General features: G+C 70.2%; 188 protein-coding genes, 1 tRNA gene and 2 pseudogenes (2 of these 191 only partly in view). 102 read left to right on the top strand and 89 right to left on the bottom strand.

Annotation, left to right across the window (positions count from 1 at the left end; genetic code table 11):
• The 4 genes from OG246_RS18830 to OG246_RS18815 form a co-directional block, all read right to left on the bottom strand.
• Positions 1-240: the 5' portion of a hypothetical protein gene (locus tag OG246_RS18830; protein WP_266463500.1), read on the bottom strand. The gene continues 399 nt to the left of window position 1, outside the view; only the first 240 of its 639 coding nucleotides appear in the window; it begins with the start codon at positions 238-240; its stop codon lies beyond the left edge, outside the window.
• Positions 241-261: 21 nt separating this feature from the next.
• A complete protein-coding gene (locus OG246_RS18825; protein WP_266463497.1) occupies positions 262-6798 on the bottom strand; it encodes an RHS repeat-associated core domain-containing protein in 6537 nt (2178 codons plus the stop codon).
• Positions 6799-6910: 112 nt separating this feature from the next.
• Complete coding sequence (locus tag OG246_RS18820; protein ID WP_323178303.1) at positions 6911-10618, bottom strand: LamG domain-containing protein; 3708 nt, start codon at positions 10616-10618, stop codon at positions 6911-6913.
• Positions 10619-10896: 278 nt separating this feature from the next.
• The gene (locus OG246_RS18815) at positions 10897-12066 is read right to left on the bottom strand and encodes a steroid 3-ketoacyl-CoA thiolase (RefSeq protein ID WP_266463495.1); all 1170 of its coding nucleotides are present in this window, start codon (positions 12064-12066) and stop codon (positions 10897-10899) included.
• 309 nt (positions 12067-12375) lie between these two features.
• Between OG246_RS18815 and OG246_RS18810 the strand changes: the two genes are divergently transcribed.
• Positions 12376-13620 (top strand): cytochrome P450, encoded by a 1245-nt coding sequence (locus OG246_RS18810; protein ID WP_266463493.1) that lies wholly within the window; start codon positions 12376-12378, stop codon positions 13618-13620.
• A 128-nt stretch (positions 13621-13748) separates the two neighbouring features.
• Here OG246_RS18810 and OG246_RS18805 read toward each other — a convergent pair whose 3' ends face one another.
• Entirely contained in the window at positions 13749-14828 is a 1080-nt protein-coding gene (locus tag OG246_RS18805) for an alkene reductase (RefSeq protein WP_266463491.1), read from the bottom strand.
• Between the two features lie 212 nt (positions 14829-15040).
• Here OG246_RS18805 and OG246_RS18800 point away from each other — a divergent pair, with 212 nt between their 5' ends.
• Positions 15041-15649 (top strand): MarR family winged helix-turn-helix transcriptional regulator, encoded by a 609-nt coding sequence (locus OG246_RS18800; RefSeq protein WP_266464355.1) that lies wholly within the window; start codon positions 15041-15043, stop codon positions 15647-15649.
• Positions 15650-15762: 113 nt separating this feature from the next.
• Here the strand turns inward: OG246_RS18800 and OG246_RS18795 are convergent, their stop codons facing one another.
• Positions 15763-16776, bottom strand: a complete 1014-nt coding sequence (locus tag OG246_RS18795) for a GlxA family transcriptional regulator (protein ID WP_266463489.1) — start codon at positions 16774-16776, stop codon at positions 15763-15765.
• A gap of 74 nt (positions 16777-16850) precedes the next feature.
• Between OG246_RS18795 and OG246_RS18790 the strand changes: the two genes are divergently transcribed.
• Entirely contained in the window at positions 16851-17450 is a 600-nt protein-coding gene (locus OG246_RS18790) for a cysteine hydrolase family protein (RefSeq protein WP_266463488.1), read from the top strand.
• Between the two features lie 101 nt (positions 17451-17551).
• Here OG246_RS18790 and OG246_RS18785 read toward each other — a convergent pair whose 3' ends face one another.
• Both OG246_RS18785 and OG246_RS18780 read right to left on the bottom strand, forming a co-directional pair.
• Positions 17552-17866: a hypothetical protein gene (locus OG246_RS18785; RefSeq protein ID WP_266463486.1), complete on the bottom strand. Its 315-nt coding sequence runs from the start codon at positions 17864-17866 to the stop codon at positions 17552-17554.
• A 3-nt stretch (positions 17867-17869) separates the two neighbouring features.
• Positions 17870-26911 (bottom strand): polymorphic toxin-type HINT domain-containing protein, encoded by a 9042-nt coding sequence (locus OG246_RS18780; RefSeq protein WP_266463484.1) that lies wholly within the window; start codon positions 26909-26911, stop codon positions 17870-17872.
• 385 nt (positions 26912-27296) lie between these two features.
• Here OG246_RS18780 and OG246_RS18775 point away from each other — a divergent pair, with 385 nt between their 5' ends.
• From OG246_RS18775 to OG246_RS18765, 3 genes are all read left to right on the top strand, one after another.
• Positions 27297-27746, top strand: coding sequence for a hypothetical protein (locus OG246_RS18775; protein WP_266463481.1), 450 nt, complete (start codon positions 27297-27299; stop codon positions 27744-27746).
• Positions 27747-27870: 124 nt separating this feature from the next.
• Positions 27871-28080 carry a hypothetical protein gene (locus OG246_RS18770; protein ID WP_266463478.1) on the top strand — a complete coding sequence of 70 codons (210 nt, stop codon included), beginning with the start codon at positions 27871-27873 and terminating at the stop codon, positions 28078-28080.
• 204 nt (positions 28081-28284) lie between these two features.
• Positions 28285-28950, top strand: a complete 666-nt coding sequence (locus tag OG246_RS18765) for an ester cyclase (RefSeq protein ID WP_266463475.1) — start codon at positions 28285-28287, stop codon at positions 28948-28950.
• 45 nt (positions 28951-28995) lie between these two features.
• Here the strand turns inward: OG246_RS18765 and OG246_RS18760 are convergent, their stop codons facing one another.
• From OG246_RS18760 to OG246_RS18750, 3 genes are read right to left on the bottom strand one after another with little or no spacing between them, the layout of a single operon-like run.
• On the bottom strand, positions 28996-29496 hold the full coding sequence (locus OG246_RS18760) for a MarR family winged helix-turn-helix transcriptional regulator (RefSeq protein WP_266463471.1): 501 nt from the start codon (positions 29494-29496) through the stop codon (positions 28996-28998).
• A 47-nt stretch (positions 29497-29543) separates the two neighbouring features.
• Positions 29544-29810 (bottom strand): DUF397 domain-containing protein, encoded by a 267-nt coding sequence (locus tag OG246_RS18755; RefSeq protein WP_266463468.1) that lies wholly within the window; start codon positions 29808-29810, stop codon positions 29544-29546.
• On the bottom strand, positions 29770-30618 hold the full coding sequence (locus tag OG246_RS18750) for a helix-turn-helix transcriptional regulator (protein ID WP_266463465.1): 849 nt from the start codon (positions 30616-30618) through the stop codon (positions 29770-29772). The genes OG246_RS18755 and OG246_RS18750 overlap by 41 nt, the downstream gene beginning before the upstream one ends.
• Before the next feature lie 126 nt (positions 30619-30744).
• Between OG246_RS18750 and OG246_RS18745 the strand changes: the two genes are divergently transcribed.
• Both OG246_RS18745 and OG246_RS18740 read left to right on the top strand, forming a co-directional pair.
• Positions 30745-31122, top strand: a complete 378-nt coding sequence (locus tag OG246_RS18745) for an ATP-binding protein (RefSeq protein WP_266464350.1) — start codon at positions 30745-30747, stop codon at positions 31120-31122.
• A gap of 121 nt (positions 31123-31243) precedes the next feature.
• Positions 31244-31960 carry a PH domain-containing protein gene (locus OG246_RS18740; protein ID WP_266463462.1) on the top strand — a complete coding sequence of 239 codons (717 nt, stop codon included), beginning with the start codon at positions 31244-31246 and terminating at the stop codon, positions 31958-31960.
• A gap of 118 nt (positions 31961-32078) precedes the next feature.
• Here OG246_RS18740 and OG246_RS18735 read toward each other — a convergent pair whose 3' ends face one another.
• From OG246_RS18735 to OG246_RS18725, 3 genes are all read right to left on the bottom strand, one after another.
• Entirely contained in the window at positions 32079-32957 is an 879-nt protein-coding gene (locus OG246_RS18735; protein ID WP_266463459.1) for a triacylglycerol lipase, read from the bottom strand.
• A 191-nt stretch (positions 32958-33148) separates the two neighbouring features.
• Positions 33149-33577, bottom strand: coding sequence for a hypothetical protein (locus tag OG246_RS18730; protein ID WP_266463457.1), 429 nt, complete (start codon positions 33575-33577; stop codon positions 33149-33151).
• A 75-nt stretch (positions 33578-33652) separates the two neighbouring features.
• The gene (locus OG246_RS18725; protein ID WP_266463455.1) at positions 33653-34582 is read right to left on the bottom strand and encodes a hypothetical protein; all 930 of its coding nucleotides are present in this window, start codon (positions 34580-34582) and stop codon (positions 33653-33655) included.
• A gap of 292 nt (positions 34583-34874) precedes the next feature.
• On the opposite strand from OG246_RS18725, the gene OG246_RS18720 reads away from it, so the two are divergent.
• Genes OG246_RS18720 through OG246_RS18710 form a run of 3 tightly spaced genes read left to right on the top strand, consistent with a single transcriptional unit; the run spans position 34875 to position 37791 of the window.
• Positions 34875-36023, top strand: a complete 1149-nt coding sequence (locus OG246_RS18720; protein WP_266463446.1) for a sensor histidine kinase — start codon at positions 34875-34877, stop codon at positions 36021-36023.
• Positions 36011-37141 carry a hypothetical protein gene (locus OG246_RS18715; RefSeq protein WP_266463444.1) on the top strand — a complete coding sequence of 377 codons (1131 nt, stop codon included), beginning with the start codon at positions 36011-36013 and terminating at the stop codon, positions 37139-37141. The genes OG246_RS18720 and OG246_RS18715 overlap by 13 nt, the downstream gene beginning before the upstream one ends.
• Positions 37117-37791: a response regulator gene (locus OG246_RS18710; protein WP_266463442.1), complete on the top strand. Its 675-nt coding sequence runs from the start codon at positions 37117-37119 to the stop codon at positions 37789-37791. The genes OG246_RS18715 and OG246_RS18710 overlap by 25 nt, the downstream gene beginning before the upstream one ends.
• Positions 37792-37816: 25 nt before the next feature.
• Here OG246_RS18710 and OG246_RS18705 read toward each other — a convergent pair whose 3' ends face one another.
• Together OG246_RS18705 and OG246_RS18700 are read right to left on the bottom strand one after the other, a co-directional pair.
• A complete protein-coding gene (locus OG246_RS18705) occupies positions 37817-38473 on the bottom strand; it encodes a response regulator transcription factor (RefSeq protein ID WP_266463439.1) in 657 nt (218 codons plus the stop codon).
• Position 38474: 1 nt separating this feature from the next.
• A complete protein-coding gene (locus tag OG246_RS18700) occupies positions 38475-39608 on the bottom strand; it encodes a sensor histidine kinase (RefSeq protein ID WP_266463436.1) in 1134 nt (377 codons plus the stop codon).
• 227 nt (positions 39609-39835) lie between these two features.
• Here OG246_RS18700 and OG246_RS18695 point away from each other — a divergent pair, with 227 nt between their 5' ends.
• Both OG246_RS18695 and OG246_RS18690 read left to right on the top strand, forming a co-directional pair.
• Positions 39836-40432, top strand: a complete 597-nt coding sequence (locus OG246_RS18695) for a hypothetical protein (RefSeq protein ID WP_266463433.1) — start codon at positions 39836-39838, stop codon at positions 40430-40432.
• An 84-nt stretch (positions 40433-40516) separates the two neighbouring features.
• Complete coding sequence (locus OG246_RS18690) at positions 40517-42151, top strand: hypothetical protein (protein ID WP_266463431.1); 1635 nt, start codon at positions 40517-40519, stop codon at positions 42149-42151.
• On the opposite strand, the gene OG246_RS18685 is transcribed toward OG246_RS18690, so the two are convergent.
• Positions 42105-44156 carry a bifunctional glycosyltransferase 87/phosphatase PAP2 family protein gene (locus tag OG246_RS18685; RefSeq protein WP_266463428.1) on the bottom strand — a complete coding sequence of 684 codons (2052 nt, stop codon included), beginning with the start codon at positions 44154-44156 and terminating at the stop codon, positions 42105-42107. The two genes, OG246_RS18690 and OG246_RS18685, sit on opposite strands and share 47 nt — an antisense overlap.
• Positions 44157-44533: 377 nt before the next feature.
• On the opposite strand from OG246_RS18685, the gene OG246_RS18680 reads away from it, so the two are divergent.
• A complete protein-coding gene (locus tag OG246_RS18680; RefSeq protein WP_266463425.1) occupies positions 44534-45205 on the top strand; it encodes an O-methyltransferase in 672 nt (223 codons plus the stop codon).
• Positions 45206-45214: 9 nt separating this feature from the next.
• Here the strand turns inward: OG246_RS18680 and OG246_RS18675 are convergent, their stop codons facing one another.
• Positions 45215-45610 carry a hypothetical protein gene (locus tag OG246_RS18675; protein WP_266463423.1) on the bottom strand — a complete coding sequence of 132 codons (396 nt, stop codon included), beginning with the start codon at positions 45608-45610 and terminating at the stop codon, positions 45215-45217.
• Positions 45611-45730: 120 nt separating this feature from the next.
• On the opposite strand from OG246_RS18675, the gene OG246_RS18670 reads away from it, so the two are divergent.
• A complete protein-coding gene (locus tag OG246_RS18670) occupies positions 45731-46156 on the top strand; it encodes a DUF1992 domain-containing protein (RefSeq protein WP_266463421.1) in 426 nt (141 codons plus the stop codon).
• Between the two features lie 495 nt (positions 46157-46651).
• Here the strand turns inward: OG246_RS18670 and OG246_RS18665 are convergent, their stop codons facing one another.
• Together OG246_RS18665 and OG246_RS18660 are read right to left on the bottom strand one after the other, a co-directional pair.
• On the bottom strand, positions 46652-47350 hold the full coding sequence (locus OG246_RS18665) for a hypothetical protein (RefSeq protein ID WP_266463420.1): 699 nt from the start codon (positions 47348-47350) through the stop codon (positions 46652-46654).
• Between the two features lie 5 nt (positions 47351-47355).
• Positions 47356-48045 (bottom strand): hypothetical protein, encoded by a 690-nt coding sequence (locus OG246_RS18660; protein ID WP_266463418.1) that lies wholly within the window; start codon positions 48043-48045, stop codon positions 47356-47358.
• A 181-nt stretch (positions 48046-48226) separates the two neighbouring features.
• On the opposite strand from OG246_RS18660, the gene OG246_RS18655 reads away from it, so the two are divergent.
• Complete coding sequence (locus tag OG246_RS18655; protein WP_266463415.1) at positions 48227-48736, top strand: GNAT family N-acetyltransferase; 510 nt, start codon at positions 48227-48229, stop codon at positions 48734-48736.
• A gap of 8 nt (positions 48737-48744) precedes the next feature.
• On the opposite strand, the gene OG246_RS18650 is transcribed toward OG246_RS18655, so the two are convergent.
• Complete coding sequence (locus tag OG246_RS18650; protein WP_266463412.1) at positions 48745-50844, bottom strand: MFS transporter; 2100 nt, start codon at positions 50842-50844, stop codon at positions 48745-48747.
• Between the two features lie 189 nt (positions 50845-51033).
• Here OG246_RS18650 and OG246_RS18645 point away from each other — a divergent pair, with 189 nt between their 5' ends.
• Entirely contained in the window at positions 51034-51954 is a 921-nt protein-coding gene (locus OG246_RS18645) for a peptidoglycan-binding protein (protein ID WP_266463408.1), read from the top strand.
• A 659-nt stretch (positions 51955-52613) separates the two neighbouring features.
• On the opposite strand, the gene OG246_RS18640 is transcribed toward OG246_RS18645, so the two are convergent.
• Positions 52614-53279, bottom strand: a complete 666-nt coding sequence (locus OG246_RS18640; protein WP_266463405.1) for an HAD family hydrolase — start codon at positions 53277-53279, stop codon at positions 52614-52616.
• 267 nt (positions 53280-53546) lie between these two features.
• A complete protein-coding gene (locus OG246_RS18635; RefSeq protein ID WP_266463402.1) occupies positions 53547-54128 on the bottom strand; it encodes a TMEM165/GDT1 family protein in 582 nt (193 codons plus the stop codon).
• A 472-nt stretch (positions 54129-54600) separates the two neighbouring features.
• Here OG246_RS18635 and OG246_RS18630 point away from each other — a divergent pair, with 472 nt between their 5' ends.
• The 4 genes from OG246_RS18630 (at position 54601) to OG246_RS18615 (ending at position 59616) form a co-directional block, all read left to right on the top strand.
• A complete protein-coding gene (locus OG246_RS18630) occupies positions 54601-55245 on the top strand; it encodes an HNH endonuclease family protein (RefSeq protein WP_266463399.1) in 645 nt (214 codons plus the stop codon).
• Between the two features lie 93 nt (positions 55246-55338).
• Positions 55339-56976 carry an alkaline phosphatase D family protein gene (locus OG246_RS18625; RefSeq protein WP_266463395.1) on the top strand — a complete coding sequence of 546 codons (1638 nt, stop codon included), beginning with the start codon at positions 55339-55341 and terminating at the stop codon, positions 56974-56976.
• A gap of 184 nt (positions 56977-57160) precedes the next feature.
• Positions 57161-59080: an FAD/NAD(P)-binding domain-containing protein gene (locus OG246_RS18620; RefSeq protein WP_266463391.1), complete on the top strand. Its 1920-nt coding sequence runs from the start codon at positions 57161-57163 to the stop codon at positions 59078-59080.
• 86 nt (positions 59081-59166) lie between these two features.
• Positions 59167-59616 (top strand): DoxX family protein, encoded by a 450-nt coding sequence (locus OG246_RS18615; RefSeq protein ID WP_266463386.1) that lies wholly within the window; start codon positions 59167-59169, stop codon positions 59614-59616.
• An 86-nt stretch (positions 59617-59702) separates the two neighbouring features.
• On the opposite strand, the gene OG246_RS18610 is transcribed toward OG246_RS18615, so the two are convergent.
• A complete protein-coding gene (locus OG246_RS18610; RefSeq protein ID WP_266463382.1) occupies positions 59703-60266 on the bottom strand; it encodes a superoxide dismutase family protein in 564 nt (187 codons plus the stop codon).
• A gap of 255 nt (positions 60267-60521) precedes the next feature.
• Between OG246_RS18610 and OG246_RS18605 the strand changes: the two genes are divergently transcribed.
• Positions 60522-61148, top strand: a complete 627-nt coding sequence (locus tag OG246_RS18605) for a DedA family protein (RefSeq protein ID WP_266463379.1) — start codon at positions 60522-60524, stop codon at positions 61146-61148.
• A gap of 238 nt (positions 61149-61386) precedes the next feature.
• Here the strand turns inward: OG246_RS18605 and OG246_RS18600 are convergent, their stop codons facing one another.
• Positions 61387-61614: a DUF2277 domain-containing protein gene (locus OG246_RS18600; RefSeq protein WP_266463376.1), complete on the bottom strand. Its 228-nt coding sequence runs from the start codon at positions 61612-61614 to the stop codon at positions 61387-61389.
• Between the two features lie 133 nt (positions 61615-61747).
• Between OG246_RS18600 and OG246_RS18595 the strand changes: the two genes are divergently transcribed.
• Complete coding sequence (locus OG246_RS18595) at positions 61748-62659, top strand: ketopantoate reductase family protein (protein ID WP_266463373.1); 912 nt, start codon at positions 61748-61750, stop codon at positions 62657-62659.
• A gap of 36 nt (positions 62660-62695) precedes the next feature.
• Here OG246_RS18595 and OG246_RS18590 read toward each other — a convergent pair whose 3' ends face one another.
• From OG246_RS18590 to OG246_RS18580, 3 genes are read right to left on the bottom strand one after another with little or no spacing between them, the layout of a single operon-like run.
• A complete protein-coding gene (locus OG246_RS18590) occupies positions 62696-63283 on the bottom strand; it encodes a hydrolase (protein WP_266463371.1) in 588 nt (195 codons plus the stop codon).
• Positions 63284-63285: 2 nt separating this feature from the next.
• A complete protein-coding gene (locus OG246_RS18585) occupies positions 63286-64710 on the bottom strand; it encodes an MFS transporter (RefSeq protein WP_266463368.1) in 1425 nt (474 codons plus the stop codon).
• Positions 64707-65165: a MarR family winged helix-turn-helix transcriptional regulator gene (locus OG246_RS18580; protein WP_266464345.1), complete on the bottom strand. Its 459-nt coding sequence runs from the start codon at positions 65163-65165 to the stop codon at positions 64707-64709. Before OG246_RS18580 ends, OG246_RS18585 begins: the two co-directional genes overlap by 4 nt.
• 178 nt (positions 65166-65343) lie before the next feature.
• Here OG246_RS18580 and OG246_RS18575 point away from each other — a divergent pair, with 178 nt between their 5' ends.
• From OG246_RS18575 to rox, 5 genes are all read left to right on the top strand, one after another.
• Positions 65344-65790, top strand: coding sequence for an SRPBCC domain-containing protein (locus tag OG246_RS18575; protein WP_266463364.1), 447 nt, complete (start codon positions 65344-65346; stop codon positions 65788-65790).
• Positions 65787-66155, top strand: a complete 369-nt coding sequence (locus OG246_RS18570; protein WP_266463361.1) for a helix-turn-helix transcriptional regulator — start codon at positions 65787-65789, stop codon at positions 66153-66155. Before OG246_RS18575 ends, OG246_RS18570 begins: the two co-directional genes overlap by 4 nt.
• A gap of 65 nt (positions 66156-66220) precedes the next feature.
• The gene (locus OG246_RS18565; RefSeq protein ID WP_266463358.1) at positions 66221-66703 is read left to right on the top strand and encodes a hypothetical protein; all 483 of its coding nucleotides are present in this window, start codon (positions 66221-66223) and stop codon (positions 66701-66703) included.
• A 152-nt stretch (positions 66704-66855) separates the two neighbouring features.
• A complete protein-coding gene (locus OG246_RS18560; protein WP_266463354.1) occupies positions 66856-68079 on the top strand; it encodes a hypothetical protein in 1224 nt (407 codons plus the stop codon).
• 219 nt (positions 68080-68298) lie between these two features.
• The gene (gene rox / locus OG246_RS18555; protein ID WP_266463351.1) at positions 68299-69750 is read left to right on the top strand and encodes a rifampin monooxygenase; all 1452 of its coding nucleotides are present in this window, start codon (positions 68299-68301) and stop codon (positions 69748-69750) included.
• 81 nt (positions 69751-69831) lie between these two features.
• On the opposite strand, the gene OG246_RS18550 is transcribed toward rox, so the two are convergent.
• Positions 69832-70320, bottom strand: coding sequence for a hypothetical protein (locus OG246_RS18550; protein WP_266463348.1), 489 nt, complete (start codon positions 70318-70320; stop codon positions 69832-69834).
• Positions 70321-70492: 172 nt separating this feature from the next.
• Here OG246_RS18550 and OG246_RS18545 point away from each other — a divergent pair, with 172 nt between their 5' ends.
• Positions 70493-70825 carry a hypothetical protein gene (locus OG246_RS18545; protein WP_266463345.1) on the top strand — a complete coding sequence of 111 codons (333 nt, stop codon included), beginning with the start codon at positions 70493-70495 and terminating at the stop codon, positions 70823-70825.
• A 10-nt stretch (positions 70826-70835) separates the two neighbouring features.
• Here the strand turns inward: OG246_RS18545 and OG246_RS18540 are convergent, their stop codons facing one another.
• The 3 genes from OG246_RS18540 to OG246_RS18530 form a co-directional block, all read right to left on the bottom strand.
• Positions 70836-71480, bottom strand: a complete 645-nt coding sequence (locus OG246_RS18540; protein ID WP_266463342.1) for an AAA family ATPase — start codon at positions 71478-71480, stop codon at positions 70836-70838.
• A 186-nt stretch (positions 71481-71666) separates the two neighbouring features.
• Positions 71667-72269 carry an HD domain-containing protein gene (locus OG246_RS18535; RefSeq protein WP_266463338.1) on the bottom strand — a complete coding sequence of 201 codons (603 nt, stop codon included), beginning with the start codon at positions 72267-72269 and terminating at the stop codon, positions 71667-71669.
• Between the two features lie 88 nt (positions 72270-72357).
• Positions 72358-72432 (bottom strand) — tRNA-Val (locus tag OG246_RS18530).
• 231 nt (positions 72433-72663) lie between these two features.
• Between OG246_RS18530 and OG246_RS18525 the strand changes: the two genes are divergently transcribed.
• From OG246_RS18525 to OG246_RS18510, 4 genes are all read left to right on the top strand, one after another.
• Positions 72664-73512, top strand: coding sequence for a DUF4097 family beta strand repeat-containing protein (locus tag OG246_RS18525; protein ID WP_266463335.1), 849 nt, complete (start codon positions 72664-72666; stop codon positions 73510-73512).
• Positions 73513-73586: 74 nt separating this feature from the next.
• A complete protein-coding gene (locus OG246_RS18520) occupies positions 73587-75011 on the top strand; it encodes a hypothetical protein (protein ID WP_266463332.1) in 1425 nt (474 codons plus the stop codon).
• A gap of 101 nt (positions 75012-75112) precedes the next feature.
• Complete coding sequence (locus OG246_RS18515; RefSeq protein ID WP_266463328.1) at positions 75113-75697, top strand: DUF4383 domain-containing protein; 585 nt, start codon at positions 75113-75115, stop codon at positions 75695-75697.
• Positions 75698-75737: 40 nt separating this feature from the next.
• Positions 75738-75959, top strand: coding sequence for a zinc ribbon domain-containing protein (locus OG246_RS18510; protein ID WP_266463325.1), 222 nt, complete (start codon positions 75738-75740; stop codon positions 75957-75959).
• 53 nt (positions 75960-76012) lie between these two features.
• Here the strand turns inward: OG246_RS18510 and OG246_RS18505 are convergent, their stop codons facing one another.
• The gene (locus tag OG246_RS18505; protein ID WP_266463322.1) at positions 76013-76606 is read right to left on the bottom strand and encodes a TetR family transcriptional regulator; all 594 of its coding nucleotides are present in this window, start codon (positions 76604-76606) and stop codon (positions 76013-76015) included.
• 97 nt (positions 76607-76703) lie between these two features.
• On the opposite strand from OG246_RS18505, the gene OG246_RS18500 reads away from it, so the two are divergent.
• On the top strand, positions 76704-78137 hold the full coding sequence (locus tag OG246_RS18500) for an aldehyde dehydrogenase (RefSeq protein WP_266464340.1): 1434 nt from the start codon (positions 76704-76706) through the stop codon (positions 78135-78137).
• 49 nt (positions 78138-78186) lie between these two features.
• Positions 78187-79023, top strand: coding sequence for an oxidoreductase (locus tag OG246_RS18495; RefSeq protein WP_266463319.1), 837 nt, complete (start codon positions 78187-78189; stop codon positions 79021-79023).
• A gap of 10 nt (positions 79024-79033) precedes the next feature.
• Here OG246_RS18495 and OG246_RS18490 read toward each other — a convergent pair whose 3' ends face one another.
• The 3 genes from OG246_RS18490 to OG246_RS18480 form a co-directional block, all read right to left on the bottom strand.
• Positions 79034-79873 (bottom strand): HAD family hydrolase, encoded by an 840-nt coding sequence (locus tag OG246_RS18490; protein ID WP_266463315.1) that lies wholly within the window; start codon positions 79871-79873, stop codon positions 79034-79036.
• Positions 79874-79881: 8 nt separating this feature from the next.
• A complete protein-coding gene (locus OG246_RS18485) occupies positions 79882-82347 on the bottom strand; it encodes a phosphoribosyltransferase (RefSeq protein WP_266463313.1) in 2466 nt (821 codons plus the stop codon).
• An 85-nt stretch (positions 82348-82432) separates the two neighbouring features.
• Positions 82433-83602, bottom strand: a complete 1170-nt coding sequence (locus OG246_RS18480) for an HpcH/HpaI aldolase/citrate lyase family protein (RefSeq protein WP_266463310.1) — start codon at positions 83600-83602, stop codon at positions 82433-82435.
• A gap of 189 nt (positions 83603-83791) precedes the next feature.
• Between OG246_RS18480 and OG246_RS18475 the strand changes: the two genes are divergently transcribed.
• Complete coding sequence (locus OG246_RS18475; protein ID WP_266463306.1) at positions 83792-84658, top strand: TerD family protein; 867 nt, start codon at positions 83792-83794, stop codon at positions 84656-84658.
• A gap of 47 nt (positions 84659-84705) precedes the next feature.
• Here the strand turns inward: OG246_RS18475 and OG246_RS18470 are convergent, their stop codons facing one another.
• From OG246_RS18470 to OG246_RS18445, 6 genes are all read right to left on the bottom strand, one after another.
• Positions 84706-85443, bottom strand: a complete 738-nt coding sequence (locus OG246_RS18470) for a Tellurium resistance (protein WP_266463303.1) — start codon at positions 85441-85443, stop codon at positions 84706-84708.
• Between the two features lie 121 nt (positions 85444-85564).
• The gene (locus OG246_RS18465) at positions 85565-86710 is read right to left on the bottom strand and encodes a DUF475 domain-containing protein (RefSeq protein ID WP_266463300.1); all 1146 of its coding nucleotides are present in this window, start codon (positions 86708-86710) and stop codon (positions 85565-85567) included.
• A gap of 77 nt (positions 86711-86787) precedes the next feature.
• A complete protein-coding gene (locus OG246_RS18460; RefSeq protein WP_266463295.1) occupies positions 86788-87363 on the bottom strand; it encodes a TerD family protein in 576 nt (191 codons plus the stop codon).
• Positions 87364-87463: 100 nt separating this feature from the next.
• A complete protein-coding gene (locus OG246_RS18455) occupies positions 87464-88039 on the bottom strand; it encodes a TerD family protein (protein ID WP_055617911.1) in 576 nt (191 codons plus the stop codon).
• 113 nt (positions 88040-88152) lie between these two features.
• Positions 88153-88611 (bottom strand): peroxiredoxin, encoded by a 459-nt coding sequence (locus OG246_RS18450; protein WP_266463287.1) that lies wholly within the window; start codon positions 88609-88611, stop codon positions 88153-88155.
• A 197-nt stretch (positions 88612-88808) separates the two neighbouring features.
• Positions 88809-89249 carry a DUF3052 domain-containing protein gene (locus OG246_RS18445; RefSeq protein WP_266463285.1) on the bottom strand — a complete coding sequence of 147 codons (441 nt, stop codon included), beginning with the start codon at positions 89247-89249 and terminating at the stop codon, positions 88809-88811.
• Positions 89250-89807: 558 nt separating this feature from the next.
• Here OG246_RS18445 and aceE point away from each other — a divergent pair.
• Both aceE and OG246_RS18435 read left to right on the top strand, forming a co-directional pair.
• A complete protein-coding gene (gene aceE / locus OG246_RS18440; RefSeq protein WP_266463282.1) occupies positions 89808-92540 on the top strand; it encodes a pyruvate dehydrogenase (acetyl-transferring), homodimeric type in 2733 nt (910 codons plus the stop codon).
• A gap of 83 nt (positions 92541-92623) precedes the next feature.
• Positions 92624-93421: a potassium channel family protein gene (locus tag OG246_RS18435; protein WP_266463278.1), complete on the top strand. Its 798-nt coding sequence runs from the start codon at positions 92624-92626 to the stop codon at positions 93419-93421.
• A 167-nt stretch (positions 93422-93588) separates the two neighbouring features.
• On the opposite strand, the gene OG246_RS18430 is transcribed toward OG246_RS18435, so the two are convergent.
• Positions 93589-95208 (bottom strand): MFS transporter, encoded by a 1620-nt coding sequence (locus OG246_RS18430; RefSeq protein ID WP_266463274.1) that lies wholly within the window; start codon positions 95206-95208, stop codon positions 93589-93591.
• Between the two features lie 147 nt (positions 95209-95355).
• On the opposite strand from OG246_RS18430, the gene OG246_RS18425 reads away from it, so the two are divergent.
• From OG246_RS18425 to OG246_RS18415, 3 genes are all read left to right on the top strand, one after another.
• Positions 95356-96036: a TetR family transcriptional regulator gene (locus OG246_RS18425; RefSeq protein WP_266463266.1), complete on the top strand. Its 681-nt coding sequence runs from the start codon at positions 95356-95358 to the stop codon at positions 96034-96036.
• 215 nt (positions 96037-96251) lie between these two features.
• Positions 96252-97469, top strand: coding sequence for an alpha/beta hydrolase (locus OG246_RS18420; RefSeq protein WP_266463262.1), 1218 nt, complete (start codon positions 96252-96254; stop codon positions 97467-97469).
• 67 nt (positions 97470-97536) lie between these two features.
• On the top strand, positions 97537-98397 hold the full coding sequence (locus tag OG246_RS18415; protein WP_266463257.1) for a DUF4429 domain-containing protein: 861 nt from the start codon (positions 97537-97539) through the stop codon (positions 98395-98397).
• A gap of 201 nt (positions 98398-98598) precedes the next feature.
• Here the strand turns inward: OG246_RS18415 and OG246_RS18410 are convergent, their stop codons facing one another.
• Together OG246_RS18410 and OG246_RS18405 are read right to left on the bottom strand one after the other, a co-directional pair.
• Positions 98599-99615 (bottom strand): aldo/keto reductase, encoded by a 1017-nt coding sequence (locus OG246_RS18410; RefSeq protein ID WP_266463255.1) that lies wholly within the window; start codon positions 99613-99615, stop codon positions 98599-98601.
• The gene (locus OG246_RS18405; RefSeq protein ID WP_266463252.1) at positions 99615-100097 is read right to left on the bottom strand and encodes a MerR family transcriptional regulator; all 483 of its coding nucleotides are present in this window, start codon (positions 100095-100097) and stop codon (positions 99615-99617) included. The genes OG246_RS18410 and OG246_RS18405 overlap by 1 nt, the downstream gene beginning before the upstream one ends.
• A gap of 95 nt (positions 100098-100192) precedes the next feature.
• On the opposite strand from OG246_RS18405, the gene OG246_RS18400 reads away from it, so the two are divergent.
• The 3 genes from OG246_RS18400 to OG246_RS18390 all read left to right on the top strand — a co-directional run bounded on the left by OG246_RS18400 (position 100193) and on the right by OG246_RS18390 (position 103427).
• Positions 100193-100663, top strand: coding sequence for a GNAT family N-acetyltransferase (locus OG246_RS18400; protein WP_266463248.1), 471 nt, complete (start codon positions 100193-100195; stop codon positions 100661-100663).
• 19 nt (positions 100664-100682) lie between these two features.
• Complete coding sequence (locus OG246_RS18395; protein WP_266463245.1) at positions 100683-101507, top strand: serine hydrolase; 825 nt, start codon at positions 100683-100685, stop codon at positions 101505-101507.
• Positions 101508-101603: 96 nt separating this feature from the next.
• A complete protein-coding gene (locus OG246_RS18390) occupies positions 101604-103427 on the top strand; it encodes a serine/threonine-protein kinase (RefSeq protein ID WP_266463242.1) in 1824 nt (607 codons plus the stop codon).
• Positions 103428-103475: 48 nt separating this feature from the next.
• Here OG246_RS18390 and OG246_RS18385 read toward each other — a convergent pair whose 3' ends face one another.
• Positions 103476-104129 carry a pirin family protein gene (locus OG246_RS18385; protein ID WP_266464336.1) on the bottom strand — a complete coding sequence of 218 codons (654 nt, stop codon included), beginning with the start codon at positions 104127-104129 and terminating at the stop codon, positions 103476-103478.
• A gap of 95 nt (positions 104130-104224) precedes the next feature.
• Between OG246_RS18385 and OG246_RS18380 the strand changes: the two genes are divergently transcribed.
• The 5 genes from OG246_RS18380 (at position 104225) to OG246_RS18360 (ending at position 109177) form a co-directional block, all read left to right on the top strand.
• The gene (locus tag OG246_RS18380; RefSeq protein ID WP_266463239.1) at positions 104225-105430 is read left to right on the top strand and encodes a CdaR family transcriptional regulator; all 1206 of its coding nucleotides are present in this window, start codon (positions 104225-104227) and stop codon (positions 105428-105430) included.
• Positions 105431-105519: 89 nt separating this feature from the next.
• The gene (locus OG246_RS18375; protein ID WP_266463235.1) at positions 105520-106434 is read left to right on the top strand and encodes an ACP S-malonyltransferase; all 915 of its coding nucleotides are present in this window, start codon (positions 105520-105522) and stop codon (positions 106432-106434) included.
• A gap of 16 nt (positions 106435-106450) precedes the next feature.
• Positions 106451-107482 carry a ketoacyl-ACP synthase III gene (locus OG246_RS18370; protein WP_266463232.1) on the top strand — a complete coding sequence of 344 codons (1032 nt, stop codon included), beginning with the start codon at positions 106451-106453 and terminating at the stop codon, positions 107480-107482.
• Between the two features lie 71 nt (positions 107483-107553).
• On the top strand, positions 107554-107802 hold the full coding sequence (locus tag OG246_RS18365) for an acyl carrier protein (protein ID WP_266463227.1): 249 nt from the start codon (positions 107554-107556) through the stop codon (positions 107800-107802).
• 103 nt (positions 107803-107905) lie between these two features.
• Entirely contained in the window at positions 107906-109177 is a 1272-nt protein-coding gene (locus tag OG246_RS18360) for a beta-ketoacyl synthase (protein ID WP_266463224.1), read from the top strand.
• Positions 109178-109287: 110 nt separating this feature from the next.
• Here the strand turns inward: OG246_RS18360 and OG246_RS18355 are convergent, their stop codons facing one another.
• Positions 109288-109782, bottom strand: coding sequence for a DUF3145 domain-containing protein (locus OG246_RS18355; RefSeq protein ID WP_266463221.1), 495 nt, complete (start codon positions 109780-109782; stop codon positions 109288-109290).
• A 220-nt stretch (positions 109783-110002) separates the two neighbouring features.
• Between OG246_RS18355 and OG246_RS18350 the strand changes: the two genes are divergently transcribed.
• The gene (locus OG246_RS18350) at positions 110003-110905 is read left to right on the top strand and encodes an SGNH/GDSL hydrolase family protein (protein ID WP_266463218.1); all 903 of its coding nucleotides are present in this window, start codon (positions 110003-110005) and stop codon (positions 110903-110905) included.
• A 67-nt stretch (positions 110906-110972) separates the two neighbouring features.
• Here OG246_RS18350 and OG246_RS18345 read toward each other — a convergent pair whose 3' ends face one another.
• Genes OG246_RS18345 through OG246_RS18335 form a run of 3 tightly spaced genes read right to left on the bottom strand, consistent with a single transcriptional unit; the run spans position 110973 to position 114710 of the window.
• Positions 110973-113123, bottom strand: a complete 2151-nt coding sequence (locus OG246_RS18345; protein WP_266463214.1) for a xanthine dehydrogenase family protein molybdopterin-binding subunit — start codon at positions 113121-113123, stop codon at positions 110973-110975.
• Entirely contained in the window at positions 113123-114097 is a 975-nt protein-coding gene (locus tag OG246_RS18340) for a xanthine dehydrogenase family protein subunit M (protein ID WP_266463210.1), read from the bottom strand. Before OG246_RS18340 ends, OG246_RS18345 begins: the two co-directional genes overlap by 1 nt.
• A 7-nt stretch (positions 114098-114104) precedes the next feature.
• Complete coding sequence (locus tag OG246_RS18335) at positions 114105-114710, bottom strand: (2Fe-2S)-binding protein (protein WP_266463206.1); 606 nt, start codon at positions 114708-114710, stop codon at positions 114105-114107.
• A gap of 242 nt (positions 114711-114952) precedes the next feature.
• Between OG246_RS18335 and OG246_RS18330 the strand changes: the two genes are divergently transcribed.
• A complete protein-coding gene (locus tag OG246_RS18330; RefSeq protein ID WP_266463203.1) occupies positions 114953-116083 on the top strand; it encodes an XdhC family protein in 1131 nt (376 codons plus the stop codon).
• Positions 116084-116148: 65 nt separating this feature from the next.
• Positions 116149-117138 carry an aldose epimerase family protein gene (locus OG246_RS18325; protein ID WP_266463199.1) on the top strand — a complete coding sequence of 330 codons (990 nt, stop codon included), beginning with the start codon at positions 116149-116151 and terminating at the stop codon, positions 117136-117138.
• A gap of 88 nt (positions 117139-117226) precedes the next feature.
• Here OG246_RS18325 and OG246_RS18320 read toward each other — a convergent pair whose 3' ends face one another.
• Positions 117227-119734 (bottom strand): beta-glucosidase, encoded by a 2508-nt coding sequence (locus OG246_RS18320; protein ID WP_266463195.1) that lies wholly within the window; start codon positions 119732-119734, stop codon positions 117227-117229.
• A 121-nt stretch (positions 119735-119855) separates the two neighbouring features.
• Here OG246_RS18320 and OG246_RS18315 point away from each other — a divergent pair, with 121 nt between their 5' ends.
• Positions 119856-120467, top strand: coding sequence for a TetR/AcrR family transcriptional regulator (locus OG246_RS18315; protein ID WP_266463192.1), 612 nt, complete (start codon positions 119856-119858; stop codon positions 120465-120467).
• Here OG246_RS18315 and OG246_RS18310 read toward each other — a convergent pair.
• Positions 120391-120840 carry a RidA family protein gene (locus OG246_RS18310; RefSeq protein ID WP_266463187.1) on the bottom strand — a complete coding sequence of 150 codons (450 nt, stop codon included), beginning with the start codon at positions 120838-120840 and terminating at the stop codon, positions 120391-120393. The genes OG246_RS18315 and OG246_RS18310 overlap by 77 nt on opposite strands.
• A gap of 89 nt (positions 120841-120929) precedes the next feature.
• Positions 120930-121742: an NAD(P)-dependent oxidoreductase gene (locus tag OG246_RS18305; protein WP_266463186.1), complete on the bottom strand. Its 813-nt coding sequence runs from the start codon at positions 121740-121742 to the stop codon at positions 120930-120932.
• 58 nt (positions 121743-121800) lie between these two features.
• Here OG246_RS18305 and OG246_RS18300 point away from each other — a divergent pair, with 58 nt between their 5' ends.
• Together OG246_RS18300 and OG246_RS18295 are read left to right on the top strand one after the other, a co-directional pair.
• Positions 121801-122781 carry a LysR family transcriptional regulator gene (locus tag OG246_RS18300; RefSeq protein WP_266463184.1) on the top strand — a complete coding sequence of 327 codons (981 nt, stop codon included), beginning with the start codon at positions 121801-121803 and terminating at the stop codon, positions 122779-122781.
• A gap of 87 nt (positions 122782-122868) precedes the next feature.
• Positions 122869-124125: a pyroglutamyl peptidase gene (locus OG246_RS18295; RefSeq protein WP_266463183.1), complete on the top strand. Its 1257-nt coding sequence runs from the start codon at positions 122869-122871 to the stop codon at positions 124123-124125.
• A 19-nt stretch (positions 124126-124144) separates the two neighbouring features.
• Here the strand turns inward: OG246_RS18295 and OG246_RS18290 are convergent, their stop codons facing one another.
• Positions 124145-124951 carry an EI24 domain-containing protein gene (locus OG246_RS18290; RefSeq protein WP_266463180.1) on the bottom strand — a complete coding sequence of 269 codons (807 nt, stop codon included), beginning with the start codon at positions 124949-124951 and terminating at the stop codon, positions 124145-124147.
• 115 nt (positions 124952-125066) lie between these two features.
• Positions 125067-125435: an amphi-Trp domain-containing protein gene (locus tag OG246_RS18285; RefSeq protein ID WP_266463178.1), complete on the bottom strand. Its 369-nt coding sequence runs from the start codon at positions 125433-125435 to the stop codon at positions 125067-125069.
• Positions 125436-125703: 268 nt separating this feature from the next.
• Here OG246_RS18285 and OG246_RS18280 point away from each other — a divergent pair, with 268 nt between their 5' ends.
• Complete coding sequence (locus tag OG246_RS18280; RefSeq protein ID WP_266463175.1) at positions 125704-126030, top strand: carboxymuconolactone decarboxylase family protein; 327 nt, start codon at positions 125704-125706, stop codon at positions 126028-126030.
• A 223-nt stretch (positions 126031-126253) separates the two neighbouring features.
• Positions 126254-127594 carry a hypothetical protein gene (locus OG246_RS18275; RefSeq protein WP_266463172.1) on the top strand — a complete coding sequence of 447 codons (1341 nt, stop codon included), beginning with the start codon at positions 126254-126256 and terminating at the stop codon, positions 127592-127594.
• Between the two features lie 186 nt (positions 127595-127780).
• On the opposite strand, the gene OG246_RS18270 is transcribed toward OG246_RS18275, so the two are convergent.
• The 4 genes from OG246_RS18270 to OG246_RS18255 all read right to left on the bottom strand — a co-directional run bounded on the left by OG246_RS18270 (position 127781) and on the right by OG246_RS18255 (position 135264).
• Positions 127781-128284 carry a hypothetical protein gene (locus OG246_RS18270; RefSeq protein WP_266463170.1) on the bottom strand — a complete coding sequence of 168 codons (504 nt, stop codon included), beginning with the start codon at positions 128282-128284 and terminating at the stop codon, positions 127781-127783.
• A gap of 197 nt (positions 128285-128481) precedes the next feature.
• Positions 128482-133233 (bottom strand): tetratricopeptide repeat protein, encoded by a 4752-nt coding sequence (locus OG246_RS18265; protein ID WP_266463168.1) that lies wholly within the window; start codon positions 133231-133233, stop codon positions 128482-128484.
• 300 nt (positions 133234-133533) lie between these two features.
• Positions 133534-134286, bottom strand: coding sequence for an LppX_LprAFG lipoprotein (locus tag OG246_RS18260; protein WP_266463165.1), 753 nt, complete (start codon positions 134284-134286; stop codon positions 133534-133536).
• Positions 134287-134400: 114 nt separating this feature from the next.
• Complete coding sequence (locus OG246_RS18255; protein WP_266463162.1) at positions 134401-135264, bottom strand: hypothetical protein; 864 nt, start codon at positions 135262-135264, stop codon at positions 134401-134403.
• A gap of 294 nt (positions 135265-135558) precedes the next feature.
• Between OG246_RS18255 and OG246_RS18250 the strand changes: the two genes are divergently transcribed.
• Entirely contained in the window at positions 135559-138093 is a 2535-nt protein-coding gene (locus OG246_RS18250) for a M14 family zinc carboxypeptidase (protein WP_266463159.1), read from the top strand.
• 70 nt (positions 138094-138163) lie between these two features.
• Here the strand turns inward: OG246_RS18250 and OG246_RS18245 are convergent, their stop codons facing one another.
• The gene (locus OG246_RS18245; protein ID WP_266463156.1) at positions 138164-138583 is read right to left on the bottom strand and encodes an organic hydroperoxide resistance protein; all 420 of its coding nucleotides are present in this window, start codon (positions 138581-138583) and stop codon (positions 138164-138166) included.
• Between the two features lie 103 nt (positions 138584-138686).
• Positions 138687-139709: an NADP-dependent oxidoreductase gene (locus OG246_RS18240; protein WP_266463153.1), complete on the bottom strand. Its 1023-nt coding sequence runs from the start codon at positions 139707-139709 to the stop codon at positions 138687-138689.
• A gap of 148 nt (positions 139710-139857) precedes the next feature.
• Here OG246_RS18240 and OG246_RS18235 point away from each other — a divergent pair, with 148 nt between their 5' ends.
• Complete coding sequence (locus OG246_RS18235) at positions 139858-140292, top strand: MarR family winged helix-turn-helix transcriptional regulator (protein WP_266463150.1); 435 nt, start codon at positions 139858-139860, stop codon at positions 140290-140292.
• 175 nt (positions 140293-140467) lie between these two features.
• Here the strand turns inward: OG246_RS18235 and OG246_RS18230 are convergent, their stop codons facing one another.
• Positions 140468-141145 carry a hypothetical protein gene (locus tag OG246_RS18230; protein WP_266463147.1) on the bottom strand — a complete coding sequence of 226 codons (678 nt, stop codon included), beginning with the start codon at positions 141143-141145 and terminating at the stop codon, positions 140468-140470.
• A 255-nt stretch (positions 141146-141400) separates the two neighbouring features.
• Between OG246_RS18230 and OG246_RS18225 the strand changes: the two genes are divergently transcribed.
• The 11 genes from OG246_RS18225 (at position 141401) to OG246_RS18175 (ending at position 155283) form a co-directional block, all read left to right on the top strand.
• The gene (locus tag OG246_RS18225; RefSeq protein WP_266463144.1) at positions 141401-142558 is read left to right on the top strand and encodes a mandelate racemase/muconate lactonizing enzyme family protein; all 1158 of its coding nucleotides are present in this window, start codon (positions 141401-141403) and stop codon (positions 142556-142558) included.
• Positions 142555-143559: a zinc-binding dehydrogenase gene (locus OG246_RS18220; protein WP_266463141.1), complete on the top strand. Its 1005-nt coding sequence runs from the start codon at positions 142555-142557 to the stop codon at positions 143557-143559. Before OG246_RS18225 ends, OG246_RS18220 begins: the two co-directional genes overlap by 4 nt.
• A gap of 155 nt (positions 143560-143714) precedes the next feature.
• The gene (locus tag OG246_RS18215; protein WP_266463138.1) at positions 143715-144683 is read left to right on the top strand and encodes a hypothetical protein; all 969 of its coding nucleotides are present in this window, start codon (positions 143715-143717) and stop codon (positions 144681-144683) included.
• A gap of 145 nt (positions 144684-144828) precedes the next feature.
• Complete coding sequence (chvE, locus tag OG246_RS18210; RefSeq protein WP_266463135.1) at positions 144829-145941, top strand: multiple monosaccharide ABC transporter substrate-binding protein; 1113 nt, start codon at positions 144829-144831, stop codon at positions 145939-145941.
• 32 nt (positions 145942-145973) lie between these two features.
• A complete protein-coding gene (mmsA, locus tag OG246_RS18205) occupies positions 145974-147524 on the top strand; it encodes a multiple monosaccharide ABC transporter ATP-binding protein (protein WP_266463132.1) in 1551 nt (516 codons plus the stop codon).
• Positions 147521-148765, top strand: a complete 1245-nt coding sequence (gene mmsB, locus OG246_RS18200; protein ID WP_266463129.1) for a multiple monosaccharide ABC transporter permease — start codon at positions 147521-147523, stop codon at positions 148763-148765. Before mmsA ends, mmsB begins: the two co-directional genes overlap by 4 nt.
• A gap of 53 nt (positions 148766-148818) precedes the next feature.
• Positions 148819-149967 carry an aldose epimerase family protein gene (locus OG246_RS18195; RefSeq protein ID WP_266463126.1) on the top strand — a complete coding sequence of 383 codons (1149 nt, stop codon included), beginning with the start codon at positions 148819-148821 and terminating at the stop codon, positions 149965-149967.
• A gap of 191 nt (positions 149968-150158) precedes the next feature.
• Positions 150159-151772 (top strand): histidinol-phosphate transaminase, encoded by a 1614-nt coding sequence (locus OG246_RS18190; RefSeq protein WP_266463123.1) that lies wholly within the window; start codon positions 150159-150161, stop codon positions 151770-151772.
• Between the two features lie 269 nt (positions 151773-152041).
• Positions 152042-153298, top strand: coding sequence for an extracellular solute-binding protein (locus OG246_RS18185; RefSeq protein ID WP_266463120.1), 1257 nt, complete (start codon positions 152042-152044; stop codon positions 153296-153298).
• Between the two features lie 129 nt (positions 153299-153427).
• Entirely contained in the window at positions 153428-154192 is a 765-nt protein-coding gene (locus OG246_RS18180) for an intradiol ring-cleavage dioxygenase (RefSeq protein ID WP_266463117.1), read from the top strand.
• A 221-nt stretch (positions 154193-154413) separates the two neighbouring features.
• Positions 154414-155283 (top strand): intradiol ring-cleavage dioxygenase, encoded by an 870-nt coding sequence (locus OG246_RS18175; RefSeq protein WP_266463114.1) that lies wholly within the window; start codon positions 154414-154416, stop codon positions 155281-155283.
• Positions 155284-155296: 13 nt separating this feature from the next.
• Here the strand turns inward: OG246_RS18175 and OG246_RS18170 are convergent, their stop codons facing one another.
• Positions 155297-156208, bottom strand: coding sequence for a sulfite exporter TauE/SafE family protein (locus tag OG246_RS18170; RefSeq protein WP_266463112.1), 912 nt, complete (start codon positions 156206-156208; stop codon positions 155297-155299).
• 397 nt (positions 156209-156605) lie between these two features.
• Between OG246_RS18170 and OG246_RS18165 the strand changes: the two genes are divergently transcribed.
• Entirely contained in the window at positions 156606-157178 is a 573-nt protein-coding gene (locus OG246_RS18165; RefSeq protein WP_266463110.1) for a hypothetical protein, read from the top strand.
• 22 nt (positions 157179-157200) lie between these two features.
• On the opposite strand, the gene OG246_RS18160 is transcribed toward OG246_RS18165, so the two are convergent.
• Positions 157201-157662 carry an Rrf2 family transcriptional regulator gene (locus tag OG246_RS18160; protein ID WP_266463108.1) on the bottom strand — a complete coding sequence of 154 codons (462 nt, stop codon included), beginning with the start codon at positions 157660-157662 and terminating at the stop codon, positions 157201-157203.
• A gap of 71 nt (positions 157663-157733) precedes the next feature.
• Here OG246_RS18160 and OG246_RS18155 point away from each other — a divergent pair, with 71 nt between their 5' ends.
• The gene (locus OG246_RS18155) at positions 157734-160685 is read left to right on the top strand and encodes a beta-galactosidase (protein ID WP_266463105.1); all 2952 of its coding nucleotides are present in this window, start codon (positions 157734-157736) and stop codon (positions 160683-160685) included.
• On the opposite strand, the gene OG246_RS18150 is transcribed toward OG246_RS18155, so the two are convergent.
• The 10 genes from OG246_RS18150 to OG246_RS18105 all read right to left on the bottom strand — a co-directional run bounded on the left by OG246_RS18150 (position 160682) and on the right by OG246_RS18105 (position 170345).
• Positions 160682-162184, bottom strand: coding sequence for an alpha-N-arabinofuranosidase (locus OG246_RS18150; RefSeq protein WP_266463102.1), 1503 nt, complete (start codon positions 162182-162184; stop codon positions 160682-160684). The genes OG246_RS18155 and OG246_RS18150 overlap by 4 nt on opposite strands.
• Before the next feature lie 68 nt (positions 162185-162252).
• A complete protein-coding gene (locus tag OG246_RS18145; RefSeq protein ID WP_266463099.1) occupies positions 162253-163224 on the bottom strand; it encodes an arabinan endo-1,5-alpha-L-arabinosidase in 972 nt (323 codons plus the stop codon).
• Positions 163221-164084, bottom strand: coding sequence for a carbohydrate ABC transporter permease (locus OG246_RS18140; protein WP_266463096.1), 864 nt, complete (start codon positions 164082-164084; stop codon positions 163221-163223). The genes OG246_RS18145 and OG246_RS18140 overlap by 4 nt, the downstream gene beginning before the upstream one ends.
• Positions 164081-165019 carry a carbohydrate ABC transporter permease gene (locus tag OG246_RS18135; protein WP_266463093.1) on the bottom strand — a complete coding sequence of 313 codons (939 nt, stop codon included), beginning with the start codon at positions 165017-165019 and terminating at the stop codon, positions 164081-164083. Before OG246_RS18135 ends, OG246_RS18140 begins: the two co-directional genes overlap by 4 nt.
• On the bottom strand, positions 165016-166374 hold the full coding sequence (locus tag OG246_RS18130; protein ID WP_266463090.1) for an extracellular solute-binding protein: 1359 nt from the start codon (positions 166372-166374) through the stop codon (positions 165016-165018). The genes OG246_RS18135 and OG246_RS18130 overlap by 4 nt, the downstream gene beginning before the upstream one ends.
• Before the next feature lie 193 nt (positions 166375-166567).
• Entirely contained in the window at positions 166568-167407 is an 840-nt protein-coding gene (locus OG246_RS18125; RefSeq protein WP_266463087.1) for an SMP-30/gluconolactonase/LRE family protein, read from the bottom strand.
• Complete coding sequence (locus tag OG246_RS18120; RefSeq protein WP_266463084.1) at positions 167404-168177, bottom strand: IclR family transcriptional regulator; 774 nt, start codon at positions 168175-168177, stop codon at positions 167404-167406. Before OG246_RS18120 ends, OG246_RS18125 begins: the two co-directional genes overlap by 4 nt.
• 155 nt (positions 168178-168332) lie before the next feature.
• Positions 168333-169682 carry a helix-turn-helix domain-containing protein gene (locus OG246_RS18115; protein WP_266463081.1) on the bottom strand — a complete coding sequence of 450 codons (1350 nt, stop codon included), beginning with the start codon at positions 169680-169682 and terminating at the stop codon, positions 168333-168335.
• 68 nt (positions 169683-169750) lie between these two features.
• Entirely contained in the window at positions 169751-170191 is a 441-nt protein-coding gene (locus OG246_RS18110) for a hypothetical protein (protein ID WP_266463078.1), read from the bottom strand.
• A gap of 1 nt (position 170192) precedes the next feature.
• The gene (locus tag OG246_RS18105; RefSeq protein ID WP_266463075.1) at positions 170193-170345 is read right to left on the bottom strand and encodes a hypothetical protein; all 153 of its coding nucleotides are present in this window, start codon (positions 170343-170345) and stop codon (positions 170193-170195) included.
• Between the two features lie 299 nt (positions 170346-170644).
• Here OG246_RS18105 and OG246_RS18100 point away from each other — a divergent pair, with 299 nt between their 5' ends.
• The 10 genes from OG246_RS18100 (at position 170645) to OG246_RS18055 (ending at position 183068) form a co-directional block, all read left to right on the top strand.
• Positions 170645-171622: a DUF3068 domain-containing protein gene (locus OG246_RS18100; protein WP_266463073.1), complete on the top strand. Its 978-nt coding sequence runs from the start codon at positions 170645-170647 to the stop codon at positions 171620-171622.
• A 258-nt stretch (positions 171623-171880) separates the two neighbouring features.
• Positions 171881-173035 (top strand): glycosyltransferase family 4 protein, encoded by a 1155-nt coding sequence (locus tag OG246_RS18095; RefSeq protein WP_266463071.1) that lies wholly within the window; start codon positions 171881-171883, stop codon positions 173033-173035.
• Positions 173032-173817, top strand: a complete 786-nt coding sequence (locus OG246_RS18090) for a class I SAM-dependent methyltransferase (protein WP_266463068.1) — start codon at positions 173032-173034, stop codon at positions 173815-173817. Before OG246_RS18095 ends, OG246_RS18090 begins: the two co-directional genes overlap by 4 nt.
• Positions 173814-178433, top strand: a complete 4620-nt coding sequence (locus tag OG246_RS18085; RefSeq protein ID WP_266463065.1) for an alpha-(1->3)-arabinofuranosyltransferase family protein — start codon at positions 173814-173816, stop codon at positions 178431-178433. The genes OG246_RS18090 and OG246_RS18085 overlap by 4 nt, the downstream gene beginning before the upstream one ends.
• Complete coding sequence (locus OG246_RS18080; RefSeq protein WP_266463062.1) at positions 178430-179767, top strand: condensation protein; 1338 nt, start codon at positions 178430-178432, stop codon at positions 179765-179767. Before OG246_RS18085 ends, OG246_RS18080 begins: the two co-directional genes overlap by 4 nt.
• A complete protein-coding gene (locus OG246_RS18075) occupies positions 179764-180522 on the top strand; it encodes a bifunctional 2-polyprenyl-6-hydroxyphenol methylase/3-demethylubiquinol 3-O-methyltransferase UbiG (protein WP_266463059.1) in 759 nt (252 codons plus the stop codon). Before OG246_RS18080 ends, OG246_RS18075 begins: the two co-directional genes overlap by 4 nt.
• A 15-nt stretch (positions 180523-180537) precedes the next feature.
• Positions 180538-181443 carry a hypothetical protein gene (locus OG246_RS18070; RefSeq protein WP_266464333.1) on the top strand — a complete coding sequence of 302 codons (906 nt, stop codon included), beginning with the start codon at positions 180538-180540 and terminating at the stop codon, positions 181441-181443.
• Positions 181440-181667 (top strand): Trm112 family protein, encoded by a 228-nt coding sequence (locus OG246_RS18065; RefSeq protein WP_266463056.1) that lies wholly within the window; start codon positions 181440-181442, stop codon positions 181665-181667. Before OG246_RS18070 ends, OG246_RS18065 begins: the two co-directional genes overlap by 4 nt.
• Positions 181664-182560 (top strand): FkbM family methyltransferase, encoded by an 897-nt coding sequence (locus OG246_RS18060; protein ID WP_266463055.1) that lies wholly within the window; start codon positions 181664-181666, stop codon positions 182558-182560. Before OG246_RS18065 ends, OG246_RS18060 begins: the two co-directional genes overlap by 4 nt.
• A complete protein-coding gene (locus OG246_RS18055; RefSeq protein WP_266463052.1) occupies positions 182463-183068 on the top strand; it encodes a hypothetical protein in 606 nt (201 codons plus the stop codon). Before OG246_RS18060 ends, OG246_RS18055 begins: the two co-directional genes overlap by 98 nt.
• Here the strand turns inward: OG246_RS18055 and OG246_RS18050 are convergent.
• The 6 genes from OG246_RS18050 to OG246_RS18025 all read right to left on the bottom strand — a co-directional run bounded on the left by OG246_RS18050 (position 183052) and on the right by OG246_RS18025 (position 189545).
• On the bottom strand, positions 183052-183951 hold the full coding sequence (locus tag OG246_RS18050) for a RimK family alpha-L-glutamate ligase (RefSeq protein WP_266464329.1): 900 nt from the start codon (positions 183949-183951) through the stop codon (positions 183052-183054). The two genes, OG246_RS18055 and OG246_RS18050, sit on opposite strands and share 17 nt — an antisense overlap.
• Before the next feature lie 61 nt (positions 183952-184012).
• A complete protein-coding gene (locus OG246_RS18045) occupies positions 184013-185365 on the bottom strand; it encodes an NAD(P)/FAD-dependent oxidoreductase (protein WP_266464326.1) in 1353 nt (450 codons plus the stop codon).
• A gap of 80 nt (positions 185366-185445) precedes the next feature.
• Positions 185446-186663, bottom strand: coding sequence for an MAB_1171c family putative transporter (locus OG246_RS18040; protein WP_266463049.1), 1218 nt, complete (start codon positions 186661-186663; stop codon positions 185446-185448).
• A gap of 6 nt (positions 186664-186669) precedes the next feature.
• A complete protein-coding gene (locus tag OG246_RS18035) occupies positions 186670-187290 on the bottom strand; it encodes a toxin-antitoxin system, toxin component (protein ID WP_266463047.1) in 621 nt (206 codons plus the stop codon).
• Positions 187287-187895 (bottom strand): transcriptional regulator, encoded by a 609-nt coding sequence (locus OG246_RS18030; protein WP_266463046.1) that lies wholly within the window; start codon positions 187893-187895, stop codon positions 187287-187289. Before OG246_RS18030 ends, OG246_RS18035 begins: the two co-directional genes overlap by 4 nt.
• A 132-nt stretch (positions 187896-188027) precedes the next feature.
• On the bottom strand, positions 188028-189545 hold the full coding sequence (locus tag OG246_RS18025) for an oxidoreductase (protein ID WP_266463044.1): 1518 nt from the start codon (positions 189543-189545) through the stop codon (positions 188028-188030).
• A 153-nt stretch (positions 189546-189698) separates the two neighbouring features.
• Between OG246_RS18025 and OG246_RS18020 the strand changes: the two genes are divergently transcribed.
• A complete protein-coding gene (locus OG246_RS18020; RefSeq protein ID WP_266463042.1) occupies positions 189699-191477 on the top strand; it encodes an aminotransferase class I/II-fold pyridoxal phosphate-dependent enzyme in 1779 nt (592 codons plus the stop codon).
• On the top strand, positions 191474-192277 hold the full coding sequence (locus OG246_RS18015) for a phosphatidate cytidylyltransferase (protein ID WP_266463037.1): 804 nt from the start codon (positions 191474-191476) through the stop codon (positions 192275-192277). Before OG246_RS18020 ends, OG246_RS18015 begins: the two co-directional genes overlap by 4 nt.
• A 55-nt stretch (positions 192278-192332) precedes the next feature.
• Here the strand turns inward: OG246_RS18015 and OG246_RS18010 are convergent, their stop codons facing one another.
• Positions 192333-193112 carry a GntR family transcriptional regulator gene (locus OG246_RS18010; RefSeq protein WP_266463036.1) on the bottom strand — a complete coding sequence of 260 codons (780 nt, stop codon included), beginning with the start codon at positions 193110-193112 and terminating at the stop codon, positions 192333-192335.
• Positions 193093-193650 carry a GntR family transcriptional regulator gene (locus OG246_RS18005; RefSeq protein WP_266463033.1) on the bottom strand — a complete coding sequence of 186 codons (558 nt, stop codon included), beginning with the start codon at positions 193648-193650 and terminating at the stop codon, positions 193093-193095. The genes OG246_RS18010 and OG246_RS18005 overlap by 20 nt, the downstream gene beginning before the upstream one ends.
• A gap of 311 nt (positions 193651-193961) precedes the next feature.
• Between OG246_RS18005 and OG246_RS42790 the strand changes: the two genes are divergently transcribed.
• Positions 193962-194225 (top strand): ATP-binding protein, encoded by a 264-nt coding sequence (locus OG246_RS42790; protein WP_323178301.1) that lies wholly within the window; start codon positions 193962-193964, stop codon positions 194223-194225.
• On the opposite strand, the gene OG246_RS17995 is transcribed toward OG246_RS42790, so the two are convergent.
• Positions 194182-195621, bottom strand: coding sequence for a PLP-dependent aminotransferase family protein (locus OG246_RS17995; protein ID WP_266463030.1), 1440 nt, complete (start codon positions 195619-195621; stop codon positions 194182-194184). The two genes, OG246_RS42790 and OG246_RS17995, sit on opposite strands and share 44 nt — an antisense overlap.
• Before the next feature lie 80 nt (positions 195622-195701).
• Between OG246_RS17995 and OG246_RS17990 the strand changes: the two genes are divergently transcribed.
• Positions 195702-196451, top strand: a complete 750-nt coding sequence (locus OG246_RS17990; protein ID WP_266463027.1) for a metallophosphoesterase — start codon at positions 195702-195704, stop codon at positions 196449-196451.
• A gap of 104 nt (positions 196452-196555) precedes the next feature.
• Here OG246_RS17990 and OG246_RS17985 read toward each other — a convergent pair.
• Positions 196556-196849 (bottom strand): annotated as a pseudogene (locus OG246_RS17985) (FadR/GntR family transcriptional regulator); the annotation flags it as partial.
• A gap of 222 nt (positions 196850-197071) precedes the next feature.
• On the opposite strand from OG246_RS17985, the gene OG246_RS17980 reads away from it, so the two are divergent.
• Positions 197072-198184 carry an ABC transporter substrate-binding protein gene (locus OG246_RS17980; RefSeq protein ID WP_266463024.1) on the top strand — a complete coding sequence of 371 codons (1113 nt, stop codon included), beginning with the start codon at positions 197072-197074 and terminating at the stop codon, positions 198182-198184.
• A gap of 75 nt (positions 198185-198259) precedes the next feature.
• Here the strand turns inward: OG246_RS17980 and OG246_RS17975 are convergent, their stop codons facing one another.
• From OG246_RS17975 to OG246_RS17965, 3 genes are read right to left on the bottom strand one after another with little or no spacing between them, the layout of a single operon-like run.
• A complete protein-coding gene (locus OG246_RS17975; RefSeq protein WP_266463021.1) occupies positions 198260-198463 on the bottom strand; it encodes a hypothetical protein in 204 nt (67 codons plus the stop codon).
• A 24-nt stretch (positions 198464-198487) separates the two neighbouring features.
• Positions 198488-198682, bottom strand: a complete 195-nt coding sequence (locus OG246_RS17970) for a hypothetical protein (protein ID WP_266463019.1) — start codon at positions 198680-198682, stop codon at positions 198488-198490.
• Positions 198666-199394 (bottom strand): FadR/GntR family transcriptional regulator, encoded by a 729-nt coding sequence (locus tag OG246_RS17965; RefSeq protein ID WP_266463017.1) that lies wholly within the window; start codon positions 199392-199394, stop codon positions 198666-198668. Before OG246_RS17965 ends, OG246_RS17970 begins: the two co-directional genes overlap by 17 nt.
• Positions 199395-199773: 379 nt before the next feature.
• Between OG246_RS17965 and OG246_RS17960 the strand changes: the two genes are divergently transcribed.
• The 3 genes from OG246_RS17960 to OG246_RS17950 all read left to right on the top strand — a co-directional run bounded on the left by OG246_RS17960 (position 199774) and on the right by OG246_RS17950 (position 204216).
• Entirely contained in the window at positions 199774-201063 is a 1290-nt protein-coding gene (locus tag OG246_RS17960; RefSeq protein ID WP_266463014.1) for an SLC13 family permease, read from the top strand.
• A gap of 115 nt (positions 201064-201178) precedes the next feature.
• Entirely contained in the window at positions 201179-202669 is a 1491-nt protein-coding gene (locus OG246_RS17955; protein ID WP_266463011.1) for an acyl-CoA synthetase, read from the top strand.
• Entirely contained in the window at positions 202666-204216 is a 1551-nt protein-coding gene (locus tag OG246_RS17950; protein ID WP_266463008.1) for a carboxyl transferase domain-containing protein, read from the top strand. The genes OG246_RS17955 and OG246_RS17950 overlap by 4 nt, the downstream gene beginning before the upstream one ends.
• A gap of 115 nt (positions 204217-204331) precedes the next feature.
• Here OG246_RS17950 and OG246_RS17945 read toward each other — a convergent pair whose 3' ends face one another.
• Positions 204332-207967, bottom strand: a complete 3636-nt coding sequence (locus OG246_RS17945; RefSeq protein ID WP_266463006.1) for a S8 family serine peptidase — start codon at positions 207965-207967, stop codon at positions 204332-204334.
• 270 nt (positions 207968-208237) lie between these two features.
• Between OG246_RS17945 and OG246_RS17940 the strand changes: the two genes are divergently transcribed.
• The 10 genes from OG246_RS17940 to fxsT all read left to right on the top strand — a co-directional run bounded on the left by OG246_RS17940 (position 208238) and on the right by fxsT (position 227633).
• Positions 208238-208588: a CU044_2847 family protein gene (locus OG246_RS17940; protein ID WP_266463004.1), complete on the top strand. Its 351-nt coding sequence runs from the start codon at positions 208238-208240 to the stop codon at positions 208586-208588.
• Positions 208585-210375 carry a trypsin-like peptidase domain-containing protein gene (locus tag OG246_RS17935; RefSeq protein ID WP_266463002.1) on the top strand — a complete coding sequence of 597 codons (1791 nt, stop codon included), beginning with the start codon at positions 208585-208587 and terminating at the stop codon, positions 210373-210375. The genes OG246_RS17940 and OG246_RS17935 overlap by 4 nt, the downstream gene beginning before the upstream one ends.
• A gap of 47 nt (positions 210376-210422) precedes the next feature.
• Positions 210423-211436, top strand: coding sequence for a MoxR family ATPase (locus OG246_RS17930; RefSeq protein WP_266462999.1), 1014 nt, complete (start codon positions 210423-210425; stop codon positions 211434-211436).
• Entirely contained in the window at positions 211426-216333 is a 4908-nt protein-coding gene (locus tag OG246_RS17925) for an SAV_2336 N-terminal domain-related protein (RefSeq protein WP_266462995.1), read from the top strand. Before OG246_RS17930 ends, OG246_RS17925 begins: the two co-directional genes overlap by 11 nt.
• Positions 216334-216474: 141 nt before the next feature.
• The gene (locus OG246_RS17920; RefSeq protein WP_266462992.1) at positions 216475-217512 is read left to right on the top strand and encodes a rod shape-determining protein; all 1038 of its coding nucleotides are present in this window, start codon (positions 216475-216477) and stop codon (positions 217510-217512) included.
• A gap of 145 nt (positions 217513-217657) precedes the next feature.
• Positions 217658-219103 (top strand): GAF domain-containing protein, encoded by a 1446-nt coding sequence (locus OG246_RS17915; protein WP_266462989.1) that lies wholly within the window; start codon positions 217658-217660, stop codon positions 219101-219103.
• Between the two features lie 470 nt (positions 219104-219573).
• Entirely contained in the window at positions 219574-219756 is a 183-nt protein-coding gene (locus OG246_RS17910; RefSeq protein ID WP_266462986.1) for a hypothetical protein, read from the top strand.
• Between the two features lie 139 nt (positions 219757-219895).
• Entirely contained in the window at positions 219896-222130 is a 2235-nt protein-coding gene (gene fxsB, locus OG246_RS17905) for a radical SAM/SPASM protein FxsB, inactivated metallohydrolase extension form (RefSeq protein ID WP_266462983.1), read from the top strand.
• Positions 222131-222369: 239 nt separating this feature from the next.
• Positions 222370-223701, top strand: coding sequence for a TIR-like protein FxsC (locus OG246_RS17900; protein ID WP_266462980.1), 1332 nt, complete (start codon positions 222370-222372; stop codon positions 223699-223701).
• On the top strand, positions 223698-227633 hold the full coding sequence (gene fxsT, locus OG246_RS17895; RefSeq protein WP_266462976.1) for an FxSxx-COOH system tetratricopeptide repeat protein: 3936 nt from the start codon (positions 223698-223700) through the stop codon (positions 227631-227633). The genes OG246_RS17900 and fxsT overlap by 4 nt, the downstream gene beginning before the upstream one ends.
• Before the next feature lie 26 nt (positions 227634-227659).
• Here fxsT and OG246_RS17890 read toward each other — a convergent pair whose 3' ends face one another.
• The gene (locus tag OG246_RS17890) at positions 227660-228535 is read right to left on the bottom strand and encodes an alpha/beta fold hydrolase (protein ID WP_266462973.1); all 876 of its coding nucleotides are present in this window, start codon (positions 228533-228535) and stop codon (positions 227660-227662) included.
• Between the two features lie 261 nt (positions 228536-228796).
• Between OG246_RS17890 and OG246_RS17885 the strand changes: the two genes are divergently transcribed.
• Together OG246_RS17885 and OG246_RS17880 are read left to right on the top strand one after the other, a co-directional pair.
• Positions 228797-230293, top strand: a complete 1497-nt coding sequence (locus OG246_RS17885) for a serine/threonine-protein kinase (protein ID WP_266462970.1) — start codon at positions 228797-228799, stop codon at positions 230291-230293.
• A 265-nt stretch (positions 230294-230558) separates the two neighbouring features.
• Positions 230559-230686: pseudogene (locus OG246_RS17880) on the top strand (helix-turn-helix transcriptional regulator); its annotated part runs 646 nt beyond the window's last position; the annotation flags it as partial.

The following is a 230686-nucleotide window of genomic DNA, read 5'->3' as shown; positions in this document are numbered from 1 at the left end:
GTCGGGCGTCGGCGGATTCGCGTACTCCCGGTTCAGGAATGCCCATTGCGGCAGCGGTACGACCGAGAAGAACACGTCGAAGACGTACTTCTCTGGGTCGACGGCCTCCGGCCAGACCTGCATGAACAGGTGATCGCCGTTGGGTGCGGCCAGCCGGAAGGTCCGCCCCTTCTTGGCGAAACCGGCTGCCTTCATCACGGGAACCACGTGCTCCCGGATGAGGGTGTCCAGTGGGTTCATGTCCGCTGCCTGCCTTCCTGCTCACGCCGCCAGTTCGAAGAGCGTAGCGGCGACGCCCACGGTGATCGCCCCGCCCGCTGCCGCGCCCGCCTCCGGAGCGATGAAGGGCAGACCGACAAGCACGATCGGCACCAGCAGTGGCCACTGGTTCACCCCGTCCGTCGCCTGCGGCACGATGCCCAGACCCGGCTGGTCGATGGTCCCGGGGTAAGGACCGGGACCCGGACCCGGGGTGGGCGATGGGGTGGGCTGCGCGGACTGCTGCTGGACCACAGCCGTGGGGCTGGAACTCAGGACGCGCTTGAACTTCTTGTCGTTGGGCTTGCCGTAGATGATGGCGCCCGGCTCCGGGCCGATCACCTGGTCCCCGTTGGGAACGGGGTAGGGGCCTCCGATGGTCCAGCCCAGCACTGCCTTGTCACCGTTCGCGCGCATCTTGCCCACGTACCAGTTCGCTTCTGGAACGGCCTTCCCTGCCACACCCGCCGACTTCACCTCCCAGACGTAGTACACGTCGTGGTTGGGGTCGTATCCGACGATGTCCGGCAGCCCCTTGTTGCACGGCCCCGCGGGATTCTTCATGCACTTCTTGCTCGCGCCCGGAACCTGCATCTTCGTGTCGATCGTGAAGTTCTTGATGCCCAGCTTCTTGACCTGCATCTTGATGATCACGATGGCGGCGTCCCGCGCCTGGTTGTGCCGCGTGGTCCTGTCGCCGCCGACCGCCGCCGGCACGGGGGTGCTGTCGTCGTCGCCGTCGTGGCTGGACCCGTCGTAGCTGTCGGACTCCGGGTCGTTCTCCGGCTTGTACGTGCCGTACGTGCCGTTGCTGCCCGAGCAGAAGTGGGGGTAGCAGGACTCGAGGCCGGTCGGGTCGGACTGAGTGACGGGGTTGCCGTTGGCGTAGGTGTAGCCGTTGAGGGACTGGGCCTGATCCGTGCTGAGGACCGGGTCGACACTGACGAAGCGGCCTATGGTCGGGTCGTACTCGCGGGCGCCGACGTGGGTCAGCCCCGTGCTCGCGTCGGCGGTCTTGCCGAGGAAGCCCTTGTCGTCGGTCCAGGTCCCGGTGCCACCGGAACGCGTGGAGCCGAACGGCGTGGTGTAGCGCTTGGTGACGGCCTGCGTGGTCGCCTCGACCGCCAGCGCGGAGGTGCCGTGCCGGTCGGCGGCGATCCAGGTCAGGGTGTTGGTCCCGGACTTGTTGCTGCGCAGCGCGATCGTGGAGTCGCCTGCGCTGTAGTAGCGCTGGGCCCAGTACTTGGTGGTGCTGGTGCTGGTGTCGAGGTGGACCTCGGTGGTGCCGAGATAGAGGACGGTCTCCCCCGCGGCGTTGCGCTTGATGAGGAGATTGCCGTCGGTGTCGTAGACGTAGCCGGTGGTGCTGCTGCCCTCGACGAGTTTGCCGAGGTCGCCCTCCTCGTTCCAGGCCAGCGACTGGGAAGCGGTCCCGTCGGGGCGGGTGGTGGTGTTGCCGGTGGCGTCGTAGACGTACGTGGGGGTGACGCCCGTGCAGGAGGCCGCTGTCGTCACGGCCGTCAGGGTGTGGAGCTGTGAACTGCCGTAGCAGTACGTCTTCTTGGTGTCGGCGCTGGTGGTGTGGGTGGTCTCGGAAGCACGGACACCGGAGTCCTGGTACGTGTACGAGGTCCAGTACGGGCTCGCGCCGCCGAGGTTCGCGGTGGTGCGGCCCGCGGTCGAGCAGTCGGCGGTCTTCGGGGTCCACGCCTCGGTCAGCCGTCGGTAACCGTCGTAGGCGAAGCACTGGTTGTCCGCCGCCGAGGTGCCGCCGAGGGTGGTGGGGTCGGTGATGGCGGTGACGTTGCCGGCGTCGTCGTAGGTGTAGTTGAGCTCCTGGAGCTCGTAGCCGTGCGTCTGGTCGGTGACCACGGACTGCTTGAGGAGCCCGGTGCCCTCCTCGTAGGCGTTGGTGAGGTACGCCTTCTTGGTGCCGGTGGCGGCGGAGGTGCCCAGCGTCAGCTGCTCGGTCTGGCCGAGCGCCGAGTAGCTGCTGCCCAGCAGGTAACCGCTCTCGCCGGACACGGTGGTGGGCAGCCCCACGTCGTTGTACTTGGTCGTGATCTGCTCGGCGGCGAGACCGCCGACGGCGGGTTCCTTGGTGTACTCCCGGGTGCCGTCGATGTTGTAGGACGACGAGAAGTCCAGCGTGGCGGACGGGAGTGCGCCGGAGCTCACCAGTGCGTCGCCCGCGGGCAGCGTCAGCTGGGATCCGGTGGCGCGGTACAGGGCGTCGTAGGCGGTGACCTTCTTGGTGTACGACGTGCCGGTGGTGCCGCTGCCGCCCACGTAGCGCACTGCGGTGTCGAGCTGTCCCTTGGCCAGGGTGTCGTAGGTGTAGCCGGTGAGCTGGTTGGCGGCGACCTGCTCCTCGGTGGTGGAGGTCAGGTCGGCCGTGGCCGGCGCGCTCCAGGTGCCGGAGACCCGGCCGAGTGTGTCGTAGGCGGAGATGATGACGCGTCCGGCCGCGTCCTTGATCCAGGAGACCTCATCGGTGGCGGTGTAGCCGGTGGTGGTCTTTCCCTTGTCCGGGTCGGTCGAGGTGACCTTGCGGCCGTACAGGTCGTAGGTGTAGGACCAGACGGCGCGGTCGGGTCCGGTGACCGTGGACTCCTTGCCGTCCGGTGAGTAGGTGAACGACGTCGAGGTGTACGGGACTCCGGTGCCGGAGCCGTAGCCGGCGTCGGCCGGCGAGGTGCCGGAGTACTCGCGCCGCTCGGTGGTGCGGCCCAGCGCGTCGGTGATCACGCGGGTCGCCGAACCGCCTGCCAGGGCGGCGGTGGCGGTGGAGTCGCCGGTGTAACCGGTCGTCGTGGCCCAGCGCTTGACGCCGTAGATGTAGAGGGTGCTGCTGGTGGCCCGTTCGGCGCCGTCGTAGGCGGTGGCGGTCTGCTGGGCGGCCTCGCCGTACTCGGCGCGGGTGTAGGCGCCGTTCGGAGTCTTGTCCTGGTCGAAGATCTGGGCGTACGACTCGTAGGCCAGGCCCCGGCTGTCGTAGCGCGTGTCGGTCAGCATCCGGCCGCCGAGCGGGGTCGGGGACTGCGTCTGCAGGGGACGCAGCAGCGCGTCGTAGATGCTGTAGGTGGTGTTGTAGGTGTCGCCGTCCGCCTTGAGGGTCGACGTGGACGTCCAGGAGGGGGCGCCGCTGGTGACCGAGTAGGCGTACGTGTAGTTCGCGGCCTGCGACGACGAGTGGGAGCGGTTGGGCAGCCAGACCGCGGTGACCCGGCCCAGCGCGTCGTACGACGTCTCCGTCAGCTTGGTGTTGACGTCGTAGACCTGGGTCGTGGAACCGCGCGCCGGGTCCAGGTAGGTGTAGCTCTTCTGGCTCTTGGGGTTGGTGGTGACGATCCGGGTCAGCGGACCCGCGTTGGTCGGGGTGTAGGCCGCGGTGGTGGTGGCCCCCGCGGCGTCGGTGACGGACAGGGGGCGGCCGAGCTTCGTCGTCGCCGTGTCGAACGTGGTCTTGCTGAGCGTCTGCCAGGAAGTGGGGTGGCGTTCACCGCCGGTCGCCGTGGCCGGGTAGGCGGACGCGCGGCCCTTCCAGGTGGCGAGGCCCAGGGTCGGGGTCTGGGCCGAACTCCACGCCGTGGTCGAGGCGTTGTCGTAGACGGTCGCCGTGTCGGAGAGCACGTCTCCCCGGGTGGCAAAGCTCGTCGGCAGGGACAGTGAGGTCTCGGCGACCGAGCAGGGCCGGGCGACGACCCTGCTGCGGGAGACCAGGGCGGTGAGGCCGAGGTCGGCGTTGCGGGCGTACCAGGTGCGGGTGCAGGTCTCGTCGCCGGACTTGGCGGTGTCGCCGGTGTCGTCGACGGCGGCGGCCATGCCGTAGTCGTCGTAGGTGGTGGCGCTGGTGCGGGTGCGCCAGCTCGACGAGGCGGTCAGATAGGTGTGGGTGTACGACTTGCCGACGCGGACGTAGTACGCCTCGGTGTCCGCGTACGACTTGTGCTGCGTGGCGGTCTTCTTCGACCAGGGATCACTGACCGTGACGCTCACCGGCGTCGACCCGTCGTAGGTGATCTTCTCGCGCAGCACGCCCGCGTAGGTGTCGCTGTCGGTCTGGTCGGCGACGTCGAGGCCGCTGACGTCCACCCCGGCGACGGTGGCGGAGCGGCGGGCGTCCGCGTCCAGGGTGCCGTCCGCCTTGAGCAGCCGGTCGCCGTTCATTCCCTGGAGGTAGACCGAGACGGTCTTGGTCTGGTTGCTGCCCACGCCCTTGGTCGCGGTCACCTGGCCGTAGCCACGCCAGATGGACCAGGTGCGCTCGTCGGCGGGGGTGAAGGGGTTGTCGTTGTAGTGCCAGGCGGGCGCGGAGTAGGAGTACTGGTTCTCCACGGCGTCGTTCTTGCCGGTCGGGTCGGAGGTGTTGACCGCGAGGACCCGGTACTTGTGGAACCAGTCGATCGAGGCGTTCTCCGCCCCGTTGATGTTCCAGAACTGCGGATAGCAGGACTTGGTGTTCGTGTCGGCGGCGCTCGGCATGTTCGATCCGCGCACACACTCCGGCTCGGAGAGGGTGACCCGGGTGATCGCACCGGTCTCCGAAGTGACGCTCTCGATGCGCGGGCGCCGCAGCGGCAGGATGTTGTCGGTGGCGTCGACCCGGTTCTTGCGCATCTGGTACGTGAAGGCCACCGGCGGCAGCGCGATGTCGGTGCCGTTCTTGCCCGTGTGCCGGATGCTCTTCAGCGTCAGCGTCTGGTCACTGGTGTCCCCGATGTCACCGCCGTCCAGGAACTCCTGCGTGAACGCCCAGGTGTCCACGGCGGTGAAGGCACTCGTGGCCGCCGACCAGGCGTAGGTGTCGACCTGAGTGAGCCGCTTGCGAGTGAAGAAGAACGGACCCCGCACATCGCAGTCCGCGTCCTTCTTGCAGATCGAGTCGGAGGGGACGTCGGGCCAGTTGTCGGACGTGGCGTCCGTCAGGTCGGAGCAGTCGGCGGCGGTGCAGCGCTCGTTGTAAGTGAAGGTGACCTTGTCGGAGGTAACTCCGGTGAACAGGGTGTCCGCGCGCTGCCCGTAGAGGATCTTGTTGAGGTAGCCGCCACGGTCGTACTCGGTGGTGGCGGTGGTTCCGCCGTTCTTCCCGTAGTAGTTGGTCTCGGGCGTGTACCAGTACGACATGGCGTTGCCGTTGAGGTCCTCGGCATAGTCGAGGTTCCAGCGCCAGGCCTGGACAGTTGAGCGGTTGGCGAAGGCGGTGCCCTGGTCGTAGCCGGGTTCGCCGGAGTCGTCGCCGTAGACCGGCACGGTCCACACCGATTCGGTGCGCTCGGTGCCGGCGCCGGGCAGCTTGTTCAGGCCGAAGACGTACTTGGTGCCTTCGCCGGTGACGACGGTCCAGGTCTCGCCGTCGCCGTCGCCGTTGTCGGCACCGGTGGAGTGGGTGACGGTGGAGGCGTCGTCGGCCTTCAGCCGCCACTCGCCGCTGGTGTCGTCCTTGACCAGTTCGGTGGACTTGCCGTTGAGGACGAGGGAGGCGTTGTCGTACTTCCAGCACAGGTCGGACTTGCCGTCCTGGCCGTCCTCGTCGCACGAGCCGTAGGAGCGCTCGACGTAGGACGCGGACGAGAGGTCGAAGCCCTCGCCGACCTGGGTGGACTGGTTGTTGGTCGAGGCGGTGCGGCCGTCGATGCCGCCGGAGTCGTACGACAGCGCCAGGTCAGGCTGGGGGCCGACCGCCGCGGACGGGGTGTCCAGCGGGTACGACCAGGAGAACGAGCCGGACGAACCGCCCGCCTCCCATGTGGAGGACGAGGTCAGCGGGGTCGCCGAGTAGTCGCCGGCACCGGTCGCGGACGCCTCGGAGGTGGCGGCCAGGGCGAGAACGGTGGCCGAGGAGGCGGTGGAGAGCGCAACGTCGGCCGACACGGACTGTCCGGCGGCGTCGTTGTCGGAGGCCAGCGGTGTACGGGTGCGGCAGGCGGCCTTCTCCGGTGTGGTCAGGGCGCAGGCCGGCAACGCTATGAGGCCGAGCCGGCCCGACCAGCCGCCGCCGTAGGCCGAGGCGAACTCCGAGTAGTCCAGCGTCAGATGAGCCCGGCCCGGCTTCGTAGCCGTCGCGGTGAACACAACACCCTTGATTCCGGCGGCCGTTGTCGCCTTCCGGTCCAGCACCCGGATCGTCGAATCACCGGAGGCCACGTTCCCCACACTGCCGCGGGCGACCGTGACCGGCAGACCACCCGCCTCGACGGCAGCGCGACCCGACCGGGTACCCGGGATGGCAACCGTGACCCGCCCGGACGCGGGCCAGACCGCGTCCTGCTCGGCGGCGGCCCGGTCGGCCTGGGCCTTGTTCTTCTTCCGGGACTCGGCGACATCCGCACGAGCCTGCTTCGCCCCCAGGCCGGTGACCGCGCTGACGTCACTGTCCCGCTGCTCCGGAACCTCCGGCCGCCCCAGCCCACCCGCCGAGGCCGGCGCCGCCTGCGCGGCGGGCAACGCACCCGTCGCGGTCAACGCGAGCGCCAGCACCACCACGACACCCACGCGTCTGCCACGCAGCCAACGAACCACTCTCGTACCGGTGTTCACGACAAACCCCCGTCAGGCACGGCCGCGACCACACCAGCGACCACGGAATGGAAAGGAGAAGGAGTGGGCCGGGCGCCCGCTGAGGTCGGCGGGCGCCCGGCGCGTACGGCCGTCAGCCGGTCATCGTGTCCACCTGAGTACCGTCCGCCGCCGCCCCCACCCAGATCCGGATGTCCGAGATCCGGCCGGGCAAGTAGTGGCCCCAGGCGCTGCCCACATACGCCTTGCCGGCCGCGAATTCACCGGAGCCGACGACAGCGGTGTACGGGGTGTCCGTGTCGTTCTGTGTCGAGTCCAGGTAGAGGGCGACGGTGCCGGCCTGTGCGTCGTACACCCCGGTCAGCCGTACCCGGCTGCCGACCACCGCTGCCTCGTCGGAGTCCGCGGCGGTGAAGGTGCCGTCGGCGGCGAGGCGGCCGAACCGCCAGAAGCCGACGGGGACTTCGTAGGGGTTGTCGTCGTCGTCGAACCGGGTCTCGGTGCCGGTCTGCTCGTACCAGAGGCCCCAGGCCGAGCCGTCCGCGGTGCGCTGGCCCAGCACTTGGCCGATGTAGCCGGTGCCCTTGGTGTTCAGCACGGCCTGGTCGAGTTCGACCTCGGTGGTGACCGTGAAGGAACCTGTGTCGTCGACGACCGGGCCTGTGACCGTGGCCGCGTCGTTCGTGCCGTCCAGGACGATCGCCTCACCGTCCATCGAGGCGCCCCCGGACAGGGTGAGCGTGCGCTCCGTGTAGCCGGTCAGGGTGTCGGCGAGCGTGGTCGCGGTGACGCTCGCGCCGTCCGGGTTCCAGGCGCCCACGAGTTCGGTGGCCGTGGCCGTGTCGGTGGAGTCGAGCAGCCTGGCCTCCTTGGCCACGTCGCCCGGCTGCAGCGCCTCCTGGAAGACGGCGGCCTCGTCGATACGGCCCCGCCAGTACTGCACGTACGTGCCGGACACATAGCTCGCGCGGCCGAACTGCAGGGCCCCGTCCGGAGTCTGCTTCTCGCCGCCCGCGGGCACGGTCACCGGGGTGCCCTGGGGCCGGCCGTTGACGTACAGCTGGATGGTCTTCGCGTCGGCGTCGTACACGCCCGCCACGTGGGTCCACACGCGCAGCGGTACGCCCGCCACGTCCGCGCCGGCGGCGACGTACTGCCGAGTGCCGCTGCTGTCGGTCCAGTTGAAGCGGAAGATCCATTTCTTGACGCCGGAGGAGTAGTAGAGGGAGAAGCCCGAACTGTCGCTGCCCGTCTGGGACATGACGGTGCGGTAGTCGGTGTTCTCCGTCAGGTACGCCCAGGCGGAAACGGTGTACGAGGACTGCGTGTTGACGGCGGCGGCCGAGGTCGCGGCGTATCCCTCGTGCCGGGTCGGGTCCACCACGTCGTTCAGCCACAGCGAACGGTCCGAGGAGCCACGTCGTCCCAGCGACGACCAGCCGCTGCCGGTGGTGTAGAGGGTCGCCGGGTGGCGCGTCCCCGCAGTCGTCGCGGAGTCGGACGCGACGGTTTCACCCGAGCCGACCGCGCTGTCGTTGAACTGCCAGCGCCCGGTGGCCCCTTGGCTCTCCTGCACGTTGAACCGCACGCTCGCGATGGCGCCCCAGCGTCCGCTGCCCACGTTGTCCAGCGCCCGCACCTGGAGCACCTGGGTGCCGGCCAGTTCCGGTGGAATCTCCTTGGTCACGGCTGTCGTTCCGGGAATCGCGGCCGACCAGGTCTTGGACGAGGACAACTTGTAGCGGTACGCGACGACCGTGGCGGCGTCACCCGCCGCCGGGTTGAAGATGAACTTGCCCTTCACGCCGGGGCCGCCGGCCGGTTCGCAGGCGTTCGCCGTGCACAGCGAGTAAGGGCTGCCGAACGTGATCAGCGGTGCCTTGGGCGCGGTCGTGTCGACCTTGAAGTAGCACCAGCCCTTGGTCGTCACCGTGCTGGAGGACTGCAGATAGCTGTTGCCGCTGTTGTAGTAGGAGCGGGTGAACACCGCCATCCGGTACGTCCCGCCGTCCGTCAGCGTGATCGGCGAACTGACCGACACCTTCTGGTTGTCGTTGACGTACCCGGGGCTGACCGGCCGCACCGGCTCGGTCACCAGGTCCCACGCGGTGCCGTTCTTCTTCTGCACGTAGAAGTGCGCACGCAGGTTCGCGTCGTTCTCGCCGCCGGCGAGGGTCTGGACCACCCCGGTGAGCGTGGGCGTCGGGTCCGAGAGCACATCGGGATCGGCCGCGTCCGTCTCGCAGGAGGAGATCTCCCCGGACAGCACGCCCGGGCTGGTCGGCGGAGCCGGGACGCCCACGTAGGTGACGTCCAGCACCGCGTCGTCGTCGAACCGCTTCCAGCCGTTGGGGTCCGACTCGTTGTACGCCTTCAGCATCAGCGTCAGCCGGGAGAAGCCGCCTGCCGCGAACGCCTTCACCGTGTTGGTGAGGTTCTCGTAGCTCTGCGCCGGGTCGTCGTTGAACTCGATCGGAGCGTCCGGCTGGTCCGGGTCGCACGCCGTTCCACGGCCGGCCGAGACCGTACGGTCGCCCATGATGTCCCAGCTCGTGGTCGGGCCCGGCCACCTCGTCGCCGACGAGATGTTCGGCGTCCGGACGAGCTGCACCGTCGTCTTCTCGCACGACATCGACCAGCGCTCGGTCACCCGGAACGTGGCGTCAAGGACCCGCTTGCCGCGCAGCGCGGTCGGCGCGAACTCGAAGTACATCCGCTGCTTGTAGCCCGAGCCGCAGTAGTAGCCGACGCCGCCGGTGACGTACGTGCCGCAGTAGCCGACACCCTCGCCGTCCGAGCCGCCGGAGAAGTTGTAGAAGGTGTCGCCGTCCGAGGACAGCAGCGTCCGCTCGGACTCGCTCCAGGACACGTCGGGGTCGATGTACAGCGGGTAGACGGTGTCGTCACCGGTCAGCAGCCCGGCGTCGGGCACGACGGTGATCGAGTCGGTGTCCGCCGTGACCGGCAGGACGGCGGATGCGTCGCCGTCACCGGGGCCCTGCGTCGGGTCGGGCGCGGACTCGCCGTCGCCGTCCTGGACAGGCTCGTCGTCAGCGGCGGCCAGCGACATCGTGGACACTCCTGATGCCCCGGACGTGGCCGCGTCCCCCGCGGAGTCCCACTGCCGCGCGGCAGGCGTACGGAACACCGCGTTGCCGTTCTCGTCGACGGCGTCCAGGCCGCCGCCGGTCCCGCCGCGCAGGGTCAGCCCCTCGGTCTCGACGGGGAAGTCCAGCTTCGTCAGGTCCTCGTGGGCCGCCGCCTCGGGCGTCTTGACGACGAGCACCTCGCGGTAGCCCTCGGTGGTCGCGGTCAGCCGCAGGTCCACTCCGGGCAGCACCTCCGCGTACACCGCCGAGGCGCCCTCCAGGGTCGGCTCGGGCAGCTCGCCCGGCCAGCCGACCGTCAGCGACCTGCCGCTCTCCTCGACGGCCACCAGGTCGGCGCCGTCGCCCCCGCCGGAGAAGGACACGTCCGCCACCGCCGCCTTCGGGCCTACGGTGCCGTCCGACCGCCGCACGAGGGTCGCGTCCGGCTCGGCCCACGATCCGTCCTTCTGCTGCACACGGACGGGCACGGTGGACTGGCTGAGGGAAAAGGTGAGACCGTCCGGATTCGCGTATGTCGTCGTGTATTCGGTGCGTTCTCCCGCGATCTCCACACGTTCGCCGGTCTCGACCGCTTTCTCGGCGGCCTTTTCACCCTCGGAGAGGTTTTTCGGAGAACCAGCGGAATCGGCGGAGAGTGAATTCGCGTGCGCCGCCGGGGCGATCGACGTGACACCGGCCGGAATCCCGACCAGTACGGCCATGGACGTCACGAGGACCGCGACATCACGCAACTTCCCTCTTCGTACGCCGACATGACGGTGCATCACATCTGACAGCACAACAGCCCCCGTAGCCGCACAGCTTTCACATTGAGGCCACAGTTGTACTCAGATTGAACGCACACCGTCAAGGTTTCAATGGACAACTGATCGATCGCGCGCCGACGAAGAGATCGGAATTGAACAGTCCGTTAACCAATAGGGAATTAACAGAGTACGGGGCGATCCAAAGGCCGGTATTTCGAACCAACGGCTTCCTCTTGGACCGCCCCGCCTCATCACCCGGCGGACTACAACCGCTGAATGATCGTCCCGGTCGCCAGTCCCCCACCCGCACACATCGTCACCAGCGCGAACTCCTTGTCCCGCCGCTCCAGTTCATGCAGCGCGGTCGCGATCAGCCGCGCCCCCGTGGCCCCCACCGGATGCCCGAGCGCGATCGCGCCGCCGTTGACGTTGACTTTCTCGAGGTCCTGCTCGAAGACCTGCGCCCAGCTCAACACCACGGACGCGAAAGCCTCGTTGATCTCGACGATGTCGATGTCCTTCAGCGACATGCCGGCCTTCCCGAGCACCGCCCGCGTCGCGTCGATCGGCCCGTCGAGGTGGAAGTGGGGATCGGAACCGACCAGCGCCTGCGCCACGATCCGCGCCCGCGGGCGCAGCTTCAGCGCGCGTGCCATCCGTTTGGACGCCCACATGATCGCGGAGGCGCCGTCGGAGATCTGCGAGGAGTTGCCCGCGGTGTGGACGGCCGTGGGCATGACCGGCTTCAGCCGGGCCAGCGCCTCCATGGTCGTGTCACGGAGCCCCTCGTCCCGGTCGACGAGCCGCCACATGCCCTGCCCTGCCCGCTGCTCCTCCTCCGTGGTGGGCACCTGTACGGCGAAGGTCTCGCGCTTGAAGCGTTCCTCGGACCAGGCGATGGCGGCGCGCTCCTGCGAGATCAGTCCGAGCGAGTCGACGTTCTCGCGGGTCAGTCCGCGATGGCGGGCGATGCGTTCCGCCGCCTCGAACTGGTTGGGCAGGTCCACGTTCCACTCGTCGGGGAACGGCTTGCCAGGACCGTGCTTGGATCCGGACCCCAGCGGCACCCGCGACATCGCCTCGACGCCGCAGGAGATCCCGACGTCGATGACGCCCGCCGCGACCATGTTGGCGACCATGTGCGAGGCCTGCTGCGAGGAGCCGCACTGGCAGTCGACGGTCGTCGCGGCGGTCTCGTACGGCAGGCCCATGGTGAGCCAGGCGGTACGGGCGGGGTTCATGGACTGTTCGCCGGCGTGGGTCACCGTGCCGCCGACGATCTGCTCGACGCAGTCGGCCTGGATGCCTGTGCGGCCCAGGAGTTCACGGTAGGTCTCGCCCAGGAGGTAGGCGGGGTGCAGATTGGCGAGCGCGCCGCCCCGCTTGCCAATGGGGGTGCGTACGGCTTCGACGATGACGGGTTCCGCGACCATGGGGGCTCGTCCTCTCCTTGGGCCTGTCCACCCGCGCGGCGCGGGCGTCCCGGCCACCCGCCGCGCCGAACTAGTACGCGTTCTAGTTCTGTGTGCAGTCTGCTGAGCCAACCCCCCGCGCCGCAAGGGTCGTGCAGCCGTGGAAGTCGCCTTCCGTACAGATCCCACACATGATTCGGGTCGCCGCGCCTCTTGCTAGTTGTAGAACCCGTTACTACCTTCACGGCAGTTTCCCGTTCCTGATGAACCGTCAGAAGTCATCGCGAAGACCAGAAGACCAGAAGGCCGTCTGAACGGCGGGAGTTGCCGATGCCCTGTCCAGCGCTGCCCGACGGGTTCGATTTCACCGACCCCGATGTGGTGCACCACCGCATACCCCTCCCCGAGTTCGCCGAGTTGCGCGGGACGGAACCGGTCCACTGGATCCCCCAACAGCCAGGTGTCGCGGGCTTCCAGGACGACGGCTACTGGGCCGTGACGCGCCACGCGGACGTCAAGTACGTGTCCACACACCCCGAGTTGTTCTCCTCGTTCCTCAACACCGCCGTCATCCGCTTCCACGAGCACATGCCGCGCGAGACGATCGAGATGCAGCGGCTGATCATGCTCAACATGGACCCGCCCGAGCACACGCGGGTCCGGCAGATCGTGCAGCGCGGCTTCACCCCGCGCGCGATCCGCTCCCTGGAGGCGGCCCTGCGCGCCCGCGCCGGTTCGATCGTCGAGCACGCGATCGCCGGCGCGGGTCCCGACGGCGCCTTCGACTTCGTCACCCAGGTCGCCAGCGAACTGCCCCTGCAGGCGATCGCGGAGCTCATCGGAGTCCCGCAGGACGACCGCGCCAAGATCTTCGACTGGTCCAACAAGATGGTGGCGTACGACGATCCGGAGTACGCGATCACCGAGGAGGTCGGCGCCGAGTCGGCCACCGAACTCATCTCGTACGCCATGAACCTGGCCGCCGACCGCAAGCAGTGCCCGGCCAAGGACATCGTCAGCACGCTGGTGGCGGCCGAGGACGAAGGCAACCTGGCCTCGGACGAATTCGGCTTCTTCGTCCTCCTGTTGGCCGTCGCCGGCAACGAGACGACCCGCAACGCCATCACCCACGGCATGCACGCCTTCCTCACCCACCCCGACCAGTGGGACCTCTACAAACGCGAACGCCCGAGTACCGCCGCCGAGGAGATCGTCCGCTGGGCGACCCCGGTCATCTCCTTCCAGCGCACCGCGACCCAGGACACCGAACTGGGCGGGCAGCAGATCAAGAAGGGCGACCGCGTCGGCATCTTCTACTCCTCCGCCAACAACGACCCCGAGATCTTCGACCACCCGGAACTCTTCGACATCACCCGCGACCCCAACCCCCACCTCGGCTTCGGCGGCGGAGGCCCGCACTTCTGCCTCGGCAAGTCCCTCGCCACCCTCGAGATCGACCTGATCTTCAACGCCATCGCCGACGCCATGCCGAACCTCCGCCTGGTCGGCGCCCCCCGCCGCCTCCGCTCCGCGTGGCTCAACGGCGTCAAGGAACTCCAGGTCAGCCATACCTGACACGCCGTCAACCGAGCTCGGGCCGACGGCCTCCCGGCACCGTCGGCCCGTCTCACGGAAGGCGCGGGCGCCCCCGCTACCCCGTATCCCCCGTAGTCCCCCGTTACCCCCGTAGTCCCCGTGCCCCCTCAGCTCTCGCCGAGCGTCGGGTAGTCGGTGTAGCCCTTGTCGTCGCCGCCGAAGAACGAGGCGGGGTCCGGGGCGTTGTACGGACCCTCGCTCTTCAGCCTGACCGGCAGGTCCGGGTTGGCCAGGAACAGCGCGCCGAAGGCGAGGATGTCCGCGACGCCGTCCTCCACCAGGCCCAGCGCCTTGTGATCGGTCGGGCCCTCCGTCGCCGGGTTGAGGATGAACGTGCCGCTGAACAGCTCGCGCAGCTCCAGCGTGATGTCCCGGTAGCCCGGGGTCATCTCGACGATGTGCAGATAGCCGAGGCCCAGCGGCTCCAGTGCCTCGACCAGGGCCGGGTAGGTGGCCTTCGGGTCGGTCTCGGCGATGTCGTTGTAAGGGTTCCCAGGCGAGATGCGCAGCCCGGTCCGCTCAGGGCCGATCGCCGCGGAAACGGCCTTGGTCACCTCGACGGCGAAGCGGATGCGGTTCTCGACCGAGCCGCCCCACTCATCGGTACGCAGGTTGGTGTTGTCCGCGATGAACTGGTGGATGAGGTAGCCGTTGGCGCCGTGCAGTTCCACGCCGTCGAAGCCGGCCGCGACCGCGTTGCGCGCCGCATCTACGAACTCCTCGATGACGGCGGGGATTTCGCCGGCGTCCAGCTCGCGCGGCGCGATGAAGTCCTTCGGCCCCTCTTGGGTGTAGAGCTGTCCGTCGGGGGCGACGGAGGAGGGCGCGACGCTGACCCGCTCCTCGCCCGGCCAGAGCACCGGGTGGCCGATCCGCCCGGCGTGCATGATCTGCGCGAAGATCCGCGCACCCTTGGCGTGCACGGCGTCGGTGACCTTGCGCCAGGCGGCGACCTGCTCGTCCGTGTGCAGGCCGGGCGTGTTCGGGTAGCCCTGGCCCTGCACGGAGGGCTGGATGCCCTCGGTGACGATCAAGCCCGCCGAGGCGCGCTGGCTGTAGTACTCGACAGTGGACTCGGTGACCGTGAGGCCCTCACCGAAAGCGCGGCTGCGGGTCATCGGCGCCATGGCGATGCGGTTCGCGAGCCGCGTGCCGGACAGTTCAATGGGGTCGAACGCGGTGGTCATAGACGCTCCCAGAGAGTTACATGGTCGGCCAAACATTTACGCCGGGAGACACTGTAGCGCATTACTTGGCCGACCAATGTTATATTTGGGTGAGTACCATCGGTATCTCAACCGGGGGTCGTACGGGCCACTGGATCGCCGCCGCGCAGAGCGCGGCACCACGGCGGACGGACATCCCCCGTCGCCGTGGGGACCTGGGCAAGGAGGCCGCGTTGTCCGCCACTCCCGGGGCGCCACAAGACCCCGCCTGTACCGCCGAGTTGCTGCCCGCGGCGGCCCGCGGCGGTCCCGTCAGCCATGCCCTCTCCCGGGTCGCGCGACTCCATCGCATCGCGATGGGCAGGGTGCTCAAGGGCGCGGGCCTCTACCCCGGTCAGGAGCATCTGATGATGCGCCTGTGGGAAGCCGGTCCCCTTCGGCAGTCGGAGCTGATCAAGGCGGTCGATCTCGATCCCTCGACGGTCACGAAGATGCTCCAGCGCCTGGAACAGACCGGGCATGTACGCCGCTGCCCCGACTCTGCGGACCGGCGCGCGGTGATGGTCGAGGCCACCGACGACAGCTGCGCGCTGAACGCCGAGGTGACGGCGGCCTGGACGAATCTGGAGGAGTACACGCTCGCCGGGCTGGACACGGACGAGCGTGCCGAGCTGGCCAGGCTGCTGGCGAAGGTCGAGACGAATCTGTGCACGGAGACGGCGGGCTGTCCGGAGCTGGCCGTGACCATCACGGCCGACGCGGCGGCCGGTACTGGCACGGGCGCAGGCCCAGGTCGCGGCGCCGAAGCCCAGACCGAACCTCAGTCGGGCGCTCCCTCCTGAACCTGCGAGGCCGATTGGACGGGTGAGACCGGCCGGACCGGCGAGTCCGGATGTTGGGCGGTTGAATCCGGCTACTGGGCGGGTGAGGCCGGATGTTGGGCGGTTGAATCCGGCTACTGGGCGGGTGACTCCGACTGTTGGACGGGTGAGACCGGCCGGATCGCGAACGACGAGCGGTAGGCCCGCGGGCTCGTCCCGAGCCGCGCCGCGAAGTGCTGCCGCATGGTGACCTCGCTCCCGAACCCCGCCCGCCGGGCGACCTCCGGCATGGCAAGACCGGTCCGCTCCAGCAGCCTCTGCGCGGCCGCGATCCGCTGATCCAGCAACCAGCGCACCGGAGTTGACCCCGTCGCCGCCGCGAAGTGCCGTGCGAAGGAACGCGGCGACATCCCGGCGCGGGCGGCGAGCCGGGGCACGGTCAGCGGCTCGTGGAGATGCCCGAGCGCGTACTCGCGTACGGCGGCCAGCGCGTCGGCGTCCGGGTCCGCGGGTGCGGCCGGATGCTCGATGAACTGGGCCTGGCTGCCGGTCCGGAACGGCGCCGTGACCATCGAACGGGCGACCGCCGCGGCGGCCTCCGCGCCATGAACGGTACGGACGAGGTGCAGGCACAGGTCGATCCCGGCGGCCGTCCCCGCGGCCGTCCAGATGTTGCCGTCCTCGACGAACAAGGCGTCCGGCTCGACCCGCACCCCCGGATGCCGCTCCCGCAGCAGGTCGATCAGATTCCAGTGCGTCAGCGCGCGACGCCCGTCGAGCAGCCCCGCCTGCGCCAGCGTGAAGGCACCGCCGCACAGCGCCGCGATGGTGGTACCCCGGGCATGGGCACGCCGCAGCGCCTCCAGCACGGGTCCGGGCGCGGGCGTCACATGATCATCGAGCCCCGGGACCACGATCAGCTCGGCCCGCGGCAGCCAGGCCAGCGTCCGGTCCGGGGTGACCGCGAGTCCGCCGCGCATCGCCACGGGGGCGGGGTCGGCGGCGACCCGGCGCAGGTCGAAGGCGGGTACGCCACGGTCGGTACGGTCCACACCCCACACCTCGGTGATGATGCTGACGTCGAAGGCCCGGACGCCGGGAAAGGCGAGGAGCGCGATGCGATGGGCGCGTGTCGTCGACTGGGTCACCCTGGCAGTAAACCATCGAACGCTGGCTTCCTGCCCCCTGGGGTGAGCGGCCGGACGGCGGCACGATGGACCGCATGGAGATCACAGAGAACGCGGCGCTGATAGTGGTGGACGTACAGCAGGGCTTCGACGAGATGGCGTCCTCGATCCCGCGCAACAACCCCGGCGCCGACGAGAACATCGCCTCCCTCATCGCGGCCTGGCAGGACACGGGCCGCCCGGTCGTCTTCGTACGACATGACTCGACCAAGCCGGACTCGCCCCTGAGGCCGGGGTACCCGGGCAACGACTTCAAGGAGTACGTCGAGCAGCGGCGCGGCCTTGGCAAGGGCCCGGAGCTGTTCATCACCAAGACCGTCAACTCGGCCTTCTACGGCGCCCCGGACCTGGACGCCTGGCTCAAGGCCTCGGGCATCAACCAGATCGCCATCGCCGGTATCCAGACCAACATGTGCGCGGAGACCACGGCCCGCATGGGCGGCAACCTCGGCTACGACGTCCTGTTCGCCTTCGACGCCACGTACACCTTCGACCAGGCGGGCCCGTTCGGCTGGCACCTGACGGCCGACGAACTGAGCCGCGCGACCGCCGTGACGCTGCACGGAGGGGACTTCGCCCGGGTGGTGACGACGAAGGAGCTGCTGGCTGCGGCCCAGCCCGGATCCACGGCTTGATGCCTGGGGCCCGAGACGGAGGCGGCCCCCGCCCGGAATGAACCGGGCGGGGGCCGCCGTGTCGTCGGCTGTCCCGGGGCGGATCCGTCAGGCCCCGGGACTCACCATTCGAATCCCTCCATCTCCTCCTCGGTGGCCCGGTGGTAGCCGGTGATCACATCGCCGTCGAACTCGACGACATAGAAGCCCTCGTCCTCCAGCCCGCACGAGGGGCACCCCTCCGCATAGCCGGGGATCTCGAAGCGGCCCGTCCGGGGGGACCCGATGGCCGTTTCCGACCACGCGATCGAGTCGCCGATGTGGAACTTGTGGTGGTCGGTGTCTCCGAAGTGGAACTGGATCACCAACTCCGCTTCGGAACCGCACCGGGGACACGGAGCCGGGCGCGGTACGAAGAGGCGGTCGTACACGCTCACGTCTCAGTACCTCTCATTCGGGAAGTTGAACAGGTCGAGCTTCTTGTAGAACTTCACATCATTGGTGATCATCGGCAGCCCGTCCTCGAAAGCCGAGGCGAGGACAGCGGCGTCCTCGTCATGGAGTACGGGCTTGTAGCCGGCCTTCCAGAGTTCCTGCAGGTACTCCTGGAAAGCCTGCGCGACGTCATCGCTCGCCTCCGACCCGATACGTCCGCCGCGATCGGTGATCCACTGCATCACCACGCTCTCGGGGCGCTTCACCGTGGCCTCCTTGAACGCCTGGGGTGAGATCACCGGCTTCCGGCCCGCGAGCGCGGCGTCGACCCGGGCCCCGTGGCCTTCGGAGAAGATGGAGATCAGCGTGTTGGCGTCGAGCGCCACCTCCTGGCAGGCGTTGTTGTGCACCAGGACGGGCACCGCCCCGGCCACCACGAAGTAGGTGTGCAGATCGTTGACCGTCAGGTCGTACGTGACCATCGTGTCGGTGTAGTTGCGCACCGCGCGAACGACCGCCGTCTGCGAACCGGTGGTCTGCAGACGGTCACCCACGGACAGCTGGGAGGCGTCGACGAACGCTCCCCGGCTGACGTCGTAGTACGGGTGGTTCTGCGTGCTGGTGATGACCTGTGGGCCATCGGCCGTGGTGACGGTGAGATCGGTGAACTCGGTGTCGGTCTCGGTGACGAAGGTGTGTTCCACGGTGCGGGACACGGAATCGCCGCCGGCCGAAGCACTCCGGACCTCGTCCCCGACACGTACCTCCTCGATGGACTTGGTGCTGCCGTCCGCCATCAGCACCTGCGTACCGGCGGGGAAGCTGTGCAGCGCCACGCAGGTCGTGCCCGCCGCGAGAGCCCGGAGCCGCATCACCAGGGACGCGTTCCTGAGGTTGCGGAAGGTGATCGCGTTGATGGCACCGGTCCTGGCCAGGTTGGTCAGGACGTTCAGGGCGGCGTCCATGCCGACCATGTCACCGATGGCCATGGCCATCCGCAGCGCGGCCGCACCCTTCACCACGGCCTTGAGCATCACCGGCAGAGCGATGGAGGCGATGGCCCACTGGCAGTCGCTGCTACCCAGATCGAAGTGCTTGGCGCAGCCGATGAAGTCACTGACCAGGGCGTACCCGATGGCCTTCGCCAGGTTCAGATCGAATTCCCAGACGTTGACGTCCAGAATCCGGTGCTCGGTGAAGTCGATCTTCGCCTTGTCCAGATAGTCCTTCTCGTAGTGGCCGGACGCTATGCACTGCGCGGCCGTGGCCTCGGCATCCGCGCAGGTGACCAGGAAGAACATCGCCGTACCGGTGATGGTGACGTCGACCGGCATGGTGCAGTGCCCGATGTTCGAGTTGGCTCTGCACTGGTCGGTCGCCTGCGCGGTCTGCTTGAGATCGATCGGCTCGACGACCACTCCGGGGAGCTCGCTGTCCAGCTCGCCGCTCGTCGGCTGGCTCGCGGAGGGCGTCCGGTCCTCTTCGAGCTGGGTGGTGGCCTCCGCGATCTTCTCGGACTCGTCGGCGTCCGCCTGGGCGTTGGCCGCGGACTTCGCGGCCATCTCGGCGGACGTCTCCGCGTCGTCGGCGTCCTCGGCCGCGTTGTCGGCCGAGGTCTGTGCCCTGCTGGCCGCGTCCCGTGCCGACGAGGCGTCGAGCTCGCTCTCGTCCGCCGCGGACCGTGCGGCGGCGGCGTCGGTCCGGGCGTCGCTCGCCGACACGTTCGCCTCCCACGCACTGGTCTGTGCCTTGGAGTTGAGTACGTCGAGACGCTCCGCGCCGGCCTTCACCTCCTTCGCGTCTGCTGCGGCCTGGGTGGCCGACTTGAGGGCGTTGGCCGCTTCCCGTGCGGCCGTGGCTGCGGAAGCCGCCGCGTCCGCCGCCGCCTGGGCGGCGAGCTTGGCGTCGGCGTCGGCGCGGTCGGCCGCGTCCTGTGCGGCCTCGGCGAACGCTTCGGCCTCGGCGGCGCGGAGTTCGGCCACCTCGACCTCCTGCTCGGCGAGGGTCTTCGCCGCGTCGGAGACGACCACCGAGAGACCGGCCGTGGCGTCGGTGGCCGCGAACGCGATCCCGAGCTCGATGGCCTGGTCCGCGGGGGCGGTCACCGCGTTCGCGGTGTCACGGGCGATCTCCGCCTGCTGAGCAGCGGCGTGCGCCTGACCGGTGGCGGTGGCGCTGTCGGAAGCCGCCCCGTCCGCCTCGTCGCGGGCGCCTTCGGCCGCGACCCTGGCGTTGTCCGCTTCCTTGGCGGCGTCCTTCGACAGGGCCTGGGCCGCGTCGGAGTTGTCCGCGGCGACCCCTGCCTGCTCGATCGCCTCGGCCGCCAGGGCGTGTCCCTCGGCCGCGTTGGCCGAGGTCTGCGCGGCGGCCTTGTCGGCGACCTTGGCCGCCTCCGTGGCCTTCGCCGCGGCGGCAGTGCTCACCGTGGCCGCCGACCGTGCCGCGGCGGCTGCCGCGGTGGCGTCGTTGGCGTCGGTGTTGGCCTGATCCGCTGCCAGAGCAGCGGCATTGGCCTCCAGCCGTGCCTGCTTGGCCGCAGCGGCGGCGTCGTCGGCCGCACTGGTTCCTACGGCGGCTGCGGCAGCCGCGTCGGCGGCAGCGGCGTTGGCCCGCGCCTGGTCCATCGCCTTCCGGGCGGCGGTCGCCCGGGTCTTGGCTGCGGCGGCGTCCTGCTCCGCCTGCGCCGCGGTCGCCTCGTCGCCCGCGGCCCGATCGGCCTCGGACGCCGCGGCGGACTCGTGCTCGGCCGCTGTCGCGGCCTGCACCTGGGCGTCGGCCTCGGCGGCGTCGGCCTTGTCGCGTTCCGACTCCGCGGTCGCCCGTGCTGTCGCGGCCTTCTGGCCTTGGGCAGCGGCGGTGGCCGCGGCGCTCTCGGCGCGTGCGGCAGCCGCCTTCGAGCTGGTCTCCAGCGGACCGATCTTCGCCTTGTCCGCGGCGACGATGGCTGCGGCGTTGGCAGCCGCGACGGCCTTGCCGTGCGCGGCGACCGCGTCCGCTTCCGCCTTCTCCGCGCTGTCCTGTGCCGTCTCCCGCAGGAAGGCGGCCCGTGCGGCGTGCGCCTGGGCGCTGGCGTTGGCCAGCAGGGCGGCACTGTCCGCGACGGTGGCGTTGGTCGCGGCGACGGCGGTCTTCATGGCGAGCGAGGTCGCCTCGGTGGCTGCCGCCGCCGACTTGGTGACCTGCGCCGACTGGTTGGCGTAGGCGAGGGCTCGTCCCTCGGGAACCCCGCCGGACTCCGCCGTTTGCGCGGCCTCGTCCTCAGCTGCGACGACCGCGGCGGCCGCCGCCTTGGCGTCCTTGGCGTTCTGCGTGGCCGTGGCCGACAGTGCGTCGACCCGGTTCTTCAGAGTCGCCAGGTCCGCGGTGACGGAGACCGGCTTGCCGTCGGACGAGAAGTTCCCGCCCATCGTCGTCGGCCAGTCCTTGATGAAGGTGTTCCAGGCGCTGTTCGGGTCGGCCTCGGCCTCCATCAGGTTGTTGGCGACCCAGGCGTTGCCCAGTGCGTCGTGCATGGCGACGGCGCTGGACTGCAGGGCCTTCAGCGCCTTGATCTCGGCGTTGGCGATCTTGTTGCGGTCCCCGGCCTGAGCGGCGTACTCGGCCTCCCACTGCGCCGAGGCGACTTCCTCCACCTCGACCATCACCTGGAACGGGTCCCAGGGGTTGGTCGGATCACCGTTCGCCCAGCGGGTCTTGAGGCGTTCGACCTCCACCTCGAACTCGGCGGTCCCCTTCTCGGGGGCGACGGTCGGGTAGCCCTTGTACTGGATGAGGCGACGGACGTCGTCGGCCGATCCTCGCAGCTGCTGGTTGTCCAGCATCAGCTGCCACCAGCCGTACCAGCCCCCGGCGTCGATCTTCTCCTGGAGGATCTCCGTGGCCTTGGCCTGGGCGGCCGGGCTGGCCTGCGGAACCTGGGCGAGACGGCCCCAGCCGACGGCCGAGCCGATCCGCTGGTAGACGGTGCCCGGGTTGAGGAACGAGGTGACCGCGGTGTCGTACTGGGGCTCCGAGTTGGCGAAGTCCGAGGTGAAGTACTTCCAGACGGTCTCCTGGCGCTCGTCGGTCCGCGTTGTCATGCCCTCGGACTGGTCGCGCGCCTCCTGCACGTCGGCGTCCCAGGCATCCCACACGTCCTGGTCAAACAGGGCTGTGGTGGAGCTGATCTGGCCGGACCCGGCGAGCCGAGTGGCCGCCAGTGTCTTGGAGGCGACACCGCCCACGTGCAGCAGATAGGCGAGGTTCTCCCGGCCGATACGGATGTTGGCCTGGTCGTCCATGATCTTCGCGCGGGCGTCCAGGTCGTGCTTGGCCTGGGCGGCCGCCTGCGCGGCGGCGACCTGTGCGGCGAGCGCCGCCTCGTCGCTGCGCAGTTGTTCCTCGGCGTCGGCGGCGGCGTTCTCGGCCTTCGTCGCGTCCTCGGCGGCGGATTCCGCGGCCTTCTCCGCCGCGGTGGCGTCCTTGGCCGCCTTGTCGGCCACCTCCTGTGCGTTCGTGGCGTCCGCGCCGGCCGTGGCCGCTGTCGCGGCGGCGGCTGCCGCGTCCTTCTCGCCCTGGCTCGCCGCGGAGTCGGCCGCCTGCGCGTCGGCCGTGGCGGCCTGTGCGGAGGCGGATGCCGCCTTGGCCGTGGCCTGTGCCTCGGCGTCGAGTTCGGCGGTCTTCGCCGCCGCGTCCTCGGTGGCCTTGGCGTCGTTCTCGGCGGAGGTCGACGACTTCTGCGCCGCTTCCGACGAGGCTGCCGCCTCGGCCGCGGAGGCGGCGGCGTCGGCCGCTGCCTGGGCGGCACGCTTTCCGTCGCCGGTCGCCCGGTCCGCCGCGTCCTGCGCCTGCTGGGCGACGGTCGCTGCCTGGGCCGCGTTCGCGTCGGCGGCCGCGGTCTGCTGTTCGGCGAGGGTCTGGGCGCTCTGCGACACCAGCGTCGCCAGACCCGCGGAGGAGTCCGTCGCCGCGTACGGGGCGCTGAGCTCGATCGCGGAGGTGGCCGGGGCGGCCACCTGCGCGGCAGCGGCCCGGGTGACGTCGGCGGCCTGGCCTGCCGCGTACGCCTTTCCGGCGGCTTCGGCGGACGCGCTGAGCGCCGCGTCGACCTGCTGACCCGCCTCTACGGCCTTGGAGTTGGCCGCCAGTGCCGCCTGCGCCGCGTCGGTGGCGTCACCGGCGGCGTCGACGGACTTCTGGGCGGCGGTGGCCGCCTTGTCGATCGCGGTCGCGGCAGCCGACTCGGCCGACATCGCCGCGTGGAACGTGATCAGCGCGTTGGCGTCGGCGTCGGCGGCCCACGTGGTGGAGCGCGCCGCCGCGGCAGCGGCGTCGGTCGCCGCCTTGCGGGCCGCGATCGATGCCTCGCTGGTGGACTGGGCGTCGGCCGCCGCCGTGTCGGCCACGGTCCTGGCCTGTTCGGCCGCCTCGGCGGCACGTTCCGCTGCGGCCTTGGCCGCCGCCGCGGACGAGGTTCCCTCGGCGGCCACCGCGGCTGCGGCGAGCGCCTGGGCGTTGGCGGACGCGACGTCCTTCTTCCGCTGTGCGGAGGCGGCGTTGTCACGGGCGACGGCCGCCTTCGCCGCAGCCTGCTCGGCCGCGGAGGCCAGCTTGCGTGCGTCGGAGCCGGCGGTGTTGGAGTCCGTCCGCTTGGTGGCGGCCTCCTTGCCCTGTTCCAGCGCCTTCTTCAGCGCCACCCCGGCCTTGTCGCGCTCGGTCTGGGCCGTCGCCTTGGCGGTGGCGGCGTTCTGCCGCTCCGTCTCGGCATTGGCGGCCGCGGTCTTCGCGCGGGTGTTCGCCGCGGTGGCGTCGGCCTGGGCCTGGACGGCCGTCGCCTTCGCCTCGGCGACCTGGGCGGCTGCGGCAGCGGCCTCGTCGGCTCGCTTCTTGGCGTCGGCGGCGAGGTCGGCCGCGTCCTTGGCGGACTGCTCGGCGGACTCGCGCAGGAACTCCGCACGAGCGGCGGCGGACTGCGCCTGGGCGTTGGCCAGCAGCGTGGCGCTGTCGGCCGCCGAGGCGTCGGTCGCGGCGACGGCGGTGTCCAGCGCGTTCGCGGTGGCGAGCGCGGCGGCCGCCGATGCCTTGGTCACCTGGGCGGACTGCTGGGCGTAGTACAGACCACGTCCGAGCGGAGTGCCGTCACGATGGGCGATCGTCTTGGCCGCTTCCACAGCGGCGTCGGCCTTCGCCGCTGCGGTGGCGGCGTCGTTCGCGGCCTTCCGCGCGACCTGCGCCTGTCCGGTGACCAGTTCCTTGATGGTGGCGAGGTCGGCCACAGCCTGGGCGGTGGTCTTCGCTCCCGTGCCGGTCTTGCGCAGGGACGGGTTGGCCTGCCAGGTGAGGAGCTGGTTCGCGGCCCAGCCGTAGCCGAGCGCCTGGTGCATGGCGCGGGCGCCGGTCTCCAGCGAGGTCAGTGCCCCCTGCTCCGCGTCGACGATGTCGTTGCGGGGCTCGGCCTGCGCGGCCTGTTCGGCCTGCCATTCACTGGAGGCGACCTCTTCCACCTCGACCAGGACGTGGTTCCAGTCGGTCGGGTTGGAGGTGTCCCCGCTGGACCAGCGGGCCTTCAGCGCCTCGACCTCGACCTCGAACTCCGGGGAACCCTTGGGCGGGGCGACGGTCGGCAGACCGTGGTACTGGATGAAGCGGCGCACGTCGTCGGCGGACCCGCTGTTGGTCAGCGAGCCGAGCAACGTGTACATGCCGAGCGGGTCCTCGCCGTCGTTCTCGGCGATGATCTCCTGCACGATCTCGGTGACCCGGTCCTGGGCCTCCTGGCTCGCCTTCACCACCTCCGGCGTCGCCCACAGGTTGGTCCAGTCGCGCTGGAACATCCCCGCCGAGGACATGAAGTCGGTGACGTCGGTGTCGTACTGCGGGAGCTCGTAGTCCGAGGAGGTCGCGTACGGCTTGATGAACTCCTCGAGCCCGGTGTCGGTGGCCGCCCGGGCGGAGTCGTAGGCGCTCGCGGTTCGGTCGTCCACGGTGAACGCGTCGTCGACCTGCGGCTCGGAGAACTCGCTGATGTGCGTGTCGCCGTTGGCGAGCTGGGTCACCGACACGCTCTTGGCGTACGCGAGGGGCCAGCCCAACTGGCCCACTTCGATGGACCACTTGCCGTTGGTCCCGCCCAGATGGGCGGAGTACGTCCCGGCCGCGGCGTCCAGGGCGACCAGGCGGACCCGGCCGTCCGCGAGACCCGTCGCGGCGATGGCGTCGGCCTTGTACGAACCGGTCGAGGCGGCCTTGGCCGCGGCCCAGGTGCCGTCCGTGCCACGGACCGTGTCCCACACCTTGTCGCCGTCTCCGGAGACGAAGACGTGCAGCTCGCCGGCCGGGGTGGCCGCGAGGGCGAGCACGTCGGCACGCGGGGTGGTCACGGCCGAACTCGTCCAACTGCCGTCCGTGTGACGGACGGTGTCCTGGACGGTGCCGTCCGCCTTGAGTACGCCCAGATGCAGTTCACCGTCGGGCGTGCCGACCGCCGAGACGGCGCGGGCGGTGCCGGTCTGGTCGGCGACGACCGGTGCGGCCCAACTGCCGTCCGGGTGGCCGACGTAGTCACGTACGGTGTTGCTCTCGTCGATGACGACGGCGTGCACATTGCCGTCGGTCGTGGCCGCGGCGGCGACGGCGCGGGCCTTGCCGGAACCGTCCACGACGACCGAGCCGGAGAGGGCCGAGGTCCAGCTGTCGGCGGAGGCGCCGCGGACCTGGTCCCAGACGGTCCCGTCGTCCGCGAGCGTGAGTTCGTGCAGGTCGCCGTTGGGCAGAGTGGCGAGCTGCAGGTCCCTGGCGTGGCCGAAGGCCCCGTCCACCACGTACGGCGTGCTCCAGGTGCCGGAGACCGCGCGGGTGGTGCTCCACAGCCGCCCGTCGTCGGCGGTGGCCTGGACGTGCAGTTCGCCGGTGGGCTGGGCGCCGAGGGAGAACGCGGTGGCGTGCGGCGCGGTCACCGTCGCCGTGGCCCAACTGCCGTTGTCCTGAAGGGTGCGGTCGATGACCGTACCGGTGTCGGTGAGCGTGGCGACGTGCAGCCGCTCGGTCGGTACGGAGACCGCCGACAGGGCGCGGGCCTTGCCGGTGGAGTCGACGACCGTGGCGGCGGCCCAGGTGCCGCTCGAACCGCGCACGCGGTCACGGACGGTGTGGTCGGTGCCGAGCATCTCCAGGTGGACCTGGTCGCTCGCGGTGGTGGCCAGGGCCACGGCGGAGGAGGGGGCGGTGCCCTCGTCGATCACGGCCGTACCGGTCCAGGAGCCGTCGCTGTGCCGGACGTTGCCCCATGTCTTGCCGTCACCGGTGAGCATCGCGAGGGTCAGCTCGTTGGTCGACGTACCGGTCGCCGCGAGGCCCTTGACCTTGCCCGGCAGGGAGTCGAAGAGAACCTTCTTCACGCCCCCGTTGAGCATGAAGTAGCCGGGGTAGTCGTCGGGTTTGTAGGTGCGGTCGGTCACTCTGCCGTCGGCGGAGAGCAGTTCGAAGTGCAGCTCGCCGTTGGGGAGGGCGGTTTCCGCGATCGCGGTGGTGTTCGTCCCGCCGTCGATCAGGATCGGACCGGTCCAGGTGCCGTCCGGGTAGCGCACGTTGTCGTAGACGCTGCCGTCGCGGGTGAGCATGCCGACGTGGAGCTGGCCGTTGGCCATGGTGGCCTGGGCGCTCTGCGCGACCGGCCCGATGCCTTCACCCAGGCCCGAGTTGTCGGTCTCCTCGCCGTCGTTGTCGAGGACGATGTCCTTGGAGCGGGACCCGAGGTAGACGTTCCAGCCGGCCCAGGGGCCTTCGTCGCTTCCCGCGAGCCACTCGCCGGCGTTGGCCTTCATGGCCGGGCCGCCACTGTGCATGATGCGGGCGAACATGGCCTGTTCGGCGCGCGCGTCGGCGGCGTCGGACATCGCTTGTTCGCGGGTCTCCAGATCGGACTCGGCGGACGCCGCGGCCGACGCCGCGGTCGCGGCGTCGGCCCTTCCTATGGTGGTGCCTACGGTCGACGCGGCGATCGCCAGGACGATCGCGGTCGCGGCTGTGCGCGAGCCGGCCGATCTTCGGCCGGTACGTATGAAGGTCAAAACCCCGCCCTCGATTGAATTTACAAGATCCAAAGCGAGGGCACGCTACTGGAGCAAGATTTCCGCAGCAACGACAAATACCGCGCTGGACAATAAACTTGAGGTCAAGTCAAAATTGGCGCTCTATGGGTGATTCGGGCGCTCCGCGACGAAGTGCGACCCGTCCCACCGCGCGAACATGTCGCGACAAAGCAGACCCTTCCCGCCGCGCGAACGCGCCGAATCTCCCGCCCGTCCGACCTTCGGGACAAGCCGGACCGCGGCCCTCCACGACGGACACCGCCCCCTCACGATCGCCATCCTGGCTCCACGCATCGGGATGTTGACGTCACGTCATGATCGTGGTCAACTCCCCACCGCCAATCCATCGCAGGGGGTTAACTTCATGTCAGGGAACACGGGCCGCAGACTGGCCGCGGTCGCGCTGACCGCTTTCGCACTCGTCGCGGCGGTGGGCTGCTCCTCGTCGGAGTCGGACCCGGAGGCCGCATCCACGGCGAGCAAGGGCCCGCGGGACTACTCGACCACCCCGGGCAAGGGCGGACCGTGCCGGGCGACCATGACCCACATCGACGACGTGGGCCAGAAGATCACCACCGACGCCGAGGACCGGACCAAGGCGCAGACCGATCTGAAGGACGCGGCGGACCAGTTCGCCGATGACGCCGAGAAGATCAAGAACCCCGAGGCCAAGAAGGCGGCGGAGCAGCTGAGCACCGTCTACCGCGGCCTCGCCGACAGCGCCAAGCACAACCGCAGCCCCGACATGAAGACCCTGCCGGACCAGGTCCAGAGCGCCATCTCGGCGCTGAGCACCTGCGCGGCGGCCGAGTAGGTTCCGGCACACGGGGCGCCTGACCGGGTACGCTCCCGCCCCGCCGCAAGGTCCGTCTCAGCGCACCTGCCGTCCGGCAAGCACGCCGCCAACAGCATGTGAGCGGGTTGGCAAGGCAGTCCGTATGGAGATCACAGAGAACGCGGCGCTGATAGTGGTGGACGTGCAGCAGGGCTTCGACGAGATGGCGTCCTCGATCCCGCGCAACAACCCCGCCGCCGACGAACTGAGCGGCGCGACCGCCGTGACGCTGCACGGAGGCGACTTCGCGAGGGTCGTGACGACGGAAGAACTGGTGACTGCCACGGCCACGACCACCTTCGCGGGCGGCTGAGCCTCGACCGGGCGCTGCCGGTTCGGTTGCGCCCGGTTCGATTGCGCCCGGTTCGATCGTGTTTCCAACCCTCCGAGAGGCCACTCACGGAGGGGCTTCCATCACCGAATTGCACTTGAGCATTCAATCGACAACCTACCTAACTCCAGCTTCATTCCCGTTACTTGAGTGACATTCTTCGCCTTGCGGGCGCCAATGACTTGAATGTTAAAGTCACTCCACGAGCTGGCGCTCAAGCCTCAGCCCGACCGCACCGCCCCCTCCCGGGGACGCGTCAACGAGGAGATCGTCATGAAGATCTGGCAGCGCATCGCCCTGGGGGCAGCCCTCACCGCCACGGTCGGCGGCCTGACCACCGCAGGGGCCATGGCGAACGGGAAGCCTTCCGCCAGTCGGCCCGACGGACTGGCCGCGGCGGCAGCGTCCCACTGGAACGAGTCCGCGAAGGTCGCGGCGAACAAGCGAGTGGTGGAGGGGTTCATGGAGGACGTCCTCAACCAGCACAACGGGAGTCACGCCACCCGGTACCTGACCAAGGACATGCAGTGGCACGGCGGGACGGTCGGCACCGTGGCCGGCCGGGACAACGTCGCCGGGCTGATGACGACCGTGGTGACCGCGATCCCCGACCTGCACACCGAGGTGAAGGACATCTTCGGCCGGGGCGACGAGGTCGTCGTCCGCCTGGTGGTCACCGGTACGCAGAAAGGCCCCCTGCTGGGCATACCCGCCAGCGGACGCAAGGTCCAGTGGGACGCGATCGACCTCTACAAGCTGCGCAACGGCAAGATCAGCGAGGAATGGGCCTCCGAGGACTTCACCGCGTTCCTCAACGACACCGGCACCTACAAGGCGCCCTGGATCCAGTGATCCGCACCCGGCACCGGTCGGCGCGTCCGCGCCGACCGGTGCCGTTCAGCGTGCGGGCGAGTCGATGCGCTCAAGGATGCGCTTGGCGTCCTGGCCGAGGCGGCGCAGCCGTTCGGCCGAGAGGTTGTCCACCACCAAGTGACGTACGTGGGCGACATGAGCGGGTGCGGCCGACTCCAGCTTCCGCAACCCGTCGTCCAGCAGGATGGCGTTGGTGAAGCGCCCGTCCACGGGATCGGGCTCGCGCCGGACATAGCCACGGCTCTCAAGTCGCTTGACCAGGTGCGACAGGCGGGAGAGCGAGGAGCTGACGCGTTCGGCCAGCTCGCTCATCCGCATCGTCCGCTCGGGCGTGTCGGCCAGGATCGCCATGGACATGTACTCGGCCATGCTCAGGCCCGCGTCGCGCTGCAGTTGCGCGTCAATGGCCCAGGGCAGCCGGGTGACCAGCCTGGCCACCGACAGCCACGACTCCAATTCGCCCGGACTGAGCCACAGGTCCGCGTGCTCGCCGGCCGCCCCCGACTGGTCTGTACCGCTCGTCATGGACGACACGTTACTTGATCGCTCAAGCGATAGCCCCGAGCCTCTCGTTATCCGAACTGGGCGACGAAGGCCGTGAAGGCGGCCGGGGTGAGGGTGAGGGCGGGACCGTCGGGGACCTTGGAGTCGCGAACGGCGATGGTGGCGCAGGGGGTTGAGGCGATCTCGACGCACTCGCCACCCTGGTCGCTGCTGTACGTCGACTTGCGCCAGGTCACGGTGCCGAGCGGCGCGCACTCGACGCAGTCGCCCCCCTGGTCGCTGCTGTAGCTGGACTTACGCCACTGAATCCCGGTCGGAACCGCGTTGCTCCTCATAGCGTTCCTCCATTACGTGCCGGATCAGCCCCGCCGAATCCCTGAGGGAGAGAGCGGCGGCCTGAAGATGATCGTAACGGAGCGAACAGTCCTTGACAGTGTCCGGGTTGGCGGTCGGATGCCCCACGCCGTAACCCTCGGTGTAGACGATGTCCGGGTCGCTCGCGAAGCGGTAGAGGTTGTAGGACCCCGTCAGCCCGGCATGGGCACCGGCCGAGTACGGCAGCACCTGGATGTTGATCCGGGGGTTCTCCTCGAAGTCCAACAGCCGGGCCAGTTGGCCCCGCATGGCTTCCGGACCGCCCATCTCCTGGTAGAGCGCGGCTTCGCTGATGACCGCCCAGAGCACCGGCGGCTCGGCCTTCTCGAAGATGCGCTGCCGCGCCAGCCGTACGGCGGTCCGGTCGTCGAGCCTGCTGGAGTCCAGAGCGCCGAGCACGGCACGCGCGTACGCCTCGGTCTGCAACAGGCCGTGCACCATGTGCGTCTGGAAGGTACAGATCTCGATCGCCCGAGCCTCAAGCTCCGCCACCTGCTGGAACCAAGCCGGAAGCTGACTCCTCAACACCAGCCCCACCAACCGCGACAACAACCCCCCGGTCCCCAACGCCGCATCCGCCCGCTCGCTGAACACATCCGTCGGCAGCTTCCGAGCCGTCTCGATCTGTCCCACCAGCGACCCGGTGTAGTTGACGACGTCTCCGAACTCCTTCTGCGTGAGCCCGGCGGCCTCCCTGTGCCGCCGCAGCTCGAAACCGTAGTAATCGAGCGGCGACGCGCTCGGATCGAGGACGCTGATGTTGGTCACGGACGGCCCCTCTCACCCAACTCGGCTTACGAGCCAGTTGTGTTCGGTCGGTAGCTCAGCGTAGCGAACGGCCGCCACGATCGTCCTGTGAACGAACTCTTCCCTCCCCCACCCGTCCAGTACGGCATGCGCTTCACGGTCGGCGAGCACTCGGCGGGTCACGTACGGCGGATCGTCCGCGCCTACCTCCGCCACTGGGGCATGCCGGACCTGACCGACCCCGTCGGCCTGGCGGTCACCGAGCTGCTCGCCAACGTTCTGCGTCATGTCCCGGACCGCAACTGCGAGTTGCTGGTCCTGCGGCAGTCGTACGGCGTCCGCGTCGAGGTGTCGGACAGCTCGGCCGACCTCCCGACCGTCTCGGCCCCCGACGGTGACTCGGAGGGCGGCCGAGGCCTGGTCCTCGTCGAGGCGATGGCCGACGAGTGGGGTGTGGAGCCGACCGGAGGCGGCAAGACGGTGTGGTTCGAGTGCGCTGCGGCCAAGGAGGACGAAAGGCATTAGAGGCGTCCCGGAATGGTCCCGAAGTCACAACAACCCCTCGACACAGGGTAGTTGGAGCTTCACCATGGTGCCCCATGGCATATGCCGACGGGTGGGCCATGCCGAGCCAGGGGGGGTCACTGTGGGATACGAACGACTGCCGCGCGAGTACCGGATGAGACCGTCCCGGAGGAACGCGTTCCTCGGGGTGATGGTCGTGGGCACACTGGCCGTGGTGCTGCCCATGGTGACCGCCGACGACTTACCCGCCGCGTTCAAGTACCTCTTCCTCCTGGGATGGGTGCTGCTCTTCGGGTGGCTCTTCTACGCGACCCTGCGCTGCTCCACCAGCGCGAACATCAAGGCGCTCGATGTGCGCGGCATGATCAGGCACCGGCGGTTGGCATGGGAGGACATCCAGGACATCAGGTCGGAGTTCAGCGCGGCGGGGGCGGCGCAGAGCGGTGCGGCCAGCGTGCTGGTGCACGCGTACGACCGGAATGGCGCCAAGGTGCTGCTGCCGTTCGTCGACGACATTCATGTGAACGTCGAGCGTGAACTCACGCTGCTGCTGGAGGCATGGCAGGAACTGCGCGGTGAGGACTGGGCGCCTGACCCGGCGGCCGCCGTTCGCATCGACCGGCGCGATGCCCGCCAGGCGGCCCTCATGGCGGGGTTCGCCGTCGCGATGATCGCGCTCATCCCGCTGACCGTACTGATGCTGCTCCCACTCTTCGTCGACCTCCCGGAGTGGCTGGAGTCGATCCTGTCCCCGCTCACGGTCATGGGACTGGGACTGCCCTTCATCTTCGTACTGACCGCACTCTCCACGTACCGCAACCGCCGCCCCAGCGGCTGACATTCCGGCGGTCATGCGGACGACCCGAAAGAGGGGCGGTCGCCATCCGCACGACGACCGCCCCTCGTTCACTGCGTGTTGCCACCGGCTTCCCGATGACGCTCGCGGGCTGCGGGACTCAGGCTGTGGACGGGCGGTACACCGCAATGCGTGCCATCTCCACAGGAGCGGCGTACCGGTTCCAACTGGTCCACGTGGAGTTGTTCTTGATCCGCGAGTTGTACGTTCCGGTGGCGAGCTTGGGGAAGCTCACGTGACCGACCCGGCTGTCGTTGTACTGAATCTCGTGCTCCGCGGTACCTGCGATACCGGAGGACTCCGACACGTAGCCGTCGTGGAAGGCCGACATGGTGGTCCAGTCGGTGCCACCACTCATAGCGGAGTCGGGCATGGTGCTCGGGAGCGAATCGAGGAACGCGCTGCTCGGCCGCATGTCCTTGCACTGCTGCCACACGAACCTGCAGAGGCCGTCGTTGGTGCTGCCGCCGTGGGGGGTGGCGAGCGTCGCGACGTCCTCGATGTAGAGGTAATCCGGGAAGCCCGCGGCGTGGATTTTGGTGTAGTGCAGCGCGGCACGGACGACCAGACCACCCATGGAGTGGGCGACGACGTCGATCTTCTTGCTCCCCTTCGAGGGCTTTGAGAAGTTGTCGTAGACGTAGTTGGCGAATGCCTGGGCCACCACCCTGATCGGCGTGTCCTTGTTCCCGGGGAACTCGTGGCTGCAGTTCGTGTTGGCTTTGTAGTAGCCGAAGGTCAGAAGGCTTCCGCGCCACCCCTTGTCCGCGAAGTGATTACGGGCGGCGGACCAGGTAGTGCGGCAGTCGTGTCCGGACTTGGTCGGATCGCCCTGGATCCCGTGCACGAAGATGACCGTGTTGGTGTTCGTGGTCGACCGGGACGGCGCCGCACTGGCCGGCGTGACGGTGAGCATGGTGACGGCAAGTGCCAGCACCGCGGAGAGAAACAGCGTGAGCCGTCTCAGCAATCCCTGCATGAAGATCCCCCGTGATTGATGGTCGATTCCGCCCAGGGCGGCCTGGTACGAAATTAAGGGACGGGCTGGAGAAGGACATGTCACGCGAACGCGTGACAGCGCCGCCGCCCCCGGCCTTGCGGGGATGCCATGAGAGAGGCATCCCCGCAAGGCACAGAGGCTCGTCAGCCTCGGCTACGTGGAAGCAGAGGTCAGGTCGCCCACCTGTCGCAGGTGCTGGCGTTCACCCAGCGGTGCGAGCTGATGGAGTTGTTGGCCGAGTAGCCGCTGGTGAAGTAGTTGTTGGTGAGGTCTGAGGCGTAGCCCTCGTTGCGGGAGAGGCAGGTGTGGCCGCCGGTCCAGCCCGTGCCGGTTCCGTTGAAGAACTGGACCTCTTGGAAGTTGCCCTTGTTGAGGATGGACGAGGCCTTGTTGGAGTCGACGCCCCAGTCCGAGTCGTTGCCCGAGACCTTGCCGAGCTGCCCGACGCAGTCGACATAGTCGTAGGCGTACATGTAGCCGGCCGTGGCGGCCGAGTAGTTGTCGGAGCAGGTCTCGGCGGCGTGCGCGGCGGAGACGGGGACGACGGTTCCGAGAGCGGCCATGCCCAGGACGGTCAGGGTGGCGGACAGTTTTCTCATGGGTGTAACTCCTCGATCATCTGATGGGTGGGACTCCCCGCGGCCATGACGCCACGGAAATCTTCGGTGGGGCGCCTACCGGTTTTCGAGGTTCCTGGCCCGGGAAAGGGCGGTCATCCTCAGCTGCTGATAGGTCGCGAACTCTTCGGGGTAATCACGAAGTGTCTTTTCCCTGTATTCGCCTTCGAGGGAACGTGCGGTCTCCCCGAGGGATGTTTCACGGGCGCACTCGGCCTCGGCCACAGCCAATTTCACCTCGGCGCTCTGGGCTTGGTCCGCATTCATTCCCTTGACCAGAGACTCCCGTTTCTGGCGTATCTCGTCCGGGCTCCTGAAGGGGTTTCCCGACTCGTTCATGCATCGGGACCATGCCTTGACCGCGGTGACCAGGCGCTCGTCCCGGAGAATCCGTGGGACATACAGCGGAGTCAGCCCGGTCACGGTCTTCTTGACCCGGAACCAGGTCGGATAGTCGCCGTAGAGCCGCTCCTGCGCTTCGACGTGACAGCCTTCGCGTGGTGTCCGGATGGTGCCGCCGGACGGCAGCCCGACGGATATGGCGTCGTCGAAATCGCCGTCGAGCGCGCGGGAGTAGCGGATGCGCTCCTGCTCGGGGAGTGCGTTGTGGTAGGTGACATTGGGGTGACTGAGGCGTGCCTTCTCGGCCGCGATGTCGAAGGGCCGGCCGTAGCCGTAACGGCGAGCCCACTCCACGTCGTCCACCACGTACGCCCCGGCCTTGCGTTCCGCGACGCTCGCCACCGGCGCCGGCCAGTACGGGTGGCCCTGACGCTCCATGCACTCCTCGACGAGCTCTTCCTCCGCGCGGTCGACCTCGACCTCCTCAGCGACGGTCAGGTCTCCGACCTGTTCACCCGCCCCGCCGACCGCCTCGCCTTTCTGCGGCCGTTCCATATCCTTCGGGTTTCCGCTCTCGGCCTCGCAGCCGGCCACCAGGCAGACAATGAGAGCCAGTGAAAGAAGGACGGAGGATTTTCCCTTCACACGAACTTCGAATAACACCCGAGATTCCCCCCTAACACCCGAGATTCCCCCTCGATCGGCCCGGTTCCGAAGATTACGGGGCGGGCCGGAGGAAGGCATGTCACGCGAACGCGTGACATGCGCCGCCGCCCCTGCGCCGCGAGATATCGCGAGTGCCCCTGTCGGTCGCGCTCGCGTTCGTCTAAGCTCAGCAGCCGGTCTCGTCGGCGTGCGGAGGAAACGTTGTGAGGAAAGCGGTCGAAATTCCCTCACTTCTCTTAGCGGAGGCGGGAATTCCTTTGGCGGAGAATCCGTGTTGACGCAGGGACCCGCCCAGCTTCAGCTTCGGCGCAAGTCGGCGCGCCTGTCCGCTGTCCTGCGGGCGGCCAGTTCCGTCGGGGCGGCCGTGGTCGCCGTGGTCGGCCTCGCACCGCCCGCCCGCCCCGCCTGGGTGGCCGTCGCGGTCGTCGGACTGCTGGTGTGGAGCGGCCTGTTCACCGTCCTGATGTTCCGCCCGGAACCTCGGCCCTGGCTCTACGCCGGTGACATCGCCGTCGTCCTGCTGCTCTGCCTGGCGCACGGCAAGCTCGTCCCGGCCGAGGTCCTGGGAGCGAGCGCGGGCAGCGGATGGGTCGACATGGTCGCCAGCACCGGCGTCTTCATCGCCCAGTTCGTGCTGCGGCAGCCCTGGGCGATGGCGGCGGCGATCGCCATCGCGGTGGCCTACGCGGTGGGCGCCCCCGGCGTACGGGAAGCCCCCGTCATCCTGGTGCTCCAGGGGCTGCTGGCCGCCGCCGTCGTGGTCCTGCTGCGGCACGGAGCGCGCAGGGCGGACCGCGCACTGTCGGAGGAGGCATCGGCGCGGGCGTCGGCGCGGGCCCGGTCCGCCGCCCGCAGCGACGAACTGGAGCAGCAGCGGCTGCTGCACGACACCGTGCTCGCCACGCTCACCATCGTGGGCACCGGCAGCATCACCCGTTACTCCGCCGCGCTGCCGGAACGGGCCGCGGCCGACCTGGCCGTCATCGAGAACCTGCGGGCGCACCCCGGCGCGGCACGCGATGTGGCGCACGACCCCGCCCCGCTGGATGTCGAGCTGCGCACCGTCGTTCTGACGCGCCGCGTCGGACTCCCGCCACTGGACATCGAGTTCGACGTGCCGCCGCTGGACCTGCCGCACGAGGTCGTGGTGGCCCTCTCGCAAGGGGTCGCCGAGGCCCTGACCAATGTGGCCCAGCACGCGAACACCCGCGCCGCCCGGGTCACGGCCCGGCGTGCCGGTGAGGGCGTCACCGTCGAAGTCCACGACAGCGGAAGCGGGTTCGACCCCATGACCGTCGCCTCCCACCGACGCGGACTGCGGGAATCGGTCTACGGCCGGATGCGTGCCGTGGGCGGCAGCGCCCGGGCGGAATCGTCCCCCGGCGCCGGCACCCGGGTCGTGCTGAGGTGGGAACCATAACCGCCGACGTCGTAAAGGGCATGGTCGCCACCCGTTTCGCCACGGCCGTCAACATCGGTCTTGTGGTGATCGTCGGCGTCTGGCACCTCGGCCTGGACACCCTGCTGGTGCTCAGGGGCTGGCCGGTGTACGAGCCGCGGGCCGCCGCCGCGGGCTCCTGGCTGGCCCTCACGCTCGTGCTGACGGTCGGTGCGGTCCTGCTGCTGCGTTCGGCGCTCGACACGGGCACCGCGCGGATGCTTGCGGGGGCGGCGCTGGTCACCGGCGTCGTCGCCACCGCCGCGTACCCGGCGGGCGAAGCGATCGGCGATGTGAGCTGGGCGGGGAACACCGTGGGCTGGTTCGGCGTACTGCTGCTGATACAGCGTCCGCTGTGGGAGCTGATCACCCTGCTCGCCGCCAACACGGCTGTCACGGTGGGCTTCCTGGCCGCCGACGGCGCACTCGACCATGTCACCGTCTCCCGCCTGCTGGCCATGATCTACACCACCGCCGGTATCCAGTTGACCTTCGCGTACCTGGCACGGCAGCTCAACGACGGTGCGAGGGAAGCCACCGAGATCGCCGCGGGACAGGCGGAGTACCTCGCCCGCGCGACCGCCGACGAGACCGTGCACGCCGAGCGCCGGCGCCGCTATGAGTACCTGCGCATCAGGGTGGAACCACTGCTGAGTGGTCTGGCGGAACGTCGACTGGACCCGGCGGACACCGTCGTACGCCAGCGTGCCGCCGTGGAGGCGGCCCGGCTGCGGAGGCTGTTCGTGGAGACGGACGACACCCCGCACCCGCTCCTGCACGAACTGCGGGCCTGTGCCGATGTCGCCGAGCGGCGTGGCGTACGCGTGACCCTGCTGAGCTACGGCGAGTTGCCCGACCTGCCGGCCTCCGCCCGCCGCGAACTGGCGGAAGGAACCTTGCTGGTCCTGGCAACCGCAGCCACCCGAGCGCGCGTGACTGTGGTGACGACACCCGAGGACGTGGTGGTGAGCGTGGTGGCCGACGCCCCGCCGGAGACGCTCGTGGAATCGCCGGGCCCGCTCACCGTGTCCGCCGCGTACGACCAGGAGGAGGATCAGTTGTGGTGGGAAACCCGATGGCCCTTACGTCCGGCTCCCTGACCGTTGCCATCGTCGACGACCACCCTGTCGTCATCGAAGGCATCCAGACCTGGCTGTCCGAGGAGCCGCGGATCTCGGTGGAGCACACCGGCGAAACCGCGGATGTGGAGCCCGGCGTCGCGGATGTCCTCATCCTCGATCTGAATCTGCACGGCACACTCGTCATCGGCGACATCGCCACGCTGGCCGCGGCGGGCCAACGGGTCATCGCCTTCTCGCAGTTCACCGAGCAGCGGGTGGTGCTCGAATCGCTGGAGGCCGGCGCCTGCGAGTTCGTCGCGAAGAACGAAGGACGGGCCCACCTGGTGAACGCGGTGCTGGCGGCGGCGGGCGACAGACCGTACGTCACGCCCACGGCCGCGGGCGTCCTCGTCGGTGACCGCGGCGCGAGCAGACCCAAACTGTCCTCGCAGGAACGCACCGCCCTGCTCTGGTGGTTCCAGTCCATGTCGAAGGCTTCGGTCGCCCGCCGCATGGGCGTATCGGTTCACACGGTCGACGTGTACATCCGCCGCGCGAGAGTCAAGTACGCGCAGGTCGGCAGAACCGCACCGACAAAGGCGGACATGCTGGCCCGGGCGATCGAGGACGGCTTGGTGACACCCGACGACATCACGGGCTACGAGTCGGCGGCGGTCAGCGGGGGTTGAGCAGTTCTGCCGGTGGTGCAGGCCTTCACAGCAGCCCGAGATCCCGAGCCCGCAGCGCCGCCTGCGTACGGTCGCGCAGTGCCAGGCGGCTGAGGATGCGGGAGACGTGGTTCTTGACCGTGCCCTCGCTGAGGTACAGGCGGGCGGCGATCTCCCGGTTGGTGTGGCCGTGGGCCAGGAGCCGGAGGATGTCCGTCTCGCGCGGGCTCAGCGAGACGGCGGGGGCGGCCTTCACCACGGGTGCGGGCGACGGGAGGGCAGCCGTCAGGTGGCGGGCGACGGTGGAGTCGAGCTGGGTGACGCCCGCGTGGGCCAGGCGTACCGCTTGGGCGAGTTCCTCGGCGGGGAGGTCCTTGAGGAGGTAGCCGTGGGCTCCGGCGCGCAGAGCCTGGACTACGTACTCCTCGTCGTCGAAAGTCGTCAGCATCACGACCCGGCACTCCGGCGCCCGGCCGCGCAGCACGGCCACCGCCTCGACGCCGTCCATCTCCGGCATCCGTACGTCCATCAGGACGACGTCCGGGCTCAGTTCGAGGGTCTTGGCGACGGCGTCCCGGCCGTCGACCGCCGTACCGACGACCTCGATACCGGGACGGATGGACAGCAGGGAGGCGATCCCGTCGCGGATGAGCCGCTGGTCGTCGACGACCAGCACTCTCACCCGCACCAACTCTTCGTCCATGTCACGTCTTTCCTCGCGGAACCGTCACCGTAAGCCGCGTACCCGCCCCCGGCCCGCTCTCGATGTCCACACTCCCCGCCACCAGTTGCACCCGTTCCCGCATCCCGACAAGACCGAACCCACCGGCCGCCGAATCCTCCGCGTCCGGCGCGAAGCCCAGGCCGTCGTCGGTCACGACCATCCGCGCCGCCTCCCCCTCCAGGTAGACCACCACCGTCACCCGCGAAGCCCGTGCATGACGCCGTGCGTTGGTCACGCCTTCCTGCGCGGCCCGGTACAACGCGGTCAACTCGGCTGCTCCGTAAGCGTTCTCGTCTCCACTCACCTCGACGGTGACCCGCGGCGGCGTCGCTCTGTCCTCCGCAAGCCCGGCCAGCGCGACCGAGAGCGAAGGCCGCGCCGCCTCGTCGCGCAGCGCACGCACCGACTGTCGTACGTCGCCCAGCGCGAGCCGTACCGACCGCCGGGCCTCGTTCAGTGCGCGCTGGGCCGCGTCGGGGTCCAGGGCCCGGAAGTCCGAGGCCATCTCCAACTGCACGGACATCGCGGTGAGATGGTGCCCGAGGCTGTCGTGGATGTCGCGGGCCAGCCGGTTGCGTTCGGTGGCGGCGGAGAGCTCGGCGACCTGCTCGGCGTACTCCTCCACCTCGCGCCGTGCGCGCTGCTCGCCGACCGCCACGGCGGCCATGGAGAGCGCGAGGACCAGGCCGACGGTGAGCATCAGCAGGTCGGACACGTGCTCCAGGTCGCGATACCAGCCGGGTGCGGTCAGCACGTACACGGTGAGCAGCCCGGCCAGGCACAGGGCGCCGAGGGCGAGCGCGGTCGTGCGGCCGAAGGCGAAGTAGGCGGTGAACGGCAGCAGCACGAACAGCACTTGGGACAGTCCCGACGCGTCGAGGACCACCACCGCCCCGATCAGAGCGCACCGCGCGAGCAGCAACGGCACCCGGGCGGCGGGCCGGCGCCCTCCCATGGCCTCCAAGGCGAAGAGCGCCCCGAGCACGGCGACGAAGCCGGCCGGCCGCCACCACCCCGTCGGTCCCGGGCCGGCCACCGCGTAGTACAGACCGCCGACGAGGACCACGCCGTACAGCAGCGGAGCCACCCACCGCACGGGCACGAACACGGCCATAGGCACCCCCTGTCGTCGCCAGGCTAAGCCGGGGGCGGCCCCTGGGTGAGACCGGCGGGAGAACTCAGGGCAGGTCGGGCCGAACGGCACATGCCGAACGGCCTTCCCCCGCACGGGAGATGGTGACTTCCGTCCGCTGTCATGGCCGCTCTGCACCTCCTCTCCCCCCTCGACCGCTTCTTACGGTTGCCGCCCTGCCCCACCGTCCGAGCAACCGGAGAGACCCCATGTATTCGCCCTTCCGTACCGCCGCCCTGTGCGGAGCCCTGTCCGGCCTGCTGCTCGCCCTCCCCGCGCTGATCGAGGCGTTCACCGGGGAGACCTCCGCGACCAGCGTCCTGTTCGCCCTCTCCCCCGCGTTCGCGCTGCCTCTGCTCACCGCGCTGCACCGCAGGCAGAGCGCGGTCACCGGCCGCTTCGGGGACCTCGCCCACACCGTGAACCTCGTCGGTCTCGGGCTGTTCGGCGGTGCCGCGTTCGCCGCGAACCTGGTGCTGTTCCACTTCGACGACGCCGTCATCGACGAGGCTCTGGCCGGCGGCCCCACGGTCCCCGTGCTCATCGGGTCCGCAGCCGTCTTCGCTGTGGGCTGTGCCCTGTTCGGGGCGACGCTGATCCGCGCCCGGGTGTTCCCGAGGATCCCGTCGTGGGGATACGCCGTCGTGCTGCCGCTGTTCGCGTTCCTGACCTCGCTGCCCGACTCCCTGCTCACGGTCGCGCTGCACATCCTGGTCGGCGCCGTCCTGATCTGGCTCGCGGCCGCACTGTGGCAGCACGCGGAGGCAACGGCTTTGTCCACGTCGCGACTTCCCGTGGCTCCCTGATGAACGTTTTCGGTCCACTTCGCGTCTACACACTTGGCGCAGCCGACCCGCACCTTCGAAGACATCGAACGGAAACCCAGAGCCGTGGCCTCTGCCGCACTGACCGACCTGACCCTCGTCCGGCCGGACCGCACGGCCCCGCCCCGGAACCATCCCGTCCGCAGGTTCTGGCACCGCCACCGCCTCCCGCTCCTCGCGACGCTCCCCACGCTCCCGCTGTACGCCGTGTGGTGGGTGTTCCTCGCCACCGGCGGCGGCGACCTCGCGGCCCAGGAGGCATGGGCCCAGTTCGCGTCACGGAACGGCGGATCGGCGTACAACCTGTTCTGGTACGGCGGGATGCACACCGCCAACTACAGCCTGATATCCCCGTACTTGATGGCCACGCTGGGTGTCCGCACGGTGACCGTGGCCTCCGGGCTCGCCGCCACCTGGCTCGCGGCAGTGCTGATCGGCCGTACGGGGATACGGCGGCCGGTGGCCCCGGCACTGCTCGCCTCACTCGCGCTGTGGTGCAACGTCGCCTCGGGGCGTACGACGTTCGCGCTCGGCGTGGCCTTCGGGCTCGCCGCCTGTGTGCTGCTGACGCGCGAACGGCGGCTGCTGCTCGCGACGGCGTACGCGGCCCTTGCGACGATGGCGAGTCCGGTGGCCGGGCTGTTCCTGGTGGTGGTGGGGGCGGCGTATCTCGTCGCACGGGACCGGGTGCGGGCCGGGGTGCTGCTGCTGCCGCCCGCCATCGTGGTGGGTGCGACCACGCTGCTGTTCCCGTTCAGCGGCGAGCAGTTGATGCCGCCGGGCCGCATCGGGCCGCCCGTGCTGCTCGGGCTGACGGTGGCCGTGCTGGCCCCGCGCGGCTGGCGGGTGGCGCGGTGGAGCGGCGTCGTCTACGCGGCCGGGACCGTCCTGACGTATCTGATCCCCTCGCCCGTCGGCACGAACGTAGAGCGTTTCGCGGAACTGTTCGCACCCGCCGTACTCCTTGCGGTGCTGCTGGGCGCGCCGAGTCTCAAGCCCCTGAGGCGCACCGCCCTGATCGCGGCCCTGTGCTACTCGCTCTTCTGGGTCGGGCAGAAGACCGTCGACGACCTGGAGGTGTCGACGAACGTGCCCGCCTGGGCGGCCGACACCCAGGGCGTCATCACCGCCCTGGACCGGCTCGGCGCCGACCGCACCCGCGTCGAGGTGGTCCCGGCCCGCAACCACCGTGAGGCCACCGCGCTCGCCCCGCACGTGAACCTGGCGCGCGGCTGGAACCGCCAGCTGGACATCGAACGCGGCCGGCTGTTCTACGACGGCACCTTCTCGGCGGCGACCTACCGGGCCTGGCTGGACCACTGGGCCGTCGGCCTCGTCGTCCTGCCCGGCGGCAAGCCGGACGGGTTCGCCGAGGCGGAGGCCCGCCTGGTCCGGAACCCGCCCGCGTGGCTGGAGCCGGTGTGGAGCGACGCCCACTGGCAGGTGTTCCGGGTGCGCGACGCGGCGCCGCTGGTGTCGGCGCCCGCCTCCGTCGTACGGACCACGAGCGCCGAGGTCGACGTGCGGATACCCAAGCCCGGCTCGGTGACCGTGCGGGTCGCGTACTCGCCGTGGCTGCGCGCCGACGGGGGCTGCCTGGCGCAGGACGGCGAGTTCACGCGGCTGACGGTCTCCCGGCCGGGCGAGTACCGGATCAGCTCCGAGTACGGCCCGTCACCGGGACCGGTTCCTCCGTGCTGACCTCGACCGGTTTCAGCAGCGTCCGGGGCCGCGGGCCCTGGAGCAGGTAGGTCAGCCCGAAGCCGGCGCCCACGACGACCGCGCCGCCCGCCGCGTCGAGGATCCAGTGGTTGCCGGTCGCCACGATCGCGGAGGCCGTGAAGAACGGGTGCAGCAGGCCCAGTGCCTTCATCCACCACTTCGGCGCCAGGATCGCGATCACGAGCCCGCACCACAGCGACCAGCCGAAGTGCAGCGAGGGCATCGCCGCGTACTGGTTGGTGAGGGCGGTGAGCGTGCCGTAGTCCGGCTTGGAGAAGTCCTGGACGCCGTGCACCGTGTCGATGATGCCGAGGCCCGGCATCAGGCGCGGCGGGGCCAGCGGGTAGAGCCAGAAACCGACGAGCGCGAACAGGGTGGCGAAGCCGAGCGCCGCGCGGGCCCAGCGGTAGTCGGCGGGGCGGCGGACGTAGAGCACGCCGAGGACCGACAGCGGCACGATGAAGTGGAACGACGTGTAGTAGAAGTCGAAGAAGCTCCGCAGCCAGTCGACCTTCACGACGGCGTGATTGACCCAGTGCTCGATGTCGAGCTGCAGGAAGCGCTCGATGGAGAGGATCTGGTCGGCGTGGTGCTCGGCGGTGATCCGCCCACCGGTGTTGGTGCCGCCCGTCGCGGCCAGCCTGACCTGCTGGTACGCGGAGTAGCCGACGCGGATCAGGAGCAGTTCGAGCAGCAGGTTCGGGCGGCTGAGGACCCGGCCGAGGAACGGGAGCAGCGGGACACGGGACCAGCGCGCGGGGACGACGGGCGCGTACTCGGTGGGGATCGGCCTGCGGTAGTACTCGGACGTGCGGGACAGGAACGGCACGGCGAGGGCGGCGGCGAGCGCGGCGATCAGGACCACGTTGTCGCGCAGCGGGTAGAGGGCCGGCATGTTCGGCAGCATCATCTTCGCGGGCAGCGTGATGACGAGGATGACGGCGACGGGCCACATGTAGCGGTCCGAGGTCTTCTTGCCGACCCGTCCGACCACCGCGAGCAGCACCCACAGCAGCTGGTGCTGCCAGGTCGTGGGCGAGACGGCGACCGCGACACAGCCGGTGATCGCGACGGCGAGCAGCAGCTGACCGTCGCGCGCGTAGCGCACGGCCCTGCGCAGCCCTAGGAACGCGACGGCCGCGCCGAGCAGCAGGAAGAGGGCGATCTCCAGCGGGCCTTCCAGGCCGAGCCGCAGCAGCGCGCCGTGCAGGGACTGGTTGCCGAGGCCGTCCGCCTTGCCGCCGAGACCGACGCCCGCCAGGTGGTGCACCCAGTAGGTGTACGAGTCGTGCGGCATCGCGGCCCAGGCGAGCGCGGTGAGGGCCCCGAAGGTGGCACCAGTGGTCGCGGCGGCGTGTCTGCGGCCGGTGAACCAGAGCAGCGGCGCGAAGAGCAGCACGGTCGGCTGCAGGGCGGCGGCGAGGCCGATCAGGACGCCGCTGGCCCGCTGCCCGCGTACGGCGAAGCAGCCGAGCAGGACGAGCAGCACCGGGATGATGCTGGTCTGGCCGAGGTAGAGGGTGTTGCGCACGGGCAGCGACAGCATCAGGAGGCTGATCGCGACGGGTGCGGCGAGCAGCGAGGCCCGCCGGGTCACGGGCTTGGGCAGTGCGCGCGCCACGACCAGGCCGAGCGCGACGACAAGCAGCAGGGTGCCGAAGGTCCAGCCCCAGCCGAGGGCCTGTTCCGCCGAACGGGTGAGAGGTTTGAGGACGAGTCCCCCGAACGGGGTCCCGGTGAACTGCGAGGAGTCGTACAGCGACCCCTTCACATGCAGGACGCCGTTCTCCCCGACCCAGGTCTCCAGATCCGTCAGCCGCTCCCCCTTCGGGGTGCTCAGGACGACGGTGAGCTGCCGTACGGCCAGCACCGCGGCGATCACCCACAGCCCGATGCGGACAGCCTTCAGCCGTGCCTTCGCCGTCTCGGCCGCCCCCGCCCCGAAGGCATTACCCGCTCTTCCGCCGTGCTCCACATTCGCCACGCCGCGTCGGCCCTCCCGCCCCGTCCGTCCCACGCGTCCCACGCGCGGGTATCTGTACCGGTCCCCTTGAGGCTCACACCGCCTCCGATGTGAGACGCAGGCAACCCCCACTTCACCTGACGTCCTTCCATCTTTTGTCCGGATGACGATAGTGCGCGAACGGTTCAGTTCCACCCCAGGTCCGCGACACAGATCACAGACGACCCCCCGAAAGGCCCCGAACGGCCAGGTCGCCCCGCCTGCGCACGCGGCATTTCATCGACCGGATCCAGCCGCGAACACCCGGCACAAACCGCTGGAAAACCTCGGCGCCCGCGACTAGATTCACCTCTCGGACTAGTTAGCCCATCTAAATAGGCATACGAAAGGCATGGTGCATGAGCGAGTCGCAGCTCTGGAACGACGTCGACGACTACTTCACCGCCCTCCTCGCCCCCGCCGACGACACCCTGACCGCCGCCCTGAGCGACAGCGACGCGGCCGGACTGCCACCCATCAACGTCGCACCGAACCAGGGCAAGCTGCTCCAGCTCCTCGCCCAGATCCAGGGCGCCCGCCGCATCCTGGAGATCGGCACGCTCGGCGGCTACAGCACGATCTGGCTGGGCCGCGCCCTCCCGGCCGACGGCCGCCTGATCAGCTTCGAGTACGACCCCGCACACGCCGAGGTCGCCCGCGGCAACCTCGCCCGCGCCGGCCTCGACAAGATCACCGAAGTGCGGGTCGGGCCCGCCCTCGAGTCGCTCCCGAAGCTGGCCGAGGAGAACCCGGAGCCGTTCGACTTCGTCTTCATCGACGCGGACAAGGTGAACAACCCGCACTACATCGAGTGGGCCGTCAAGCTCACCCGTCCCGGCAGCGTGATCGTCCTCGACAACGTCGTACGGGAGGGCGCGGTCACCGACGCGGACAGCACCGACCGGAGCGTGCGGGGCACCCGGGCCGCGCTCGAACTGATCGCCGCACACCCGAAGTTGAGCGGTACGGCGGTCCAGACGGTGGGGAGCAAGGGGTACGACGGGTTCGCGCTCGCCCGAGTACTGGCCTGAGGCCGCTGTTCACACCTCGTGGTAGAAGCCCACGTTCACGCTGTACGGGCCGGTGCGGTCCAGGATGACGATCTCTCCGGCGCTGCCCGCGGGGAGCCTGGCCGTGCCGCCGTACGGGAGGGGCTGGGTCAGCTGGCCCGCCATCGTCAGCCGTACCTCGGACGAGGGCTCCGGGCGGGAGCCCTGCAGCCACGTGACCTGCCAGGAGCCGTCCGGGCCGCACAGGAACTCCAGGTGCACCCGGGACACGAACAGCCAGTCGTCCGGGGTCGCGAGACGGCACACGGCCTTGTCCCTGCCCACCCGCAGCATGGCACCGGGGTCGCTCGGTGCGTCGGCCATCAGCATCCCGGCCGTCGCGCCCGCGTCCGCCCCTGTTACCGAGGCCATGGTGAGTTCGAGCACGTGCGCTCCTTCAGTTTCCTGCCGGTCCAATTGTCCACGTACGGAGCGTGTTTGACGCGCCGCCGCCGCATGATAGTTCGCCCCGTCGCCCCTCCGTGCAGCCTCCTGCACAATGGACTCATGACCGAGCGCAAGCCACCCGGTGTCAGCTTCGAGTCCTGGATCGACCGGCAGATCCGCGAGGCGGAGGCGCGCGGGGAGTTCGCGGAGCTTCCCGGGGCAGGGCGGCCCATGCCCGAGATCACCGACACGTCGTACGACGAACTGTGGTGGATCAAGCGGAAGATGGCCCGCGAGGGCCTGTCCGTACTGCCTCCCACCCTCGCCCTCCGCAAAGAGGCCGAGGACGCCCTCGCAGCGGCCGCCGCGGCCCCCTCCGAGCGGGTCGTACGCCGCATCATCGAAGACATCAACACCAAGATCCGCGAAGTCATGTTCAAACCCCCACCCGGCCCACCCCTCGGCCTCAAGCCGTACGACGTCGAAGACATCGTCCAAGACTGGCAAGAACACCGGGAGGGCCCGACCCCCTCCACTGACAACTGAGGCCGCGCCCCGGAACATGGTCCGGGGCGCGGCCTCAGTGACACCGACGGGCGGCTGCCGGTGGGGGGTCGCGGGGGTGTTTTTTCGCCCCCTCCGCCCCTACCCGTCCCTTACTCCTGGGGCTCCGCCCCAGACCCCGCTCCTCAAACGCCGGAGGGGCTGAATCTTTCCCCGGACGGAGCTGAAATCTTTCGCCCCGGCCGCAGATCTTTCAGTGCCGGCGGCAGATCCTTCTAACCGGCCGGGGGAGATCTTTCAGCCCGTCCGGCGTCCGAGGACGAGGTAGTGCCGTCCCAATCCCCCACCCACCCGTGGGAGCTCCACTCTGCAGCCCCGGGCCGGGGGGAGATCTTTCAGCCCGTCCGGCGTTTGAGGACGAGGCCGTTCAGGCCGAAGCGGGGGTCTGGGGGCGGCAGCCCCCAGAAGCAAGGGACGGGTAGGGGCGGAGGGGGCGAAGAAAATCGGTGCTCCGGCGTCGGCCGGGTGTCGCCGGGGTCAGGACCTCAGTAGGCGTTCCGTTACCTCGCGGTAGTCCCTCAGGGCGAGCCGGAGTTGCTCGGTGTCGGCGCCGGTCTTCTCCTGCCAGGACGTACGCAGCTTGGTGCGACGCCGGGAGACGGCGTCGGTGAAGCGCGCGGCGAGCTCCTCCAGTACCTGGTCGGCCTCCGCCACGGCGTCCCGGGGTTCGTCGACGAACCCACCGACGGCATGCCGGATCCGCAGCTCGAACTTGTCGCACTCGTCCTGCGGAAGCAGCCGGGCGTCATGGTCCGGGACCTGCCGGGTTCCGGACGTCACGGGCCGCCCGCGGACCGCCGTATCGCCCCTGCCCTCACGGACCGCACCGTCCCCGGTGTCACGGCCAAGACCGCCGGCGCCCTCGCGGGACGACGCACCGTGGGTGCCTCGCCGAGCGTCAGGATCACTCCCGCGGACCGCACCGGCCGAGCCGCTGACCGACTCGTCCGCGGAGGTACCGACCCCCTCGCGGGCCCCCGTGCCAGGAGCGGGCCGGACGGGGATGGCCCGCTGTACAGGCGTGTCCTCGCCGCCGGTCGGGGCCTCGCGGGCGGGAGCCGCCTCGCCGGGCGCCGGGCGCACGCTGCCCTTCGTCGGGTCGGAGCGTGTCGGGTCGGACCGTGTCTGGTCGGGGCGCGCAGGGTCCTTGGTCTCGTCGGCCGGCATGTCCTTCATGATGTTCAACTCCCCTTCGCCTGACGCCTGGTGAACGACCAGGGCAGGTGGGTTCGACCCTCGGGGACGGAGCCCTCCGGGCGGTTGGATGCGGTCGGCGCGGTGGACGACTTCTCGTCCGCCCCGTTGCTCGACGTGTCCTGGCGGATCGGCGTCACCAGCTCCTCGAAGAGGGCGCGCGCCTCGACCATGGCCTTGCGCAGCCCCTCGGTGCTGGCGCCGTCACCGTCCGGGGTACGGGCCAGCGCGGCCCGGTGCACCCGGCGATAGCCGAGGACATGGGGCCCGTGGTGGACGGAGAGCGCGGCGTACTGCTCCTCGTACTGGCCGTCGGGGAACCCCCGCGCCCCGGCCACCTCACCGATCAGCCGGTCGGCCTCGGCCACGGCCTCCCGGGGCGACTCGACGAAGCGTTCCTGCGCGGCCGCCCAGCGGACCACGTACTTATCGCGGACCGCGGGCTCCAACGCCCGCTCCCGCAGCGAACCGTGCCGCCTCACGCGCTCCGCGAGGTCGTGCTCGGCGGCCTTGGTGTCGCCGTCGTGCCGGGCGACGGTCCGGTCGTATTCGGGCCCGAAGCGCCGCTGCAGGCTGCGTCCGCCCTGCGGCCTTCGAGCAAGGATGGTCACGGCGGCCGCGACAACGGCGACGGCCGCCACGATCACGATCAGAGCGATGATCACGCCTGTGGACATGGGTGCCTTCCCGGGTACTCCGACTTATTCGAATTGCTCGATCTGCTCGAACTGCTCGACCCAACGGGCCGGTTCCCGCACCGGGTTGCCCGCAGAACGCCTCTCAAACAGGAACGCCCCGGAGACCGCCCGCCGAAATCCGCTTGCGGACCGCGTACGGCACCTCGTGACAATGACCGCCATGACCCGTACGCCGGCTTCCTGGACCGTCGCCCCCGAACCCTTCGACTCCCCCGTCGCCGCCGCGCTGTGGCGGGCGTACTACACGGAGGTCAGCGACCGCTGGTACCTGCTCCACGAGGGGCACCCGACCGATCCGGCGGAGCTGGAGCGGGAGGTCGCCGCCGACACCGGGGACTATCTCGCGCCGCCGGGCGGGGTGCTGCTGGTCGCGCGGTACGACGGCGAGCCCGGCGGCACGGCGGGCGTGCGGATGCTCGACGCGGGCACGGGTGAGCTGAAACGGGTCTTCGTCAGCGAGCAGCTGCGCGGCAAGGGCGGCGGCCCCGTGCTCCTCTCGGCGGCCGAGGAGGCGGCACGCGGGCTCGGCGCCGAGCGGCTGATCCTCGACACGCGAAGCGACCTGGTGGAGGCCCGTGCGCTGTACGCCCGGCACGGTTACGAGGAGACCGAGCGGCACAACGACGACATCTACGCCGAGCACTGGTTCGAGAAACGGCTCAACAGGTAGGCACAACATCAGACCGAGCGCTGCGGCACCGTCCCGTTGTGCGGGCGTTCCTCGTCGGACCCGCACAACTCGGCGTTCAACTCCTCGACCAGCTTGACCAGATCGGTCGGGCGGTCCGGCCCCCACCAGTCGCCGAGCAGCTCCCCGAGGGACTCCTCACGCGCCCTGGACAGCGTCGCGGCGGCCTCGCGGCCCTCGTCCGTCAACACGAGGTCGAGTCCCTCGCGGACGGCGAGCCTGCGCTCCTCGACCTGCCGGGCCGCGGCCATCACGACGGTCAGCGGTACGGCGCTGTGCTCGGCCAGCTGCGCGGGCTCGGCCCACCCGTACTTCCTGATGCGCAGCAGCAGCCAGCTCGCGGCGGGCAGCAGGTCGTAGCCGGCCCGCACGGTGATCTTCTCGTAGATCTCGCGCCGCCCCTCCCGGGTGCCGAGCACGGACAGCGCCCGGCACACCTCGTCGTACGACGAACGCTCCACCGGATTGCTCGCGAGCGTCTGGGTGGCGTCCGGCGCCATGACCGACCCGCGCAGCTTGTCCTCGCGCAGGAACCACGCCAGTACGAAGCCGAGGAGGGCGACCGGGGCGGCGTACAGGAAGACGTCGGTGATGGCCGAGGCGTACGCGTGCAGGACGGGCGGCCTCAGCGTGGCCGGCAGGTCGGCGATGCCCTTCGGGTCGGCCTTGAGCGAGTCCACGCTGGTGCCCGCCGGGAGCTGCTGTCCGCCGAGCGCGGTCGTCAGTTTGTCGCCCAGGCGGCTCGCGAAGACCGAGCCGAAGATGGCCACGCCGAACGCGGCGCCGATGGAGCGGAAGAAGGTGGCGCCCGAGGTGGCGACGCCCAGATCCTCGTACGGGACCGCGTTCTGCACGATCAGCACCAGCACCTGCATGACCAGGCCGAGGCCCAGACCGAAGACGAAGAAATACGCGCTCATCTCGCCGGTACTGCTGAACTCGTCGAGCTGGTGGAGGAGCAGCAGGCCGAGGGCCGTGATCCCCGTACCGGCGATGGGGAACACCTTCCAGCGGCCGGTGCGGCTGACGATCTGCCCCGAGGCGGTGGAGGCGAGCAGCAGCCCGAACACCATCGGCAGCAGGTGCACGCCGGACATCGTCGGCGTCACGCCCTGCACGACCTGGAGGAACGTCGGCAGGTAGGTCATCGCGCCGAACATCGCGAAGCCGACGATGAAGCTGATGACGGCGGACAGGACGAAGGTGCGGATGCGGAACAGCTTGGGCGGGAGGACCGGTTCGGCCGCCCTGCGTTCGACGGAGACGAAGGCCACGGCCAGTACGACACCCAGGACCGCGAGGCCGATGATCTGCGGCGAGCCCCAGCCCCAGGTGGTGCCGCCGAACGAGGCCACCATGATCAGGGCGGTGGCGACCGCCGCGATGAGGAAGGTGCCGAGGTAGTCGATGACGTGCTTGGCCGACTTCCTCGGGATGTGCAGGACCGTCGCGATCACGATGAGCGCGACGACGCCGATGGGCAGGTTGATGTAGAAGACCCAGCGCCAGCTGAGGTGTTCGGTGAAGAGTCCGCCGAGGAGCGGGCCGAGCACACTGGTCGTGCCGAAGACGGCGCCGAACAGGCCCTGGTACTTGCCGCGTTCGCGCGGCGGGACGAGGTCTCCGACGATCGCCATCGACAGGACCATGAGTCCGCCGCCGCCCAGGCCCTGAAGCGCCCGGAAGCCGATCAGCTGCGGCATGTTCTGCGCGAGGCCGCACAGCGCGGAGCCGATCAGGAAGATCACGATCGCGGCCTGGAACAGCCTCTTCCGGCCGTACTGGTCGCCGAGCTTCCCCCACAGCGGGGTCGCCGCGGTCGACGCGAGCAGGTACGCGGTGACCACCCACGACAGGTGGTCCAGGCCGCCGAGGTCGCTGACGATCGTCGGCAGCGCGGTCGACACGATCGTCTGGTCGAGGGAGGCCAGCAGCATGCCGAGCAGCAGCGCGCCGATCGAGACGAGGACGCTGCCGTGCACGTGCTCGCCGGCGTCGGTGGCGGCCGCCTCGCGCCGTCTGACGGCGCTCTCGTTCACGCCCAGCGGCGCGGACGGCCCGCCGTCCGTGCCGTGCCCGTCCTCGGTCATCCAGACCTCCCGCCGGCCCCGAGGGCCCCGGTAGCGTCCCGGTCACCCTCCATCCTGATCGGTGTGACCGGTTATGGCCTGTTGAGTCCTGCGGAGGCCGGGATTCCGGGGGCTCCGGGGAGATTGTGTGGGGGACGTACGGATAACCTCGGGAGTTCCTCAGGGGGAGGACAGGGGATGGATCCACGCGTGAATGAACCGAACGGGCACATATGCCCCGAGTGCGCGGCGCCCCGTGCGCCGGACGGCAGCCCGTCGTGCGCCTGCACCCAGCGTGCGTCGGATGCGCTGCGCGACGCGCGTACGGCGGAGGCGGCTGCGGCGGAGGACTTCGATCCGCTGCGGATCCGGCCGTACGTGGAACTGGAGCCGGGGGACGCGGACACGGCCGTGGTGCCGGTGTCCGTCGCCGTACCGGGGTTCTCCGACGATGCCTCCGCGTCGACGATGCGGCTGGCGGCCGTGCCCAGCGGCGCCGGCGCGCCGCCGGACGTACCACCCCGGTCCGGGCGGCGGCGTCGCGTCGTCCTCCTGGGCGTCGCCGGGGCCGTGGTGACGGTCGTCGCCGCGGCGGGCTTCGCCAGTGGGCTGTTCTCGTACGACACTCCCTCGCGGGACGGCGCCCTGCCGGACGCCGTTCGAGCGAGCGTCCCGGAGGCGTCCCCCACGTCCGCCTCGGCGTCTCCGTCCACGAGCACGTCGTCGTCGCCCCCGGCGCCGGCCGCCCCGGCGCCGCCGCCGCCCAGCGCGACCCCCTCACCGTCACGCTCGTCGGCCGCGTCCTCGACCCCGTCCCCGTCGGCCACTCCGTCCCAGACCCCGACGACCGAGCGCGCCACCGGCTCGGCGGAGGCCACCGGCGACGAATCGGACGACGCCCGCCAGACCGAAACCCTGCGCCGCGGCGACGAGGGCCCCGAGGTGACCGAACTCCAGCTCCGCCTGACCCAGTTGGCCCTGTACGTCGGCAACGCGGACGGCGACTACGACAACCAGGTCGAGGAATCCGTACGCCGCTACCAGTGGGCCCGGGGAATCACAGCCGACGACCTGGGCGTGTACGGCGGGGCGACCCGGACGAGCCTGGAAGCGGAGACGACGGAGCCGTGACCGTTTCGGCCTGCTGCTCGGTGGGTGGGTCGGGGGCGTGCCGGTACGTCCGCCCGTCGCCGCCGGATCAGACGTCGCCCGAGCACTGAAACGCCCGGTGACGCGAACGTACGCGACGGGCTTTGGACGTACCGGCACGCCCCCTCCCGCCGGTGGGCATCATCATCCAGCCCGACCGGCGCCCGGGAAAACACTGCGCCATCCCGATCCCCCACCCACCCGCGGAGCCACACTCCTCAGCCCGGCGAGCACCCTTCAACCCGACCGGCGTCCAGGAAAACACTGCGCCATCCCAATCCCCACCCACCCACGGAGCCGCACCTCTCAGCCCGGCGAACACCCTTCAGCCCGACCGGCGCCCGGGAAAACACTGCGCCATCCCGATCCCCCACCCACCCACGGGGGCGGCACTCTTCAGCTCCGGGCAGGGCCATTCAGCCCGACCGGCGTCCAGGAAAACGCTGCACCATCCCGATCCCCCACCCACCCACGGGGGCGGCACTCTTCAGCTCCGGGTAGGGCCATTCAGCCCGTCCGGCGTTTGAGGACGAGCCCTTCGGGCGAACGGGGGTCTGGGGGCGGAGCCCCCAGGAACGGGACGGGAAGGGGCGGAGGGGGCGAAAAAACCCTTCCCCCGCACCCGCGTCGGGTCCGCGTCCTCACCCCACGTACAGCCGAATCCCCCCACCGTCCACACCCTCGACCCGCACCTGCGTAAGGTCACGGACCACCACGTCGGGCCGGTGGAACCCGGCCCGAGGGCCGACCCCGACGACCCGCATCCCGGCGGCACGCCCCGCCGAGATCCCCGCCCCGGAGTCCTCGAAGACGACACACTCCTCAGGCGCGACGCCCAGTTCCGCGGCCCCCTTGAGGAACCCCTCGGGATCCGGCTTGCTCGCCCCGACGGACTCGGCGGTGACCCGTACATCCGGCAGCGCAAGCCCGGCCGCAGCCATCCGCGCGGTGGACAACCCCACGTCCGCGGAGGTAACCAACGCATGCGGAAGCCCGGCAAGGGATGCGAGGAACTCTGCCGCACCGGGAACCGCGACGACGCCGTCCATGTCCGCGGTCTCTTCGGCAAGCATCCACGCGTTGTCCGCGTAGTTCTGCTCCATCGGCCGGCTCGGCAGCAGCACGGCCATCGAGGCGTACCCCTGCCGGCCGTGGACGACCTTCATGACCTCGTCGCCGTCCAGCCCGTGCCGGTCGGCCCAGCGGCGCCAGACGCGCTCGACGACGGCGTCCGAGTTGACGAGGGTGCCGTCCATGTCGAGCAGGAGGGCGCGGGCGGTCAGAACGGTGGGAGCCGTCATCGGCATGCTCCAGGGCGCGGAAGACGTGGGATACGAGGAAAACCCAGCAAAGGGGACCGGTTACGGCCCCCAGTGACAAGGTGACCCCGCCCGCCGGTCAGGGAGTGCAGACGGGAGCCACTTTGTTCCTTCACGATACAAAAAAGAGGGCCTCGGCGCCACCGGCCCTGACCAGCTGCTTTACCAACGCACCTACGGAAAGTCACCCCCAAGACAGCAGGGAGACACCACCCGTAGGCCGCACGGACACCTGCCCGACCGAGCACGGGGACCTCAGCCCGTCACCGCCTCGAACAGGCTCCACACCCCGAGCCCCAGCATCAGCATCGCCGCGACCTTGGTGATCAGCCGCAGCGGCACCCGCTTCATCAGCGCCTTGCCGCCGACGATCCCGAGCCCGGCGACCGCCCACAGCGCGAGCACCGCACCGAGGCCGACCGAGAGCGGATCGTCATAGCGGGCCGCGAGGTTCGCCGTCATGATCTGGGTGAGATCGCCGAACTCGGCGACCAGGATGAGCATGAAGCCCGCCCCGGAAACCTTCCAGAAGCTCTGGTTCGCGGGCTTGCGGACCTCCTCCTCGTCCTCGTCCTTCTTCATTAGCAGCACCGCCGCGCCACCGAGGAAGAGCACACCGGTGACGGCGTGCACGATCTGCTGCGGCAGCAGGGTCAGGACGCTGCCCGCAGCGACTGCGAGCGCTACATGGAGGGCGAAGGCGGCGGCGACGCCTGCGAAGACGTACGAGGCGCGGTAGCGGGTGCCGAGGACGAGTCCGGCTAGCGCGGTCTTGTCCGGCAGTTCGGCGAGGAAGACGACGCCGAAGACGACGGCCATGACACTGAAGCTAATCAAAATTCCTCAATCGGTCGGGCTGCCCCACCGAGAGTGCTGTGACTGCGACGCGACACCTCGGCACGGCAGCACACAGGGGCACCCGTACGAAAACGTACGAATGACGCACATGTTGTGCACTGCTTGCCGAAGGTCTCGCTGGCCGGCCCCGTGAACGAGGTCTGCCTCCGGGCGCCGGCTCAGACGAGCTGAGCAGTATGTCGACGGTCCGGCGAAGAGCTACTCCCCTTCTGCGCCATCCATCGTACGGGACGGCCGCGCGGACCCCGTAGGGCCTTTGGTCCCGCCGCAGGCGTAGGAGTTCTGGTTCGTCGGACTGGCGTAGGACATCTGGTTCGCCAGATTCGTCAGAAGTCTTGATGTGTCATGAGCACGTCACTAACTTCTCACCTGACGCACATCCTCTGGAAACACGCCGCCGCAAGCATGTGCTCGCTCGCCCCCAACGACCCCCCACTCCAAGGGAGTTCGCATGCCAAAGGTCTACGCGCGTCGACGGCTGAGTGTACTCGCAGCCGTCACCGGTCTGATAGCCATGGTCGGGATTTTCAACGGCCCGACCGCCTCCGCCGCGCTGCCCACCCCAGTCAGCGCCGCCACCGCCCGCACCTACCTCGCCTCCCTCACCGTGGCGACCGAGGACCGCACCGGCTACGACCGTGATCTGTTCAACCACTGGATCACCATCAGCGGCACCTGCAACACCCGCGAGACGGTCCTGAAGCGGGACGGCACGAACGTCGTCACCAGCTCCGCCTGTGCCGCCACCAGCGGCAGTTGGTACTCCGTCTACGACGGCGCCACCTGGACCGCCGCGTCCGACCTGGACATCGACCACCTGGTCCCGCTGGCCGAGGCCTGGGACTCCGGCGCCGACAGCTGGACCAGCACCCAGCGGCAGAACTTCGCCAACGACCTGGTCCGCCCGCAGCTCATCGCCGTCACGGACAACGTGAACCAGTCGAAGAGCGACCAGGACCCGGCCGAGTGGATGCCGTCCGTCACCTCGTACGCCTGCACGTACGTCCGTGCCTGGGTCCAGGTGAAGTACTACTACGACCTCTCGGTCGACACCGCGGAGAAGACCAAGCTGACCTCGGTCCTCAGCGGCTGCTGATCCGGCGCAATTCACAAGGTCGCGGTTCCCGGAACCTCCCCGCCGACCTCCGTCGTTCCGTACCGTACGGGGCGACGGAGGAGGCTGATCAACTTGGCGGAACTACGCCTGGGACCGCTGCTGAGGTACGTCGACGGCTCGTCCGCGACCTTCTGGGTCGAGGCGAGCCGTCCGTGCATCGCCGAGGTGCGCTGCGCCGACGGCTCTCGCGGCGAGGCCCGGACCTTCCAAGTCGCCGGACACCACTACGCGTTGGTGCCGGTGAGCGGACTGACCCCGGGGACGGCGACCGCGTACGAGGTGTTGCTGGACGGTTCCTCCGTCTGGCCGCTGCCCGACTCCGGGTTCCCGCCCTCGGTCGTCAGCACCCTCGACGGTGACACCGTCCGGGTCACCTTCGGCTCCTGCCGCTGGGCCGCGCCGCCCGAGGACGAGAAGGACCCGGTGGGCCCGGACGCCCTCGACACCCTGGCGGCCCGCATCGCCGGGGCTCCGGAAGGCGAACGCCCGGACGTTCTGCTGCTGTTGGGCGACCAGGTGTACGCGGACGAGGTCTCCCAGGCCACGCTCGGCTGGATCGCCGCCCGCCGCGGCCTCGACGACCCCCCGGGCCACCAGGTCGCGGACTACGAGGAGTACACCCGCCTCTACTACGAGTCCTGGCTCGACCCCGAGATCCGCTGGCTGCTGTCCACCGTGCCCAGCTGCATGATCTTCGACGACCACGACGTCATCGACGACTGGAACACCAGCGCCTCCTGGGTCGCCGACATGCGCTCCACCCCGTGGTGGCGCGAGCGGATCCTGAGCGGCCTGATGTCGTACTGGGTCCACCAGCACCTCGGCAACCTCTCCCCGCGCGAACTGTCCGAGGACCTCCTGTACGCCGCCGTCCGCGAGACCCCCGACGGCACCGACGTCCTGCGCGCCTTCTCCGCCCAGGCGGACGCCGACCCAGCCTCCGTCCGCTGGAGCTACCGCCGCGACTTCGGCCGCGTCCGCGTCGTCATGCTCGACACCCGCGCGGCCCGCGTCCTCGACGAGAAGAACCGCCGGATGATCGACCCCGGGGAGGCCCAGTGGCTGCGGGAACAGGCGCTGGAGTCGCCCGGCTCGTACGACCATCTCCTCATCGGTACCTCCCTGCCCTGGCTGCTTCCCCCGCTCATACACGACGCCGAGACCTGGAACGCGGCGCTGTGCGAGGGGAAACGGGGTGAGCGGTGGGCGCGGTTCGGGGAGAAGATGCGCAGGGCTGCCGACCTGGAGCACTGGGCGGCGTTCCCGTCCTCGTTCGAGGCGCTCACGGAGTTCATCGCCGGGGCGGGCTCAGGGGACGACGCCCCGGCGACGGTGTGCGTGCTGTCCGGAGACGTGCACCACGCGTATGTCGCCGAGCCGACCTGGCCCGGCGGCGCCCAGCCCGCCGCCCGGGTGCTCCAGCTGACCTGCTCCCCCGTCCACAACTCGATACCGCTGCACATAAGGCTCGGCTTCCGCTTCGGCTGGAGCGGCCTCGGGCGGGCGATCGGGCACCGGTTCACCCGGCACGGCCGCTGCGCGCACCCGCCCGTCGAGTGGCGCAGAGCCGGCGGCCCCTGGTTCGGCAACCAGCTGATGACCCTGACGCTGCGCGGGCGTTCCGCATCCCTGCGCCTGGACCAGGCACGGGCTCTGCGCGGCGGAGGCGCCCGCCTCGAAACAGTGGAGGAGTCCGTACTCACCACCTAATAGGCGCATTGCGTACGGTTGTTGTGCGCGTTGTCCCTGATGCTCGTGAGGCATCCCACACCTGACGCCGATCATCCGCCCCAGGTCTCGGCTCCCGCTCCGTACGACGGCATGATGAGGCGGACCGTCCGCTTCCAGTGGGCGGTTTGCTGCCCTGCGCCCCACACGCCCGGGAGTCACCCCTTTGTCCGCACCACCCGCCGCGCCCGCCGGGACCACCCACGCCTCGGTCGCCCTCGTCGGCGCGGGCCCGCGCGGCACCAGCGTCCTGGAACGCCTCTGCGCCTCCGTGCCGGAGCTCCTGCCGCCCGATGTGCGGCTGACCGTCCACGTCGTCGATCCCGCCCCACCGGGACCCGGCCGCGTCTGGCGCACCGCACAGTCGCCGCAGCTGCTGATGAACACCGTGGCCTCGCAGGTGACCCTGTTCACCGACGAGAGCGTGGACTGCTCGGGGCCGATACGCCCGGGGCCGAGCCTGCACGCGTGGGCGGGCGGCGAGTTGGGCCCCGACGACTATCCGACCCGCGCCCAGTACGGCCGTTACCTGGAGTGGGTCTTCGGCAGGGTTGTGCGCGGGGCACCGTCCGAGGTGCGGGTCGAGGTGCACACCGCCCGCGCGACCCGGCTCGACGACGCGCGCGACGGCCGTCAGACGCTCACCCTCTCCACCGGCCGCACGCTGTCGGGGCTCGCCGCCGTGGTCCTCGCGCAGGGCCATCTGCCGGTCCTCGCCGATCCCGCGGACAGACACCTCACGGCGTACGCCGAACGGCACGGCCTGCGCCGCGTGCTGCCCGCCAACCCGGCCGACGTCGACCTCTCCGCGCCCACCCCCGGCGAACCCGTCCTGCTGCGCGGCCTCGGCCTCAACTTCTTCGACCACATGGCCCTGTTGACCACGGGCCGCGGCGGCCGCTTCGCCCGCACCCGCCAGGGCCTGCGCTACCTCCCCTCGGGCGAGGAGCCCCGCCTGTACGCCGGCTCCCGCCGCGGCATCCCGCACCAGGCTCGCGGCGACAACGCGAAGGGCCCCTACGGCCGGCACCTTCCCGTCGTCCTCACCGACGACGTGATCGCCGGCTTCCGCAAGCGCGCGGACTCCGGTGACGCGCCCGACTTCCTGCGCGAGATATGGCCGCTGGTGGCGAAGGAGGTGGAAACGGTCTATTACGAGGGGCTGTTGGAGCAGGCTGGGGCGGGGCCGTTCCGGGACCGCTTCCTGGCCGTCCCGTACCGAAGTCCCCAAGAGGCCGTGCTTCTCGACGAGTTCGAGGTTCCCGCCGCCAACCGCTGGTCCTGGGACCGCATTTCACGCCCGTACGCCGGTCAGGTCTTCGCGGGGCCCGATGCCTGGCGGGACTGGCTGCTCGGGTATCTGCGCGAGGACGCCGAGCAGGCCGCGCTCGGCAATGTCGAGGGCCCGCTCAAGGCCGCCCTCGACGTGCTGCGCGACCTGCGCAACGAGCTGCGGCAGATCGTGGATCACGGCGGCCTGTCGGGCGCTTCGCGCCGGGAGCACCTTGACCGCTGGTATACGCCGCTCAACGCCTTCCTCTCCATCGGGCCGCCCCGGCAGCGCGTCGAGGAGATGGCGGCACTGATCGAGGCGGGCACGCTGACCGTTCTCGGGCCCCGCCTCGAGGTGCGGGCCGAGGACGGGGCCTGGGTCGCGCACTCCCCCGACGTGCCGGGTTCGGCCGTACGCGCGACGACGCTCATAGAGGCGCGGCTGCCGGAAGCGGACGTGCGTCGGACGGCCGACGAGCTGCTCGGGCGGCTGCTGAAGACGGGCCGGTGCCGCCCGCACACCGTTGACGGTTACGAAACCGGAGGGCTGGACGTAACACCTCGCCCCTATCGTCTGATTGACCGTCAAGGGCAGGCGCACACAAGGCGGTTCGCGTTCGGTGTGCCCACGGAAGGGGTGCACTGGGTGACCGCGGCCGGGGCCAGACCTGGGGTGGATTCGGTCACGCTTTCGGACGCCGACGCGGTGGCGCGGGCGGTGCTGCGGGTGGCACTACGTGCGACGACAGCCGAAACGGAAGCGCAAGCGGAAGCGGGTCCGTGGCTGAATGTTGAACTTGCAAGCATTGATTAGGTTCACCTAACGTAGGTGGCTCACTCGGTTCCGTCCCCCACGACCGGTCCGTCCCACAGGACCGGCCCGACCGAAGGAGACCCCCCATGTCCGGACGCCTCAACAGCGCCCAGCCCTATGCCGTCGGCCTGTTCCGCATCGTCGTCGGCCTGCTCTTCGCCTGCCACGGCGCCGCCTCCCTCTTCGGCGTCCTCGGTGGCGCGGCGGGCGGCGGCAGCATCGACGCCGGCACCTGGCCCGGCTGGTACGCGGCCGTGATCCAGCTCGTCGGCGGCACCCTCGTCCTGCTCGGCCTCGGCACCCGCGCCGCCGCGTTCATCGCCTCCGGCTCGATGGCGTACGCGTACTTCGACGTGCACCAGCAGGGCGCCCTGTGGCCGATCCAGAACGGCGGCGAGGCCTCGGCGATGTTCTGCTGGGCCTTCCTGCTGCTGGTCTTCACCGGCTCCGGCGCCTTCGGCATCGACCGTGTCTTCGCCTCCCGCACCACCTCGGACCCGGCGGACAAGCGGACCTCGCAGCCCGTCGCGGCCTGATCGCTCACGCGACGGCGCACATCCCGTCGTACGAAGGCGGCGCCCATCCCCTCGTACGAAGGGGTGGGCGCCGTCGCCGTACGCGCTCAGCCCGTTCCGGTCACCCATCCGAACGGAACCGTGAAGCAGCCCACCCGGGAGCCGCTCATGCCCTTCTCGTCGTGCAGCACCACGGAGGTGGCCCCGTCGCGCCGGAAGCCCCAGCCGTGCCGGGCGACCGCCTCGCCCGCGCCCTGCGCATCGGCCTTGAAGTCCAGCCAGACCTCGTTCTCGGCGTTGGCGTAGGCAGGGTCCTTCGACGGCTGCACGGGATCCACGGTGTGCTGGTAGTGCCCGCCCGCGGCGGCGGGATCGGCGGCGCACGGCTTCTGGTGCACATGCACGCCGTACGCGTACCCCGGCTTCAGCCCCTCCACCTTCAGCCGCACGGTCGTCGCCCCGCTCGCCTCGATGTGCTGGCTCACCTGGATGTGGGCCGCCGCGGGCACGAGTGACATGTCGTACGTCAGTGCCGCCGACGGGACGAGGGCGGTGGGCGGCGCGAAGCGCGCGTCCGTCTTCATCCAGTAGCCGTCGGGGGCGGCCGTACCGCCGCTGCCCGCCGCCAGTACGGCCGACGCCAGAGCGCCTACGAATATCCCTGCCACCATCGCTGTCCAACTCCTCTTGGGTCTGTGCGCACCCCCACCGCGTCGATCCCCCTGCTTCGTTGGTACGGGAAGTCGGCGCCGCGCGCCGTGCGGGGGCGGCAGCCGGGTGAACGTGATGTGAGAGACCCACGAGCCCCCCGTGGAACTCCTGTCACACCCCCCGCGTACGCTGTATGGCTGTCACAGGCCGCCTTGCCGCTCCCCGCTACGCCGCGGCGTGGTTGTGCCTACGGGGGAGTACAGGGGAGTGTTTCGGTGCTTGAGAGTGTGGGGTCGCTGACCGGCAGCCCATGGATCTACGCGGCGGTGGCCCTGTCGGTCCTGCTCGACGTCTTCCTGCCGGTGCTGCCCAGCGGCGTACTGGTCATCATGGCCGCCACGGCCGCGGCGGCGGGCACCGCGACCGGCGAGGTCCCGCAGGCGGTGCCCGACATCCTGTTCCTCACCCTGTCCGCGGCCACCGCCTCGGTGCTGGGCGACCTGGTGGCGTACCGCCTGGCCTGGCGCGGCGGCGAACGCCTCGACCGTGCCATCGCCCGCTCCCGCCGCCTGACCAGCGCGCAGGAACGTCTCGGCGCAGCCCTCGCACGGGGCGGCGGCCCGCTGGTCGTCATCGCCCGCTTCGCCCCGGCCGGCCGCTCGGTCGTCTCACTCGGCGCCGGCGCGGCCCACCGCCGCGTCCGCGAGTTCCTGCCCTGGTCGATCCTCGCGGGCCTGTCCTGGGCCGTGTACAGCGTCGCCCTCGGCTACTTCGGCGGCCAGTGGCTGGGCGCGACCTGGCTCGCCACGGGGGTTTCACTCGTGGCACTGTTCGGCGCGGGCGCGGGGGCGGCGTACCTGATGCGACGGCCTGCGACCGAGGCGCCGGTCAGCAGGGCATAAGCGGGTCCGGCAGCGCCCCCGAAGGAGCGCGGGGCTGCATCGATATGCGGCTCCGCCGCGTGGGCGCGACCAGCCACGACGGACCCACAGTCGGCGCAACGGCCTTGCAGCGGAGCGCCCAGGCCCACTGGGCTGCCGCGACGCCGGCGCGGTTGGTAGCGCCCCAAAGGGGCGCGGGGAACTGCGCGACCAGCCACGACGGACCCGCAGCCGACGCACCGGACCAACAGCGGAGCGCTCACGCTCGCTGGGCTGCCGCCCCGCGTACCTCCAAGCCGCCCAGGAGTTCGGCGGTGGCCGCCGCGATCGCCTCGACCGCCTGGTCGAAGACCTCACGGTTGTGGGCGGCGGGGGCGCGGAAGCCGGACACCTTGCGGACGTACTGGAGCGCGGCGGCGCGGATCTCCTCCTCGGTGGCCTCTTCGGGGATCACGGGCGGGCGGAGTGTCTTGATGCTGCGGCACATACGTCCAGTGTCGCGCGTACCCCGGGCAACGTCTGCAGCCTCCGGGGTTTCGGGACTCCCGTACCGGCTGCGATGATCCACTCCGAGGCGGCCACCCTTCCCGGGGGCCGACCGACGAGAGGACCGAACAGACATGACCAAGGAACAAGTCACACCTATGACGGTCGCCGTCCTGGGCCCCGGCGGCATCGGCGGCCTGCTCGCCGCACTGCTGTCCCGTGCCGGGCACCGGGTGATCTGCCTGGCCGGGGACGAGACCGCACGGACGCTGAGGGCGGACGGCATGCGCGTGCGCAGCGGGCCCTTCGGCGACTTCATGGCGCGTGTCGAGGCGGACACCGAGCTGCGCGAGCCCGTGGACGCGTGCCTGATCGCGGTCAAGGCCACGGCGCTCGACGCGGCCCTGCAGCGGGTCCCGGTGAACGCGCCGGGCGACGGCCTGCTCGTACCGTTCCTGAACGGCGTCGAACACCCGGCGGCCCTGCGCGAGCGCTACGGTCCGAGCCGGGTGGCGCCCGCGGTGATCCGCGCGGAGTCGACTCGCGTGGCCCCGGGGCTGATCGAGCACGACAGCCCCTTCGCGGAGGTCGACCTGACCGGCGAGACGGTCGGGCGCGAGCAGTTGGACGCTCTCGCGGGAGCCCTGGCCGGAACCGGCATCGGCACCCGCGTCCAGGACGGCGAGGCGGCGACGCTGTGGGCGAAGATGTCCTTCCTCGCGCCCCTCGCCCTGCTGACCACCCGCTACGCGCTGCCGCTCGGCGACGTACGCACGCTCCACCGCGAGGAGTTGACGGCGCTGGCCGAGGAGACGGCGGCCGTCAGCACCGCGTGCGGCGCTCCGGCCGATCCGGCCGCCGCCCTCGCCCGTTACGACTCCTTCCCGCACGGCACCAAGTCCTCCATGCAGCGCGACGCCGAGGCGGGCCGTCCGCTCGAACTGGACGCGATCGGCGGGGCGTTGCTGCGGGCGGCCGAGCGGTACGGGGTGCCCGTGCCGGTGGCGAGCGCGCTGGTGCGGGAGTTGGCAGCGACGGGTCGCTGACCCGCCGCCTGCGGCCTCCAGGGGGCCGGAGCCTCGTCAGGGGCGGGTCTTCGCCAGCAGCTCGACGACCTCGGCCGTCGTCCCCGTCTCGCCGAGGCGGGGGAAGATCCGCTCCACGCTGTTGCGGTGGGTGTCGGCGTCGATGTCGGTCATCGCGTCGGTGGCGAGGGTGACGTGGTAGCCGTGTTCGTGGGCGGCGCGGGCGCTGGACTCCACGCCGATGCTGGTGGCGATGCCGGCCAGCACGATCTGGGTGATCCCGCGGCGGCGCAGGTGCAGGTCCAGGTCGGTGCCGTAGAAGGCGCCCCAGTTCCGCTTGGTGACGGTGATGTCCTCGGGGTGCCCGGCCAGCTTGTCGGCGATGACGTCCCAACCCTCCGGCCAGGTGCGGGGGTGGCTGCCGCCGTCGATCCGGCCGGGCGCGGCGTCCGATCCGTCGGCGGCCGCGGTGACCCGTACGAGGACGACGGGGAGGCCGTGGCCGCGGAAGGCGTCGGCGAGCTGGCTCGCGCGCTCCAGGACCTCGGCGGCGGGGTACGGGGCGAGGCCCGGGTTCCCGACGATCCCGTTCTGCAGATCGATGACGACGAGCGCGGTACGGGGGTCGAGCGTGGTGAGTGCCATGGTCAGGCCTTTCCAGATCCGGAAACAGGGGTTCCGGGGGTGGGGGTGATGGTGCGGAGGGAACGGTCGAGGAGGGTCACGGCCAGGAGCAGCACGGCTCCGGCGAGCATGAACAGGGCCAGCTCGTGCAGGCCGTGGGTGTCGGCGCCGTGGGCGAAGAAGGCCGCGGTGGCGGCGGAGGCGCCCATCGCGCCGAGGTAGGTGAAGGTGCGCAGCAGTCCGGCGGCGGAGCCGATGCGATCGGGGTCGGCCTGCCGGTAGAGGGCGGTCTGGTTGGCCAGGCCGTTGAGACCTTGCGGTACGCCCATGAGGACGCCCGCGGCGGCGAGCAGCCAGACCGGGGAGCCGGAGCCCACCACAAGGAGCACCGCACAGCCGGCGATCTGCGCGAGGCTGCCGACGACCAGCTTGGCGCGGACGGCCTCACGCCGTCCGGTAGCGCCGGCGAAGGCCAGCGCGGTCAACGACAGCGGCAGCAGCAGGAGTCCGGCGGCGGAGGCGTTCAGCCCGCGCCCCTCCTCCAGCCACTGCGTGAAGCCGTACAGGAACGCGTACACGGCGGTGAAGGCCAGGAACTGGCGCAGGAACGTGGCCAGCATGGGCAGGTTCCCGCCGAGCACCCGCAGATCGATGAAGGGCTCCGCGACGCGCAGTTCCCGCAGGACGAGCCCGCTGCCCGCGACGGCTGTCAGCCCGAGGAGATACAGGCCGGCGACGCCCGGGTTCATCAGGAACAGCATCAGCGAGACGAGCATCGCGGCGAACAGCACCATGCCCACGAGGTCCACGGCCCGCTTCGCAGGCGGCGTCTCGAACGAATGCTTCGGCAGGCGCAGCGAGCCGAGCACCAGACAGGCCAGCGACAACGGGATGTTGACGGTGAAGACGATCCGCCAGCCGCCCGCGCCGATGAGCAGTCCGCCCAGTGTGGGGCCGATGACGACGACACTCTGGTTGGCGACCGAGAGCGCGGTCAGGACGCCGGTCGGGCTGTCGTGCCCGGTGCGCTCGGCCTCGCTCCGGGTGAGGTACATGGACGCGGGATACGCGGCCGACGTACCGAATCCGAGCAGCACCCGGGCGGCGATCAGCACGCCCAGGGAGGGGGCGACGGCACCGAGGAGTCCGGCGATCCCCACCAGCCCCGTACCGATGAGGTAGAGGCGACGGGGTCCGTACGTGTCGACCAGCCGCCCGATGACGGGCTGGCCGACGGCGGTGGCGAGGTAGAGCGCGGAGACGAGCCACGCCGTCTCCGAGGGCGGCGCCCCGAAGGCGGCCCCGATCGGCACCAACGCCACCGCGATCATCGAGGAGTTGACCGGGTTGAGTACGGAACCGAGGACCATCGGGGCGATCAGCCGCCGGTCGAAACCTGCCGGGGCCGCGCGCGGCGGCCTGGTGGAGCGGGCGAGTTTCGGTATCACTGCCGGGTGAGCCGTTCCAGTACGGCCATCGCCTCGACGACGGTCTGCCGCTCGGCCTCCGTGCAGCGGTCCTGGAAGGCCCGGGCCAGCCACTCCTCGCGGGCCTGCCGGGTGCCCTCGACGCGCTCGCGGCCGGCGTCGGTCAGCGTGACGAGCTGACGCCGGCCGTCGTTCGGATCCGGGCTGCGCTCGATCAGCCCCTGCTCGTCGAGCGCGGCGAGCGTGGTGGCCATCGACTGCGGGCGGACCCCCTCGGCGGCCGCGAGCGCGCTGGCCGTGGCGGCCCCGCTCTTGCTCACCAGGGTGAGCGCGGACACCTGCGAAGGCGTGAGGTCGTCCGTCTCGGAGACCTCCCTGATCCGCCGCCGCAGCCGGCTGAACGCCACGCGCAGATCGAGTGCGGCGCGGGCGGCGGACCCGGAGATGCCCTCGGGGGCCTCGATGCCTTTGTCCATGCCACCGTCTTTGTCCATGCCACCAAGCTAATTTATTCAGTCTGGACTGTCCAGTTGAAACTGAACAGTCTGGACTGAGGCCATCTCCTCGCGAAGCGCAACCGGCGGGTTGCACCTAGGGCCCCGTTGTGCAACTCTGGGGTTGCAAGTCAATGGCGGCGATGAACGGAGTCAGCTCATGAGCTCGGACCGGATCGAACGCGAAACCCTTATCTCGGCACCCCTGGAGCGGGTCTGGTCGCTGGTGGCTCAACCCGGGTTCTGGGTGGCCGACAAGGCGAGTCTGCCCGGCACCGTGGCCAAGGAGGGCGAGTCGATGGTGGCGAAGAACGCAGAGCACGGCGACTTCCCGGTGCGCGTGGAGAAGGTCGAGCCGCCGACGTACCTGGCGTACCGCTGGACCAGCGCGTTCCCCGGAGAAGAGCTGCGCGAGGACAACAGCACCCTCGTGGAGTTCACATTGACCCAGGAGGGCGACCAGACGCGGCTGCGCGTCGTCGAGAGCGGGTTCGCGGCGCTGGCCGGGTCCGAGGAACTCCGCAGTCAGAATCTCAAGGACCACAGCGAAGGCTGGCCCCTGGAGCTCGAGGCGCTCAAGACGCGCGCGGAACAGCCGTCCACGTGACCGCAGAACGTACCGGCGCCGCCGAGGCCGTCGACAGCGTCCTCGGCGCACTGGCCGACCCGACGCGACGCCGGCTGCTCGACCTGCTCGCCGCACAGGGCGAGGCCACCGCGACGACACTCGCCGAACGGCTTCCCGTCTCCCGGCAGGCGGTGGTCAAGCACCTCGCCGTCCTGGACTCCGCCGGACTGGTCTCCGGCAGCAGGGTCGGACGCGAGGTCCGGTACGCGGTCCGGCCCGCGGCGCTCGACACGACGGCACGGTGGATGGCCTCACTCGCCGCCGACTGGGACCGGCGACTGGCGAACATCAAACGCGTCGCCGAGGCGGCGGAGCGGGATTCGGGGTCGACACAGCCCGACTGAAAGGGCGGTTGAAACGGCCCGACTGAAAGGGCAGTCGACACAGCCCGACCGAAAGGACACAACTCATGGACTCGTCAGCACTTCGCAGCGCCTACGACAGCCTGCTCGACGCGGCGGCCCTCCCCGACCTCGGCGACGCGGACGACGGAGGATGGAACGCCGACCAGATCCTGGCCCATCTCCTCAGCGTCGACGCCGCGACCGCAGCGGTTGCCCTCGGCGTCGTCGCCGGCTCGCGACCCACCTTCGACAACCGGGTCTCCCTCGACACCTGGAACCTTGACAGGATCATCGCCGAGCACGCGGACAGGGCAGCCCTGATGGGTCACGTCCGAAGCCAGGCCGCCGTCCTGTGCGACATCGCCGATCAGCTCAACGACGAAGCCGCCTCGGTCCTGGTGCCCTCGCTCCTCCTGTCCAACGACACCCTCGTCGTGGACCAGCCGGTTCCGCTCGCGGGCCTCATCAACGGCCTCGCCGAGAACCACGTACCGGGGCACACCCAACAGCTCCTCGATCTGCGCGTCACGACCCCTGGACACGTCTGAAAGGCGTCGGACCCATCGGATACCGATGCATTGACCCTTGGCAGGTGGCGCGCTTTCATCGCGTGAATCCTTGTGAGTCCTCTGCGCAGGGCCGGGGGCACGGGATACGGGGGGCGGCTGTGGCCGTCCCCTGCCGAAGGGGGAGCCACCTGATGAGACCTTCCTTACGCATCACCCTGACCGCCGTTCTGGCGGTCGCCGTCTCCTGTCTCGCCTCGCCCGCGGGGGCGGCGAGCGACGACCTGGTCCCGAGCACCGAACGGATCAGCGTGGCCCCCGACGGCACCGGCGGAAACAGTCACTCGGTGGATCCGGTGGTCAGCGCGGACGGACGCGTCGTGGCCTTCGCGTCGGCGGCGACCAACCTGGTGACCGGTACGGACGTGCGGAACAACGTCTTCTACCGGACGGCCCCGGGCGCACCGCTGCAGCGTGTGGTGGTGCCCGGCGAGACGACGTCGACGCCCCAACTGTCCGAGTCGGGGCGCTACCTGACCTTCACCTCGTACTCGGCCACGACCGCGACCTCCTCCGTGCACGTCATGGACCTGCACACCGGGCTGATAGAACGCCTGGCGCCCGCGATGGACGAGGGCTACCAAGTGTCGTACGGCATCGCCCCGATCAGCGCGAATGGACGGTACGTCGCCTTCGTCGCCCGCCCCACCGTCGACGAACACGGCGCGTTCGCCTGCCGGGTCATGCTCCTTGACCGCCGGACGCAGCAGGTGCAGCGGGTCAGCCGGCCCTCGGACGGCTCCAAGAACTTCCACCAGTGCCAGCAGATCTCGATGAGCGCCAACGGCCGCAAAGTCGCCTATCTGGAGGGCTACTCCGGGCCGGCCGCCGACGACCAGGGCGACATCCTGGTGTACGACCGGGTGACCGGGCGGACCGTGCAGGCGGATGCCACCCATGACGGTGCGCCGGCCGACATGTCGGCGATCGCTCCGGTGCTGAGCGCCGACGGCTCCAAGGTCGGCTTCAACTCGCAGGCCACCAACCTGGTTCCGGACGCCGACCCGAACAACGGCTGGAACGCCTTCGTACGTGATCTGTGCACGGGCACGCTCCAGCGGTACGACGGTCGGTCCCCCACCGATCTCACCCTGGTCTCGGACCTGTCGGTGAACGGCTCGAAGCTGCTCCTAAACACGGCGGACGTGGACCGCAGGTCGCTGGGGCTGATCCTGCGCGATCTGCCCACCGGCCACGAGGAGTTGCTGTCGCCGGGGCAGGACGGCAGTCCCCTCACCGTGGGGCGAGCGGCGCTGAGCGCGGACGAGTCGACGGTGGTCTTCGACTCCTACTACCCAGGCCTGGTCCCCGATGACACGAACCTGATCGGGGATGTGTTCGTCCGCACCTTGGGCTGAGCCAAGAGACCACTGCACGACGAAGGGCAAGGAGAGTTCGTACTCCTTGCCCTTCTCAACGTATAGCGCACCGGGGGGCTTGCGGCAAGGCCCGGGTGGTGCCGCAGAATGGTCGGCCAAGGCCAGGACCTGCGGAAATGGCAGATTTGCGGAGGGCGTGCCTCCGGATTTGCGCGGGGCGGCCGGGCCGAAAACCAGTCTCATTGAACGGGTGTATCGATGATTGACGTGATCGTGGTCGGCGGCGGACCGACCGGCTTGATGCTGGCCGCCGAGTTGCGGCTGCACGACGTGCAGGTGGTCGTGCTGGAGAAGTTGACCGAGCCGACCACGCAGTCCCGCGGGCAGGGCCTGCACGCGCGCAGCGTCGAGATGATGGACCAGCGCGGCCTGCTCGACCGATTCCTCGCGGTCAGTGAGAAGTTCCAGGTCGGCGGTCTCTTCAGCGGCATCGCGAAGCCGTGGCCGGACCGGTTGGACACGGCTCACCCGTACGGCGTCGCCACCCCGCAGCCGCTCACCGAACGGCTGCTCAACGAGCGTGCCCTCGAACTCGGTACGGAGATCAGGCGCGGCTGCGAAGTGGTCGGGCTGAGCCAGTCCGAGGACGACGGGGACGAAGACGGGGCCGGGGTGACCGTCGAGCTGGCGGACGGTACGCGGTTGCGCTCGCGCTACCTCGTCGGGGCCGACGGCGGCCGCAGTGCGGTGCGCAAGCTGCTCGGCGTCGGTTTCCCCGGCGAGCCCGCCAAGGTCGAGACGCTGCTCGGGGAAATGGAGGTGACCGAGGATCCGGCGACGATCGCCGCCGCCGTCGAGGAGGTCCACAAGACCCAACTGCGGTTCGGCGTCGCCCCACCCGATGAGAACGGGGTGTGCCGCGTCGTCGTGCCCGCCGACGGGGTGACCGAGGACCGTGCGACCGAGCCGACCCTCGACGACTTCAAGAAGCAGCTGCGGGCGTTCGCCGGCACCGACTTCGGCGTCCACTCGCCGCGCTGGCTGTCCCGGTTCGGCGACGCCACCCGGCAGGCCGAGCGCTACCGGGTCGGCCGGGTGCTGCTGGCCGGCGACGCGGCGCACATCCACCCGCCGACCGGCGGACAGGGGCTCAACCTCGGTGTGCAGGACGCGTTCAACCTCGGCTGGAAGCTGGCCGCCGCGGTCAACGGCTGGGCCCCGGAAGGGCTGTTGGACAGCTACCACACCGAACGGCACCCGGTGGGCGCCCGCGTGCTGGACAACACCCGCGCGCAGATCACGCTCCTTGGGGCCGACGCGGGTGCGACCGCGCTGCGGGAGCTGTTCTCGAAGCTGATGGACTTCGAGGAGGTGAACCGGTACGTGACCGGGATGATCACCGCGGTCGAGATCCGCTACGACTTCGGCGAGGGCCACGAACTGCTCGGCCGGCGGATGCGGGACGTGAAGCTGAAGCAGGGCCGCCTCTACGAGCTGACGCACGGCGGCCGCGGACTGCTGCTCGACCAGACCGGCCGGCTTTCGGTGGCGGGTTGGGCGGACCGGGTCGACCATGTCGTCGACGTCAGCGAGGAACTGGACGCACCCGCGGTGCTGTTGCGGCCGGACGGCCATGTGGCGTGGGTCGGTGACGACCAGCGGGATCTGCTCGGCCACCTGCCCAAGTGGTTCGGCGCGGCGGCCGGTTGAGCCTGCGGTCGCGTTTCGGTCGGCTCGAGCTGCGGGGCGGGTGCGCAGGGGTCCTGCCCCGCAGGGTCGAGTGGCTCGGGCCTACCAGGCGAGTTCGAGGGAGCCGCCCACCGGCAGGGCGTGCCAGCGGTCCGCGTGCTCGTCGAGGCGGGGCACGATGCGGTCGACGACCGGGGGGAGCTCGTCGGCGCGTACATACGCGGGGAGGGTCTTCGCATGGCCGCGGCGTACCTCCCAGACCGGTACGGCGATGCCCGCCAGCTCCTCCGAGCGCGCCATGTCCGCCCGCGCCTGCGGGGACGGCTGAACCGGCTTCGACTTGCGGCGGCGTGCCGCCTTGTTCCGCTCGGCGGGATCCGCGGGCCAGAACAGGCCGTTGTCACCAGCGGCGAGTCGCCCGTACACCCCGAGCCTGATCCCTGCCTCCGCCTCGACCAGGAAGTGAACCAGGTCGTGCGGCAGGTAGGGATGTCCGCCGGGACCGTTGCGCGGGGCCAGCGCCGCGCCGGTCTCGCGGTGCACCGAGATGTCGTAACTCGTACCGGGGCCCTTGGTGAAGACGACGCGCATGGCCGACACGCTAGGCGCCGGCCCCGCACCCCCGCACCCCGTTTTCCACCGGCCGCAGCCCCCACGGTAGCCGGGCGGCGGCCCGCCGTTCGCGAGGGCTCGGCCACACCCGTTCGCGTGAAGTCCCGGAAGGAACTCGCATCCCAAAATCGAACAGGCGTACCATTGCCGTGTGGCTGCGACCTATGACTTTCCGAGTGACCTCCTGGCCGGTCAGGAGGAGCTGCATCAGGTCCGGGCCGAGCTACTGGCCCTGCTGAAGCGTCTCCCCTGGTCGGTCGAACCCCTGGACGGCTTCAGCGACACCAACGGCTGGCGCAAGGTGGAACGGCCCGCCTCCCCCGGCTGGACGGCGGACGAACAGGCCGAGGTGGAGAAGCTCCGACAGCGCGAGCGCGAACTCGCCGTGTTCGTGAGCTGCCACCGCTTCTGGTCGGAGGTCATCCCCGCGGAAACGGTCGACGCCCGCGCGAGCCTGAAGCACGCCCACGAGGACCCGGCGTGAACGCGAAGGCTCAGTCCGACTTCGGAGGATTCGCAGGATTGCGAGGTGTACGCAGAGTCCGCCGGAGCGTCTCGAAGGCCGTGGGTCGCGGGCGGTCCGCCAGGAAGTCCCGTACGCGAAGAGCGCATTCCAGCGGGCTCTGAAGACTGGTGTCGACGTCGAGGTCATGCAGTTCGTGGGAGTGGACCGCGTCGTACTGCATGGCGGCCAGCCCTCGCTGCCGGTCCCCGCGCTCGGCCTCACGCCGCTCCAGCTCGGGCAGCGGACAGCGCACCCCGACCAGAACGGTGTCCTCGGGCACGAGCAGGTCGAGAAGATCGAGCAGCCGCCAACGACGACTCAGCGGATGGTCGACGACGACGTTGTTGCCACCGGCCGCCATACCCGCGACGGCCCGGTGGAAGCCCTTGACCGTGCGATCGATCTCCGCCTGAAGATCGCCGTCAGCCAACTCGCCCCCGCCGCGCATGGAATGGAAGACGTCCACCGGCATGTGGAACCACGTTCCGTCGAGGACGCCAAGCAGTTCCCGGGCGATGCTGCTCTTCCCGGAGCTGGACGTGCCGTTGAGCAGGATGACCGTGCCCCCGGTCTTCGTTTCGGGGATACGCACGTGATCCGGGACCGCAGTGCCCGGAGCCGCCTCGGTCGCCATCGTGTCGCCCTTCTGCTTTCAATGGGCCGGTCTCAATGGGCCGGTTTCAACGGGCCGGTCTCAACGGGCCGGTCTCAACGGGCCGGTTTCAGTGGGCCGGTCTCAACGGGCCGGTTTCAGTGGGCCGGTTTCAGTGGGCCGGTTTCAGTGGGCCGGTTTCAGTGGGCCGGTTTCAATGGGCCGGTTTCAATGGGACCGGCCCACCGGATAGGACGCCTGGAAGGCCAGCCGCTGGTCCGCTCCGTCACCGAGCACCCCGAGCACATCGTCGAACGCCACGAACTCCTCCCGCCTCGTCCGGCCACTCGCCTCGGCCAGCCGGGCGACCACGAGATCCTCCAGCTCCTGGACGCGCTTGTTCTTCCAGATCTTGTCGGCCACGCTCACCAGCAGATCCTCGATCCCGATGTCCGGCCCGGTCCAGGCCGCGTGGGTCCCCGCGAACCGGGCCAGCTCGGCGCTGACGCCCTGGGCCAGCAGCAGTTCACGTCCGGCCTCCTCGTGCGCGGAGCCGGGCCTTGACAGTTCACCGACGTGCGCCGTCTTCCCTATGTCATGCGTGGCGGCACCGAAGAGCACGGCATCGCGGTCGAAGCGCAGTGCCGGCTGCCGCTCCTCCAACCAGTCGACAAGCCGGTGCGCGACATCATGAACGGCCCGCAGATGAGCCGCGAGACGCGGAGGAGCGTCGAGCTTCCTCAGAAGCTCCGCCACTCGGTCCGGCAGCGGGCGCAAGGGCGGGTTTCCCGTGTCGTGCAGAGCCCGCAACAGCAAATCGGGAGGCGTCACCGCGCCAGGATAGAAGCCGGGGAAAAGCTCAAGGCCCAGGTCTCCGGGTGAATACCCGCTGACCTGGGCCTCTCTCATGCCCCGAACCTGGTGGGCGCGGACGGTTTCGAACCGCCGACATCCGCCTTGTAAGGGCGGCGCTCTACCACTGAGCTACGCGCCCAGGACGAGTCGACAGCCTACATTGCCCGAGGGTGTGCCTCGCAAACCCGTATCCGGGGACCGGGAACAGAGAACCAAGGTCGGGGCCGGGTCGGGGGTTTTCCCTACCTCGTATCCGGGAGTGACCCGGATCCCCCCGCAGCCCCCGGCTCCGTACGGTCGAAGAGCGTCGGAAGAGCAGGTGCCCAAGAGGCCCGGCGCATGTCGCCGTACTTCGCAGGGGGAGATCTTCATGGCTCGCACCGTACGTACCCGCACTCGCTCGACACGTACCCGCGCGGTGGCCGTCACCGGTGCCGTCGCCGTCGTGGCGCTGCTCGCCGCCGGGTGCGGTGCCAGTGCCGGGGACGACAAGGACCCCGAGCACCGGTCATTCGAACTGCAGGGCCGCACGCTCACCGTCGACTCGGACGACTCCGCGCTCGAACTCGTGGTGGCGGACTCGGACGAGGCCGACAAGGTCGAGGTCACGCGCTGGTTCCAGGGCAGCGTCGCCGTCGGCGGGGACCCCAAGGTGACCTGGAAGATGGACGACGACCGGCTGGTGCTGCGGATGAAGTGCTCGGGCGTGATCGCCGACTGCTCGGCCAAGCACCGGATCGTGGTGCCGCGCGGCGTCGCCGTCACCGTGAAGGACGGGGACGGCAGCGTGCGCGCGCAGGGGTTCAAGGACGCGCTGAGTATTCGTACGGCGGACGGTTCGGTCCGGGTGACGGACTCCTCCGGGCCGCTGAACCTGCGTACGTCCGACGGTTCGGTCCGGGTGACCGGCTCCTCCGGGCCGCTGAACCTGCGTACCTCCGACGGCTCGATCCACGCGGACGGCGTCGACTCGCGGCGCGTGCAGGCACGTACCAACGACGGCTCCGTACGGCTCGAACTCGACGCCGTGCCGGACCTGGTGGAGACCCGCACCGGGGACGGCTCCGTCACGATCGCGCTGCCCCAGGAGACGTACCGGGTGACGACGGAGACCGGTGACGGCTCGGTGGATGTGTCGGTGCCCCGGGCCGACGCCAGTTCTCATGTGGTGTCCGCCCACACCGGCGATGGGAAGATCACGGTGCGAACCGCGAACTAACCAGCCCGTGTGTTCGTCCTTAACGGGTGGGAGAATGACACCGGGCAGGGCGGATCACAGCACGGGAGAGGGATGTGACGGCGACACCTTCACAGCCGTACACGCCGTTTGTGCCATGCGCACGGGCAGAAGGTGGTCGCCCTCCGAGGTCCCGGAAGGGCCGCGCCGCCGGGATCCCGTACGCCGCTCGTGACGCGCTGACCCTCATGGCCCTGCCGCTGCTCGTCGCTCTCACGCTGCCCGCGGCCTTCGCGGGCGGCGGCACGCGGCGCTGGTTCGGCGGGCGCTCCGAGAGTCAGCGGGCAGAGGCGCAGGCCGCGAAGGACTCCGCCGCGGCCGCCTTCTACGAGCTGGACACCGCCCAGCGCGATCTGCGGATCTCGATAGAGACCATCACGGCCGTCGACGCCTCCCCCGCGGCCCGCCGCGCCGTCTCCGACTTCGAGGCGCTGGGACGGCGTATCGACGAGGCCAGCCAGAAGTACATCACCGCCGTCGACGCCCACGACCTCGACCGTGACGACCTGGAGGCGTCGGTCGCCGCCCAGGCCCGGACCGAGCTCACCAGCGCCAAGGACGAACTGGGCCGGGTCAAGCAGCAGCTGGACCGCTTCGAACAGGGCCTCGAATCGCTGCTCGGCAAGGCGGAGACGCAGCTCGCCCGGCTCGCCCCGTCCGTCGAGCGCGCCCGCCAGGCGCTGCTGGCCGCGTCGAACGCGCTGGACGGCGTACGGGGATCGGGGCTCAAGGCCGACGATCTCGCCGCCCGGCTCGCCGCTCTCGGGCCCGAGCTGACCAAGCTCAATCAGGGGGCCGGGCAGCACGGCGTACCGGAGACGCTGGAGCGCGCCGAGCGGGTCTCGAAGGAGGCCGAGGGGGTACGGGCGGAAGCCGAGCGGCTGCCCGAGCGGGCGGCCGAGATCGACCACCGGCTGGTTTCGCTGCGCACCCGCGCCCAGGCGCTGACCACGCGCGCCGGGCAGGTGGAGCCGGTGCTGAGCGAGCTGCGGCGCCGGTTCACGGCGCCTTGCTGGCAGGACCTCCAGCATGTTCCGGAGCAGGCCGCGGAGAGCGTACGGCAGGCCGAGCTGAAGCTGAAGGAAGCGAAGGCCGCGCGCGACGAGCAGCGCTGGCCGGACGCGACCTCCCTCCTTTCGACGGTTCGGGCGCTGCTCAACAACACCGACGAGGCGGTCTCCGCGGCGGGCGACCGGCTGCGTCGGCTGAACGCCGTGTCGAAGGACCCGCGGCAGGAGATCGACCGCACCCGCTTCGCCATCCGGGACGCCCAGCGCCTGGCCATGTCGGGCCGCAACACCCCCGACCCGCGCCACGCCCGCCCGCTCGACGAATCGGTGGCCCGCCTGGAGCGCGCCATCACCACGCTGGAGGGCCGCCACCCCGACTACTGGCACTTCCTCACCGAGACCGAGGCGGTACGGCAGACGGTGGGCCAGGTGGTCTCGCAGATCCGGGAGGAGCGGGGCGGCGGGGCCTGAGAACGCCACCTGCGGCACAGGGGTTGGCGATCCGGCTACCCCGGGCGGATGCTGAAGGTACGTACGGCCTCCGCTAAAAGCGTGAGCGTGAGGAGGCGGACATGGCCACACACGTACTTCGCCCGGGAACCAGGCGGCGGCGCATCAACTTCGACGAGCATCTGCCCGTCGATCACCGTCTCAGCACCTTCTACCGGATCGGCGCGGGCCTGATGGGCCTCGTGCTGCTCGCATTCGGCATCCTGGGCCTCATCGACAGGGTCGGCTTCTTCGACACCCGCGGTGACCAGGTCGCGGGGCTGAGCACCAACGGCGCGCTCAGTGTGCTGTCGATCTGCGTCGGGCTGCTCCTCTTCGTGGGGATGGTGATCGGCGGGAACTTCGCCTCCACCCTCAACATGATCCTCGGCGTCGTCTTCATCCTCAGCGGCTTCGTGAACCTGGCGCTGCTCGACACCGGCTACAACTTCCTCGCCTTCCGCATCCAGAACGTGCTGTTCAGCTTTGTGGTGGGCGTCCTGCTGATGTTCTTCGGGATGTACGGGAGGGTCGGCTCGGCCCTGCCCCACGACAACCCGTACTGGAAGTCCCGCCATCCCGAACAGCAGGAACACGAGCAGCGGCTGCGGGCCAAGGCCCACGCGCTCGCCCTCCAGAAGGCGAACCGAGGCGAGCTGCGCAAGTGACCCTCGTCGGCGGCACGAGGCGCCCGCTAACCTGTGCCCCATGCCTCGCTATGAGTACCGCTGCCGGACCTGCGGCGACACGTTCGAAATGAGCCGCCCGATGGCGGAGTCCTCCGCCCCGGCGGCCTGCCCGGCCGGCCACGACGACACGGTGAAGCTCCTGTCGACGGTCGCGGTGGGCGGCTCGGCCTCGGCGCCGACACCGGCCCCGGGCGGCGGTGGGGGTGGCGGCGGCTGCTGCGGTGGGGGCTGCTGCGGCTGACCTTCCGGGCGGGTCACCCGTATACCCGTCCGTCCGTACGGGAGACCAGACGTCTATACGTCGGACACCAGACGCCGTACGGCTTCGACGACCGCTCCGCGATGCGAGCGCAGTACGGCCTCGTCCAGGCCCCCGGGCGCCATGGCGCTGGTCGGTGTCCACGCGCCGGCCAGGGCCAGTACGAACGTGAGGAGATCCTCGGCGCCGAACGCCCCGGGGACGCTGCCGTCGGCCTGCGCCTGGGCGATCGCCGCCGTCTTCTGTTCCATCGACGCGGCCAGGCGTACGGGCCCGGGGCCGCCACCGGTTCGCTCCAGACGGTTCCAGGTGGCCAGCCGCAGCTGGTGCGGGTTGGCGATGAGGTAGTCGAACAGCTTGCCCGCGTAGTCCGGGAGATCGCCGGGCGTGAAGGGGACGTCGTCCAGGACCCGCGTCACGTGCAGGTCCATGACGATGTCGAAGAGCTGGTCCTTGTTTCCGAAGTACGTATAGATCTGGGCCTTGTTGACCTTGGCCGCGGCACCGATGCGGTCGATACGGGCACCGGCGATGCCGTAGGCGGCGAATTCGTCCGTGGCCGCCTGCAGAAGTCGGGCCTTGGCGGCCTCTGAATCGCGGGTCCGTGGGGCGCGGGGTGTCTCGGGCATGCCCCCAGAGTAAAGCAAATAAACGTTCAGTTGCTCCCGCCTTCGATCGGGGCTACTGTCTAAATGAACGTTTAGTTATTAGGACGGGATGGACAAGATGATCGTCTACGACAAGCTCTACATCGGCGGCCGCTGGACCGACCCCACCGATCCCCAGCTCCTCGACATCCGCTCCCCCCACGACCGCTCCCTGCTCGGCCGCGCCGCCCAGGCCACCACCGCCGACGTCGACAAGGCGGTGGCCGCCGCCCGGGAGGCCTTCGACCACGGCCCCTGGTCCCGCACCACCCCCGAGGAACGGCAGGCCTTCGTCGTACGCCTCAACGAACTGCGGGCCGGCCGGGCCAAGGAGATCTCCGCCCGCATCAGCGCCGAGACGGGCGCCGCGCTCTGGTTCGCCGAGTGGGGTCAGCCCGCCCTCGACAAGCAGGCCGACGCCTATCTGCGCGCCGCGCGCTCCTTCGGCTGGGAGGAGCCCCTCGACCCCACCGGCGCGTCCGGGAGCCTGGTGCGCCGGGAACCGATCGGTGTCGTCGCCGCGGTCATCCCGTGGAACTCCCCGTACATGGCCGCGCTGGTGAAGATGATCCCGGCGCTGCTGGCCGGCAACACCGTGGTCCTCAAGGCATCCCCGGAGAACTCGCTCAGCATCATGCTGCTCGCCGAGATCTTCGACGAACTCGGCCTGCCGGAAGGGGTCGTCAGCATCCTGCCCGCCGACCGCGCCACCAGCGAGCACCTGGTCTCGCACCCCGACGTCGACAAGATCGCCTTCACCGGTTCCACCGCCGCGGGCCGCCGGATCGCCTCCATCGCCGGTGAACAGCTCAAGCGGGTCTCCCTGGAGCTGGGCGGCAAGTCCGCCTCGATCATCTGCGAGGACGCGGATCTCACCGCGATGGCGGACGGCCTGAAGTTCGCCTCCTTCGCGAACAACTCGCAGAACTGCCAGGCCCACACCCGCATCCTCGCCCCCCGCAGCCGCTACGACGAGGTCGTCGGCGTGCTGAAGGACCTCGTGGAGTCGCTCACCGTGGGCGACCCCACCGACCCGGACACCTTCATCGGCCCGATGACCAGCGAGGTCCAGCAGCAGCGGGTGCTGGACTACATCCGGATCGGCATCGACGAGGGTGCCCGCGTCGTCACCGGCGGCCCCGGGTCGCCCGAAGGCCTGGAGGGCGGCAACTACGTACGCCCCACGCTCTTCGCCGACGTCGACAACGGCATGCGCATCGCGCGGGAGGAGATCTTCGGGCCCGTGATCGTGGTGATCCCGTACGAGGACGAGGAGGACGCCGTACGGATCGCCAACGACTCCGCGTACGGCCTGGGCGGCGGCGTTTGGAGCACCGATCCCGAACGCGCACTGGCTCTCGCCCGCCGTGTCCGCACCGGCTTCTTCATGGTCAACGCCGCTCCCGTCGGCTTCGACGGACCCTTCGGCGGCTACAAGGCGAGCGGCATCGGCCGCGAGATGGGCGCCTTCGGCCTGGCCGAGTTCGTCGAGCTCAAGACCATCAACGTCTGACCGCCCCGGACCGTCAACGTCCGCCCCCCACAGGAAAGTTGAGAGACTCATGTCCAAGACCTGGCTCATCACCGGCAGTTCCCGCGGCCTGGGCCGCGCGCTCGCCGAGGCCGTCCTCGCCGCCGGCCATCAACTCGTCGCCACCGCCCGCAGGCCCGAGCAACTCGACGACCTCGTCCGGCGGTTCGGCGATCGGGTCCGTGCCGTCGCTCTGGACGTCACCGACCCCGCGGCCGCCCGCGCCGCCGTCCAGCAGGCGGTCGACTCCTTCGGCCGGCTCGACGTCCTCGTCAACAACGCCGGTTACGCGGACGTCGCCTCCATCGAGGACGTCACCGAGGACGCCTTCCGCGCCCAGATCGACACCAATCTGCACGGCGTCGTCAACGTGACCAAGGCGGCGCTGCCCGTGCTGCGGGAACAGGGCAGCGGGCACATCGTCCAGGTCTCCTCCGTGGGCGGCCGCGTCGGCACCCCCGGCCTGAGCGCGTACCAGGCCGCCAAGTGGGCCGTCGGGGGCTTCTCCGAGGTCCTGGCCCAGGAAGTCGCCCCCTTCGGCATCAAGGTCACGGTCATCGAGCCGGGCGGACTGCGCACCGACTGGGCCGGATCCTCGATGAGTACGCCGCCGGTCAGCGACCCGTACAAGCCCGTCATCGAACCCGTCGTCGGATTCCTCGGCCAGGCCGACGGCACCCAGCCCGGCGATCCCGCCCTGGCCGCCCTGGCCATCCTCCACGTCACGGAGGCAGCCGACCCGCCGGTGCGCCTGCTGCTCGGCAGCGACGCCGTCGCCGTGGCCGGCGCCATGGCTCAGAACCTGGCCGCCTCGGACGCCAAGTGGCGCAAGGTCAGCGAATCGATCGACTTCGACGCGCCCCGCTAGGAGGCACCCGCTAGGAGCCCTGCCGGACCCCGTCCAGGAACTCCCGCAGGATCCGCTCCCCCGCGGCGACCCCCCGCTCGGGCAGCGCCGTGACCGTGGGCGCCGTCCAACCCGCCTCCGCCAGCTCCCCGTGCCCCGGGCGCCAGCCCCGGTCGGCCGCGAGGAGCAGGTCGGCGTCGAGCAGGGAGTCGCCGGCCGCGAGAGTGAGGGTCGCACCGGTGCGTCGCGCGACCTCGTGCATGGCCGCGCTCTTGGTGAGGGGCTTCGGCACGGCGTAGATCTTGCGGCCCTGGAGGGACACGGTCCAGCCGCGGTTCTCGGCCCAGACGGCGAGTTCCTTGACCCAGTCCTCGGGGAGCAGTTCGCGCTCCACGACGAGGTAGGCGAAGAGGTCCTCGGCGACCCGGTGCTTGCGGACCCAGGCCGGATCGGCGGTGGCCTCCATGTGCTCGCGCACCTCGGTGAGGGAGGCGCACTCGCTCGCCAGCCGTGCGGTCACCTTCGTGTGCCAGTCGGCGTCGGACACCCCGTCGACGAGCAGGTGTCCGCCGTTGGCGCAGATCGCGTACTTCGGGGCGGGGCCCGGCAGGCTGATGCGCTGGTACTGCTTGCGGGTGCGGGTCGTGGTGGGCACGAAGTCCGCCATGCCGCCGAGTTCGGTCAGGAGAGCGGCCGCGGTCTCCGTCAGGTACGACAGCGGCTTGCTCTCGTGCACCTCGACGCAGAGCAGCCGGGGCGCCACCGGGTCCGGCATGGTCAGCGCGAGGGCGGCGCTGGAGTAGATGAGCGTGCGGTCGAGGTCGCTGGCGACGAGCACCTTGGGCGAGGCCGACGCGGAGGTCTCAGACATCCCGGACATCAGACCGTCACCGACTTGCCGTCGGCACCCGTCGCGCCGCGCGTGAACTTCGGGTGGATCAACCCCACGCAGGTGTACGGGAGTTCGGCGACCTCCTCGACGGGCACCCCGCGCTGCTCGGCGAGCAGGCGTACGTGGTCGAGGTCGGCGCCCGCTCCGGCGCGGGCCAGGATCTTCCAGGGCACGCGGCGCAGCAGCACGCGGGTGGTCTCGCCGACGCCCGGCTTGACGAGGTTCACGTCGTGGATCTCGTACTCCTCGCTGATCCGCTCGACCGCGGCCCAGCCCTCCCAGGTGGGTGTGCGGTCGGCGGCGAGCAGTTCCTTGGCCTGGGCGCAGGCCGCGTCGGCGACCTCGGCGAACCGTGCGGCCACGGCGTCCAGGAAGTCGACGGAGACGTCGGAGCCGGCGAGTTCGCGGTAGAACTTCGCGCCGTGGAAGTCGTGTTCGCCGACCAGGTCGGAGCGCAGGACGGTGCGCGAAATCAGCCCGGACACCGTCGAGTTGAGGCAGGCGGAGGGGATCAGGAAGTCCTCGCGGGTGCCGTACGTCCGTACGCAGGAGCCCGGGTCGGCGAGCACCGCGATCTCCGGGTCGAAGCCGGTGACGCCCTCGGCCTTCTCGAACTCCCGTATGGCGTCGGCCAGTTCGCGGGTGATCGCGCCCTTTCCGGTCCAGCCGTCGACGAACACGACGTCGGCGGGGTCGTGGTGGGCGGCCAGCCAGCGCAGCGCGTTGGCGTCGATGCCGCGGCCGCGGACGATGGAGACGGCGTAGTGCGGGAGGTCGAGGCCGTGCTGGTGCTGGGCCCAGCGGCGCATCAGCACGCCGACCGGGGTGCCCGCGCGGGCCAGCGAGACGAGCACCGGGCGCGGTGAGCGCTCGGCGAGCACCAGTTCGGTGACCGCGCCGACGGCCTGGGCGATACGGGCGGCGGAGGTGCCGAGCGCCGCGTGGAACAGCTCCTGGTAGTGGGCGCTGGGCTGGTACTCGACGGGCAGCGACTCCGCGTAGTGGGCGCCGCCGCTCTGGATGGCCTCCTCGCGCTCCTCGGTCGGCGCCTCCAGCGTCACGTCCGAGAGGTCCTGCAGCAGCCAGCCGACGTCTTCGGGCGCGTACGAGGAGAAGGCTGGGCCGCGGAGGGGCTCGGGGAGCATGGAGGGCCTTTCGGTGGACGGGCGCCCGGGGACGTACGAAGGGACGACGGCGAGCAGGACGTGCGGGGTGTGCGCGGTGAGCTGCGCCAACAGGCCGTCGGCGGCGTGCAGTTCGGGGGTGTCGGCGGTGGAGTCGACGACGGCGACCACGGCGTCGAAGCCGGCCCCTGCGACGTTGTAGGCGTAGCGCTCGCCGGGTCCGTCGTCCGGGTTGTCGTGGGCCGGGAAGACGATCCGGCTGCGTATCGCGTAGCCCGGGTCGTCGAGGGCGAGGACCGGGGACCGGGTGGTCGTGGAGTAGCGCACCTCGGCGTCCACGACCTGCTCCAGTTCGCGGGCCAGCCGCAGCGGCGCGTACATCAGCTCCTCGAAGCCGAGCACGAGCACCCGTCGGGCGCCGTCCGGCAGCGCGTCGGCGATCCGCGCGGCCAGGGCGGGCAGGGCGCCGTCCAGGCGTATTCGCTGGCCGGGCGCGAACCCGTGCCGCCCGCCGTCGGGAACGCCGCGTGGCCAGCCGAGCTCGACGCGGGTGACTCTCCCGGCACGCGACCGGGCGAGCGCCGCGAGTGCCGCGGGCCCGGCGGGTGCCGCGAGCGCCGCCGCCTCGTGCTCGGCGACCAGCGCCTGCCCCTTCTCGAGCACGCCCTCGGGAAGCCTCACCGTCCCCGACGCCGCCGTCACCAGGTCGACCCGCGCGCCGATCTCCCGGGCGAACTCGTCCAGGCGCCCCATGTCGGCGGCGGACCGCATGTCGACGAGCGCCACGACCACGTACCGCTCGCGCGGGTAGCGGGCGTGCAGGTCGCGGATGGTGTTGAGGATCGTGTTGCCGGTGGAGAACTCGTCGTCGACGAGGACCAGCGGGCCCGAGCCGGAGAGGAGGCCGGGGTTCTCGGGGAGGAGCAGGTGCGACGTGGCGTGCGAGTGGGACTCCTCGAAGCCGCCCGCGCGGGCGACGCCGGGGACGGGGCGTCGGGTGGAGTGGAGGTAGGGGGCGAGGCCCACGCCGTCCGCGACGCAGTGGCCGAGCCCGGTGGCCGTCTCGGCATAGCCGAGGACGACCGCCGCCCGGGACTCCTCGTCGCCGAGCAGCTCCCGCACCCGCCGACCGAGCGCGAACCCGTACCCGTACACCACGGACGGCGACTGCGGCACATGCTTGCCGAGCACGTTCGACACGAGCAGATGGGCGCGCTTGGGGTTGCGCCGCAGCGCGAGCCCCAGCAGTTCGCTCAGCTTCTCGTCGCCGACGAGTTCGACGCCGAGCCGCTCGGCGACCCAGGTCCCCGTCCACACCACGTTGTTCATCAATTCCTTGTCTGTATCGGTACCTGTATCGGTACCTGTGTCGGTATCGGTATCTGTACGAGTCACTACGGCTGGTCGGGCCGTTTCAGCTGGGAAGCCCGGCGGCGAGCAGCTCCACGAAGCCGATGTCCTCGTTGGCGACGCCGAAAACCTCGGCGCGCTGGAGAGTGCGCTCGGCCCAGGCGCGGTGCGGCTTCACTTCATTCATTTTGTTCGTGTACGCCGACCGCAGCACACCCCCGCCGCCGCGCTCGGGCCTGAGGATGTCCTGCGCGTCGCTGTACTCCTCGTGACTGACGACGGACAGGGCGTGCACGGCCGGTACGTGCGAGGGGTGGATGCAGGTCTTGCCGAGGAGGCCGTTGGCGCGGTCGAGGGCGATCTCGCGCAGCAGCCCGTCCAGGTCGTGTTCGATGAGCGACTGGCGCAGTTCCTCGACCTCGACCTCCTGGAAGGGGCTGCGGCGCAGCTGAGGCTTGAACATGCGCTCCTGGACGCGGAAGTACTCCCACACGGGCCCGGTCACCGTGAAGCCGGTGCCGTCGGCCCGCCCGAGCAGGTTCACCACGTCGGCGATCACGGAGGCGACGATCTGGACGTCGTAGGCGGTCATGTCGGGCGCTCTGCGCAGCCCGTACGCCGAGCAGAAGTCGGTGACGCCGAGGCGCAGCGCGAGGACGCGGTCGCGGTACTTGTCGACCGTGCGGTGGATGCCCTCCAGGGTCTCCCTGCGGGTCTCCATGTACAGCAGGCCGGGCGATTCGAGGACCGGCATCGCGAAAAGGCGCCGCCCGCTCGCGCTCTCGGCCGCCGTGAGCGCCTCCAGGAACGGGACGCCCCGCTCCTCGGTGAACTTCGGCAGCACGAATCCGGACAGCAGCCGCACGGCTGGGCCGAGCCGCTCGACGAGGTCGGGGATCTGCTCCGGTTCACGGACCCGTACGAAGAGCAGCGGCAGCTCGGAGCCGCCCGGCCGCCCGGCGAGGTCGGTGAACTGCCGGACGAGGTTCTCCTCGGCGCCCACGACCTCCGCGTCGTCGATCGAGTCCTCCAGGCACAGCACCATGGAGACGACGCCGCGCCCGGCCTGCTTGACGATGTCGTCTGCCAGCCGCGGCCTGGTCGCGGGGCTGTACAGGGTGGCTCCGAGGGCCGCCGCGAGGACGCGGGCCGGTGATTCGGCGGTGAAGAGGCTGGGCTCCCGGTAGAAGAGGCGCTGCCGCTCTTCCGGGGCGATATGACCAAAATGACGCATGAAACTCCCCCGGAGCTGCTAGGCGGCCTGATCTGATGTGGCCGGTAATAGTACGTATGGATCCATGTCAGGGGTTCCCATCAAGGATGAAGTTCAGGTAACTCGGCCGTGTCACCTGTTCTTCGATCCTCGCCGGGGATCTTCACCCCCGCGTTGTCGTGACCAGGCCCCAGAGGGCAGGATGACCGCATGACGCACGCGATGCTGAAGGGGTCGAACGTCCCGCTGGACGCCACAGCGGTACGCGCCGTGCTGCGCTGGACGCCCGGACAGGGAGTCCCCGATGTGGATGCCTCGGCCCTGCTCCTCGGCCCCGAGGGTCGTGTGCGATCCGACGAGGACTTCGTCTTCTACAACCAGCCCCGCCACCCCTCGGGCAAGGTCAGGCTGCTCGGCAAGAAGCGCGGAACAGAGGGCCTTACCGACACGATCCAGACGGATCTGACGGGTGTCGAGGCCGCTGTCGGACAGATTCTGCTGGTCGCATCGGCCGAGGACGTCACCTTCGACCGCGTACGGGGGCTGCGCATCCTGCTGTACGACGCGTCCCTCGCGGACGCCGAACCGCTGGCGTACTTCGACATCAAGCCGGAGACGGGCGCGGAGACGGCGCTGATCTGCGGCGAACTGTACAGGCGTGGCGGGGGCTGGAAGTTCCGGGCGCTCGGCGAGGGCTATTCGAACGGCCTGCAGGGGCTGGCCAGCGACTTCGGTATCTCGGTGGACGACTCCGAGGCCGCCGCGGCCGCGCCCGAGGCCCCGGCCTGGTCCGCACCCGCTCCGGCCCCCGAGACCTCCGTACCCCTGCCGCCCGAGCAGGCGGCCCCGGTGCCGCAGCAGCCGGCGTACGGCTACCCCGGGCCCCCGACGGCACCCGCGGCCGCCCAGCCCGCGTACGGCTATCCAGGGCCCTCCAGCCAGCCCGCCTACGGCTACCCGGGCCCCCAGACCGCGCCGGCCGCGGCGCCCGCGTACGGCTTCCCGCAGGCGGTCGGCGCGCTCCCCGACCCGGACTTCAAACTGCCGCCGCAGGGGCCGCAGTTCATCGGGCGCTGACGTCCGCCCGGTGAGGGCGGCGCGAGGAAGCCGGCGTACGCCCTCCGCTAGCGGGCGGCCTTCGACTTGTATCCCCGTCCCCACTGCAGCCCCCAGCCGTACAGCCGGTCGAGTTCGGCCTGGAAGCCGTACACGAACCGCACCTCGCGGCGCACCATCAGCTCGCCCTTGACGTTCTCGATCATCACGACCGCGCAGGAACGGGCCTGCGGATGGCGTTCGTCGAGGCTGATCTCGACGCGTGGGCCGTTGCTCGGGAAGAGCGTGACGATGGCGTGCGTACGGTCGAAGGCCGGGGTCTGGTCGTAGATGTAGACGAAGACCAGGAGCCGCTTGATGTCGTCGCGGTGGTCGAGGTTGACGTAGATCGTCTCGCCGGACGCCGAGCCGAAGCGGTCGTCGCCGCTGAGTTTCACGAACGGCGGGCCGTTGAGTTCGCCGAAGAAGCTGCCCAGCGGCTGGACGACGCCCTTGGAGCCGTCCTTGAGCTCGTACATGACGCCGAGGTCCAGGTCGACGTTGACCATGCTCTGGGTGTGCGCCTGGACCACTTCCGGCTTGAACGTACGGAAGGGGTGGCGCAGCAGGCTGCCGCGTTGCGGCCCGCCTATGTCGGAGGTGCGCATCCGCCAGGACAGGTTGATGCGCAGATTGCCGGTGGCCGCGCCCTGCTTGGTGAGCGAGACCGTGCGGTTCCGCTTGGTCAGCTCGATGGAGTTGGTGGACGCGCTGCCCGAGTCGAAGTCCGCCGAGCGCCCACGCCACAGGTCCTGCCAAATACCCATTCCCGCCCCCACGTTCCCTCGGTATGCCGCGGGGCGGCCGTGAGGACTTGTCCTCGACGGCCGCCCCGTTCAGAGCGTTCCTCACCGGGGCCCGGGTCACACCCCGGGATCCGGACCGGGATCAGACCCCGGACGACACTTCGGTCTTGTCGTCCGAGCTCTCACCTTTTCCCTCGGCCGCTGCCAGCGCCTTGTTGCGGCGCACGGAGGACCAGAAGGACCAGGCGATCAGGACGACACCGACGAGGCCGGTGATGACCTCGTTGATCTCGAAACGGATGGTGATGAGCAGGATCGCCGCGAGGGCGCCGATCGCGTAGTGCGCGCCGTGCTCCAGGTAGACGTAGTCGTCGAGGGTGCCCTGGCGGACCAGGTAGACCGTGAGCGACCGGACGTACATGGCGCCGATGCCGAGGCCGAGCGCCATCAGGATGATGTCGTTGGTGATGGCGAAGGCGCCGATGACGCCGTCGAAGGAGAAGGACGCGTCCAGGACCTCGAGGTAGAGGAACATGAAGAACGCGGCCTTGCCGGCGAGCACGACCATGGTGGGCTGCTTGCCGGCGCGCTTGGCCTCTTCCTCGGCCTCGTGTTCGCGCTCCTCCTCCTCTTCGAGACGGTTCTCGAAGAAGCCGGAGAGGCCGCCGACGATCAGGTAGGTGATGAGACCGCCGACGCCGGAGAGCAGGACCGTCTCCGCCTTGTCGGCGTGCCCGGCGTGCAGATGGGCTTCCGGGGCGAAGTACAGCGCGGAGACGAGCAGGACGATCAGCGCGATGCAGACCGACAGCATGTCGACCTTGCCGAGCTTGGCCAGCGGGCGCTCCAGCCAGCCGAGCCACTTGATGTCACGGTCCTCGAAGATGAAGTCGAGGAAGATCATCAGCAGGAACATGCCGCCGAAGGCCGCGATCGCCGGGTGGGCGTCGGTCACCAGTTCCTGGTAGCGGTCAGCGTCGTTCAGCGCCAGGTCGACGGCCTCGATGGGGCCGAGCGAGGCGCTGATCGCCACGATCAGGATGGGGAAGACCAGCCGCATTCCGAAGACGGCGATCAGAACACCGACGGTGAGGAAGATTTTCTGCCAGAACGGGCTCATCTTCTTCAGGATTCCGGCGTTGACCACCGCGTTGTCGAAGGACAGCGAGATCTCGAGGATGGACAGGATCAGTACGATCCCGAACGCGGTCCATCCGTCGATCAGCACCGCTGCGACCAAGCCGAGCGCGGTGACCGCGAACGACCAGCCGAAGGTTTTCAGGACCACTGGCTACCCAATCGTGAGTTGGGGGGTGACCCCCGGACGAAGTCCGGAGAGGGTTTCACCCCCCGCCGTACCCGGCTTTACGAAACGTTGACTCCGAAGTCTAGAGCGATGCCCCGCAAGCCCGACGCGTACCCCTGCCCCACGGCCCGGAACTTCCATTCGGCGCCGTGGCGGTAAACCTCACCGAAGATCATCGCCGTTTCCGTGGAGGCGTCCTCGGAAAGGTCGTAGCGGGCGAGTTCCTGGCCGTCGGCCTGGTTGACGACGCGGATGAAGGCATTGCTGACCTGGCCGAAGGTCTGGCCGCGGTTGTCGGCGTCATGGATCGAGACCGGGAAGACGATCTTGTCCACATTGGCCGGAACCTTGGAGAGGTCGATCAGGATCGACTCGTCGTCGCCCTCGCCCTCACCCGTGAGATTGTCGCCGGTGTGCTCGACCGAGCCGTCGGGGCTCTTGAGCTGGTTGTAGAAAACGAAGTACTCGTCGCCGAGTACCCGGCCGGAGTTGCACAGCAGTGCGCTGGCATCGAGGTCGAAGTCGGCTCCGGTGGTGGAGCGCGCGTCCCAACCGAGCCCGATCAGTACCTGCGTGAGGTTGGGTGCGGCCTTCGAGAGGGAGACATTGCCCCCCTTGGCGAGCGTGACGCCCATGATTGTGGTCCTCCCCGAGGTCATACGTTGAGTTGGCGAGCGCGTCCGGCGCCGCACGTGAAGTGTGCGGCGCCGGACGGTTGAGCCGTAGGGCCTTTACTCAGACGTTGACGCCGAAGTCCTGCGCGATGCCGCGCAGGCCCGACGCATAGCCCTGACCGATGGCACGGAACTTCCACTCCGCGCCGTGGCGGTAGAGCTCGCCGAAGACCATGGCGGTCTCCGTCGAGGCGTCCTCGGAGAGGTCGTAGCGCGCGATCTCCGCCTCGCCGGCCTGGTTCACCACGCGGATGAACGCGTTGCGGACCTGGCCGAACGACTGCTGGCGGTTCTCGGCGTCGTAGATCGAGACCGGGAAGACGATCTTCTCGATGTCGGCCGGGACGCCGGCGAGGTTGACCTTGATCTGCTCGTCGTCACCCTCGCCCTCACCGGTGGTGTTGTCCCCGGTGTGCTCGACCGAGCCGTCCGGGCTCTTCAGGTTGTTGAAGAACACGAAGTTGGCGTCACTGCTGACCTTGCCCTCCGCGTTCGTCAGGATGGCGCTGGCGTCGAGGTCGAAGTCGGTGCCGGTGGTGGTGCGGATGTCCCACCCCAGACCGATGATGACCGCGGTCAGTCCCGGGGCCTCCTTCGAAAGCGATACGTTGCCGCCCTTGCTGAGGCTGACTCCCACGAGTCCTCCATTGGTGTCCAGGGGCGGGATGCCCCGTCTCGCGTTTGGTATCGGATCAACGAGTCGATCCTAGTGACGGGTTCCCGCACCTTGCAGGGCTTGGGACCGAACAATCACAGGGTGTCGAGCGCCTTGACGTACTCGTTCAGGTCACGCGCGTCCGGCAGGGCGTTGACGACGGTCCAGCGGACGACGCCCTCCTTGTCGATGATGAACGTGCCGCGCACCGCGCAGCCCTTGTCCTCATCGAAGACGCCGTAGGCGCGCGAAGTGTTGCCGTGCGGCCAGAAGTCGGAGAGCAGCGGGTACTCCAGGCCCTCCTGCTCGGCGAAGACGCGCAGGGTGTGAATGGAGTCGTTGGAGACAGCCAGCAGCTGGGTGTCACGGTCGGTGAACTGCGGCAGGTTGTCCCGCAGGGAGCAGAGCTCACCGGTGCACACACCCGTGAAGGCGAACGGGTAGAAGAGCAGCACCACGTTCTTGTCGCCGCGGAAGTCGGACAGCTTCACGGTGGCACCGTGGTTGTCCTTGAGCTCGAAGTCCGGGGCCTTGGTGCCGACCTCGATCGCCATAGTCACACGCTTCCCTTCCAGGGGGCTGTTCGGGTGAGCCCACCCTACGCAGAGGCACACGCCAAACGCCGGACGGGCTGGGTGTACACCCAGCCCGTCCGGCGTTTGATGATGAGGACGAGGCCGTCAGGCCGAATATCCGCGGGGTCCGGGGGCGGGAGCCCCCGGAGTCGGATACCCGGCCGACCGGCGGAGCCTTACCGCTTGCCTGACTTGGCCCCCTTCGGGGTGACCAGCCGGCTGCCGCTCCAGTCCTTGCCCACGCTGGCGCTCTTGGTCGCAGACAGACCCGCGGTCGTCGCCGCTTCGGCGATGTCGCTCGGCTCCACGTAGCCGTCCCGGCCGGTCTTCGGCGTCAGCAGCAGGATGGTGCCGCCCTCTTCGATGTACGTGGTGGCATCCACCAGTACGTCGGTCAGGTCGCCGTCCTCGTCGCGGAACCACAGCACCACGGCATCGGCGACGTCGTCGTACTCCTCGTCCACGAGCTCGCCGCCGATGACTTCCTCAATGGCCTCGCGGAGCTCCTGGTCGACGTCGTCGTCGTAGCCGATCTCCTGGACCACCTGCTCGGGCTGGAACCCCAGCCTTGCGGCAGGGTTCGTCCTCTCCTCCGCGTGGTCCGCGGTCGCGCTCACGGGTTGCCTCCTGATCATGTTTCTGGTTGGGGTCTCCCCCGGCTCTGTCGGAGCTGGAGGAAGTCTTCTGGCCACGCGCGTGCGCGAAGCATTGGCCGTAGTCCACACGGACGGGGCGGATCGCGCAAGTACCCGGCCGTCGAGACCGCCGAAACGGTGACGTTCCCGGCGGTGTCGACGCAACTCCAGGCATGGAATCGCGGCACCTGGTGACGCACACCACACCCTTCTGCCCGGTTTGCGAATTTCGGAACCCTTGGAGGGTACGAGACCCGAACGACTTTGCGGAACGCGTCACGGACTGAGCGTATCGTTGCGTTTTGGCCGGGCACGTCCCAACGTACTGCGCGAACGTCTCGGTTACCTCTCGGTAGAGATGACGATTCCGTTCGCCGGGTACACGATGGGGAACGGTGTGAACACAGAGAAGAACACCCCCAGACCGCCCTTGGACACCCCCTCAGACCGATCTGCGACAACTCCCTGCCGGCTCCCCGACGGAGCCGGCCCGACGCGTCGGGCAGATCTCTGACACCCCTCCGACAGCGAAGGAACAGCGTGGCTTCCGGATCCGATCGCAACCCGATCATCATTGGCGGCCTTCCCAGCCAGGTCCCGGACTTCGACCCTGAGGAGACTCAGGAGTGGCTCGACTCCCTCGACGCCGCCGTCGACGAGCGCGGCCGTGAGCGCGCCCGCTATCTGATGCTGCGGCTGATCGAGAGGGCCCGCGAGAAGCGCGTGGCCGTGCCCGAGATGCGCAGCACGGACTACGTCAACACCATCGCCACCAAGGACGAGCCGTTCTTCCCCGGCAACGAGGAGATCGAGCGCAAGGTCCTCAACGCGACCCGCTGGAACGCGGCCGTGATGGTGTCCAGGGCCCAGCGCCCGGGTATCGGCGTCGGCGGCCACATCGCCACCTTCGCCTCCTCCGCCTCGCTCTACGACGTGGGCTTCAACCACTTCTTCCGCGGCAAGGACGAGGGCGACGGCGGCGACCAGATCTTCTTCCAGGGGCACGCCTCGCCGGGCATCTACGCCCGCGCGTTCCTCCTGGACCGGCTGAGCGAGCAGCAGCTCGACGCATTCCGGCAGGAGAAGTCGAAGGCGCCGTACGGGCTTTCCTCGTACCCGCACCCGCGCCTGATGCCGGACTTCTGGGAGTTCCCGACCGTCTCCATGGGCCTCGGCCCGCTCGGCGCGATCTTCCAGGCGCGGATGAACCGCTACATGGAGGCGCGCGAGATCGCCGACACCTCCAAGTCGCATGTGTGGGCGTTCCTCGGCGACGGCGAGATGGACGAGCCGGAGTCGCTCGGCCAGCTGTCGATCGCGGCGCGCGAGGGCCTGGACAACCTGACCTTCGTCGTCAACTGCAACCTCCAGCGGCTGGATGGCCCGGTACGCGGCAACGGCAAGATCATCCAGGAGCTGGAGTCGCAGTTCCGGGGCGCCGGCTGGAACGTCATCAAGCTGGTCTGGGACCGCACCTGGGACCCGCTGCTCGCCCAGGACCGCGACGGCGTCCTGGTCAACCAGCTGAACACCACGCCGGACGGCCAGTTCCAGACGTACGCCACCGAGACCGGCGCGTACATCCGCGATCACTTCTTCGGCCACGACCACCGGCTGCGCGCGATGGTCGAGAACATGACCGACGACCAGATCCTGCACCTGGGGCGCGGCGGTCACGACCACAAGAAGGTGTACGCGGCCTTCGCGGCGGCCAAGGCGCACAAGGGCCAGCCGACCGTGGTCCTCGCCCAGACCGTCAAGGGCTGGACGCTCGGCCCGAACTTCGAGGGCCGCAACGCCACGCACCAGATGAAGAAGCTGACGGTCGCCGACCTCAAGGGCTTCCGCGACCGGCTGCACATCCCGATCACCGACCAGCAGCTCGAGGGCGGCGCGCCGCCGTACTACCACCCGGGCCGCGACTCGGAGGAGATCCAGTACATGCACGACCGCCGCAAGGGGCTCGGCGGGTACGTCCCGACGCGCGTCGTGCGGTCCAAGCCCCTCGTGCTCCCCGAGGACAAGACGTACGCGAGCGTGAAGAAGGGTTCCGGGAACCAGTCGATCGCCACGACCATGGCGTTCGTCCGGCTGCTCAAGGACCTCATGCGGGACAAGGAGATCGGCAAGCGGTTCGTGCTGATCGCGCCCGACGAGTACCGCACCTTCGGCATGGACTCGTTCTTCCCGAGCGCGAAGATCTACAACCCGCTCGGCCAGCAGTACGAGTCCGTGGACCGCGATCTGCTGCTCGCGTACAAGGAGTCGCCGACCGGGCAGATGCTGCACGACGGCATCTCGGAGGCGGGCTGTACGGCCTCGCTGATCGCCGCGGGTTCGGCGTACGCCACGCACGGCGAGCCGCTGATCCCCGTCTACGTCTTCTACTCGATGTTCGGTTTCCAGCGCACCGGTGACCAGTTCTGGCAGATGGCCGACCAGTTGGCGCGCGGTTTCGTCCTGGGCGCGACCGCCGGTCGTACGACTCTGACCGGCGAGGGGCTGCAACACGCGGACGGGCACTCGCAGTTGCTCGCCTCGACGAACCCCGGCTGTGTCTCCTACGACCCGGCGTACGGGTACGAGATCGCGTACATCGTCAAGGACGGGCTGCGCCGTATGTACGGCCCGGACAGCGAAGATGTCTTCTATTACCTGACCGTCTACAACGAGCCGATCCAGCACCCGGCTGAACCGGAGAGCGTTGACGTGGACGGCATCCTCAAGGGCATCTACCGCTTGAAATCCGGCGACCAGGGCACCATCCCGGCGCAGATCATGGCCTCCGGTGTCGCGGTGCCGTGGGCGGTCGAGGCGCAGCAGATCCTGGCCACCGACTGGAACGTCAAGGCGGACGTCTGGTCGGCGACCTCCTGGAACGAGCTGCGGCGCGAGGCCGTCGAGGTGGAGCGGCACAACCTGCTGCACCCCGAGGAGGAGCAGCGCGTCCCGTACGTGACGCAGAAGCTGTCGGGGGCTCAGGGCCCGTTCGTCGCCGTCTCCGACTGGATGCGTTCCGTCCCCGACCAGATCTCCCGGTGGGTGCCGGGGACCTACCAGTCCCTGGGCGCGGACGGCTTCGGCTTCGCGGACACGCGTGGCGCGGCCCGGCGCTTCTTCCACATCGACGCACAGTCGATCGTGGTCGCGGTGCTCACCGAGCTGGCGCGCGAAGGCAAGGTCGACCGGTCGGTGCTGAAGCAGGCGATCGACCGCTACCAGTTGCTCGACGTGACGGCGGCCGACCCGGGGGCCGCGGGCGGCGACGCGTAGTTCGTACGTCTCCTGAGGGGCGGCGGGGCCCAGGGTCCCGCCGCCCCTCCTCTCTTTCCTACGATCTTTCCTACGATGCGGGCATGAAGCAGCAATCGGCCCAGGTCCGCTGGGAGCGGCGCACGCAGCGGCCGCTGCTGGGGTTCGCCCTGGCCTTCGCCGTCGCCTACGCCGTGCCGATCGTGTGGCCAGGGGCGGGCCACGACGTGTCCTCCGTGTGCACGGCCGTGGAGTGGGTGGTGTGGGGCGCCTTCGCCGCGGACTACGCCGCGCGGCTCCTACTGGCCGAGGAGCGCAAGGAGTTCGTACGTACGCACTGGCTCGACCTGATCGCGGTGGTGCTGCCTCTGGTCCAGCCGATCCGGCTGCTGCGGCTCGTCTCCACGCTGCTGCTGGTCGGGCAACGGGCCCGGATCGCCTCGCAGATACAGCTCACGACGTATGTCGCGGGCTCGGTGGTGGGTCTGTTGATGTTCGGTTCGCTCGCGGTGCTCTCCGTGGAGCGGGAGTCGCCGAACGGGAACATCAAGACGCTGGGCGACGCGGTGTGGTGGTCGTTCACGACGATGACGACGGTGGGGTACGGGGATCACGCCCCGACCACCGGCCTGGGCCGCATCCTCGCGGTCGGCCTGATGCTCTCCGGCATCGCCCTGCTCGGTGTCGTCACCGCCAACATCGCCGCCTGGTTCATCTCCCGCTTCGAGATGGACGACGTCGAGGAACGCCGCCAGACCGCCGCGATCACCGCCCTCACGGAGGAGGTACGCGCCCTGCGGGCGGAGGTGGCGGCGCTGTCGCGGGGCCCGGAGCCGGAGGCCGGCACGCTCTCCGGGGTTCCGGTGCCGGGAGCGGCGGAGGAACAAGTACAGCGGCAGTGACCTGGACAGACCGACGGCGCGCTGCCCCCCTCCGGCAGCGCGCCGCAGTTCTGGTCGTCCTCCAGGCCGTACGGAGGACTTGACCCACTGTGACGTGCGGCGCGTGCCGGGTGCGAGGGATCTTTAGCGTTGTCACCCTGATAGGGGAAACGCCCCCTGAAGCCCGCCTAGATGTGCCCGGCTCCGGCGCCCGCCTCCGCGTTCTCGCCCCGCTTGGTGAGCAGCGCGACGAAGACAGCGACGACGGCGACCCCTGAGGCGACCAGGCAGGCGAGGCTCATCCCGGAGATGAAGGTGTCGTGCGCGACACCCGTGATCTGGGCGGCGACGGCGGCCGGCGTGTCCGGGGTGACCGGCGCGGCACCGACCTGGACCGCCTCGGAGGCGGCGTCGAGCTGCTCGGGCGTGAGCGGCGGCAGCTTGGCGTCGGCCCAGTTGCCAGCGAGGTCGCCGTCGACCTTGGAGGCCATCACGGCGCCGAGCACGGCCGTACCGAGGCTGCCGCCGATCTGCATCGCGGCCTGCTGGAGACCACCTGCGACACCGGAGAGCTCCATCGGGGCGTTGCCCACGATGACCTCGGTCGCACCGACCATGACCGGCGCAAGCCCGAGCCCGAGCCCGGCGAACCAGAGCGACATGACGAAGCTGCCGGTGTCGGTGTCCAGCGTGGACATGCCGTACATGGAGATCGCGGTGAGAGCCATGCCGCCCGCGAGCGGGATACGCGGCCCGGTCTTGGTGATCAGGGCGCCGGCCAGCGGCGAACCCACGATCATCATTCCGGTCAGCGGCAGGAGGTGCAGACCCGCGTCGACGGGGCTCATGCCGTGCACGTTCTGCAGGTAGAAGGTGACGAAGAACAGGCCGCCGAGGAAGGCGATGGCCATCAGCACCATGAGGACGACGCCCGCCGACAGCGGCACCGAGCGGAACAGCGCCAGCGGGATCAGCGGTTCCTTGACTCTCTTCTCCCAGACGGCGAAGAGAGTGAACCCGAGCACCGAGACGACCAGGAAGGTCCAGGTCAGGCCGTCGCCCCAGCCCCAGGTCGGGGCCTTGATGAGGGCCCAGACCAGGCAGAACATGGCGCTGGAGAGCAGGGCTATGCCGAGGATGTCGAAGGAGCGGGGCGCGTTCTCCGCGCGGTGGTCGGTCAGGATCAGGATGCCGAGGACCAGCGCGATGACGCCGACCGGCACGTTGATGAAGAACACCGACTGCCAGCTGACGTGCTGGACCAGCAGACCGCCGAGGATCGGGCCGCCCGCGGTGGAGGCGCCGATGACCATGCCCCAGATGCCGATCGCCATGTTCAGCTTCTCGGCCGGGAAGGTGGCCCGGAGCAGACCGAGCGCGGCCGGCATCAGCAGCGCGCCGAACAGGCCTTGCAGGACACGGAAGGTGACCACCAGGGCGATGCTGCTGGAGAACCCGATGGCCCCGGAGGCCGCGGCGAAGCCGACGACGCCGATGAGGAAGGTCTGCCGGTGACCGAACCGGTCGCCGAGCTTGCCCGCGGTGATCAGGGTGACCGCGAGCGCGAGGAAGTAGCCGTTGGTGATCCACTGAACGTCGGCGAAGCTCGCGCCGAGGTCCTTCTGGATGGCGGGGTTGGCGATGGCCACGATGGTGCCGTCCAGGGCGACCATCATGACGCCTACGGCAACGGTGAACAGGGTGAACCACGGGTGGCCGCGCAGCCCCCGGGTCGGCGTCGGCCCGGAGACGGCAGCCGGGGCCTTGTCGGCCGGGCCCGTCGGGTCGACGGTGGTCTGACTAGTCATACCTTCGAGGCTAGTGACAGCCACTGACAGTTGACAAACCAATTCACAAGTCGGTAACTGTCACGTCACTCGCGGATACCCTGAACTGGGCAGACGGTTCAGATGGTGCAGAACGGTCCGGAGGCGAGCGGCCAGAGGAGAGGGACCATGGACACGGCGGACCGGACCGGAACGGCGTCACGACCAGGCCTTCGTGAGCTCAAACCGGGGCTGCGCGAGCTCAAGAAGCAGCGCACCCGGGACGCCCTGCTGCGGGCCGCTCTCGAACTGTTCACCACCCAGGGGTACGAGCGGACGACCGTCGACGAGATCACCGAGGCCGTCGACGTCTCGCAGCGCACCTTCTTCCGGTACTTCGCGGGCAAGGAGGAGGTCGCCCTCTTCACCCAGCGGCTCGCGGAGTCGCACTTCCTCGCCGCCGTACGCGAACGCCCGCTCCACGAAGCCCCGTTGGAGGTCCTGCGGCGCTCAGTACTGGAGAGCTGGGACACCATCGGCGAGGCGATCGAGGCCGTCATCCCGATCGAACTGCACATGCGCACCTTCCAGTTGATCGAGTCGACACCCGCACTGCTCGCCGTGCATCTGCGCCGTTCCGCGGAACTGGAGGAGGAGATCGCGCGGCTGATCGCCGAGCGCGAGGGTCTCGACGTGGACGTGGATCCGCGTCCGCGCGTCGCGGTCGCGGTGTTCGGCGGGGTGATGCGCGTGACGAGCCGCCTGTGGGGCCAGGGCGAGGACATCAGCGTCGAGGCGATCCGCGAACTGACCCTCTCGTATCTCGACAACGTGGGGCCCGCGTTGGCGGAAACATGGCGAACGGAATAACGCCTGCCGTACGGAGGGTCGCAGGACCGGCGCCCGCGACACCGCTGAACCCGCACGCAGAGTCACATCTCGCCTACAGGAAACCCGAATTCACTTACCCAGCGTGACCATTTAGCTCAATTTGAACCCGATTTGCACCAATCACCCCATCCGAAACGTGATCCGTACCACTCGGTTAACGCGAGACACTCTCGTTCTCCTAGTGTGTCCTCTTAGTGACTTCCTTCGACGCATCCCCCCAACTGAACGTCTGGCGCGCACTGCTCGCGCTGGCCGTGGTTTTCGTGATGCTGGCCACCAGTGGCTGGACCGCGATCCACAGTCATCGGGGGTCCTCCGCCCTCCAGGCCTCGCGCTCCGCGTGGGAGCACGGCAGCCTTGCCGGACAGCAGCTCCCCGACACCGACTCCGCGCCGGGTCTCGTGGCCCGCTTCTTCGCCTCGCTCGACGCCGGCCAGCGCGACCGTCTCGCCCACCGCTACCCCCTCGCGGTCGGCAACATGAACGGCGCACCCGTGACCCTGCGCTATCAGGCGAACCGCCTCGCCCTGGAGAAACAGCGCAAGGTCGAGGTCAAACGCATGCACGACACCCGGCTCTCGGAACTCGGACAGCACGAGGCGGGCCGCCGTATGCACCGCTACGAGGCGCTGCTCACCGAGGGCCGCAAGATCCTCGCCTTCGACCCGATGGGGTCGGGCCGGGTCGCCGAGGTCTTCGGAAACCTCGACACGGCCGAGCGCGTCTCCGTCGTGGTGCCCGGCGTCGACACCGACCTACTCACCTTCCAGCGCACCGTCAAGGAGTACTCCGCGCCCGTGGGCATGGCGCACTCCCTGTACGCGGCGGAGCACGCGGCCGACCCCACGACGCATACGGCCGTGATCGCCTGGGCCGACTACACGGCGCCCAGTGGGCTCGGCATCGACTCGGCCACCGCGATGCGCGCCGAGGAGGGCGCGGTCCGGCTGAACGCGCTGGTGCGGGCGCTGCCCGCGGGCTCGTCGGTCGCGCTGTACTGCCACAGCTACGGCTCCGTGCTGTGCGGCGTCGCCGCCGACGAACTGCCCTCACGGGTCTCCGACATAGCGGTCGCGGGCAGCCCCGGCATGCGGGCCGACACCGTCGCGGGACTGGGCACCTCCGCCCAGGTCTGGGCGATGCGGGACTCCGACGACTGGATCCAGGACGTACCCCACCTCGAGGTCGGGGGGCTCGGACACGGCGCCGACCCGGTGTCGGAGGCGTTCGGGGCGCGGGTCCTGTCCGCGCAGGACGCGAAGGGCCACACCGGCTACTTCGAGCCGGGCACGGACAGCCTCCGCAACTTGGCCGAGATCGGCATCGGCGCGTACGACGCGGTGGACTGCGCACACACGGATCAGGGGTGCCGGACGGGTTTGTCCGACGGGTCGTCGGACGGACGCGCGTAGACGCGACAGGAACTACGGTCCGCCCAGGGAGGCGACGGAGGCCTGCCTGCCGCATACGATGGCCCGCATGGGTGACGTACTGGCCGGATTTCATGCCGCCTGGGAGTTCGAGTCCGACTCCGTGCTCATCCGCTTCGAACGGGGAATCCGCACGCCGAAGCTGTTCCAGGCGCTCGGCGAACGCCGTATCCCGCTCGAGGCGATCGCGGCGGTGACACTGACGCCCGGGAAGCGCGGCACGGTCGTGCTGCGCGCGATCCCGAGACCGGGCGCCGATCCGCTGATCGAGGCGGCCGCGGGACAGCTCAAAGAGGGGTGCGACCCCTACCGGCTCGTGCTGCCCGCCGAGCGCGAGACGCTCGCCGAGTACTACGCCGACGAGCTGCGCGCCCAGCTCACGACGGACGACGAACCGGCCGAGCGGTATCTCGTCGCCCCTCCCGAAGCGCCGTTGCAGTTCAAGGCGTACGACGGGAAGGCGTCCTTCGACGGCAAGTCGGTGTCCTTCCGGTGGTTCTGGACGGGGGCCTCGTCGGCGAAGTGGAAAGCCGGCGACCAGACCTTCCCTCTCGCCGCGCTGAGCGGGGTCGAGTGGCGCTCCCCCGAGGTCTTCGAGGGCCATCTGCGGCTGCTGCGCCGCGAGCCGGCCGTCGCTCAGCCCGCGCAGGCCGATCAGGATCCGGCGGCGGTCGTGTTCGGGCTCGGGTATGGGCCGGTGCATGAGTCGTTGCCGTTTGCGGCGGCTGTGTTGGCGGCGGTGCGGGGGTCGGGCGCGGGCGCGCCGATACCTGCCGTCGCACCCGCGTCCCGGCGGGACCCGGCCGACATCGCCGAACGGATCCGCCACCTCGGGGAGCTGCGTGACGCCGGGCTCGTCACGGACGAGGAGTTCTCGACGAAGAAGGCGGAGCTGCTGGCGGAGCTGTGACCCCCGGGGGGCGGGAGTTTGATTCGCCCCCTCCGCCCCTTCCCGTCCCGTTCCTGGGGGCTGCGCCCCCAGACCCCCGCTGTCGGCCTGAACGGCCTCGTCCTCAAACGCCGGACGGGCTGAAACCGGGCGTAGCCCGGAAGTACGGGAAGGGTAGGGGCGGAGGGGGCGAAAAAACGCCCTCCCCCAGCCCCCTACTGCCTACTCCCGGCCCGCCGACGTGAACGTCATGTCGGAGTAGCGGTCGCCTGCGACCTTGGCGGCGATGGGCTCCAGGAGGCTCAGGTCGGCGTCGCTGAGGACGATGCGGGTCGCCGCGGTGTTCTCGGTGACGCGCTTGGCCTTGGTGGTGCCGGGGATCGGTACGACGGGAAGCCCGTGCACGGCGGCCTGCTGCTGGGCCCAGGCCAGGGCAACCTGCCCGAGCGAGGCACCGTGCGCATCGGCAACGACCCGCACCGGCTCAAGCAGCGCGGCATTGGCGGCAGCGTTGTCCCCGGTGTACCGCGGCTGGTGCCGCCGGAAGTCCCCCGCCGTCAGATCCGTTTCGGCGTTCGCGAAGGACCCCGTGAGGAACCCGCGCCCGAGCGGCGAGTACGGCACGAGCGCCACCCCCAGCTCACGCGCCACCGGCACAACCCCCGCCTCGATGTCACGGCTGAACAGCGACCACTCCGACTGCACGGCGGCGATCGGATGCACGCCCTGCGCCGCCCGCAGCTCCCCGCCCGTGACCTCGCTCAGCCCGAGGTGCTTGACCTTCCCCTCGCGCACCAGCTCGGCCATGGTGCCGACGGTCTCCTCGATGGGGACGTTCACATCACGGCGGTGCATGTAGTAGAGGTCGATCACGTCGACGTCCAGCCGCCGCAGGCTCGCCTCGACGGCTTCCCGGATGTACGGCGCGTCGTTGCGGATGATCCGCTTGGTCGGCTCGTCCGGCGGGATGGTCATCGAGAACTTCGTCGCGATGACGAGCTCGTCGCGGTGTGCCTTGAAGAACGGCGACAGGAACTTCTCGTTCTCGCCCGCCCCGTACACGTCCGCGGTGTCGTAGAACGTGACGCCGAGCTCCAGCGCCCGCTCCAGGGCGGCCCGCGCCTCATCGGTGTCCGCGGGACCGTACGCGAAGCTCATCCCCATGCAGCCCAGGCCCTGCACCCCGACCTCGGGGCCTCCGGTACCGAGCTCCACCTTCGCGATCTTGCTGTCCGTCATCAGGACCTCTCCGACGCCAGGGCACGCCCGGCGTCCGCGTAGAAAGTGATCTTGCGGTCGAGCACCGCGAGCGTGTCCTGGAGTTCGGCGATCCGGGACTTGACGTCCCGGCGGGTCGCTTCCAGCAGCTCGTAGCGCTCCATGTAGGTGTGGTCGCCCTCGCGCACCAGTTCCGCGTACCGCACCATGTCGGCGACCGGCATACCGGTGAGCCGCAGCTTGCCGACGAGGCCCAGCCAGTCCAGGTCGCGGTTGGTGTAGCGGCGCTGCCCGGTGTGCGAGCGGTCGATGTGCGGCATCAGCCCGATCCGCTCGTACCAGCGCAGGGTGTGCGCCGTCAGGCCGGTGTAGGCGACGACCTCACTGATCGTGTAGTTGTCCTGACCGTCCGGGCGCCGCAGCTGCCGCTCGGGGGGCGCGGCACAGAGATCGGGACTGGTACTGGTCTCGGCGGCCTCGGCCGTGGTCTCCATCACCGTCATGACCTCCACGCTAAAACCTTGGAGTGCACTCCAAGCAAGCGGAACCGATGAAAATCCCGTGACGTCGCCCGGTCTCGGTGGCTACGTTGCGGATCATGACTCTTGTACGCCGTGCCGTGCCCGAGGACGCCGAGGAAGTGCTGCGGCTGCGCCAGGTGATGCTCGACTCCGTCTTCGGCACCGATTCGTCCAGTGCCTGGCACACCGAATCGCTCTCCACCGTACGCGGCAGGCTCGCCGATCCCGACGGGGACTTCGCGGCCTTCGTCGTCGACCATCCGGACCGGCCGGACGCGCTGGCGGCGCTCGTCGCCGGGACCATCGACTACCGCATCGGGAACCCGGCCAATCCGCGCGGCGCGATGGGATACGTCTTCAGCGTCGCCACCGATCCGGACGCTCGGCGCCGCGGCTACGCGCGCGCCGGCGTGGAGACACTCCTGGACTGGTTCCGCGAGCGGGGCGTCCCCCAGGTCAACCTCAACGCCTCCGAGGAGGCGGAGCCGCTGTACGCCTCGCTCGGTTTCGTGCGCAAGCCGGACCCCTCGATGCGGCTCCAGCTCTGAGCCGCTTAGGCTCGTACGCATGTCCCTGAAGAGCCTGGCGTCGATCGAGAACTGGCCCGTTCCCACCGCCGCGGCGGCCGTCGTCCGCGCGGACGGCACGGTGCTCGGGAGCCATGGGCCCGGTACCCGGCCCTTCGCACTCGCCTCGGTGACCAAGCCGCTTGCCGCGTACGCCGCTCTCGTCGCGTACGAGGAAGGCGCGATCGAGCTCGACGAACCCGCCGGGCCCGCGGGCTCGACCGTCCGTCATCTCCTCGCGCACACCTCCGGGCTCGCCTTCGACGAGCACCGGGTGACATCCGCGCCGGGGCAGCGGCGGCTGTACTCCAACGCCGGCTTCGAGGTGCTCGGGGAGCACATCGCCAAGGCGACGGACATTCCCTTCGGGGAGTATCTGCGGCAGGCGGTGCTTGATCCGCTGGGGATGGTGTCGACCGTGCTCGACGGGTCGCCCGCGAAGGACGGGGTGTCGACGGTGGATGACCTCGTCCGCTTCGCGGCGGAGGTGCAGGCGCCTCGGCTGCTCGACCCCCGTACGGTCGCGGAGGCGATGACCGTCCAGTACCCCGGCACCAAGGGTGTCCTCCCGGGGTACGGGCACCAGAACCCCAACGACTGGGGCCTCGGCTTCGAGATCCGCGACTCCAAGTCGCCCCACTGGACCGGCTCTTCGTCCTCCCCGCGGACCTTCGGCCACTTCGGGCAGTCGGGTACGTTCCTGTGGATCGACCCCGACGCGGGGGCAGCCTGCGTGGCCCTAACTGACCGCCCGTTCGGGCCGTGGGCCGTCGAGGCGTGGCCGCCGTTCACGGACGCGGTGCTCGCCGACGTCAAGATGTGGTGAACGAAGCGGCGGTTGAAGTTCCCCCTTGAGACGTCGGTTGATCCGTTCGACTAGCCTCCCCCTGCACACATGCCTCACAACTTTCGGGGGAGAACGATGGGCGAGACACAACCGGGCGGGCACTTCCGTCCGTTGGAGGACGGCGACCCGACGGTCGTGGCGGGCTACCGGCTCGCGGCACGGCTCGGCTCGGGCGGCATGGGCACGGTGTACCTGACGTACACACCGGGCGGGCATCCGATCGCGCTGAAGACGATCCGGCCCGAGCTGAGCGAGGACCCCGAGTTCCGCCGCAGGTTCAAGCAGGAGGTCCAGGCCGCCCAGCGCGTCCAGGGCCTCTACACCGCGCCGGTCCTCGACCACGACACCGAGAGCAGCACCCAGCCCTGGCTGGCCACCGCCTACGTACCCGGCCCCTCGCTGGCCTCGGCGGTCACCGAGCACGGCCCGCTGCCGGTGCCGACGGTCCTGCTGCTGATCGCGGGGGTCGCGGAGGCGCTGTCGGTGATCCACGGCGCGGGCATCGTGCACCGCGACCTGAAGCCCTCCAACGTGCTGCTCGCCGCCGACGGCCCCCGGGTCATCGACTTCGGTATCGCCCGCGCCGCCGACGCCACCGCGCTGACCAACACCGGTGTCTCCATCGGCACCCCGGCCTTCATGTCACCGGAGCAGGCCTCGGGGCGCGGTGACCTCTCCCCCGCGTCGGACATCTTCGCCCTCGGTCAGGTCGCCGCGTACGCGGCACGGGGCAGCTCCGCGTACGGAGACGGGCCCTCGCACGCCGTGCTGTACCGCATCGTCCACGAGGAGCCGGACCTCACCGGCCTCCCGGAGGAACTCCGGTTCATCACGCGCCTCCTGGCCAAGGACCCGGCCGGCCGACCCTCACCGGCCGAGGTCATCGCCCTGTGCCAGGAGGCCTCGCCCACCCCGCTGCGCCAGTCCGGGTCCTGGCTGCCGGACCCGATCGGCGAGCAGATCACCCGGCGGGTCTCGGCATCGGCGGAGCTCCTTGCGGCCCGCGCCAACGCCCCGGCGACACCGGCCACTCCGGTCGACGCGGTGCCGCCGCCCACCGCTCCGGTCACCCAGCTGAGCGCTCCGGGCATCGACCCGCACGCGCCCACAATGCACTCGGCCCACGTCCCGACCTCGCCGCCCACCCCTCCGCCCACCCCGCCGCCGTACGTGCAGCCGCCCGCGTACCAGACACATCCGACGGCGCCCTACTCACAGCCGCACGCCTGGCAGCCGCAGCCGCCGCAGGCCCAGCCGTATCCGTACCAGCGCCCCCAGCCCCTCCCGCCGCCCAAGAGCAATTCGGGCAAGGTCGTCGCGATCATCGCGGGAGTGCTCGTGCTGATGTTCGGCGGCTGTGTCTCGCTGATCGCCAACATGGACGACACGAAGGACGACTCCTCCGACAACGCCGGCACGAACGCCGGCTCCGGCTCCGGCGGAAGCTCGGACTCCGGCAGCTCCGAGGCGCTCGCCGACCCCAAGCCGGCCACCTACAAGGGCATCAACATCCCCGGCAACTACTACGTGCGCTTCGCCGACTCGCCGCCCAGGCCACTCACCAGCGACGTGGGCGGCGCATACGAGGACGACGGGGACTTCTACTACTCCACGTTCGACACCCTCAACGACAAGCACGTGGGCAGCAGCAGCGACAAGATCGTCCTGCTGAACAACTCGGTGAAGGGCTCCCTCAAGACCTGCCGCGCCGAGACCCGGTACGCGGAGACCGTCACCCTCGGCCAGCTCTCCAAGGGCACCCAGATGTGCGTCCACACCGCGTCCGGCCACATCGGGCTGGTGACCTTCCAGAGCTCGGCCCCGAGCGGCGACCCCAGCGACTACGTCTCGGTGGACATCACCGTGTGGCGCAACGCCGAGGAACCCACGTCCGGCTGAGCCCCGTCGTCCCCGTGGCCGGGCCCGGTCGCGCGAAGGCCGGGCCCGTCATCCCGTCATCTCCCACACCAGTACCTCCGCCGGAGACCCCGCCACCGCCTCCAGGTCCTTCGCGTCCGTGACGCGGGCGGCGTCGCCAGGGCCCAACTCCTCGCCGTCCAGGCGAATTTCGCCGCGTACGACGTGGACGTACACATACGCGGCGTCCGGAACCGCCGTCCGCTCCCCCGCCGTGAGGCGACGTACGTGGAGCATCGCGCCCGCCTCCGGGACGGCGTACGGCGTGGAGTCCGCGATGCCGTGGACGACCTCGTAGGCGGGGTCGCCGCCGGGCTCCAGCGGGGCCAGCCAGATCTGGACGAAGGTCAGCGGGTCCGTGCCGTCGTTGCGTTCCACGTGGCGGACACCGCCCCCGGCGCTGAGGCGCTGGACGTCCCCGGGGCGGACCACGGACTCGTGGCCGGCGGAGTCGAGGTGGGTCAGCTCGCCCTCGACGACCCACGTGACGATCTCGGTGTGGCTGTGCGGGTGCTCGTCGAAGCCGGCACCGGGCGCGAGCCGCTCCTCGTTGCAGGCGATCACCGCGCCGAAGCGGAGGTTGTCCGGGTCGTAGTGGGGGCCGAAGGAGAAGGCGTGGAGCGAGGAGATCCCGGTCGCCGGGTCCCCTCCGCTGTAGCGCTCGTCGGCACGGCAGACATCCATCACGGCCCCACCGTAGCCCCCGCCCCCGGGCTCTCCCGGCGCTTACTTGCGACCCGCCGCGGCACACCTCCGTCCGGATAAGGCAGTCTTGTCCCGTGCCCGAACCCGAAACCAGCAACACCGCACGCCCACCGCTCGACGTCCGCGCACACGCAGCGACCCTGAAGCGGCTGGAGAAGTCGGCCGGGAGTCTCGCCGCGCAGGCCATCGCGCGGATGGACGAGACACTGCCGTGGTACCGGGCCATGCCCCCGGAGAACCGTTCCTGGATCGGTCTTGTCGCGCAGGCCGGAATCGCGGCCTTCACCGAGTGGTTCCGGCACCCGGACGCCCCGCAGGCCATCTCCACCGATGTGTTCGGAACCGCGCCGCGCGAGCTGACCAGGGCGATCACCCTGCGCCAGACCGTCGAGATGGTGCGGACCACGATCGAGGTCATGGAAAGCGCGGTCCCCGAGGTCGCGTCGCCGGGTGACGAGTCCGTGCTCCGCGAGGCGCTCCTCGTCTACGCCCGTGAGATCGCCTTCGCGACCGCCCAGGTCTATGCCCAGGCGGCGGAGGCACGCGGCGCCTGGGACGCCCGGCTCGAGTCGCTCGTCGTGAACGCCGTGCTGTCCGGGGAGGCCGACGAGGGCGCGGTGAGCCGGGCCGCGGCGCTCGGCTGGAACTCACCCGAACATGTCTGCGTGGTGCTGGGCACAGCGCCCGACGGTGACAGCGAGCTGACGGTGGAGGCGATCCGGCGCGCCGCCCGGCACGCCAAGCTCCAGGTGCTGACCGGGGTGCTCGGTGACCGGCTGGTCGTCATCGCGGGTGGCAGCGACAATCCGCTCGCCGTCGCCAAGTCGCTGATCGGGCCGTATGCCGCCGGGTCCGTGGTCGCGGGCCCCATCGTGCCCGACCTGCTCGCCGCGACCCGCTCCGCGCAGGCCGCCGCCGCCGGGCTGAAGGCGTGTTTTGCCTGGCAGGACGCGCCGCGGCCGGTGCTGGCGGACGATCTGCTGCCGGAGCGCGCGATCGCCGGTGACCCTGCCGCCCGCGATCAGCTGGTGGAGGAGATCTACAGACCGCTGGAGGAGGCAGGCTCCGCGCTCCTGGAGACGCTCGCCGTCTATCTGGAACAGGCGAGCAGCCTCGAAGGCGCGGCCCGCATGCTCTTCGTCCACCCCAACACCGTGCGCTACCGGCTCCGACGTGTGACTGACGTCACCGGTTGGTCGCCCTCCGATGTACGCTCCGCGTTCACGCTGCGGATCGCGCTGATCCTGGGGCGTCTGGCCGATGGAGATCCTCAGGCCTAGGCTTTTGTCGGGGACCTACAATTCCCCCTCGTGTTCTTCGTCCCTGTCCCCACGGGCGGTCGTGGCCGTCCGCAAGAGAGAGTGTGAGAGTGCTCGTACTCGTCGCTCCCGGCCAGGGCGCTCAGACGCCCGGCTTCCTGACTCCTTGGCTCGACCTCCCCGGCGCGGCAGACCGCCTCGCCGCCTGGTCCGACGCCATCGGGCTCGACCTTGCCCACTACGGCACGCAGGCCGACGCGGACGCGATCCGCGACACGGCCGTGGCGCAGCCGCTGCTCGTCGCGGCCGGACTGCTGTCCGCCGGCGCGCTGGGCGAGGTGACCCCGGGTGCCGTCGCGGGCCACAGCGTCGGTGAGATCACCGCCGCCGCGTTCGCGGGAGTGCTCGACGACACGGCCGCGCTGCGGCTCGTACGCAAGCGTGGCCTGGCGATGGCCGAGGCCGCCGCCATCACGCGGACCGGCATGTCGGCGCTGCTCGGCGGCGACCCCGCGACAACGGTCCCGCACCTGGAGAAGCTCGGCCTGACTGCGGCCAACGTGAACGGCGCGGGCCAGATCGTGGCCGCCGGCACGCTGGAGCAGCTCGCCGCGCTCGAAGAGGACAAGCCCGAGGGCGTACGCAAGGTCATCGCGCTGAAGGTCGCCGGTGCCTTCCACACGCGCCACATGGCACCCGCCGTCGACGCGCTGGCCAAGGCCGCCGAGGAGCTGGCTCCCGCGGACCCGAAGCTCACGTACGTCTCGAACAAGGACGGCAAGGCCGTCGCCACCGGCGACGAGGTCGTCGCGCGCCTGGTCGGCCAGGTCGCCAACCCGGTCCGCTGGGACCTGTGCATGGAGACCTTCAAGGAGCTCGGCGTGACCGCGCTGCTCGAGGTCTGCCCCGGCGGCACCCTGACCGGCCTGGCCAAGCGCGCCCTGCCCGGTGTGAAGACGCTTGCGCTGAAGACCCCCGACGACCTCGACGCGGCTCGCGAGCTCATCGCCGAGCACAGTGCCTGACAAGGAGCTTGAGAGCATGTCGAAGATCAAGCCCAGCAAGGGCGCCCCGTACGCACGGATCCTCGGCGTGGGCGGCTACCGCCCCGTCCGGGTCGTGCCCAACTCGGTGATCCTCGAGACGATCGACTCGTCCGACGAGTGGATCCGTTCGCGCTCCGGCATCGAGACCCGGCACTGGGCGAACGACGAGGAGACCGTCGCCGCGATGTCCATCGAGGCGTCCGGCAAGGCGATCGCGGACGCCGGGATCACCGCCGAGCAGATCGGCGCGGTCGTCGTCTCCACCGTGTCGCACTTCAGCCAGACCCCGGCAGTCGCCACCGAGATCGCCGACAAGCTCGGCACGAACAAGGCCGCTGCCTTCGACATCTCGGCCGGCTGCGCGGGCTTCGGCTACGGCCTCACGCTCGCCAAGGGCATGGTCGTCGAGGGCTCCGCCGAGTACGTCCTTGTCATCGGCGTCGAGCGTCTCTCCGACCTCACCGACCTGGAGGACCGCGCGACGGCCTTCCTGTTCGGTGACGGCGCCGGTGCGGTCGTCGTGGGCCCCTCCGAAGAGCCGCACATCGGCCCGACGGTCTGGGGCAGCGAGGGCGACAAGTCCAACACGATCAAGCAGACCGTGCCGTGGGACGAGTTCCACGCCTCTGACCTGTCCGCCCTGCCGCGCAACTCCAAGGGCGAGGTCAAGTTCCCCGCCATCACGCAGGAGGGCCAGGCGGTGTTCCGCTGGGCCGTGTTCGAGATGGCGAAGGTCGCCCAGCAGGCACTGGACGCGGCCGGGATCACCTCGGCCGAGCTGGACGTCTTCATTCCCCACCAGGCCAACGAGCGGATCATCGACTCGATGGTGAAGACACTGAAACTGCCGGAGCACGTCACGGTCGCCCGCGACGTACGCACCACCGGCAACACGTCGGCAGCCTCGATTCCGCTCGCGATGGAGCGGCTTCTGGCGACCGGCGAGGCGAAGAGCGGCGACACCGCGCTCGTCATCGGCTTCGGGGCGGGTCTCGTGTACGCCGCCACGGTCGTTACCCTCCCCTAGGCACACCGTCCGGATCTCTCCGGCCGGAGTACCGCCACACCCTCTGGATACATACCGAAGGAGCGCCTGTTATGGCCGCCACTCAGGAAGAGATCGTCGAAGGTCTCGCCGAGATCGTGAACGAGATCGCCGGGATCCCCACCGAGGACGTCCAGCTGGACAAGTCCTTCACCGATGACCTGGACGTCGACTCGCTGTCCATGGTCGAGGTCGTCGTCGCCGCCGAAGAGCGCTTCGACGTCAAGATCCCGGACGACGACGTCAAGAACCTCAAGACCGTCGGCGACGCGACGAGCTACATCCTCAAGAACCAGGGCTGATCTCCCGATCAACTTGGGCTGACCGCCCGATCCCTGGGCTGAACTGCCCCGCCACCCGGCGGTGGCGCCGCTGAATCCTCGTATCGTTGGAGAAAGAATTCCCGTGAGCCCGACCAATCGCACTGTGGTCGTCACCGGTATCGGCGCAACCACACCGCTGGGTGGCGACGCAGCCTCTACCTGGGAGGGCCTGGTCGCCGGACGTTCCGGCGTCCGCGCCCTGGAGCAGGACTGGGCCGCCGAGCAGGCGGTCCGTATCGCGGCGCAGATCGCCGTGGAGCCGGGCGAGGTCATCCCCCGTCCGCAGGCCCGCCGCCTGGACCGCTCGGCGCAGTTCGCGCTGATCGCGGCCAAGGAGGCCTGGGCGGACGCCGGTTACACCGACCGCGCCGGGGAGGACACCAGTGTCGACCCCGACCGGCTCGGCACCGTCATCGCCTCCGGCATCGGCGGCGTGACCACCCTCCTCGACCAGTACGACGTGCTGAAGGAGAAGGGCGTACGCCGCGTCTCCCCGCACACCGTGCCGATGCTGATGCCGAACGGCCCGTCCGCCAACGTCGGTCTGCTCGTCGGTGCCCGCGCCGGTGTGCACACCCCTGTCTCCGCCTGCGCGTCGGGCGCCGAGGCCATCGGCTACGCGATCGAGATGATCCGTACCGGGCGCGCCGACGTCGTCGTCGCCGGTGGTACGGAGGCGGCCATCCACCCGCTGCCCATCGCCGCCTTCGGCAACATGATGGCGATGTCCAAGAACAACGACGACCCGCAGGGTGCCTCGCGCCCCTACGACGTCGCGCGCGACGGCTTCGTCCTCGGTGAGGGCGCCGGCGTCCTCGTCCTGGAGTCGGCCGAGCACGCCGCGGCGCGGGGTGCCCGCGTGTACGTCGAAGCGGTCGGCCAGGGCATCTCCTCCGACGGCCACGACATCGTGCAGCCGGAGCCCGAGGGCCGCGGCATCGCGCACGCGCTGCAGAACCTGCTCGACAACACCGATCTGGACCCGGCCGAGATCGTGCACGTGAACGCGCACGCGACCTCGACGCCTGCCGGTGACGTGGCGGAGCTGAAGGCGCTGCGCAAGGTGTTCGGCGACGACGCCGACCACATGGCGGTGTCCGGCACCAAGTCGATGACCGGTCACCTTCTCGGTGGTGCGGGCGGCGTGGAGTCGGTCGCGTCGGTCCTCGCGCTGTACCACCGGGTGGCGCCGCCGACCATCAACGTCGAGAACCTCGACCCCGAGGCTGCGGCCAATGCCGACATCGTTCGTGGTGAGGCGCGGAAGCTGCCCGTCGAGGGGCGGATCGCTGCGCTGAACGACTCGTTCGGGTTTGGTGGGCACAACGTGGTGCTTGCGTTCCGGACGGTCTGAGCTGTTCTGAGCTGAACGGTGTGTGGCCCGAACCCCTCGGAGGGGTTCGGGCCACATGTTGTTTGTCGGCCGGCCGCCGGTGGGGGCTGGTCGCGCAGTTCCCCGCGCCCCTAAACCACCTGGTGGAGCCAGCGGACCGGGGCGCCCTCGCCCGCGTATCTGAAGGGTTCCAGTTCGTCGTCCCACGGTTTGCCCAGGAGCTTGGCGAGTTCGGCCTCGAGGTCGGTTTCGCCTCGCTGGGAGCGGAGGAGGGCGGCGCGGAGGCGGTCCTCGGGGATGAGGATGTCGCCGTGGATTCCGGTGACTGCGTGGTAGATGCCCAGTTCGGGGGTGCAGCTGTAGCGCTCGCCCTCGGCCGTGGGGCACGGCTCGGCGGTGACCTCGAAGCGGAGCATCTGCCAGCCGCGGAGCGCGGAGGCGAGCTTGGAGGCGGTGCCGACCTCGCCCTTCCAGGAGAACTCTGATCTCCAGGTGCCCGGCGAGGCGGGCTGCCGGATCCAGTCGAGGTTGACGCGTGTGCCGAGCACTCCGGCGACCGCCCACTCGACGTGCGGGCACAGCGCGCGGGGCGCGGAGTGCACGTAGAGAACTCCACGTGTCGTCACTGGGGCCTCCGGACAGAGCGACGCATCTTGTAACTTAGCGGAACGGCAGTGGCGGGGCGGCCACGTGGCGAGGCTACCGTGCGGCGGCGCAAGGAGTGTGACGTACCGTCGGTCCAAGCGCCCAGAAATATCGAGGTTTCACCCAAGGGGACGCGGTGCTGACCGACCGTGTCTGCCCGGGTGGCGACCGACCCTGCACAACGAACGAGGGGACCAGGGGATGCGGAACCGTAGCCACCGTTCACGGGCCGTCCTCGCCATGGCGGCGGCAGCCCTGCTGGGTGTCGCCGGGTGCGACGCGACCGGTGGCAACTCCCCTGCGCCACAGGGCACCACGGCGAAGGTGCGGCCGTCCCCGAAGCCCACGCCCGCCTGGGACCGCAGCCCGAAGTCAGTGGCCGCGGTCGGCGACTCCATCACGCGCGGCTTCGACGCGTGCACCGTGCTGTCCGACTGCCCCGAGGCGTCCTGGGCGACCGGCAGCGACACGGAGGTCAACAGTCTCGCCGTACGGCTGCTGGGGACGGCCGGGGCGGCCGAGCGCAGTTGGAACTACGCGGTGACCGGGGCGCGGATGGCCGACCTGCCCGGGCAGATGGCGCGGGCCGCCACGGAGAAGCCGGAGTTGGTGGCGGTGATGGCGGGCGCCAACGACGCCTGCCGCTCCTCCGTCTCGGCGATGACGTCCGTCGCCGAGTTCCAGGCCGACTTCGAGGACGCGTTGGGCACGTTGCGCGACGCGCTGCCCAAGACGCAGGTGTATGTGTCGAGCGTGCCGGACCTGAAGCGGCTCTGGTCCGAGGGCCGCAGCAATCCGGTCGGCAAGCAGGTCTGGAAGCTGGGCATCTGCCCCTCGATGCTGGGTGACGCGGACTCCCTCGGCGCGGCGGCGACGCTGCGGCGCGACACGGTTCAGGACCGGGTGGAGGCGTACAACAAGGTTCTGGAGGAGGTCTGCGCCAAGGACAAGTACTGCCGCTTCGACGGCGGCGCGGTCTTCGACTACCGCTTCGGGACTGATCAGTTGAGCCACTGGGACTGGTTCCACCCGAGCAAGACCGGGCAGGCGTGGCTCGCGGAGACGGCCTATCGCATGGTGACGGCGAAGAAGCCGGTGGCCTGACCCGCGCTGACGTGACGTCCATCCGGTCGCCGTCGGCCGGATGGACGTCATGTCGGCGCGGGAGTTCTCAGAGCAGGGCCTCCAGGAGGATGGGGAGGTCGGTGAGGCGTTTGCCGGTGGCGTTGAAGACCGCGTTGCCGATGGCCGCCGGGACGCCGACGATGGTGATCTCGCCCAGTCCCTTGACGCCGATGGGGTCCGCCTGAGGGTCCTCGGTGTTGATGAACGTGGCGTCGAGTTCGGGGACGTCGGCGTTGACCGGGACGAGGTAGTCGGCCAGGCTCGCGTTGACGATCCGGCCGTCGCGGTGGTCCGTGTAGGTGCCTTCCAGCAGGGCCATTCCGATGCCGCCGACCATGCCTCCGATGGCCTGGCTGTGGGCCAGTTTGGGGCTGATGACCCGGCCCACGTCGTAGGCCGCGAAGATACGGCGGATGCGGACGAGGCCGAGCAAGGGATCGACGGACACCTCGGCGAAGACGGCGCCGTATCCGTAGGTGGAGATCCTGGTGTCGATGGTGCCCGGCCCCCAGGTGGCCGTGGCTTCCAGGCTGGGCAGGTCGGCCCGGCTCAGGATCTCGCGGTAGCTGTCCCTGGTGCTGTCGTCGTCGCCCACCCGGAGATAGCCGTCACCGGCGGTCACTTGGGCGGGGTCGGCGCCGTGCAGGGGCGAGGCGGTGTCCGCGACCGCCATGGCGATGAACTTGTTGCGCAGGGCATTGCAGGAGGTGAAGGCGGCGGATCCCACGCTGGCCATGGTGGTGGCGCCCGCGTGCGGGGGCGCGGTGGGGTAGGTGGAGTCGCCCAGTCTGAAGGTGACTTTCCCGGCGGGCAGGCCGAGCGCGTCGGCGGCGACCTGCATGACGGACGTGGTGGTGCCCGGGCCCATGTCGCTGGTGGCCGTGGCCACTGTCGCCGTCCCGTCCGCGTCGATCCGTGCGCGCGAGCCGACATCGCGGCGGTTGTTGTGGTACGAGGCGGTGGCCATCCCCATGCCGATCAGCAGATCGCCCTCGGTGCGGCTGCGCGGAGTGGCGTCGCGCCGCGACCAGCCGAAGCGGCGCGCCCCGGTGTCGAAGCATTCGCGGAGCTTGCGGGTGGAGAACGGAAGCTTTGTCACCTCGTCCCTGGTGGGTTCGTTGCGCAGCCGCAGCTCGATGGGGTCGACGCGCAGATCGTGCGCGAGTTGGTCCATGGCCGTCTCCAGGGCGAAGGCGCTGGTGACGACGCCCGGTCCGCGCATCGAGGACGGTGACTGGGCGTCGATGGCGGTGATTTGGTACTTGGTGCTGGTGTTGGGGACGCCGTAGAGGAACTTCGGCAGGTCGGTCACGCCCTCCTCGTACTCGTCGTAGCGGCAGGTCTCCGTGCGTACCTCGTAGAGGAGACTGTCGACGCGTCCGGCGGCGTTGGCCCCGAGGGCGAGGCGCTGGCGGCTGGCGGGCCGGTAGCCGGTGCCGTAGTAGAACTGGCGCCTGGTCAGGACGACCTTGACGGGTTTGCCGGCCTCGCGGGCGGCGAAGGCGGCCAGGGTGACGTGGTCGTAGGCGCGGATGGCGCTGCCGAATCCGCCGCCGACGAACTCGCTGAGGACCCGGACGTTGCCCACCGGGATGCCGAGCGCGCCCGCCACGGTACGGGCCGCACCCTGGACCCACTGGGACTTGTCCCAGAGGGTGAGCCGGTCGCCCTCCCAGCGGGCGATGGTCGACGGCAGCTCGATGGGGTTGTGGTTCTCCCGGCTGATGGTGAAATCGAGGTCCACCTTGTGGGGCGCCGACTTGAAGGCGGCCTCCGGGTCTCCGCGGCTGTAGTCGGGGTTCGACGGGGCCGTCACGGAGGTGGCGCTTGAGCTGTTGAAGTCGGTCAGGACGTCCTGGCGGTTGTACGTCGCTTCGACGAGTGAGGCTCCATGCGTGGCCGCCTCCAGGGTGTTGGCGAGGACGAGGGCGATCGGCTGGCCGTAGAACACCAGCTCGGTCACTGAGTGGGCGAGCGTCAGGCTGCTGAAGTCGGTCAGTACGCGCACGACGCCGGGGTGGGCGCGGGCCGCGTCCACGTCGATGGCGGACACCGTGCCCCGGGCTGCCGTGCTGTTGACGATGACGCCGTACAGCAGCCCCTCGAACCGGTGCTCGGCGGCGTAGGTGGCAGCGCCGGTCACCTTCAGCCGGGCGTCGACGCGGGAGAGCGCCTGCCCCACAACGGTGTCGGCCATCACTGCCCTCCGATGGTCATGAGCTGACGGCGCACCGTGCGTTCGATGAGCGCGATCTTGAACTCGTTCTCGGACAACGCGGTCGCGCCGTCCGCGGCGTAGGAGGCCGCGTCCGTCCAGGTCTTGCGCCCGGGGCGCTTGCCGACCAGCGCGCGCTCCACCTTCGGCAGCCGCCACGGCACGGTCGCGACTCCGCCGACCGCCACGCGGGCGCCGCGGATGACGCCGCCCCTGATGTCCAGCGCGACGGCCGCCGACGCGAGGGCGAACTCGTAGGACTGGCGGTCGCGCACCTTGAGGTAGCCGGAGCGCCGCGTGTGCGGGCCGGCCGGGATCTCCACGGAGGTGATGAGCTCACCCGGCTTAAGGCTCTGCTCTCGCTGCGGGGTGTTCCCGGGGCGCAGGAAGAACTCCTGGACGGGGATGGCCCGTACGCCGTCGACGCCGCGCACGTGGACGACGGCGTCGAGGGCTACGAGCGCTACGGAGAAGTCCGAGGGGTGGGTGGCCACGCATTGTGCACTGGTCCCCAGGATCGCCTGCATACGGTTGTCGCCGTCGCGGGCGTCGCACCCCGTGCCGGGGGTACGCCGGTTGCAGGCCGAGTGGACGTCCCGGAAATAGGGGCACCGCGGGCGCTGCATGATGTTGCCGCCGATGGACGCCATGTTGCGGAGCTGTGCCGAGGCGCCCAGCTCCAACGCCTGCGCGACGACGGGGTACAGCGAGCGCACACGCGGATGTGCGGCGAGTTCACTCATCCGTACCAGGGAGCCGACCTGGACCCCCGAGGAGGACACCGTGATGTCCTTGTAGGGAAGGCTGTTGATGTCCACCACGCTCGGCGGGCGTTCGACGGTCTCCCGCATCAGGTCGACGAGCGTGGTACCGCCGGCGATGTACCGGCCACCGGCGGCTCCTGCGGTCAGCGCGGCCTTTTCGGTGCCGGCTTTGGTGAAGGCAAAAGGATGCACGGCAAGCTCACCTCTCTTTGGCGGTCTGCTCGATGGCCGAGACGATGTTGGTGTAGGCGCCGCACCGGCAGATGTTGCCGCTCATCCACTCGCGGATCTCCGCCGGGGAGTTGGTGTGCCCCTCCGCGATGCAGGCCACCCCGGAGAGGATCTGACCAGGCGTGCAGTAGCCGCACTGGAGGCCGTCGTGATCGATGAAGGCCTGCTGGAGAGGGTGCAGTTCGTCGCCGTCGGCGAGCCCCTCGATCGTGGTGACCCGCGCGCCGTCGTGCATGACGGCGAGGGTGAGGCAGGAGTTCACCCGGCGGTCGTTCACCAGGACCGTGCAGGCTCCGCAGGCGCCCTGGTCACAGCCCTTCTTGGTGCCGGGAAGGTCCAGGTGCTCCCGCAAGAGGTCGAGCAGCGAGGTCCTGGTGTCCACCGACGCCGACCGCTGCTCGCCGTTGACCGTCAGTCTGACTTCTGACTCCTGGACCGCGGCCGCCGGTGGCTGCCCCTGAGCGCTGTCGGACGTGAACGCCGTGCCCAGCAGGGGCACACTCACGACCGCCGTGGACGCCACCACGAAACTGCGCCGATTGATGGTGGATGCTTCGTCGAACGTATCTGACATATGCCATGCCTTCCGGTATCCGAGAGCGATGGGACCGGACTCACCAAGCCCTTCGAGAGAGCTCGGTCAGCCGCGCTCAAGCATTTCCCCACGGAAAGCTCTGCCGAGGAAATGCGCCCGGTTATCGTAACAGCGAAAACGCGGCAATTCCCGATATGAAGGCACTATGAAGCTTCGATGAGACGCATGGACTTCCCCGGACGGAGTCTGGTACATCAATACTGTTCAAGACGGAGGTCCATATGCGTGATCTACTTCCGACTCTCACTGAGTGGTTCGGCGAAAAGAAGGCGTTCGCCGTCGCCCTGGTGACCGCGGTGGAAGGAAGCTCGCCGCAACGCCCCGGCGCCATGTTCGTCCGAGGTCCGGACGGTGAAGCGCTCGGCGGTGTCTCGGGGGGCTGCCTGGACGCCACGCTCTATGAGCTGGCGGGTGAGGTGCTGGCCGACGGCCGCGCCCAGGTGGTGCGGTTCGACAGCGGGTCGGACGACCTGTTCGAGCCCGGTCTGTTGTGCGGGGGCAGCATGGAGGTCCTTGTGCGGCGCGTCGACCCGGGCACGGACGAGGCCTTCGGGGCGGCCCTGACGTCACTCGCCCGCGGGGCCGCCGTCACGCTCGCCCTGACCGTCGGCAGTGTCCACCCCGAGCGCCTCGGCTCGACCCTGGTCATCACTGGGGAATCGGTCAGCGGCACACTCGGTGCCGAGGAGTGGGACCGTGAATGCCTGCGTCGCCGGGCCGCCGGCGATTCCGGTGTTCTGAATATGAAGAATGACTCCGGTGAGAGAACCTCATTTTTTCTTCACGAGATCTCCGCGCCTCCCAGGATGCTGCTGTACGGGGCTGTGGATTTCGCACGGGCGCTCTCACAGATCGGCGCATTTCTGGGATATCACGTGACCGTGTGCGACGCGCGTGCGGTATTCGCCATTCCTGAACGGTTCCCGTACGCCCATGAAATCGTCGTCGACCAGCCGGCGCGCCATCTCAGTGATGCGAGAACCGATCGCGACACGGTCGTGATATCGCTGACGCACGACCCAAAGTTCGATATCCCGCTGTTGTGTGAAGCACTTCGCCGTCCGCTGGCCTATGTGGGGGCCATTGGTTCACGTCATACGTGTGCCGAGCGGAGCAGGTCGCTGATCGCGGCAGGGGTGACGGAGCGCCAGCTCGCGCGTCTGCGGGCTCCTGTCGGCCTCGACCTGGGCGGGCGCGGCCCGGAGGAGACCGCCTTGTCCATCGCCGCCGAGGTGGTCGCGGTACGTCATGGCCGCCCGGCCACGCCTCTTCGAGCCGGTACGGGGCCGCTGCACGCGGAGGCCGCACCAACATGTGGCCCACTGGCCCGTCCTCTGTCGATGCGGGCATGACCAGGCCGTGGCCGTAGCCCGGCGCAAGGCGTCCGTTCGCGACCGGTTGACCTAGGCTTCCGATCATGTACGACGAACTCTTCGACACCCTTCCCGACGGCACCCCGGTCCACCGCTGGACGCTGGAGCGTTCCGGTGTGCGGGTGCGGGTCCTGACGTACGGCGGGATCGTGCAGTCGGCCGAGATTCCGGACCGGGGAGGGCGGGCCGTGGACGTGGTGCTGGGCTTCGCGGAGCTGGCGGGGTATCTCGCGCATCCGGAGCCGTACTTCGGGGCGCTGGTCGGGCGGTACGCGAACCGGATCGCGGGCGGCCGCTTCCCGCTGGACGGTCTGACGTATCACCTGGCCCAGAACAACGGCACCAACTCCCTGCACGGCGGCGAGTTCGGCTTCGACAAGCGTGTGTGGGACGCGGAGCCGGTCGAACACGGGGTCCGGCTGTCGCGGGTCGCTCCGCACGGCGAGGAGGGTTTCCCCGGGCGCCTGGAGGTCTCGGCGACGTACACGCTGGACGAGGGCGGCGCGCTGCGGATCGCGTACGAGGCGGTCACGGACGCGCCGACCGTGGTGAACCTGACGAACCACACGTACTGGAATCTGGGCGGCCGCGGTTCGGGCAGCGCGGGCGGGCACGAACTCCGCCTCGCCGCCTCGCGGTTGACGCCGGTGGACGTGGATCTGATTCCCACCGGGGAGTTCGAGGGCGTGCACGGCACGCGCTTCGACTTCCGGGAGGCGCGGAAGGTGGGCGCCGGGTACGACCACAACTTCGTGCTCGACAAGGGGCTGACCGGGACGCCGGTGGAGGTCGCCGAGCTGCACGATCCGGCCTCCGGGCGCGTACTGACCGTGGCGACGACCGAGCCCGGCCTCCAGCTCTACACCGCCGACCACCTCGACGGCTCAGGGCCCTTCGCGCCCGGCGACGGCATCGCGCTGGAGACGCAGCACTTCCCCGACTCCCCGAACCGGCCGGAGTTCCCGAGCACCGAGCTGCGGCCGGGCGGGGTGTACAGGTCGGAGACCGTTTATGGCTTCGGGGTGCGCGACTAGGGGCTGGGGGCTCTCGGCTCTCCCCCGAGCCCCGGCCCGGATGTCAGGTTCCGGACCGGGGCTGCTCGGGAGGACGGCTCGCCCTGGCTCAGACCGTAATGGTCGAAGCGACGCGACGGTCCGCGATCGAACGTCCTGCCTGGATCTCGTACGAACCCTTCACAAATGCCCACGAGTTCGCCGTCTCGTCCCAGATCTCGAAGGCGCGGTCCGGGAGTTCCACGACGGCCTCGACGCTCTCGCCGGGTCCGGCCTCGACACCGGCGAAACCGGCGAGCCACCGGGCGGGGCGCTCGGCGTCGGTCTCCACCGGGGCCAGATAGACCTGGACGACCTCGCGGCCGGCGCGCTCGCCGGAGTTGCGGACGCGGATCCTGGCGGTGGTGCCGTCGAGCTCGATCGACTCGTACGTCCAGTCGGTGTAGCCGAGGCCGTGCCCGAAGGCGTACGAGGGGGTGGCGCCGGCCTTGTCCCAGGCTCGGTAGCCGATGAACACGCCCTCGGTGTAGGCGAGTTCGCCGTCGGTCGGGACGACCTGGGTGACCGGGGCGGCCGTGAGGGAGCCCCAGGTGGTGGGTAGGCGGCCGCCCGGCTCGTGTGCGCCGGTGAGGACGTCGGCGAGGGCGGCGCCGCCCTCCTGGCCGGGGAACCAGCTCAGCAGGACTGCCGCGACCTCCTCGCGCCAGGGAAGCTCCACCGGGGAGCCGGAGTTGACGACCACCACGGTGTTCGGGTTGGCGGCGGCGACTGCGTGGACCAAGTCGTCCTGGCGGCCGGGGAGTCGGAGGTCCTTGCGGTCGAAGCCCTCGGACTCGACGCGGTCGGTGGTGGCGACCACGACGACGGCGGTGTCGGCGGCGCGGGCCGCCTCGACGGCCTCGGCGATCAGTTCGTCGGCGTCGCGCTGCGGCTCCTGGTGGGCGAGCGCGAAGCCGATCACCTTCATGGGGATGCCCTCGGGGAGGGTGACGACGTGGGTGAGGGAGACGGTCACCGGTTCGCCCGCGGTCAGTTCGGCCTGGGCGCGGGGCACCGGGGCGCCGAAGAACGCCTCGAAGGGGTCGTCCTTGTCGGTGCGCTGGACGTCGTCGAAGTACGTCGTGCCGTCGACGGTGAGCGTGAAGGCGCCGAGGCCCTTGACGCCGAAGGTGTGCGGGCCGCTGTCGCGCGGGGTGAAGGTGCCGGTCAGCTCGACGGTGTGGAGGGTGTCGTGGGTGACTCCGGCCGGCAGGTCGTCACCCATCCACTGAATCTGGCCGTTGGGCGCGGAGCCGCTGCCGATGACCTCGCCGGCCGCGTCGCGGCAGACGGCGCGCAGCTCGAACCCCTTGTCGGCGACGGCGAGTTCCTCGTTCGGGTCGGCTCCGACGGCGTACGTCAGGCCGCCTTCGGGGAGAGCGGCGGTGAGGCCGTCGAGGGGCGAGACGATCCGGGCGGGGAAGACGGTGGCAGAGCCGCCGCCGAGGACGCGGGCATCGCGGGCGGCGGCGCCGATGAGGGCGACCGTGCCGGGCTTGAGCGGGAGAGCTGCTTGGTTGGCGCCTTGGTCGGCTCCTTGGTTGCGCACGAGCACGAAGGCGCGGCGGGCGATCTCGCGGGCCAGGGCCTCGCCGTCGATGGTGGCGGGCGGCTCGGTGACGACCGGTTCGGCGCCGTCCAGGATGCCCACGCGGGCGGCGAGGCGCAGCACGTTGCGTACGGCCTCGTCGACCGTCGACTCCTGGACGCGGCCGTCGCGTACGGCCTGCGCGAGCGGTTCGCCGTACACCGTCTTCGGTCCGGGCATGGCGACGTCGAGGCCGCCCTCGATGTCGCCGGTCGTGGAGCGGGCGGCCATCCAGTCGGAGACGTTGAAGCCGTCGAAGCCCCATTCGCCGCGCAGGATCTCGTTCACGAGGTAGCGGTGCTCGGTCATGGTCGTGCCGTTGACCGAGTTGTAGGCGGTCATGATGCCCCAGGGGTGGGCGTTCTCGACGATGGCCTCGAAGGGGGCCAAGTAGAGCTCGCGCAGGGCGCGTTCGGAGACGAGGTTGTTCGCCGTGAAGCGGTCGGTCTCGGCGTCGTTGGCGACGAAGTGCTTGACGGTGGTGCCGACGCCGCCGGACTGGACGCCGTTCACGTAGCCGCTGCCGATCGCGCCGGTCAGGTACGGGTCCTCGCTGTACGCCTCGAAGTGGCGGCCGCCGAGCGGGGAGCGGTGCAGGTTCACGGTGGGCGCGAGCAGCACGTGGACGTTCTTGCGGCGGGCCTCCTGGGCGAGGAGGGCGCCGGCGCGGCGGGCGAGGGCCGGGTCCCAGGTGGCGGCGAGCGCGGTCGGGGACGGGAGCGCGATGGAGGGGTCGTCGGCGGTCCAGTGGACGCCGCGGACACCGATCGGGCCGTCGGACATGACCAGCGACTTCAGCCCGATCTCGGGGAGCGCGGGCAGTGACCACATGTCCTGCCCGGAGAGCAGCCTCGCCTTCGCGTCGATGCCGAGCTTGGCGAGAGCCGCCTCGACGACCGCTTCGCGGGCCTGGTCGGCCGCGCTTCCGGCCGTGCTCTCAGCCGTGTTTCCGGCCTGGCTCCCGGCCCGGCTCTCCGCTGTTTCCGCCACGGCGGCACCTCCTCGTTGAAGTCCTTGGACGTCCTCATCCTGCACCCGTTACCTGTAGAGCGGTAGGTTTCGTTATCTTGACGTTATACTCGGGGTGATCGGATGCCGGTACCGTGACGCCATGACCACCAGGACCAGGAGTGAGGAACGGCGCGCGGAGATCGTGCGCGCGGCCCTGGAGGTGATCGCCGAGCGCGGCTACCGGGGTGCGAGCCTGTCCGCGGTCGCCGAGCGTGTGGGCCTCACCCAGCAGGGGCTGCTGCACCACTTCCCCACCAAGGAGGCCCTGCTCGTCGCCGTCCTCAAGGAACGCGACCAGTGGGACGCGGTCCCCAACACCCAGTGGCGGGTCGACCTGCTCAGCTCGCTCGTCGAGTACAACGCCATGCGGCCCGGGATCATCCAGACCTTCTCGGCACTGCTCGGCGAAAGCGTCACGGAGGGGCACCCCGCCCGCGAGTTCTTCACCCAGCGGTACGCGGCCGTGCGGGCGAGCATGGCTTCGGTACTGCGCACCGAATACGGGGAGCGACTCCCGAACGGACTCAGCCCGGAGCGCGCCGCCCCCCTCCTGGTCGCGGTGATGGACGGACTCCAGTACCAGTGGCTGCTTGACCCGGAGTCGGTGGACATGCCGGGCGCGTTCAGGGACTTTCTTACGCTGCTGGGCGAGAATCCCCCGCCGGACTCCCTGCCGGGCTCCCCGTCGGACTCCCCGCCGGGCGAGGGCTGACCGCCGCGACGACCTCCACCTCCACGAGGGCATCCGGTTTGAAGAGGCGGGCGGCCTCGAAGGTCATGCTGGTGGGCGCGGTCCCGGTGAGGAACTCCCGTCGTACGGCGCCGTATTCGTGGAGTCTGCCGATGTCCGTCAGGTAGGTACGGATATTGATGACGTCGGCGAGGGTCGCGCCGTGCGCCTTCAGCAGGGCGTCGATGGTCTCGAAGACGCCGCGGCTCTGTGTGGCGAGATCAGCTCCGTCGGCAACCTGGCCGGAGAGGTACAACAGGGCTCCGCCGCCCGGGAGTTCGACGCGGGCGACCTGGGAGTAGTAGGCGTTGGCGGGCTGGGGTGCGGAGGGCGGGTTGTCGAGCGTGACCTGCACGGGGCTCCTCGGATTCGTTGGGATTCGCGGGTTTCTCAGGCCTGTCGGGCCCGTCGGACTCGTCGAGCCCATCAGGCCCATCGGGTTCGTCAGGACGAGCGGCGAATGTGGGCCGCGGCCTTCGCGATGTCCTCGTGGACGACGGCCGGGTCCGCGGCAGCGCGCCTGAACTGCTCCAACACCGCCTCCATGACCGGGAGTCGGGCCGCCTTCGTCGCCAGGTCGGCGTCCTTCACGGCGAGCGCGGTGTCGAAGTGCACGCCTTCGGCGAAGGCACGGCCGACGGCTCCGCCGAGCGGACCGTTGGTGAGGGCGTTGCGCGCGGTGTCCTCGTCGACTCCGAGGGCGTCCGCCAGGCGCATCGCCTCGGCGACAAGGGCGACCCCGCCGACGACGGAAGCGTTGACGACGAGCTTGAGCGCGGCGCCGGAGCCGAGAGGCCCGGTGCGGGTGACCGTGCCGAAGTGCGCGAGGACATGCTCGACACCGGCCACGTCGCCGCCCGCGAGGATGCCGAGCCGCCCCGCGGCGGCCCTGTCGGTGCTGCCCGCCACGGGCGCGTCGACGAGCGTCACGTCGTCCTTGAGCCGGGCGGCCAGTTCCCTGATCACGTCCGGGCCGACGGTCGACATCTCCACCCAGTACGCGCCCGGGCGCAGCTCCGGCACGACGGCGTCCGCGACCGCGTCGAGCGCCGCCGGGCCGGCGAGCATCGTGATCACCACATCCGCGTCCCGCACGGCCTCCGCCGGGGTGGCGGCGAGCGTGGCTCCCTCGGCGAGCAGCGGCTCCGCCTTGGCGGCGGTGCGGTTCCACACCGTCAACGGGTGTCCAGATCCCAGGAGTTGGCGGGCCATTGGGACGCCCATGTGGCCGAGTCCGAGAAAGGCGATCTTTTCCATGCCTTCGACGCTAGGTACGCACGGGCGATGCGACAAGCGAATGTCTAGCATGGGTGACATGCAGAACACGCATGACAATCTGACGGGCGGCGCGGTCGGGGCTGCCTCGGACGCGGTCGGAACCGGCGAGGACGCTCCCGATCTCTCGACCGTGTGGCTGCGGGTGTTCCTGGACGTCGCCCGGCACGGTTCGTTCACCGTGGCGGCGCGCACCCTCGGGTGGACGCAGTCCGCGGTGTCGCGGCAGATCTCCTCGCTGGAGTCGGCGCTCGGCGGGGCCCCGCTCTTCGACCGGCTGCCCCGGGGCGTACGGCTGACGGAGGCCGGGCGGATCCTCGTGCCGCACGCCGAGGCCGTGGTCGAGCGGCTGCAGGGGGCGGAGCGCGAGCTGACGGCGCTACGGGAGGTGGCGGGCGGACGGCTGCGGGTGGGCGCCTTCGCCACGGCCGACGCCGCCCTCGTACCGCGGACCATCGCCGCGTTCCGCACCCGCCACCCAGGGGTGCGGCTCACCCGCGAGGAGGGGCTCACGCCCGTACTCCTGGAACGGCTGTCCGCCGGCAGTCTGGACCTGGCGATCGTCTCGACGACGGGCCGGGCCCCGCTGGACGCGTACACACTGCACCACCTCCTCGACGAGTCCCTGTACGTCGCCGTCCCCGCCGGCCACCCGCTCGCCGCCGAGCCCTCGGTACGACTCCCCCAACTCGCCGACGCCGACTGGATCTCCGGCGGCTCCCGCCCCGAAGGCACCCTCCTCGACGCGGCCCTGCGGCACGGCTTCCGCCCGCGCGTGGCGCACGTCGTGGCCGAGTGGACCGCCAAGCAGGGATACGTCGCCGCCGGTCTCGGCGTGGCCCTGATCCCGGCGCTCGCCGCGGAGTCCGTACGTCCCGACATCACGCTGCTCCCGGTGCTCGACGAGGCCGCACCCGCGCGGGCGGTGTACGCGGCGACGGTACGAGGGCGGTCCCTGACCCCGGCGGCGGAAGCGTTCCTTCGGGCACTGCGGGAGACGGCCGCGAAGATCCCCACCTGAGCCACACCCCATGGCGTACGTCCCGTCGGTCACGCGATACTGCGGCCATCCGGCAGCACCCCACGGCGACGGAAGGCCTGAATTCCCTTGACGCACATACGTGTTCGGATCGGCGTACTCGGACTGGCCCTGGTGGCGGGGCTCTCGGCGGCGCCCAACGCGTCCGCCGCCTCCTCGGCCGCCGAGACCTTCACCGTGGAGGAGCTGCGGCTCGACAAGGCCGCGCCTCAGGAGATCCTGGCGCGCTCCGGATTCGACTCCGTGGCACCGGAGTTCGCGCGGGCGCTGGGCAGGGCCGACTCGTACGCGCAGGCCGAGCGCATCGTCGTACGGCAGGGTTCGCAGCTGTGGACACGTGCGGTCGACCGGGCACAGGGCCGGGGACCGGCGGGCGGAGACCTGAGCCGGGACGACGACCGGCCGCTGTACTGGGCGCGGCTGGGCATGACACGCGAAGTGCGCCAGTGGGAGCCGGAGTTCGGGCTCACGGATGCCCAACGAGACAAGCTGTTGGGCAAGTTGGAGGAGACCTCGCGCGGCCAGGACGCCATCCGCTACCCGCACGGCAAGAGCGTGAAGCGGATCCTGGTCACCGGATTCGACCCGTTCACGCTGGACCGTGACATCCGGATCTCCAACCCCTCCGGAGCCACCGCCCTCGCCCTCGACGGCACGACGATCCAGACCGCGGACGGGCCTGCACGCGTCGAGACGGCCATGTTCCCCGTCCGCTGGCAGGACTTTGCCGACGGGATGGTGGAACGGACGCTACGGAAGCAGCTTCCCTGCGTGGACCTGTTCACGACGGTGAGCCAGGGCCGGGTCGGCCGGTTCGACGTGGAGCGGACCAACGGGGCCTGGCGGGGCGGTTTCCCCGACAACGAGAACCTCTCGCGGACCGAGACCGTCCCGGTCACCGATCCGGCCTCGCAGCCGCAGTGGACGTCAACAACCCTGCCGTACAAGGCGATCGTGGACGCGAGCACGGGCCGCTTCCCGGTGTACGACAACACGTCGGTGACCGAGATCCCGGCGGGCGGCACGGAGCAGGTCGTACGTCCGGACGGTCCGACCCCGGGCTCGGTGGCCCGTTCCGGGGGCGGCGGGAACTACCTCTCCAACGAGATCGCGTACCGCGCGACGCTGCTGCGCGACCGGCTCGGGCTGCATGACGAGTTGCCGGGTGGGCATGTGCACACACCGGTGCTGCAGTTCGGGACCGGCAACACGGACCCGGCGACCGGGACCGTCACCGACCCCGAGTTCGTACAGAACCGGCTGGACATCATCGCGCAGGTGCGGGCGATCCTGACGGTGGCGGTGGACGCGGGTCAGCCCTCCTGACGGGGGGCGTGGACGCCGGTCAGCCCGCGGACGCCGGCTGCTGGTCGTCCGCGCCGTTCCTGTCCCGGTCGCCGTCCGTCGTCTCCTCGCCCAGCAGGTCGCGGGCCATCAGTGTGGCGCCCGCGACCGCGCCGGGCATCAGGAAGACAGCGACGAAGGGGACCAGGAACGAGACCGCGAGGGGGGTGCCGAAGCCCCAGATCAGGGTCTTGCGGGAGCGGAGCAGGGTGAGGCGGTCGCGGAGCTCGACTCGGCGGCGCTGCAGGGCCACCCCCGCCAGTTCCTCCGTCAGGAAGAAGCCGGTGACGAAGAAGCCGATCACCGGGACCGCCGTCTGGCCGACGAACGGGATGAAGCCGAGCGCGAAGAGCAGCACGCCCCACAGGGCCGCCCTGGCGACGATACGGAGGCTGTCGCGGGCCGAGATCCACAGCTCCCGCCACAGCGGCAGGCCCGACTCGGGGGCCGTGCCGTCCGGGGAGACGTCACGGTCGACCTTCTCCGAGAGGTTCTCGTAGAAGGGCTGGCCGATGAGGAGGGTGACCGCCGTGAAGGTGACCACGGAGAGCAGGAGGGCGAGCGCGAACAGTACGGCGGTGAGGAACCCGCGGAAGAGGCCCTGCCAGGGGCTGGTCCAGTCGTCCGCGAACGGGGTCGACCAGGTGATGAAGTCGTCGCCGTATATCGCAAGGGCGACGAGGGCCGCCGCGTACAGCACGAGGGTGATCAGCCCCGGGAGCAGGCCGAATCCGTACTGTTTCCCGTGCCTCGCCACCCATCGCTGGCCCTGTAGCAAGTAGTTGAAGCCCACCCCGAAGTCACGCATGGGGGAACTTTAGCGTCGATGGTTCATGGGGTTCGTCGGCTGCCTGACGGACCCTGTGTGGTCTGCCGGCCCGAGGCGCTCGGCCCTCGGCGCAACTCTCGGCTCTCGGCGCGACTCAGGACGTCTTCGTAGCGGACCGCTTCGCGCTTTTGCTTCCTTTGGCGCCCGTACCGGTGCGCCTCGGCTTTGCGGGCACGCTCTTTCGCGTTGTGGCCTTCTCCGTGCGTGCCGCCGTCCGCGACGGTTCTGCCCGGGTCGGCGCCGTCGGCCACTTGAGTTCGATCTCCAACTCGATCTCCCCATCGCCGATCTCGACCTCGATCTCACTGCGAAGGTCGTCGGGGATCCGCAGGCTCAGAGTTGCCGGGCCGAGTTCCAGTTCTGCATCCTCGCCTTTCCGCAGCGCGGCTGCGAGTGCCGTGAGCTGGTCGGCCGCCTCAAGGCGTGACAGCGAGCGCTTCTGCTCGAACTTGAAGTCCTTCATGGGTGTCTCCGATCCGGAAGCGACCTGGTGTCGGGCCGCGCCTCGAGGCTGTCCCCCGTTTCATCGCTCCGAGGGACTGGGAGCGGTGCACAGCGCCCAGATCACGAAGCCGCTGTTCCAATCTCGGCCCACCGGGATCACACCGCACCTCGGGGTGCCCGACCGGGAGTGGGGTTCTAGGGTTGTAGGGAGCTTCGCGTTCGCGGAACCCGGTTCTCTCCGCCTCGTAGCTCTCTCGGGCTCGGAACTCACCAGGAGGGCATGCGACATGTCCACTGCATCTGAAACCCCTGTCCTGGACACCCTCGCCGCCATGACGGTCGACTCGATCGAGCGATGCGGGCTGGCCCCGGACATGCTCATACTCACGCGCATCGCGGCGCTCGCCGCCTCGGACGCCCCGCCGATCTCCTACGCGGCCCATATCGACCCCGCTCTCAAGGCCGGTCTCACCGCCGAACAGTTGCAGGACGTCCTGGTCGCCATCGCGCCCATCGTGGGCACCGCCCGCGTCATGACAGCGGCGGGCAACATCGCCAAGGCACTCGGCATCGTCATCGCCGTCGCCGATGCCGAGATCGAGGCTCAAGGCTGAGAGCGGACGCCCTCGCCGACGCGTGCGTTCACCCGGAGCCGTCGCGGCCATCGCGGTGACACAGTGCGCGCACGCGGCGTGCGACCGGCACGGACCGCGGCCCGCACTGCGGGGTCACGCGCCGGGGTGGTTGGCCACCTCCTACCCGTACGGCCCACCTGGGCGTGCCGTCTCGCCGTAAAGCGGCGGGAATGGAGGGAGGTCAATCCCCCGGGAGCCCTCCATGACCACCCCGCACAATTCGTCCGAGCCCGATGCCGCCCCCGAGGGGGACGCGGGTGACGCGGCCGGAAGTGGACACAAGCACGGCTCGGCGGCCGCGCGGATCACGCGGAAGATCGCCTCGGCAGTACTCATCGTCCTCACCTGCATCCTGGTGCCGATCGCACTGCTCACGGTGTGGGTGCACGGCATCGCTCTGGACACCGACCGGTACGTGGCGACGGTCTCGCCGCTGGCCTCGGATCCGGCGATCGAGGCCGCGGCGGTCAACCGCATTACCCAAGCCGCCGACGTGCGGGTGAACGGCAGCCAGGCCGCTGCGGACATCGCCGCCTGGCTGCAGTCGCAGGGACTACCGCCGCGGGCAGCGAACGCCGTGAAGGGTCTGGGCCCGCAGCTCGACTCCGTGGTCAACGACACGGTGGAGAAGGTGGCCACACGCTTCGTGGAGAGCGACCGCTTCGAGCGGATCTGGACGAACGCCAACCGGGAGGCCCACTCCGCGGTCGTGCACGCGCTCACCGGCGAGGGCCGAGGAGCCGTGGGCGTGAACGGCGGAACAGTCACCCTCGACGTCGGCGAAGCCGTCGACCAGGTCAAGGAAGCGCTCGTGGACGCCGGCCTGTCGCCGGCCGCCAAGATCCCCGACGTCGACAAGCAGATGGTGCTCTTCCAATCGGACCAGCTGAAGAAGATCCGCGACGGTGCCCATCTGCTGGACGTGATCGGGAACTGGTTCCCCGTGCTCGTCGTGCTGATCGGCGCGGCCGGTGTGCTGCTGGCCCACCGGCGCCGCCGGGCCCTGGCCCGTACCGCCCTCGGCGCGGCCTTCGCCTGCCTGGTCGTGGCCATCGGCCTGGTCATCGCCCGCCGCTACTACCTGGACCACCTCCCGACCCAGGTGCAGTCGGAGGCCGCCGCGGCAGCCATCTTCGACACCCTGCTGCACTTCCTGAAGGTCAGCCTGCGCACGGCGATCGTCCTCGGCGTGATCATCGCGCTGGGCGCCTACCTGATCGGCCCCGGACGGCTGCCACGCGCCGTCCGCGGCACATCCGAGCGCGCCGCGGACTCCACAGCGCAGTGGGCCTACGGCCACCAGGTCCGCACCGGCCGGGTGGGCACCTGGACCCAGGCCCACCGCCACTGGATCGCCCTGGCCGCCCTGCTGATCGTCGCCCTGGTCTTCGCACTCTGGAACCACCCGACAGTCCTGACCATCCTGCTACTGGTCGTCATCCTGCTGGCCCTGCTCGCACTCCTCGCGCTCCTCGCCGCCTCCGGCCGCGTCACCCTCGACGCCGAGCGGGTGGCGCCACCGCGCCCGGAGGGCGGCGAGTGACGCTCTGCCTGTGCTGTCACGCGCCCTTCGGGGCGCGCCGGAACGGGAGTGTCTGACACGGACATCTTGAGCCCGCCGGGGACGGGTGAGCCGCAGGGGTCTATTCGCTGACGGGTCGTCTGGATGCGATGCCGGTGGGCTGTGGTGAGGGTCGTTGGTGTGCTTCGGCGTTGGGGCGGTGCTGTGTCAGTCGCCGGCTGGTACGGCTGCCAGGAGATTGGGCACGCCGCAGGCGCCTGCGAGGAGGTCGGCGTAGGCAGTGAGGATGCGGCGGGTGTCCATGAGGGCTGCGCGCAACTCGTCGGATTGGGGCCAGAGTTGTTCGTGATCACGGCGTGAGCGGTCGGCGGGGCGCTGGTTTTCCCAGTCCTCAAGCGCCGGGTGCCAGCGGGCGAGCAGGGGGCGGATGCCGAAGTTGAGCATGGCGACGGCCAGGTAGCCGAAGTTGTACTGCCCGTTGCGCTTGGGCTCGGCCACCTCCGGGCCGTGTTGGCGCAGCACGTCGCGAGTGGTGGCAAACAGTGAATACATGCTGGTGAGCGCCTCGCGGAGGAGGCCCTCATCGGCTCGCAGTGGTACTACTGAGACCCGGGTCACCAGTTCCACGTAGACCTCCCAGGCCGCGCGCCGTTCAGCGTCGTTCGGCTCCCATGTGCCGGAAATCTCCAGCACATGCAGGTTCAACTTCACATCTACGCTCTTCGGCGCCCGCGCCATGAATGTTCCCCTCGGCTGCCTACGAATTGTCCCCGGGTCTTACTGTTCACGGTACCGGGATGATCTACCGGTACCGTCTGGCAAGCCTGGCATGGGGCGGAAATCTGGCCGACCACCGTTTGTTGAATTCGAAGGCTCTGCGGACCGTCCGGTGAAGGACTTCAAAGGGTTCATGCTTGATCTGTGGTTGTTGGGTCCGGGCGGGTGGTGTCATCTCCTTCTTGCGGCGGAGGCTCGGCCTGGGGTTGCGTGGCGTTCATGACCGCTGTCGCCGCGTCGTCTGGCAGCAGGTCGTCAATGATGGACCGGAAGGCGTCGTCGCCCATGAGGGCCCTCTGTTGGCCGAGCCAGTAGAGGGCGGTGTCGGGCGGACTTCCGATCTCCAGTTGGAGCGTCAGAGCCCGCAGCGTGTAAGGCACACCTTCTGCAGGGCGCTGTTGCGTAGTACGGAGTTCGCCTAGTTGAGCGTAGCTGGTGGCGATGCCGGAGCGGTTACCCAGCTCCTCCTTGATGGTGAGGGAGGCCCGGTAGCGTTCCTCGGCCTGCCCGTAATCCCCCCGCAGCTGCGCGATCATGCCCAGTTGACCGTAGCTGCTGGCGATGCCGGAGCGGTTACCCAGCTCCTCCTTGATGGTGAGGGAGGCCCGGTAGCGTTCCTCGGCCTGCCCGTAATCCCCCCGCAGCTGCGCGATGATGCCCAACTGGTGATAGCTGATGGCGATGCCGGAGCGGTCGCCCAACTCCTCCTTGATGGCGAGGGAGGCCCGGTAGCGTTCCTCGGCCCGCCCGTAATCCCCCCGCAGCTGCGCGATCATGCCCAACTGGTGATAGCTGATGGCGATGCCGGAGCGGTCGCCCAACTCCTCCGCGATGGCGAGGGAGGCCCGGTAGCGTTCCTCGGCCCGCCCGTAATCCCCCCGCAGCTGCGCGATGATGCCCAGTTGACCGTAGCTGCTGGCGATGCCGGAGCGGTCGCCCAGCTCCTCCTTGATGGTGAGGGAGGCCCGGTAGCGTTCCTCGGCCTGCCCGTAATCCCCCCGCAGCTCCAAAATGGTGCCCAACTGGTGGTAGCTGCTGGCGATGCCGGAGCGGTCGCCCAGCTCCTCCAGGATGGCAAGGGAAGCCCGGTAGCGTTCCTCGGCCTGCCCGTAATCCCCCCGCTCCTGCGCGATCCTGCCCAACTGGTGATAGCTACTGGCGATGCCGGAGCGGTCGCCCAACTCCTCCAGGATGGCAAGGGAAGCCCGGTAGCGTTCCTCGGCCCGCCCGTAATCCCCCCGCAGCTGCGCGATCATGCCCAACTGGTGGTAGCTGCTGGCGATGCCGGAGCGGTCGCCCAACTCCTCCTTGATGGTGAGGGAGGCCCGGTAGCGTTCCTCGGCCCGCCCGTAATCCCCCCGCAGCTCCGCAATGATGCCCAACTGGTGGTAGCTACTGGCGATGCCGGAGCGGTCGCCCAACTCCTCCAGGATGGCAAGGGAAGCCCGGTAGCGTTCCTCGGCCTGCCCGTAATCCCCCCGCTCCTGCGCAATCATGCCCAGTTGGTGGATGTGGGCGGCTGCAGGACGGGAGCGTGCGGGGAGCCACGTGAGGGTCTCCTCAATCAGGTGTTGTTCCCAGTCCCAGGCTCCCCAGGTGTGCAGCTGGGAGCACACGTACTGCGTGACAGCATCGGCTTGGTCGAGGTCGTCGGCTTCGTGATGATGATGGCGTACCTCGATGAGCTGGGTGATGTCGTCGGCGCGAGGCTGGGGCCACACATTGACGCGCCATTGCCAGTACGCGGCGGCCCGCCGGTGTGCGGCTTTCAGAGCGTCGGGACGGGCGCGTTGCCGGAGCGCGTCGGCGGTCCAGTGGTGCACTGTCAAACCGCTGGGCCGGCTGCCCCCCTGATCCTGGGGCGCGGGGGCCGGGGAGACCAGCCCCAACTCCAGCAGCCGTTTCAAGGCCTTTCCGCCCTGGGTGTCCAAGTCGACTGGAGGCCGCTGGAGTTCTCTCCAGACTGCTTCGTGTTCGGCGATCGTCTCAGGCGACAGGCCATAGCCGTTCTCCGGTCCTGCTCCGGCTGCGCGGGCCTGGGTGATGTGCGTGTTCACCGTTTGGAGACGCTGCCGGAGGACGGGGTCGGGCTCGGGGGGTGTGGTGAGTTGTGACAGCTGCCAGGCGGCCCCTGTGCGGTCGACCGGGGTGCGATAGACGGCCATCCCGTCCAGCAACTGCCGCGCCCCGGGCACGTTGCCGAGCTGGTCGAGCAGGGTGTCGAGAAGGATGTCGTCCACGGCTAGGGTGACGGTCTCGGCCAGCGCCGTGTCCAAGTCTCCCTCCATGTCTGCGAGCCAGCGCTCGGGATCATGGATGCCGCGGGTCTCCAGCGCGGCTTCCATGCGGTCGGCGATGTCGGGGAAGCGGGCCTGTCCGCCGCGCAGCAGGGCGTCGAGGTATTCCAGGGCCCGTGGGTGGCCTCCGACGTCGGTGTACGCGCGGATCTGGTCGGCCGGACCGAGGGCGTCCAGGCCGGGCAGCCGCCAGATGAGTTTGCGGGTCTCCGCCAGCGACAGGGGTCCCAGGTGATGAACGGTGAGCCGTCCGTGGGCGCGCTGGGGGAGGCTGAAGGGGTAGCGGCTGGTCACCAGCAGCCGTGTGCGGGGGCTCGCCGCCGTCCACGCGGCCAGCAGATCCGCCAGCGCCGGGTCGGACGGCTGCCAGCCGTCGCCGGACGTCGTGCGGGTGAGGAGGTCTTCGGCGTTGTCCACGATCATCAGTACCGGGAGCCGTGGCAGCACGATCTGACGGACCAGCTCCCAGCGGTCCCGCCAGGGTGAGCGGGCGTCCGTCAGTGCTACCGCAACCCGCCGCAACGGGTCAGTTTCCGGCAGGTCCGCGGCCAGGCAGTATGCGTTCAGGCGCTGCCGCAGCGCCTCCAGGACGGCGTCGACGTTACGCGTCGTGGTGGCCGAGACCGGCACGATCAGCCGGTTCTGGATGCCGTAGTGGTGCAAGAGCTCGGCGGCCAGCGTGGACTTGCCGACTCCGCCGATTCCGTGCACCAGCACTCCGGCCCGCTGGGGGTTCCGCAGGGCGGCCAGCAGCTGGCGCAGCTCGGCGCGGCGGCCGACGAACTCGCCGACCTTGCGGACCACCATGCCCTCATCCAGCACCACCTCCGGCGCAACCAGCACCCGATCGGCACCGCGGGTGCGGTCGAACAGCGGCAACGGCGGCCCTGCCAGGAACAGGGCCGGGGTTGCCCACTCCGGCCCCATAGCGCGCGGGGTATTGTCCGGCAGCTGCCGACGCCGGGCTTCCAGAGTGCGGCGGGCGTGGGAGAGCGCGGTCAGCGGGTCGGGGTGTTCGGCCCTTGCCAGCGCCTCGTAGGTTTCCGCGGCCAGCTCGGTGGCGTAGTGGTCCGTGACGGCTTCGGTCATCGCCAGCACCGCCGGCACCCCGCGCGCCAGCAACTCGCGCGCCAGACCGGCCCGGGCCCGCCCCTCCGGACTGACATCAGCACGAGCGGAGCCACCGGCGCTCGTGTCCGGGCCCCCCTCCTCATCAGAGTTCCCTTCCTCGTCCGCGGGCCGCTCTTGCGAATCGCGGGAAAGAGGGGTCCTGGCGGTGGAACAGCCGGCCAGCACCACCAACGGAACGCCCCGATCGGTGGGCAGGCCCTCTGCCATGAACCGCCGGGCATCGACCTCGTCCACCTGGCCCCGCTCGTCCTCCAGCAGCAGAATCCCCGGCTTGGCGTGACAGGACAGGTGCAGTACGTGGAAGCGCTCCTGCTCCAGGGCCGCGTGAATCTCGGCCAGGCTGCCCCAGTTCAGCACCCGCACATATGCGCCGTGCCCGGACCGCGCCGGGTCGACCGCGTCCAGGATCCGGCTCAGCTCCCTTTCGTAGTCCAGTAGTTCGCCCCCGCCGGACTCCGGGCTTGCCACCACCGCCAGAATCCGCAACGGACCAGGCACCTGCACCGCGACAGGAGGACTCTCCCGCCGCACCCTGCGGTACAACTCGACATGCTCCGACAACACCAACGGCTGCCCCACGCCCGGAACAACCAGCGTCTCCCACGGCAGATCCACCCACCGCGGATCATCGACGGTCAACCCGATCCGTAACGATGCGTGACGCGCCTGCGCCAGCCCCTCCTCCTTGGCCAGCGCCGCCGCCACCTCACCGCACACGAAGCTCTCGCCCAACACCGCACCGACACCAACCAGCGCCCCCGCCGCCCCTCCCGGAGCGGTTGCTTCCCCCAGAGCAAGCTGACGCCGCGTGGCCAGGCCGCCAACAGCCCGTGCACGCGCGCGCTGCAACATCCACAGATGCTGCTCAAGGCTGCGGTCCACACCGCGCGGTGGACAGGACGTCTCGGAGCCCGCCGTGGAAAACGTGACCGATCCCGTGTCGACCCGCAATTCCGCATACGTCGGTCCGGCCGGCCGATAGACCACCTCGTCGGGCACCACCAGCGCCCCGCCCGACGCCGGGCGCTCCGCCGTCGGCAACCCCCGTACGGCCCTATCCAGTTGCCGCACCAGGGTCTCGTATTGCGATGGTGAAGCCACACGGCGGAAGTCGAAGTACAGCCGCGAAGCAATGAAGGGCGGCAGCTCCACCTCGCCCAACAGGACCGGGATCACCCGTTGCCCTCCGGCTACCGCCTTTGCCATGGCGGCCGCGAACTCCTCACCGCACCACCCCGACTCCGTCCAGTGCCGACTGACGACGGGCACCACGGCGCCGGCGCCCGCCAGCCCGTCCTGCAACCGCAATGCCACCAGCTGACCACCGACCAGCTCCCACTGATCCAGCCACACATGAAGGCGGAGTCGCACCAGGTTCTCCGCCAAGGCCTTCGCCCACGGCTCATCCTCATGCGCATACGACACGAACGCGTCGAATTGCCCGGCCTCAGTCACACCGCACCCCCGAACACAGCAACCCTGAGCCACTGCCCCTCAGGCTGGCCCAACCCTTGGGCACCCGATAGACCCCTACGCCGGTAATGACTCAATTGCCCATGCCCACCACCAGCCCGCGGCACCCTCGCCCCGGCAGGTTCGTTGTCCGAACCTGCTGCGCAGGCCCAACCGGCTCTGCGCTTCGGTCGATCGTCCCCTGATGTCCGGCGCCGACCGTCGCTGTTCACGCTGTTGGTGTCAGCCGCTGGTGTCAGCCGCCACATGCCATCTCTGCATGGCGCGACAGTTGGGCTGGAGCTACTCGGGTGCGCTCACAGCCACCGGCTCGCTGAAATTCTTGAGCGTCACGACGTTGTGCGCTGAGCTGCCGGACACCTCGAGCCACTGCTCGAAGCGCACGACTCGGCCGGATTCGTTGACCCATACGTCGCAGGCGAACTCCTCGGTGCCTGTGGCGCGCATCTTGTCGTACAGCTGGCCGTCCACTGTTCGGATCTGGTCCTGGGTGAGCTTCCCGGAAAGCCGGTATGCCGAGGTTCCGTCCATCTCCTCCGGACCTTTTTGGGCCTTCGGTCCGAGGTCCAAGAGCAGTTGCGCGTAAGCGCTGTAGTCAGATACGCCCGCAGTTGAGGAGTCCAGAGCCGTGCGCTGCCACTCCCCAGCTGCTCCGTCGTCATCAAGTGTCCGCGTGTAGGTGGCGTCCTCCAGCAGGATCGTCTCCGCGTTGAACGCCTGGTCCTCCGGGACGCTGTCGGAGGACGTCATGGTCAGTTTGCCCGTAGGTGCTGATCCGTTGAAATTCATCCGGCCGGCCATCACGACCGTCAGCGTGGAGCCCGTATAGGTTTCCGTGGTCATCTCGGCCGAGTAAGGCGCTGGATCGGCGTTCTTGAGCGCCGCCTCGACTTCGAATGAACCATCGGAGTCCGGCGTGGCCGATGCTCCACTCTTCGACGTCGATGCGGGTGCTTTCCCGTCATCCCCGGCGCCACAGCCCGTGAGCAGGACGACGGCCGCGATACCGGCCGCCACGGTGGCCAAGTGGCGCATGGCAGGGGGCCTCCTCAAGCGTGGCTGACAGATCGCCGAGTCTGTCATGGGCACAGCGAGAGCACTCCACGGCGGGCAGATCTGCGCCACAACAACCCCTGAAGCGGCAGCGAATCACACCGGTGTCACCGCGACCACCACCCCCCGCTCCGCCGCAGGCGACACCGCCGCCGACACGCGGACCGCTGCCGAGCGGGCCACGCGCCCGGCCCGTGATGCCGTGCCCAGGAGGAGCGGCTGGAGGTGTTCCAGGCCGGAGACGAGGAACTCCTCGGTGGCGATGAGGAGTGGGCGGGCCGCCTTCGTCGCGGTCGCGGCGGCCTCCGTGAGGTCGGCCAGGGGTGGCAGGGAGGCGCGTACGACCCCCGCCCCCACCGCGGCGGCCCGTTCCGCGAGGGCCACCTGGAGCGGGAGGAGTGGTGCCAGCGCGGCCGTCAACGCGTCGGCGATGCGGCGGAGTTCGGGAGATGTGTCGCGCAGGACGTCCGCGGCGGCCCGGATCACCGGAGCCAGTGCGAGGAGTACGCCCGCGGTGATCCCGGCCGCCGCGGGCAGCAACGGCGAGCCGGCGTCGACCAGTTCGGCAAGGGCGTCGGCCGCCTCCTCCACCGCGGGTGCCACCGCGTCGAGGACCGGCAGCAGGCTGTCGCCGAGCGCGGAGAGGAGCACCTGCGCGGGTTCGCTCACGGGGTGCGCCGCCAACGGCGCCCCACTGGTGCTGAGCCGGGTCAGGGTGTCCACGATCCGGTAGAAGGCCTCCTGCGCCTGCGGCGACGCGCTCGCCTCGGCCAGCTCGGCCGTGGTCTCGCGCAGGACGCGCAGCGCCTCCGCGCCGGAACCGTCCCTGGGATCCAGGGTGTTGACCGCGATTCTGGTGATGTTCCCTGCCGTGTCGAGGAGTTGGCCGGTGATGTCGGTCGTGCTGCGTGCCATGCGCAGCACGTCCTCCCTGCTGGGGAGCGACGGAATCGGGGACATGGAGGGGCCCTCCTCGTTACGCGTACCGCTCGGCCGTCGCACTCAGGATGCCCTCTCCGACCCACCGGGCATGCGCCATCCGGGGCATCCGTGATGGCGGATGTGACGGCGGACCTGACGGCATCAGTAACAGCGTGCGTGACGGCGTACGTGACGCATGCGTGACGACGTACGTGACAGCAACGCCCTCTTGTTGCGGGAGAGTCGAACGGGTACACCTCGCCGTACCGATCCGACCGACCCGACCCTGAACCGATCTCAGGAATCCTCATGAATCCTCAGGAGGTACGACGCGTGCGCCTACCGAGACCCGTCCTGACCGCGACCGTCATCGCCCTGGCTACCGGCTCACTCCTGCTCACCCCGCAGAGCGCCACCGCGGACCGCAAACCGCCCGTCCGGGAGGGATCCGGGCAGGAGAGCGGCCAGGGCAGCGCCGCCAGGAACTCCGCGAGCGCCGCCCTCAACGCCCTCGCCACCCCCGTCACCGACCTCTCCGGCTCCACCGCCGGCTATCCGCGTGAGCAGGTCCTCCCCCCGGACCCGGAGAACCCCGCCGACAAGTCCATCAAGCTCGGCCTCACCCCGTACCACGCGATCGCCCCGAAGCTGAACGCCCTTCAGGAGCTCGGCAATCGCGTGAGTGTGGAGGTCGCGGGCGAATCGGCCGGCGGCCACCGTCTCTACCTCGTCACCGTCACCGCGCCCGAGTCCAGCCGTGAGACGCGCGCCCAGGACCGGATGCGCGAGCTCATCGAGAACGCTCCGCAGGCGGCGGCCAAGGACCCGGCCGTGAAGAAGACGTACAAGACGCCCGTCTTCTTCAACAACAACATCCACGGCAACGAGTGGGAGGGCACGGACGCCGCCCTCGGGCTCATCGAGCAGCTCGCGACGGCCAAGGACACCAAGACCGCCGATCTCCTCGCCCACAGCCGCCTGTACTTCAACATCACCGCGAACCCGGACGGCCGTATCGCGGGCACCCGCGCCAACGCCAACGGCTTCGACCTGAACCGGGACTTCATCACCGCCTCGCAGCCCGAGGCGCGCGCGATGCGGCAGATCGGCATCGACAAGCAGCCCGCGGTCATGGTCGACCTGCACGGCTACGTCAACGGAACGCTGATCGAGCCGACGACCCCGCCGCACGGCGAGAACTACGAGTACGACCTCTTCCTCAAGAACACCTACGCCAACGCGCTGGGCATGGAGGCCGCCGTCAACGGCCTCGGCTACACGCCCGCGAAGGACGGCGTGGACCCGGCCCAGATCCCCTTCCGCGACCAGGAGGAGGGCTGGGACGACTGGCCGCCGATCTTCACGCCGCAGTACGCGGCGTTCCACGGCACGGTCGCCGCGCACACCGTCGAGATCCCGATGCAGGTGAACAACGCCGCCTACGACTCGCTGCCGGTCGCCGAGCTGAAGCGGCGCTCCGCGATCAACGTCGATGTCGCGGGCGCGGCCATGCGCGCCACCCTCAACTTCGCGCAGACGCACCGGACTTCGCTCATCGCCGACCAGATCGAGGTCTTCCGGCGTGGCGTGACCGGAGCCGCGCAGGTGCCGGTCTCCGCCGAGACGGTCCCCGGCGTCCCGGGCATCGGTCCCGAGGACGTCTACACGACCGAGTTCCCGCGCGCGTACGTCATCCCGGCGGGCGCCACGCAGCGCTCCGCGACGGCCGCCGCCCGCCTGGTCGACCACCTCCTCGCCAACGACGTCCGCGTCAGCCGCGCGACCGGCGGCTTCCGGCTCGCGGGACGGTCGTACGCGAAGGGTTCGTACGTCGTCGACCTGCGCCAGGCCAAACGCGGGATGGCCAATGTGATGCTGGCGGACGGGACGGACATCAGCGACAAGGTGTCGGTCATGTACGACATCTCGGGCTGGAGTCTGGGCCGGCTGTGGGGCGCGACGGTCACGCCCGTACGGAGCGGCAGCCTGTCGGCCGTCCCGCTGCGCGCGGTCGCCGCGGCCACGGACGTCGGGTACGTCGCCCCGCGCGGCGATCTGCGGCTCCGCCTCGACGACCCGCAGGAGATCGCGGCCCTCAACTCCCTTCTGAAGCAGGGGGTTTCGGTGCGGCAGGCCGCGGACGGCAGCGCGATCGTGCCGGGCTCGGCGCGGGCGAAGGCCGTCGTGCTGGCCCGTGAGTACGACGTCGCCTTCGACGCGACGAAGGTGACCGGCGGCACTCCCCTGCGCCTCACCCGGGTCGCCGCCGCGGTGACCCCGGGCGAGCTGTTCGCACTGCGCGAGATGAACTTCGACGTGGTCCCGGTGTCGACGGGCATCCTCAACGCGGGCTTCGACTGGTCCGGCGCGGATGTGCTGTTCGCCTCGTCGGGGCTCAACCACGCAGGCCTCAACACGGCCGCACGGGCCGCTCTCGGCGCCTTCCTCGGCACCCATGGCCTGGTGGGCCGCGGAGCCACCGGCGTGGCCCTCAACGCCGCCACAGGGCTGCTCGCCGTGCAGCCGGTGGCGGGCGACGGGGACGCCAACGGCGTTGTACGGGTGGTGAATTCGGGCGCGCTCACCACGGGCGCCCCGGACCACAGCTTCGTCTACGCCCCGCTCTGGTTCACCGATCTCGGTCCCGGGGTCCGCGTGGAGCAGTCGTACGGGACGGGCAATCCGCTGGTCTCCGGGCACTGGCGCCCGCTGGCCGACGGTACGGCGGGGCCCACGGCTGCCGCGGGCCAGGCCTCCGTCGTGAGCGGCCCGCACGCGGTCCTCTTCGGCACGGAACCGCTCTTCCGCGACCACCCGAAGGGTGAATTCCCGCAGGTGGCACGGGCGTTGCTGGCACTCGCGCACTAGCAGGTCGCTACGACAGAGGCGGCACCCCACGTCCTTGGGGTGCCGCCTCCGCCATGTGCAACGACTGCTGTCAGACGAGCGTCACGGTGATGTTGCCGCGAGTCGCCTTCGAGTACGGGCAGACCTGGTGGGCCTTCTCGAGCAGCGCCGTGGCCGTCGCCGCATCCACGTTCGGGATGGCGGCGGAGATCTCGACGATGAGCCCGAACCCGTCCTCGTTCTTGCCTATGCCGACCTTCGCGGTGACGGTCGAGCCGGAGATGTCGGCCTTCTCCTGACGGGCGACGACTCCGAGGGCACCCTGGAAGCAGGCGCTGTACCCGGCGGCGAACAGCTGCTCCGGGTTGGTACCGGCGCCGCTGCCGCCCATCTCCTTGGGCGGATTGACGACGACGTCGACCTTGCCGTCATCGGTGGCTACTCGGCCGTCGCGGCCGTTCTCGGCGGTGGCGACGGCGGTGTACAGGACGTCGGTCTGCTGGATGGACATACGGTGCGTTCCTCCTAGGTCCGCCGCGACTCGCGCCCACGATCGCGACGACTTCGGAAAGAAGTTACCGTATGCCGGAAGTCCAGCAGAACCCCTGACGGCCTCAGAGCTTGACGATCATCTTTCCGGTGTTGTCGCCGCGCAGGACCCCGAAGAACGCCTCCAGGTTGTTCTCGATGCCCTCGGCGACCGTCTCGCGGTACTTGAGCGCGCCCGAGGCGACCCAGGGGCCGACCTCCTGGACGAACTGCGCCTGCATGTCGTAGTGGTCGCCGACGAGGAAGCCCTCGATGCGGCCGCGGGTCTGGATCAGGCGGGCGAGGTTCTTCGGGCCGGGGACGGGCTCGGTGCTGTTGTAGACGGAGATCGCGCCGCAGATGGCGATGCGGCCGTCCCGGTTCAGCCGGCCGATGGCCGCCTCCAGGTGGTCACCGCCGACGTTGTCGAAGTAGACGTCGACGCCGTCGGGGGCGGCCTCGCGCAGCTGCGCGTTCACCGGGCCGTTCTTGTAGTTGAAGGCGGCGTCGAAGCCGTACTCCTCGACGAGCAGCTTGACCTTCTCGTCGGAGCCGGCGGACCCGATGACCCTCGACGCACCCTTGAGCTTGGCGATCTGGCCGACCTGGCTGCCGACCGCGCCCGCGGCGCCGGACACGAACACCGAGTCGCCCTCCTTGAAGGAGGCGGTGCGCAGGAGACCCGCGTACGCGGTGAGGCCGGTCATGCCGAGGACGCCGAGGTACGTGCTCAGCGGCGCGGCCTCCGGGTCCACCTTGACGGCCTGCTTGGCGTCCACCACGGCGAACTCGCGCCAGCCGAAGAAGTGCAGCACATGGTCGCCGACCGCGATGCCCTCGGCGTTGGAGGCGACCACCTCGCCGACCGCGCCGCCCTGCATGACCTTGCCCAGCTCGAAGGGGGCGACGTACGACTTGGCGTCGCTCATGCGGCCGCGCATGTACGGGTCCACGGAGAGGTACTTGTTCCGTACGAGTACCTGACCCTCACCCGGCTGCTTGACCTCGGCCTCGACCAGGGCGAAGTCCTCCGGCTTCGGCACCCCTACCGGGCGGCTGACCAGGTGCCATTCGCGGCTGACGGCGGGGAGCTGGGGGGTCTCGGTCATGAGGGGGTGCCTTTCCTGCGGGTTGCTGTCTGCGGCTCTGGCGGTTCGGGGGGCTCTAGTGGTTCTGGTGGCTCAGATACTTCAGTACCTGAAACAACCATGCTCCTGAATATTTCATGATGTCAAGTAACGAGGTAGCCTGGAGCGCATGGCCACGCAGAAGACACCCCGAATCGACCCCCTGACGCTTGAGGTGGTCGACCTCATCGGCACGGTGGTGGCGCGGTACCACGAGGAGTACGAGGACGCTGCCGCCGAGCATGCGCTCACCGGGGCGCAGGCGCGACTGCTGAGCCTGCTGTCGCTGGAGCCGCTGCCGATGCGGCGGCTCGCGCAGAAGCTGAAGTGCGAGCCGTCGAATGTCACCGGGATCGTGGACCGGCTGGAGGCGCGGGGGCTGGTCGAGCGGCGGCCGGATCCGACCGATCGTCGGGTCAAGCTGGCGGCCTGCACGGAGGAGGGGCGGGGGGTTGCCCGGGGGCTGCGGGAGTCGCTCCGGTTTGCTCGGGAGCCGTTGGCGGGGCTGTCGCGGGAGGAGCGGGTTTCCTTGCGGGGGTTGTTGCAGCGGATGCTCGCCGCGTAGGGGGCTGGGGTGGGGTTTTTCGCCCCCTCCGCCCCTACCCGTCCCATGCTTCCGGGCTACGCCCGGTGTCAGCCCGTCCGGCGTTTGAGGACGAGCGCGTCAGCGCGATGCGGGGGTCTGGGGGCGCAGCCCCCAGGAACGGGACGGGTAGGGGCGGAGGGGGCGAAACAAACCCCTACGTGCACCACCACAGGAACTGGCTGCACGTCTCCGAAGGCGACGGGTCCGCCGTCGGGTCCGCCGAGGTCGGGTCGGTTGTCGGGGCCTGGGAGGTCGCGGCGGGGCGGGACGGCTTCGGGGCCGAGGTCGTGGCCTGCGGGGCCGTGGCGGACGCGGACTCCTCGTCCGTCGCGGAGGCGGAGGGCGACGCGGAAGCGGACGGTGAGGCCGAGTCGGACGCGGACGGCGAGTCGGAGGCGGAGGTGCCGGTGGAGCCCTCCGTGTCGTCGATCGGCAGGGCGGTCTCGGCCGGACTGGCACCCCCGTCGGCAGACTCGTCCGCCGTGGCGGCCTGCGGAGTGGACCCGGGCCCCTCTATACCGAGCTCGGCAAGACTCAGCCCACCCGCGGCGAGCAACAGCCCCGCCCCGGCTATCAGCGCCCCGCGCCGCCGCCGCCGGTGCGCGGCGGCCTTCCGGTCCCGCCGGCTGCCCCCACCCGCGGCGGCGCCCCGCCGCCGTCCACGCCCGCTGGGACGCACGTCGTCGCCCTCGTACGAGTCCTCGACATCGTCCGCCTCCGGGCGCGGTTCGACCGCGTCCGCATGCTCGCGAACTTTTTCGACTGGTGTGCCGCACCCCGGGCATGCGAGAGCGCCATTGAGGTGCCTGCGGCACGGGTGGCAGTAGTCCATGACGCCGGAAGACTAGATTCCCCACAGGTAACGTTCATAGTCACAGCTGTGAAAGTTGTGTAGTGAACCACCCGTTCCGGCGTGCCGAGTTGAGGACACCCCCGACCATTCCCCGCCATCCCGCACCCATCGCGTCGAAACCGTTATGTGTTCGACCCATTGACACCCCCGGGGCCGAATCCTTACTGTCACGCCAGCATTTCGAACGTGTGACGAAATTTCGAACAGAGCCGAAGAGCACAGGGGGCAACTGCCGTGCGCATCACGGGAATCAGCACACACGTGGTCGGGACACCCTGGCGGAACCTGACCTACGTCCAGGTGCACACCGACGAAGGTGTCACCGGAGTCGGCGAGACCCGCATGCTGGGCCACACCGACGCGCTGATCGGGTATCTGCGGGAGGCGCAGGCCAACCACATTCTCGGTTCCGACCCGTTCGCTGTCGAGGACCTCGTCCGGCGGATGAAGTACGGCGACTACGGGCGGGCCGGCGAGATCGTGATGTCGGGTATCGCCGTCATCGAGATGGCCTGCTGGGACATCAAGGGCAAGGCGCTCGGCGTTCCCGTCTGGCAGCTGCTCGGCGGCAAGGTCACCGACAAGGTCAAGGCGTACGCCAACGGCTGGTACACCACCGAGCGGACCCCGGAGGCCTACCACAAGGCCGCGCAGGAGGTCGTCGCACGCGGGTACAAGGCCCTCAAGATCGACCCCTTCGGAACCGGGCACTTCGAGCTCGACCACGAGCAGAGCCTGTACGCCGTCTCGCTCATCGAGGCCGTGCGCGACGCGATCGGGCCCGAGGCCGAGCTGATGCTGGAGATGCACGGCCGGTTCTCCCCCTCCACCGCCATCCGCCTCGCCCACGAGCTCGCGCCCTTCAAGCCCGCCTGGCTCGAGGAGCCGGTCCCGCCTGAGAACCTCAAGGCCCTGGAGAAGGTCGCGGCCAAGGTGGACATCCCGGTCGCCACCGGTGAGCGCATCCACGACCGCATCGAGTTCCGCGAGCTCTTCGAGAGCCAGGCCGTCGACATCATCCAGCCCGACGTGGGTCATATCGGTGGCATCTGGGAGACGCGGAAGCTGGCCGCCACCGCCGAGGCCCACTACGTCCTCGTCGCGCCGCACAACGTCGGCGGTCCGGTCCTGACCGCCGCTTCCCTCCAGGTCGGCTTCACCTCCCCGAACTTCAAGATCCTCGAGCACTTCAACGACTTCGCGGACGCGGACATCAAGAAGGTCGTGAAGGGCGCCCCGCAGGTCGTCGACGGCTACTTCGAGCTGTCCCACGAGCCCGGTCTCGGTGTCGAGCTGGACGTCGACGCGGCGGCCGAGTTCCCGCAGCAGCAGGCCAGGTTCGACCTGTGGGCGGACGGCTGGGAGCAGCGCAAGCCGAAGGGTGCGCAGTGAGTACGGCGGTCGTCATCGAGGCGCCGGGCGAGCACCGGCTGACCGGTCACGAGCCCAGGCGGCCGGAGGCCGGCGAGGCTCTCGTGCGCGTGCACGCGGTGGGTATCTGCGGCAGCGACCGCGAGGTCTATCAGGGCAACAGGCCCGAGGGGTACGTCCGTTACCCCCTCACTCCCGGCCACGAGTGGTCCGGGACGGTGGAGGCTGTCGGGGCCGGGGTGCCCGCTTCGCTCGTAGGCCGGAAGGTCGTCGGCGAGGGTTTCCGCAACTGCCAGGTCTGCGACCGCTGCCACGCGGGCGAGACCACGCTGTGCACCGCGGGGTACGAGGAGACCGGCTTCACCCAGCCGGGCGCGATGGCCGCCACTCTCACCCTCCCCGCCCGTCTTCTCCATGTCCTGCCCGAGGACGCCGACCTGACGGCGGCGGCCCTCCTCGAGCCGGCCGCCTGCATCGCGGCCGCCGCGCTCAAGGCGAACGCCCTTCCCGGCGAGCGGGTCGCGGTCGTGGGCACGGGGACGCTCGGGATGTTCGCCGTGCAGTTCCTCAAGGCCGGCTCGCCGGCCGAGCTGCTGGTCGTCGGCACCCGCCCCGACCGCGCGGAGCTGTCCAGGACGTTCGGCGCCACCGACTTCCGTACCAGGGACCAGGAACTGCCCGACGATTTCGACGTGGTCGTCGAGACCGCCGGGTCCGCGTCCGCCGCGCGCACCGCCGCCTCCCTGCTCAGGCGCGGCGGACGCCTGGTCCTCACGGGTATCCCGGCGCCGGGTGCGGAGGGTCTCGACCCCACCGATCTCGTCGTACGGCAGCTGGAGGTGCACACCGTGTTCGGGGCGCCGCCGGATGCCTGGGCGCACACGGTGCGGGTGTTCGGCGCCGGGCTGCTGAACCCGCTGCCGCTGGTCACGCACGAGCTGCCGCTCGCCGAGTTCCCACAGGCCATCGAGCTGGTGGGGTCCGGCGATCCCAAGGTCGGAAAGGTCCTTCTGCGTCCATGAACCAGGTCGTCCTCCGCCCATGAACCGGGTCCTTCGGCGCCCCTAGCAGTACGCCGGTACGGGGTGCCTGACCACTCCGTACCGGCGTACACCCACCGACACGAACCGCGTTCGAGATATCGGACGCACCAGTCAACGAACGCGAAGGACAGCTTGTGACCGACGCCCCGCCAACGGCAGCCCGTCGACCCGGTGAGCAGGCGCTCGCCGCGCTCGGCCTGGGCGCGCCCGCCCTCTCCCCCGCCGACGCCTCGCCGCACACCTTCCCGGGAGGCGGCCGCTGGCGCACCGAGGTTCCCTCCGTGGAGGGGCCCGAGGCGCTTGCCGTGGTCCTCAAGGAGGCCTCGCGGCTCGATGTGCCGATCCACCGGATCAGTCAGGGCAGCGGCGTCTGGATGCTGACCGACTCCGAGATCACCGAGATGGTCGAGGCGACCGACGAACACGACATCGAGCTCTGCCTGTTCACCGGGCCGCGCGGCACCTGGGACATCGGCGGTTCGGTGCGCTCGGACTCGCGCGGCGGCGGGCTGCGTGCCCGCGGTCACGACGCGGTCGCCGGATGCGTCGAAGACGCCGTCCGGGCAACGGAGTTGGGCGTCAAGTGCCTGCTCGTCGCCGACGAGGGCGTGCTCTGGACGCTGCACCGGGCGCGGGTGGCCGGGATCATCCCGGCCGACACAACTCTCAAGCTCTCGGCGCTCGTTGGTCCGGTCAACCCGGCCTCGTACGCCGTGTACGAGCATCTCGGCGCGGACTCCCTCAATGTGCCGAGTGATCTGACGCTCGATCACCTCACCGAGATCCGGCGGGTTTCCGCCGCCCCCATGGACATGTACATCGAGGCCCCCGACGACCTCGGCGGGTACGTGCGGATGTACGAGGTCGCCGAGCTGATCCGGCGCGGCGCACCGATCTATCTGAAGTTCGGCCTGTCCAAGGCGCCCGGGATCTACCCGTACGGGCACCATCTGCGGGACCTGACCCTCCACACGGCCAGGGAAAGAGTGCGGCGCGGCCGGCTCGCCCTGGACCTGCTCGCGCGGCACGGAGCGGACGGCGACATGGCGCCGCTCGGTTCACGGCTGCCGGGCGCGCTGCAGCGGTTCGAAACGCCCTCATAACGTTCCGGGCCAACCGCTTCACAAAAGACGACGCAGCCGCACACAATCCCACACACCTCTCCTCGGTCTTCTCTCGCAACCGCCCTTCGGAGCGTCCCCGCATCGCGAGACCGAGTCTGGTCCCACGACATCAAGGATGATGATCATGCGAAACCGCAGAGCAGCACTCGCCGCCATAGCCGGAGCCGCCTCCCTCGCGCTCACCCTCACCGCCTGCGGTCAGGACAGCGAGGGTGGCAGTGACGCGACCGCGGACAGTGCCAAGGGCGGCACCATCGGCATCGCGATGCCGACCAAGTCCTCCGAGCGCTGGATCGCGGACGGCAACAACGTGGTCAAGGACCTGGAGTCCAAGGGCTACAAGACCCAGCTGGTCTACGGCGAGGACGACCCGGACCAGCAGGTCTCCCAGATCGAGAACCTGATCACACAGGGCGTGAAGGCCCTGATCATCGCGGCCATCGACAACAAGTCGATGAACAACGTGCTCCAGCAGGCCGCCGACGCGAAGATCCCCGTGATCTCGTACGACCGCCTGATCCTCGGCACGAAGAACGTCGACTACTACGCGTCGTTCGACAACGAGAAGGTCGGCGAGCTCCAGGGCAACTACATCCTGGAGAAGCTGGGCCTGGCGGACGGCAGCAAGAAGGGGCCGTTCAACATCGAGCTGTTCGCGGGCTCGAACGACGACAACAACACGAAGTACTTCTTCCAGGGCGCGATGAACGTCCTGCAGCCGTACATCGACAAGAAGCAGCTCGTCGTCCAGTCGGGCCAGACCAACCTGACGCAGGTCACCACGCTGCGCTGGGACGGCGGCACCGCGCAGAAGCGCATGGACGACATCCTGACCGCGGCCTACAAGACCGAGCGGGTCGACGCGGTGCTCTCGCCGTACGACGGCATCTCCATCGGCATCCTCTCCTCGCTGAAGTCGGACGACTACGGCTCTGCGAGCAAGCCGCTGCCGATCGTCACCGGCCAGGACGCCGAGGTCGCCTCGGTGAAGTCGATCATCGCGGACGAGCAGTCGATGACCGTCTACAAGGACACCCGTGAGCTCGCCAAGGTGGCCTCGAACATGGTCGACGCGGCGCTCACCGGCAAGACGCCGGAGACCAACGACACCAAGACCTACGACAACGGCTCGAAGGTCGTGCCCGCGTACCTGCTGGTGCCGGTGAGCGTGGACAAGGCGAACTACCAGAAGGTCGTCGTCGACTCGGGCTACATCAAGGAAAGCGACCTCAAGTAACCGCCGCACTCTAGGGATTGGAAGGCACGACCATGGCGGGACCCGTCCTGGAAATGCGCTCGATCGTCAAGACCTTTCCCGGCGTCAAGGCGCTGTCGGACGTCACACTGACCGTCCGTCAGGGCGAGGTCCATGCCATCTGCGGGGAGAACGGCGCCGGCAAGTCGACCTTGATGAAGGTCCTCTCCGGCGTCCACCCGCACGGGAGTTACGAGGGGGACATCCTCTTCGAGGGTGAGGCCTGCGAGTTCAAGGACATCAGGGCCAGTGAGCACCACGGCATCGTGATCATCCACCAGGAACTGGCCCTGGTGCCGTACATGTCCATCGCGGAGAACATCTTCCTCGGCAACGAGCAGGCCAGCGGTGGCGTCATCAGCTGGAACGAGACGCTGAAGCACGCGACCCGGCTGATGCGCCGGGTCGGTCTCGAGGACCACCCGCAGACCCGGGTGGCCGACATCGGCGTCGGCAAGCAGCAGCTCGTGGAGATCGCGAAGGCGTTGTCGAAGGAGGTGAAGCTGCTCGTCCTGGACGAGCCGACGGCCGCGCTGAACGACGAGGACAGCGGCAAACTCATCGACCTGATCCTGGAGTTGAAGGAACAGGGCATCACCTCCATCATCATCTCGCACAAGCTCAACGAGATCCGGAAGGTCGCCGACTCGGTGACGATCCTCCGGGACGGCCGGACCATCGAGACCCTCGATGTGAAGGCCGCGGAGACCACCGAGGAGCGGATCATCAACGGGATGATCGGCCGGGACCTCGACCACCGCTTCCCCGAGCGCACCCCGCACGACGCGGTGGCGGGCGCGGCACCGGCCCTGGAGATCCGCAACTGGACCGTCCATCACCCGATCGACCAGCAGCGCAAGGTTGTTGACGATGTGTCGATAAATGTGCGGCGCGGGGAGATCGTCGGTATCGCGGGCCTCATGGGCGCCGGCCGCACCGAACTCGCGATGAGCGTCTTCGGGCGGACGTACGGCCGGTACGCGGGCGGCACGGTCCTCAAGGACGGCGAGGAGATCCGTACGAAGACCGTCTCCCAGGCGGTCAAGCACGGCATCGCGTACGTCACCGAGGACCGCAAGCACTACGGACTCAACCTCGACGACACCGTCGGCCGCAACATCTCGCTCAGCGCGCTGAACAAGGTGTCCAAGCGGGGCGTCGTCGACGGCCACGAGGAACGCAAGGTCGCCGAGAGCTTCCGCAAGTCCATGAACATCAAGGCGCCCAACGTCTTCGAGCGGGTGGGCAGGCTGTCCGGCGGCAACCAGCAGAAGGTCGTCCTCAGCAAGTGGATCTTCACGGGTCCGGACGTGCTGATCATGGACGAGCCGACGCGCGGCATCGACGTGGGCGCCAAGTTCGAGATCTACACGGTCATCGACAAGCTGGCCGCCGAGGGCAAGGCGGTCGTTTTCATCTCCTCCGAGCTGCCGGAACTGCTCGGCATGTGCGACCGCATCTACACCATGGCCGCAGGGCGGCTGACAGGTGAGTTCTCGCGGGCGGAGGCCTCGCAGGAATCCCTGATGCGTCAGATGACGAAGGACAAAGAGGTAACGCGATGAGCACGGATGTGACCGCCAAGACGCCGGCCCCCGCGCCGCCGGGGAAGAGCGGATCGGCCGCCGCCGACGGCCTCTTGCGGCTGCTGCTGGACGGCATGCGCCGCAACATGCGCCAGTACGGCATGCTGATAGCCCTCGGCGTGATCGTGGCCCTGTTCGCGGTGTGGACCGACGGCGACCTCCTGCTGCCGCGGAACGTCTCCAACCTGGTGCTGCAGAACAGCTACATCCTGATCCTGGCGATCGGCATGATGATCGTCATCATCGCGGGCCACATCGACCTGTCGGTCGGCTCGATCACCGCGTTCATCGGCGGTGTGGCAGCGGTACTGATGGTCAGGAACGATGTGCCCTGGCCGCTCGCGGTCCTGCTGTGCCTGGCCATGGGTGCCGCCGCGGGCGCGGCACAAGGGTTCCTGATCGCCTATGCCGGCATGCCGTCGTTCATCGTGACCCTCGCAGGCATGCTGATCTTCCGCGGTCTGACCGAGGTCTTCCTCGAGGGCCAGACACTCGGCCCGTTCCCGGAGGGCCTGCAGAAGACCGCCAACGGCTTCCTGCCCGAGATCGGACCGGACACCAACTACCACAACCTCACATTGCTGCTCGGTTTCGCACTGGTCGGCGTGGTGATCCTCCAGGAGATACGCGACCGCAAGCGGCAGTCGGAGTACTCGCTCGAGGTGCTGCCGGCCAAGCTGTTCGCGGTGAAGCTGGCAGCGCTCACCGCGGCCGTCCTGACCTTCACCATGCTCCTGGCCAGCTACAAGGGCGCCCCCGTCGTACTCCTCATCCTGGGCGTGCTCCTGGTCGGCTTCGGCTATGTCATGCGCAACGGAGTCATCGGCCGCCACGTCTACGCCATCGGCGGCAACCTCCCCGCGGCCAAGCTGTCGGGCGTGAAGGACAAGAAGGTCACCTTCCTGGTCTTCCTGAACATGGGCATGCTCGCGGCCCTGGCGGGTCTGGTCTTCGCAGCCCGCTTCAACGCGGCCTCGCCCAAGGCGGGCCTGAACTTCGAACTCGAAGCGATCGCCGCCTCGTTCATCGGCGGCGCGTCGATGAGCGGCGGCGTGGGCACGGTCCTCGGCGCGATCATCGGTGGTCTCGTCCTGGGCGTGCTGAACAACGGCATGAACCTCGTCGGCATCGGCACCGACTGGCAGCAGGTCATCAAGGGCCTGGTACTGCTGGCGGCGGTCGGCTTCGACGTGTGGAACAAGCGCAAGGTCGGTTCGTAAGTCAGCCGGGCCCCGCCGGAAGGCGGGGCCCCCTCCATCTGCAGGAGCCGCACATGGAACTGAACAGACGTACGGTCATCGCTGGAGCCGCAGCAGCAGGAATGGCCGCCACCGCACTCGGCGGTACGGCACACGCCACGGGAGGCAAAGCCCCGGTGAAGTCGCTCTTCGGCAAGCTCGCCGACGGCACCAAGATCTACAGCTGGTCACTGGCCAACGGCGGGACGAGGCTCAAGGTCCTCTCGTACGGCGGGATCGTGCAGTCCCTGGAGATCCCCGACCGGCACGGCAAGTACAAGAACGTGTCGCTCGGCTTCGACAACATCGAGGACTACGTCGCCAAGACCCCGTACTTCGGCGCACTGATCGGCCGCTACGGGAACCGCATAGCCAAGGGGCAGTTCAGCCTCGACGGCAAGAGCTACCAGCTCTCCGTCAACGACGGGGCCAACAGCCTGCACGGCGGCATCAAGGGCTTCGACAAGCACGTCTGGGACATCGAGCCCTTCACCAAGGGCTCCGACGTCGGCCTGTACCTGTACTACACGAGCGTCGACGGCGAGATGGGCTACCCCGGCACGCTCAAGACGAAGGTGACGTACACCCTCACCAAGCACGGCGACTGGCGCCTCGACTACGAGGCCACCACCGACAAGGCGACCGTCGTCAACCTCACCAGCCACGTCTACTGGAACCTGGCCGGCGAGGGCAGCGGCTCGATCTACGACCACGAGCTGAAGATCGCCGCCGCCCGCTACACACCCGTCGACTCGGGGCTGATCCCCACCGGCGAGCTGGCGAAGGTCGCGGGCACCCCCTTCGACTTCCGGCGCACGAAGACGGTCGGCGAGGACATCCGGGTCGCCAACCAGCAGCTCCTCTACGGCAAGGGCATCGACCACAACTGGGCCCTGGACAAGGGGATCACGGCGAAGCCCGAGCACGTCGCGACGCTGCGCGACCCGTCCTCCGGCCGTACCCTGAAGATCGCCACCACCGAGCCGGGCCTGCAGTTCTACTCCGGCAACTTCCTGGACGGCACGCTGGTCGGCCCCGGCGGGCACATCTACCGGCAGGGCGACGCGCTGTGCCTGGAGACCCAGCACTTCCCGGACTCCCCCAACCAGGCGTCGTTCCCGTCGACCGTGCTGCGGCCCGGACAGACGTACCGGACGACTACGGTGCACACGTTCGGCAGCTGAGGGCACAGCGGGGCCTGAGGGGTTTCCGGCCGCTTCGGTTGCCTGAGATCACTAACTCTTACGAAATTCACACGAGTTGAACAGCGCCCCCTCCGTATCCGTATCTAAGGGCGGCCCGCGCTCCCCCGCGCGGGCCACCCAAAGCCGGAGGGCCCGTCCTCCCCAGCGGGCCCGCCCCCTACGGAGGTTCCATGGCCGACAACGTCACCTCGCTGTTCCGCGGCACGGCAGCGCACAGCCCCTCGATGGCAGCGCTCACCCGTGAGAGCGGCGAAGGGGCCGGTCCGGTCGACTTCTGTATCCCGTGCAACCCGTACTTCCCGACGCCCGCCATGTTCGACGACCTGGCGGGCCGGCTCCGCGAGATCATCACGTACTACCCGAGCAGCGCCGACACCATCACGTCCGAGCTCTGCAACCTCCTCCAACTCCCGCCGCAGTGCGTCGCGATGGGCAACGGTTCGACCGAACTCATCACCTGGATCGACCACTTGCTGGTCCGGGAGTCCCTCGCGATACCCGTCCCCACCTTCGGCCGCTGGACCGACCAGCCGATGGAGACCGGCAAGCGGGTCGACATGTTCCCGCTGCAGGAGTCCAGCGGCTTCGCCCTGGACCTCGCCAAGTACGCGGAGTTCATCCGCGCCCGCGGCACCCGGGTCGCCGTCATCTGCAACCCGAACAACCCCGACGGCGGCTTCATCCCCCGCCAGTCGCTCGTCCAGTTCATGGACGCGATGGCGGACCTGGACCTGATCGTGATCGACGAGTCGTTCCTGGAGTTCGCCGACGCGGAGCACGAGCCGAGTGTCGTCGAGGACGCCGTGATGCGCCCCAACGTCGTCGTGCTGCGCAGCCTCGGCAAGAACTTCGGTCTGCACGGCATCCGCTTCGGCTACATGGTCGCCAACCCTTCGCTCGCCGGCCGGGTCCGCTCCATGCTGCCCAAGTGGAACCTCAACTCCTTCGCGGAGACCGTGGTGTTCATGCTCAAGAACCACGGCCAGGAGTACATGCAGAGCCTGCACATGGTCCGCCGCGACCGGCTCGACATGGCCCAGCAGCTCGCTCATCTGCCCGGCCTGACGGTCTATCCGTCGCAGGGCAACTTCCTCTTCGTACGCCTTCCCGTGGGCGCCGAAGGCACCGTGGTCCGGGACCGGCTGCTCACCGAGCACCGCATCCTGGTCCGCGAGTGCGGCAACAAGATCGGCTCCTCCAGCCGCTTCCTGAGACTCGTGGTGCGCCCCCAGGTGGACGTGCGTCGCCTGGTGTCCGGCCTGGAACAGGTGCTCTACGGGACCAGGAGGGGAGCCGCCGTACCCGAGATGGGCACAGGGACCAGCTACAGCTCGGGTACGGCGGCGGTGGATCGTCTGATCGGCGCCACGAACGGGGCCGGCATGCCGGGTCTCGCGGCGCAGGCACAGGCGATGCCGAGCATCCAGAACGCACAGACCGGCGCCTGGCCGGGCCCCGCCCCCGCGCAGAACCCCGGGGTCATGCCGGGCCTGGCCCCCGTCGCGGCACCGGCCGCCATGTTGCCGCCTCAGCAGCCCGCCCCGATGCCCGGGTACGCCCCGGTCCCAGCCGCCGGCCTGCCCGCCTACACCCAGACCGGCATGCCCGGCATGGCCGCGGCCGTACAGGCCCCCGCCCCCCAGACGGGTACGCAGGGCGGCGCCCACCCCAGCGGACTCACCGCCGCCCAGGTCCGCGGCCGGACCCAGCCGGAACCGCAGCAGTCCGCGCCGCAGGCCATGGGCTGGCCCGCGGCGGGAGCGATGTACACCCAGGCCGGCTAGCCAGGCAGGGGGAGGGACGCAGCCCCTCCCCCTGCCGCCTGATCCGGGTCGGCGGCTTCAGCCCGGCACCGCAGAATCGAAGCGCTTACGCGTCAACGCCCCGTCACCCACCCAACTCCCTTCACCCGCCTGTCATTTCAGGCCACATGCGTCACATACCCGGAACCAGAACGCAACCGCCGGGGCCCTGTGCGCCGCCTACTGTCCGGCCTACGATCGACGCGCTTCGTCTACGCGCGTCAACGGCGGCCGAAACAGGGGTGGCGACCATGCACCGCAGAGCCCGGACCATGGTGACGACGGCGGCCGCGCTGGCCCTTCTGGCAGGCGCGGGCGGCTGTGGCGGCAGCGCGGGGACGGAAGCGGGGGCCACCACCCTCACCGTCATCGCGACCAACTACGGCGACAGCGTCCACAAGAACTCGCAGGGCTACTGGGACCGGGTGGCGCTCGACTTCGAGGCCGCCAACCCGGACATCCATGTGGAGGCGAAGGTGTATCCCGCCGACACCGTCGACGCGAAGGTCGCCGAGCTGGTGAAGCAGGGCAGGGCACCGGACGTCGTACAGACCGGCAGCTACGCCGAGTACGCGGCGGAGGGCCTGCTCTACTCGGCCGACGAGCTGCTCTCGATCGCGGTCCAGGGCAGTTTCGCGCCGAGCCTCGCCGAGGCGGGCCAGCTGCAACGCACCCAGTACGGCCTGCCGTTCACCGCGAGCACCCGGCTGCTCTACTACAACAAGGACCTGTTCGCCCGGGCGGACCTCGATCCGCCCACCACCTGGGACGAACTCGTCGCCGCAGCAGAGGTGTTGAAGGACTGGGGCGTGAAGTACCCGATCGCGGTGCCCCTCGGCCCCGAGGAGGCGGAGGCGGAGACGCTGACGTGGCTGCTGGCCGGGGACGGCGGCTACACCCAGGGCGGCGCCTACACCCTCACCTCCGACGCCAACGTGTCGACGCTGGAGTGGCTCAGGTCGGACCTGGTCGGCGCGGGGCTCACCGGCCCCGTCCAGCCGGGCAGGCTGAACCGCACCGAGGCACTGGACGCGTTCGTCGACGGCGAGGCCGCGATGGTCAACGCCCCGCTCTCCCTGATCCGGCAGATCGAGGACTCGTCGCTGAGCGTGCCCTACGGCACGATTCCGCTGCCGAGCCGCACCGGGCAGACCGAGCCGACCATGGGCACCGCGGACTGGACCATCGCCTTCAAGCAGGCCGGACACCGCGAGCAGACCGGCCGCTTCCTCGACTTCCTGTACAGCGACGAGTACGTCACCCAGCAGGCCTCCGAGTACCAACTGCTCCCCGTCACCGCGTCGGTCAGCGCCGCCATGCGCGCGGACACCCGTTACCGCAGCCTCTGGAACGGCCTGGACACGCTGGGGAACATGGACCTCTATCCGCTCTCCGAGACCAACTGGTCGGCCGTCTCGACGGCGATCAGGACGCAGATCGGCGCGGCGGTCACACCGGCCGGCGATCCGCAGGCGGTCCTGACATCGATCGCGAAGGCGGCACGCTGAGCAGCGACACCCCCTTCCCTCTTCGTTCAACATTCCATCAACTTCCTTGTCTCACTCTCCACTTGACGATCCATCACTTTGCCGAACGCACAGCCCACCGACAGCTTCCGTCCCTACGGTGACGTGCTCATGACAGACACTTCAGAATCAACCCCCCTCGGGCGCCGCACCGTGCTGATCGCGACGGGTGCCACAGTCGCAACGCTGGCTGTGGCCGCCGCAGCCCCTGAAGCCCCCACAGCCGGCACGGCGGCCACGACTCCCGCCGCCGCGGCGGCCGTCTGCACCCTCACCAAGGAGATGACCGAGGGCCCGTACTACCTCGACGGCGCCTACGTACGCGCCGACATCAGCGAGGACAAGGCGGGATTCCCCCTCGAACTCGCCCTCACCGTCGTCGACGACGACACCTGCGCGCCGCTGAACAAGGCGCTCGTCGAGATCTGGCACTGCGACCACCTCGGCGAGTACTCCGGATTCGTCGGCGGCAACGGCCACAACGAGCCCGACAACGGCACGTTCCTGCGCGGCGGTGTCCTGACGGGCACGGACGGCGTGGCGAGGATCACGAGCATCTACCCCGGCTGGTACCGGGGCCGCTGCGTCCACATCCACGTCAAGGTGCACACCGGAGTCACGCTCACCTCCGACGGCTCGTTCACGGGCGGCCAGGAACTCCACACGGGCCAGCTCTTCTTCAGCGAGACGATCACCGCGGCGGTCGGCAGACTCTCCCCGTACTCGGCCAACACAGTCACCCGCACCACCCTCGCGCAGGACAGCATCTACGACGAAGGAGGCGCCGCCTCCGGCCTCCTCACCCTGACAGCCCTGGGCACCTCCCCCACCTCCGGCTACGCCGGCACCCTCACCCTCGGCATCGAATCGAGCTGATCCGTCCTCCCTCACCCCGACAGCCACACGACTGGCAGATTCGTCCCAGCGGCAGACTGCACGACCAGGCTTTTTCCGACCCGCTGCTGGGACAGATCTGCCAGTCGTGTGGCACCTGCCCCAACTCCCGCTCAAAAAGGGTCAGTTGTGGCTTAGATTCCCAGCGCATTCACAGGCGCACATCAAGGAGTTCCTCAGCTGCGCCCATACCTTCCATGTCCATGACTGAGACCCCAGCTCGACATGAGCAACCTGAGCAGCACGGCAACACCCCCGGCGCCGGGGCCCACCGCCGTGACAAGAGCGTCCAGCGGCGGCGCGTCCTGATCGGCGGTGGCACCGTCGCCGTCGTGGGCGGACTCGCGGTCGCGGGTATCGCCTCGGCCGACCCGACGTCCGCCAAGAAGGGCAAACCGAAGCCCACCAAGTCCACCTCCGCGTCGGCCTCCGCATCCGCGTCCACCTCCGCCACCACCACCGTCTGCACCCTCAACGCCGAGGTCACCGAAGGTCCGTACTCCCTCGACGGTGCTCTCGTCCGTGAGGACATCCGTGAGGACAAGGAGGGCTTCGAGGTCCGGTACACCTTGACGGTCGTCGATGTCGCGGACGACTGCGCCCCGCTGGCCGGTGCGCTCGTCGAGCTCTGGCACTGCGACTCGCTCGGCGAGTACTCCGGGTTCGTCGGCGGCAACGGTCACGAGGAGGAGGACAACGGCACCTTCCTGCGCGGCGGGCAGATCACCGACGCCGACGGCCAGGTCAACATCACCTCGATCTGGCCCGGCCACTACATCTCGCGCGCCGTCCACGTCCATATGCGCGTGCACACGGACGTGACGCTCACCGACGACTCGTACACCGGCGGCGAGGTCATCCACACCGGTCAGCTGTTCTTCGACGAGGACATCAACACGGAGATCCAGGCGACCTCGCCGTACTCGGCGAACACCACCCAGGAGACCCTGCTCTCCAACGACTCCATCTACGACGACGGCGGCGCGTCCTCCGGTCTGCTGACCCTGACGGCGCTCGGGTCGAGCGTGTCGGACGGGTACGCGGCGACCCTCACGGTCGGCGTCGACAGCTGACCGGTACGGCCGGCTAAACCGCGACGGGCTGCCGCTCCTCGACAAGCTCCGCCTCCGCCGCCTTCTCCTGACGGTAGGCGCGGATCGAGTACGTCAGGGCGGCAGCCCACAGCGCGTAGAGCAGTACGTAGACGGGGGTGCTGACCGCTCCGGACGCGCCGATCCAGTCGCTCTTCAGGAGCGTACGGACGTTGGTGACGATGATGATGCCGCCGACCGCGGAGCCGAGTACGCGCGGCGGTACGAGACGGACCAGCCAGGCGGCGACGGGGGCGGCGACCAGGCCGCCGAGCAGGAAGGCGAGGACCCAGCCCCAGTTGAGGCCCTGGGAGCCGAGCGAGAACAGGAACCCGAGACTCGCGGCGACCGCCACCAGGAACTCGCTGGTGTCGATCGAGCCGATCACCTTGCGCGGCTCCATCCGGCCGCTGGCAAGCAGCGCGGGCGTACCGACCGGGCCCCAGCCGCCTCCGCCCGTCGCGTCCAGGAACCCGGCGACCAGGCCGAGCGGCGCGAGGAACCGTTTGCGCAGCGGCTTGCCGAGGTTGCCCTTGGGCATGCCGCGGAAGGTGAAGCGGGACATGACGTACAGGCCGAGGCCGAACAGGATCAGGGACATGGCCGGTTCGGCCACCTCGGTCGAGAGCTTGGAGAGGACCGTCGCACCCAGGAAGGAGCCGACCGCGCCCGGTACGCCGATCTTGGCGACGACCTTCCAGTCCACGTTGCCGAAGCGCCAGTGCGAGGCGCCCGACATCAGCGTGGTGCCGATCTCGGAGAGGTGGACCGTGGCCGAGGCCAGCGCCGGGTTGGTGCCCATGGCGAGCAGCAGGGTGGTCGAGGTCACGCCGTAGGCCATGCCCAGGCTGCCGTCGACCAGCTGGGCCCCGAGGCCCGCGAGAGCCAGCAGGATGAGCGTGCGCATGGGATCCGTCCCGTCGTTCTGGCCGTCAATCCGGCCGTCGTTCCGGCCGCTCCGGCCTTTCCGGTCTTTCCTATCGATTCGATAGGGATTGACGGGACGTGACGTTAGGGGCTGAACCTGAGTACGGCCTTAGTACGGAATGAGGATGCTTCACAGACGGAACCCGGCCCTCCATCGGAGGCCCTCGCCTCCCCGGCTACCTCAGCGGGCCCGGTCCGGCTAGTGCCCCGGGACGTACGGCCCTCCGTTCGCAGGCGAATTCACGGCTACGCTCCGGCCGCCGAGCCCTCCCCCGGCCAATACCTCTGACCTGCGGTTTCCGCGCGCCGCCCGACCCCACCGCAAACCCTGTGACGGTCTCGTCGCACACGCCGCCGCAACCGCCGTACGCGGCCCGGTGTCCCTCTGCACGCCGGCCGCCCACGGGGTCGCGGCCGACGGTTTCCAGGGGGAGAACAACATGGTCAACATCACCGGCTCCAACCGCCGCGCCGCCACACTCGGACTCGCGGTCCTGTTCGCCGCGGCCGCCGTCGCCACCACCGGGTGCGGCGGGAACCCGGACACGGCCGCCCGTACGAACGCCGCCAAGTCGGCGTCTGCGACGGCCACCGGGCCTGCCGCGGTGGAGGGCAAGGCCTACGGGTACAACCCGTACATCTGGGCCACCCGCTCGCCGAGCACGATCGGCGTCTACGGCCTCGTCCTGCGCGGCCAGAGCTTCACCATCGGCGGCCAGGTGAAGATGGTCCTCTTCAAGGACGGTGGCGTGCCGGGGGTTCCGGTCTGGTACAAGACCACGACCGCGCGTTCCCTCTCCGGGCGCCACGGCGGGGCCTTCAACATCACGACCGGCCTGCTGGACTGCACCGCCTACGGCTACGCGAAGAACTCGACGCTGATGGCGCTCGACGTGACCACCAACACCTGGTCCAACAAGGCCCGCGTCTCCACGGGCTGCGGCAACTGAACAGGCATCCGAACAGCGGGGGTCAGGGGTTCTCCCAGGACGTCGGCTCCGCCGCCAGCTTCCGTACCGGTTCCGGGAGGGCGTTCGCCGCGATGTCCGCGAGTGTGACGCCCTCCAGGATCCGCCGTACGTTGGCGCGGACCGCGACCCACAGCGGCAGCAGCGGTTCGGCGGGCCCGGTGTAGGTGAGCTGGGTGGGCCGTTCGCCGCGTACCGACACGATGGGGCCGTCGACCGTACGGATGACATCCGCGACGGTGATCGCGTCGGCGGACCGGGCCAGCACATAGCCGCCGCTGCCGCCGCGCCGGCTGACGACCAGGCCGCCACGCCGGAGGTCGGCGAGGATTCCCTCCAGGAACTTGTACGGAATCACCTGCGCGGTGGCGATGACCTCGGCCTTCACCGGAGCGCCGTCGTCCTGCCGGACGGCCAGCTCCAGTAGCGCCCGTACCGCGTAATCCGCCCGCGCCGAGATCCTCATGCCACCATTGTGGGGCGAATCGCTGTGGACAATGGCCGCACCCGCGCCGCCCCTGTCCACCGGAGAACCACATGGTGTTGAGCAGACGTACCTTCAGCGCACTCGCCACGACCACCGCACTCGGCCTCACCCTGAACAGTGCCGGCGGGAGCGGCAGCGCCCACGCCGCCGGTACCGCACCCACCGGACCCGCACCCGGACCGCCCGGCGCCGACGGCCACCGGCACACCATCGGCTTCGACAAGTACTCGATGCTGATCGACGGCAGGCGCGTCGTCCTCTGGTCCGGCGAGGTCCACCCCTTCCGCCTCCCGAGCCCGTCCCTGTGGCGGGACGTCCTGCAGAAGCTGCGCGCCCACGGCTACAACGCGATCAGCATCTACGTGTCCTGGAACTACCACTCCCCCGCGCCCGGGAAGTACGACTTCACCGGCGTCCGGGACCTCGACCTGTTCCTGCGCATGGCCGCGGAGACCGGCCTGTACGTGATCCTGCGCCCGGGTCCTTACATCAACGCCGAGGTCGACGCGGGCGGTTTCCCCGGCTGGCTGACCGCGACCAAGGGCACGGCGCGGACCTCCGACCCGACCTATCTGAAGCACGTCGACGAGTGGCTGACCGTCGTCGACCGCATCGTCGCCCGGCACCTCTACAGCGACGGCGGCGGCACGGTCGTCCTCTACCAGCTGGAGAACGAGTACGCGGACCACGTCACCAGCCCCCTCGGCCGCGACTACATGGCCCACCTGTACGCCAAGGCGCGCGCCGACGGAATCGACGTGCCGCTGTTCCACAACGACAAGGGCAGGAACGGCCATTGGGCCCCCGGGACCTTCGACACCGGTGGGGAAAAGGGGCGTTACCTGTACGGCTTCGACGGGTATCCGTCGCCCTTCAAACCCCCGCCGGACTGGGGCTACTTCGGCGTCGGCGGTACGAAGGGCGGCTCGACGGCGAGTCCGCGGACCCCGGGATTCGTGCCCGAGTTCGGGGGCGGCTGGTTCGATCCGTGGGGCGGGGTGGAGTTCGGCGGCTTGGGGTACGCCGAGTCGGCCAGGACGCGTGACGCGGCGTACGAGCGGCGCTTCTACCTCACCAACCTCGCCAACGGCATCAAGATCCACAACGTCTACATGACCTTCGGCGGCACCTCCTGGGGCTGGCTGCCCGCGCCGATCGTCTACACCTCGTACGACTACGGCGCCGCCCTCGACGAGGCCCGCCGGCCGACCCCCAAGCTGATCCCGATGCACCAGATCGGGCAGCTGCTGCGTTCCGTGCCCGACCTGGCCAAGCTGGACCGGGCGAAGGCGCTCGCGGGGACGGACCCGCAGGTCAAGGTGTATCCGCTGGTCAACCCGGACACCGGCGCCCACTTCTATGTCGTACGCAATGACAGCGCGGCGGAGGTGACGACGGCGCTCCCGTTCGCGGAGCTGCCGCTCACCGTGCCCGCCCGCGACGCCCGGCTCCTCGCCACCGGGATCGCCGTCGGGCGGCGGACGCTGCGGCACTCCACCGCACAGCCGATGCTCTGGCTCTCGGCGGGACGGCAGGACATCGCCGTGCTCACAGGCCGCTCCGGCGAGCGCACCGAGACCGCGTTGGAGTGCGCGAGCGAGCCGACCGTCACCGTGCTGGAGGGGGAAGCGGTACACGAGTACGAGAGTGGCGTGCTCCGGGTCTCCACTCAACTCGACGGTCTTGTACGGGTGTTGGTGGAGGGCGGCGGCACCTCGGCACCGCTGCTGCTGCTCCTCGCCGACGACGGGACCTCCGGGCGGCTGTGGCGGTACGACACCCCGTCGGGGCCGGTACTGGTGCGCGGCCCGGCGCTGCTGCGCACCGCCACCGTGCGCGGCTCGGCCCTTCATCTCACCGGGGACACCGTGGAGGCGGCCGACCTGGAGGTCTGGGGGCCACGGGGTGTGAGCGAAGTCGTCTGGAATCAGGGCACGTTGAGGACGCTGGCCACGAAGTCCGGGAGTCTTCGGGCCGAGCAGCGGCTGCCCGGGGTGCCGGGTGTGCGGCTCCCCGAGCTGGCCAACTGGCGGCGGTCCGCGGAGAACCCGGAGTCCGAGGCCGGCTTCGACGACTCGGCGTGGCGGCTCGCGAACAGGACGTCTTCGTTCAGCACCACGCCCGTACCGGCCGGGCAGCCCGTGCTGTTCGCCGACGACTACGGCTTCCACTACGGGGACGTCTGGTACCGGGGGCACTTCGAGGGCGGCGCGGCGGAGACGGTGTCCCTCGCCTTCACCACGGGCACGCAGGGGTTGCTGATGGCGTGGCTGGACGGGAAGCCGCTGGGTACGCACCGGATGCCGGTGCCGGACAAGAAGACGGTGCGGCAAGGGACTTGGACGGACACGGCGACCTTCCCCGTCCAGGTCGACGAAGGGCCGCATGTCCTCTCCGTCCTCGTCCGCCGTATGCAGCACGACCAGGACGGCAAGGCCGACGACACGCACAAGGCGGCCCGAGGGCTGACCGCCGTGACCTTCAACGGGGCTTCTCCGGCCGTCACTTGGCGGATTCGGGGCGAGGGGGCCGCTGACCCGGTGCGCGGGCCGCTCAACAACGGCGGGCTGTACGGGGAACGCGAGGGCTGGCATCTGCCGGGGTTCGCGGACGGCGACTGGAAGGTCGTCGACTTCCCCCGGGCGGAGCGGCGGCAGGGTGTCGTCTGGTACCGGACCGGGTTCCGGCTCGCCGTCGACCCCGGCGTGGACGCCTCGATCGGGCTCACGCTCACCGACGACCCCGCCCGCGCCTACCGCGTCCAGATCTTCCTGAACGGCTGGAACATGGGCCAGTACATCAACGACGTAGGCCCCCAGCACACCTTCGTCCTGCCGAACGGGGTGCTGCGCACACGTGGAGCCAACACGCTGGCCCTCGCTGTCCTGTCCGACGGGACCACACCCTCAGGTCCCGGTGAGGTGAAGCTGACGCTGATGGGCAGCGCGGCCGGCGGAGTGCCTGTGAAGGCGGTGGACTCCCCCGGCCGCACATCCGCCTAGCCGAGCCGGATCACGTTCCAGGACAGCGGCTCCAGGACGGCGGTCAACGTGCCGTCCTGGAGGGTGGCCCCCTCGACCCGGTGCGGAGTGACCCGCTCCGGGTCGTCCAGGGTGTTGGTGGCATCCGGGTCGGCATCGGCGATCGCACTGTGCTCGACGACCGTCGTCAACCCCAGCCGGTTCAGGGCGACTTCGATCGGCAGCGGCTCGGTCTGACTGCGGTTGACCGCGAAGACGGTCACCGAGCCGTCCTCGGCGCGCACGGCGGTGGCGTGCAGCAGGTCCGCCTCGCCGTACTTCTTCGTCTCGTACGTCGGCGAGTCCACCCGTACGTCGAGGACCTCCCCGCGCCCGTACGCCGAGGCCTGCGCGAAGGGGAAGAACGTCGTCTGCCGCCAGGCCGGGCCGCCCGGCTCCGTCATGATCGGCGCGATGACGTTGACGAGCTGGGCGAGGCAGGCGACGGTCACCCGGTCGGCGTGCCGCAGCAGCGCGATGAGCAGCGAGCCGAAGACGACCGCGTCCGTGACGGAGTAGACGTCCTCCAGGATGCGCGGGGCCTCCTGCCAGTCCTCCACCGGGTGCGGGTTGGGGCGGCTCTGGTACCAGACGTTCCACTCGTCGAAGGAGAGGTTGATCTTCTTCTTCGACTTGAGGCGGGCGCCCACGTGGTCGCAGGTCGCCACCACGTTCTCGATGAAGGACTCGGTGTCGACGGCGGAGGCGAGGAAGGAGTCCCGGTCGCCGTCGGTCTCCTCGTAGTAGGCGTGCAGCGAGACGTGGTCGACGAGGTCGTACGTCTCCTGGAGCACGGTCGCCTCCCACGCGGCGAACGTCTCCATGTTCTGCCCGGAGGAGCCGCACGCGACGAGTTCGAGGTCCGGCTCGATCTGGCGCATCGCGCGTGCGGTCTCGGCGGCGAGCCGGCCGTACTCCTCGGCGGTCTTGTGCCCGGTCTGCCAGGGCCCGTCCATCTCGTTGCCCAGGCACCACAGCTTGATGCCGAACGGGTCCTTGTCCCCGTGCGCCACCCGCAGGTCCGAACGGGCGGTCCCCGAGGGGTGGTTGGCGTACTCCAGGAGCGCCAGGGCCTCGGGGACACCGCGTGTGCCGAGGTTCACGGCCATCATCGGCTCGGCCTGCGGGCCGACCTTCTTGAGGAACGCGATGTACTCGGAGAGGCCGAACCGGTTGGACTCCGTGGAGCGCCAGGCGAGGTCCAGGCGGCGGGGGCGGTCCTCGGCCGGGCCCACCGAGTCCTCCCAGTTGTAGGCGGAGACGAAGTTGCCACCGGGGTAGCGGATGGTTGTGACGCCGAGTTCACGGACCAGCTCCAGCACGTCCTGGCGCAGGCCCGCCTCGTCCGCCGACGGGTGGGCCGGCTCGAAGATGCCGGTGTAGACGCAGCGGCCGAGGTGTTCTACGAAGGATCCGAACAGGCGGGGGTTGACCTTGCCTATGGTGAAGGCGGGGTCCAGGGCGAAGTGGGCGGTGCGCATCTCTTCCTTCCGGGGGTTGAGTTTTGTCTGCGGGTTCGATTGGGCTGGTCGCGCAGTTCCCCGCGCCCCTAACGGACGCTTGGCCAGCCGTCTTTTGTCCAGCCGAGGGCGTTCAGCCCCAGCTTGGGCGTGCCTGAGTCCTCTGCGTCGTAGTAGTGGTACGCCAGCCAGTCCTGGCCTCGGTCGCGGAACACCGACTCGCCGCCCGTGCCGATGTAGCGCCCGTGGCCGGCCAGGAGGAGGTCGCCGCCGCCCTCCAACATCGGCTTGCCCGTGCTGTCGACGTAGGGGCCGGTGATCGTCGGGGACCTGCCGACCCTGATCTTGTACGTGGAGTTCACGCCCGCGCAGCACGCGTCGTACGACGCGAAGAGGTAGTAGTAGTGGCCGTGCTTGACGATGTACGGGCCTTCGACGGCGTACGGGAGGTCGGGGCGGGTTGCCAGGTGGTGGACCTTGGTGCCCTTGGCGGCCTTGCCTGTACTCGGGTCGAGTTCGATCATGCGGATGCCCGTCCAGTACGAGCCGAACGACATCCACAGCTTGCCGTCCGCGCTGATCAGGGCCGGGTCTATGGCGTTCCAGGTGTCGGTCGTCTCCGAGGTGAAGGCCTTGCCGTGGTCGGTCCAGGTGCCGGGGAGGCCGCTGTCGGACGTCGCCACGCCGATCGCGGAGTGGTTGGTGCCCCAGGACGAGACGGCGTAGTACAGCCAGTACTTGCCGGCGCGGTAGGAGATGTCCGGTGCCCACGGGTCGCCGGTGTCGTTGTACTCGTACCACCAACTCGGCGGCTTGGCGAAGGCGTTGCCCGCGTCGTCCCACTGGGTGCGGTCCTTCGACGTGCGCGCTCCGATGATGCCGCCGGTCGAGTAGGCCACGTATCCGCCGGACTTGAGATGGATGACGGTCGGGTCGTGGATGATCTGCTGGCCGGTGATCGGTTGCGGGTCCGGGTAACTCTCGGCCGCCTGCGCGGTGTTGGGCAGCAGGGCCAGGGCGGTCGCCAGGGCCGCCGCGGCAAGGCTTCTTCGCAGGGTCACTGTCCCGCCAATCCCGTGTGGGCGACACCCGCCACGATCTGCCGCTGGAAGAAGACGAAGACGATGATCAGCGGCAGGCCTGCCATCAGGCCGCCGGCCATGAGCTGGGCCCACTGGATTCCGTAGGAGTTCATGACGGTCGCGATGCCGTTCGGCATGGTCATCAGGTCGGGGTTGTTGGTCACCATGTACGGCCACAGGAAGTTGTTCCAGGACGCGATGAAGGTGAAGATGCCGACCGCGGAGAGGGACGGGCGCGAGAGCGGCACGATGATGGTGAAGAAGACGCGCCAGCGGCCCGCGCCGTCGATGAAGGCGGCCTCCTCCAGCTCCCTGGGAATGCCCTGGAAGAACTTGTAGAGGATGTAGACCATCGCGGCGGGCGCGCACTGCGGCAGGATCATGCCCCAGTAGGTGTCGACCATCCCCATCTGCTGGACCGTGGTGAACAGGGGGACACCCAGGACGGCCGGGGAGATCATCAGGCCCGCCATCACCACGCCCATCAGGACGGACTTGCCCTTGAACTCGGTGCGGGCGAAACCGTATCCGGCGAGTGCGGCGACGGTGACCACGACGGCCGTCACAAGGACCGACACCACTAGGGAGTTGACGAACCAGTTCGTGATGTTGCCGGTCTCCCAGAGGCCCTTCCAGGCCTGGCCCGTCCAGACCTTCGGCAGCCAGTGCGGCGGGATTTCGGCTGCCTCGGCCTCCGACTTGAGCGAGGTGAGCAGGGCCGCCGCGATCGGCGCCAAGAAGACGGCGGAGACGGCGACGCCGAGCAGCGTGAGGACGATCTGGCTGGGCGTCCAGGGCTTGCGGGACTTACGTACAGGGGTGGTTGTAGCCGTGGTCATCGGCCGCCCTCCTCACGGTTGCGCAGCAGCGCCATCCGCGCGAGGGCGACGGCCGCGATGATCACGAAGAAGATGATGGACATCGCGGAGGCGTAGCCCACGCGGTAGCTGGTGAAGCCCTGTTCGAGGGTGTACTGGACGAAGGAGCGGGTGCTGATCTCCGGTCCCGGTCCGAAGTCCATCATCACGACGGCCTGGTCGAAGAGCTGGAGCGAGGCGAGGATCTGGAGCGCGATCACCAGGCCGGTGATGTGGCGCAGCATCGGGAGCGTGATGTGGACCATGCGGTGCCAGGCGTTCGCGCCGTCCAGTTCGGCGGCCTCGTAGAGGTGGTCGGGAATGCCCTGGAGCGCGGCGAGGTACAGCAGGAAGCTGAAGCCCACCGTCCACCACAGCGTCGCGATGACGATGGCGAGCATCGCGTACGACTTGTCGGTCAGCCAGGGCGTGTCGAGCCCGAAGGTCTCGTTGAACAGGCCGATCCCCTGGGTGAACAGCCATTGCCACATGTTGGCCGCGACGGTCGACGGCAGCAGGAACGGCACGAAGAAGCACAGCCGCCACAGCCACTTGCCGCGCTCGATGTGGTGCGCGAGCATCGCGAGCAGGAAGGCCAGGACCGTGATGCACGGCACGACGAGCAGCGTGAAGTACGCGCTGTGGCCGAGCGCGTCCCACATCGCCTGGTCGTTCAGGGCCTCGCGGTAGTTGTCGAGGCCGACGAAGCTCGCGCTGTCGCCGGAGATGTTGGCGTCCGTGAAGCTGAGGTAGACGCCGCGCAGCAGCGGCCAGACCACGAACAGCACGAAGAGCGCCAGGAACGGGGCGACGAACCAACCCCCGTGCTGGAAGCCCTGCTTGCGGCGGACGGTCGCGGTGGCGGCGGCGGTCTTCACCCGCGCCGGTGCGATGACGGTCTCAGCACTGGTCGTCATGCGACAGCACCTCCCTGCGCTGCGGTCTTGCCGTCCATCGGGTTCTTCGATGCGAGGAGCTTGGTGAGATGGCTCTTCATCGTCCGCGCGACGGCGGCCGGCTTGGCCGAGCCCATGGTCGAGGAGACGACGACGGGGCCGAGGTCCTGGGCGAGGACGCCGGTGGAGCCCGCGAACCACACCTTGGGCTCGGTGGCCTGGTGGTCCATGGCGCTCACGTACTCGTTCTGCGGTTCCAGCTTCTTGTACGCGTCCGTGGACAGCGTCGGTGTGTACGCGGGGATGTGGCCGCCGGCCGCCCACTGCAGGGCGTGCGTGACGACGTACGCGGCCAGCTCGTGCGCGGCCTCGTTGGTGGCGCCGCCGCGCCCTGCCTGGTGCGGCAGGACGAACGCGTGCGACTCGGCGTGCGTGGCCTGCTTGCCGAAGACGGGCGGGAGCGGGGTCGCGCCGTAGTCCAGCTCGGCGCCGGAGAAGACCGGCACCGACCAGTTGCCCTCCCAGGTGAAGGGGGCGCCGTTGATGAACTGCTCGCCGGTCGGCGCGCCCGGGATGACGTACCCGTCGGTGACGTGCCGGCGGAAGAACTCCAGGACCCGGGTCGCCTTGTCGACGTCGAACAGGACTTCTGTGTTTGCGGGGTCGTCGTCGTTGAACCACCGACCGCCGAGCTGGGTGTAGAAGGCGACGAAGAACCACCACTGGAAGTTCTGGTCGTTGGTCCACAGACCGATGGTCTGCAGGCCCTTCTTCTGGACCTTCTTGGCCTTCTTCAGGACGTCGAACCACTCGCCGGTGGAGGTGACCGGGATCATCCGGCCGTCGTCGCCGAGCAGGTCCGCCTTCTTCAGTACGTCCTTGCGGTAGAAGCAGAGCTGTACGTGGATGTCGAGCGGCAGGGCGTAGAGCTTGCCGTCGATGACACCGCGGTTCCACAGCGCCGGGTTGTAGTCCTCCTTGCGTACGCCGTACTTGGCGAGGAGCTCCTCGTCCCACGGGTCGAGGAGCCGCCCCGGCGAGAAGCCCGCGACCCTGCCCATATGCATGACGCCGAGGTCCGGTGCGCGGTTGCCCGCGGCCGCCATGGCGAGCTTGGTGTAGAAGGGGTTGCCCCACTGAAGGGTGGAGTCCTTCACGTCGATGGAGGGGTTCGCCTTACGGAAGGCGTCCAGCATCGCGATCATGTTGGCGCCGTCGCCGCCGCTGAAGAGGTTCCAGTAGCGGACCCGGGTGCTCGCGCTGGACGCGAGTGCGTCCGCGCCGGTGCCGAGTGCGGCGAAGCCGAGGCTGCCCGCGACCGTCAGCCCGCCCAGGCCGGCGAGAAGGTGTCGGCGATCCAGGTCAGGTCGTCCCATGCCCTGCCCTTACTGTCGGAGATTTGTTGTCCGAACTACTCGGAATGATCTTGTTCGAGATTTCGATTAGCGCTCGTAACTTCGAACGGGACCGTAGATAGGAAGCGCTTTCTAGTCAATGGTTTGCGCAAAAACAGAAGTCCCCGACCGGCACGCGGTCGGGGACTTCAGGGAGTTCGTCGTCGGAGCGGGGCTATCCCGCGAACGCGGGCTGCGCGAGCCCCTTGCCGGCGCCGGGGACGACGAGCACCGAGCCGGAGAGCGGATGCGGTGCCTCCAGGCCCGTACGGGCTGTGGTGATGTACAGGTCGGTGAGGTCGGCGCCGCCGAACGCGCAGGCGGTGGGGCGGAGTACGGGGAGCTCGATCACTCGGTCGAGTTCCCCGTCCGGGGTGTAGCGGCGGACCGCGCCGCCGTCCCAGAGGGCCACCCAGACGCAGCCGTCGGCGTCGACGGTGAGACCGTCGGGGAAGCCCTCGTCCACCGAGGCCAACTGCCGTCTGTTGACCGGCAGTTGGTCGGCACCGACGTCGAACACGTCGATGCTGCGCGTCGGTGAGTCGATGTAGTACATCAGCCGGCCGTCGGGGCTCCAGCCGGTGCCGTTGCTGACGGCGACGTCGTCGAGGACGGTCGTCGCGGTGCCGTCGGGGGCGATCCGTGACAGGGTGCCGCCGCCCGGCGCCTCGTCGTAGCGCATGGTGCCGGTCCACAGGGAGCCGTCGGGCGCGACCGCCGCGTCGTTGCCGCGGCGGCCGGGAACGACGTCCCGGTGCAGCCAGCGGAAGCCCGTGAAGTCGTAGATCCCCACGCCGTCACGGAGGTTGACCACCAGGCCGCCGTCCGTGCGCGGCTTCGCGGCGCCCACGTGCTGCTCGGTGACCATGACCGTGCGGCGACCGGTCACCGGGTCGTACGTGTGGATCCGCGAGCCGAGGATGTCGACCCAGATCAGCCGCTGGGCGGCGGTGTCCCAGGTGGGTCCCTCCCCCAGCGTCGCGTGCTCGCGTACCGCGACCTCGACGGCCGTCATCCCACGCTCCGGTGGCCGAGCCGCTCGGACAGTTCGGCGGCGCCCTTCACGGCGAGCTGCTCGAGTTCGGTGAGGCGCTCGTCGCTCCAGCGGATCATCGGTACGGAGATGGAGAGCGCGGCGACGACCTGGCCCGTGCGGTCGCGCACCGGGGCGGCGACGCAGCTCACGTCCGGGTTGGACTCGCGGCTCTCCACGGCGATGCCCCGCTGCCGGATCTCGTCGAGGGCCACCCGCAGGGCGGCCGGCTCGGTGATGCTGTTGGGCGTCATCGCGACCAGGTCGGCGTCGTCGGGGACGCGGGACGTCAGCTCCGGATCGGGGAGCGAGGCGAGCAGCATCTTGCCGACGGAGGTGCAGTGGGCGGGCAGCCGTCGGCCCGCGGCGGACACCATGCGCACGGCGTGCGTGGAGTCCACCTTCGCGATGTAGATGACGTCGGTGCCCTCCAGGATGGCCACGTGTACGGTCTCGTCGCAGGTCTCGGCGACCGAGCGGGCGACCTGCTGGCCCTCGGCGGCGAGGTCCAGCTGCTCGGCGTACCGGCTGCCCAGCTGGTACGGCCGCACGCCGAGCCGGTAGCGTCCCGGCTGGCCGGGTACCTGCACGATGTACGAGCGGGCGGCGAGCGTGGTGACCAGTTCGTGCACGGTCGTGCGCGGCAGTTGCAGCTTGCGCACGATGTCGGGGGCGGAGAGCGTGCCGTCCCCGTCGAGGAAGAGCTCGAGTATGTCCAGAGCTCGGGTTACGGCAGGTACCAGGCGTCCCACAACCGGCCCCCTCCCTTGTGTTCGAAATTTCAACAGACGATCGGCATGGCGAACACAGGTTACTCATAGTGGTATTGGGCGGGCAATGGGTGTGCGCTGTGTGTGACCGTGGACTACCTGAGTGACGGGTGATTACCGCCCTTGGTGGTACGTGGCTACCGTCGCGTCCTGGGGTCGCCGAGCTCGCCGCGCAGGCGTTGCGCCCTGAGGACGAGCTCCAGCTCGAAGCGGCGGTCCGGGTGGTCGACCTCGTCGCCCCACAGTTCCCGTATCTGGCGCAGGCGGTAGCGGACCGTCTGGGGGTGGACGCCGAGACGGGCCGCGACCTCCGGGGCGCCACCGCGCGTTTCCAGCCACGCGAGCAGGGTCTCGGCGAGGCGGCGCCCATGGGTGGGGCCGCAGTGGGCGAGCGGGGCGAGGCAGCGCAGGGCGAGGTCGTCGATGAGTTCCTCGGGCTGGAGGAGGACCAGGGCCTCGGTGTGTTCCGTGCAGTGCAGGACCTCGCCTGCGGGGAGCAGGCGCCGTTCCATGAGGCGTACGGCGGCCTCCGCCCAGCGCAGCGACTTCGCCGCGTCGGCGAGCGGCACCGGGGGGCCGATGGCGCCGGACCAGCCGGTCAGTGCGCGGTGCAGCAGTTCGGGGCGGCCCGCGGCGTCCGGCTCGGGTACGACCATGCGGGGCTGCTCGTACTCCATGTCGAGCAGCACGCCCTGGCCCACGGCGGGTGCGACGGCCTCGCGGGCGGGGCGCAGCAGTACCCCGACGGCCACCTTCTCGGGGAGCGGCCAGCCGATGCGGGCGGCACGTTCGCCGAGTGCCTCGGCGGGGTCGCCGCGGTGGTGTTCGGCGAGCAGCAGCTCCATCAGGCGGCGCTGGAGGCGCAGGCGCTCGCCGGCCTGGCGGGCGGCGGCCTCGGCGTAGCCCCGTACGGACTGGTCGACCAGGCCGTCCAGGTACTCGTATCCGGCGTCGACGAGTTCGTACATCGCCGGTGGCGGGATCTCGACCCGCTGCCCGATCTCGGCGAAGCGGCGCCAGGCGAGCCGGACGCCGAGCCGGTAGATCGCTTGGAGCGAGTCGAGGCTGCGGCCGTTCAGGCCCTCGCCGCGGCCGAACTCCTGGAAGACCTCGGGGTGCACGCGGGGGCGGCCCTCGGCGGTCTCCAGGTGCTGCACGAAGACCTCGATGGCGCGCCGGATGCCGATCAGCGCCATGGGCTCGCCCGAGTCGTCGAGGAAGACGGGCAGCTGCGGGTACTCGTGCCGGATCTCCTGAAGGATCTCCTCGGCGAGCACCGGCGCCTCGGCCATCGCGAGCGCCGCGAACTGGCGCACCTGGAGCCGGGGGACGTCCCGCCAGGCCGAGCGCGTCGGAACGGCCCCCGGGCGGGGGGTCGCATCGGCGCTCCCGCGCACGGCCGACGGTGGGGTCGCATCACCGCCGCCTCGCACGGGCGGTGGCGGGGTGACGTCGGCGCTCCCCCGCATGGGCGACGGTGGGCTCACGTCGGCGCTGCCTCGCACGGCCGCCGGTGGAGTGACGTCGGCGCTCCTTCGCACGACGGGCGGGGGCGTCACGTCAGCGCTCCGATGGGTGACGGGCTCGGCCGGACCGACCGACCGGGCCGGGCTCGGCTGTGGCGGGGCGTTACGCGGGGTCCGGTGGGGGCGTCGACGGCGGGCACGCCGGCTCGGGCGCGGGCGTCCACGGCGGGCACCTCGACTCCGGTACGGCCGTCCACGGCAGACACCTCCGCTCCAGCGCGGCCCTCCGCGGCAGGCGCCTCGACTCCGGTACGGCCGTCGGCGGCGGGCACCTCCGCTCCAGCGCGGCCCTCCGCGGCAGACGCCTCGACCCCGGCACGGCCGTCCACGGCGGGCACGCCGGCTCCGGCGCGGCCCTCCGCAACAGCCAACTCGACCCCGGTACGCCCGTCGGCGGCGGGCACGTCAGCCCCGCCACGGCCGTTCACGGCGGACGCCTCGACCCCGGCGTAGCAGCCCGTGGCGCGCACGTCAGCGCTCCTGTCCGGCGTTCTCGTACGTGATGAGTGGGGTGTTCGGCTGGTCGGGGGTCGCGTCGAGCAGGGCGACGATGCCGATCGCGGCGCCGATCGCGAGTGCGGTGGCGGCCAGGACGGTCAGTGCGGCGGCGAGCAGTCTGGACATCGCGGGTCAGCCTCTCTGTCGGAGGTCGTCCCCACCCCGGCCGCTTCGCCCGCGTGACCGTGGTCGTCCCATGGTCGTGCGGCCGGCGGCCCCTGCCCGTTCCCCGGTTGGATCCCGTGGTGCGTTCCCGATGTTCGCCGGTCCCGTCCGGCAAGTCCACAGTCTCGACAATGCATTGACACTCCGTCAAGGGTGCGCCTACGGTTCCCGGCCCATACCGCAGGTGCACTTTCCCCACGGTGTCGACCCGCCCGCACGACCCGCGCGTCGAGCCGCCACACGCCCCCTGGAGTGCCCGGATGCGCCGGAAAGCCTCGCCACTCTCCCTGATCCTGCTGGGTCTCGGGAGCTTTCTCCTCGTACTGGCCCCGATGCTCGCGTGGTACGTGAAACCACATGCCGCCGTGAATCCGATCGACATCGACCAGACCGCCGTCTACACAGGCACGGGCAGCGTCTTCGACGTCGAGCAGGTCGCCACCGTGCCCGACCAGAAGATCACCGTCACCCAGAAGGTGCGCGGAGACGTCGCCGCCAGCGAGACCAGCGGAAACGGGGTCTGGGACGTGACGACCACGGTCGACACGGACAAGTCGCTGCCCGCGGCCGACCCGCACGACGCGCTGGAGTTCACCCCGCACCGGTGGGTCATGGACCGGACGACCAACAAGCCGGTGCACTGCTGCCAGGAGAAGCCCTACATCGAGGGCGAGGCGTACCTCAAGTTCCCCTTCGACGTGCAGAAACGCGCGTACCGCTGGTGGGACAACTCCCTTGGCGCGACGGTCACTCTGAACTACCGCGGCACCAAGAAGATCCGGGGTTACGAGGGCCTCCGCTTCACCGGCACGGTCCCGGCGACCAAGACCGGGACGCGGCTCGTACCGGGCGCGATCGTCGACCTGCCCGAGCGCAGCCAGGTGCTCGCCGAGGAGTGGTACGCCAACCACGGCGTCGAACTCGTCGTCGACCAGCGCACGGGACGCGTGCTGTACGCGCAGACCGGACCGCGCAAGACCCTGCGGGCGCCGGGCGGCACCGAGGACGCGGCGGTGCTCCTGGACAGCGAGAAGATCGCCTTCACCGCGGACACGCAGGAGTTCGCGGTGGACCGGGCGAAGGAGGAGAGCGGTCAGCTGAAGGCCGTGGGGCAGACGGTGCCCATCGGGGCCGGTGTGCTGGGATTTGTCCTCGCCGCGGCGGGAGTCGTTTTGGTCGTACGCGGGCGTCCACATCCCGATACGCCCGAGTCCTCCCAGCCTGCGCCCACGATGTGATGAGGCGTCAGCTCACAAACCCCGGAAATTGTCACCTCGGTGAGTAGCAGCATCCGACGGCTCGGCGAAAACTGTCCACCCCCACCCGAGCACAGCCCGCCCACACTCCCGATACAGCCAGTACCCCAATACTCCACAGATCGGAAGATTTGAAGCTCCGCCGGCCCCCGGCGGATCCGAGTTCCCGCACCCTGCGCCACGCCCAACCGCCCGACCCCCCACGCTGAGTTCCGCACCCTGAGACGAGTTGGAGCACCCATGCCCCAGCACGTGCCGTCCTCGCTGCGCGCCGCGTTCCCGCGCTCCGCGCAGCACCCTCCGGCGCTTCCCCCCCAGCCGCGCCGAATCGTTTTCCTCGCCCGTCGTGACCTCGGCAACCCGGCGGCAGGCGGCTCCGAGCTGCTGGTCGACCGACTTGCCGAGGGGCTGACCCAACTCGGCCACCAGGTCACCCTGTTGTGCGGCGGGCCCGCGGCCTACCGCGACTACAGGGTCGTCTCGGCGGGCGGCGACCTGGGGCACTACCTGCGCGCCCGCCCCACGTTCCACCGCCAGGTCGGTGACTGCGACCTGCTGGTCGAGGTGTGCAACGGCATGCCGTATCTGGCGCCCATGTGGCACCACGGACCCACGCTCTGCCTGGTCAACCACGTCCACACCGACCTGTGGCGGATGCGGTTCGGCGGACCGATGGCGCCCGCGGCCCGGATCGGCCGAAGACTCGAACACTGGGCGCTGGCGGGCGCCGCACAGCGCCGCAACCTGCTGGTCGCCGTCTCTCCGTCGACGGCACACGCGCTGCGTGCGATCGGGGTCGAGCGGGACCGTATCCGGGTCGTGCACAACGGCGTCGAGGAGCCGGGGCCACGGGGCCAGCGCTCACCGGAGCCGCTGTTCCTGGCGATGGGGCGGCTCGTCGAGTACAAGCGGATCGATCTGCTGCTGCGGCTGTGGGAGCGGGTACGCCCGGTCACCGGCGGCCGTCTCGTGATCGTCGGAGACGGCCCCGAGCGGGAGCGCCTGGAGCAACTCGCGGGCCCCGGCGTGGAGTTCGCCGGGCATGTCTCCGAGGCGGAGAAACACCGGCTGCTCTGTGCCGCCTGGCTGCTGCTGCACCCCTCGGCCGTCGAGGGCTGGGGCCTGGTGGTCACGGAGGCCGCGGTCCGCGAGACCCCGGCGATCGCCTTCGACGTACCCGGTCTGCGCGACTCGGTGGTGGACGGCGAGACGGGCGTCCTGGCCCGCGGTGAGTCCTCCTTCGCCGCGGCCTGGTGCACCCTCGCCCTGTCCACCCACCGCCGCACCCTCATGGGCAAGGCGGCCCGCGACCGCGCCGCCCAGTACCGCTGGAACCACACGGTCCGCCAGTTCAGGGCGGTGGCCGGCGAGGCGGTGAGGAGCTGGGCGCCATGACGGCCCCGATCGGGACGGGAAAGGGCGCGGACGAGCGCGCGAGTGGGGGTACGGGTCTCAAGGACCCCTCCATACGCCGCTCCCTCGCCCTCTTCCGTGCGTTCCTGCACGAGCAGGACGACCCCGAGGCCTGCTACTCGCTGCTCGCCCGGGACGCCGCCGACCAGGTCGAGGCGTACGACGGCCCCGTCGAGGGCCGTACCGTCGTGGACGTCGGCGGTGGCAGCGGGTACTTCACCGAGGAGTTCCGGCGGCGCGGGGCGCACGCCTATCTCTTCGAGCCGGACATGGCGGAGTTGGGGCCGAAGCCGCCCGACTCGGCTGTCGTGGCGGACGGTTATCTGCTGCCGCTGGCGGACGGGGTCGCCGACGTCTGCTTCTCCTCCAACGTCCTTGAGCACGTGGCCGATCCGGGGACCTTCATCAGCGAGATGGTGCGGGTGACCCGGCCGGACGGGCTGATCTATGTGTCGTTCACCAACTGGCTTTCCCCGTGGGGCGGTCACGAGTGGGCGCCCTGGCACTACTTCGGCGCGGAGCGGGCGCGGGCCCGCTACAGCCGCCGTACCGGGAAACCGGCCAAGCACACCCTCGGCGAGAACCTCTTCGCCGTCCACATCGGAACCACCCTTCGGCAGGTGCGCGCCCGCGACGACGTCACGGTCGTCTCGGCGCGCTCCCGCTACTGGCCGTTCCTCGCGGGAGCCGTCGCGAAGGCGCCGGGGCTGCGCGAGTTCGCCACCTGGAATCTCCTCCTCATCCTCCGGCGGTGTCCACCATGACGAGCACGGTCCAGGCTCCACCCCCGGCAGCCGTCCGCCCCGTCGCGACCACCTCAGGACCCCCCGAGGGGCCGCGGTCGCGACGGTGGCTGCTGGGGTTCTGGGCTGTTGTGTTCGTGCTGTTCCTGGTGGTGCACCCCGGGCGCACGACCTTCGACACCAAGCTCGGAGTCGCGCTCGACCCGTGGCAGTTCCTGTCCGACCTCGGGCAGCTGTGGCACGACCGGGGCGGCTTCGGCGGCATCCAGGACCAGTACGTCGGCTATGTCTGGCCGATGCTGCCGTTCTACGGCCTGTGCAAGCTGATCGACCTCCCGGTGTGGCTGGCGGAGCGGCTGTGGCTGTCGCTCGTCGTGTCCGTCGCCTTCTGGGGCGCGCTGCGGCTGGCCGAGCGGCTGCGGATCGGCACGCCCGCGTCCCGGCTGCTCGCCGCCGTGGCGTACGCGCTGTGGCCGGTGTTCACGATCGTCGTCGGCTCGACCTCGGCCGCCGCGCTCCCCGGCGCCTTCCTCCCGTGGGTTCTGCTCCCGCTCACCAACGAGCGCTACAGCGCGCGCATCGCGGCCCTCCGCTCGGCGCTGATCATCCCGTTCATGGGCGGTGTGAACGCGGCCTCGACCCTCGCCGCCCTCCTCCCCGTCGGCCTGTATCTCCTCTCCCGCCCACGCGGCCCCCGGCAGCGCAAGCTGATCGCCTGGTGGGTTCCCGGCGTGCTCCTGGCGACCGCCTGGTGGGTGGTCCCGCTGCTGGTGCTCGGCATCTACGGGGAGAACTTCCTTCCGTACGTGGAGACTTCGCAGACCACGACGGCCACCATGTCGGCGACGGAGACCCTGCGCGGGGCCGGGAACTGGGTCGCCTATCTGCACTTCGGCGAGGCCTGGCTGCCCGCGGGCTGGACCGTCGTGGCCTCGGTGATCGTGATCGTCTGCTCGGCGCTCGCGGCGGGCCTGGGCCTTGCGGGGCTCGCCCGCCGTGACATGCCCGAGCGGCGCTGGCTCGTGCTGACCGTGCTGACGGTCGCGCTCATCACCCTTGCCGGGTACGGCGGTTCGTTCGGCGCGCCCTTCCACGGCGTGGTCCAGGACTGGCTGAACGGCGGGCTCGTCCCGTTCCGCAACATCTACAAGTTCCAGACGGGGCTGGCGCTCGCCCTCGTGTTCGGGCTGGCCCATCTGGTCGGGGTCGCCTCGGAGCAGCGGGGGGCCAGGCAGGTCCGCGGGCGCCGTCTCGCCCCGCTGATCGCGGCGGTCCTGATCCTGCCCGGACTGGCCTGGCCGTATCTCAACGGGTCGATCCTGAACCCGGGTTCGTTCCAGGAGCTCCCCAAGTACTGGCAGAGCACGGCCGACTGGCTGGAGAAGTACTCCCCCGACTCCCGCGCCCTCGTCGTCCCCGCCACCGCGCACGGCATCTACACCTGGGGCTCGCCCATCGACCAGCCCCTGGACGTCCTCGCCGACTCCCGCTGGGCGCAGCGCGATTACGTCCCCTTCGGTACCGCGGGCAACCGGCGCGCGATGGACGCGGTCGAGCAGTCCCTGATGTCGGGCTCCGAAGTCCCGGGCCTGGCCGACTACTTGAGCCGGGCCGGCCTCTACTACGTCGTCGTACGCAATGACCTGGACCCCGACCAGCTGGGCTACGTCCCGACCACGACCGTGAAGCGGACCCTGGAGCAGTCGGGCTACCAGCGCGTGACCGGCTTCGGGCCGGTGATGACCGGTGGCCGGATCGCCGAGGACACTCCCCTCCAGGTCGAGGGCCTCTATCCGCGCCAGCGCTCCGTCGAGATCTACGAGCCGGTCAGCGACGACGTGCCGCGGCCGGGGCAGGCCGGGCTCAAGCCGATCGCCGACACCGCCGTCGTCTCCGGCGGCCCCGAGGCTCTCCTCCCGCTCTCCGCCGACCCGGCGATGCGGGACCGCGCCACCGTGCTCACCGGCGACAACCATCCGGGGCTCGGGACTCCGGCACTCCAGGTCCTCGGCGACGGGCTGCGGCGCGCCGACACCCGCTTCGGTCTTGTCAACGCCAACACCTCGTACACGTACACGGCCGACCAGCGCAACGACAGCGACAGCGCGCAGGACGCGGGTGAGGAACCGCACCAGATCCTGCCGACGGAGGGCATCGACCACCAGACGGTCGCCGAACTGCGCGGCGCCCGCTCGGTGACGGCCTCCTCGACCGGCAACTGGCTGTTCTACCTCCCGCAGTACGACCCCGTGAACGCCTTCGACGGCAACCCGGACACCGCATGGGCGGAGGGCGCGGCGGGCTCGGCGGACGGGCAGTGGCTGCGGATCGGCTTCACCGATTCCGTGGACATGCCGTCGTCGTTCAAGGTGACGCCGCTGCCCCAGGACGGGGTGCGGTCCGCGGCGACGCGGGTGCGGGTGGAGACGGAGAAGGGTTCCGTCACGAGCTATCTCCAGCCGAACGGCATGGCGCAGAGCATCAAGTCACCTGTCGGCGACACGAGTTGGCTGAAGATCACGATCGTCGACTCCACGGAGCAGCACGCCGGTCTGACCGGTGCGGGCTTCTCCGAGATCGACCTCCCGAACGTCCAGGTGACCCGTCTGCTGCGGCTCCCGACGGACGCCGGCGACTCGGACGCCACCGCCGAGATCGTCTCCCTGCACCGCTCCGCCGACCCCACCGGGCTCTCTCCGACGGGCACGGAGGCGGGCCTGCACCGCGTCTTCTCGACGTCGACGTCGGGGACGTACGAGATCAAGGCGAGCGCGGTCCCCGTACCGGGCGAGGAACTCGACAAGCTGCTCTACGAGGTGGCGCCGGAGCAGCAGAGCCGGATCACCGCGACGGCGGACTCGACGGCGCAGCTCGGCTCGGGTCTGTCGGCGCGCAATCTCACGGACGGCGACCTGACGACGGCGTGGATCGCGGGCGACAACCCGACGATCCACCTGAGCTGGCCGGACAAGCAGGCGGTCTCGTCGATCGTCCTGGCGCCGGCGGGCGGTCTCTCGACCCGCCCGACGAAGATCGCCATCTCCTCCCCGGACGGGGCGGCGATCGTCGGCGTCGACGAGAACGGCTGGGCCCGCTTCGAGCCCATCACCACCGACCAGCTCGACATCACCGTCACCGAGACCGCGCCGCTGACCGTCCACAACCCGGTCGCGGACGCCGACCTGCAGTTGCCGGTCGGACTCACGGAGGCGTACATCCCGGCGCTCGACCAGTACCGCACCCCGCAGCCCTCGGCCACCCGGGAGTTCTCGCTCCCCTGTGGGAAGGGACCGGTGCTCGCGGTCGACGGGAAGTTGTACGCGACAAGCGCGGCCGGGACCGTGCAGGACCTGGTGGAGCGCCGCGCGATCGACCTGACGCTCTGCCAGGACGACGGCGAGGACGCGGAGTTGGACCTCGCCTCCGGCTCGCACCGGGTCGAGGCCGGAGACGCGGGACCGCTCACCGTCACCGACGTGACGCTGACCCGCGGGACGGTCACACAGGCCCCCACCGCCGGGCGTGAACTGGGGATACGCGACTGGCTGGGCGACCGCCGCGAGGTGACGGTCGGCTCGGGCGCGGCCTCCTACCTCACGACGTACGAGAACTTCAACGACGGCTGGAAGGCGACGCTGAACGGCAAGGAGCTCACGCCGGTACGGCTCGACGGCTGGCAGCAGGGCTGGCAGATCCCGTCCGGCTCGGGCGGCACGGTCAAGCTGTCGTACGAGCCCTCGACGACGTACGAGGCCGGGCTGATCGGCGGCGGGGTCGGCGTGGCCGCTCTCGTGGGCCTCGTGCTGTGGCGCCGGCGCTCGCCCAACCCCGACGAGCCGCAGCCGGTTCCGGCGGGGCCCGGGGTGTGGCTGGGGCTGGTCGCGCTGACCCTGGTGGGGATCGTGATCGCGGGGTTCTTCGCGCTGCTGGTGCCTGTGCTGGCGCTGCTCGCGTGGAAACGGCATTCGCTGCTCGTGCCGATCGCGTTTCTCGCGCTCGCCGGGGCGGGGATTGCCGCCTCGACGGGGGCCGGGGAGGCGGTGGCCTCCGACGCGGGGGCGTTCGGGCCGGTGGCTCAACTGCTGGCGTTGATCGGGTTGTTCGCGGCGTTGGTGACTGTGCGGGAGGCTGTGCCCGCCGGGCCGCCGCCTTGGCAGTGGGGGGCGCCGCCGGGGGCTCCCGGGGCGGAGGCGCCGACGGCGCCGTTGCCGCAGCGGGTGCGGGGGGAGAACCCGGGGCCGGGGGCGTTTGGGCCCCCCGCCGGGGGCGAGCCGGGCAAGGGGAAGCCTGGTGCCGATCCCGGTGCGTCGGCTGTGCGGTCCGAGTCGGGGACCGATGTTGGTTCGCCCCCTCCGCCCCTACCCGTCCCTTCCCGGGGCTCCGCCCCGGACCCCGCTCCTCAAGCGCCGGAGGGGCTGAATTCTCCCCGGCCGGGGCTGGATCTCCCCCGGGCGGAGCTGGATCCTCCCGGGCCGGAGCTGGAAAAGCCCAGGCCCGAGTCCGGGCCGACCATCTCCGCCCGTGGTCCCGGATCCGCCCAGCCCGAACCCGAGCCGCCGACCGTGCGGAACCCGTTCCGTAAGTCGAGGTTCAAGGCGACTTCCTCGGACGACGCGCCCAGGGACAAGGCCACATGACCGCGGTCGAGCACCCGGCGCGGAACGGTGCGGGCGGGCCGGTCGGGCCCCCCGCGCGGGTTCCCTTCCCCGTTGTCGACGAAGTCTCCCGGCACTGCCTCCAGGAGGCGGAGCCGGAGACCGTTCACATCGAGGTCCATCTGCCGGGGCGGCTCGACCACGCCCGCCTGCGGTCGGTCTTCACCGAGGCCCTGCGCCGGCACCCGCGCATCCTGATGCGGGAGGCGCCGGGCCCCTGGTACCGCCGGCGCTACGAGTGGGAGCTCACCGACGGCCCGGACGTGGAGGTGGTGACGTTCCCGCCGCCGGACCGGGACGCGCTCAAGCATGCCCGCGACCGGGCGTTGGACGTCGCCCCGCCGCTGTCGGCCGCACCGCCGGTCCGGCTGGAAGTCGTCGACGAGGACGGCGCGTCCGAGGGCACCGTCCTCTTCCTCACCATGAATCACACGGCACTCGACGGCCCCGCCTGCCTCCGCATCCTGGCCACGGCGGCGGAACTGTACGGCGGCCGGGACAACTCCCCCGCCGCACCCCCCGTACGCACTCCCGGAGCCCCGGAGGCCCAGCGGGTCGACACCCCCTCCAGCTGGGCCCCGCCCGCCCGCGTGGCCCACGGCACCCCCGAACCCTCCCCCGGCAACGGGCTGCTCGTCACCGAGCTCAACGTCCCGCGGCGCCCCAAGGGCTCCCCCTACACGGTGAACGACCAGCTCATGGTCACCACCGCACTGATGCTCGCCCACTGGAACCGGGAACACGGCGCCCGGCCACGCCCGCTGCGGATCACCATGCCGGTCGACGACCGCTCCAGGGATATGGACATGCCCATCGGGAACGGCACGAGACTCGTCGAAGTCACCTTTGCACCCGAAGAGTTGAGACTGCCGGAGAAGACGGACCCGGCGCGGATGGGCGAGCTGCTGCGCCGCACCGCGCTCCGCACCCAGGCCCTGAAGTCCGTGGACCGCCCCCAACTCGGCCACGGGGCCGCCCTCTTGACCGCCCCCGTGGTCCCGGTGGCCTGGCGGGCCGCCCTCACCCGGGGCCTGCGCAGGGCGGCCGGCCCGTGGACGTCGACCACGCTGCTGAGCAACATCGGCCGGATCCCGTACCCGCTGGACTTCGGGGAAGCGGCGGGCCGCGCCAACGCGGTCTGGTTCTCGGCGCCCGCCCGGATGCCCCGCGGGCTGACCGTCACGACCGCGTCCACCGCGGGCCGCCTGCACGTCGCCCTGCGCTGGTCGCGGACCCTGCTCAGCCACGGCGACGGCGCCCACCTCCGCGACCTCTTCGAGCACTATCTGCACGCGACGGAGGAGAACGGCCCATGACGACCAAGGCCCCTGCGGCAACCCCGGCAACAGACGTCGTACGCCGGGGACTTCGCGACTTCTACGAGGACCCCGGCGTCCCCGTCGCCTCCGGTGCCGCCCGCAGCCTGCGCCAGGCCCGCATGCTGGCCGCCGCGCTCGGCCCGGCGACGGCGGGCACCAGGACCGTCCTGGACATCGGCTGCGGCGACGGCTCCGCCGCCGCGACCGCCGCGCCCCTTCTCGCCGGGCACCGCCTCATCGGCGTCGACTGGTCGCAGGACGCCCTCAGACGGGCCCACGCCCATGTGCCGTACGCGATCCGCGGCGAACTCACCGACGGCGGGCTGCCGTTCAGGACGGCGTCGGCCGACGCCGTGCTGTTCAGCGAGGTCATCGAGCACCTCGTCGACCCGGACAGCGCACTCGACGAGATCCGCCGGGTCCTGCGCCCCGGGGGCCACCTGATGCTCTCCACCCCGAACCTCGCCGCCTGGTACAACCGCGCCCTGCTCCTTGCCGGTGTGCAGCCCGTGTTCTCGGAGGTGAGCCTGCGCGCGATCCACGGCCGCCCCGGCAAGGAGGTCGTGGGCCATCTGCGGCTCTACACCGCCCGCGCGCTGCGGGAGTTCGTGACGGCGTCGGGCTTCGAGGTCGAACGGTTGCGGGGCGCGCCCTTCCACGGCGTACCGCGTCCGCTGCGAGCGCTGGACCGGCTGGCCTGCGCGGTCCCGTCGGCGTCCTCCATCCTGCTCCTGCACGCGCGAAGGACGTAGCCCATGTGGTGGGGAGTGGCCGCGGCCCTGCTGGCGAACGTCCTGTACAGCACCGGATTCGTCCTGGAGAAACGCGCGTTGGCGGCCATGCCGGAGGTCGACATCCGCCGCCCCGCCCGTCTGCTTCGGCTGGTCCTGGGCAGTCCCCTGTGGATCGGCGGCTCGCTGTCCCTCGCGGCCGGGTTCGGTGCCCAACTCGCCGTCTACCGCACGCTTCCCATCGCCGCCGCGCAGGGCATCTTCGTCTCCGGGCTGGTCCTCCTCGTACTGCTCTCCTCCCGGCTGCTCGGCGAGGAGACGACGGGCCGCGAGCGGTACGCACTCGGCGCGATCCTCGCCGCCCTGCTGATGGTGGTGCTGTCCCTGAGCGAGGACTCGGACACGGTCAGCCGCAGCGCTCCGGCGCCCCTGATCCTCACCGTCTGCCTGCCGACCCTCGCGATGGGCATCTGGCTGTACGGGTCCGCCGAGCGCCGTTCCCGGCACCGGCACCGGATGCCGACCACCGGCGTCGAATACGGCGTGGCGGTGGGCCTGTTGTACGGGGTGAGCTCGCTCGCCATCAAGGGTGTGTCCAGCTATCTGACGACAAGTGGACTGGGCGGAGCGGTGGTTGGCCTGCTGCGCTCCCCGTACCCCTATCTCCTGCTCTTCACCGGCGCGTTCGGCCTGGTCATGTCGCAGGCGGCGCTGCAGCGCTGCCGGGCCTCGCTGATCGTGCCGGTCTGTACGACGGTGACGTGTCTGTTCACGGCGGTCCTTGGCACGCTCGCGTTCGGCGAGGCGCTGCCGCACGAACCGGTGCGGCTCGCGCTGCGCCTGGCCGGCACCGCCCTCGCGGTGTCCGTCCTGCTCGCCATGCCCAAGCACGACACCGCGCCCCAACCCCCCATTGCCACCAAGGAGTTGACTCCCCCGTGAACCCCGACGACCCGCTGCTGAAGATCCTGGCCTGCCCGCTAGACAAGGGCCCGCTGCACCTGCTCGTACCCGATGAGTCCCTGGGGTCGGAGGCCGCGCTGTACAACCCCCGCCTGCAACGCCGTTACCCGATCGTGGACGGCATCCCGCAGCTGCTGCCGTCCTCCGGCGAGCAGGTGACGGAGGACGAACACGAGGAACTCCTCAAGAGGATGGCCCCATGAGCAGCCCTTCGCCGAGGACCCTGACCGCCCGCCTGGCCCGCTTCCTGCCCATCCGTCTGGTCGCCGCGACCGCCCGGCTCGTCTACCCGCGCTTCGAACCCGAGCTGGCGCGGCTGGGGGACCTCTGCCCGCCCGGCTGCCGCACGGCGGTGGACGTGGGCGGCTGGTACGGCCCCTGGACGCACCGGCTGGCCGACCGGGCAGGCCGGGTGGTGAGCGTCGAGCCGGTCCCGCACCTGGCCCGGCTCCTCTCCTCCGCGAGCCCCGCGAACGTGCGCGTGATCCACGCCGCCGCCTCCGACCGCCGGGGCACCGCCCGCCTGTGGCTGCCGCCGGACGACGCGGGCGACCGGGGTGTGTCGTCCCTGGTCCGCAGGGACATCCACGCCAACGCCCTGGAGGTCCCCTGCCTGACCCTCGACAGCCTGAACCTTCGCAACGTCGACTTCGTCAAGATCGACGTGGACGGCAATGAAATGGCGGTCCTGCGCGGCGCGAGCGCCCTCATCGCCCGCGACCGCCCGGCTCTCTTCATCGAGCTGGAGTCCCGTATCCAGCCCGTCGCCCCGGTGATCTCCCACCTCGCCCAGCAGGGCTACGCGGGCTGGGTCCTGCCAGGCGACACCTGGCTGCCCCTCGCGTCCTTCCCCCTGGAGGCCCACCAGGCCCGGACGTCCCACGTCGTCTCGCAGGGCCTGCTGCGCAGGGTGCTTCCGCCACGCGGCCCCCGCTACGTGAACTCGGTGCTCTTCCTCCCGGACGGCCACCGCCCGGGCGCGTACCGCATACGCGACGATGGACCCCATGCCGTCCGGAAAGCGTCCCACCACCCCGTTCACCGCTCTCGACTTCCAGCTGGTCCTGCTGCGCCGCATGGCGGACCACAATCCTGACCTCGTCGAGGACGCCCGCCACGAACTGGGCGTCTCCATCGCCGACATGCGCGAGGCCAACCGCCGCTGGCAGGCGATGCTGCACGCCCCGCGCTCCCGGGCGGCCACCTCCCGCTACCGCTCGATCCTCGGTACCCCGGAGTCCGTAACCCCTCGCCAGATCGGCGACCTGGCCTGCGAGGCCCTGCTCTGGCCCGTCCCCCTCTGGCCCGACCTCCGCTTCGAGGTCCTGGTGGCCTCGAACGGCATCGCCTGGAACGAATGGCTGGTCCGCGCACCGGGCGCCCCGGGTCCGGTCCTCGAGAGCCTCGACGACCTGACCCCCTGGTCCTGCACGGTCGACGAGGCGGCCCGCGCCTTCGCACCCGCCCGGCCCCTGGAGGGCACGGCACCCACGCGCTGGGGGCTGGCGTTCAAGGCCCCGGACGCGTCGGGCGTACGACAGGACTGCGCGGCGGAGTTCACCTGGGGGCTGTTGCAGCGGGTGGGCGTCAAAGGGCAGCCGTGACGATCGCCTCCGCGACCGCGGGTACCGACTCCGGGTGCAGCCAGAGGAAGAGATTGGGCTCGATCAGTTCCAGCTCCATGACACACGGCTCGCCATCGTCCCCGTCGACCAGGTCCACCCGGGCGTAGAGCACCTCGCCGGCATCCGGTACGGCCGCCAACGCCCGCTCGGCGACGGAGAGTTCGGCCGGGGTCGGCTCCCAGGGCTCGAGCCTCGGATGTGCGACCTTGTCCTCGTCGTACGACGTCCCGGGCTCGAGCACGGCGCCCTTCCTGCTGGCGTGCAGCAGGCGCCCGCCGAAGAACTGGAGCGCCCGCTCGCCCCCGGCGTCGATGTTCTTCACATACGGCTGCACCATCGCGGTCAGCCCCTCCGCGTGCATCCGCGCGAGATGCCGTACGGCGGTCTCCCGCTCCTCGGGGGTGTACCGGGCGGCATACCGGGCGCCCGCGCCGGCGGTGGGCTTCACGACGAACTCACGGTCGTCGGGAAGCTCGACGGGGTCCCCGGGCGCGACATACCGGGTCGGCACCACCGGAACCCCCGCCTCCGCCAGATCCCCGATGTACCGCTTGTCGGCGTTCCACTGCACCACCCCCACCGGGTTGGCCAGCCGAGTCACCTGCCCGCACCGCCCGGCCCACGCCACGAACTCCGCGGCCCGCCAGCTGTAGTCCCAGGTCGACCGGATGACGACGAGGTCGAACCCGGCCCAGTCGACCTCCGGGTCGTCCCAGTACCGGACACCGACCTCGGCCCCCGCCTCCTCCAACGCCGCCGCCAGCACCGGCAGATCCCGGTCCGCGCTGGGCTCCTCGCCCGGGTTGTAGGTGGCGAGCGCGATACGGGCACGTGCGGCACTGCGGGCCACGGCTGACTCCATCCTCGTACGGGTTCCGCGTACGGCGTCCTCGTGCGACATCTCGGGGTGATCCCGCCGCAGACTAGCTGAAGCGGGCCTGACCTGCGGATTTCCACTCCTCGTCCGTGAGGGGCGGTTCGGTGAGCTGCGGCTTGAGCGGGCCGACCACGGCGGCGAGGAGGACGCTGGGGGCGAACAGGATGTGCGCGCCGCGCTCCAGGGACGACACGTCGGTGAAGCGGCGGGCGATGCGGCCGTTGCCGGTGGCGGTGTACAGGAGCCGGTTCGCGTACGCGGCGATGATCCTGTCCCTGAGCGTGGGGCCGTTCTGCGTCGCTCCCGGGTAGAAGACGTCCAGGCCGGTCGCCAGGTCCCAGGCCGCGTTGACCGGCCGGGCCACGGCCTTCTGTACGGCGCGTGCCAGCCCGGGGGTGCCCCAGCCTCGGCGGCGGATCACCTCGCGCAGGGCGAGGGCGCTCTGCGCGGCGACCGACATGCCGTGCCCGTAGACCGGGTTGTACGCGGCGAGCGCGTCGCCGAGGACCGCGAACCCGTCGGGCCAGCGCCGCGAACGCTCGTAGTAGTAGCGGCGGTTCACGGTGGACCGGGTGAAGGCGACGCCGGACAGGGGCTCGGCGCCCGCGAGGAACTCCCCGATGACGGGATGGCTCAGCTCCTCCGTGGCGAACCGCTCGAAGTCGCTCTCGTCGGCGGTCGGTTCGCCCCCTCGGGTGCCCGTCAGCATGACCATCCAGCGCCCGTTCTCGATGGGCAGCAGAAAGCCCGCCCGGCCGGGGCGCCCCTCGCTCGGGTCGGCCTGCACATTGATGACGGGGAAGCCTTCCCGTGCGCTCTCGGGGGCGAGGTACATCCGACTGGCGTACGCCAGGCCGGAGTTGACCTCGCGCTGCTTCGGTGCGGCCAGGCCGAGCGCCGCCAGCCACTCCGGTGCGCGGGAGCCGCGTCCGGTGGCGTCGACGACCAGGTCGGCCGACAGGACGGACTCGGCGCCGTCGGCGCCGCGGACGCGGACTCCGGTGACAGCGGCGGCGGTGCCTTCGAGGCCGAGCGCCTCCGCGCGCTCCACGAGCTTGATCCGGTCGTCGTCGAGGACCAGCGCACGGACGATCGCGTCGAGCAGGTAGCGGCTGATCAGGACCATGTGGTGGGACTCGTTCCAGCGCCGGAACCAGCCCTGGGCCGACAGCACGACCATGTCCGTCGTGACCGCGAGGTGGCGCGCACCGGCTTCCGCGAGCCGCCCGGTGACACCCGGCAGGAGTTCCTCGATCGCCCGGGCGCCGCCGGACCACAGCGCATGCGGGTGCTGGGCCTGGGGCAGGTTCTTGCGGCGCTCGGGGCCCTCGGGCAGGGCGTCCCGCTCGACGATCGTGACGACGTCCGCGAACTCGGCCAGGGCGCGGGCCGCGAGCATGCCGGCGAGGCTGCCGCCGAGGACGACGGCGGATCTCAAGGGCCTTGCTATGGGCGGTCGTTCGCTCAGGGGAGTGGCACTCATGTGGCTGGCACGCTCTCTGCTGCGGCGGTCGCGCGCTCGCGGACCGCCCTGATGTCGTCGGTGTGGCGGAGAGCCCGGGACACGGCCTCGATCCCCTCCAGCAGGTCTTCCATGTCGGGGCTGTGGGGAGGAGAACCGGTGTCGCGCTCCTGGGATCGTCGCCTGGACTCGATGGCAGCCTGGATCGTCACGACACCGGCGAGCGGTTTCGCCCGCTCGGCGTCCCGTCCGAGGCCGACCGCCGCGTCGTACGCCCGTCGGCCAAGGTCCTCGTCGATGTACCGGGCGAGGTGGAGCAGCGCGTCGCGGATGAACGTCTCGCGGCGCGTCAGGCGCAGTTCGGGGGTGGCCCGGAGCCGGAAGGGGACACGGCCGCCCGTGCCGGTCCGCATCAGCACGTACAGGGGCCGCAGCCGCCAGTGGGCGATCCGGGTCTGCCAGCGGCGGTGCAGGTACTGGCCGGCGTACGGGAAGACGAAGCCCGCCGCGATCAGGATGGCGGACACGCAGACGACGGGCGGTGCCAGGTGGGTGCTCAGCCAGTCCAGGTCGTGCCCGGTCCACCGGGCGACGACCGCCGAGAGTTTCGCGGCGGCGAAGAGCAGGTTCGTCGCGTAGCCGGCGCCCAGGAGCCTGAGACCGCCGCTCAGCCACACATCGAGGTCGCCGGTGCGGATCCAGTTCCGGATCAGGGTGGCCGTGATCAGGCAGGCCACGGTGTGCGCGAGCAGATAGAGCACGATCTCTTCGCGCATGAAGGGCGTGGTGGCGTAGTACGTGTCGAGGTCCCGCAGCCGCTCGACCTCGACGTCGGCGAGCGCGAAGAGCACCCACAGCGCGACGATCACGCCCGAGTAGGCGGTGACCACCCAGCGTGTGGCGCGGCGCGTCGTGTCCGAGCGGTCGGAGACGCCGTTGCGCCAGGCGATGAGCAGCAGCAGGCAGGCCCCGGAGAACGCGGTGATGAGGCTGTAGACCAGGGGCGCCGAGATGTTCCGTACGCCGGTGACACGGTTGGTCCAGGCGATGGTCGGCGGCGCCGCGAAGACGAAGATGGCGCAGGCGAGGGCGAGGAGACCGCCGACGGCTCTGAGGAGCGGGTCCTTCCAGAGTTTGAGGATGCCGGGCAGCTTGATGGCCAGGGCGGCGGTGAGGACGGCGGTCGGCAGCCAGAAGGCGATGTGGGGCCCGAGGGGGAAGCGGGAGGTGTCCATCGCCCGTCAGTCCCGGGGGTCGCGGTAGCCCAGCGACGCCTGGATGGCCCGGCCGACCGGATCGGCGGGCCCCCGCCGGTCCGTACGGGGGCCGGTGACCCACGAGCGGAAGACGCTCGCGAGGTGCAGTCCGAAGTCCTCGGCCTCGGCCTCGGCGGTGGCGTGGGATCCGTTGCGGGCAGCCAGGGTGAGGGCGATCTCCTGCCAGCCGGTGCCGTCCGCGAGGGCGCGTGCCGCGGCGGCCGCCCCGTCGACGTGGGTGTCGAGGCGATGGCTGCGGTGCCCCTGCCGCATGTGCCACAACTCATGGCCGAGGATGACGAGTTGCTGCACCGTTTCGGCACGCTCCTCGATGACGACGAGGTCGAAGTCATGGAACTCCATCCACAGCCCGGTGACCTCGAACTCGTCGGGGAAGCGCTCGAAGCGCAGTTGTACGGGACGGCCGTCGCGGCGCCCGCTGATCTCCTCGCACAGGGCGCGGGCCAACTCCCGTACGTCGACCGGGGTGTCGATCCTCTTGCGCAGCGCGCGGCTGAGCTCCACGGCGAGAGCGCGCATCTCGGAGTCGGCCCCGGCCGGCCGCAGAGCGGTCACGAGCCTGCGCATCGTACGGGGGAGCCTCATCGCAGCTCCGCCTCCTCGCCGCTCAGCAGACCGTCCAGCATGACCGCGAGGGCCTCCTGCTTGCGGGGCGCCAGCCGTTTGCCGCGCAGCGCGAACGTGACGACTCCGTGCTTGGTCGTGAACTTGAGCAACGGCCCGTCCTCCGTGGCGCCTTCGAGCTCCCGCAGGATGCGCTGAAGCGCCCCGTTCAAGGCTACGGAGGCGGAGTCGGTGAAGAACTTCGTGCCCTGGTCGATACGGAAGAACTCCGCGAGCAGGGTGAGGTCCGGAACGTTCGGCATCTTGTCGCCGTTGAGGAGCGAGCGCGCCCACTTCTCACTGATCCCGAGCCGGCCCGCGACCTCCCGGCACACATCGGCGGGCCGCTTCCCGCTCTCCCCGAGATACGCCTCGTACAAGGCCCGCACCCGTCCCCGGATCCGCTCGTCCACCCGGCCGTCGCGCGGCACCTCGCCGTCGAGCAGGGCCTGGATCTCTCCCTCGGAGATCGCCGTACGGCCCGACAGCGCACGTACGTCGAGCACTTCACCTCGGTCCAGGCACTTCTCGGCGATGCGCGTGTCCAGGCGCGCGAGTGTCTCGGCAAGAGGCGGGGACTCACTCACCAAGGGGCTCCCGGAAGTTGACCCATCAAATTGTCACGGTTCTGCCGAGACTACGTGCCCGGGTCGGTCCGCGCCATGATTTTCGAACGATCGTTCCTGGGTTGGGAACGATCGTTGCCGACTCGCGTGGCGCTAGCCCTTGTTCAGGGTCCGGGTCACGCCCGCGAGCACAGCCGTGGTGAGCATCCAGCCGGCGGCGATCAGCCCGTACGCCAGCCACTGCGGGCCACCGTCCGTCCAGTACCAGTTGGCCCGCTGACCGAGACCGCCGATGGGAATCAGCAGGTCGAGCGTGTAGACGAGGGGCTGGAAAGGGGCTCCCTCGCCTTGCTTGACCGCGGTCGGATCATTGGCGTCGAAGACCAGCGTGCCGAGCAGGATCAGCGCGAGGAGCCAGACACCGGCCAGCCACGGCCGGTATCCGTATCCGACGGTGGCGTCCAGCACGTACCCCCACGCCCGTGCGGCCGGGCGCAGCAAACGGCGTCGATGGCGCTGCTTCGCCAGGAGCACCCGGCGGGCGTCGTCGTCGTGGCCGACCTTCCGGTAACAGCTCGCGAGTTGCTCGTACGGCTGGGGGCTGTAGACGGGACTTCGGCGCACCCAGTCCACATGCCGGGCCACGGTCTCCCGCCGGCCGACGGCGTCCGGCCGCTGCCCCGCCACGACCGTCTTGATGGAGCCGTAGACAAAACCGTCCAGTTCCACGGCACCCGGCCAGCTGTGCTCGTTCTCGTGGAGGAACGAGACCTGGGCGCCCCGCAGGTCGACGGCCCCGGAGGGTGTTTCGGCGACGGTGAAGTCGAAGTCGGTGGCCTGCGTCTGAAGACAGACGACGGACGGGCCGTCACCGTCGCGTGCCCCCTTCAGGATCGCTCCTTCGAAGCTGAGATTGTCCGAGATCCGGGCGCCCCGCAGCCGCACGGCCCCCTCCGCGGTGAACCCCTCCGACAGATCCAGCGTCGTCGCGGTCACGCTGTCCGCGGCCAGCGCCACACCGTGAGGGCTGCTGAGCCGCGCCCCCTGCATGAACAGACCACCGGGCAACTGCGCGCCCAACAGCCGTACACCGCCCCGCGTGCTGAGGTTCTTGCAGAAGACACCGCCTTCCATGACCAGACCGCCCGCGAACACGGCCCATTCCCCGGGGGTGGATATCCGCGCCGCGGTCAGCCTCAGTTCCCCGGCCAGATGGGCGTTGATGAGCGACAGGCGTCCCCCTTCCAGCACCGATCGCTTCAGGTCGAAATTTCCCTGGATACGAGCCAGCCCTGCCTCCACGTCAGGAACCCAGCTGTCCCTGATCCGGATCGTCCGCGTGGACGCCCCGAAGAGGCTCACCGCCTCCTCCAGCCGACAGTGCTCGAGCGAGAGCGCATGGCCGACCTCGGCCCCGTCCAGGTCGAGCCGCCCGGTGATCCGCGCCCCGGCGAGACGCAGGGAGGCGACGGCACCGGACGGCGCGGCGTCACCGCCCAGCAGCAACGCCACTAGCACAGCCGCCCGCACGGTACGTTCCGGCCCCCACTCGCCGCCCCGCGCCGGATCATCCCCTTCCGGCTCGCCCGTACGCAGATCCACCCGCCGCCCCTCGGGAAAGGCGTCCCATATCCGGCGCTCCGGCGGCGTCAACTCGAAGTCAGGCAGCACATGGGCACAGTAACGATCAGGTCCGCGCGGCGGTGAACTCGTACCGCAACTGAGTACCCGTACTCACACCGCCCCGGGTCCGATCGCTCAGGTGCACCCGCTCCCTCGAACCCACACTGAGAGCCCAACTCCAAGCCAAACAGGTGGTGTTCTGTGGCTCATGCCCTGCAGTTGCGCCGTGCGGTCGCTGACGATCTCGACTGGATCCACGAGCTTCGCCACCGGGTGTACGCGAAGGAGTTGGGGCAGCACGCGCCCGATCCCACAGGACGGCTGCGTGACGGGCTGGACGGCGACAACGTGTACCTGGTCGTGGCGCGCGGTGCGGACAGGCTGGGCTTCGTCAGTATTACGCCGCCGTGGGCGGGCCGGTACGGGATCGAGCGGTATCTGACGCGCGAGGAACTGCCGTTGCTGACCGAGGACGCCCTGTTCGAGGTGCGCATCCTCACGGTCGAGCCGCGCTGGCGGTCGACCAGGGCGGCTCCGCTGCTGATGTTCGCCGCGCTGCGCTGGATCGCCTCCCGGGGCGGCCGCCGGGTGGTGGTGATGGGCCGCACCGAACTGCTCGACATGTACCAGGCCGTCGGACTGCGGCCGACCGGTCATGCCGTGTACAGCGGCGCGCTGTCGTTCGAGGTGCTCACCGGCGCCGTCATCGAGCTGATGAGGACGGCGATGAGTCGGTACGCCGGCGCGGTGAAGCGGCTGCGGGCCGGTCTCGACTGGCAGTTGGACATGCCGTTCCTTCCGCGGGCGGACGGCTGCGAGCACGGCGGGGCTTCGTTCGCCGCCATCGGTACGGACTTCCGCAGCCTGCACCGGCGCCGCGAGGTGGTCGCGGCCGATGTGCTGGACGCCTGGTTCCCGCCGGCCCCCGAGGTCGCGGCGGTACTCGCGGAGGACCCGGCCTGGACGGCCCGGACGTCGCCGCCGACCGGCGCGGAGGGCCTGTTGGCCGAGATCGCCACGGCACGGGCGCTTCCGGTGGAGGCGCTGTCCGTCGGCGCCGGTTCCTCCGACCTGATCTTCCGGGCCTTCGGACGGTGGCTGACGCCGGAGAGCCGCGTACTTCTGCTCGACCCGAGCTACGGCGAGTACGCCCATGTCACCCAGGAGGTGATCGGGTGCCACGTGGACCGGCTGCCGCTGCGCCGCGAGGACGGCTGGCGGATCGACCCGGCGCGGCTGGCCGCTGTCACCCTGTCCGGCCGCTACGACCTCGCGGTCGTGGTCAACCCCAACAACCCGACCGGTCGCCACCTGCCGGCCGCGGAACTGCGCGCGGCGATCGCCGACTCACCGGAAACGATGCGGTGGTGGATCGACGAGGCCTACATGGGTTACGTCGGCCTGTCCGAGTCGCTGGCCGACCTCGCCGCCGTCGATCCCCGGGTGGTGGTCTGCAGCTCACTGTCCAAGATGTACGCGCTGTCCGGCGTACGGGCCGCGTACCTGGTGGCCGAGCCGGCCGTCACCGAACAGCTCCGCCGGTGGACCCCGCCCTGGGCGGTCAGCCTGCCCGCGCAGCTGGCGGCGGTGGCGGCGCTGCGCGATCCGTCGTACTACGCCGGCCGCTGGGCGCAGACCCACACGCTGCGCCATCTACTGGCCGTCGACCTCGCCGCGGTGGACGGCTCCGCCTCCATCGAAGAGGCGGTGTCCAACTTCCTCACCGTGACGCTGCCGCCCGACGGACCGAGCGCCGCCCGGCTCGTACAGGAATGCCGCCGCAGCGACGTCTACCTGCGCGACCTGTCACCGATGTCGACGGCGTACGAAGGACGCACCCTGCGCATCGCCGTCAAGGACAGCGCGGAGAACGCGCGCATCGTGGCCGCGTACCGCACCGCCCTCGATGCGCTGCGGTCCGGCGGGGCCGCGCCCGGGCCGGTGTCGCCGCGTGTGCCCACCGGCATGACCGCCCGGTGACCAGCGTTGCCGCGCTGGCGCCCTACCTCGGCGGGGCGCTGGTACTGGGGGGAGTCGCCGCGGCGGCCTCCCGTCGGCGTGAGCTGATGGTGCGGTGGTGTGCCTGGGCGCTCGGGATGCCGTTGGTCGTCGGGGCGTTCTGGCTGGGCAGGCCGGGCACCGCCGTCATCGCCGCCGCGGTCGGGGTCATCGGGGTGCTGGAGTACGGCGGGATGCTGGGGCTGCGGTGGCCGGACCGGGCGATGCTGGCCACGGCGGTGGTCGCCGTGGTGGGGGCCGCCTGGCTGGCACCCGGGCAGGTGCCCCGGGTGATCGCGGTCGGGGCGCTCGCGGTGGCCGCCGTGCCGCTGCTGTCCGGCGACTCCGAACACGGTCTGCGCCGACTCGGCGCCGGACTGCTGGGGCTTGCCTGGCTCGGTCTGCCCGCCGCGCTGGTACCGCTGGGGGCGACCGGACTCGCCCTGTTCGTGGCCGTCTCGATCGCCGACATCGCGGCGTACTTCGCCGGCCGGAAACTGGGCGGCCCGCCGCTGTCGCCGCTCTCTCCTGCCAAGCGGTGGAGCGGAACCGTCGCGGGCGCTGCGGCCGGCCTCGGCACGCTCGCGCTGCTCTCCGTAGCGACCTGGCAGATGGCGGTCGCGGTGGCGGTCGGCGGCCCGGCCGGCGACCTGCTCGAATCGATGATCAAGCGCGGCGCGGGGACCAAGGACGCCGGGGGCTGGCTACCGGGCTCGGGCGGGCTGCTGGACCGGATCGACTCGCTGCTGATCGCGTTGGCGGTGTTGTTGGTGCTGAGCTGATCCTGGTTCGCGCCGGATCGAGGAAGGCTCGTTCCATCAGAAGTCCGACACGAGTTCACCCGGCGGTGAACTCGTACCGCAGCTCGTACAGATGCCCCGCCTTGACCAGGACCGACGCTTCGATGGGCCGGTCACCGTCACTATGTACGACGCGAAGCGTGCGCAACACCGGTAGGTTGCTGGGGAGTTGAAGCATCTCGTACTGCTCCTGCGTGGGTACGCGGGCCGAGACCCTGTCCACGCTCAGTCTCGGCGGGTACCCGAGGTCCGCAAGGAACGCGGGCGTCCCGCCCTTGATCCTGCGGCGCTTGGTCATCGCAGTGCCCCGGGCGATCTCCAACGGGTAGTAGGACTTGACCAGTTCCACCGGTTCGTCGTCGATCAGCAGCAGCTGGCCACGCAGCAGCGCCGATCCGCCCGACGGAAGGCCCAGCGCCTCGGCTACGTCCGCAGAAGGTGTCACCTCCGCCACGTCAAGCAGCTCGCTGCGGGCCCTCGCCCCACCCTTGGATGACTCCTTGAGCCAGGGATAGGGCTCGCCCGGCTCAGCAGGAGCCATGTAGACGGCCGGCCGGACCGTCCGCTGGCGGTGCTCCCGCACGGTGACGGCGGCACCCGCGCGCCCAACAACCAGCCGCTCTTCCTTCAGGAGTTGGAGCGCCTTCTGCACCGTGGCGTTCGACGCGTCGAAACGGCCCTTGAGCTGCACGGTGGATGGCAGCTTGGCCCCCGGCGCCAGATCTCCGCCCATGATCTCGTCGCGCAGATCGGCCGCGATCCGCTCATGCAGCGAGCGGCGGTCGAAGTCGTCGCCCTCAGCTCTGGGCACGGTCACCGATCCTGATCTCGTACCGAAGTTGCTGACGGTGGGCGGGCATGGCCATGCGGTCGACTTGGATCGGCCGGTCGTCTTGATCGAGGGTGACCCGGGTCAACTGCAGGACGGGTTCATCGTCCGCCGTCCTCAGCACACCTCGCTCGTCCTCGGTCGGCATACGGGCCACGACATCCTCCTGCACCCGAGCTCCCGCATGCCCCAGCTCGGCGAGCAGGGTGACCGCCCCACCGCGGATCTTGGCCGTCGACGCGAGCCGGGTGCCTCGGGCGATGTCGCGCGGGTAGTACGTGTCCGTCAACTCGCACGGTTCATCGGCGAGGTAGATGACGCGCCGACGCACGACGACTGTGTCCGCCTCGGACAGGCCCAACAACTCGCCGATTCCGGGAGGCGCCGACACCTCCCCCGCGTACACGACGCGCTGGCTCCCCCGCTGCCCCCGCGCTTCAAGTTCCGAACTCCAGGCGTCCGACTGCCCGTGCTCACGCGGAGTCAGATAAGGCATCGAGGTACTGATCCACTCGCCGGGACTCATGGCGTCTCCCCTCTCGCGTCTGCGCGCCGACCCAACCTTGCCGCTTTACACAGTAAGCGAGTTGGCGCCAAGAACCACCCATCCCCAACCTTGCCGCTTTTCGCGAATAGCAATACTTTACTGAGGATCGCACAACTCAGGATCAAGGTGGTGGTTCACCGTGTCCCTGCTTCGGCAGCGACGGTTCCCCCGGTCGCGCACCTCAGTACGCGCAGCCCGCGAGTTCGCCCTCTCCACCCTTACGAAGTAAGGGGATCACCAGCCGGCATGAGGACATAAGACTGTGCGTCTCGGAACTCGCCACCAACGCGGTGCTCCATGGAGTGCCACCCGGCCGGCAGTACTTACTCCAACTGTCCCTGGACGGCGACCTACTCAAGGTCGAGGTCCTGGACAGCGGCGACGGGTGCCCGGAGGTCCGTGAGCCCGACACAGAGGGTTGCGACGGCCGAGGGCTCTACCTGGTCCGGGAGTTGGCCGACGAGTTCGGCGTCACGGACCACAGCCTGGGCAAAACCGTTTGGGCCGTCTTCAAAGTCGCGGCATCCCTGGACGGAGAGCACCCGGGCGAGTAAGTGGCCCGGCCAAGACCCCGGACAGAGCGTCGAGGGCCGCCGGGTAGGCCCGTTCGGAAGGGGCCGCGAAGCCGATCAACAGGCCCTCGGGGCGGTCGCCTTCGAGTTCGTGGTGGAGTTCGGTGAGACCGCGCACCGCCACGCCCCGGTCGGCGCACGCGGTCAGAAGGCCAGCCTCCGTGGACCCTTCGGGCGGCAGGGTGACCAGGGCGTGAAGGCCCGCCGGGACACCATGGACCGTGAGGCCGGGGAACACGGACAGCCTGTCGATCAGCAACTCCCGGCGTCTGCGGTAACGCAGCCGGGCTGCGCGGATGTTGCGGTCGTACGCATGCGTGGCGATGAAGTCGGCCAGGACCAGCTGACCCAGCGTCTCCGTGTACAGGTCGGCTTCCTGCTTCGCCCTGACGACCGGTGCGACCAGATCCGGTGGCAGGACCGTCCAGGCCAGGCGGAGGGCGGGGCCGAGCGTCTTGGAGGTCGTACCGCAGTACGCGACCTGGTCGGGCGCCAGGCTCTGGAGCGCGCCGACGGGGCGGCGGTCGTAGCGGAATTCGCCGTCGTAGTCGTCCTCGACGATCAGCCCGCCCGTTGAGCGCGCCCAGGCGCAGACGGCTTGGCGGCGGCCGGGGCGCAGCGGTACGCCGGTCGGGTAGTGGTGCGAGGGAGTGAGGAAGACCGCGTCGGTGCGTGCGGTCAGGGCCCCGGTGTCCGCGCCGTACGCGTCCACCGGCAGCGCGTACGTGGTGAGGCCCGCGCGGCGGACGGTGTCCCGGTAGAAGTCGTGGCCGGGGTCCTCGATCGCGGCGACCTTCCGGTCCTGGGCCAGCAGGACCCGGCAGAGCAACTGGACCGCCTGGTAGTAACCGGACGTGATCACGATCCGGTCCGGGGTGGTGAGCACGCCGCGGGTGCGGCCCAGGTAGTCGGCGAGCGCGGTACGCAGTTCGATACGGCCCTGGGGGTCGCCGGGGCCGAACACGTCGGGGCGAGCGCGGTCGAGGACGCGGCGCGTGGCGGCGAGCCAGGCGCGGGCGGGGAAGGCGCTGGTGTCGGGGCGGCCGGGGCGCAGGTCGTGCGCCGGAGGACGTGTAGGGGTGTCGGCCGGTACCTGAGCCGGATGGAGGGGCGGTACGTCGGCGACCCTGGTCGCTGCTCCCGGCCGAGTGGTCAAGTACCCCTGCTCGGCCAGTTGGTCGTAGGCGGCGGTGACCGTCCCACGTGACAGGCCCAGCTCTTGGGCGAGCCCCCGCGTCGAGGGCAGCGGCGTCCCGGCGGTCAGCCGGCCGGCGCGGATCGCGTCACGCAGCGCCGTCTCCAGACGGGCGCGGTGACCACCCTCGGCGTCGAGATCCAGATGGAGGTCGAGCCGTGAACTGGACCAGTTTCCAGGCATGGGACTGGATCTTATTCGTGGTCCGGGAGGCGCCTAGGTTCGTGCCACGGACGAACGAGCGAACCGCGAAGGGACCCCCCGTGATCGTCATCGCCCACCTCAGCGACCCCCACATCGACAGCGGGCGGCGCAGCATCGAACGCACCCGCGCCGTCATGACGTACCTCGAAGGCCTCCCCTACGACCTGGACGCCGTCCTCGTCACGGGCGACATCGCCGACCACGGCCTGCCGTCCGAGTACGAGGAGGCCCGCCGGCTTCTCACCTCCCGGCACCCGGTCCTGGTCTGTCCCGGGAACCACGACGAACGAACCGCGTTCCGCGAGCACTTGCTCGGCCTCCCTGCCGCCCCGGGCCCGGTCAACCAGGTCCACCATGGGCCCGGTCTCACCCTCGCCCTGTGCGACTCGTCGGTCCCGGGCAAGGACCACGGCCACCTGGACGACGAGACACTGACGTGGCTGGACGACGTACTGGCGAAGGCCACGACCCCGGTCCTGGTGGCCTTCCACCACCCGCCGGTCACGCTCAACATGCCGTACGTCGACGGCATCCGGATGTTCGACGAGCAGCGCCTCGCCGAGCTGAGCACACGCCGCTCCCGCCTCACGGCGTTCCTGGCCGGTCACGCGCACACCCCGGCGGCCACCACGTTCGCCGGACTGCCGCTTCTGGTGGCTCCCGGCGTCGTCTCCACCAGCCGCCTCCCGTGGGAACGCCGTGCACACGCGCAGGATCACGTCCACCTGGACCTCCCGCCCGGGCTCGCGTTCCATGTGTTGGACGCGGGCGGGAGACTGACCACCCATTACAGGAGCGTCACCGTGTAGATGGTTCAGAGCGGGCGGATCGCGCGGCCGACTCCGGGTACAAGTCCCGGGGTACGCCCTTCCAGACCAGGCCGCCGACGAGCAGGCCCCATCTCACCCGAGCCTCACCCCGACTCGTCCCCCTCCTCCTCCGGATCCCAGTCCAGCAACCGCACCTTCGCCACCGTCCGCACATGCCGGCGCATCGCCGCGGCCGCCTGTCCCGGGCGCTGGGCCGCGATCGCGTCGAGGATGGCCCGGTGCTGGGCGAGGGAGCGGCTCGGGCGGCCGGGCTGGCGGAGGGACTCGTTGCGGCTCTCGGTGATCTGGTCGGCGATGGAGCGCATGAACTCGGCGAGGATGCTGCTGTGCGCCGCCGCGGTGACCGCCGCGTGGAACAGCCGGTCGCCCTCCACTCCGGGCCTCCTCCTCCGCGTCCGCAGGCAGTTGACGATGAAGCCTGGCAGTTCAGTCAACGAATAATCGGTTGTCCACCGGCGATGGTGGTGGATCCAATGGCCGGCATGATCCACCCGGGCACGCCCGCCGCGGCGAGACGTGACGAACGCGAACCGCCGGCCCGGGTCGGCACGCGATCCGGGCAGACCGCAACCGCACGCTCCCAGGGGAGACGCCACCCGATGAACACGCCAGTATCGCCGTCCGGACCGGAGTACGCAGACGGGTCGCCCGTCCGCCTGGGCGCCCTCGTCCCGCTGACCCGGCCCGGCTGGGTCGCGGCGGGCCGACACCTGCTCGCAGGACTCGACCTGGCCGTTCGCGAGGTCAACGACGCCGGCGGGATCGACGGCAGACCACTTGAGCTGCTGGTCCGGGACACCGCGGCCAGCCCGGAGCGGGCCGCGGCGGCCGTGGACGAACTGGCCGGCCTGGGCGTGGCCGCCGTGGCGGGCGAATATCACAGCGTCGTCGCTCGCGCCGCCGCCGCCCGGGCGGACGCCCTCGGCGTGCCGTTCCTCTGCTCGTCCGCGGTGCTCGACGCACTCACCGAGGAGCCGACGGAGTGGGTCGCGCGCCTGGCCCCGGCCCAGTCCCACGGCTGGCGGATCTACGCGGACTTCCTCCTCGGCGCGGGCCACAGTCGAATCGCCGTGGCGACGCAGCCGAGCGTCTACTGGGCGACCGGCACCCGCGTCCTGCGCGACCACCTCGCTCCCCGCGGCGGCACCGTCGTCGAACTCGACACGAACGCGCTCACCCCCGAGGCCCTGTGCGACGCGCTCGTCGACCACGGCGCGACGGCGTTGCTCCTACTGGTCGGCCATCCGGAGCCGGCGGTGCCGATCGTCAGGGCCGTCCGGGGCGACCGGCGGCTCGCGGAGACCATGATCGGTGCTCCGGCCGGGCAGCCGGAGTTCGCCGAATGGGCGGCGCTGCTGGGCGAGGACGGCGCCGGGATCCCGTTCCTCCGCTACCTGCCCGAGCACCTCGGTCCGCTCGGCGAACGCGTCGGGAAGGAGCTCCGCGAGCAGCTCGGCGAAGCGCCCTCCTTCGTCGCCTTCGAGGGCTGGGACACCGTCGCCGTCCTCGCCGCGGTGCTGCGCTCCCACGGCGCGGACCGGGCGGCCATCGCCGAGTCATGGCCGCGCGTGGCGGTCGAGGGCACCCGCGGGCCGATCCGGTTCTCCCGCCCGCCGGGCATCGGCGTCTGGCAATGGGCTTGGGCACCGGTCCAGGTCGTCGACCGCGACCCGGCCGAACCCGATCGCTTTCGGATCCTCCACGCCAAGTGAGTGAGTACGGAGTCCGACTGCCCGGATCTGTCCGGCACTTGAGGCTCTCACCCCTAGTGCGGCTTGCGTTCCGCCCTAGTGCGGCTTGCGTTCCGCGGCGGCATGCCACCAGCCAGGTGGAGATGTGCCCGTGACCTTGGCCGTGGGCTGGTCGGGATGGAGACCGAGGCGTCGCAGCGCGCCGGCGTCGATACGGATGTCGAACCAACCGTGCCAGTGGCCGTCAGGGCCGATGCCACAGGCCAAACCCCACTGGATCTCGTCCGGTTCGAAGGGCATCCAGTCAATGCCGCGGTCGCGCAGTCAAGCGCGGGTGGCCGCCATCGGGTGGAGGCGGCCCGGCAGATTCTCGTAGGCCGCGATGGTGATCCAGTCGGTGATCGGCGGGTCCATGGCGTCCATGATGCCGGGTGGCCGACGGCAGCGAAGGTGGGCGGCGTTGACGGGGGCGGAGCCCGCGGCCGCCGGGCCCACCCGAGCGTCACCCCGGCTCGTCACCCTCGCCCTCCTCCTCCGGATCCCAGTCCAGCAACCGCACCTTCGCCACCGTCCGCACATGCCGGCGCATCGCGGCGGCCGCCTGTCCCGGGCGCTTGGCCGCGATCGCGTCGAGGATGGCCCGGTGCTGGGCGAGGGAGCGGCTGGGGCGGCCGGGCTGGCGGAGGGACTCGTTGCGGCTCTCGGTGATCTGGTCGGCGATCGAGCGCATGAACTCGGCGAGGATGCTGCTGTGCGCCGCCGCGGTGACCGCCGCGTGGAACAGCCGGTCGCCCTCCACGCCGTGGTTGCCCTCCTCGATCTCGCCCGCCATCCGGGCGAGTGAGAAGCGCAGGGCGGCCAGGTCCTCGTCCGTGCGGCGCTCGGCGGCCAGTTCGGCGAGCTTGGTCTCCAGTGCTTCGCGGGCCTCGAGTACGTCGGGCAGGCGGCGACGTCGTTCGACGAGCCGCTCGACGGGTTCGATGTCGAGGCTGTCGCGCACCAGGTATGTGCCGCCGCCGTGCCGGACCTCCACCAGTCCCTGGACCTCCAGGACCACGATGGCCTGCTTCACCGAGGCTCGGCTGACGCCCAGGCGGGCGGCCAGGTCGCGTTCGGGCGGGAGGCTGTCGCCCGCGCTCAGGCCCCCCTCGGCGACGTAGCTGCGGAGCCGTTCGAGGACCTGCTCGTACATGCGTGGCCTGGCCGCCATCGGGCGCAGTGCGTCGGTCATCCCCGTTCCCCCATCGCCTGTCTTGTGCGGCTCGCCCGGCTCACTTCGCTTGCTCGGCTTGTCCGTTGCGTCGCCCGGCTTGCCCGACTAACTGTCGTTACCTGTCGTGTGTCCCCCGCGGCCGCAGCGTAACACCGGGTGGTGACCGGTCCGATGGCCCTGTGGACAAGTGGACTGTGGACAAGTGGCTGAGCCAATTCGCGTCAGACTCCTTGACGCTCCATCCGGTCAACACCCAATGTGGACCAGCCACTTGGTCAATCGGCGGTGCAGCCACTGGGTCAATGAGTGGCGCAGCCACCAGGTCAATGAGTGGTGCAGCCACTTGACCAATCATCGGCCGAGCCAATCAACGAGGGACCCAGGGACGGGAGCCCGCATGTCCGCCGAACTGATTTCGATCATCGTGCTCGTCGCCGTGTTCGTGATCGCCACAACCCGATCCATCAACATGGGCGCTCTCGCCTTCGCCGCCGCGTTCGGCGTGGGTGAACTGGTCGCGGACTTCGACACCGACACGATCTTCGCCGGCTTCCCCGGCGACCTCTTCGTCGTGCTCGTCGGGGTGACGTATCTCTTCGCGATCGCTCGCGCCAACGGCACCACCGACTGGCTGGTGCACGCCTCGATCCGGGTCGTACGCGGACGGGTCGCGCTGATTCCCTGGGTGATGTTCGTCCTCACCGGGGCACTCACCGCGATCGGCGCGGTCAGTCCGGCCGCCGTGGCCATCGTCGCGCCGATCGCGCTGAGTTTCGCCACCCGTTACGGGATCAGTCCGCTGCTGATGGGGGCGATGGTCGTGCACGGCGCCCAGGGTGGCGGCTTCTCCCCGATCAGCATCTACGGATCGATCGTCAACGGCATCGTCGAGCGCGAGAATCTCCCGGGCAACGAGATCGCCCTCTTCCTCGCCTCGCTCATCGTCAACCTCGTCATCGCGGGCATCCTCTTCGTCGTCCTCGGCGGGCTGAAACTGAGGGGCGCCGACGCCGGAACGGAAGCCGCCGGAGGCAAGGGCGCGGACGAAGTCCCCGACGACGAGGAGAAGAAGGCAGAGGAGGACACCCGTCTCACCCCCGCCCGTATCGCCACGCTCGCCGCTCTCGTCGCCCTCGTCGTCGCCGTCCTCGCCTTCGACCTGGACGCCGGACTCACCTCGATCAGCCTCGCCGTCGTGCTCAGCGCCTGCTGGCCGGAGGACAGCCGCAACGCCGTGGGCCAGATCGCCTGGCCGACGGTGCTCCTCATCTGCGGCGTGCTCACGTATGTCGCCGTGCTGGACGAGATGGGCACGATCAAATGGGCCGGCGACGGCGTCAGCGACATCGGCATCCCGCTGCTTGCCTCCGTGCTCCTGTGTTACATCGGCGCGGTGATCTCCGCGTTCGCCTCGTCCGTCGGCATCATGGGGGCGCTGATCCCGCTTGCGGTGCCGTTCCTGGCGCAGGGCGAGATCGGAGCGATCGGCATGGTGGCGGCCCTCGCGGTGTCGGCGACGGTGGTGGACGTGAGCCCGTTCTCCACGAACGGCGCACTGGTGCTGGCAGCGGCACCCGGGGTCGACCGGGAGCGTTTCTTCCGGCAGTTGATGATGTATGGGGGGATCGTGGTGGCTGTGGTCCCCGCCGTGGTCTGGCTCGTGCTGGTGGTGCCCGGCTGGGGGTGACAACCGCGCGAGGCGGTGCGGCGAAAGCCGTACGGCAGCCGCGACTCGGCAACCACGGTGCAGCAACCGCGGTATGGCCACCGCGGTACGGCAACGACGACAAGGAGTACGACGCGTGTCCCCTCTCTTCCCGGCCCTGGTGTCGGGCGACTGCGCCGCTCGGCCCGCCCTGCGCTTCGGCGAGCGCTCACTGACCTACGGCGAACTCGCGGCCGCGAGCGCACCGCTGGCCGAACGGATCGGAGACGCGGGACGTGTCGCCGTGTGGGCGACGCCGACCCTTGAGACCGCTGTCGGGGTCGTGGCCGCACTGCTCGCCGGGGTGCCGGCCGTGCCGCTCAATCCGAAGTCGGGAGAGAGCGAGCTGGGGCACATCCTGTCCGACAGTCGGCCGTCGGTGGTGCTGGCCGAGGCGGGGGTCGAACTGCCCGGCTCCCTGCGCGAGTTGGAGCGTATCGACGTCGAAGTGCGCCCCAGAGGTGGCGGTACGGCCGTACGGGAAGCCCCGGAGGAGGACGCCGCCGCCCTCGTCGTCTACACCTCCGGCACCACAGGACCGCCCAAGGGCGCCGTCATCCCGCGCCGCGCGATCGCCGCGACCCTCGACGCGCTGGCCGACGCCTGGCAGTGGACGGGTGAGGACGTTCTCGTGCACGGGCTGCCGCTGTTCCATGTGCACGGGCTGATCCTGGGCATCCTTGGGCCGCTGCGGCGCGGTGGGGCCGTTCGGCATCTGGGGCGGTTCAGCGCGGAGGGCGTGGCGCGGGAGCTGAACGACGGCGCGACGATGCTGTTCGGGGTGCCGACGATGTACCACCGGCTCGCCGAAGTCCTGGACCAGGACATGGAGTTGGGCAAGGCGCTCGGCCGGGCGCGGCTCCTGGTGTCCGGTTCCGCCGCGCTGCCCGTGCACGACCACGAGCGGATCACGGCCGCGACCGGGCGCAGGGTCATCGAGCGGTACGGCATGACGGAGACGCTGATGAACACGAGTGTCCGGGTGGACGGTGAGCCCCGGCCCGGCACCGTCGGCGTGCCGCTGCCCGGGGTCGGCCTGCGGCTCGTGGAGGAGGACGGGTCGACGATCGCCGCGTACGACACGGACGGCGCCCCCACCGGCTTCTGCGACGGGGAGAGCGTCGGTGAGATCCAGGTCCGCGGGCCGAACCTCTTCACCGAGTATCTGAACCGGCCCGACGCCACCGCCGCCGCGTTCACCGAGGACGGCTGGTTCCGCACCGGCGACATGGCGGTCCTGGACGCCGACGGATACGTACGCATCGTCGGCCGCAAGGCCACCGACCTGATCAAGAGCGGCGGCTACAAGATCGGCGCGGGCGAGATCGAGAACGCGCTCCTCGAACACCCCGCCGTGCGCGAGGCCGCCGTCACCGGCGAACCCGACGAGGACCTGGGCGAGCGGATCGTGGCCTGGGTGGTACCGGAAGGCGCCCCCGACCCCGCCCTCGGCTCCGAGCTCTCCGACCACGTGGCCCGGCGCCTCGCCCCGCACAAGCGTCCGCGCGTTGTCCACTTCCTGGAGTCCCTGCCCCGCAACGACATGGGCAAGATCCTCAAGCGGGCTCTGCGCAAGGATGCGGAATGACTGAGCGGACTGAGCGGACTGAGCGCCTCACGGCCCGCGAGGTCATCGACCTCGTCACGGACGACGACGGGTTCAGTGAACTGCCCGTCCCCATAAGGAACTTCAAGCCCGACGGTCCACTGTCCTGGCAGGGTTACGACAACTCGCGCGCCCGCGCCGCCGCCCGCACCGGCGAGGAGGAGTCCGTCGTCTGCGGCCGTGCCGTCATCGGCGGTACCCCCGCCGTACTGATCGCCTTCGAGTTCGGCTTCCTGGGCGGCTCACTCGGCGAACGCACCGGCGACCGCCTGGAGTCGGCGTACACCTACGCGCGCGAACACCGTCTCCCCGTCGTCCCGCTCGTCGCCACCGGCGGCAGCCGGATGCAGGAGGGCATGCTCGCGCTCACCCAACTCCAGCGCGTGGCCCGCCAGTCGGCGCTCACCCGGGCAGCGGGGCTCGCACAGATCGCCGTCCTGCGGGACCCGACGACGGGCGGCGGCTGGGCCACGCTGGGCGCGGGCGCCGACGTGACCCTCGCGCTGCCGGGCGCCCAGGTCGGGTTCGCGGGCTCCCGGGTCCGCCCGCCCGACGCGGACCCGGCGGCGTACACGGCGGAGGCGCAGGTGGCGGCGGGCGCGGTGGACGCCGTCGTACGGCCGGAGGAGCTACGGGAGACGCTGGCGCTGTGGCTGAGACTCCTCACCAACCCCGGTCCCAGCCCGAGACCCAGCTCCAGCCGCTCGACGGAGGCCGAAGCCGAAACCGCGCCTTCCCTGCCCGGGGAGGCCGAAGCCGAGACCGCACCTCCCCCGTCCGGGGACGCCGAAGCCGAGACCGCACCACCCCTGCCCGGGAAGGCCGACGCCAAGCCCGCACCACCCCTACCCGGGGACGCCGACGCCAAGCCCGCACCACCCCCACCCGCCCTCGGCTCACCCGACCTCCCCACCACCGGCTGGGAAGCCGTCCAGCACGCCCGCGCTCCCCAACGCCCCCGCGCCGCCGCCTACTTGGACGCGTACTTCACCCACCGCGCCGCCATCAGCGGCGACCGCTGCGGCGGAACCGACGCCGGCATGCTGTGCGGATTCGGTCTCACGCCCGGCGGACGGACCATCGCGTACGCCGCGCAGTGCGGGACGGCGACCCGCCCCGCCGGATACCGCACCGCCGCCCGCCTGATCCGTCTCGCGGGCCGACTCGGCTTCCCGGTACTGACGTTGGTGGACACCCCGGGTGCCGCGAACGACGCGGACGCGGAGCGTCAGGGCGCGGGGTCGGCGATCGCGGACCTGTTCGCGGCCGTGGCCACCGCCCGTACACCGGTCACCACGCTGTTGATCGGCGAGGGCGGCTCGGGCGGCGCCCTCGCGCTCGCCGCGCCCGGCAACACCTGGGCCACGCCGGACAGTTACTTCTCGGTCATCGCGCCGGAGCTCGCGGCCGCGATCCTGAAGCGCCCCGCGGACGAGGTGCGCTCCACCTCGGACCAACTCCGCATCCGTCCACAGGACTTGGCGGAGCTGGGAGTGGTCCGGGGCATCACGGAGAACCCGACGGAATGACCGGATTTGGGTGGCGCCGCCTCCCCCCTCCCAAGGGGAGGCGGCGCCTGCTCGAAGGGGGATGCTGACCGCACCCCACCGCGCGGGTGCTCCCCGCACCTCACCGCGCGGAGGCCTACCGCACCCCCACCGCCCGGATGATCTCCTGGCTCACCGAGCCACCCCGGTCGTCACTCGCGGAGGCCCGCAGCGAGATGTACTCGGCGTCACGCGGCACCGTCAGCGTCCCGCTCCAGGACGCCTTCCCGGCACCGAGTTTCACCGTCCGCCACGTCTTCCCGTCGTCGTACGACACCTCCAGCTTCCCGCCCGCAATGGTCCCGGTGTCCGCCGCGCCCTTCACGTACTCGGCGTAGATCCCCACCGGTACCCGGCTGCCGCCGCGCACGTCGCCCGTGAGGTTGGTGTCGATGTCGTAGCCGAGGTTGAGGAGTGGCAGGAAGGTCCAGCGGTCCTCGGGCGTGGCCGCCGACTTGAAGGTCCACTCGGAGTGGCCCTTGGTGGACAGCTTCCAGCGGTCCGCGTCCAGCGTCGTGTCCGTGACGACCTTGTACGTGTGCTCGTCGGCGGGCGCGTCCCAGACGTACGCGCCCGAGCTCATGCGCCGGTCGACGAGGGTTCCGTCCTGGTACACCGCCGTGAACTGGGTCATGCCGTTGTCCGTACTCCACACGTCGCCGAAGCCGGTGTGGTCGGGCCCGGAGTCGCCCCAGCCGGGTGTGTTGAACTGCATCTGGTTGCCGACGCGTTGCTGGCCCCAGCCGAGACCGGTGCCGAGCCAGGGATGCCAGACGGGCTTGAACCAGTCGAGGTCCGGGTGGGTGCCCCCGCGGTACCGGACAAGTCCGCTGCGCTCCTCCAGCGCGCTGTCCCCGAGGTCCACGGACTCGTGCCACAGCTGTCCGGCGCCGGTGGAGACATAGTCGGTCCGCTCGGCCGGGTAGTCGATCCGCTCCTTGAAGCCGATTCCGATGGGGAAGGTGTCGGTGATCGAGTAGCGGAACTCGCCGCCCGACACGGGCTTCGCGGCGTGGAACTCGGTGTCGAGAACGGCGAGTTCGCGGTCGCCGGGCTCGTACGTGAGATCCCCGCGAGGGATGGCGCCCGCGTGCCCCTCCGAAAGGTCGTACGTGTAGGGCGTGTTGCGCGTCCCCGTCATGTCGACGCTCTTGGACGCCCGCAGCCTGGCCGCGTCCGCCGCGTTCACCGTGGCGATCTGCAGCGGCCGGTCGAGGTAGTCCTCCGTGCCGAACCAGGCGTTGAGCCGTCCGGCCGTGTCGTCGGTCACGAACAGCGCCTTGGCGCCCGCGTCCTGGGCCGCCTGGGCGAGGGCGGCGGGTTCGACGCCGTCGCCGAGCCGTGCGAGAACGGCCTTGCCCTTGACCCCGGTGAAGGGGCCCTCCCCGACATCCACGAGCGGCAGCTTGCTGCGCCCCTCGATCAGCGTGGTGCCCGGCTGGACGACCGCCCCAGCAACACCCTTGACCTCGAGGAGCGGCTTGCCGAGCCGCCACACGGTCCGGTACTCGAAGGTGCCCTCGGTGACCTTCGTGGTGGGCGCGGCGAAGATGCTGTCGTACTTCACCGGAACCTGGACGGCCTCGAACAGGTCGGCCCCGCCCGCCTTCCGGCTGTACTCCATAAGGAGCTGCCGGGTCTCGGTCCGCCGGTCGACCTTCGCCTCGATCTCCTTCAACTGCCTTCCGTCGAGGGTGACTTCACGGTCCTGGTCGAGCGTGACCTCGGGTGCCGTGAGGAAGCCGAGCCCGAGTGAGTCCGCGCCGTTGCCGCCGCGCACGTCGAGGAAGGTGTCCAGGCTGTACGCCCCCGGCTTCAGCCGGAGTTCCAGGGTGCCGGAGTCGTCGACCGGCGCCCAGAACGGGTCGACGCCCTCCGTGAGCTGCTGGACCACGAGACCGGCGGCCGTCGCGGCTCCGTCACGGTCCTTGACGTGCACGGTGAGCGTGTACCGCTCCTCCTCCTTGACCAGCCCGAACGCGGTGTGCGCGACGGGAGTGCCGGCCACGGAGGCGACGATCTGCCCGGACGTGTTGCCGACGGCCGCCTTCGTGCCGTCGCCGGTCACCGTGGTGGCCGCGGTTCCGTGCGCGGGCACGGTGAGCGTGGAGTCGGCGAGGGTCGCGACACCGTCGGGCGCGCCCTGCACGGCGAGGGTCAAGTCCACTGCCGTGTCGGAGGAGTTGGTGTACGTCACCGTCTTGGTGACGGGTTCGTTCGCTTCGTACGGCCAGCCGTAGAAGCCGAGGTCCGCGCTGCCGGTGGCGGTGACCGAGGTGCCGATCGCGTCCGGCACGCTCACGCGCCCAGAACCCAACACGTAGGCGGAGGCGTCGAGTTGCTTCGACGTGGACATCAGCGCGTCCTTGAGTTGCGCGCCGGTCCAGTCCGGGTGCTTCTCGGCAAGCAGGGCGGCCACCCCCGCGACATGCGGCGTCGCCATCGACGTACCGCTCATGCTCTCGTAATAGCCTTCGCCGCCCACGAGTTGGGAGCGTGCGGCGAGGATGTCGACGCCCGGCGCGGAGAGGTCGGGCTTGAGGGCGTTGTCGCCGTAGCGCGGGCCCGCGCTGGTGAAGTAGGCGGCCTCGTCGGCGGAGTCGACCGCGCCGATGGTCAGCGCGGAGTCGGCGGCGCCGGGTGAGCCGATGGAGGACGGGGCGCCGGTATTCCCGGCGGCGATGACGAAGAGTGCGCCGGTCTCCCGGGAGAGGGTGTTGACTGCTTCGGCCATGGGGTCGGTGCCGTCGCCGGCCTCGGTCGAGCCGAGGCTCATGGAGATCACCTTGGCGTGTACGTCACGCGCGGCCCACTCCATACCGGCGATGATCTGCGACTCGCTCCCGGACCCCTGGTCGCTGAGGACCTTGCCGACGGCGAGCGTGGCCCCGGGCGCGACGCCCTTCTCCAGCCCGTCCGAAGCGGCGCCGCTCCCGCCCACGGTCGAAGTGACGTGCGTGCCATGGCCGTTGCGGTCGGCGACTTCCTGACCCTCGATAAAGCTCTTTGTCGCCGAGACCCGTCCGGCGAGGTCGGGATGTCCGACGTCGACGCCCGTGTCGAGGACGGCGACCGTGACCCCCTTGCCGGTGAGCCCGGCCTCCCACGCCGCCGCCGTGCCGATCTGCGCGTTGCTCTCGGCCATGTCGGCCGTGACGCGCCCGTCGAGCCAGACCTTGTCGATGCCGTCCTGGGCGGTGAGTGCCTGCCAGAAGGTGCGCCCCTTGTCCGCGTCGACGGCGGCGCCGTCGATGCTCGGCAGGGCACGCGTGCGCTCGGCCCCGCGCGGAGTCACCGCACGCGCCTTCTTCTCGTACGTGACGATCAGCGGCAGCTCGTCCGTCTTCTGGTCGGTGAGCCCCTGCCGTATCAGCTCGCTCACGTCGAACAGCCGCCGGTCGAGGGTGCCCGCCCGCAGATACGGCAGCGCCTCGTCCGGTACGACGGTGACGGTGCCGTTCGCCACCTGGGTGCGCACGGCGCCGGTGGCACCCTTGGGGCGCTCGACGGTGACCGTCTTCTTCCCGCCGCCCAGGTCGGTGACGGTCACCTGGTCGCCGGTGACGAGGGTTACGGTGCGGGCGGCGCTCGCGGCCCCAGTGGCAGTCGACGTCCCGGTGGCGGTCGAAGTCCCGGTGTCCGGTGCGGCCGCCGCCTGCCCGGTGGGCAGCAAGGCGATCACGAGCCCGGCCGACAACAGCGCCGCCCCGCGTCTCGCTGGTCCTCTGGTCATCTTCGCCCTTTCTCGTCGGCGGCATGCCCTGTGTGCTGCGAAGAGTGTCGGGGGGCTTGTGTTGCGGATGAGTTGACGGGACCTGGCGGGAAGGCGCCCTGGCGGCTTCCCGCCAGAACAGACGGGTGCGAACAGACGGGTACGAGCTGCGGAAACCGGGACAGCCCCAAGTACCGTCCGTAACAATGAAGGTGCGGCAGAGTCACAGGCACCATGCAGCGGAGTCACAGGCACGACGCGGCGGAGTCACACACAACGGGGACGTGACGCATGGACGGACGCGTGGAGTTCAAGACCGACGACGGGGCGCTGGTCCTCGTCGAGGGCATCGAGGACGAGTCCGGCTCCCGGCTGGTGTCCCGCAACGACGGGACCGTCCAGGCCGCGCGCACTTTCGAGGGCTCCCTGGAGGGCGTGCGGGCCGCGGCCGAGTCCGCGCTGCGGGTGTTCCGCGACGGCAGCCTGCGCCCCGACTCGGTCGAGATCGAGTTCGGGGTCAAGCTCACGGCGGAGGCGGGCGCCCTGATCGCCAAGAGCGCGGTCGAGGGCCACCTGCTGGTCAAACTCTCCTGGTCTCCCGGGCCGTCCGACGGCTCCCAGGAGACAGCCCCGCCCTCATGACCAGCGCCTCCTGGCACGCGCGGATCACCTGCGGCCGTGAGACCGGCGCCGGCTTCCTGGTCACCGAGCGGCACGTCCTGACCTGCGCACACGTGGTCGGCCGCAGCGGTACGGACCCGGTGGGCGTCTCCTTCGCGCCGGGCGAGGCCGCGATCCCCGCGCGGGTGGTCGCACACGGCGGCTGGGACGGCCGGGAGGCCGACCCCGGCGATGTCGCCGTACTCGAGCTGGACCGCGATGTGCCGATGAAGCCCGCGGAGTTCGCGGCGCCCTCCGACGCGTACGGCGATCCGCCGCGCAGGCTCCTCGCCTACGGGTTCCCCAAGCGGTACGACGAGGGGACGATCGCCGAATACCGGGCCACCGCCGACCAGTTGATCGCCGGCGAGTGGGTCCAGCTGGAGGCGTGGGCCGCGCACGGACAGCCTCTCGTACCCGGCTTCAGCGGCGCGGCGCTCACCCTCGCGGACACCGGCCGGGTCGTCGGCATGGTCTCCGCCGCCGCCCGCGACCCCGGGATCCGCAACGGCCGGATGCTGCCCGCGCACATCATGGCCCGCTACTGGCCCCGGCTCGGCGAACTGATCCCGACTCCGGAGTACGGGCGGCCGGAGAAGGAGCGGCTGCGGGAACTGGTGGCGGGGTACAGGGCGTCGGAGGTGCCCGAGTGCGGTCCCGAGCGGCTCTACCGGGACGCAGTGGGCCCGTTCGGGCCGCCGGTTCCGTCACGCGGGTTCGCGTCGTTGTGGGACGCGGCCTGGTATTTGCTCTCCGAGGTCCCCGACACCGGAGCCGTCGCCCGGTTCGCCGCGCGGCTCGCCGACTTCACCGAGGACGCGCCTACGAGGGGCGCGCTGCGGACTTGGCCGCGGGGCCCGCACGGCCGAGGCGGCGCTCCGCCGGTACACGCTCCCGGCGACCACCGCGCCGCGCCGGTACCCGCTCCCGCCGGCCGCCCCGCCTCCGCGGCGAGGCCCTGGTCTCCCATCCTCGTGGAGATCGCGCCCAGCGGTTCGGGCGACCACCAGTTCCTGGTCGAGGTGTCCGCGTACAACGGCCGGCACCGCCGGGTTGTCGGCTCACGCCCCCTGCCCGCCGAGCGCGTCCGCGCCTACGTCCTGGAACGCATCGACGAGGCCTACCACGAACTGGAGCCCGACGCCCGGGAGTTGATCGCCTTCGTACTGCCGCGGCGCTGGCTCAACACGGATGTGGCGCACTGGAAGCGCAGCGCCGACGACGACAGTCCGCTCGGCTCCTTCGCGCCGCTCGTCGTGATGGACCTGGAGCGGCGGCGCAGCGGCGGCCTGCAGCACATGCTGCTGAAGAAGTGGCAGCGCCTCGATGCGCAGCCCGGGGCACGGCTGCACCGCATCGGCTGCGGGGCCGTGGGACAGGACCCGGTCCGGCTGACGATCGGGCTGCGGCGCGGCGCCGACATGGTGGGTTTCGCCTCGCCACCGCGCGCGGACGGCACCCGGCGGCTGTTCCAGGCGAGCCTGAATGCGGCGGTGCCGGTGATGCTGTGGCCGCGCACCGGCTGCCGCGGCGAGCAGCGCGGCGGGGTGCACGAGGACTGCTCGGGCGCCGCGTTCCTGGACCGCCTGGCAGAACACCTGGCGGACCTGCCGCCGTCCGAACTCCCCACCTACATCCACGAGTTGCGCGAGACGGCGTACGCCTCCGACGCGCCGGAACCGCACTGGGCGTACGACCTTGCCCTGCTCTGGGAAGACCCCAGATGTCTGCCCGACCCCGTCGGCTATCTGCACTCGCCGGTCGGCTGAACACCGCCTGCCAGGCGTAGGGACCGGCAACGCAGCGAGGAGAGAGCATGACCCTGTGGCCCGTCTACACGGGTGGGAGCGAGCCCCACGACGGCATCGCCAAGCTTCCCGCGCCGCCGCCCTGGCGCGACTTCGACGGCGGCCCCGAGCTGGACACACCCGCCGCGGACGGCGACACCTCGGCCACCTCCCCGGACCGCAGACACCGCGCCCGCACCTACCGCGCCACCGACCGTGCGGTCCAACTCGTCAACGCAGCCCTGTACTTGCGCCGCCCGCTCCTGGTGACGGGCCCGCCGGGCAGCGGGAAGTCCTCGCTCGCGTACGCGGTGGCAAGGGAGTTGAAGCTCGGCCCGGTGCTCCGCTGGAACATCACCAGCCGGACCATCCTGCACGACGGGCTCTACCAGTACGACCCGCTCTCCCGCCTCTACGACGCCGGTCGCGCCGCCGCGCGCGAACTCCCCGCGGACAGCGAGCTCCAGGACCATCTGCGCCTGGGCCCGCTGGGCACCTCGCTTCTCCCCTACCGCCGCCCCCGCGCCCTGCTCATCGACGAGATCGACAAGAGCGACCTCGACCTGCCCAACGACCTGCTGAACATCCTGGAGGAGGGCGAGTACGAGATCCCCGAGCTGGTCCGGTCCGCCCGCCACACCCCGGCGGCCGAGGTGATGATCGCCGGTACGGACGACCGTGCCACCGTCTCCCGCGGCCGGGTCCGCTGCCGCGCCTTCCCCTTCGTCGTGCTGACCAGCAACGGCGAGCGCGAGTTCCCGCCCGCCTTCCTGCGGCGCTGCGTCCGCCTCGAACTCCACCAGCCGCGCGACGCCCACCTCGAAAGCATCGTCCGCGCCCACCTCGGCGAGCCGGACGGCTACGCCCGCGAGCTGATCACCCGCTTCCTCTCCCGGGGCACCGGCGGCGAACTCGCCACCGACCAGCTCCTCAACGCCATCTACCTGACGGGAGCGGCGGGGCTCGACGCGGCGTCGCGGGACGACCTGGCGGAGCAGCTGATGCCGTATCTGAGCCGGACCCGGGACGACGATGAGTTCTGAGGGGCCTCCTGACCGGGGCCGCGAAGGACCCGCCGCGTCGCCGGGTCGGGCAGCGGGCGGGAAGCAGCCGACCTCCGTCGAGCCGACGGAGCCTCTGCGGCCCTCGGGGCATCCGGACCCGGGCCGCCAAGGACCCGCCGAACTCGCCGAGTTGCTGGGGCGGGCGTCGGGCGAGGCGCCACCGGCCTCCGTCGAGCTGGCGGAGTTGCTGTGGCTCGCGGGCCACATCGCGGCCCCGCGCGAGGCGACTCCCGCCGCGCCCCGGCCCGGCGAGCGCCCCGCCGCCGTACCCCGGCCACCGGCGGGGGGACCCGCGCACCCGGGCACACCGCCGGACATACCCCCGGCGAACCCGCCCGCCGAACCCCACCGCCCCGACGACCGCGTCCCCCTGCTGCTGCCCGGGCCCGCGACCGCCGACGGGAACGACGAGAACGGAGCCGCTGCGGACGAGCCCCGTCCCGGCCCGCACACCACCCTCCTCGCCCCCGCTCCCCCGATGCTGCCGCACCCCCTCGCCATCCAGCGCACCCTGCGTCCGCTCAAGCGCCGGGTGGACGCGCCCGTCGGGCAGGAGCTCGACGAGGAGGCGACCGCGCACCGCATCGCCCGGCTCGGCGCAGCGCCCCGCTGGTGGGTGCCCGTGCTGCGCCCCACCACCGAACGCTGGCTCACCCTGCACCTGGTGTACGACTCCGGGCCGACCATGCCGGTCTGGCGCCCGCTCGTCCGCGAACTGCACACCGCCCTCGCCCAGTCGGGCGTCTTCCGCACGGTGGAGCTGCACCGGCTGACCGCCGACGGCACGGTGGTGCGCCCCGGCTCGCAGGAGTCGTACGCCACCGGGCGCACCGTCACCCTGCTGGTCAGCGACTGCATGGGCCCGCAGTGGCGGAGCGGCCCGGCGGGCACCCGCTGGTACCGCACGCTGCGGCGCTGGGCGGCCCATATGCCGGTGGCGGTGCTCCAGCCGCTGCCGGAACGCCTGTGGCGCACCACGGCCCTGCCGGCCACCACCGCGCGGATCACCTCGCCCTGGCCGGCGGCCCCCAACTCCACGTACGCCGTGGACTCCTACGTCACCGACTCCGACGCGCTCCCCCTCCCGGTCCTGGAGCCGTCGGCTCCCTGGCTGGCGAACTGGTCGTCCCTGGTCGCGGGCTCCCCCCATCTCCCCGGCTCCATCGCCCTGTTGGACCTCGCTCCGCCGCCGGCCCCGGTGGACGAACAGGGCCGGAGCGACGTCGAACAGCTCTCCCCCGAGGAACTCGTCCTCCGCTTCCGCTCCATCGCCTCCCCCGAGGCCTTCCGGCTCGCCGGTCATCTGGCCGTCGGGCGCCCGGAGTTGCCGGTGATGCGCCTCGTCCAGGCCGCCATCGAGAAGAACCCGCAGCCGCGCCATCTCGCCGAGGTGATCCTCAGCGGAGTCCTCAGCAGCACCCCGGGCGCACCCGGCTCGTACGCCTTCCGTCCCGGCGTACGAGAACTCCTGCTGCACACCCTGCCGCGCACCGCCCACAGCCGCACCTCCGAACTCCTGTCCCGGATAGGCGCGTTGATCGACGCACGGGCCGGGATGGCCGCCGGGGAGTTCCCGGTGCTGGTTCCCGGACAGGGGGATGCCTCCGCTGGGGGCGAGCCGTTCGCGACGGTGCGGGAGGAGAGTGTGCGGCGGCTGGGCGGGGTGTCGCCGCCCCCGCCCGGCGGGCTGGTGCTCGGCCGGTACCGGATCGTACGGCGGCTGGGGCGGGCCAAGCGGGTGATGCTGGCCGAGGACACGCAGGCCGACAGGACCGTGGTGGTGATCGCGTACTCCGCACTCGCTCCAGGGCTACAGGCGAGCGTCTCGTATGACGTGGCCCCGAACTCCGCACTCGATCCACTGCCGCACGCGCAGTTCCTGCAGGACGCGCGGGCCCTCGCCGCCGTCGACCACCCCAACGTCATAGCGGTGTACGACTACGGCATCGAGGGCGACATCCCCTATCTCGTCACGGAGTTCGTGGAGGGGCTCACCCTGGCGGAGCTGACGGCAGAGGGGGGCTTCGGGCTGCCCATCGCCCTGCTCGCGCCCCTCGCACAACAGATCGCGGGAGCCTTCAAAGCGCTGCACGAACAGGGCGTCGCACACGGCAGCCTCACGCCGAACGGCCTGATCGTCCGCCCGGACGACACCGTGAAGATCACCGGCTTCGCGCTGGGGAGGACGGCCTGGCGCAGCGAAACGACCGACCTCGACAACTTCGGTCACCTGCTCCGGGAGCTGGCCCGTGGGGTGGTCGCCCCCGAACTCGGCGGAATCCCCGGCGAGTTCCGCACGTTCTTCGACAACGCCCTCACCCCTCTCACCTCCTCGCAGGTGGAAGCTCAGCGCCGGGGCAGGGACCTCTTCCTCACCCCCTCCTTCTCCCAGGTCATCGAGGCCGCCGAGGCGACCCGGTACCGCTACCAACTGCTCGGCCGCGTGCTGATCCGGCAGGGCGGCCGCACCCTCCCCGCCTTCGCCCCCAGGGAACAGGCCCTGCTCTGCATGCTGCTCCTCCAGCGCGGCAGGCCGGTGACGCAGGACGTACTGATCCAGGGGCTGTGGGGGCCCCGGCCCCCACAGCGCGCCGAACGTCTCCTGGCCACGTACGCCGCCGGTCTGCGCAAGGCCCTGGGCCCCGGAGTCCTGGCCACGACCGCCGAGGGCTATGCCCTGCACGCCAACCCCGGCACCGTCGACGTCAGCCACGGCGAAGACCTCGTCACCGCAGCGAAGTCGATGCGGGGCAACGGGAACCTGGCGGGGGCCCGCGAGTTCGTCCAGCAGGCCATCAGCCTGTGGATCGGGGACCCTGTCGACGGCGTCCCCGGCCCCGCCGCCGAAACGGCCCGCGGCCGGCTGCGCGCCCTCCGCCTCACCCTCTGCGCCACCCGGGCCGAACTCGACCTGGAACTGGGTGACTTCGAACGGGCGGCCATCGACCTCGGCGTACTCCTCCACTCCCACCCCCAGCGCGAGGACTTCCGACGGCTGCGCATCCTCGTGCTCAAGGGCCAGGGCCGTATCGCCGAGGCCATCGAGGCGTACGACGAGCACGAGCGGCGGCAGTCCGGCGAGCTGGGGCCGATCTGGCGCGAGCTCTACCACGAACTGCACGCCCTGCCCGAGGACGGCCGGCCCGTCATCGTCATGGAGTGCGTCGACGCGGACGACCGGCCGGGGGCCCACCGCACGCTCGCCCACCCCCTGACCTGGCTGCTCTCACTGAGCGGCCTGGCCTCGGGCCAGTACGACATGAACACCGTCGACGGCGGCTACCTCGTACTCACCCCGCCCGAGACGTCCGTACTGACCGTGCTGAAGACCGCGCTGCGTGAACTACCCGGCATCCTCCTGGAGTTGACGGACCTGCCGAGAGTCCGGCTTACGTTCTGGCACACCGCCCAGCCCGCGCCGACGGACCTCCCGGCCGACCCGGACCTCCCGGCCATCGAGATCGCCGTCTCCCCCGTTCTCTACGAAGACCTCATGAGCGGCGACACCACCGGCGTCGACCCCGCCCTCTTCGGCGCGGTGTACGAGGAGTCGTCGACCACCGGCCAGCCGCTGGCCTGGCACTGCTCCCTGGAACTACCCGAAATCGCCCCGGAACCCGATCAGGACGACCGCGATCTGGTGCGGGGCCCCTTCACGACGCGCAACCTGAGGACGATCCGCGTCCCCGAACCCGGCCGCGCGGCCATCGTGCACACCCAGCCCAACAACCTCCCGCTGACCCTCCTGAACCCCAACCAGCCTCATGGCAAGCGCACTTCATGGCCCCTCATCACCTACTACGAGGTCGACCTCAGCACCCATCACGCCAGTCACGAGCTGCTGCTGCGCAGCTCGGGCGGCAGCTCCTTCACCGCGTCGGTGGAACTGTCCTGGCACGTCGACGACGCCGTGGCCTTCGTCCGCAGCGAAACCACCGACGTGTCCGGGCAGCTCCTCGACCACCTGGTCAAGGAGGCGGGCCGGATCACCCGCCGCTACCCGCTGGGGCGCGGGGGCGCCGCCCAGCTGGCCGTGCGCGAGGCGCTGCGCAGATGGCCGGTGCCGGGGCTGTCGGTGGTGTGCGCGGTACGGCTGCGCGAGGGCGCCCCGCCGCCGCAGGCCCCGCCCGCGGACCCGGCACGCAACCCGGTCAAGCGCAGGGCCGAGGCACGGCAGCGGTCGCTGGCCGCGGCCCTGGACGGCGCCGAGTGCGTGCTCCTGGGCTTCGACGGCCCCTTGGCCCGGCTGTACCCCGGACACGCGGAGGAGCAGCAGGCCGCCCGGCGTCTCGCCGCCCTCCTGGTGGAGCTGCGTCATCCGGACGAGGCGCTGAGCGGCTCGCCGCTGGGCACCGCCCGGTCACTCCTGGAGGGAAACGTCAACCCACTGGACCTGTTGCGCGCGCTCGCGGACCACCGGCTGGCAGCCGACCTGCGCCAGGAACTCGACCGGATCGAGTTGGGAGCCGTCCACTCAGCGCGGCCCACCGCTCACGCCGACGTCTTGGTCGGCGTGCTCAGCGCCACCCCCATCCGGGGAGCAAGCCTGGTCACGGACAACTCACTGGGCGCCGTCATGGCGTATCTGAGGAAGCGCAAACTCTCCGTGCCAGTCCACGCACGATCCAACGACCTCACCCTGCTGATGCCGAACCCCGATTGCCTCCACCGCGCCCTGAACCAGTTCAGCACCTCCCCCTCGGACGCCGTATTCATCGGTTCCTCCGTCGCCGAGCTGACCGCCGCGCACTCGATCGGCCTCCCCTTCATCGGCTACGCCCACAGCGAGGGGATCGAGAGGCACCTGACCCGCGCGGGTTGCGAACACACCGTCACTTCCCTGGCGCCGATCCTCGAAGCGATCCGCACCGGATAGGGCGCCCGCCGAAGACCACCCGTCCAGCGGCACCCCACCCGGCCCCCCACAAAAGGCGACACCCCGTCAGCGACCGCACGATGCGAGAGAGGACCGCCGCCCGGCGGAGCCCCACCGTCTGCGCTCTCGGGAGGATCTGCCATGACCGACAGTCTGGAGCAGTTGCGCCGCTGCCACTTCGCCGTCGATCTGGGCGCGGCGAGGACCCGTGTGTATGTGAAGGGCGCGGGGCTGGTCGTCGACCAGCCGAGTGTCGCGGCGATCAACACGAATACCGGCGCGCTGATCGCGGTCGGCGAGTTCGCGGAGAAGATGACGGGACGTACGCCCGACTACATCCGGGTGGTACGGCCGGTGTCCGGCGGCACGGTCGTCGACATCGACATGGCGCAGCGGATGCTGCGGCAGCTGCTCGGTGACAAGGTCCGCCGCACCCTGCGCCGCAAGCCGCGGCTGCGGGCGGCCGCCTGTACGCCGCACGACGCGGACCCCCTCGCCCAGCGCGCGGCGATCGAGACGCTGGTCGGACTGGGTGCGCGGCGGGTCGAGCTGGTCGACACACTGATCGCCGCCGCCGTCGGATGCGGGCTGCCCGTGGAGCGGCCGGAGGCCACCATGATCATGGTGTGCGGGGCGGCCGCGACCCAGCTCGCCGTGCTGTCGCTTGGCTCGATCGTCACCGCCGAGCGCATCCCGGTGGGCGGCGAGGCCGTCGACCACGCGATCGTGCAGCATCTGCGCCACCAGCACGAGCTGATGCTGCCGAGTCAGGCCGTACGGCCCCTGCAGCTCGCCCTCTCCGGCAACGGGCTCACCCCGCACGGCCCGGCGTCGACGGAGATCCACGGACGGGACGTGGCAACCGGCCTCGCGCGTTCCGTGCAGGTCGACACCGCCGCCGTACGCGATGCCATCCAGACCCCGCTGACCGCCGTACTCGACGGTATCGGCAAGGTATTGCGCTCCTGCCCGCCCGATCTGGTGGCCGACCTCGCCGACCGCGGGATCATGATGGTCGGCGGCAGCGCCCTGCTCCCCGGGCTCGATCAGATGCTGCGACAGGCGACGGGCATGCCGGTGCACATCGCGGAACGGCCCGACGTGTGCGCGGTCCAGGGTCTCGGCTACATGCTGGAAGGCAAGATCGAGCCCCTGGTGCTCGACCCGCTGGCGGACTGACGCGCCCCGGCGGTCCCGGCGTCGGTGGGGGGGTACGACCGATCTCGCCCCCGGCGCCGGAGGGACCCGGTACGACCACTCCCGTCCCCGGCGTCAGAGCGACCCGTACGAGCCGTTCCCGTCCCCGGCGCCGGAGGGACCCCCTATGACCGATCCCGTCCCCCGCCTCCCGCCCCTCCTGGAAGCCGTCCTCAGTGTCGGCACCGACCTCGAACTGCGGGTCACGCTCCAGCACATCGTGGACGGTGCCGCCGAGCTGACGGGCGCCCGGTACGCGGCGCTGGGCGTGGCCGACCCGGGGCTCGACGGACTCGTGGAGATCTGTACGGCGGGCCCGTCCGACGGCGGGACCGCAGCGGAGGACGACTCGGCGGACGACTCCCTCGGCGTCCCCATCCTCGTCGACGACCAGGAGTTCGGGACCCTCCATCTCTCCGACAAGGAGGGCGGCCCGTTCACCGACGAGGACGAGCAGCTGCTGAAGCTGCTGGCCACCCAGGCCGGCATCGCGATCGGCAACGCCCGGCTGTACGAGACGGCCCGGCAGCGTGAGCGCTGGATCGAGGGCGCGGCGGCCGTGACGACGGCGCTGCTCACCGGTGAGGCCGCCGCCGACGCGCTGATGACCGTCGCCGAGCGGGCCCGGGTCCTCGCCGACGCCGCGGCGGGCGTCATCCTCCAGGCCACTCCGGAGGGCGGCATGGAGATCGTGACCGCCTCCACCCTCGACGACCCCGGGGACATCGTCGGCACGACCATCGAGCCGGGCAGTCCCGTCCTCGAGCAACTCCTCGGCGGTGAACCGGTGTTCATCGAGGACTCGGCGACCGACCCGCGGATGACCACGCCGGTACGAAGCCGGTTCGGGCCCAGCATGATGCTCCCCCTCCAGGCGGACGGCCGCCTCATCGGCACGCTCGCCCTGCCCCGCCGGCGCGGCGACCGGCCGTACACCTCGGTGGAGCGGCTGCTCGCCACGCAGTTCGCCTCGCAGGCCGCGCTGGCACTGGTCCTCGCCGACGCCCAGCACAGCAGGGAGCGGCTTGCGGTCTACGAGGACCGCGACCGCATCGCCCGCGACCTGCACGACCTGGTCGTCCAGCGCCTGTTCGCCACCGGAATGATGTTGGAGTCCACCCAGCGTCGCGGCACCGGTGGTGAAGGCGACGACGTGGACGACACTCTCGGCCGCGCCGTCGACGAGTTGCAGTCGACCATCCAGGAGGTGCGCACCGCGATCTTCGCGCTCCAGCAGCCGCCGGCCGACGCCCCCACCACCTTCCGCGGCAAGGTCCTGCGCGAGACGGCGGGCGCGGCGGCCGTCCTCGGCTTCCAGCCGTCCGTCCACTTCACCGGCCCCGTGGAGAACCGCGTCACGGAGCCCGTCGCCGGTCACCTCCTCGCCGCCCTGCGCCGCAAACTGGCTGCCGCGTCACGCCGCCCCGGGGTGTCCCGTATCGAGGTCACGGTCGACGCGACGGCGACCCTCCGGGACGGTCGCCCCGGCCTGCGCCTGACCGTGTACGACGACGGTGCCAGGGAGGACGGGGAGGGCCCCGGTACGACAGTCACCTGGCAGTCACCGCTGTGAATCCTGCGACGGCACACCGCCCGGCCCCGTCCGGCCGGTCGGCCGGTCGGTCGGTCGGTCGTCACCGCAATGCTCCCCCTGCACCTGCCGAACTGACGTCTCTCTCCTTTTCCCGCTTCCCAGCCGTATCACCCGGCCGCACATACCGAGTGAATATGACCGGAACGAGTCACTCACTCCGACGGACCCGCGTCTCGTAATCAGCTCCAAGAGAAACCGGAGGTAGAGATTCCGCCCCGTATATGGACGTCGGACCAGGAATGGCTGCTCTCGCTGGTCACCCCCATACTTGAGCATGCGTGGAGAGCTCCACAGACTGCCGAGCCGTGGCGTGTTTCTTACGGTAAGGTCCCGCTCACCAGCCCTTCTCAGGTCTCAGACTGTCTCAGGTCTCAACCGTTGGAAGTCCCCACTTGCGGCGAGCCCGACCCGGCTGAGCCTTTAGTCAGAAAACGGAGCAAGAGACAGCCATGAACACCAGGGGCATGACGACGATCCAGCGCGACTCGGCCGACTCCCGGGCGACGCACAAGCGGCCCACACCACTGTCGGCCGTCAACACCCGCACCACCGCCGTCGCGCGTTCGACCGGACGGCTCACCGACATCGCCGGAGCGCACTCCAAGAACCCGCATTTCAACGCGGGGCTGTGAAAAGGCAGCACCAGGCTTCATGACCTGGGGTTCCCGCGCCCCGGCGCGCCGGGAACCCCAGGGGCGTACGCCCGGCGCCAACTCCTTTGGCACAACGTTGACTTGACAGCGCCCCCCGCCGCCCCCTTCGCTGTGCCAAGTGCCCTATAGTGACGCGACCAACATCCAGGAACTGGTCCTGAAGATCCACAGCCGGTGCAATCTGGCGTGCGATCACTGCTACATGTACGAACATGCGGACCAGAGCTGGAAAACACGGCCGGCCGTGATCTCCGAAGAAACGGTCGCGCAGGTCGCGAAGCGCCTTTCGGGCTATGCGGAAGCCCAGAGAATCGATTCCTTCTCAGTAATTCTGCACGGCGGTGAGCCCCTCCTCGTAGGTCCGGCCCGCCTGCGCCATATCTGTGAGGAACTCACCCGCGCTCTCGCCCCGATCACCACTCTGGATCTCCGCATGCACACCAATGGCATGCTGCTACGAAGACAGCATTTGGAGATCTTCGACGAATTCGATCTGAAGGTCAGCGTCTCCCTCGACGGAGACCAGGTCGCCAATGACCGTCACCGGCTGGACCGCCGGGGCCGCAGCAGTTACGACCGGGTGCTGCGCGGGATCGACCTTCTGCGGACTCCCGAATTCCGGCACCACTATGTCGGACTGCTGTGCACCGTGGACGTGACGAATGATCCGGTCACGGTGCACGATGCGCTCACCGCGCTGGATCCGCCCCGTATTGATTATCTGCTTCCGCATTCCACTTGGGACAACCCCCCGCCCGCCTGGCCGTCCAACCTCCTCGGGTCCACGGAATCGAAGACCCCGTACGCCGACTGGCTCCTCAAGATCTTCGATCGCTGGGAGGAGCAGGGGCGCCGGGTGCCGGTAAGAACCTTCGACTCCGTGTTGAGCACGCTGCGCGGCGGTCCGAGTCTGACGGAGGCGATGGGCCTGGCCCCCTCCGATCTCGCGGTGGTGGAGACCGACGGCGCCTTCGAGCAGGCCGACTCGCTCAAGACCGCCTACGCGGGAGCTCCCGCCACCGGATACGACGTCTTCCACCACACCTTCGAGGAGTTCGCCCAGCATCCCGGTGTGCGCGACCGGCAGTTGGGCATCCAGGGCGTCAGCGAGACCTGCCGGAAGTGCCCGGTCCTGGACTCCTGCGGCGGCGGGCTCTACGCACACCGCTACCGCACCGGCAGCGGCTTCGACAACCCGTCCGTGTTCTGCGCGGACCTGCGCGGCTTCATCGAGGGTGTCGCCGAGCGGATCACCGATCGGGCGCTGTCCCCCACCGTGCACGACGGCGAAGAACTCCGTTACGCACAGCAGGAGTTGACCCGCGAGCTGCTGGCAACTCTGAACGACCGCGGCACGGACCAGGACGACGACTGGGGCGAGGTGTGGGCGGCCCTCCTGGTGCTGGACGGGGACACGGACTGCGCCCCGCATCTCAACACGGTCCTGACGCATCCGTACGTACGCACGGCGCTGCGCCGCGCCTGGGGCGGCCCCGCCGACACCGCCCACCTCGCATCCCTGGTCGTCGCCGCGGCCGTACGGGCAGGTTCCGCCCTGACCCTGTCGTGGCAGCAGCGGGACACGGAGCTGCACCTTCCGACACTGGGCACCCTGACGCTGCCAGGGTCCGGCCGGATCGAGGTGGAGGTGACGACGGACGGTTTCCGTGTGCACCACGGCACCGGCGGGCAGGACACCCTGTCCGTGCGGCCGGACGAGGAGAACAACCCCCCGGACTGGCGGCCTCTGACACCCATGGGCCCCACGCTGGTGATCGACGACACCGATCCCTACCGCGACTGCTACCCCGTCCCCGTCGCTCCTCCCCTGGACGCCGGCGAGCGCCGCGTGTTCCGCAAGCGGGTCGTGCGGGCGCAGGAGCTGATGGACGAGCGGATGCCCGGCTGGCGGAGTGACGTCAACGCGCTCACCCTCACGACCGTGACCCCGTTGGAGGCCGGTTCGGGTCTCCGGCTCGGCGAGCACGGTCCCGGCGCGCTGGGCGTGGCCGTCGACCTGGAGCCGGAGGAGTTCCTGCTGCACCTGCCGAGGCTCGGGCACCTGGCCAGGTTCACCGGCCTTCGGGAGACGACGGACCTGGCCCTTGCGGGCAGCGGGGCGGGGCGGCTGCTCGAAGCGGCCTGTGAGGCGATCGGCACGGCGGCCTGCAGCCCGCCGCCCGGAGAACGCCCGGAGGCGCGATCACGGGCGGACGCCCTGGAGCGGGCCCGCAGCACGCTCACCGAACTGTCCGCGCTGCCCGAACGGGACCTCACCGAGAGCGGAGCCGCTCTGGTCGAGCAGCTGTGGGCGGAGTGGGAGGAACGGGCGAAGGCGCACGAGCTCGCCTGAGGAGGCCGCCCATGAACTCTTCACCCCGTCCAGGGAGTTGACGGTCCGGCGCTTTGGCCGGGAAGGACGTCACTCTTCGGGACATGTAGGTGGTCGTCGACCTCACCGGCGCCCGGATGTCCGGATATCGCCAGTGAATGACGTGAAACAAACGGCACGCGTGGGCAGGGCGTCGGGCACATTGTTTGTTCCGGCTCGATGACATCCCCCAGGGGGTTCATCAGTCAGCAGGGGGGCGCGTGGACACACCTGAACGGGAACGGGCTTCGGACAACCGGCCGTATTTCTTTCTGAGTTACGCCCATACGCCACCCTGGGGGCCGCACGGAGGCGATCCCGATCACTGGGTGCATGTGCTCTTCACGGATCTGTGCGACCACATCATGGCGCTCACGGATCTTCCGGCCGGTGCTCCCGCGGGTTTCATGGACCGGGAGATGCGGTCGGGGGACGGGTGGCCGGAGAAACTCAGTGAGAATCTCGCGACCTGCCGGGTCTTCGTTCCACTTTTTTCACCGCGCTACTTCACGAGCGAGAGCTGCGGTCGGGAATGGTTCGCGTTCAACGAGCGCATTCTGCGGGCGCGGGCCACCGGTGCCAGTGCCGGTACAGCCATTGTCCCCGCCCTGTGGACGCACATCGATTTCGCCCAACTCCCGGACTCCGTACGGCACATCCACGTCGACCACGGTGCCTTCGGGGACCGGTACGCGGCGAACGGGATCTACGGGCTGATCAAACTCAACCGGCTGCACGACGAGTACGAGGAGACCGTTCTCGGGCTGGCCCAGCGGATCGTGCGGGTCGCACACGAGTCGCCGCTGCCCTCCAGCAGGCCCCGCGCCCACGAGCGGACGCCCAGCGCTTTCAAGCCACGCGGCGAGGGCCCCCGGCGTATCCATCTGACGGTGGCCGCGCCCACCCGGCACAGCGTTCCCGAGCACCGTGACGTCCGCCCGTACGGCGAGGACGCCCAGGACTGGAACCCCTACCATTCGGCCCGGCCGCTGCCCGCGCTCGCCGAGGAGCTGGTCCGGTCGCTCGACTACCGGATCACGGTGTCCTCCTTCGACGACGAGGACCCCGGTGCGGACCCGCCGCCGGACGACGCGGACGACGCCGATGCCGGCGACAAGTCGCCGACGAGCCACCCCGGCATTCTGCTCATCGACCGGTGGGCGCTGACCGACGAGGAACGGCGGCGCAGGCTCAAGGCGTTCGACGCGAACGCCCGCCCCTGGGTCAGTGCGGTCGTCCCCTGGAACCGGGCCGACATCCAGTGTCACGGCGCCGAGGGCCAGAAGCTCACCGAGGAACTGGAGCGGACCCTGCCGCTGATCCTGGACCGGGGCAGGCGCACCGACAGCCGGCTCGCGGTCAACGGCGTGCCGACCCTGAAGGCCTTCACCGACGTACTCCCCACCGTCGTCGCCCACGCGACCCGGCAGTACCTCAAGCATGCCAAGGCGTATCCGCCACCGGGCCCGTCGATCCCCAGGCCCCGCCTGACAGGCCCCACCCACCCGCCGCTCCCCGATGGCGGATCCGAATACGGAGGAGAAGAAGCATGACGGCGGAGCAGGACGGACGCATCATCACCTTCTACTCGTACAAAGGCGGCACAGGGCGCACGATGGCCCTGGCCAACACTGCGTGGATCCTCGCGGCCAACGGCAAGCGTGTGCTGGCCGTCGACTGGGACCTGGAGGCTCCGGGGCTGCACCGCTTCTTCCACCCCTTCCTCGATCCCAACGCGCTCGCGGCCACCACCGGTGTCATCAATCTGATCCACGACTACGCCTGGGCCGCGACCACCGGACCCCAGCGCTCCGGCGCCTGGCACCTCGACTACGCGCACGTCGAGCAGCACGCCATCTCGCTCACCCCCGAGCGCCTCGGACTGCGCTTCCAGGACGGCGGTTCGCTCGACTTCCTGTCCGCCGGACGCCAGGACCGCTCGTACTCGGCGACCGTGTCCTCCTTCGAGTGGGACAACTTCTACGAACGGCTCGGCGGCGGGCTGTTCCTCGACGCGCTGCGCGACGACATGAAGGCCAGTTACGACTACGTCCTCATCGACAGCCGGACCGGGCTGTCCGACAACGCCGACATCTGCACCATCCAGATGCCCGACGTGCTCGTGGACTGCTTCACACTGAGCGACCAGTCGCTGGACGGCGCGGCCGCCGTGGCCCGCAGCGTCGAGGACGGCTACCGCAAGCGCACCATCCGGGTGCTGCCCGTCCCGATGCGCATCGACGAGGGCGAGAAGGAGAAGGTCGACGCCGGACGAGCCCTCGCCCGGCTGAAGTTCGACGGGCTGCCCAAGGGGCTCGGCGGCGAGGAGCTCGGTTCCGAGGACCTGACCGCGTACTGGGGCAACGTCGAGATCCCCTACCGCCCTTACTACGCGTACGAGGAGACGCTCGCCACCGTCGGCGACGAGAGCGGTATCGCCAACTCGCTGCTGTCCGCCTTCGAACGGCTCACCTCCGTCATCTCCGACGGCGAGATCACCTCGCTGCCGCCGGTACCCGAGCCGGTGCGACTGCGCTGCCGTGACGCGTTCCTGCGGCGGCGGCCGCTGGCGGCGACGGCCAATGTCGTCCTCGCGTACGCGGCGGAGAACCGCACCTGGGCCGACTGGGCCGACGCGATCCTGCGGCGCTGCGGCTGCGTCGTCACGCTGCACGAGATATCCACCGGTCCCGTCGAACGCCCGGACCCGACGGTGCGCACCCTCGTGCTGCTGTCGAAGGCCTTCCAGAAGTCCCGGTACGCGGACGCCATCTGGCGCGCCCTGAGCGACTCGGACCCGGAGGGCGTGCACGGCACCATGGTCTCGCTGCGCGTCGACGACGTCCCCACGCCCACCTCGTACCGGGACCACAACCCGGTCGACCTGCACCGGCTCGACGACGCCCAGTGCGTCACCGAGCTCCTTGGCGCCGTGGACGTGCCGGCGCAGCCCGTCGACATCGGGCCTTCGGGACCCCGGTTCCCGGGGAACACTCCGGCGATCTGGAACGCCCCCCAGCGCAACACCACCTTCACCGGCCGCAATCTCATCCTGGACCGGGTCCGCGACCAGCTCGGCGGCGGCGTGTCCGCCGTTCTGCCGCAGCCCCAGGCGCTGTTCGGGCTCGGCGGGGTCGGCAAGTCGCAGGTCGCCATCGAGTACGTACACCGCTTCATGGCCGACTACGACCTGGTGTGGTGGATCTCGGCCGAGCACGAGGACGACATCGTCGCCTCACTCGCCGAACTGGCCGCCCGTATCGGTGCACCGGGCGGCGAGGACATGACCCTGGCCGGCCAGGAGGCGTTGCAGATGCTCGCCCGCGGGCTGCCGACCAAGCGCTGGATACTCGTCTTCGACAACGCCGACGACCCGGCGAGGCTCTCCCGCTACTTCCCGACGGGCGGCGGTGGACACATCCTCATCACCTCGCGCAACCAGGCCTGGGCGCAGCAGGGAACGTCCATGCCCATCGACGTCTTCCTGCGCGACGAGAGCGTCGAGCACCTCACCCGGCGTGCCTCCGGGCTCAGCGAGGACGAGGCCGACAAGGTGGCGAACGCGGTGGGCGACCTGCCCCTGGCGGTCGAGCAGACGGCGGCCTGGCTGGCGGAGACGGCCACCCCGATCGACGACTATCTGCGCCAGCTCGCCGAACAGACCACCGACGTGCTGGCGCTCAACCAGCCCGCCGACTACTCCCACTCGGTGGCGGCGACCTGGAACATCTCCATCGCCCGGCTGAAGGAACGTTCACCTGCGTCGGTCCGTCTGCTCCAGCTCTGCGCTTTTCTCGCCCCCGAGCAGATCTCCTCGCAGCTGCTGTACAGCAAGGAGATGATCGACGACCTCAAGCGGTACGACCCCGCGCTCCAGGAGAGTCTGCTGCTCGGCCGCGTCATCCGTGAGATCGGCCGGTTCGCGCTCGCCAAGGTCGACCAGGTCAGCAACAGCATCCAGGTCCACCGGCTGGTGCAGGCCGTGATCCGCGCCCAGCTGACCGAGGAGGAGCAGCGGCAGGCCCGGCACGTGGTGCACACCGTCCTTGCGGGTGCCCGCCCCGACGGCGACGAGCCCATCGACGACCCCGAGACATGGCCGCGCTTCGCCGTCATCTGGCCGCACCTCACCGCGTCGGACGCCCGCAGCTGCAAGGAGGCCGAGGCCCGCCGCCTGCTCATCGACCGCGTCCGCTACCTCTGGAAGCGCGGCGACTTCCCCAACGCCCAGCAGCGTGCCGAGGACCTGCTCGCGCACTGGAAGCCGCTGCTCGGCGAGGACGACGTGCAGTACCTGTATCTGCGCTGCCAGCTCGCCAGCGTGCTGCGTTCCCAAGGTCGCTATGTGGAGGCCCGCGAGATAGACACGGAACTCCTGGAGCGCCAGCGCAGCGTGCTCGGCCCCTCGCATCCGCACACGTACGTCACGACGTCCAACCTGGCCAGTGACCTCGCGGCGCTCGGCGCCTACCGGTCCGCGGTCGAACTCGCCCGCGAGGCGCACCAGGGCTTCAGCCAGATCTTCCACGAGTCGCACCGGCGCACCCTCAGTGCGGCCAACAACCTCGCGCTGGCATTCCGCATGGTGGGCCGCTACAGCGACGCCCGCGCCCTCGACCAGGAGACGCTGGACCGGCGCACGGAGGTGCTGGGGCCCGACCACCCCTACACCCTGTCCTCGGCCGAATGTCTCGGCCGCGACCTGCGGGAGGTCGGCCGCTACTCCGAGTCCGTGGCACTGCTGTCGCGCGCCTACGACGCGCACAAGCGCATCCTGGGCAAGAGTTTCCCGGGCACCCTCAGGTGCGCGAAGTCCCTGGCCGTCTCGCTGCGCAGGGCGGGGCAGCTGGAGGACGCCCGGCGGCTGACGACCTCGACCAGGGCCGAGTACCGGGCCCAGTACCCGGCGCCGACTCCGGACTCCCTCGCCTGCGACCTCAACATGGCGGCCGACCTGTTCGCCGCCGACGAGCGCGACACGGCGCGCGAGGTGGCCCAGGAGGCGCTGGCCGAGTATGTGAAGGTGCCGGGCAAGGACCACCCGTACACGCAGGCCGCTCTCAACAACCTGGGGATCTTCCACTGGGGCTGCGGAGACGCCGCGGCGGCGGAGGAGGTGTTCGGCCAGGTGGTGCCGAGGATGGCGGAGGTGCTCGGGGAGCAGCATCCGCACACTCTGTTCTCCGGCATCAACTACGCCAACGTGCTGGCCGACCAGGGGCGCTTCGACGAGGCCCGGGAGCTGGAGAAGAAGGCGGTGGACACCCTCGCCGAGGTGCTCGGCCCGCATCACCCCGAGACCCTGGCCGTCGTCAGCAACTCCACGCTCACACTGAGCGCGCTCGGCCGCGAGGACGAGGCCCACCGCCTGCGCGACGAGGCTCTCCCGGAGCTGCGCAGGCTGCTCGGGGACGAGAACGGCATGACCCAGTTCGCCGAGATCAAGCGACGGATCTACCGGGATCTGGAGCCGCTGGCGGTCTGAGGCTCTTTGGGTGGGACACCTCGCCGTCAGTCGGGGGTGTCCCGGGTCAGCCAGTTGAGTGCCTGGGGCAGTGCGCGCAGTGCCGAGAAGTGGGCCGCGGTGGGTTCGACGACCGTCCTGACCCGCGGGATGCGGTCGGCGAGCCAGGAGGCGTGGGAGGCCGGGGAGTACACGTCCTTCCCGCCGTGCCACAGCATGACCGGCACCCGGATGTCGGCGGGGTCGAATCCCCAGGGACCGGCGAGAGCGAGGGCGTCGTCGATCCATCCGTACGGTGAAGTGCGCAGCGCCTCACGGAAGTTGCGCAGCATCATCGACCTCATGCCGGTGTCCGAGACGATCAGCCGGTCGTCTTCGGTCAGCTCGCTCCGCAGCTCTTCGAGGAGCCGTGCGGGATCACTGCGGATCGCGGCGGAGCGCGGGATCAGCCGGGCCACGAACCGCTCGGGGTCGGTGGACGCGGTCCGGAACTCGTTCACGTTGGACGGCGCCATCCCCGCGAACCAGTCGAGCCCCTCCGCGTCCCGCGGCGCGAGCCCGACGAGCGCGGCGGCCCGGGTCACCCGGTCCGGCAGCAGCGCGGCGCAGGCCAGCGCGTGCGGGGCGCCTCCGGAGCGGCCGGCCACCGCGAACCTGTCCAGCCCGAGGGCGTCCGCGACGACGGCCACGTCCTGTACGACGTCGACGACGCGGCGTCCGGCCTGACGGTCGGAACCTCCGTACCCGGGACGGTCGTAGCTGATGAGCCGCGTGCCGCGCTGATACAGGAACATGGACCGCGGCCGGGGTCCGACCCGGCTGCCGGGCGTGCCGTGCAGCAGGAACACCGGCCGGCCGCACGGATCGCCCGAGGTCTCGACCCGCAGCAGCCGCCCGTCCGCCGTCCGCACATGGTCACGCACAGCGCTCCCCCCTCCCTCGGTCCGGTGCGGACCGGGACAAATGCTGCACGATCCCTGCCCAAACGCCCATGCCATGAAACGAATCCGCAGGTCAACAGGCTTGCACATAAACCCACTTGGCGACCGGGACAGCGCCGAACCGCGCCGCCGGCGTGCTGCGCGCCCGGAGTGCCGTCGGCTTCGCGGGCGGGACCCGGCCGGCCCGCGGCCGGCGGCGCCCTCCCGCACGGCCGGACACAGGGCTGCTCTAGCCTGTCGCGCATGAACGCACCGGGGGATCTCGTCGACGGACGCTTCGAGCTGCTCGAGCGGCTCGGCAGCGGAGGGATGGGGACGGTGTGGCGGGCCCGCGACACCGTGCTGCACCGCGATGTCGCCCTCAAGGCCGTACGGCCGGACGCGGAGGCCTCCGAGGCGGTACGGGAACGGGTGCTGCGCGAGGCCAGGGCGCTCGCCCGGCTCAGTCACCCGCACGTGGTGACGGTTCACCACATCGTGGACGTGGACCCGCACCCGTGGATCGTGATGGAGCTGGTGCCCGGCGTCTCGCTCCAGGACCGACTCGACGAGGGACCCCTGGCGCCCGTGGAAGCGGCCCGCCTCGGCCGCCAGGTGCTCTCCGCCCTGCACGCCGCGCACGCCGCCGGCATCCAGCACCGCGACGTCAAACCCGCCAACATCCTGCTGCGCCCCGACGGCACCGCGGTCCTCACCGACTTCGGCATCGCGGCCCTGCACGGCTCGACCGCGCTGACCGCCACCGGCGAACTGGTCGGCTCGCCCGAGTACATGGCCCCGGAGCGGATCCGCGGCCACGGCGACGACCCGGCCTCCGACCTCTGGTCCCTGGGACTCGTCCTGTACGTCTGCGCGGAGGGCGTCAGTCCGCTGCGCCGCGCCACGACACTCGCCACCCTGGCCGCGGTCCTCGACGACCCGGTGCCGCCGCCGCTCCGTGCGGGGCCGCTCGCCCCGGTCCTGGAGGCACTGCTCGTACGGGATCCGGCGGCCCGCCCCGACGCGGCCCGGCTGGACGGGATGCTCGCGCAGGTCGAGTCGGGCACGACGCCGAACTGGGCGCGGCCGACGCCGACAGCGGTCCTTCCCCCGCCGCCCGTCGCCCCCGTGCCCACCCGGCCGGACAGCCCGCGGCCGCCGGACACCGGGGGCCGGCAGCGGAGCCGTACGAAAATCGCCGTCGCCGTGGCCGCGGTGCTCGCGGTCGCCGCGGCGAGCGCGCTGTTCCTGAACCTGCGCGACGAATCCGACGGCACCAAGGAGGCGGGTTCGGGCGGAAGCACGGGCGCACCGGCGAGCGGGACGCCCACCCCGCCCGCGAGTTCCGCGCCGGAGCCGTCCCCCAGCGCCACTGCCTCCACCTCGACGCCCGGACCGGCCGAGTCGAGCCCGCCCTCGCCTTCCCCCGAGCCCGGCCGCTGGATCGCCCAGCTCTTCTCCGAGCCCGTCAGCTCCGGAACCTCCGCACGGGACACGCGTCTTGCCGAGGTCAGGGAGTCCGTGCCCGACGCGGTCTTCGTCCGCAGCGACGACTACGCCTCGCTGCGCGCGGGCTACTGGGTGATCTACGCTCCGGGTCCCTTCACCGACGGCCGCGCCGCCCTGTCGTACTGCGAGGAGCACGGCCTGACCACGGCGAACACCTGCATCGGCCGCTACCTGAGCACGAGTTCGGCCGACTACGGCCTCCAGTGCCACCCGCCGGCCACCGCACCCACGGGCCGCTGCACCCGCTCATGACAGGGCGTAACCCCCGGGCACCTAAAATCTCGTCTCACATGGCGGTCGTCCCATGCGGCCGACGAGATGCCCCAGGCGTCCCGAAGGTTAAAGCGGAGTTACCACGGACGCGCTGGGTAAAAAACTCGAAAAAGTTCCACCAAATATGGAATATCCGATGGAGTCCGCCGCCGCTACTTGCTCCACACAAGCGTGGGTGCGGCATGTATGTTTGGAGTAATCCGCCGTACCCCGGCGGGCATCATGATGCCAGGGGGAGTGCAGAATGCTGGTCACTGAACGGCAACGAAAAGAACTCGCCTCCTTCCTTCGGAACCGGCGTGAACGGCTCACACCAGAGGCCGTCGGTATCAAGAATTCATATGGCCGCCGCCGCACCCCGGGCCTGCGCCG

The sequence above is a fragment of the Streptomyces sp. NBC_00620 genome, assembly GCF_026341825.1.
Taxonomy (GTDB): Bacteria; Actinomycetota; Actinomycetes; order Streptomycetales; family Streptomycetaceae; genus Streptomyces.
Note: the sequence above shows the minus strand (reverse complement) of the source record. Positions and strands in the feature narration are given on the sequence as shown.

What these genes read in the sequence shown, in the direction of transcription:
- OG246_RS18050 (WP_266464329.1), bottom strand. Translation starts at nt 183,951, where the DNA reads ATGGAGTCAGCCGTGGCCCGCAGTGCCGCACGTGCCCGTATCGCGCTC.
- OG246_RS18285 (WP_266463178.1), bottom strand. Translation starts at nt 125,435, where the DNA reads ATGAAGGACTTCAAGTTCGAGCAGAAGCGCTCGCTGTCACGCCTTGAG.
- OG246_RS18260 (WP_266463165.1), bottom strand. Translation starts at nt 134,286, where the DNA reads ATGCGCCACTTGGCCACCGTGGCGGCCGGTATCGCGGCCGTCGTCCTG.
- OG246_RS18235 (WP_266463150.1), top strand. Translation starts at nt 139,858, where the DNA reads ATGGCCACGCAGAAGACACCCCGAATCGACCCCCTGACGCTTGAGGTG.
- OG246_RS18710 (WP_266463442.1), top strand. Translation starts at nt 37,117, where the DNA reads ATGGCCCTTACGTCCGGCTCCCTGACCGTTGCCATCGTCGACGACCAC.
- OG246_RS17920 (WP_266462992.1), top strand. Translation starts at nt 216,475, where the DNA reads ATGACCGACAGTCTGGAGCAGTTGCGCCGCTGCCACTTCGCCGTCGAT.
- OG246_RS18790 (WP_266463488.1), top strand. Translation starts at nt 16,851, where the DNA reads ATGGAGATCACAGAGAACGCGGCGCTGATAGTGGTGGACGTACAGCAG.
- OG246_RS18525 (WP_266463335.1), top strand. Translation starts at nt 72,664, where the DNA reads ATGGCTCGCACCGTACGTACCCGCACTCGCTCGACACGTACCCGCGCG.
- OG246_RS18280 (WP_266463175.1), top strand. Translation starts at nt 125,704, where the DNA reads ATGTCCACTGCATCTGAAACCCCTGTCCTGGACACCCTCGCCGCCATG.
- OG246_RS18045 (WP_266464326.1), bottom strand. Translation starts at nt 185,365, where the DNA reads ATGCTCGCGGCCCGCGCCCTGGCCGAGTTCGCGGACGTCGTCACGATC.
- OG246_RS18090 (WP_266463068.1), top strand. Translation starts at nt 173,032, where the DNA reads ATGACGGCCCCGATCGGGACGGGAAAGGGCGCGGACGAGCGCGCGAGT.
- OG246_RS18480 (WP_266463310.1), bottom strand. Translation starts at nt 83,602, where the DNA reads ATGCGTCATTTTGGTCATATCGCCCCGGAAGAGCGGCAGCGCCTCTTC.
- OG246_RS18365 (WP_266463227.1), top strand. Translation starts at nt 107,554, where the DNA reads ATGGCCGCCACTCAGGAAGAGATCGTCGAAGGTCTCGCCGAGATCGTG.
- OG246_RS18565 (WP_266463358.1), top strand. Translation starts at nt 66,221, where the DNA reads ATGGACTCGTCAGCACTTCGCAGCGCCTACGACAGCCTGCTCGACGCG.
- OG246_RS17910 (WP_266462986.1), top strand. Translation starts at nt 219,574, where the DNA reads ATGAACACCAGGGGCATGACGACGATCCAGCGCGACTCGGCCGACTCC.
- OG246_RS18230 (WP_266463147.1), bottom strand. Translation starts at nt 141,145, where the DNA reads ATGGACTACTGCCACCCGTGCCGCAGGCACCTCAATGGCGCTCTCGCA.
- OG246_RS18150 (WP_266463102.1), bottom strand. Translation starts at nt 162,184, where the DNA reads ATGCGCACCGCCCACTTCGCCCTGGACCCCGCCTTCACCATAGGCAAG.
- OG246_RS18665 (WP_266463420.1), bottom strand. Translation starts at nt 47,350, where the DNA reads ATGAAGGACATGCCGGCCGACGAGACCAAGGACCCTGCGCGCCCCGAC.
- OG246_RS18475 (WP_266463306.1), top strand. Translation starts at nt 83,792, where the DNA reads ATGACGCACGCGATGCTGAAGGGGTCGAACGTCCCGCTGGACGCCACA.
- OG246_RS18550 (WP_266463348.1), bottom strand. Translation starts at nt 70,320, where the DNA reads ATGCGCGTCGTCTTCACCAAGGGCCCCGGTACGAGTTACGACATCTCG.
- OG246_RS18810 (WP_266463493.1), top strand. Translation starts at nt 12,376, where the DNA reads ATGCCCTGTCCAGCGCTGCCCGACGGGTTCGATTTCACCGACCCCGAT.
- OG246_RS17940 (WP_266463004.1), top strand. Translation starts at nt 208,238, where the DNA reads ATGGACGGACGCGTGGAGTTCAAGACCGACGACGGGGCGCTGGTCCTC.
- OG246_RS18415 (WP_266463257.1), top strand. Translation starts at nt 97,537, where the DNA reads ATGGGTGACGTACTGGCCGGATTTCATGCCGCCTGGGAGTTCGAGTCC.
- OG246_RS18670 (WP_266463421.1), top strand. Translation starts at nt 45,731, where the DNA reads ATGACCGAGCGCAAGCCACCCGGTGTCAGCTTCGAGTCCTGGATCGAC.
- chvE (WP_266463135.1), top strand. Translation starts at nt 144,829, where the DNA reads ATGCGAAACCGCAGAGCAGCACTCGCCGCCATAGCCGGAGCCGCCTCC.
- OG246_RS18495 (WP_266463319.1), top strand. Translation starts at nt 78,187, where the DNA reads ATGTCCAAGACCTGGCTCATCACCGGCAGTTCCCGCGGCCTGGGCCGC.
- OG246_RS18390 (WP_266463242.1), top strand. Translation starts at nt 101,604, where the DNA reads ATGGGCGAGACACAACCGGGCGGGCACTTCCGTCCGTTGGAGGACGGC.
- OG246_RS18435 (WP_266463278.1), top strand. Translation starts at nt 92,624, where the DNA reads ATGAAGCAGCAATCGGCCCAGGTCCGCTGGGAGCGGCGCACGCAGCGG.
- OG246_RS18040 (WP_266463049.1), bottom strand. Translation starts at nt 186,663, where the DNA reads ATGGACACCTCCCGCTTCCCCCTCGGGCCCCACATCGCCTTCTGGCTG.
- OG246_RS18755 (WP_266463468.1), bottom strand. Translation starts at nt 29,810, where the DNA reads ATGAGGAGCAACGCGGTTCCGACCGGGATTCAGTGGCGTAAGTCCAGC.
- OG246_RS18135 (WP_266463093.1), bottom strand. Translation starts at nt 165,019, where the DNA reads ATGACGACCAGTGCTGAGACCGTCATCGCACCGGCGCGGGTGAAGACC.
- OG246_RS18580 (WP_266464345.1), bottom strand. Translation starts at nt 65,165, where the DNA reads ATGGACAAAGGCATCGAGGCCCCCGAGGGCATCTCCGGGTCCGCCGCC.
- OG246_RS18325 (WP_266463199.1), top strand. Translation starts at nt 116,149, where the DNA reads ATGTACGACGAACTCTTCGACACCCTTCCCGACGGCACCCCGGTCCAC.
- OG246_RS18505 (WP_266463322.1), bottom strand. Translation starts at nt 76,606, where the DNA reads ATGCCCGAGACACCCCGCGCCCCACGGACCCGCGATTCAGAGGCCGCC.
- OG246_RS18275 (WP_266463172.1), top strand. Translation starts at nt 126,254, where the DNA reads ATGACCACCCCGCACAATTCGTCCGAGCCCGATGCCGCCCCCGAGGGG.
- OG246_RS17930 (WP_266462999.1), top strand. Translation starts at nt 210,423, where the DNA reads ATGACCCTGTGGCCCGTCTACACGGGTGGGAGCGAGCCCCACGACGGC.
- OG246_RS18240 (WP_266463153.1), bottom strand. Translation starts at nt 139,709, where the DNA reads ATGACCGAGACCCCCCAGCTCCCCGCCGTCAGCCGCGAATGGCACCTG.
- OG246_RS18005 (WP_266463033.1), bottom strand. Translation starts at nt 193,650, where the DNA reads ATGAGTCCCGGCGAGTGGATCAGTACCTCGATGCCTTATCTGACTCCG.
- OG246_RS17935 (WP_266463002.1), top strand. Translation starts at nt 208,585, where the DNA reads ATGACCAGCGCCTCCTGGCACGCGCGGATCACCTGCGGCCGTGAGACC.
- OG246_RS18095 (WP_266463071.1), top strand. Translation starts at nt 171,881, where the DNA reads ATGCCCCAGCACGTGCCGTCCTCGCTGCGCGCCGCGTTCCCGCGCTCC.
- OG246_RS18575 (WP_266463364.1), top strand. Translation starts at nt 65,344, where the DNA reads ATGAGCTCGGACCGGATCGAACGCGAAACCCTTATCTCGGCACCCCTG.
- OG246_RS18335 (WP_266463206.1), bottom strand. Translation starts at nt 114,710, where the DNA reads ATGTCAGATACGTTCGACGAAGCATCCACCATCAATCGGCGCAGTTTC.
- OG246_RS18305 (WP_266463186.1), bottom strand. Translation starts at nt 121,742, where the DNA reads ATGGAAAAGATCGCCTTTCTCGGACTCGGCCACATGGGCGTCCCAATG.
- OG246_RS18055 (WP_266463052.1), top strand. Translation starts at nt 182,463, where the DNA reads ATGGACCCCATGCCGTCCGGAAAGCGTCCCACCACCCCGTTCACCGCT.
- OG246_RS18490 (WP_266463315.1), bottom strand. Translation starts at nt 79,873, where the DNA reads ATGTCTGAGACCTCCGCGTCGGCCTCGCCCAAGGTGCTCGTCGCCAGC.
- OG246_RS18770 (WP_266463478.1), top strand. Translation starts at nt 27,871, where the DNA reads ATGGAGATCACAGAGAACGCGGCGCTGATAGTGGTGGACGTGCAGCAG.
- OG246_RS18700 (WP_266463436.1), bottom strand. Translation starts at nt 39,608, where the DNA reads ATGGCCGTGTTCGTGCCCGTGCGGTGGGTGGCTCCGCTGCTGTACGGC.
- OG246_RS18190 (WP_266463123.1), top strand. Translation starts at nt 150,159, where the DNA reads ATGGCCGACAACGTCACCTCGCTGTTCCGCGGCACGGCAGCGCACAGC.
- OG246_RS18705 (WP_266463439.1), bottom strand. Translation starts at nt 38,473, where the DNA reads ATGGACGAAGAGTTGGTGCGGGTGAGAGTGCTGGTCGTCGACGACCAG.
- OG246_RS18370 (WP_266463232.1), top strand. Translation starts at nt 106,451, where the DNA reads ATGTCGAAGATCAAGCCCAGCAAGGGCGCCCCGTACGCACGGATCCTC.
- OG246_RS18695 (WP_266463433.1), top strand. Translation starts at nt 39,836, where the DNA reads ATGTATTCGCCCTTCCGTACCGCCGCCCTGTGCGGAGCCCTGTCCGGC.
- OG246_RS18765 (WP_266463475.1), top strand. Translation starts at nt 28,285, where the DNA reads ATGTTAAAGTCACTCCACGAGCTGGCGCTCAAGCCTCAGCCCGACCGC.
- OG246_RS17885 (WP_266462970.1), top strand. Translation starts at nt 228,797, where the DNA reads ATGAACGCACCGGGGGATCTCGTCGACGGACGCTTCGAGCTGCTCGAG.
- OG246_RS18425 (WP_266463266.1), top strand. Translation starts at nt 95,356, where the DNA reads ATGGACACGGCGGACCGGACCGGAACGGCGTCACGACCAGGCCTTCGT.
- rox (WP_266463351.1), top strand. Translation starts at nt 68,299, where the DNA reads ATGATTGACGTGATCGTGGTCGGCGGCGGACCGACCGGCTTGATGCTG.
- OG246_RS18140 (WP_266463096.1), bottom strand. Translation starts at nt 164,084, where the DNA reads ATGACCACGGCTACAACCACCCCTGTACGTAAGTCCCGCAAGCCCTGG.
- OG246_RS18170 (WP_266463112.1), bottom strand. Translation starts at nt 156,208, where the DNA reads ATGCGCACGCTCATCCTGCTGGCTCTCGCGGGCCTCGGGGCCCAGCTG.
- OG246_RS18035 (WP_266463047.1), bottom strand. Translation starts at nt 187,290, where the DNA reads ATGAGGCTCCCCCGTACGATGCGCAGGCTCGTGACCGCTCTGCGGCCG.
- mmsB (WP_266463129.1), top strand. Translation starts at nt 147,521, where the DNA reads ATGAGCACGGATGTGACCGCCAAGACGCCGGCCCCCGCGCCGCCGGGG.
- OG246_RS18485 (WP_266463313.1), bottom strand. Translation starts at nt 82,347, where the DNA reads ATGAACAACGTGGTGTGGACGGGGACCTGGGTCGCCGAGCGGCTCGGC.
- OG246_RS18680 (WP_266463425.1), top strand. Translation starts at nt 44,534, where the DNA reads ATGAGCGAGTCGCAGCTCTGGAACGACGTCGACGACTACTTCACCGCC.
- OG246_RS18610 (WP_266463382.1), bottom strand. Translation starts at nt 60,266, where the DNA reads ATGGTGGCAGGGATATTCGTAGGCGCTCTGGCGTCGGCCGTACTGGCG.
- OG246_RS18515 (WP_266463328.1), top strand. Translation starts at nt 75,113, where the DNA reads ATGGCCACACACGTACTTCGCCCGGGAACCAGGCGGCGGCGCATCAAC.
- OG246_RS18255 (WP_266463162.1), bottom strand. Translation starts at nt 135,264, where the DNA reads ATGTCCCCGATTCCGTCGCTCCCCAGCAGGGAGGACGTGCTGCGCATG.
- OG246_RS18405 (WP_266463252.1), bottom strand. Translation starts at nt 100,097, where the DNA reads ATGACGGTGATGGAGACCACGGCCGAGGCCGCCGAGACCAGTACCAGT.
- OG246_RS18735 (WP_266463459.1), bottom strand. Translation starts at nt 32,957, where the DNA reads ATGCAGGGATTGCTGAGACGGCTCACGCTGTTTCTCTCCGCGGTGCTG.
- OG246_RS17960 (WP_266463014.1), top strand. Translation starts at nt 199,774, where the DNA reads ATGTCCGCCGAACTGATTTCGATCATCGTGCTCGTCGCCGTGTTCGTG.
- fxsT (WP_266462976.1), top strand. Translation starts at nt 223,698, where the DNA reads ATGACGGCGGAGCAGGACGGACGCATCATCACCTTCTACTCGTACAAA.
- OG246_RS18060 (WP_266463055.1), top strand. Translation starts at nt 181,664, where the DNA reads ATGAGCAGCCCTTCGCCGAGGACCCTGACCGCCCGCCTGGCCCGCTTC.
- OG246_RS17980 (WP_266463024.1), top strand. Translation starts at nt 197,072, where the DNA reads ATGAACACGCCAGTATCGCCGTCCGGACCGGAGTACGCAGACGGGTCG.
- OG246_RS17915 (WP_266462989.1), top strand. Translation starts at nt 217,658, where the DNA reads ATGACCGATCCCGTCCCCCGCCTCCCGCCCCTCCTGGAAGCCGTCCTC.
- OG246_RS18245 (WP_266463156.1), bottom strand. Translation starts at nt 138,583, where the DNA reads ATGTCCATCCAGCAGACCGACGTCCTGTACACCGCCGTCGCCACCGCC.
- OG246_RS18195 (WP_266463126.1), top strand. Translation starts at nt 148,819, where the DNA reads ATGGAACTGAACAGACGTACGGTCATCGCTGGAGCCGCAGCAGCAGGA.
- OG246_RS18175 (WP_266463114.1), top strand. Translation starts at nt 154,414, where the DNA reads ATGACTGAGACCCCAGCTCGACATGAGCAACCTGAGCAGCACGGCAAC.
- OG246_RS18805 (WP_266463491.1), bottom strand. Translation starts at nt 14,828, where the DNA reads ATGACCACCGCGTTCGACCCCATTGAACTGTCCGGCACGCGGCTCGCG.
- OG246_RS18125 (WP_266463087.1), bottom strand. Translation starts at nt 167,407, where the DNA reads ATGACGGCCGTCGAGGTCGCGGTACGCGAGCACGCGACGCTGGGGGAG.
- OG246_RS18730 (WP_266463457.1), bottom strand. Translation starts at nt 33,577, where the DNA reads ATGAGAAAACTGTCCGCCACCCTGACCGTCCTGGGCATGGCCGCTCTC.
- OG246_RS18640 (WP_266463405.1), bottom strand. Translation starts at nt 53,279, where the DNA reads ATGCCGATGACGGCTCCCACCGTTCTGACCGCCCGCGCCCTCCTGCTC.
- OG246_RS18650 (WP_266463412.1), bottom strand. Translation starts at nt 50,844, where the DNA reads ATGACCGAGGACGGGCACGGCACGGACGGCGGGCCGTCCGCGCCGCTG.
- OG246_RS18450 (WP_266463287.1), bottom strand. Translation starts at nt 88,611, where the DNA reads ATGGCGATCGAGGTCGGCACCAAGGCCCCGGACTTCGAGCTCAAGGAC.
- OG246_RS17965 (WP_266463017.1), bottom strand. Translation starts at nt 199,394, where the DNA reads ATGACCGACGCACTGCGCCCGATGGCGGCCAGGCCACGCATGTACGAG.
- OG246_RS18300 (WP_266463184.1), top strand. Translation starts at nt 121,801, where the DNA reads ATGCAGAACACGCATGACAATCTGACGGGCGGCGCGGTCGGGGCTGCC.
- OG246_RS18080 (WP_266463062.1), top strand. Translation starts at nt 178,430, where the DNA reads ATGACCGCGGTCGAGCACCCGGCGCGGAACGGTGCGGGCGGGCCGGTC.
- OG246_RS18630 (WP_266463399.1), top strand. Translation starts at nt 54,601, where the DNA reads ATGCCAAAGGTCTACGCGCGTCGACGGCTGAGTGTACTCGCAGCCGTC.
- OG246_RS18395 (WP_266463245.1), top strand. Translation starts at nt 100,683, where the DNA reads ATGTCCCTGAAGAGCCTGGCGTCGATCGAGAACTGGCCCGTTCCCACC.
- OG246_RS18155 (WP_266463105.1), top strand. Translation starts at nt 157,734, where the DNA reads ATGGTGTTGAGCAGACGTACCTTCAGCGCACTCGCCACGACCACCGCA.
- OG246_RS18130 (WP_266463090.1), bottom strand. Translation starts at nt 166,374, where the DNA reads ATGGGACGACCTGACCTGGATCGCCGACACCTTCTCGCCGGCCTGGGC.
- OG246_RS18655 (WP_266463415.1), top strand. Translation starts at nt 48,227, where the DNA reads ATGACCCGTACGCCGGCTTCCTGGACCGTCGCCCCCGAACCCTTCGAC.
- OG246_RS18400 (WP_266463248.1), top strand. Translation starts at nt 100,193, where the DNA reads ATGACTCTTGTACGCCGTGCCGTGCCCGAGGACGCCGAGGAAGTGCTG.
- OG246_RS18600 (WP_266463376.1), bottom strand. Translation starts at nt 61,614, where the DNA reads ATGTGCCGCAGCATCAAGACACTCCGCCCGCCCGTGATCCCCGAAGAG.
- mmsA (WP_266463132.1), top strand. Translation starts at nt 145,974, where the DNA reads ATGGCGGGACCCGTCCTGGAAATGCGCTCGATCGTCAAGACCTTTCCC.
- OG246_RS18775 (WP_266463481.1), top strand. Translation starts at nt 27,297, where the DNA reads ATGTCAGGGAACACGGGCCGCAGACTGGCCGCGGTCGCGCTGACCGCT.
- OG246_RS18180 (WP_266463117.1), top strand. Translation starts at nt 153,428, where the DNA reads ATGACAGACACTTCAGAATCAACCCCCCTCGGGCGCCGCACCGTGCTG.
- OG246_RS18470 (WP_266463303.1), bottom strand. Translation starts at nt 85,443, where the DNA reads ATGGGTATTTGGCAGGACCTGTGGCGTGGGCGCTCGGCGGACTTCGAC.
- OG246_RS18410 (WP_266463255.1), bottom strand. Translation starts at nt 99,615, where the DNA reads ATGACGGACAGCAAGATCGCGAAGGTGGAGCTCGGTACCGGAGGCCCC.
- OG246_RS18430 (WP_266463274.1), bottom strand. Translation starts at nt 95,208, where the DNA reads ATGACTAGTCAGACCACCGTCGACCCGACGGGCCCGGCCGACAAGGCC.
- OG246_RS18815 (WP_266463495.1), bottom strand. Translation starts at nt 12,066, where the DNA reads ATGGTCGCGGAACCCGTCATCGTCGAAGCCGTACGCACCCCCATTGGC.
- OG246_RS18510 (WP_266463325.1), top strand. Translation starts at nt 75,738, where the DNA reads ATGCCTCGCTATGAGTACCGCTGCCGGACCTGCGGCGACACGTTCGAA.
- OG246_RS18185 (WP_266463120.1), top strand. Translation starts at nt 152,042, where the DNA reads ATGCACCGCAGAGCCCGGACCATGGTGACGACGGCGGCCGCGCTGGCC.
- OG246_RS18385 (WP_266464336.1), bottom strand. Translation starts at nt 104,129, where the DNA reads ATGGATGTCTGCCGTGCCGACGAGCGCTACAGCGGAGGGGACCCGGCG.
- OG246_RS18590 (WP_266463371.1), bottom strand. Translation starts at nt 63,283, where the DNA reads ATGGCACTCACCACGCTCGACCCCCGTACCGCGCTCGTCGTCATCGAT.
- OG246_RS18460 (WP_266463295.1), bottom strand. Translation starts at nt 87,363, where the DNA reads ATGGGCGTCACGCTCGCCAAGGGGGGCAATGTCTCCCTCTCGAAGGCC.
- OG246_RS18760 (WP_266463471.1), bottom strand. Translation starts at nt 29,496, where the DNA reads ATGACGAGCGGTACAGACCAGTCGGGGGCGGCCGGCGAGCACGCGGAC.
- OG246_RS18500 (WP_266464340.1), top strand. Translation starts at nt 76,704, where the DNA reads ATGATCGTCTACGACAAGCTCTACATCGGCGGCCGCTGGACCGACCCC.
- OG246_RS18350 (WP_266463218.1), top strand. Translation starts at nt 110,003, where the DNA reads ATGCGGAACCGTAGCCACCGTTCACGGGCCGTCCTCGCCATGGCGGCG.
- OG246_RS18160 (WP_266463108.1), bottom strand. Translation starts at nt 157,662, where the DNA reads ATGAGGATCTCGGCGCGGGCGGATTACGCGGTACGGGCGCTACTGGAG.
- OG246_RS17950 (WP_266463008.1), top strand. Translation starts at nt 202,666, where the DNA reads ATGACTGAGCGGACTGAGCGGACTGAGCGCCTCACGGCCCGCGAGGTC.
- OG246_RS18290 (WP_266463180.1), bottom strand. Translation starts at nt 124,951, where the DNA reads ATGCGTGACTTCGGGGTGGGCTTCAACTACTTGCTACAGGGCCAGCGA.
- OG246_RS18105 (WP_266463075.1), bottom strand. Translation starts at nt 170,345, where the DNA reads ATGTCCAGACTGCTCGCCGCCGCACTGACCGTCCTGGCCGCCACCGCA.
- OG246_RS18100 (WP_266463073.1), top strand. Translation starts at nt 170,645, where the DNA reads ATGCGCCGGAAAGCCTCGCCACTCTCCCTGATCCTGCTGGGTCTCGGG.
- OG246_RS17975 (WP_266463021.1), bottom strand. Translation starts at nt 198,463, where the DNA reads ATGCCCTTCGAACCGGACGAGATCCAGTGGGGTTTGGCCTGTGGCATC.
- OG246_RS18745 (WP_266464350.1), top strand. Translation starts at nt 30,745, where the DNA reads ATGCGCTTCACGGTCGGCGAGCACTCGGCGGGTCACGTACGGCGGATC.
- OG246_RS18595 (WP_266463373.1), top strand. Translation starts at nt 61,748, where the DNA reads ATGACCAAGGAACAAGTCACACCTATGACGGTCGCCGTCCTGGGCCCC.
- OG246_RS18560 (WP_266463354.1), top strand. Translation starts at nt 66,856, where the DNA reads ATGAGACCTTCCTTACGCATCACCCTGACCGCCGTTCTGGCGGTCGCC.
- OG246_RS18085 (WP_266463065.1), top strand. Translation starts at nt 173,814, where the DNA reads ATGACGAGCACGGTCCAGGCTCCACCCCCGGCAGCCGTCCGCCCCGTC.
- OG246_RS18315 (WP_266463192.1), top strand. Translation starts at nt 119,856, where the DNA reads ATGACCACCAGGACCAGGAGTGAGGAACGGCGCGCGGAGATCGTGCGC.
- OG246_RS17995 (WP_266463030.1), bottom strand. Translation starts at nt 195,621, where the DNA reads ATGCCTGGAAACTGGTCCAGTTCACGGCTCGACCTCCATCTGGATCTC.
- OG246_RS18660 (WP_266463418.1), bottom strand. Translation starts at nt 48,045, where the DNA reads ATGTCCACAGGCGTGATCATCGCTCTGATCGTGATCGTGGCGGCCGTC.
- OG246_RS18615 (WP_266463386.1), top strand. Translation starts at nt 59,167, where the DNA reads ATGTCCGGACGCCTCAACAGCGCCCAGCCCTATGCCGTCGGCCTGTTC.
- OG246_RS18345 (WP_266463214.1), bottom strand. Translation starts at nt 113,123, where the DNA reads ATGGCCGACACCGTTGTGGGGCAGGCGCTCTCCCGCGTCGACGCCCGG.
- OG246_RS18075 (WP_266463059.1), top strand. Translation starts at nt 179,764, where the DNA reads ATGACGACCAAGGCCCCTGCGGCAACCCCGGCAACAGACGTCGTACGC.
- OG246_RS17945 (WP_266463006.1), bottom strand. Translation starts at nt 207,967, where the DNA reads ATGACCAGAGGACCAGCGAGACGCGGGGCGGCGCTGTTGTCGGCCGGG.
- OG246_RS17925 (WP_266462995.1), top strand. Translation starts at nt 211,426, where the DNA reads ATGAGTTCTGAGGGGCCTCCTGACCGGGGCCGCGAAGGACCCGCCGCG.
- OG246_RS18330 (WP_266463203.1), top strand. Translation starts at nt 114,953, where the DNA reads ATGCGTGATCTACTTCCGACTCTCACTGAGTGGTTCGGCGAAAAGAAG.
- OG246_RS18540 (WP_266463342.1), bottom strand. Translation starts at nt 71,480, where the DNA reads ATGGCGACCGAGGCGGCTCCGGGCACTGCGGTCCCGGATCACGTGCGT.